Origin of the sequence: Halorubrum zhoui (assembly GCF_051194155.1) — an archaeon.
GTDB lineage: Archaea > Halobacteriota > Halobacteria > Halobacteriales > Haloferacaceae > Halorubrum.
On sequence record NZ_JBLZNJ010000003.1, the window covers coordinates 388694 to 610881 of the forward strand.

The 222188-nt window shown below is 67.5% G+C and carries 219 protein-coding genes, 4 tRNA genes and 2 pseudogenes (2 of these 225 running past the window's edge); 132 read left to right on the top strand and 93 right to left on the bottom strand.

Going from position 1 to position 222188, the window contains the following annotated elements:
* Positions 1-500, top strand: the 3' portion of a protein-coding gene (locus ACNTAO_RS06110; protein WP_435161082.1) for a DUF6663 family protein. The gene continues 262 nt to the left of window position 1, outside the view; only the last 500 of its 762 coding nucleotides appear in the window; its start codon lies beyond the left edge, outside the window; it ends in the stop codon at positions 498-500.
* Positions 501-544: 44 nt separating this feature from the next.
* Here the strand turns inward: ACNTAO_RS06110 and ACNTAO_RS06115 are convergent, their stop codons facing one another.
* Entirely contained in the window at positions 545-1525 is a 981-nt protein-coding gene (locus tag ACNTAO_RS06115) for a C-terminal binding protein (protein ID WP_435161083.1), read from the bottom strand.
* A gap of 173 nt (positions 1526-1698) precedes the next feature.
* On the opposite strand from ACNTAO_RS06115, the gene ACNTAO_RS06120 reads away from it, so the two are divergent.
* Positions 1699-2007 (top strand): DUF7536 family protein, encoded by a 309-nt coding sequence (locus ACNTAO_RS06120; protein ID WP_435161084.1) that lies wholly within the window; start codon positions 1699-1701, stop codon positions 2005-2007.
* On the opposite strand, the gene ACNTAO_RS06125 is transcribed toward ACNTAO_RS06120, so the two are convergent.
* Entirely contained in the window at positions 2004-2285 is a 282-nt protein-coding gene (locus tag ACNTAO_RS06125; protein WP_435161085.1) for an ArsR family transcriptional regulator, read from the bottom strand. The genes ACNTAO_RS06120 and ACNTAO_RS06125 overlap by 4 nt on opposite strands.
* Positions 2286-2622: 337 nt before the next feature.
* Here ACNTAO_RS06125 and ACNTAO_RS06130 point away from each other — a divergent pair, with 337 nt between their 5' ends.
* Together ACNTAO_RS06130 and ACNTAO_RS06135 are read left to right on the top strand one after the other, a co-directional pair.
* Positions 2623-2931 carry an EMC6-like membrane protein gene (locus ACNTAO_RS06130; RefSeq protein WP_435161086.1) on the top strand — a complete coding sequence of 103 codons (309 nt, stop codon included), beginning with the start codon at positions 2623-2625 and terminating at the stop codon, positions 2929-2931.
* Position 2932: 1 nt separating this feature from the next.
* Entirely contained in the window at positions 2933-4750 is a 1818-nt protein-coding gene (locus tag ACNTAO_RS06135) for a ribosome biogenesis/translation initiation ATPase RLI (RefSeq protein WP_435161087.1), read from the top strand.
* Positions 4751-4762: 12 nt separating this feature from the next.
* On the opposite strand, the gene ACNTAO_RS06140 is transcribed toward ACNTAO_RS06135, so the two are convergent.
* Complete coding sequence (locus ACNTAO_RS06140) at positions 4763-5284, bottom strand: universal stress protein (protein WP_435161088.1); 522 nt, start codon at positions 5282-5284, stop codon at positions 4763-4765.
* Positions 5285-5543: 259 nt separating this feature from the next.
* Between ACNTAO_RS06140 and ACNTAO_RS06145 the strand changes: the two genes are divergently transcribed.
* Positions 5544-5810 carry an HAH_0734 family protein gene (locus ACNTAO_RS06145; protein WP_435161089.1) on the top strand — a complete coding sequence of 89 codons (267 nt, stop codon included), beginning with the start codon at positions 5544-5546 and terminating at the stop codon, positions 5808-5810.
* A gap of 116 nt (positions 5811-5926) precedes the next feature.
* Here the strand turns inward: ACNTAO_RS06145 and ACNTAO_RS06150 are convergent, their stop codons facing one another.
* The 3 genes and pseudogenes from ACNTAO_RS06150 to ACNTAO_RS06160 form a co-directional block, all read right to left on the bottom strand.
* The gene (locus tag ACNTAO_RS06150; protein ID WP_435161090.1) at positions 5927-7252 is read right to left on the bottom strand and encodes an ABC transporter substrate-binding protein; all 1326 of its coding nucleotides are present in this window, start codon (positions 7250-7252) and stop codon (positions 5927-5929) included.
* A gap of 143 nt (positions 7253-7395) precedes the next feature.
* Entirely contained in the window at positions 7396-8019 is a 624-nt protein-coding gene (locus ACNTAO_RS06155; protein WP_435161091.1) for a transcriptional regulator FilR1 domain-containing protein, read from the bottom strand.
* A pseudogene (locus ACNTAO_RS06160) lies at positions 8012-8131 on the bottom strand (class I SAM-dependent methyltransferase); the annotation flags it as partial. The gene ACNTAO_RS06155 and the pseudogene ACNTAO_RS06160, both read right to left, overlap by 8 nt.
* A 99-nt stretch (positions 8132-8230) precedes the next feature.
* Here ACNTAO_RS06160 and ACNTAO_RS06165 point away from each other — a divergent pair.
* The gene (locus tag ACNTAO_RS06165) at positions 8231-8752 is read left to right on the top strand and encodes a CinA family protein (RefSeq protein ID WP_435161092.1); all 522 of its coding nucleotides are present in this window, start codon (positions 8231-8233) and stop codon (positions 8750-8752) included.
* 39 nt (positions 8753-8791) lie between these two features.
* On the opposite strand, the gene ACNTAO_RS06170 is transcribed toward ACNTAO_RS06165, so the two are convergent.
* Both ACNTAO_RS06170 and ACNTAO_RS06175 read right to left on the bottom strand, forming a co-directional pair.
* Positions 8792-9655, bottom strand: a complete 864-nt coding sequence (locus ACNTAO_RS06170) for an MOSC domain-containing protein (protein ID WP_435161093.1) — start codon at positions 9653-9655, stop codon at positions 8792-8794.
* A 66-nt stretch (positions 9656-9721) separates the two neighbouring features.
* A complete protein-coding gene (locus tag ACNTAO_RS06175) occupies positions 9722-10462 on the bottom strand; it encodes an archaeal proteasome endopeptidase complex subunit alpha (protein ID WP_435161094.1) in 741 nt (246 codons plus the stop codon).
* Between the two features lie 141 nt (positions 10463-10603).
* Here ACNTAO_RS06175 and ACNTAO_RS06180 point away from each other — a divergent pair, with 141 nt between their 5' ends.
* Genes ACNTAO_RS06180 through ACNTAO_RS06190 form a run of 3 tightly spaced genes read left to right on the top strand, consistent with a single transcriptional unit; the run spans position 10604 to position 13888 of the window.
* The gene (locus ACNTAO_RS06180; RefSeq protein WP_435161095.1) at positions 10604-12055 is read left to right on the top strand and encodes a CARDB domain-containing protein; all 1452 of its coding nucleotides are present in this window, start codon (positions 10604-10606) and stop codon (positions 12053-12055) included.
* Positions 12048-12755 (top strand): ABC transporter ATP-binding protein, encoded by a 708-nt coding sequence (locus ACNTAO_RS06185; protein ID WP_435161096.1) that lies wholly within the window; start codon positions 12048-12050, stop codon positions 12753-12755. Before ACNTAO_RS06180 ends, ACNTAO_RS06185 begins: the two co-directional genes overlap by 8 nt.
* Positions 12756-12784: 29 nt before the next feature.
* Positions 12785-13888: an ABC transporter permease gene (locus tag ACNTAO_RS06190; protein ID WP_435161366.1), complete on the top strand. Its 1104-nt coding sequence runs from the start codon at positions 12785-12787 to the stop codon at positions 13886-13888.
* On the opposite strand, the gene ACNTAO_RS06195 is transcribed toward ACNTAO_RS06190, so the two are convergent.
* The 4 genes from ACNTAO_RS06195 to ACNTAO_RS06210 all read right to left on the bottom strand — a co-directional run bounded on the left by ACNTAO_RS06195 (position 13885) and on the right by ACNTAO_RS06210 (position 18111).
* Positions 13885-14640, bottom strand: coding sequence for a competence/damage-inducible protein A (locus ACNTAO_RS06195; protein WP_435161097.1), 756 nt, complete (start codon positions 14638-14640; stop codon positions 13885-13887). The genes ACNTAO_RS06190 and ACNTAO_RS06195 overlap by 4 nt on opposite strands.
* A gap of 82 nt (positions 14641-14722) precedes the next feature.
* On the bottom strand, positions 14723-15292 hold the full coding sequence (locus ACNTAO_RS06200; protein WP_435161098.1) for a dihydrofolate reductase: 570 nt from the start codon (positions 15290-15292) through the stop codon (positions 14723-14725).
* A complete protein-coding gene (gene thyA / locus ACNTAO_RS06205; RefSeq protein ID WP_435161099.1) occupies positions 15292-16320 on the bottom strand; it encodes a thymidylate synthase in 1029 nt (342 codons plus the stop codon). Before thyA ends, ACNTAO_RS06200 begins: the two co-directional genes overlap by 1 nt.
* Positions 16321-16482: 162 nt before the next feature.
* Positions 16483-18111, bottom strand: a complete 1629-nt coding sequence (locus ACNTAO_RS06210) for a succinic semialdehyde dehydrogenase (RefSeq protein ID WP_435161100.1) — start codon at positions 18109-18111, stop codon at positions 16483-16485.
* A gap of 86 nt (positions 18112-18197) precedes the next feature.
* Between ACNTAO_RS06210 and ACNTAO_RS06215 the strand changes: the two genes are divergently transcribed.
* The 4 genes from ACNTAO_RS06215 (at position 18198) to ACNTAO_RS06230 (ending at position 20860) form a co-directional block, all read left to right on the top strand.
* On the top strand, positions 18198-19328 hold the full coding sequence (locus ACNTAO_RS06215) for an aminotransferase class I/II-fold pyridoxal phosphate-dependent enzyme (RefSeq protein WP_435161101.1): 1131 nt from the start codon (positions 18198-18200) through the stop codon (positions 19326-19328).
* A 1-nt stretch (position 19329) separates the two neighbouring features.
* Positions 19330-19590 (top strand): hypothetical protein, encoded by a 261-nt coding sequence (locus ACNTAO_RS06220; protein WP_435161367.1) that lies wholly within the window; start codon positions 19330-19332, stop codon positions 19588-19590.
* 67 nt (positions 19591-19657) lie between these two features.
* Positions 19658-20032: a translation initiation factor IF-5A gene (locus ACNTAO_RS06225; protein WP_435161102.1), complete on the top strand. Its 375-nt coding sequence runs from the start codon at positions 19658-19660 to the stop codon at positions 20030-20032.
* Positions 20033-20041: 9 nt separating this feature from the next.
* Positions 20042-20860 (top strand): arginase family protein, encoded by an 819-nt coding sequence (locus ACNTAO_RS06230; protein WP_435161103.1) that lies wholly within the window; start codon positions 20042-20044, stop codon positions 20858-20860.
* Positions 20861-20913: 53 nt separating this feature from the next.
* Here ACNTAO_RS06230 and ACNTAO_RS06235 read toward each other — a convergent pair whose 3' ends face one another.
* Together ACNTAO_RS06235 and ACNTAO_RS06240 are read right to left on the bottom strand one after the other, a co-directional pair.
* Positions 20914-21165 (bottom strand): SelT/SelW/SelH family protein, encoded by a 252-nt coding sequence (locus ACNTAO_RS06235; protein ID WP_435161104.1) that lies wholly within the window; start codon positions 21163-21165, stop codon positions 20914-20916.
* A 98-nt stretch (positions 21166-21263) separates the two neighbouring features.
* On the bottom strand, positions 21264-22847 hold the full coding sequence (locus tag ACNTAO_RS06240; RefSeq protein WP_435161105.1) for an amidohydrolase: 1584 nt from the start codon (positions 22845-22847) through the stop codon (positions 21264-21266).
* A gap of 119 nt (positions 22848-22966) precedes the next feature.
* Between ACNTAO_RS06240 and ACNTAO_RS06245 the strand changes: the two genes are divergently transcribed.
* Positions 22967-23416 (top strand): universal stress protein, encoded by a 450-nt coding sequence (locus tag ACNTAO_RS06245; protein WP_435161106.1) that lies wholly within the window; start codon positions 22967-22969, stop codon positions 23414-23416.
* Positions 23417-23418: 2 nt separating this feature from the next.
* On the opposite strand, the gene ACNTAO_RS06250 is transcribed toward ACNTAO_RS06245, so the two are convergent.
* The gene (locus ACNTAO_RS06250) at positions 23419-23985 is read right to left on the bottom strand and encodes a peptidylprolyl isomerase (RefSeq protein ID WP_435161107.1); all 567 of its coding nucleotides are present in this window, start codon (positions 23983-23985) and stop codon (positions 23419-23421) included.
* A gap of 131 nt (positions 23986-24116) precedes the next feature.
* Between ACNTAO_RS06250 and ACNTAO_RS06255 the strand changes: the two genes are divergently transcribed.
* Entirely contained in the window at positions 24117-24554 is a 438-nt protein-coding gene (locus tag ACNTAO_RS06255; protein WP_435161108.1) for a universal stress protein, read from the top strand.
* A gap of 4 nt (positions 24555-24558) precedes the next feature.
* Positions 24559-25425 (top strand): tRNA pseudouridine(38-40) synthase TruA, encoded by an 867-nt coding sequence (truA, locus tag ACNTAO_RS06260; protein WP_435161109.1) that lies wholly within the window; start codon positions 24559-24561, stop codon positions 25423-25425.
* 43 nt (positions 25426-25468) lie between these two features.
* Here the strand turns inward: truA and ACNTAO_RS06265 are convergent, their stop codons facing one another.
* Complete coding sequence (locus ACNTAO_RS06265) at positions 25469-26059, bottom strand: TrmB family transcriptional regulator (protein ID WP_435161110.1); 591 nt, start codon at positions 26057-26059, stop codon at positions 25469-25471.
* Positions 26060-26353: 294 nt separating this feature from the next.
* Here ACNTAO_RS06265 and ACNTAO_RS06270 point away from each other — a divergent pair, with 294 nt between their 5' ends.
* Positions 26354-27205, top strand: a complete 852-nt coding sequence (locus ACNTAO_RS06270; protein ID WP_435161111.1) for an NAD+ synthase — start codon at positions 26354-26356, stop codon at positions 27203-27205.
* Positions 27206-27254: 49 nt separating this feature from the next.
* Here ACNTAO_RS06270 and ACNTAO_RS06275 read toward each other — a convergent pair.
* Positions 27255-28678, bottom strand: a pseudogene (locus ACNTAO_RS06275) (M28 family peptidase).
* 110 nt (positions 28679-28788) lie between these two features.
* Between ACNTAO_RS06275 and ACNTAO_RS06280 the strand changes: the two are divergent.
* Positions 28789-28859, top strand: a tRNA-Gly gene (locus ACNTAO_RS06280).
* Between the two features lie 210 nt (positions 28860-29069).
* Here the strand turns inward: ACNTAO_RS06280 and ACNTAO_RS06285 are convergent.
* Positions 29070-29447 carry a hypothetical protein gene (locus ACNTAO_RS06285; protein ID WP_435161112.1) on the bottom strand — a complete coding sequence of 126 codons (378 nt, stop codon included), beginning with the start codon at positions 29445-29447 and terminating at the stop codon, positions 29070-29072.
* A 52-nt stretch (positions 29448-29499) separates the two neighbouring features.
* On the opposite strand from ACNTAO_RS06285, the gene ACNTAO_RS06290 reads away from it, so the two are divergent.
* The 3 genes from ACNTAO_RS06290 (at position 29500) to ACNTAO_RS06300 (ending at position 30683) form a co-directional block, all read left to right on the top strand.
* Positions 29500-29799 (top strand): AbrB/MazE/SpoVT family DNA-binding domain-containing protein, encoded by a 300-nt coding sequence (locus ACNTAO_RS06290; RefSeq protein WP_435161113.1) that lies wholly within the window; start codon positions 29500-29502, stop codon positions 29797-29799.
* Positions 29796-30233, top strand: a complete 438-nt coding sequence (locus ACNTAO_RS06295) for a PIN domain-containing protein (RefSeq protein ID WP_435161114.1) — start codon at positions 29796-29798, stop codon at positions 30231-30233. Before ACNTAO_RS06290 ends, ACNTAO_RS06295 begins: the two co-directional genes overlap by 4 nt.
* Before the next feature lie 183 nt (positions 30234-30416).
* Positions 30417-30683, top strand: a complete 267-nt coding sequence (locus ACNTAO_RS06300) for a hypothetical protein (RefSeq protein WP_435161115.1) — start codon at positions 30417-30419, stop codon at positions 30681-30683.
* Positions 30684-30973: 290 nt separating this feature from the next.
* Here the strand turns inward: ACNTAO_RS06300 and ACNTAO_RS06305 are convergent, their stop codons facing one another.
* Both ACNTAO_RS06305 and ACNTAO_RS06310 read right to left on the bottom strand, forming a co-directional pair.
* A complete protein-coding gene (locus ACNTAO_RS06305) occupies positions 30974-31984 on the bottom strand; it encodes an SDH family Clp fold serine proteinase (RefSeq protein WP_435161116.1) in 1011 nt (336 codons plus the stop codon).
* A gap of 1453 nt (positions 31985-33437) precedes the next feature.
* Positions 33438-34532, bottom strand: coding sequence for a hypothetical protein (locus tag ACNTAO_RS06310; protein WP_435161117.1), 1095 nt, complete (start codon positions 34530-34532; stop codon positions 33438-33440).
* 254 nt (positions 34533-34786) lie between these two features.
* On the opposite strand from ACNTAO_RS06310, the gene ACNTAO_RS06315 reads away from it, so the two are divergent.
* Positions 34787-35377 (top strand): tyrosine-type recombinase/integrase, encoded by a 591-nt coding sequence (locus tag ACNTAO_RS06315; RefSeq protein WP_435161118.1) that lies wholly within the window; start codon positions 34787-34789, stop codon positions 35375-35377.
* 317 nt (positions 35378-35694) lie between these two features.
* Here ACNTAO_RS06315 and ACNTAO_RS06320 read toward each other — a convergent pair whose 3' ends face one another.
* The 8 genes from ACNTAO_RS06320 to ACNTAO_RS06355 form a co-directional block, all read right to left on the bottom strand.
* Positions 35695-36693, bottom strand: a complete 999-nt coding sequence (locus ACNTAO_RS06320; RefSeq protein WP_435161119.1) for a hypothetical protein — start codon at positions 36691-36693, stop codon at positions 35695-35697.
* A complete protein-coding gene (locus tag ACNTAO_RS06325) occupies positions 36690-37364 on the bottom strand; it encodes a hypothetical protein (RefSeq protein ID WP_435161120.1) in 675 nt (224 codons plus the stop codon). The genes ACNTAO_RS06320 and ACNTAO_RS06325 overlap by 4 nt, the downstream gene beginning before the upstream one ends.
* Positions 37365-37389: 25 nt before the next feature.
* The gene (locus tag ACNTAO_RS06330) at positions 37390-39510 is read right to left on the bottom strand and encodes an ATP-binding protein (RefSeq protein ID WP_435161121.1); all 2121 of its coding nucleotides are present in this window, start codon (positions 39508-39510) and stop codon (positions 37390-37392) included.
* 146 nt (positions 39511-39656) lie between these two features.
* Positions 39657-39959 (bottom strand): winged helix DNA-binding protein, encoded by a 303-nt coding sequence (locus tag ACNTAO_RS06335; protein ID WP_435161122.1) that lies wholly within the window; start codon positions 39957-39959, stop codon positions 39657-39659.
* Entirely contained in the window at positions 39956-41719 is a 1764-nt protein-coding gene (locus ACNTAO_RS06340) for a DNA methyltransferase (protein ID WP_435161123.1), read from the bottom strand. Before ACNTAO_RS06340 ends, ACNTAO_RS06335 begins: the two co-directional genes overlap by 4 nt.
* Positions 41720-41947: 228 nt before the next feature.
* A complete protein-coding gene (locus tag ACNTAO_RS06345) occupies positions 41948-42253 on the bottom strand; it encodes a hypothetical protein (protein WP_435161124.1) in 306 nt (101 codons plus the stop codon).
* A gap of 711 nt (positions 42254-42964) precedes the next feature.
* Positions 42965-45088 carry a DUF7845 domain-containing protein gene (locus ACNTAO_RS06350; RefSeq protein ID WP_435161125.1) on the bottom strand — a complete coding sequence of 708 codons (2124 nt, stop codon included), beginning with the start codon at positions 45086-45088 and terminating at the stop codon, positions 42965-42967.
* A gap of 238 nt (positions 45089-45326) precedes the next feature.
* Positions 45327-45398 (bottom strand) — tRNA-Ala (locus ACNTAO_RS06355).
* A 185-nt stretch (positions 45399-45583) separates the two neighbouring features.
* Between ACNTAO_RS06355 and ACNTAO_RS06360 the strand changes: the two genes are divergently transcribed.
* The 4 genes from ACNTAO_RS06360 (at position 45584) to ACNTAO_RS06375 (ending at position 48910) form a co-directional block, all read left to right on the top strand.
* Positions 45584-46333, top strand: coding sequence for a DUF120 domain-containing protein (locus tag ACNTAO_RS06360; protein ID WP_435161126.1), 750 nt, complete (start codon positions 45584-45586; stop codon positions 46331-46333).
* On the top strand, positions 46333-47055 hold the full coding sequence (gene ribB / locus ACNTAO_RS06365; protein WP_435161127.1) for a 3,4-dihydroxy-2-butanone-4-phosphate synthase: 723 nt from the start codon (positions 46333-46335) through the stop codon (positions 47053-47055). The genes ACNTAO_RS06360 and ribB overlap by 1 nt, the downstream gene beginning before the upstream one ends.
* Positions 47056-47129: 74 nt before the next feature.
* Positions 47130-48065 (top strand): branched-chain amino acid transaminase, encoded by a 936-nt coding sequence (locus tag ACNTAO_RS06370; protein ID WP_435161128.1) that lies wholly within the window; start codon positions 47130-47132, stop codon positions 48063-48065.
* A gap of 209 nt (positions 48066-48274) precedes the next feature.
* On the top strand, positions 48275-48910 hold the full coding sequence (locus ACNTAO_RS06375) for an SHOCT domain-containing protein (RefSeq protein WP_435161129.1): 636 nt from the start codon (positions 48275-48277) through the stop codon (positions 48908-48910).
* A gap of 95 nt (positions 48911-49005) precedes the next feature.
* Here ACNTAO_RS06375 and ACNTAO_RS06380 read toward each other — a convergent pair whose 3' ends face one another.
* Positions 49006-49767: a thermonuclease family protein gene (locus ACNTAO_RS06380; protein WP_435161130.1), complete on the bottom strand. Its 762-nt coding sequence runs from the start codon at positions 49765-49767 to the stop codon at positions 49006-49008.
* A 172-nt stretch (positions 49768-49939) separates the two neighbouring features.
* Between ACNTAO_RS06380 and ACNTAO_RS06385 the strand changes: the two genes are divergently transcribed.
* On the top strand, positions 49940-50152 hold the full coding sequence (locus tag ACNTAO_RS06385) for a dodecin (protein WP_435161131.1): 213 nt from the start codon (positions 49940-49942) through the stop codon (positions 50150-50152).
* 28 nt (positions 50153-50180) lie between these two features.
* Here ACNTAO_RS06385 and ACNTAO_RS06390 read toward each other — a convergent pair whose 3' ends face one another.
* Entirely contained in the window at positions 50181-50660 is a 480-nt protein-coding gene (locus tag ACNTAO_RS06390) for an RNA-binding protein (RefSeq protein ID WP_435161132.1), read from the bottom strand.
* 194 nt (positions 50661-50854) lie between these two features.
* On the opposite strand from ACNTAO_RS06390, the gene ACNTAO_RS06395 reads away from it, so the two are divergent.
* The 3 genes from ACNTAO_RS06395 to ACNTAO_RS06405 all read left to right on the top strand — a co-directional run bounded on the left by ACNTAO_RS06395 (position 50855) and on the right by ACNTAO_RS06405 (position 52433).
* Complete coding sequence (locus tag ACNTAO_RS06395) at positions 50855-51433, top strand: 2Fe-2S iron-sulfur cluster-binding protein (protein WP_435161133.1); 579 nt, start codon at positions 50855-50857, stop codon at positions 51431-51433.
* A 94-nt stretch (positions 51434-51527) separates the two neighbouring features.
* The gene (locus tag ACNTAO_RS06400; RefSeq protein WP_435161134.1) at positions 51528-51992 is read left to right on the top strand and encodes a hypothetical protein; all 465 of its coding nucleotides are present in this window, start codon (positions 51528-51530) and stop codon (positions 51990-51992) included.
* A gap of 114 nt (positions 51993-52106) precedes the next feature.
* Positions 52107-52433 (top strand): NifU family protein, encoded by a 327-nt coding sequence (locus tag ACNTAO_RS06405; RefSeq protein WP_435161135.1) that lies wholly within the window; start codon positions 52107-52109, stop codon positions 52431-52433.
* Positions 52434-52496: 63 nt separating this feature from the next.
* Here ACNTAO_RS06405 and ACNTAO_RS06410 read toward each other — a convergent pair whose 3' ends face one another.
* The gene (locus ACNTAO_RS06410) at positions 52497-53951 is read right to left on the bottom strand and encodes a ribonuclease FAU-1 family protein (RefSeq protein WP_435161136.1); all 1455 of its coding nucleotides are present in this window, start codon (positions 53949-53951) and stop codon (positions 52497-52499) included.
* A gap of 147 nt (positions 53952-54098) precedes the next feature.
* Here ACNTAO_RS06410 and ACNTAO_RS06415 point away from each other — a divergent pair, with 147 nt between their 5' ends.
* Positions 54099-55223: a PrsW family intramembrane metalloprotease gene (locus tag ACNTAO_RS06415; RefSeq protein ID WP_435161137.1), complete on the top strand. Its 1125-nt coding sequence runs from the start codon at positions 54099-54101 to the stop codon at positions 55221-55223.
* A 4-nt stretch (positions 55224-55227) separates the two neighbouring features.
* Here the strand turns inward: ACNTAO_RS06415 and ACNTAO_RS06420 are convergent, their stop codons facing one another.
* Both ACNTAO_RS06420 and ACNTAO_RS06425 read right to left on the bottom strand, forming a co-directional pair.
* The gene (locus tag ACNTAO_RS06420; protein ID WP_435161138.1) at positions 55228-56208 is read right to left on the bottom strand and encodes an ROK family protein; all 981 of its coding nucleotides are present in this window, start codon (positions 56206-56208) and stop codon (positions 55228-55230) included.
* 64 nt (positions 56209-56272) lie between these two features.
* Complete coding sequence (locus tag ACNTAO_RS06425; protein WP_435161139.1) at positions 56273-56926, bottom strand: PDDEXK family nuclease; 654 nt, start codon at positions 56924-56926, stop codon at positions 56273-56275.
* A 131-nt stretch (positions 56927-57057) separates the two neighbouring features.
* On the opposite strand from ACNTAO_RS06425, the gene ACNTAO_RS06430 reads away from it, so the two are divergent.
* Positions 57058-57648 carry a histidine phosphatase family protein gene (locus ACNTAO_RS06430; protein WP_435161140.1) on the top strand — a complete coding sequence of 197 codons (591 nt, stop codon included), beginning with the start codon at positions 57058-57060 and terminating at the stop codon, positions 57646-57648.
* A gap of 22 nt (positions 57649-57670) precedes the next feature.
* Here the strand turns inward: ACNTAO_RS06430 and ACNTAO_RS06435 are convergent, their stop codons facing one another.
* On the bottom strand, positions 57671-58054 hold the full coding sequence (locus ACNTAO_RS06435; protein ID WP_435161141.1) for a DUF5611 family protein: 384 nt from the start codon (positions 58052-58054) through the stop codon (positions 57671-57673).
* 116 nt (positions 58055-58170) lie between these two features.
* Positions 58171-59190 (bottom strand): DUF7093 family protein, encoded by a 1020-nt coding sequence (locus tag ACNTAO_RS06440; protein ID WP_435161142.1) that lies wholly within the window; start codon positions 59188-59190, stop codon positions 58171-58173.
* A gap of 194 nt (positions 59191-59384) precedes the next feature.
* On the opposite strand from ACNTAO_RS06440, the gene ACNTAO_RS06445 reads away from it, so the two are divergent.
* Positions 59385-59699 (top strand): 2Fe-2S iron-sulfur cluster-binding protein, encoded by a 315-nt coding sequence (locus ACNTAO_RS06445; protein WP_435161143.1) that lies wholly within the window; start codon positions 59385-59387, stop codon positions 59697-59699.
* Between the two features lie 144 nt (positions 59700-59843).
* Here the strand turns inward: ACNTAO_RS06445 and ACNTAO_RS06450 are convergent, their stop codons facing one another.
* Positions 59844-60038 carry a cold-shock protein gene (locus ACNTAO_RS06450; protein ID WP_435161144.1) on the bottom strand — a complete coding sequence of 65 codons (195 nt, stop codon included), beginning with the start codon at positions 60036-60038 and terminating at the stop codon, positions 59844-59846.
* A gap of 213 nt (positions 60039-60251) precedes the next feature.
* Here ACNTAO_RS06450 and ACNTAO_RS06455 point away from each other — a divergent pair, with 213 nt between their 5' ends.
* Positions 60252-60797, top strand: coding sequence for a hypothetical protein (locus tag ACNTAO_RS06455; protein WP_435161145.1), 546 nt, complete (start codon positions 60252-60254; stop codon positions 60795-60797).
* A 4-nt stretch (positions 60798-60801) separates the two neighbouring features.
* On the opposite strand, the gene ACNTAO_RS06460 is transcribed toward ACNTAO_RS06455, so the two are convergent.
* A complete protein-coding gene (locus ACNTAO_RS06460) occupies positions 60802-62310 on the bottom strand; it encodes an amidohydrolase (protein ID WP_435161146.1) in 1509 nt (502 codons plus the stop codon).
* Positions 62311-62461: 151 nt separating this feature from the next.
* Between ACNTAO_RS06460 and ACNTAO_RS06465 the strand changes: the two genes are divergently transcribed.
* From ACNTAO_RS06465 to ACNTAO_RS06475, 3 genes are all read left to right on the top strand, one after another.
* Positions 62462-64138, top strand: coding sequence for an HTTM domain-containing protein (locus ACNTAO_RS06465; RefSeq protein WP_435161147.1), 1677 nt, complete (start codon positions 62462-62464; stop codon positions 64136-64138).
* A gap of 103 nt (positions 64139-64241) precedes the next feature.
* Entirely contained in the window at positions 64242-65099 is an 858-nt protein-coding gene (locus ACNTAO_RS06470) for an SDR family oxidoreductase (protein ID WP_435161148.1), read from the top strand.
* 265 nt (positions 65100-65364) lie between these two features.
* Positions 65365-66726: an NAD-dependent succinate-semialdehyde dehydrogenase gene (locus tag ACNTAO_RS06475; RefSeq protein ID WP_435161368.1), complete on the top strand. Its 1362-nt coding sequence runs from the start codon at positions 65365-65367 to the stop codon at positions 66724-66726.
* Between the two features lie 420 nt (positions 66727-67146).
* On the opposite strand, the gene ACNTAO_RS06480 is transcribed toward ACNTAO_RS06475, so the two are convergent.
* From ACNTAO_RS06480 to ACNTAO_RS06495, 4 genes are all read right to left on the bottom strand, one after another.
* Entirely contained in the window at positions 67147-67635 is a 489-nt protein-coding gene (locus ACNTAO_RS06480; RefSeq protein ID WP_435161149.1) for a hypothetical protein, read from the bottom strand.
* A gap of 154 nt (positions 67636-67789) precedes the next feature.
* Positions 67790-68224, bottom strand: coding sequence for a universal stress protein (locus ACNTAO_RS06485; protein ID WP_435161150.1), 435 nt, complete (start codon positions 68222-68224; stop codon positions 67790-67792).
* Between the two features lie 114 nt (positions 68225-68338).
* Positions 68339-68845: a universal stress protein gene (locus ACNTAO_RS06490; protein WP_435161151.1), complete on the bottom strand. Its 507-nt coding sequence runs from the start codon at positions 68843-68845 to the stop codon at positions 68339-68341.
* Between the two features lie 115 nt (positions 68846-68960).
* The gene (locus ACNTAO_RS06495) at positions 68961-69422 is read right to left on the bottom strand and encodes a hypothetical protein (RefSeq protein WP_435161152.1); all 462 of its coding nucleotides are present in this window, start codon (positions 69420-69422) and stop codon (positions 68961-68963) included.
* A gap of 105 nt (positions 69423-69527) precedes the next feature.
* Here ACNTAO_RS06495 and ACNTAO_RS06500 point away from each other — a divergent pair, with 105 nt between their 5' ends.
* The 6 genes from ACNTAO_RS06500 (at position 69528) to ACNTAO_RS06525 (ending at position 74547) form a co-directional block, all read left to right on the top strand.
* Positions 69528-70130 carry a metal-dependent hydrolase gene (locus ACNTAO_RS06500; protein WP_435161153.1) on the top strand — a complete coding sequence of 201 codons (603 nt, stop codon included), beginning with the start codon at positions 69528-69530 and terminating at the stop codon, positions 70128-70130.
* Between the two features lie 62 nt (positions 70131-70192).
* Complete coding sequence (locus tag ACNTAO_RS06505) at positions 70193-70837, top strand: hypothetical protein (RefSeq protein WP_435161154.1); 645 nt, start codon at positions 70193-70195, stop codon at positions 70835-70837.
* On the top strand, positions 70834-71493 hold the full coding sequence (locus ACNTAO_RS06510; RefSeq protein WP_435161155.1) for a DUF2238 domain-containing protein: 660 nt from the start codon (positions 70834-70836) through the stop codon (positions 71491-71493). Before ACNTAO_RS06505 ends, ACNTAO_RS06510 begins: the two co-directional genes overlap by 4 nt.
* Positions 71494-71573: 80 nt before the next feature.
* Positions 71574-73622: a GAF domain-containing protein gene (locus ACNTAO_RS06515; protein WP_435161156.1), complete on the top strand. Its 2049-nt coding sequence runs from the start codon at positions 71574-71576 to the stop codon at positions 73620-73622.
* Between the two features lie 84 nt (positions 73623-73706).
* On the top strand, positions 73707-74228 hold the full coding sequence (hjc, locus tag ACNTAO_RS06520) for a Holliday junction resolvase Hjc (protein WP_435161157.1): 522 nt from the start codon (positions 73707-73709) through the stop codon (positions 74226-74228).
* A 106-nt stretch (positions 74229-74334) separates the two neighbouring features.
* On the top strand, positions 74335-74547 hold the full coding sequence (locus ACNTAO_RS06525; RefSeq protein WP_435161158.1) for a DUF7472 family protein: 213 nt from the start codon (positions 74335-74337) through the stop codon (positions 74545-74547).
* 15 nt (positions 74548-74562) lie between these two features.
* Here the strand turns inward: ACNTAO_RS06525 and ACNTAO_RS06530 are convergent, their stop codons facing one another.
* From ACNTAO_RS06530 to ACNTAO_RS06560, 7 genes are all read right to left on the bottom strand, one after another.
* The gene (locus ACNTAO_RS06530; RefSeq protein ID WP_435161159.1) at positions 74563-75714 is read right to left on the bottom strand and encodes a DNA primase; all 1152 of its coding nucleotides are present in this window, start codon (positions 75712-75714) and stop codon (positions 74563-74565) included.
* A 70-nt stretch (positions 75715-75784) separates the two neighbouring features.
* A complete protein-coding gene (locus ACNTAO_RS06535) occupies positions 75785-76582 on the bottom strand; it encodes an ABC transporter permease (protein ID WP_435161160.1) in 798 nt (265 codons plus the stop codon).
* On the bottom strand, positions 76579-77625 hold the full coding sequence (locus tag ACNTAO_RS06540) for an ABC transporter ATP-binding protein (protein ID WP_435161161.1): 1047 nt from the start codon (positions 77623-77625) through the stop codon (positions 76579-76581). The genes ACNTAO_RS06535 and ACNTAO_RS06540 overlap by 4 nt, the downstream gene beginning before the upstream one ends.
* Positions 77626-77698: 73 nt before the next feature.
* Positions 77699-77896, bottom strand: a complete 198-nt coding sequence (locus ACNTAO_RS06545; RefSeq protein ID WP_435161162.1) for an HVO_2922 family protein — start codon at positions 77894-77896, stop codon at positions 77699-77701.
* Positions 77897-77986: 90 nt separating this feature from the next.
* A complete protein-coding gene (locus ACNTAO_RS06550; protein WP_435161163.1) occupies positions 77987-78649 on the bottom strand; it encodes a protein sorting system archaetidylserine decarboxylase in 663 nt (220 codons plus the stop codon).
* 2 nt (positions 78650-78651) lie between these two features.
* A complete protein-coding gene (locus ACNTAO_RS06555; RefSeq protein ID WP_435161164.1) occupies positions 78652-79701 on the bottom strand; it encodes an AAA family ATPase in 1050 nt (349 codons plus the stop codon).
* Positions 79701-80699 (bottom strand): lactonase family protein, encoded by a 999-nt coding sequence (locus ACNTAO_RS06560; protein ID WP_435161369.1) that lies wholly within the window; start codon positions 80697-80699, stop codon positions 79701-79703. The genes ACNTAO_RS06555 and ACNTAO_RS06560 overlap by 1 nt, the downstream gene beginning before the upstream one ends.
* A gap of 3 nt (positions 80700-80702) precedes the next feature.
* Here ACNTAO_RS06560 and ACNTAO_RS06565 point away from each other — a divergent pair.
* Positions 80703-80776: transfer RNA gene (locus tag ACNTAO_RS06565), tRNA-Val, on the top strand.
* 365 nt (positions 80777-81141) lie between these two features.
* Positions 81142-82386, top strand: a complete 1245-nt coding sequence (locus ACNTAO_RS06570) for an ethylbenzene dehydrogenase-related protein (RefSeq protein WP_435161165.1) — start codon at positions 81142-81144, stop codon at positions 82384-82386.
* A gap of 307 nt (positions 82387-82693) precedes the next feature.
* Here ACNTAO_RS06570 and tatC read toward each other — a convergent pair whose 3' ends face one another.
* Positions 82694-83785, bottom strand: a complete 1092-nt coding sequence (gene tatC, locus ACNTAO_RS06575) for a twin-arginine translocase subunit TatC (RefSeq protein ID WP_435161166.1) — start codon at positions 83783-83785, stop codon at positions 82694-82696.
* Between the two features lie 96 nt (positions 83786-83881).
* Here tatC and ACNTAO_RS06580 point away from each other — a divergent pair, with 96 nt between their 5' ends.
* Positions 83882-86095 (top strand): twin-arginine translocase subunit TatC, encoded by a 2214-nt coding sequence (locus ACNTAO_RS06580; RefSeq protein ID WP_435161167.1) that lies wholly within the window; start codon positions 83882-83884, stop codon positions 86093-86095.
* 49 nt (positions 86096-86144) lie between these two features.
* A complete protein-coding gene (uvrA, locus tag ACNTAO_RS06585; RefSeq protein WP_435161168.1) occupies positions 86145-89099 on the top strand; it encodes an excinuclease ABC subunit UvrA in 2955 nt (984 codons plus the stop codon).
* Between the two features lie 27 nt (positions 89100-89126).
* Here the strand turns inward: uvrA and ACNTAO_RS06590 are convergent, their stop codons facing one another.
* Together ACNTAO_RS06590 and ACNTAO_RS06595 are read right to left on the bottom strand one after the other, a co-directional pair.
* On the bottom strand, positions 89127-90152 hold the full coding sequence (locus ACNTAO_RS06590) for a response regulator (protein WP_435161169.1): 1026 nt from the start codon (positions 90150-90152) through the stop codon (positions 89127-89129).
* 76 nt (positions 90153-90228) lie between these two features.
* Entirely contained in the window at positions 90229-92211 is a 1983-nt protein-coding gene (locus ACNTAO_RS06595; protein ID WP_435161170.1) for a MutS-related protein, read from the bottom strand.
* Positions 92212-92337: 126 nt separating this feature from the next.
* On the opposite strand from ACNTAO_RS06595, the gene larE reads away from it, so the two are divergent.
* The 4 genes from larE (at position 92338) to ACNTAO_RS06615 (ending at position 95599) form a co-directional block, all read left to right on the top strand.
* Entirely contained in the window at positions 92338-93309 is a 972-nt protein-coding gene (gene larE, locus ACNTAO_RS06600) for an ATP-dependent sacrificial sulfur transferase LarE (protein ID WP_435161171.1), read from the top strand.
* Positions 93306-93584 (top strand): glutaredoxin family protein, encoded by a 279-nt coding sequence (locus ACNTAO_RS06605; RefSeq protein ID WP_435161172.1) that lies wholly within the window; start codon positions 93306-93308, stop codon positions 93582-93584. The genes larE and ACNTAO_RS06605 overlap by 4 nt, the downstream gene beginning before the upstream one ends.
* A 109-nt stretch (positions 93585-93693) precedes the next feature.
* Positions 93694-94908: an alanyl-tRNA editing protein gene (locus ACNTAO_RS06610; protein WP_435161173.1), complete on the top strand. Its 1215-nt coding sequence runs from the start codon at positions 93694-93696 to the stop codon at positions 94906-94908.
* Positions 94909-94972: 64 nt separating this feature from the next.
* Positions 94973-95599, top strand: coding sequence for an HAD family hydrolase (locus tag ACNTAO_RS06615; protein ID WP_435161174.1), 627 nt, complete (start codon positions 94973-94975; stop codon positions 95597-95599).
* A gap of 49 nt (positions 95600-95648) precedes the next feature.
* On the opposite strand, the gene ACNTAO_RS06620 is transcribed toward ACNTAO_RS06615, so the two are convergent.
* On the bottom strand, positions 95649-95990 hold the full coding sequence (locus tag ACNTAO_RS06620) for a DUF5822 domain-containing protein (protein ID WP_435161175.1): 342 nt from the start codon (positions 95988-95990) through the stop codon (positions 95649-95651).
* Positions 95991-96124: 134 nt separating this feature from the next.
* Between ACNTAO_RS06620 and panB the strand changes: the two genes are divergently transcribed.
* A complete protein-coding gene (gene panB / locus ACNTAO_RS06625) occupies positions 96125-96916 on the top strand; it encodes a 3-methyl-2-oxobutanoate hydroxymethyltransferase (protein WP_435161176.1) in 792 nt (263 codons plus the stop codon).
* Positions 96917-97529: 613 nt separating this feature from the next.
* Here panB and rpl12p read toward each other — a convergent pair.
* Genes rpl12p through ACNTAO_RS06640 form a run of 3 tightly spaced genes read right to left on the bottom strand, consistent with a single transcriptional unit; the run spans position 97530 to position 99550 of the window.
* On the bottom strand, positions 97530-97865 hold the full coding sequence (gene rpl12p, locus ACNTAO_RS06630; RefSeq protein ID WP_435161177.1) for a 50S ribosomal protein P1: 336 nt from the start codon (positions 97863-97865) through the stop codon (positions 97530-97532).
* A 15-nt stretch (positions 97866-97880) separates the two neighbouring features.
* A complete protein-coding gene (locus tag ACNTAO_RS06635; protein WP_435161178.1) occupies positions 97881-98915 on the bottom strand; it encodes a 50S ribosomal protein L10 in 1035 nt (344 codons plus the stop codon).
* A complete protein-coding gene (locus ACNTAO_RS06640) occupies positions 98912-99550 on the bottom strand; it encodes a 50S ribosomal protein L1 (RefSeq protein ID WP_435161179.1) in 639 nt (212 codons plus the stop codon). Before ACNTAO_RS06640 ends, ACNTAO_RS06635 begins: the two co-directional genes overlap by 4 nt.
* Positions 99551-99971: 421 nt before the next feature.
* On the opposite strand from ACNTAO_RS06640, the gene ACNTAO_RS06645 reads away from it, so the two are divergent.
* Together ACNTAO_RS06645 and ACNTAO_RS06650 are read left to right on the top strand one after the other, a co-directional pair.
* Positions 99972-101516 (top strand): acyl-CoA carboxylase subunit beta, encoded by a 1545-nt coding sequence (locus ACNTAO_RS06645; protein WP_435161180.1) that lies wholly within the window; start codon positions 99972-99974, stop codon positions 101514-101516.
* Position 101517: 1 nt separating this feature from the next.
* On the top strand, positions 101518-101898 hold the full coding sequence (locus ACNTAO_RS06650; protein WP_435161181.1) for a DUF8022 family protein: 381 nt from the start codon (positions 101518-101520) through the stop codon (positions 101896-101898).
* Between the two features lie 7 nt (positions 101899-101905).
* On the opposite strand, the gene ACNTAO_RS06655 is transcribed toward ACNTAO_RS06650, so the two are convergent.
* Positions 101906-102193, bottom strand: coding sequence for a DUF7987 family protein (locus ACNTAO_RS06655; protein ID WP_435161182.1), 288 nt, complete (start codon positions 102191-102193; stop codon positions 101906-101908).
* 84 nt (positions 102194-102277) lie between these two features.
* Here ACNTAO_RS06655 and ACNTAO_RS06660 point away from each other — a divergent pair, with 84 nt between their 5' ends.
* The 4 genes from ACNTAO_RS06660 (at position 102278) to ACNTAO_RS06675 (ending at position 105719) form a co-directional block, all read left to right on the top strand.
* Entirely contained in the window at positions 102278-104143 is a 1866-nt protein-coding gene (locus ACNTAO_RS06660) for an acetyl-CoA carboxylase biotin carboxylase subunit (protein ID WP_435161183.1), read from the top strand.
* Positions 104144-104181: 38 nt separating this feature from the next.
* A complete protein-coding gene (locus tag ACNTAO_RS06665; protein ID WP_435161184.1) occupies positions 104182-104529 on the top strand; it encodes a hypothetical protein in 348 nt (115 codons plus the stop codon).
* Positions 104530-104582: 53 nt separating this feature from the next.
* Positions 104583-105047, top strand: coding sequence for a TRAM domain-containing protein (locus tag ACNTAO_RS06670; protein WP_435161185.1), 465 nt, complete (start codon positions 104583-104585; stop codon positions 105045-105047).
* 153 nt (positions 105048-105200) lie between these two features.
* Positions 105201-105719 (top strand): Tfx family DNA-binding protein, encoded by a 519-nt coding sequence (locus ACNTAO_RS06675; protein WP_435161186.1) that lies wholly within the window; start codon positions 105201-105203, stop codon positions 105717-105719.
* Between the two features lie 4 nt (positions 105720-105723).
* On the opposite strand, the gene ACNTAO_RS06680 is transcribed toward ACNTAO_RS06675, so the two are convergent.
* Positions 105724-106782, bottom strand: a complete 1059-nt coding sequence (locus ACNTAO_RS06680) for a succinylglutamate desuccinylase/aspartoacylase family protein (RefSeq protein ID WP_435161187.1) — start codon at positions 106780-106782, stop codon at positions 105724-105726.
* A gap of 97 nt (positions 106783-106879) precedes the next feature.
* Between ACNTAO_RS06680 and ACNTAO_RS06685 the strand changes: the two genes are divergently transcribed.
* Entirely contained in the window at positions 106880-107707 is an 828-nt protein-coding gene (locus ACNTAO_RS06685) for an MBL fold metallo-hydrolase (protein WP_435161370.1), read from the top strand.
* Here ACNTAO_RS06685 and ACNTAO_RS06690 read toward each other — a convergent pair whose 3' ends face one another.
* Positions 107708-110239: a DEAD/DEAH box helicase gene (locus ACNTAO_RS06690; protein ID WP_435161188.1), complete on the bottom strand. Its 2532-nt coding sequence runs from the start codon at positions 110237-110239 to the stop codon at positions 107708-107710.
* Between the two features lie 296 nt (positions 110240-110535).
* On the opposite strand from ACNTAO_RS06690, the gene ACNTAO_RS06695 reads away from it, so the two are divergent.
* Entirely contained in the window at positions 110536-111027 is a 492-nt protein-coding gene (locus ACNTAO_RS06695) for a DUF5807 family protein (RefSeq protein WP_435161189.1), read from the top strand.
* Positions 111028-111094: 67 nt separating this feature from the next.
* On the opposite strand, the gene metX is transcribed toward ACNTAO_RS06695, so the two are convergent.
* Both metX and ACNTAO_RS06705 read right to left on the bottom strand, forming a co-directional pair.
* A complete protein-coding gene (gene metX / locus ACNTAO_RS06700; RefSeq protein ID WP_435161190.1) occupies positions 111095-112384 on the bottom strand; it encodes a homoserine O-acetyltransferase MetX in 1290 nt (429 codons plus the stop codon).
* A 2-nt stretch (positions 112385-112386) separates the two neighbouring features.
* Positions 112387-113700 carry an O-acetylhomoserine aminocarboxypropyltransferase/cysteine synthase family protein gene (locus ACNTAO_RS06705; protein ID WP_435161191.1) on the bottom strand — a complete coding sequence of 438 codons (1314 nt, stop codon included), beginning with the start codon at positions 113698-113700 and terminating at the stop codon, positions 112387-112389.
* 147 nt (positions 113701-113847) lie between these two features.
* On the opposite strand from ACNTAO_RS06705, the gene recJ reads away from it, so the two are divergent.
* Complete coding sequence (recJ, locus tag ACNTAO_RS06710; RefSeq protein ID WP_435161192.1) at positions 113848-115272, top strand: RecJ family nuclease; 1425 nt, start codon at positions 113848-113850, stop codon at positions 115270-115272.
* A gap of 90 nt (positions 115273-115362) precedes the next feature.
* On the opposite strand, the gene ACNTAO_RS06715 is transcribed toward recJ, so the two are convergent.
* Entirely contained in the window at positions 115363-115926 is a 564-nt protein-coding gene (locus ACNTAO_RS06715) for a HalX domain-containing protein (protein WP_435161193.1), read from the bottom strand.
* 239 nt (positions 115927-116165) lie between these two features.
* Between ACNTAO_RS06715 and ACNTAO_RS06720 the strand changes: the two genes are divergently transcribed.
* Complete coding sequence (locus ACNTAO_RS06720) at positions 116166-116894, top strand: RAD55 family ATPase (protein ID WP_435161194.1); 729 nt, start codon at positions 116166-116168, stop codon at positions 116892-116894.
* Between the two features lie 36 nt (positions 116895-116930).
* Here ACNTAO_RS06720 and ACNTAO_RS06725 read toward each other — a convergent pair whose 3' ends face one another.
* A complete protein-coding gene (locus ACNTAO_RS06725; RefSeq protein WP_435161195.1) occupies positions 116931-117269 on the bottom strand; it encodes an ArsR/SmtB family transcription factor in 339 nt (112 codons plus the stop codon).
* A gap of 392 nt (positions 117270-117661) precedes the next feature.
* On the opposite strand from ACNTAO_RS06725, the gene ACNTAO_RS06730 reads away from it, so the two are divergent.
* The 12 genes from ACNTAO_RS06730 to arlJ all read left to right on the top strand — a co-directional run bounded on the left by ACNTAO_RS06730 (position 117662) and on the right by arlJ (position 128936).
* Positions 117662-118258 (top strand): flagellin, encoded by a 597-nt coding sequence (locus ACNTAO_RS06730; protein WP_435161196.1) that lies wholly within the window; start codon positions 117662-117664, stop codon positions 118256-118258.
* A 2-nt stretch (positions 118259-118260) separates the two neighbouring features.
* Positions 118261-119238, top strand: a complete 978-nt coding sequence (locus ACNTAO_RS06735; protein WP_435161197.1) for a flagellin — start codon at positions 118261-118263, stop codon at positions 119236-119238.
* 78 nt (positions 119239-119316) lie between these two features.
* A complete protein-coding gene (locus tag ACNTAO_RS06740; protein ID WP_435161198.1) occupies positions 119317-119877 on the top strand; it encodes a DUF7500 family protein in 561 nt (186 codons plus the stop codon).
* Positions 119878-119976: 99 nt separating this feature from the next.
* Entirely contained in the window at positions 119977-120330 is a 354-nt protein-coding gene (cheY, locus tag ACNTAO_RS06745; protein WP_435161199.1) for a chemotaxis protein CheY, read from the top strand.
* Positions 120330-121565: a chemotaxis protein CheC gene (locus ACNTAO_RS06750; protein ID WP_435161200.1), complete on the top strand. Its 1236-nt coding sequence runs from the start codon at positions 120330-120332 to the stop codon at positions 121563-121565. Before cheY ends, ACNTAO_RS06750 begins: the two co-directional genes overlap by 1 nt.
* Positions 121562-122074 (top strand): chemotaxis protein CheD, encoded by a 513-nt coding sequence (locus ACNTAO_RS06755; RefSeq protein ID WP_435161201.1) that lies wholly within the window; start codon positions 121562-121564, stop codon positions 122072-122074. Before ACNTAO_RS06750 ends, ACNTAO_RS06755 begins: the two co-directional genes overlap by 4 nt.
* Positions 122075-122154: 80 nt before the next feature.
* The gene (locus ACNTAO_RS06760; RefSeq protein WP_435161202.1) at positions 122155-123789 is read left to right on the top strand and encodes a FlaD/FlaE family flagellar protein; all 1635 of its coding nucleotides are present in this window, start codon (positions 122155-122157) and stop codon (positions 123787-123789) included.
* A complete protein-coding gene (gene arlF, locus ACNTAO_RS06765) occupies positions 123779-124246 on the top strand; it encodes an archaellum stator protein ArlF (protein ID WP_435161203.1) in 468 nt (155 codons plus the stop codon). The genes ACNTAO_RS06760 and arlF overlap by 11 nt, the downstream gene beginning before the upstream one ends.
* A complete protein-coding gene (arlG, locus tag ACNTAO_RS06770; RefSeq protein ID WP_435161204.1) occupies positions 124247-124747 on the top strand; it encodes an archaellum stator protein ArlG in 501 nt (166 codons plus the stop codon). It abuts the gene before it with no gap.
* Position 124748: 1 nt separating this feature from the next.
* Entirely contained in the window at positions 124749-125501 is a 753-nt protein-coding gene (arlH, locus tag ACNTAO_RS06775; RefSeq protein ID WP_435161205.1) for an archaellum protein ArlH, read from the top strand.
* A gap of 20 nt (positions 125502-125521) precedes the next feature.
* Entirely contained in the window at positions 125522-127195 is a 1674-nt protein-coding gene (flaI, locus tag ACNTAO_RS06780; protein ID WP_435161206.1) for an archaellum flagellar ATPase motor FlaI, read from the top strand.
* A gap of 4 nt (positions 127196-127199) precedes the next feature.
* The gene (gene arlJ / locus ACNTAO_RS06785; RefSeq protein WP_435161207.1) at positions 127200-128936 is read left to right on the top strand and encodes an archaellar assembly protein ArlJ/FlaJ; all 1737 of its coding nucleotides are present in this window, start codon (positions 127200-127202) and stop codon (positions 128934-128936) included.
* Between the two features lie 67 nt (positions 128937-129003).
* Here arlJ and ACNTAO_RS06790 read toward each other — a convergent pair whose 3' ends face one another.
* Positions 129004-129924: an NAD-dependent epimerase/dehydratase family protein gene (locus ACNTAO_RS06790; RefSeq protein WP_435161208.1), complete on the bottom strand. Its 921-nt coding sequence runs from the start codon at positions 129922-129924 to the stop codon at positions 129004-129006.
* Between the two features lie 104 nt (positions 129925-130028).
* Between ACNTAO_RS06790 and htpX the strand changes: the two genes are divergently transcribed.
* On the top strand, positions 130029-130898 hold the full coding sequence (htpX, locus tag ACNTAO_RS06795; protein WP_435161209.1) for a zinc metalloprotease HtpX: 870 nt from the start codon (positions 130029-130031) through the stop codon (positions 130896-130898).
* Positions 130899-130957: 59 nt separating this feature from the next.
* Complete coding sequence (locus ACNTAO_RS06800) at positions 130958-131266, top strand: DUF8081 domain-containing protein (protein ID WP_435161210.1); 309 nt, start codon at positions 130958-130960, stop codon at positions 131264-131266.
* 7 nt (positions 131267-131273) lie between these two features.
* Here ACNTAO_RS06800 and ACNTAO_RS06805 read toward each other — a convergent pair.
* The 6 genes from ACNTAO_RS06805 to ACNTAO_RS06830 all read right to left on the bottom strand — a co-directional run bounded on the left by ACNTAO_RS06805 (position 131274) and on the right by ACNTAO_RS06830 (position 136107).
* Positions 131274-131358: transfer RNA gene (locus tag ACNTAO_RS06805), tRNA-Ser, on the bottom strand.
* 85 nt (positions 131359-131443) lie between these two features.
* The gene (locus ACNTAO_RS06810; protein WP_435161211.1) at positions 131444-132088 is read right to left on the bottom strand and encodes a phosphoribosyltransferase; all 645 of its coding nucleotides are present in this window, start codon (positions 132086-132088) and stop codon (positions 131444-131446) included.
* A 41-nt stretch (positions 132089-132129) separates the two neighbouring features.
* Entirely contained in the window at positions 132130-132669 is a 540-nt protein-coding gene (gene pyrE / locus ACNTAO_RS06815) for an orotate phosphoribosyltransferase (protein WP_435161212.1), read from the bottom strand.
* A 79-nt stretch (positions 132670-132748) separates the two neighbouring features.
* Complete coding sequence (kdgK1, locus tag ACNTAO_RS06820) at positions 132749-133705, bottom strand: bifunctional 2-dehydro-3-deoxygluconokinase/2-dehydro-3-deoxygalactonokinase (protein ID WP_435161213.1); 957 nt, start codon at positions 133703-133705, stop codon at positions 132749-132751.
* Between the two features lie 168 nt (positions 133706-133873).
* Positions 133874-134947: an MBL fold metallo-hydrolase gene (locus ACNTAO_RS06825; protein WP_435161214.1), complete on the bottom strand. Its 1074-nt coding sequence runs from the start codon at positions 134945-134947 to the stop codon at positions 133874-133876.
* Positions 134948-135018: 71 nt separating this feature from the next.
* Positions 135019-136107, bottom strand: a complete 1089-nt coding sequence (locus ACNTAO_RS06830) for a two-component system sensor histidine kinase NtrB (RefSeq protein ID WP_435161215.1) — start codon at positions 136105-136107, stop codon at positions 135019-135021.
* Positions 136108-136257: 150 nt separating this feature from the next.
* On the opposite strand from ACNTAO_RS06830, the gene ACNTAO_RS06835 reads away from it, so the two are divergent.
* From ACNTAO_RS06835 to ACNTAO_RS06845, 3 genes are all read left to right on the top strand, one after another.
* Positions 136258-136635, top strand: a complete 378-nt coding sequence (locus ACNTAO_RS06835) for a hypothetical protein (RefSeq protein WP_435161216.1) — start codon at positions 136258-136260, stop codon at positions 136633-136635.
* A gap of 104 nt (positions 136636-136739) precedes the next feature.
* Complete coding sequence (gene purL / locus ACNTAO_RS06840; RefSeq protein ID WP_435161217.1) at positions 136740-138968, top strand: phosphoribosylformylglycinamidine synthase subunit PurL; 2229 nt, start codon at positions 136740-136742, stop codon at positions 138966-138968.
* A 140-nt stretch (positions 138969-139108) separates the two neighbouring features.
* The gene (locus ACNTAO_RS06845) at positions 139109-140341 is read left to right on the top strand and encodes an ABC transporter ATP-binding protein (protein WP_435161218.1); all 1233 of its coding nucleotides are present in this window, start codon (positions 139109-139111) and stop codon (positions 140339-140341) included.
* A gap of 18 nt (positions 140342-140359) precedes the next feature.
* Here ACNTAO_RS06845 and ACNTAO_RS06850 read toward each other — a convergent pair whose 3' ends face one another.
* Positions 140360-140509 (bottom strand): DUF7550 family protein, encoded by a 150-nt coding sequence (locus ACNTAO_RS06850; protein ID WP_435161219.1) that lies wholly within the window; start codon positions 140507-140509, stop codon positions 140360-140362.
* Positions 140510-141218: 709 nt separating this feature from the next.
* On the opposite strand from ACNTAO_RS06850, the gene ACNTAO_RS06855 reads away from it, so the two are divergent.
* Positions 141219-142238, top strand: a complete 1020-nt coding sequence (locus ACNTAO_RS06855; protein WP_435161220.1) for a threonine ammonia-lyase — start codon at positions 141219-141221, stop codon at positions 142236-142238.
* A 150-nt stretch (positions 142239-142388) separates the two neighbouring features.
* The gene (locus tag ACNTAO_RS06860) at positions 142389-142712 is read left to right on the top strand and encodes a cupin domain-containing protein (protein WP_435161221.1); all 324 of its coding nucleotides are present in this window, start codon (positions 142389-142391) and stop codon (positions 142710-142712) included.
* A gap of 22 nt (positions 142713-142734) precedes the next feature.
* Here ACNTAO_RS06860 and ACNTAO_RS06865 read toward each other — a convergent pair whose 3' ends face one another.
* Together ACNTAO_RS06865 and ACNTAO_RS06870 are read right to left on the bottom strand one after the other, a co-directional pair.
* Positions 142735-144540: an Nramp family divalent metal transporter gene (locus ACNTAO_RS06865; protein WP_435161222.1), complete on the bottom strand. Its 1806-nt coding sequence runs from the start codon at positions 144538-144540 to the stop codon at positions 142735-142737.
* A gap of 131 nt (positions 144541-144671) precedes the next feature.
* On the bottom strand, positions 144672-145280 hold the full coding sequence (locus ACNTAO_RS06870) for a helix-turn-helix domain-containing protein (RefSeq protein ID WP_435161223.1): 609 nt from the start codon (positions 145278-145280) through the stop codon (positions 144672-144674).
* A 409-nt stretch (positions 145281-145689) separates the two neighbouring features.
* On the opposite strand from ACNTAO_RS06870, the gene ACNTAO_RS06875 reads away from it, so the two are divergent.
* The 4 genes from ACNTAO_RS06875 to ACNTAO_RS06890 all read left to right on the top strand — a co-directional run bounded on the left by ACNTAO_RS06875 (position 145690) and on the right by ACNTAO_RS06890 (position 151630).
* On the top strand, positions 145690-147435 hold the full coding sequence (locus ACNTAO_RS06875; protein WP_435161224.1) for an L-lactate permease: 1746 nt from the start codon (positions 145690-145692) through the stop codon (positions 147433-147435).
* A gap of 9 nt (positions 147436-147444) precedes the next feature.
* Entirely contained in the window at positions 147445-148065 is a 621-nt protein-coding gene (locus tag ACNTAO_RS06880; protein WP_435161225.1) for an LUD domain-containing protein, read from the top strand.
* Positions 148066-150252: an LUD domain-containing protein gene (locus tag ACNTAO_RS06885; protein ID WP_435161227.1), complete on the top strand. Its 2187-nt coding sequence runs from the start codon at positions 148066-148068 to the stop codon at positions 150250-150252. It abuts the gene before it with no gap.
* A gap of 91 nt (positions 150253-150343) precedes the next feature.
* On the top strand, positions 150344-151630 hold the full coding sequence (locus tag ACNTAO_RS06890; RefSeq protein WP_435161228.1) for an MFS transporter: 1287 nt from the start codon (positions 150344-150346) through the stop codon (positions 151628-151630).
* A 6-nt stretch (positions 151631-151636) separates the two neighbouring features.
* Here the strand turns inward: ACNTAO_RS06890 and ACNTAO_RS06895 are convergent, their stop codons facing one another.
* The 3 genes from ACNTAO_RS06895 to ACNTAO_RS06905 all read right to left on the bottom strand — a co-directional run bounded on the left by ACNTAO_RS06895 (position 151637) and on the right by ACNTAO_RS06905 (position 153818).
* On the bottom strand, positions 151637-152080 hold the full coding sequence (locus ACNTAO_RS06895) for a hypothetical protein (RefSeq protein ID WP_435161229.1): 444 nt from the start codon (positions 152078-152080) through the stop codon (positions 151637-151639).
* Positions 152081-152157: 77 nt separating this feature from the next.
* The gene (locus ACNTAO_RS06900) at positions 152158-153456 is read right to left on the bottom strand and encodes a ribonuclease catalytic domain-containing protein (protein WP_435161230.1); all 1299 of its coding nucleotides are present in this window, start codon (positions 153454-153456) and stop codon (positions 152158-152160) included.
* A gap of 68 nt (positions 153457-153524) precedes the next feature.
* Entirely contained in the window at positions 153525-153818 is a 294-nt protein-coding gene (locus tag ACNTAO_RS06905) for a DUF7562 family protein (protein WP_435161231.1), read from the bottom strand.
* Positions 153819-154015: 197 nt separating this feature from the next.
* Between ACNTAO_RS06905 and ACNTAO_RS06910 the strand changes: the two genes are divergently transcribed.
* A complete protein-coding gene (locus ACNTAO_RS06910; protein WP_435161232.1) occupies positions 154016-154495 on the top strand; it encodes a cation:proton antiporter regulatory subunit in 480 nt (159 codons plus the stop codon).
* 80 nt (positions 154496-154575) lie between these two features.
* Positions 154576-155826: a cation:proton antiporter gene (locus ACNTAO_RS06915; protein ID WP_435161233.1), complete on the top strand. Its 1251-nt coding sequence runs from the start codon at positions 154576-154578 to the stop codon at positions 155824-155826.
* A gap of 85 nt (positions 155827-155911) precedes the next feature.
* Here the strand turns inward: ACNTAO_RS06915 and ACNTAO_RS06920 are convergent, their stop codons facing one another.
* From ACNTAO_RS06920 to ACNTAO_RS06930, 3 genes are read right to left on the bottom strand one after another with little or no spacing between them, the layout of a single operon-like run.
* Positions 155912-156541, bottom strand: a complete 630-nt coding sequence (locus ACNTAO_RS06920) for a dolichol kinase (protein WP_435161234.1) — start codon at positions 156539-156541, stop codon at positions 155912-155914.
* A 1-nt stretch (position 156542) separates the two neighbouring features.
* A complete protein-coding gene (gene glyS, locus ACNTAO_RS06925; RefSeq protein WP_435161235.1) occupies positions 156543-158339 on the bottom strand; it encodes a glycine--tRNA ligase in 1797 nt (598 codons plus the stop codon).
* A complete protein-coding gene (locus tag ACNTAO_RS06930; RefSeq protein ID WP_435161236.1) occupies positions 158339-159187 on the bottom strand; it encodes a CBS domain-containing protein in 849 nt (282 codons plus the stop codon). Before ACNTAO_RS06930 ends, glyS begins: the two co-directional genes overlap by 1 nt.
* Positions 159188-159303: 116 nt before the next feature.
* Here ACNTAO_RS06930 and ACNTAO_RS06935 point away from each other — a divergent pair, with 116 nt between their 5' ends.
* The gene (locus ACNTAO_RS06935) at positions 159304-159531 is read left to right on the top strand and encodes a DUF7556 family protein (RefSeq protein WP_435161237.1); all 228 of its coding nucleotides are present in this window, start codon (positions 159304-159306) and stop codon (positions 159529-159531) included.
* A gap of 42 nt (positions 159532-159573) precedes the next feature.
* On the opposite strand, the gene ACNTAO_RS06940 is transcribed toward ACNTAO_RS06935, so the two are convergent.
* From ACNTAO_RS06940 to ACNTAO_RS06950, 3 genes are all read right to left on the bottom strand, one after another.
* The gene (locus tag ACNTAO_RS06940) at positions 159574-160476 is read right to left on the bottom strand and encodes a ketopantoate reductase family protein (protein ID WP_435161238.1); all 903 of its coding nucleotides are present in this window, start codon (positions 160474-160476) and stop codon (positions 159574-159576) included.
* A 69-nt stretch (positions 160477-160545) separates the two neighbouring features.
* Positions 160546-161763, bottom strand: coding sequence for a pyridoxal-phosphate dependent enzyme (locus ACNTAO_RS06945; protein WP_435161239.1), 1218 nt, complete (start codon positions 161761-161763; stop codon positions 160546-160548).
* 3 nt (positions 161764-161766) lie between these two features.
* Positions 161767-162723, bottom strand: coding sequence for a succinylglutamate desuccinylase/aspartoacylase family protein (locus ACNTAO_RS06950; protein WP_435161240.1), 957 nt, complete (start codon positions 162721-162723; stop codon positions 161767-161769).
* Positions 162724-162760: 37 nt separating this feature from the next.
* Here ACNTAO_RS06950 and ACNTAO_RS06955 point away from each other — a divergent pair, with 37 nt between their 5' ends.
* Both ACNTAO_RS06955 and ACNTAO_RS06960 read left to right on the top strand, forming a co-directional pair.
* Positions 162761-164152 carry an MFS transporter gene (locus ACNTAO_RS06955; RefSeq protein ID WP_435161371.1) on the top strand — a complete coding sequence of 464 codons (1392 nt, stop codon included), beginning with the start codon at positions 162761-162763 and terminating at the stop codon, positions 164150-164152.
* Positions 164153-164290: 138 nt separating this feature from the next.
* Positions 164291-165088 (top strand): helix-turn-helix transcriptional regulator, encoded by a 798-nt coding sequence (locus ACNTAO_RS06960; RefSeq protein ID WP_435161241.1) that lies wholly within the window; start codon positions 164291-164293, stop codon positions 165086-165088.
* 263 nt (positions 165089-165351) lie between these two features.
* Here ACNTAO_RS06960 and ACNTAO_RS06965 read toward each other — a convergent pair whose 3' ends face one another.
* Positions 165352-165885, bottom strand: coding sequence for an inorganic diphosphatase (locus ACNTAO_RS06965; protein WP_435161242.1), 534 nt, complete (start codon positions 165883-165885; stop codon positions 165352-165354).
* A 1184-nt stretch (positions 165886-167069) separates the two neighbouring features.
* Between ACNTAO_RS06965 and ACNTAO_RS06970 the strand changes: the two genes are divergently transcribed.
* From ACNTAO_RS06970 to ACNTAO_RS06995, 6 genes are all read left to right on the top strand, one after another.
* Positions 167070-167597 carry a rubrerythrin-like domain-containing protein gene (locus ACNTAO_RS06970; protein ID WP_435161243.1) on the top strand — a complete coding sequence of 176 codons (528 nt, stop codon included), beginning with the start codon at positions 167070-167072 and terminating at the stop codon, positions 167595-167597.
* Positions 167598-167657: 60 nt separating this feature from the next.
* Positions 167658-168533 (top strand): NAD-dependent epimerase/dehydratase family protein, encoded by an 876-nt coding sequence (locus tag ACNTAO_RS06975; RefSeq protein WP_435161244.1) that lies wholly within the window; start codon positions 167658-167660, stop codon positions 168531-168533.
* Positions 168534-168584: 51 nt separating this feature from the next.
* A complete protein-coding gene (locus ACNTAO_RS06980; RefSeq protein ID WP_435161245.1) occupies positions 168585-170327 on the top strand; it encodes a hydantoinase B/oxoprolinase family protein in 1743 nt (580 codons plus the stop codon).
* Positions 170324-172369, top strand: a complete 2046-nt coding sequence (locus ACNTAO_RS06985; protein WP_435161246.1) for a hydantoinase/oxoprolinase family protein — start codon at positions 170324-170326, stop codon at positions 172367-172369. The genes ACNTAO_RS06980 and ACNTAO_RS06985 overlap by 4 nt, the downstream gene beginning before the upstream one ends.
* A 62-nt stretch (positions 172370-172431) precedes the next feature.
* Positions 172432-173532: a guanosine monophosphate reductase gene (locus ACNTAO_RS06990; protein WP_435161247.1), complete on the top strand. Its 1101-nt coding sequence runs from the start codon at positions 172432-172434 to the stop codon at positions 173530-173532.
* A gap of 322 nt (positions 173533-173854) precedes the next feature.
* Positions 173855-175150, top strand: a complete 1296-nt coding sequence (locus ACNTAO_RS06995; protein ID WP_435161372.1) for an NRAMP family divalent metal transporter — start codon at positions 173855-173857, stop codon at positions 175148-175150.
* 52 nt (positions 175151-175202) lie between these two features.
* Here ACNTAO_RS06995 and ACNTAO_RS07000 read toward each other — a convergent pair whose 3' ends face one another.
* Positions 175203-175496, bottom strand: a complete 294-nt coding sequence (locus tag ACNTAO_RS07000; RefSeq protein ID WP_435161248.1) for a DUF7533 family protein — start codon at positions 175494-175496, stop codon at positions 175203-175205.
* Between the two features lie 92 nt (positions 175497-175588).
* Here ACNTAO_RS07000 and ACNTAO_RS07005 point away from each other — a divergent pair, with 92 nt between their 5' ends.
* Positions 175589-176263, top strand: a complete 675-nt coding sequence (locus ACNTAO_RS07005; RefSeq protein WP_435161249.1) for a riboflavin synthase — start codon at positions 175589-175591, stop codon at positions 176261-176263.
* An 18-nt stretch (positions 176264-176281) separates the two neighbouring features.
* Here ACNTAO_RS07005 and ACNTAO_RS07010 read toward each other — a convergent pair whose 3' ends face one another.
* On the bottom strand, positions 176282-176998 hold the full coding sequence (locus ACNTAO_RS07010) for a phosphoglycerol geranylgeranyltransferase (protein ID WP_435161250.1): 717 nt from the start codon (positions 176996-176998) through the stop codon (positions 176282-176284).
* 88 nt (positions 176999-177086) lie between these two features.
* On the opposite strand from ACNTAO_RS07010, the gene ACNTAO_RS07015 reads away from it, so the two are divergent.
* The 10 genes from ACNTAO_RS07015 (at position 177087) to ACNTAO_RS07060 (ending at position 188182) form a co-directional block, all read left to right on the top strand.
* Positions 177087-177671, top strand: a complete 585-nt coding sequence (locus tag ACNTAO_RS07015) for a DUF7310 family coiled-coil domain-containing protein (RefSeq protein WP_435161251.1) — start codon at positions 177087-177089, stop codon at positions 177669-177671.
* Positions 177672-177725: 54 nt separating this feature from the next.
* Entirely contained in the window at positions 177726-178205 is a 480-nt protein-coding gene (locus ACNTAO_RS07020) for a DUF7311 family protein (protein ID WP_435161252.1), read from the top strand.
* Positions 178206-178341: 136 nt separating this feature from the next.
* Positions 178342-180210 (top strand): ATPase, T2SS/T4P/T4SS family, encoded by a 1869-nt coding sequence (locus ACNTAO_RS07025; protein WP_435161253.1) that lies wholly within the window; start codon positions 178342-178344, stop codon positions 180208-180210.
* 62 nt (positions 180211-180272) lie between these two features.
* The gene (locus ACNTAO_RS07030) at positions 180273-182069 is read left to right on the top strand and encodes a type II secretion system protein (protein WP_435161373.1); all 1797 of its coding nucleotides are present in this window, start codon (positions 180273-180275) and stop codon (positions 182067-182069) included.
* A 64-nt stretch (positions 182070-182133) separates the two neighbouring features.
* Positions 182134-182616, top strand: coding sequence for a DUF7283 family protein (locus ACNTAO_RS07035; RefSeq protein WP_435161254.1), 483 nt, complete (start codon positions 182134-182136; stop codon positions 182614-182616).
* Positions 182597-183022, top strand: a complete 426-nt coding sequence (locus tag ACNTAO_RS07040; RefSeq protein ID WP_435161255.1) for a DUF7285 family protein — start codon at positions 182597-182599, stop codon at positions 183020-183022. The genes ACNTAO_RS07035 and ACNTAO_RS07040 overlap by 20 nt, the downstream gene beginning before the upstream one ends.
* On the top strand, positions 183019-183570 hold the full coding sequence (locus ACNTAO_RS07045; RefSeq protein ID WP_435161256.1) for a DUF7284 family protein: 552 nt from the start codon (positions 183019-183021) through the stop codon (positions 183568-183570). The genes ACNTAO_RS07040 and ACNTAO_RS07045 overlap by 4 nt, the downstream gene beginning before the upstream one ends.
* Positions 183564-186728: a DUF7286 family protein gene (locus ACNTAO_RS07050; RefSeq protein ID WP_435161257.1), complete on the top strand. Its 3165-nt coding sequence runs from the start codon at positions 183564-183566 to the stop codon at positions 186726-186728. The genes ACNTAO_RS07045 and ACNTAO_RS07050 overlap by 7 nt, the downstream gene beginning before the upstream one ends.
* Positions 186729-186815: 87 nt before the next feature.
* Entirely contained in the window at positions 186816-187286 is a 471-nt protein-coding gene (locus ACNTAO_RS07055; protein WP_435161259.1) for a DUF5791 family protein, read from the top strand.
* Positions 187283-188182: an NAD-dependent epimerase/dehydratase family protein gene (locus ACNTAO_RS07060; RefSeq protein ID WP_435161260.1), complete on the top strand. Its 900-nt coding sequence runs from the start codon at positions 187283-187285 to the stop codon at positions 188180-188182. Before ACNTAO_RS07055 ends, ACNTAO_RS07060 begins: the two co-directional genes overlap by 4 nt.
* A 63-nt stretch (positions 188183-188245) precedes the next feature.
* On the opposite strand, the gene pan1 is transcribed toward ACNTAO_RS07060, so the two are convergent.
* The gene (gene pan1 / locus ACNTAO_RS07065) at positions 188246-189463 is read right to left on the bottom strand and encodes a proteasome-activating nucleotidase Pan1 (RefSeq protein WP_435161261.1); all 1218 of its coding nucleotides are present in this window, start codon (positions 189461-189463) and stop codon (positions 188246-188248) included.
* A gap of 139 nt (positions 189464-189602) precedes the next feature.
* On the opposite strand from pan1, the gene ACNTAO_RS07070 reads away from it, so the two are divergent.
* From ACNTAO_RS07070 to rad50, 4 genes are read left to right on the top strand one after another with little or no spacing between them, the layout of a single operon-like run.
* Positions 189603-189866: a MarR family transcriptional regulator gene (locus tag ACNTAO_RS07070; RefSeq protein ID WP_435161262.1), complete on the top strand. Its 264-nt coding sequence runs from the start codon at positions 189603-189605 to the stop codon at positions 189864-189866.
* 46 nt (positions 189867-189912) lie between these two features.
* The gene (locus tag ACNTAO_RS07075) at positions 189913-190329 is read left to right on the top strand and encodes a DUF7966 family protein (protein ID WP_435161263.1); all 417 of its coding nucleotides are present in this window, start codon (positions 189913-189915) and stop codon (positions 190327-190329) included.
* Positions 190326-191612 (top strand): DNA double-strand break repair protein Mre11, encoded by a 1287-nt coding sequence (gene mre11 / locus ACNTAO_RS07080; protein ID WP_435161264.1) that lies wholly within the window; start codon positions 190326-190328, stop codon positions 191610-191612. Before ACNTAO_RS07075 ends, mre11 begins: the two co-directional genes overlap by 4 nt.
* Positions 191609-194296: a DNA double-strand break repair ATPase Rad50 gene (rad50, locus tag ACNTAO_RS07085; protein ID WP_435161265.1), complete on the top strand. Its 2688-nt coding sequence runs from the start codon at positions 191609-191611 to the stop codon at positions 194294-194296. The genes mre11 and rad50 overlap by 4 nt, the downstream gene beginning before the upstream one ends.
* A 7-nt stretch (positions 194297-194303) precedes the next feature.
* On the opposite strand, the gene ACNTAO_RS07090 is transcribed toward rad50, so the two are convergent.
* The 3 genes from ACNTAO_RS07090 to ACNTAO_RS07100 form a co-directional block, all read right to left on the bottom strand.
* Entirely contained in the window at positions 194304-194756 is a 453-nt protein-coding gene (locus ACNTAO_RS07090) for a DUF7346 family protein (RefSeq protein ID WP_435161266.1), read from the bottom strand.
* Positions 194757-194782: 26 nt separating this feature from the next.
* A complete protein-coding gene (locus tag ACNTAO_RS07095) occupies positions 194783-195220 on the bottom strand; it encodes a DUF7322 domain-containing protein (RefSeq protein ID WP_435161267.1) in 438 nt (145 codons plus the stop codon).
* Positions 195221-195319: 99 nt separating this feature from the next.
* A complete protein-coding gene (locus tag ACNTAO_RS07100; RefSeq protein WP_435161268.1) occupies positions 195320-195493 on the bottom strand; it encodes a DUF7331 family protein in 174 nt (57 codons plus the stop codon).
* A gap of 144 nt (positions 195494-195637) precedes the next feature.
* Here ACNTAO_RS07100 and ACNTAO_RS07105 point away from each other — a divergent pair, with 144 nt between their 5' ends.
* The 6 genes from ACNTAO_RS07105 (at position 195638) to ACNTAO_RS07130 (ending at position 204498) form a co-directional block, all read left to right on the top strand.
* Positions 195638-199642, top strand: coding sequence for a DNA polymerase domain-containing protein (locus ACNTAO_RS07105; RefSeq protein WP_435161269.1), 4005 nt, complete (start codon positions 195638-195640; stop codon positions 199640-199642).
* 123 nt (positions 199643-199765) lie between these two features.
* Positions 199766-200683, top strand: a complete 918-nt coding sequence (locus tag ACNTAO_RS07110) for an ABC transporter ATP-binding protein (RefSeq protein ID WP_435161270.1) — start codon at positions 199766-199768, stop codon at positions 200681-200683.
* Between the two features lie 27 nt (positions 200684-200710).
* A complete protein-coding gene (gene sufB, locus ACNTAO_RS07115; protein ID WP_435161271.1) occupies positions 200711-202138 on the top strand; it encodes a Fe-S cluster assembly protein SufB in 1428 nt (475 codons plus the stop codon).
* Positions 202139-202144: 6 nt separating this feature from the next.
* Positions 202145-203359: a Fe-S cluster assembly protein SufD gene (gene sufD, locus ACNTAO_RS07120; protein WP_435161272.1), complete on the top strand. Its 1215-nt coding sequence runs from the start codon at positions 202145-202147 to the stop codon at positions 203357-203359.
* A gap of 142 nt (positions 203360-203501) precedes the next feature.
* Positions 203502-203987: a ferritin-like domain-containing protein gene (locus ACNTAO_RS07125; protein ID WP_435161273.1), complete on the top strand. Its 486-nt coding sequence runs from the start codon at positions 203502-203504 to the stop codon at positions 203985-203987.
* A gap of 73 nt (positions 203988-204060) precedes the next feature.
* Complete coding sequence (locus tag ACNTAO_RS07130) at positions 204061-204498, top strand: metal-dependent transcriptional regulator (protein WP_435161274.1); 438 nt, start codon at positions 204061-204063, stop codon at positions 204496-204498.
* A 35-nt stretch (positions 204499-204533) separates the two neighbouring features.
* On the opposite strand, the gene prf1 is transcribed toward ACNTAO_RS07130, so the two are convergent.
* Positions 204534-205787 carry a peptide chain release factor aRF-1 gene (prf1, locus tag ACNTAO_RS07135; RefSeq protein ID WP_435161275.1) on the bottom strand — a complete coding sequence of 418 codons (1254 nt, stop codon included), beginning with the start codon at positions 205785-205787 and terminating at the stop codon, positions 204534-204536.
* Between the two features lie 146 nt (positions 205788-205933).
* On the opposite strand from prf1, the gene ACNTAO_RS07140 reads away from it, so the two are divergent.
* The gene (locus ACNTAO_RS07140) at positions 205934-206236 is read left to right on the top strand and encodes a DUF7853 family protein (protein ID WP_435161276.1); all 303 of its coding nucleotides are present in this window, start codon (positions 205934-205936) and stop codon (positions 206234-206236) included.
* A 107-nt stretch (positions 206237-206343) separates the two neighbouring features.
* On the opposite strand, the gene ACNTAO_RS07145 is transcribed toward ACNTAO_RS07140, so the two are convergent.
* The gene (locus tag ACNTAO_RS07145) at positions 206344-206988 is read right to left on the bottom strand and encodes a DUF502 domain-containing protein (RefSeq protein WP_435161374.1); all 645 of its coding nucleotides are present in this window, start codon (positions 206986-206988) and stop codon (positions 206344-206346) included.
* Positions 206989-207123: 135 nt separating this feature from the next.
* On the opposite strand from ACNTAO_RS07145, the gene ACNTAO_RS07150 reads away from it, so the two are divergent.
* From ACNTAO_RS07150 to ACNTAO_RS07170, 5 genes are all read left to right on the top strand, one after another.
* Positions 207124-207666: a CDP-2,3-bis-(O-geranylgeranyl)-sn-glycerol synthase gene (locus ACNTAO_RS07150; protein ID WP_435161277.1), complete on the top strand. Its 543-nt coding sequence runs from the start codon at positions 207124-207126 to the stop codon at positions 207664-207666.
* 107 nt (positions 207667-207773) lie between these two features.
* Positions 207774-207953, top strand: coding sequence for an HVO_0416 family zinc finger protein (locus tag ACNTAO_RS07155; protein ID WP_435161278.1), 180 nt, complete (start codon positions 207774-207776; stop codon positions 207951-207953).
* A gap of 83 nt (positions 207954-208036) precedes the next feature.
* Complete coding sequence (locus ACNTAO_RS07160) at positions 208037-208195, top strand: DUF7563 family protein (RefSeq protein WP_435161279.1); 159 nt, start codon at positions 208037-208039, stop codon at positions 208193-208195.
* A gap of 161 nt (positions 208196-208356) precedes the next feature.
* Positions 208357-210201 (top strand): UvrD-helicase domain-containing protein, encoded by a 1845-nt coding sequence (locus tag ACNTAO_RS07165; RefSeq protein ID WP_435161280.1) that lies wholly within the window; start codon positions 208357-208359, stop codon positions 210199-210201.
* Positions 210198-211676, top strand: coding sequence for a M24 family metallopeptidase (locus tag ACNTAO_RS07170; protein WP_435161281.1), 1479 nt, complete (start codon positions 210198-210200; stop codon positions 211674-211676). Before ACNTAO_RS07165 ends, ACNTAO_RS07170 begins: the two co-directional genes overlap by 4 nt.
* A gap of 52 nt (positions 211677-211728) precedes the next feature.
* Here ACNTAO_RS07170 and ACNTAO_RS07175 read toward each other — a convergent pair whose 3' ends face one another.
* Positions 211729-212778, bottom strand: a complete 1050-nt coding sequence (locus ACNTAO_RS07175; RefSeq protein WP_435161283.1) for a pyridoxal-phosphate-dependent aminotransferase family protein — start codon at positions 212776-212778, stop codon at positions 211729-211731.
* A 91-nt stretch (positions 212779-212869) separates the two neighbouring features.
* Between ACNTAO_RS07175 and ACNTAO_RS07180 the strand changes: the two genes are divergently transcribed.
* A complete protein-coding gene (locus ACNTAO_RS07180) occupies positions 212870-213841 on the top strand; it encodes an AIR synthase-related protein (protein ID WP_435161284.1) in 972 nt (323 codons plus the stop codon).
* A gap of 27 nt (positions 213842-213868) precedes the next feature.
* On the opposite strand, the gene tbsP is transcribed toward ACNTAO_RS07180, so the two are convergent.
* Positions 213869-214681 carry a transcriptional regulator TbsP gene (gene tbsP / locus ACNTAO_RS07185; RefSeq protein WP_435161286.1) on the bottom strand — a complete coding sequence of 271 codons (813 nt, stop codon included), beginning with the start codon at positions 214679-214681 and terminating at the stop codon, positions 213869-213871.
* A 162-nt stretch (positions 214682-214843) separates the two neighbouring features.
* Between tbsP and glyA the strand changes: the two genes are divergently transcribed.
* The 4 genes from glyA (at position 214844) to ACNTAO_RS07205 (ending at position 218293) form a co-directional block, all read left to right on the top strand.
* Complete coding sequence (gene glyA, locus ACNTAO_RS07190) at positions 214844-216091, top strand: serine hydroxymethyltransferase (RefSeq protein ID WP_435161287.1); 1248 nt, start codon at positions 214844-214846, stop codon at positions 216089-216091.
* Between the two features lie 85 nt (positions 216092-216176).
* Complete coding sequence (locus ACNTAO_RS07195) at positions 216177-216590, top strand: DUF3054 domain-containing protein (protein ID WP_435161288.1); 414 nt, start codon at positions 216177-216179, stop codon at positions 216588-216590.
* A gap of 206 nt (positions 216591-216796) precedes the next feature.
* Positions 216797-217168 (top strand): DUF8015 family protein, encoded by a 372-nt coding sequence (locus ACNTAO_RS07200; protein ID WP_435161289.1) that lies wholly within the window; start codon positions 216797-216799, stop codon positions 217166-217168.
* Between the two features lie 126 nt (positions 217169-217294).
* Complete coding sequence (locus ACNTAO_RS07205; RefSeq protein ID WP_435161290.1) at positions 217295-218293, top strand: ornithine cyclodeaminase family protein; 999 nt, start codon at positions 217295-217297, stop codon at positions 218291-218293.
* Between the two features lie 383 nt (positions 218294-218676).
* Here the strand turns inward: ACNTAO_RS07205 and ACNTAO_RS07210 are convergent, their stop codons facing one another.
* Complete coding sequence (locus tag ACNTAO_RS07210; protein WP_435161291.1) at positions 218677-219744, bottom strand: mRNA surveillance protein pelota; 1068 nt, start codon at positions 219742-219744, stop codon at positions 218677-218679.
* A gap of 299 nt (positions 219745-220043) precedes the next feature.
* Between ACNTAO_RS07210 and ACNTAO_RS07215 the strand changes: the two genes are divergently transcribed.
* From ACNTAO_RS07215 to ACNTAO_RS07230, 4 genes are all read left to right on the top strand, one after another.
* Positions 220044-220409, top strand: a complete 366-nt coding sequence (locus ACNTAO_RS07215; protein WP_435161292.1) for a DUF8159 domain-containing protein — start codon at positions 220044-220046, stop codon at positions 220407-220409.
* Positions 220406-221341 (top strand): alpha/beta hydrolase, encoded by a 936-nt coding sequence (locus ACNTAO_RS07220; protein WP_435161293.1) that lies wholly within the window; start codon positions 220406-220408, stop codon positions 221339-221341. The genes ACNTAO_RS07215 and ACNTAO_RS07220 overlap by 4 nt, the downstream gene beginning before the upstream one ends.
* A 60-nt stretch (positions 221342-221401) precedes the next feature.
* Positions 221402-221713, top strand: coding sequence for a thiamine-binding protein (locus ACNTAO_RS07225; protein ID WP_435161294.1), 312 nt, complete (start codon positions 221402-221404; stop codon positions 221711-221713).
* Between the two features lie 72 nt (positions 221714-221785).
* Positions 221786-222188, top strand: the 5' portion of a protein-coding gene (locus ACNTAO_RS07230; protein ID WP_435161295.1) for an SDR family NAD(P)-dependent oxidoreductase. Its footprint extends 326 nt past the window's final position; 403 of the gene's 729 nt are visible here — the first part of the coding sequence; it begins with the start codon at positions 221786-221788; its stop codon lies off the right edge, out of view.

Genomic DNA, 222188 nt, shown 5'->3' on the forward strand with positions numbered 1-222188 from the left:
GATTCGCCGACCTCTCGGTGCGGCGTGAGACGCGGTTTTGGTTCGCCGACGGCGTCGAAGGGATGTTCGAGGCGGCCGTCGAGACGTGGCAACGGATTCGTGCGGACGGCGAGGCCGTCGGATCGATCACCACTCGATCCACGGACGACGAGCCGAACGGAGCGCTGTACGTCTTCGCCGACGGCCCGAACACCGACACGTTCGAGGAGGTCCGGACCGGCCGACTCCCGATCGAACCGCTCGTCGATCGGGTCAATCGCACGCGCGACGACGACGCGCCGCGTTCGGTGTTCGTGTTTCGTCCGGCCGCATACGACTTCGTCGCGGTGTACGTCGTCTTCGAGCGCGACGGCGTCCTCGCACGGACGGTCCGTGACACCTACGACCTCGGCGACGGACTCGCCGATCGGTTATCGAACGCGGCCGGTGTGAGCGACGAGGCGACCAACGACGAGGCGGCCGACGAGCACGACGCCTTCGATCTCACCGACCGACTCTGAGACCGGGCGTGCTCACGGCAGTCGGCTGCGTCCACGGCGGCAGCTCACAGCCAGTCGGCGTCTGGGTCGACGCGACCATCGGGCACCTCCTCGCCGAAGACAGCGGCGACGTCGTCGGCAGCGCTCTCGTTGAGATCCGTTCGGGCGTCTTCGCTGTACCACGCTGCGTGCGGCGTGATCACCGTGTCGGGCCGGCCGACGAGCGGATCGTCCTCCGGCGGCTCTGCCGCCAAGACGTCGAGGCCTGCGGCTTTGATCCCGTCCGTCTCGAGCGCCTCAAGCAGCGCGTCGGCGTCGACGACGGGCCCTCGTCCGACGTTGACCACGACGGACGTCTCGTCTAACCGGCCGAGAGCGTCGGCGTCGACCATCCCACGCGTCGACTCGGTGAGCGGGGCGTACACCGCGACGTGGTCTGCGCGGTCGAAGAGCGCGTCAAGGTCGACCTTCTCGACGCCGTGTTCGGCCATCGCGTCCGCGTCGACGAACGGGTCGTACGCTACGAGCTCCGAACCGAACCCGGCGAGCTGTTCGGTGGCTCGCTGTGCAATTGGACCGAACGAGAGCAATCCGATCGTCGAGGCGCTCACCCGCCGAACGGGGCGGCCGTCCTCCCACGTCCACCCGCCGTCGGCGACGCTGTGGTCGTACGTCTCGATCGAACGGAGGCAGCTCAAGAGGAGGGAGACGGAGTGGGTAGCCACCTCATCGGTACAGTAGTCGGGTACGCGCGTCACCGTCACGCCCGCGTCGGCCGCCGCGGCGACGTCGATGTTGTCGACGCCGACCGCGGCGCGGACGACCACGTCTAGGTCGTCGCCCAGTGCCTCGATCGCCGCGGCGGTGACCGGCGTGTCGATGTCGGTCACGATCGCGTCGTAGCCGGCCCCAGCTTCGATCAGTCGGTCGGTCGAGCCGAGCTCGGCGACGTCGACCGTGACCTCGTCGTCAACGGCGTCGGGCAGCCGTGCGCGGTAGACGGCCGGGTCGATCATCGCGAACGCAGAGAGGAGTACTCGCTTCATACGAAATATTTTGAGCTGACTGCACTTCATACCCGTTGTTTTCGCTCGCTACACCGAGAATATTACCGTCGATCGTGATTAATTCGGTCTCGTTGGGTCGTTCCGTCCCGTCGGGGCCGTCCCCTCGGGGCCGTTCCGACGACTCTTTGCAGACGGCGGCCGTACGACGGCGCGTGAGCGACGACACGACCACCAAGCCCCCGATGCTCGTGCTCCTCGAGTCGTTGGCGTTCTACCGAAACGTCCGGATCGGCGTCGCCACGGGGCTCCTGTTGGCGGGATCGCTGTACCTCGTGCGAACGCTCGAGCTGCTCGGTCCGCTCGTCGAGGTACGCGAGTACCCGGTGTTCGGCCCCGAGGTGTGGTTCCTCTCGCTCGCGTTCGTGCTCGCGGCGGCAGCAGCGCTCTCGGTGGCGGTGGGGCTCACGCTCGTCGAGGCGGTGCGTGGCGCACGAGACGTCGGGCGCGAGGATCGGCGTTAGTCGGCCGTACAGGAGGCGTCGCGTTCCTCGTTGGTGAACTCCTGTGCCGGTTCGGTGAGCTTGTAGAGGTTCTGTCTGGCGTCGGCGAAGTACACGTCCTCGTCGACGATGTCGATCCCCTCCAGCCGTTCGAGCGCGTATCGAACCGTACGCGCCGACAGCATCGACTCCTGCACGATACCCTTCTGTGTCAACGGACCGTTGTACTCGAGGACTTTGAAAACCAGTTTGGCGCTTGGCGGAAGGTCGTCGAGCCCCTCCGTGTGAGTTCCAGCCATTGCTACCACTCGAAACCACACATGGGCATAAATGTTGATGCGGATCCGCCGATCGGGGTCCGCTTCGACCGCCACTTCACGGGCATCCCGACCACGTACCAGCATACGTTGCCGGTATATCGCTGACAGACTGACCGGTCAGTCAGCGCTCGCGCTCGCGCGCGCTCGTCGCCGGACTCACGCGCGCCAACCGGCCTGACACTCCCGTCGGGTCGCCCTCGTGGTTCTTGCAGAGTCGCGTTCACGGACGTCGGGGTCCGAACCGCGGGTACGAGTCGAACGCGTTCCCCACAGACGGAACGAACGGCTTTTCACGGGTGCTCGCAGATCCGTTCGTATGAGCGAGGATTCGGGGATATCTGGGCACGCCCGGAGCGTGGTCGTCACCACGATCTGTGCGCTCGCGGGCATCGCGGCCGGCGTCGTCTCGGCGGTCTACGTCGGAACCGACCCCGTCGACGCCGCCAGCACCACCGGCGTATTGGTGTTGGGCGCGTTCGTGCTCGCACAGTACCCGGTCTACCGCGTCGTCGGCGTCGATATCGCCGACTTCGGCGTCAAAGACAACCTCTACGTGGCGTTCATGACGTTCACGCTGTGGTTCATCAGCTACACCGTTCTCCTCACCTCGGCGGTGACGCTCTGAGATGGCCGACGACAGCATCGCCGTCGTGGACCTCGACCGGTGTCAGCCGGACCGGTGTAACTACGAGTGTGCGAACTACTGCCCGCCGAATCGAACGGGCAAAGAGTGCATCACCGAGCGCGGGCCCGACGCCGACGAGGGCGACCCGGACCAGATCCGCATCTCCGAAGAGCTGTGTCTCGGCGAGACGTGTGGCATCTGCGTCGAGAAGTGCCCGTTCGACGCGATCGAGATCATCAACCTCCCCGCCGAACTCGAAGACGACCCCGTCCACCGGTACGGTGAGAACGCGTTCGCACTGTACGGGCTCCCGACGCCAGAGCCGGGAAGCGTCACCGGTATTCTCGGTCCGAACGGAATCGGGAAGTCGACCGCGGTGCACGCGCTCGCGGGCGAGCGCGTCCCGAACCTCGGCGACCACGAGACGCCCTCGGACTGGGAGCGCGTGCTCGACCGCTTCCGGGGGACCGGACTCCAGGAGTACCTGAGCGCGCTCGAGTCGGGTGCGGTGACCGTCTCGCGGAAGCCACAGTACGTCGACCAGATACCCGCCCAGTTCGACGGCAACACCCGCGATCTCCTCGAGCGGACCGACGAGCGGGGCGCCCTCGACGCGCTCGTCGACCGGCTCAACATCCGCCCGGTGATGGACCAGAACATCGGCTCTATCTCCGGCGGCGAGCTCCAGCGCGTCGCGATCGCCGCCTGTCTGGCACGCGACGCCGACTTCTACTTCCTCGACGAGATCACGCCGTACCTCGACATCGGACAGCGCATGGTCGCCGCCCGCCTCATCCAAGAACTCGCCGCGGACGACGCGGACCGGTCGATGCTCGTCGTCGAACACGACCTCGCGATCTTGGACCTGCTCGCCGACACCCTCCACGTCGCGTACGGTGAGCCCGGCGCGTACGGCGTCATCACCGATCCCAAGTCCGTGCGAAACGGGATCAACGAGTACCTCGGCGGGTACCTCGACAACGAGAACATGCGCATCCGCCCGAGTGCGATCACCTTCGAGGAACACGCCCCGCGCGTCTCATCGAAGGGGACGCCGCTCGTCACGTACCCGGATCTGCAGCAGTCGTACGGCACCGATGCGTTCGAGCTACAGGTCGAAGGCGGGACGATCTACGAGTCGGAGGTTCTCGGTATCGTCGGGCCGAACGGGATCGGGAAGTCGACGCTCGCGAAGCTGTTTGCAGGCTCGTTGACCCCGGACGACGGCTCGCTCGGATTCGACCTCGACATCGCGTACAAGCCACAGTACGTCGAGGTCGACCAGCCGATGCGGGTCGACGCGTTCCTCTCGTCTATCACCGACGCGTTCGGCACCTCCTACTGGAACACCGAGGTCGCCGACCCGCTCCAGCTCGACCGGATCATGGAGCAGAATCTCGTCGACCTCTCGGGCGGCGAGCGCCAGCGCGTCGCGATCGCCGCGTGTCTCTCCGAAGACGCCGACCTGTACCTCCTGGACGAGCCCTCTGCACACCTCGACGTCGAACAGCGGGTGCGTGCGACGACTGCGATCCGCCGGTACGCCGAGAACCACGACGCCACCGTGTTGGTCATCGACCACGACATCTACATGATAGACCTGCTCGCGGACCGGCTCATGGTGTTCGACGGCGAGCCGGCCGAGGCGGGGTACGCCTCGAAGCCACAGGCGATGCGGGCGGGAATGAACGACTTCCTTTCGGACCTCGAGATCACGTTTCGACGCGACGAGCGCACGGGCCGTCCACGCATAAACAAACCGGACTCACAGAAGGACCGCCAACAGAAGCGCGACGGCGAGTACTACTACGCTCCGTGAACGACCGCCGGCTCAGTCGTCGGCGCCGACGACCAACACGGGTACTGAGCCGTCGCGCTGGAGCCGTGCCGGAAGCGGATTCGGGTGGATGAGTCGGTCGAGACCGGTCCGCCGCGCCGACCCGACGACGATACAGTCGACGTCGTGTGCGTTTGCGAATCCGAGCACCTCCTCGTGAGCGGTGCCGTATCGGAACCACTTTTCGACGTCGACGCCGCGTGCCGTCCCCCGTGCCGCGGCCGCCTCGACGACCCGTTCGCCCTCGCGTTCGTTTCGTTCTACGACCACGTCCCACGCCTCGGTCGTGTCGACGACGTACAGCGCGTCGACGCTCGCCCCGTGGGTGGCTGCGAGGTCGACGCCGGCCGCGACGGCGGCGTCGCCGGTCGTGTCGCCGTCGGTGACGACCAGCACCCGCTCGAAGAGTCCGGCTGGCTCGCCGTCTGTAGCGGCCGTGCTTGCGCTTTCACTCGGGGTGTGGATCGCTGCGTCGGTTCTGCCTCGGTTCGCGTCGGAGTCGGTGTCTACGGACATGGGCTGGTGGTCGGCAGGTCGCCTTCGGACGGCACGCCGTCTCTACGCACAGTTCGGCTGCACGCGTCTTAAGCGTTTTCGACAGGATAGACGATTATCATTATCTATCCGGCTACGATGGTCGATACGATAAGTCAACTCGGATTTACCGACCGTTCGTTTCGTTCGAGGGCGACACAGTCTGTGTTTCTCACACAGATACTCGCCGGCGATCTGCCGTACCGAAGCGATTAAGCACGGAACGCGCGAACCGCGCGGTATGAAACAGCTCATCGTCCGCGGCGACCCTGGCATCCGCAAGGACGCGGTCATCGAGCACGACGGCGAGCAGCTGATCTGTTTCGGGATCAACACCCAGGGTGGGTGGCACGGGCCCGACGAGCCCCAGCTGTGGTGTACCGTCGGGAGGCCCGACGAGCGTGAGGCCTACGAGAAACGCGAGTACGTGCCACACTGGCTCGACGTCGAGACGGTCGACGCCGCGGCGCTGGACGTGATCCAAGCCAGCGGCGACCTGTCCGTGTGACGGCGGTGTGATGCGAGCGGCTCTCGAGACCGAGACTACGTCTCTGCTCCGTCGACGCGGGTCTCCGTCGCCGTCGCTGGGGTCACAGTGATAAGTGCGAAGTTGGGTGTGGCCGCTCAGTTGCCGCTCGAGAGCGCCTGTTCGACGACGTTGGAGTACGACGACTCGCCGATGTTGAAGCTGATCTGGTCGTACACCTCGCCGTCGAACTCGTCGGCGAACACGTTACTGAACCGCTCTGAGAGCTGCTGTCCGTAGTCGTTGTTCACGTACAGCGTCGCGGCGGACGCGGCCTCGAGTCGCTCGGAGGCGACCTGCGCCATGACGCGGCCCTGGAGTCGGTCGCTTGGCGCGGTCCGGAAGATGTAGTCGTCGTCCTCGAGGTTCGTCACCGAGAGCGCGGTGCTCGAGGGCGAGCAGCCGACGACCTCGTTCGGGATGAGCGTCTCCTGACAGACCGGGACGTTCACGCCGGAGGACGCCGTGCCGCACACCGCCGGCACGCCAGCACTGACGAGCGACTCTGCGCCGCTCACTCCTTGGTCCGGAGAGGTGTTGGTGTCCTCGAACTGCGCGTTCACGGTGAGGTCGAGGTCGGAGTCGTTGACCTGCTGGGCCGGAATCTCCGCCGCACGGATCATCGGCTGACCGGTCGAGGCCAGGTCACCGGTCTCGGGCAGCAGGATGCCGACGCTCACCTCACGACCGAAGCCGCCGGGCGACTCGTCGGCGGACGGGCCGGCTCCGTCGGGGTTCGCGCCCTCGAACGTCTGTGTGTCCTGAACCGCGACCGACTCGGCGCCTTGCCCGTCGAACTCCCAGACCGAGTACGCCGCAGAGGCCGGGTCACCGTTCTCGTCGAAGTTGACCGAGCTCGACGCGCCCTGGTAGTTGATGTTCTCGCCGTTGGCCGCCGCCTCGACGGCGTCGAGGAACTCGCCCGGTCCGTACGCCGTCCCGTCCGGGTTCGATATCCGCCGGAGCTGGTCGCGGATCGCAGTGCCGTCGTTCTCGCCGGCGGCGACGTTGGCGAGGATGAGCGCCGCAGCCGAGTCGTACGACTGTGAGGTGAACACGCCGGGCGACTCGTCGTAGGTGTCCTCGTACAGGCTCGTGAACGCCTCCTGGTTCGGACCGCCCGCCGCGGGAGCGGTACCCGTGACGTTCGCCATGTCGTTGCCGACCTGTCCCGGCAGTCCGGCGTCCTGAAGCCCGTCGGGAATGAGGATGTCCTCTGCGCCGTCGGAGGCCGCGTAGTAGTCCCGGAAGAGCTGAATCCCGCTCTCCGGGTAGCCGATGACGACGAGGAGGTCGGGACCTCCACCGCCTCCGCCGCCACCGCTTTCGCCGCCACCGCCGGTTCCGGCACAGCCGGCGAGGCCGACCGCCCCGGCCGCACCCACTCCCTTCAGTACGTCACGCCGTCTCTTGTGGTATGACATATCCAGTCATATAGAGGCCTCGTTCTTAAGTATATCCCTGTCAGATCCGGGACAGCTTGTGACAGTTAGTCACATATATTGAATATAACCGTACTCCGGCGCGGCGGTTCACACGCGATCTTGAGGCGCGCGTCCGCGCGGGGTCACTCGCGGGTCGTTGTAGCGGTCGAGTCGGCGGCTCCGAGGTACCGTCGACAGGTCGCTGCGACCCACGAACCGACGGCGTCGTCGGTGCTCGAGAGCACCGTTTCGAGTCGTCCGTCGTCGAATCCACCGACGACCGCGCGGTCGTCGGCGAGGAGGAACCCGACGGGCGCGCGCGCTTCGGACGCGTGCCAGTCGATCGACCGCGCCGCGAGTGCCGCACGAATCGCGGCGCCTCCCGGCCCCGTGACGCGTGTCCTAGCCGGTCCCGCGAAGACGACCCGGACGTTCGTAGACGACGCCTCGGGCCGGGCGGCGCGCCGCATCGCCTGGACCACGGTGGGGTCGACGTGTGGCAGGACGGTGACGATGGCACCCGCGTCCACCAGACGCGCCGAGAGCCCGTCGACGAGGTCGCCCGACTCGCGGGTGAGAAGAGTGACACGCTCCGTGTCGACCGGCGCTGGGCCGCCGTCGGACCGAGTCCGGTCCCGAAGCTCAACCCCCGCCCCGCGTTCGACGAGCGAGACGAGCGCGTCGACCGATCCACCGACCGGTAGTCCCGCGTCGCCCGTGGGTGACGTCGGCCCCTCGTCCGTCGGTGGCGGCGGCTCCTCACCCATCGGTAGCAGTCGGCTCGGTCTCGTCTGTGCGCGTCGGGTACGACTGTCTGGGGCCGCTCGAGCGCCGGGCGAGGAGCCGAGCGGTGGCTCGCCGGTCGTCGTCCGACCGCTCGCCGCCGAAACCCTCGTTGCTCATACCGCGAAGATGCCCGTCACCGCAGAAAACCCTCACGACGAACGGTTGAAGCCACGCGAGTGCGAACCGGCACCCGTGACCGACGACGCACCCGACGACGAGCCGGCAGTCCTGCTCGGCGAGCTGCTCACCGACCACGACGAGACGCTCGCGGTGGCCGAGTCGCTGACGGGCGGACTCGTCGGCTCGCGCGTGACGGACGTCCCCGGCTCCTCGGCCTACTTCGACCGCGGGTACGTGACGTACTCGAACGACGCCAAACTCGAGACGCTCGGCGTCGACCGAGAGGCGCTCGACGCGCACGGCGCGGTCAGTGCCCCGGTCGCCCGTGCGATGGCCGCCGGCGCGCGGGACCGTGCCGAGACGACGTGGGCCGTCTCGACCACCGGGATCGCGGGGCCGACCGGCGGGACCGACGAGAAACCCGTCGGATTGGTGTACGTCGGCATCGCGTACGCGGCACCCTGGGGGACGGAGGCGTCGTTCACCCGGAGCGTTCGTGCCGAGTTCTCGGGGGACCGCGACGCGGTGAAGCGGGCGAGCGCCGACCGAGCGCTCGCCGAACTGCTCGCGGCCGTTCGTGACCGTACGGCGTGAAGCGGGTCCGCCTCGCGTGTCGGCCGCCGGTTCGGTCGGTCACCCGTCGAACGGGACGGTCCCCTCGACGCGTACGCGGTCGCCAACCGCTACCGTGGTCCCCCACGACGCCGTCGGCACGACCGTGTTCACCATGAGCCGAAAGTCGTGGTCGAAGCGGTCGCTCTCCGTCCACGACGGGCGCGTCTCGCGCCGTCGCTCGACGAACCGTGTCCGGAACGCCTCGAGCGGCTCGCCGGTGTCGGGGTGTCGCGACGGGACGACACACCGCTGGCAGGGGTTGACCCCGAGCACCGTCGCCTCCCCGGCGGTGACGCGGACGGCTTCGCCGTGGTCGGCGAAGAGCCGATCCTCGAAGAACGCCGGGCAGTCGCCCAGCACGACGTTGGGACGGAACCGTCGACGGACCTCACGGGCGTCGGCGATCGCGTCGAACCACGACGCGACGGCCACGAGCGTTCCGTCGCTGGTCACCGTCGGGCCAGGAGCGGCGCGGTCGTCGGGAAACCCGGCGGGATCACGGACGAGGTCGACCGCGTAGCCGAGGTACGCGCCGACCCACGCCGCCAGCGCGTCGCGCTCTTCGGGCAGGGTGAACGTGGCCGCGTCGGCGTCGACGTCGTCCGTCGCCGGACGCTCTAGCGTGACGGCCGTGGGCGTCGCGTCGGCCGGTCCGGCGAGTTCGTAGCTCGCGTGGAGTCGATGGATCGCCGGCTCGCTCTTGCCGTTGACGTAGCCGCCGCCACCGCCGACGGAGGCGGTCTCGGGGTCGACGCCGGCCTCCACGAGTGCGTACGAGCGATCGCCCCGGAGGACCCCATTGGAACCGAGCACAGCCCGGTCGACGGTGACCCCGTCGAGCGACTTGATGGGATACGCGACGAGGCCGTCGAGACGAGTCATGTCGGGCGTTCGACCCGCCCGGACAAAAACGTCGCTCCGGCCGGAGCCGCACCTCGGGCCGCGGCGTCACTCGGCTTCGTCGTCGTCGGTCTCCAGCCCGGCAGCCGCGTACGCGTCCGCGACCTCGTCTTCGGGCACCGGTCGATAGCCGTCCGCTTCGGTGATCGTCGCGACGGCGAGGTCCGCGGGACCGAACTCGTCGTCGTGTTCGGCGAGTGCGCCGACACAGAGTTCGATGCCCGCCGCGAGCGAGAGGTCCGGCTCCCACTCGTCCTCGAAGACGCCCTGGATCGTCGACCGCCCGCCGCCGATGACGGTTGCCTTCCACTCGTTCGGCGTGCCGGAGGGGTCCGCGGCGAACAGGCGGGGGTCGCCGTCGTCGATCCCGCCGATGAGCAGCGCCGCGCCGTAAGGACGGGTCCCGCCGCGCTGGGTGTTCTCCTGGATGTGGTCGGTGACGAACTTCGTCAGCGTCTCGACGCCGACCGGCTCGCCGTACCGCAGGCGGTTCCCCTGCGCCTGGCGGCGAGCGAGGTCGATGAGCTGACGCGCGTCGGCGACGTGGCCCGCGCTCGCGGTGCCGAGGTGGTCGTCGAGCTTGTGGAGCTTCTCGATGCTCTCGGCCTCCATGAGCGAGGAGGTCGCCTGCGACATCGCCACGAAGACGACGCCGTCTGCGGTTCGGACGCCGAGACTCGGGGCCCCACGAGAGACGGCCTCGCGGGCGTACTCGACCTGGTAGATCCGTCCGTCCGGGGAGAACAGGGAGGTACCGCGGTCGTACGCCTGCTGGTCGTTACCGCCCATCATCGACGTCCACCCGCTCGCGCGGTGGCGAGGTAATCCATTACGAGTAATTACGCCGCACGGTTGAAAAACCCTGCTCAACCGGTACGTTCCCGCGTCCACGACGAGTATATGCGTCACGAGCGCGTATCGACGGACAACGTGGATTCGAACCCCTTCCCGCCGCTGCTGGTCGCGGCCCTCGTGGCGGTCGCCGCCGTAGGCGCCGCCGGTGCCGTCCCGGACGCGAGGGTCACCGTCGACGCGGTCACCGTCACCCCGGGTGAGCCCGTCGTCGGCGAGCGCACCGCACTCAACGTGACGGTCGCCAACTCCGGCGGCAGTCCGGCCGCCGGCGAGGTGACCGCAGTTCGGCTCCTCGACGCAGACGACACCACCCTCGACGAGGCGTCGACACCGGGGGCACTGTCGCCCGGCGACACCCTCGAGACGAAGCTCTGGACGTCGTTCGAGACGCCCGGCGAGCACCGACTCACCGTCGAGGTCGTCGCCGACGAGGCTGTTGGCGACGGCGAAGACGCCAATCCGAACGACCCGCCGACCGTGACGGTCACCCGCGACGTCGTCGTCGACGTCGCCCCAGCGGAGCCATCGATCGCGCTTCGAGCGCGACCGCTTGCACCGGAGGACTTACGCACCGACGAGGACGACGGCGGCGTCGACGTCGGGGGCGTGAACGGTATCGACGGCATTCTCGGTGGCGGCGGTGGCGGCCTCGAAACTGGCGACGACGACGAGGCGATGGCGACAGCGATGGACGGCCCCGTCGCCGTGACCGTGGTGAACACGGGCACCGTCCCCGCGGAGCGAGTGAGCGTGACCGCGTCGGGGGCTCCGGTCGCCGGGACCGGTCCACTCGATGCCGGCGGGAACGCGACGACAGATGACGCGGCAGCGGCCGCAGACGACGCCGGCGAGGACGCGTTCACCGCCGGGCCGTTCGTCGTCGAAGACGTCGCGCCGGGCGACGAGCGACGGGTCGTCGTCGACCTCGGCTCGCTCTCCCGCCAGACCGACGTGACGTTCACCGCCGCCTTCCGTGCGAGCGCCGGCCCGCCGACGACCGACGGCGCGGCCACGAGCGCGACCGCCGACCTCGTGTACCCGCAAAGTGCGGGGCAGCCGGTCGTCACCGACGCGACCGTGACCCGCACGAGCGAGGACACGATGGCGATCGACGCCAACCTCGCGAACGCCGGTGGTCCCGAGATAACCGGCGTCGTCGTCTCCGTCCGCGACGCCCCCGGCGTCGCGGCGACGCCTGCGGGCGGCGGGTACTTCGTCGGGGGCGTCGCGAGCGACGACTTCGTGCCGTTCGAGCTCACCGTGGACGCGAACGCGTCGGTCGCAGAGACGGTCCCGGTCGAGATCGCGTACACCGACCGCGGCGTGCGCTACGTCGAGACGGTGTCGCTCGAGACGCCGGCGCCGCAGTCGACGAACGAGTCCGCAGCCGGGACGGCGACCGTCTTCGGCAGCGCCGGGTCCATCGGAGTCCTCGGGGGAGCGCCGGCCGGCGTCGTCCCGCTGTTGGTTGCCGTCGGCGGACTCGCGGCCGTCGTCGGCGCCGTCGTTCGACGACGAGATGTATAGCGTCTCGCTCCGCGGCGTCGAGAAGCGCTACCCGGGTGGGGGTACGGAGCCCGTGATCGCGCTCGACGACGTCGACTTCGCGGTCGAACCCGGCTCGTTCGTCGCCGTGGTCGGCCCGAGTGGGTCCGGGAAGTCGACGCTGCTCAACGTCCTCGGGCTGTTGGACGACCCGACCGCCGGCGAACGACGCCTCGACGGGACCGACGTGACGAGCCTCTCGGTTCGCGAGCGGACGGCCGCCCGAAAGGAGTCGATCGGCTTCGTCTTTCAGGACTTCCACCTGCTGCCGACGCTCACCGCGGTCGAGAACGTCACCCTCCCGACGACGTTCGACTCAGGTACCGCCGACGACCGGGCCGCGACGCTCCTCGACCGGTTCGGGCTCGGCGACCGACTCGACCACGAGCCGACCGAACTCTCGGGCGGGCAAAAACAGCGGGTGGCTATCGCCCGGTCGCTCATCAACGACCCCGCCGTGCTACTCGCCGACGAGCCGACCGGCAACCTCGACACCGAAACCGGCGAGTCGATCCTCGCCGAGTTCGAGCGGGTCAAACGGGAGGGCGTCGCCGTCGTCGCCGTCACCCACGACCCGATCGTCGAGTCGTTCGCCGATCGGGTCGTCGAACTCAGAGACGGCGTGCTCTCGCCCGGAACCGACGAGGAAGCATCGGACCGGAGCGTGCGAGGTGAGCCGTGAGCCTCGGGGCGTGGCGGTCCTCGGTGGCGATGGCGGCGCGGAACCTCCGACGAAACCGGGTGCGGACGGTGCTCGCGGTGTTGGGCGTCGCTATCGGCGTGTTCGCCGTCGCGACGCTCGGCGTATTCGGCAACGTTCTGGCGCTCGGCGCTGACGACGCGATCGGTGACATCGGCACGCAGGTGGTCCTCTCGCCGAACGCCGACGCCGGCGTGGAGTCGCTCACCGACGCCGACGTCACCGCGATCCGTCGCGCCGTGGGGGAGCCAGCCGTGGTTCCGCTCCGCTCCGACGGGGCGATCGTCTCCGGTGCCACCGACCAGCAGTTTGCGACGGTGTACGGCGTCGAACAGCCCGGCCTCGCGTTCACCGCGGCCACCGGATCGCTGCCGGAGCGACACCGAAACGGCGCGATCGTCGGCGCGAGCGTCGCCGAGAGCCTGGGCCTGGCGGTCGGTGACCGCGTCGAGGTCGCCGGGGCCCAGACCCGGGTCGTCGCCGTCCTCGCCGAGAGCCAGACGTTCAGTCCGGTCGCCCCCGACGACGCCGTCTTCCTCCCCGAGTCGGCGTTCGCGGGGACCGGCTACGACCAGGTCCTCGTCGTGGCCGACTCCGGGACGGCAGCGCGCGCCGCCGCCGAGTCGATCCGCGAGTCGGTGAACGCCCGTGAGTCACGCGTCGACGTCTTCGAGCTGGCGGCCATCGTCGACGAGATCAACGAGTTCTTCGACCTGCTCGGGACGTTCTTGCTCGGGCTCGGCGGCATCTCGCTCGTCGTCGCCGGCGTCTCGATCCTCAACGTGATGTTGATGAGCACCGTGGAGCGCCGGCAGGAGATCGGCGTGATGCGCGCCGTCGGGGTGACCCGGCGCGACGTGCTTCGGGTCCTGCTCGCCGAGGCCGGACTCATCGGCGCGATCGGGGCGGTCGTCGGGACCGCCCTGACCGTCGTCGTCGTCGCCGGGCTCGTCGTCTCGACGCCGGCGGTCGACACCGAGGTGGTCCTCGACCCGTCGAACGGGACGTACCTCCTGTTGGCGCTCACGTTCGGCGTCGGCGTCGGGCTGGTGAGCGGCGCGTATCCGGCGTGGAAGGCCGCGAACGAGCGGCCCGTCGAGGCGCTCCGGAGCTAGCCGTCGGTAGCCTCCCAGTCGCGTGAGACCGGCTCCTCGCTCGCGTCGATCGCGGTCAACAGCCACGCCGCCGCGTCGTCGATCGTGGCCGCGTCGGTTCCGACGATCTTGAGCCGGTTGTGCTTCGCCGCGCGGTCCGGATAACAGCCGACCGTGACGTCGTACCGACGCATCACCTCCTCGAGCGACGGAACGATGTTCGCCTCCGGCTCGACGGTGTAGAGGAACCGCGACCGACGCTCACCGGCGAACTCGTCGGCGACGGACTCGAACATCGACGTGAGCTCGTCTGGAATCCCCGGAAAGACGTAGACGCCCTCGAGTACGCACCCCGGCGCGAGTCCGGCCTCGTTCAACAGCGGCCGACTCTCCGCGGGAAGCGCCGCCTCCGCGTCGACGTCGACGTCGACGTCGCGGTCTGGGACGCGCGCCTCGATCTCGGCGAGTCCCGCTTCCACGTCCGCGCGGACGACCGGCGACACCGTGAGGTCCCGGTCGAAGGCGTCCGCGACCGCCTCGACGGTCACGTCGTCCGGGGTTCCGCCGATCCCGCCGGTGACGATCACGCGGTCGAAGGCGTCGGCGTACGCCGCCACCCGCTCGGCTATCGTCGCCCGTTCGTCCGGCAGCGCGAGCACGCGCGGGACGGTCACGCCGCGGGCTGCCAGCCGCTCGGCGAGCCAGCTCGCGTTCGTGTTCACCGTGTCGCCGGACAGCAGCTCGTCGCCGACCGTGATCAGTGCAACGTCCATCGATCGTCACTCGTCGTGACGACGGGAGAGCGCTTCGGTGTGCGGGTGTCGGAGGCCGACGGTCGGTAGCCGGCGCGGCGTCTCACTCGCGTCGGTCGTAGGTGACGAACGCGAGGTCGTCGTCGGTCTCACGCGCCGTCTCCTCCCACGCGTCCTCGTCCCACGCCGGAAACTGGGTGTCCCCGTCCGGTCGCTCTGGAACCTCGGTCAACACCATCCGGTCGGCGATCGGGAGGAACGCCTCGTACACGCTCGCGCCGCCGACCACGTACACGGTCTCGACGTCGCGGTCGGCCGCAGCCCGGCGCCCGAGCGCGGTCGCCTCCTCTACGCCGCCGGCGACGACCACGTCGTCCGGGGCGTCGAGGTCCCGCGTGGTGAGGACGACGCTCGTCCGATCGGGCAGCGGCTCGCCGATCTGCTCGAGGATGCTCTCGTAGGTGACGCGGCCGAGCACGACCGGGTGGCCCGTCGTCAGCGTCTTGAAGTGTGCCAGGTCCCGTGGGTAGTGCCAGGGCATCCCGCCGTCGGCACCGATGACGCGGTTCTCGGCGACGGCCGCCACGACGACGAACGAGACGTCCCGCTCGTTCGGGTCGGCGCTCGGGTTCGTCTCGGTGTTGTCGGTCTGTGGAGCAGTGTCGTTGGGCATCACTCGGCCACCGCGAAGGAGAGTCCCTCCGCACAGTCGTACTCCACGAGCGAGACGTCCTCGTAGCGCAGCTCGTCGAGCGGGACGTCGGCGATCTCGAGACGGGGTCGTGCGCGCGGCTCACGCGAGAGCTGTTCGAGCAGCCCGGGGACGTGGTCGTACCCCGACTCGTCTGCCGGCTCCGTGGGAGCCGCCTCCTCCAGCCAGTTTCGCACGTCGCGATACGCCGCCCGCGTCTCGACGGCCGCCAGCCGCTCTTGGAGCGCTGGTAGGTTGTCGGCGTACCACTCGCCGCGTGCGCCCTGCCCGCAGTAGACGTGGGCGTCGACGATGGTGTGGCCGAACTCGCCCACGTCGAAGTCGGTCCGCTGTGCGATCGCTTGTGTGAGCAGGGCGTAGGCCGCGAGATTGAACGGGACGCCGAGCGCGATATCGCCGGAGCGCTGGGTGAGGTGGACGTTCAACCGTCCGTCTTGGACGGTCACCACGAACGTGTAGTGACACGGCGGGAGCGTCGAGACGGCCGCGTTGGCGGGGTGCCAGGCGTTCACGACCATCCGTCGCGAGTGCGGATCCTCGCGGAGGGTGTCGAGGACGTACCCGATCTGGTCGAACACGCGGCGCTCGGTGCCGTCAGGGGCGGTCTCGACGTACACCCAGCGGTTCGCGTCGTCGGGCCACGACTCGCCGTCGAGCGTCGCATCGTCGTCCGGCACGGGGAATCGTCGCCAGAAGCGGCCGTACGCGGTGTCGAGCCGTCCCGCCTCGTCGGCCCACGCGTCCCAAATCTTCGTCTCCTCGCGCAGCGAGCGGATGTGCGCTTCGCCGGAGAGGTACCAGAGCACCTCGTGGATGAGCGAGTTCCACCGGTAGCCGTCCATCCGCTTCGTGGTGAGAAGCGGGAAGCCTGCGGCGAGGTCGACGGTGTAGTGTGCGCTGAACGTCGCGATCGTGTCCACGCCGGTTCGGTTCGGCTTGTACGCGCCCGCAGCGAGCGCGTCGTCGACGAGGTCGTGATACTGTCTCATGGTGTGGGGTGACGTCGGCGCGCGAGGCGCCGCGGCGGTCGGATACGCGTACTGTGCTCGCCATCGGGCATAAGGCTGCGGGACGACGCCGCGGGCGAGCCGGCGCGCCGGCAGCGCGTGTGACCTACCGGTCGGCGACCGTACTCACTCTCGGGGGTGACGTCAGTCGCTGACGGTCCGTTTCACGCGGCGTGTCGCCCTCCGGACCGCCCCCGAAACGCGGCGGGCGCCCGACGCCGCCGCGAGCGATCCGGCGACGATCCAGCCGGTCGGGACCCGATCGGGGAAGACGAACGGCCCGACGCGGGAGACGCTCACCGTCCGTGGCTCGAGGAACCGCCGAATCCCCTCGGGACCGTGACGCCGCCCGATTCCGGAGTCGCCGACGCCGCCCATCGGCGCGTCGCGCGCGCCCCACCCGGAGAGGATCCCATCGTTCACACAGACCGTCCCGCAGTCGATTCGGCGTGCGACCGCCTCGCCACGAGCGGTGTCGCCACACCAGACACTCGCGTTGAGGCCGTACGGCGAGTCGTTCGCCGCCGTGACCGCCGCGTCGGCGTCGGCGACCGGGGTGACGGAGACGACCGGGCCGAACGTCTCCGCACAGGCGACCGTCGCGTCCGATTCGACGTCCGTCAGCACGGTCGGCTCGAAGCAGTGTGGCGCGACGTCCGGTCGGTGTCGACCACCCGTCTCGACGGTCGCCCCGCGATCCCGCGCGTCGTCGACGTGTGAGCGAACGCGGTCGAGCTGGGCGGCGTCGATCAGCGATCCGACGTCGGCGTCGTAATCGTACGCGGTGCCGAGCGTCAGTCGGTCGGTCTCACGGACGAACGCCTCGAGGAAGGCGTCGTAAACGGATTCGACGACGTAGAGCCGCTCGGCGGAGAGACAGAGCTGTCCCGCGTTCGAAAAGCACGCCTGGACCGCGCCGCGGGCGGCCGTCTCGAGGTCGGCGTCGGCGAGCACGACGAGCGGGTTGTTACCGCCGAGTTCGAGCGAGCAGTCGATCAGGTTCTGGCCCGCCCGGGCGGCGACCGCCCGGCCGGTCTCGGTGCTCCCGGTAAACGCCACGTGGTCGACGTGGTCGACGAGCGCCGGGCCGGCCGTCTCGCCCCTCCCGGTGACGACGGTGAGCACCCCCTCGGGGAGCCCGGCCGCTTCGAGCAGCTCGGCGAGCGCCAGGGCGGTGTACGGCGTCTTCTCGTCCGGCTTGAGCACGACCCCGTTGCCGGCGAGCAGCGCGGGGAGGACGTCGGCGGCTGCGAGCGTCATCGGGTAGTTCCACGGAGAGATGACGCCGACGACGCCGACGGGGTCGTACGTCACCGTCGCGGTCGTGAGCCCGGGGATCGCGGCTCCCCGCCGCTCGTCGCCCACCACCGCCGGGCCGCTCCCGACGAGGTACTGACACGCCATCGGCACCTCGAGGATCTCCTCGGCCGCGGTGCGCCGGGACTTGCCGGTCTCGAGCTGGAGGAGGTCGAGCAACTCCGCTCGGTGCTCCGTCACTCGGTCGGCGAAGCGGTCGAGGACGGCCGCCCGCTCGCGCGCCGGACGGTCGGCCCACGCCGATCCCGCACTCGACTCGCGGACCGTCTCGACCGCCCGTGCGACGTCGTCGGCCGCAGCAGCCGGAACGCGCCCGACCCGCTCCGTCGTCGCCGGCGCGGTGACGTCGATCGGGTCGTCGTCGCCGCCGACGGCGCCGTCGGCGAGTGCGGCGAGCCGCTCTGGCGACAGCGTCGAGGCGGCCGCAACCGCGGTCGGCGGGGTGTCCGTAGCCATCGAGTAGCCATGGTCGCGCCGGCGGCAAAGCCGTGTCGGCCGCGAACGACCGCAGCACCTAACTCGACGCCGAGCGCACAGGAGTCATGGACATCGACCCGTTCGGGCTCGAGCGGTGGTTCGCAGCGTACGAGCACGAGGCCGACGTCATGCTGGCCGAAAGCGGGATTCGGTCGCTCGAAGCCAGTCGATTCGACCTCGATCCGGGCACGATGGAGTACGTGATCCCAACCAACGGCGACCCGGTGTTTCGCGCACGGGTCGGCGAGCGGTACGGCCGCAGCGCGGACGAGGTGCTGTTCACCTGCGGCACCCAGGAGGCGAACTTCCTCGCGTTCCTCTCGCTCGTGGGATCGACGGATCCCGTCGGCGAGGACGGGATCGGTTCGGGGTCACACGCGGTCGTCGTGACCCCGACGTACCAGGCGCTCCACGCGGTCCCAGAGGCGTTCGGCGAGGTGACCCGCGTAGCGCTCTCGCCGCCGACGTGGGAGCTCGACCCCGAGGCGGTCGCCGACGCCGTGCGCGAGGACACGGCGGTCGTCGTCGTGAACAACCCGAACAACCCGACTGGGCGCTATCACGACGAGGCGGTGATGCGGGCCGTCTACGACGTCGCCGTCGACCACGACGCCTTCCTGCTGTGTGACGAGGTGTATCGCCTGCTCGCAGACGACCCGCTCCCGCCGGTCGCGAGCTTCGGGGCACACGGCGTCTCGACGACGAGTCTGACGAAGGCGTACGGGCTGGCCGGGTTGCGGTTCGGGTGGATCGCCGGGCCGGAGCCGCTCGTCGAGCGCGCCTGGCGGTGGAAAGACTACACGACCATCTCGCCGGCGCTCGTTGGCCAACACGTCGCGAAGCAGGCGCTCGGCCGGCGCGAGGAGACGATCCTCGCGGAGAACCGCGAGCTGGCCGCGGCCCACCGCGAACGCGTCGCCGCGTGGGTCGACCGACACGACTTGTCGTGGCACGAGCCGGTCGGCGTGAACGCCTTCCCGACGGTTCCGGACGGGTTCGCGGACGCCCGCGACTTCTGTCGGACGGTCGTCGAAGACGCCGGCGTCGTGCTCGCGCCCGGCGACCTCTTCGGGTTCCCCGACCGCTTCCGGATCGGCTTCGGGTTGCCCACCGAGGAGCTCGAGACGGGGCTCGATCGGGTGAGTGGCGTCATCGAGACGAGACGGGCGGCGACGGCCGACGCGGGGGGTGAGTGACGTGGGCGTCGTCGGCGACCTCAGAGACGACGTCGTCGGGTTCGTCCGCGACCCGACGGACGAGCAGAAGGCGATGCTGGTCGCAATCGTCGCCATCGCGGTCGCTGACCGATACCTCCTCTGGCAGGAGTTCCCGTTCGTGGTGCGGACGACCGCGGCCGTCGGCGTCGGCTTTCTCGCGCTGTTCGCGGCGAGCTACCTGCTCACGGGACGATTCGTCCCGCCAGACGACGAGGCGGACGAAGAGTCGAGCGAGAACTGACCGGGGGCCGGTCACGGACGCCGCCGGGTTCCGTACCGTTTATACCTGCGCCCGAAGAATCCGGAGTATGCCGCGAGAGCAGAAGCAGGTCCGAGAACTTCAAGAGGGGAGCTACGTCATGATGGACGACTCGCCCTGCAAGATCAACCACTACAGCACCGCGAAACCCGGAAAACACGGGAGCGCGAAGGCCCGTGTCGAGGGGAAGGGGGTCTTCGACGAAAAGAAGCGCTCGCTCTCGCAGCCGGTCGACGCGAAGGTGTGGGTTCCGATCATCGAGCGGAAGCAGGGCCAGGTCGTCTCCGTCTCCGGTGACGACGCACAGGTAATGGACCTCGACACCTACGAGACGTTCACGATGCGCATCCCCGAGGGCGAGTCGTTCGCCTCGGACGATACGATCGAGTACCTCGAGTACGAGGGTCAGCGGAAGGTCGTCTAGCCGGCACAGATGTTCCCGGGCGCGAACGCCGACCGCGACGAGGCGGCGTACACGGTCGTCGGCGCGCCCCTCGACGTCACGACGACCTTCCGGCCGGGGGCCCGCTTTGGCCCCGACCGCATCCGACGGTTCGCCGCGGCTCACGACGATTACGACCACCACACCGAGACGCACTTTTCGGCGCTCGGCGTCCACGACGCCGGCGACGTGGCACCGTGGGACGACGTCCCCGCGTACCTCGACCACCTCGCCGCCGAACTCCGGAGCGTCCGGCTCGACGGCGCCGTGCCGCTTTTGCTCGGCGGCGAACACACGGTCACCTACGCCGGCGTCGAGGCCGTCGACCCGGACGTCCTCGTCGTCGTCGACGCCCACCTCGACCTGCGGGAGGCGTACGACGGCAACCGCTGGAGCCACGCCTGCGTGACCCGACGCGCGCTCGCGGTGGTCGACCGCGTCGTGGTCGTCGGCGCTCGGACGGGCTCGGCCGCCGAGTGGGACCGGGCGGCGGACACGGACGTCGACGTGGTCGGGCCCGAGGAGGCGCGCGCGTGGGTCGACGACCGCGCCGGCGACGACCGCTTCGCCGGCGAGACGGCGTACCTCTCGGTCGACGTCGACGGAGTCGACCCCGGATTCGCGCCCGGTACCGGGACGATGGAGCCGTTCGGGCTTCACCCGCGAGTGGTCCGCGACCTCGTTCGCGCAGTCGCGCCGCACGCCGCGGGATTCGACGTCGTCGAGGTGAACGACCGCGACGACGGCCAGGCGGCGGCCCTCGCCGGACGACTCCTCCGCGCGTTCGTCTTCGCTCACGCGGCTGCGTGACCCGCGGCGGTCGTCTTCCGTCAGTGCGGGGCCCGAGCCGGTCGCCGGCTCGCTCAGGCCCCCTCAGAGAGGCGGGTTCTGGCGGCCGATACCGCCTCCATCGAGTCGATCCACTCGCGGGGATTCGTACACCAGATGCGGTCGCCCTCGACGCTGACACAGAACACCGACTCCGCGGACGGCGAGAGAGTGACGGCGTCGACGTCTGGACGGTCACCGAGGTAGGCGTCGATCAGGCGTCGTGCCGTCTCTGCCTCAGAGCGGAGGCGGTTGCCGGAGGCGTACTCGATGGCTATCTCTGCCATACGCGACGTACGAACTACACGATTAATAACTAACGTTTTCGGGCAGCGATTGCGGGAACCCGCGTGAGTCGTCCGCCGGGCGTCCACACGGTGAGTCCCTACCGCGCGTCGTAGACGACCGTACCGTCGACGACCGTCATCGCCACGTCGACGTCACAGATCGCCGACGCCGGGTCCCACGGCGACTCCTCGAGCACCACGAAGTCGGCACACGTGCCTCGCTCGAGCGCGCCCAGTCGATCCTCGTCGAAGCCGGCGTACGCCGCACCGGCGGTGTACGCCCGGAGCGCCTCGGTAACGGTGAGTCGTTGAGACTCGGCCGGCGCAGTGACCGCACAGTGGACGCCGTACAACGGGTCCATCGGCATCCCGTCGGAGCCGAACGCCAGCCGCACTCCCGCGTCGAGCATGTCGCGGTACCGGTTCGTCCGGGCGGTGCGTGCGGACCCCAGCCGGGCCTCGTAGAGGCCGCCGTCGCCGGCCCACTTCAGGAAGTTGGGCTGCACGCTGGCGACGACCCCCGTCTCGGCGAGCCGCTCTATCGCGGCGTCGCCGGCGAGTTCGGCGTGTTCGATCCGGTGACGGGCAGTCCCTGGGTCGTCGACCGCGTCGGTCTCGTACGTGTCGAGCACCGCGTCGACGGCCGCGTCGCCGATGGCGTGGGTGGTGAACTGGTAACCAGCGTCGGTCGCGGCGGCGACCCACTCGCCGAGGGCGTCCGGGTCGACGACCCACTGGCCGGTCTCCCCTGGCGCGTCGGCGTACGGCTCGGTGAGCTTCGCCGTCCGGCCGCCGAAGCTCCCGTCGGAGAACGACTTGATCGCGCCCGTCCGAACGAACGCCGACCCCGCGTTCGTCGGCAGTCCCGCTGCCTGCACCGCGTCGAGGTGGTCGGTCCAGTAGTTGATCCGGACCCGAGCGGTCAGCTCGCCCGCCGCCTCGAGTTCGCGGTACACCCGCGGTGCGTGTGAGTCGCGGACCATGTCGTGAAACGCCGTGATCCCCCGCTCGCGACACAGCCTGAGTCCTGCCTCGACTTCCGCACGGGTTCCCTCGACGCCTGGCTCGACCGCCTCGTAGATCGGGTCGATGGCCGCCTCGAACAGGACCCCCGTCGGGTCGCCGTCGGCGTCCGTCTGGACGGTCCCCGACGGGGCAGCCGCGAGGGCGTCCGCGAACCGCTCGAGTGCGACCTCGTTGATCGCCGCGACGTGCATGTCCTCACGGAACGCCGCGACGGGTCGGTCCGTCGAGACGCGGTCGAGGTCCGCACGGGTCAGGTACCGGTCGTCGGTCCACGTCGACTCGTCGTACCCGTACCCGAGCACCCAAGGAGCGCTCGGCACCGATTCGGCGGGATCGGCCGCGTCGACGGCGGCGGCACGCTCGGCCAGACGGTCGACCGCGTCCGCGGGCGAGTCGGCAACACCGAGGTCGGCGTGGACGAGCGAGCGCCCGACGGTCGTGAGGTGCGTGTGTGCGTCGACGAACCCCGGGAGCAGCGTTCGACCCGCCAGGTCGACCACGTCGGTGTCGACGCCGACCAGGAACTCGACGTCGTAGGTGGTCCCGAGCCGGCAGACGCGGCCGTCTCGCACGGCGACTGCGTCGACGGTCTCGTCGGGGTCGGCGAGCGTGTGGACCGCACCGTTACAGAAGACGCGGTCGGCGGCTTCGGTCATAGCCACCGTCGCCGCCCGGAGCGATTAATGGTTTGGGAGCCCGGTCGGCGGCGGTGCAGACTCCGTGCCAGCGAGAACCAGGCGGACGATTTATGCGGGATTCGGCCGAAACGTGTGGTATGTACGATACGATACTGTTCCCGACCGACGGCACCGAGGGCGTCGACCGTGCGACCGACCACGCGATCGACGCCGCGGACCGCTACGACGCGACGCTTCACGTCCTGTACGTCGTCGATATGGACGTCGTCAACGCCTACCCGGGCGACGAGTTCGTCCGCGGCGCCGAGGGCGCCGAAGAGACGCTCGAAGACACCGGGCGGACGGCGCTCGACGCGGTCGCGGCCCGCGCCGAGAGCGCCGGTGTCGACGTCGTCACGCACCTCGGCTACGGCACGCCTCACGAGGAGATCCTGCGATACGTCACCGAGGAAGCCGTCGACCTCACGGTGATGGGGTCGAAAGCGCACTCGGGAGAGTACCGGCAGCTACTCGGGTCGGTGACAGAGCGCGTGTCACGGCAGTCGACCGCGCCAGTCAGCATCGTAAAGACGACCGTCGAGGGCTGAGTTTATGCGTCGACGGTGACGCGCTCGATGGAGACCGCCTCGCGCGGGGCGTCTTGGCGGTCGGTCGGCACCGAGCCGATCGTCTCGACGACGTCCATCCCGTCGACCACCTGGCCGAAGACGGCGTGTTTGCCGTCGAGGTGTGGCGTCGCCGCGAGCGTGATGAAAAACTGCGAGCCGTTCGTGTTCGGTCCCGAGTTGGCCATCGAGAGGATCCCGGGTCCGTCGTGGGTGAGATCGTCGTGGAACTCGTCGTCGAACTGGTAGCCGGGGCCGCCGCGACCGGACGCCAGCGGATCGCCGCCCTGGATCATGAAGTCGTCGATGACGCGGTGGAAGACGCCGCCGGCGTACAGCGAGTCGCCGCGCACCTCGCCGGTCTCCGGGTCCTCCCAGGTGGTGGTGTCGGGGGCGGGCTCGGCGTCTGCCGCCGGGTCGTGACGGGCCAGTCCGAGGAAGTTCTCGACGGTGCGCGGTGCGCGCTCCGCGAACAGCTCGAGTACGACGTCGCCGTGGTTCGTGTGGAGTGTTACCTGCGGATTCTCGGGGGTGGACACGTCTCGTCCCATACGTCACAGCAGGGTCGCCCCGCGGAAAACGCTGCCCATCCCAGCCGGATGGGTACCAGCCCACGCTGTGGTCGTGTCCCGTCCAGGAACCCGCCGGTAGCGTTTTGCGCCCACCGAGCACAGGCTGAGTCGTGTACGAGCACGTCCTCCTCCCGGTCGCACCGGAGAGCGTCGCCACCGACGCGATCCCGCACGCGAAGCGACTCGCGCGGCCGTCAGCTGCGACGGTCCACGTCGTCAGCGCGGTCGACGTCCCGCCGGGCGCGCGCTCGGCCTCGTGGTCGGACGCGGCCGCCCACCGAATCGAGTCGAGCGCCGAACGTCGCGTCGAATCGGTCACGACGACCCTCGAAGCCGCCGGCGTCGACACCGACGGAACCGTCGTCCGTGGCGACCCCCGTCGGGTCATCGCGAACGCGATCGACGACGTCGACGCCGACGTGGTCGTGATGCCGACCCACGCGCGAACCGGCCTCGAACGGTTCCTCCTCGGGAGCGTCACCGCACACGTCGTGCGCACCGTACCGGTGCCGGTGTGCACCGTGCCGATACGCGATACAGAGGCGTAAGCTGATGCGGGCGTACCGCGTCGCGTACGACGGCCGACCGTACGCGGGCTTCCAGCGACAGCCGCACGCAAAGACGGTCGAGGGGACGTTGCTCGCCGCCCTCGCAGATCACGACGTGCTCGACCCAGGAGATGGACCCACACACGCCACGCCACCGGGGTACGCCGCGGCCGGACGAACCGACGCCGGCGTTTCGGCGGTCGCACAGACCGTGGCGTTCGACGCGCCGACGTGGCTCAGTCCCCGCGCGTTCAACGCGACGCTTCCGGACGCGATCCGCGTCTGGGCGGCCGCCGACGTCCCGGCGACGTTTCACGCTACCCACGACGCGACCGCGAGAACGTATCGCTACCACCTGTACGCGCCCGTCGGGGGACTCCCCGACGACGAACCCGCGATCGACGAGGACCTGCTCGTAGCCGCGTTCGACCGGCTCTCCGGTGAACACGACTTCCACAATCTCACGACCGACGAGACGGGAACCGTCCGCGACGTGCGGACGACGGTGACGCGTTCGGGCGACGTACTGCACGTCGAGGTCGGTGCCGACGGCTTCCCGCGAGCGCTGGTTCGGCGGCTCGTCGCGGCCGCGACGCGGGTCGCACGGGGGGTCGCGGACTCGTCGCTCCTCGACCGGCTCCTCGAGCCGGAGCCCGTCCCCGGCGAGTACGGCGTCGGTCCTGCGCCCGCGACGCCGCTCGTGCTGTGGGACGTCTCGTACCCGGGCATCACCTTCGACGTCGACGAGACGGCGGCCCTGAGCGCCCGCGACGCCTTCGGGGCGCGACACCGCGACGCCGGTCGAGCCGCCGCCGTCACCGACGCGCTCTGTGCGCGGGTCGCGAACGCGGCCGACGCGTCGAGGCGGTGACTGCCCTCGCTGGCCCCGGGCGCTGTATCGCTGACCGCGGGGGTCAGTCGCTCGCCGACCGGCCGCTCACGGACTCCGAGGAGTCCGCCGTGGCGTCGACGACGGCCGTCGAGTCCTCGGGGACGGTCTCCATCGAGTCGACACGAAGCATCAGCGCGTTCCCATCGACGTCTGCCGCGTCGACGACGCCGACGAGCCGGAGACCAGCACTCGGGGTCGGCCCGACCCGCACCCGATCGCCGCGTTCGAACGTCCGGACCGAGCCACAGAGGACGACCTCGGCGCGACACAGCTCTGGGTTGGTCACACTCGAGAGGTCGATCGCCCTGACGGTGACCGACTCGACCCGGCTCCCGTTGCGCTCGACGGGAACCGACGCCGGATCGGACGTTCGCTCTCGACCGAGCGTCTCGTACGCCTCGTCGGTGGGGCGGTAGCCGCCGTCCGGCCCGGGGACGCCCTCGACGAGCCGGAGCGACCGCAGGCTCTGCATGCGGTTCCGGACGGTTCCGGGGTTTCTGTCGATCGCATCGGCGATTCGACGGCCACAGACGACGGCGTCGCCCCCCTCGGCCAGGTCCACGAGCGACGTCAGGATTCGCTCCTGACTCGAACTCAACGCTATCTGAGACATACACAGCACGTGCGTTGTTTGATGAATAAACGTTTGGTTATTAACTCCTAATATTGTTACACAGAGAATACAGTCCGATACTCGTGCAAATATCTATAATTCTGTTCTCCGTGGACGAACGTTCGGTTCGGCCCTCCGGAGCCGGCCTCCCACGGTGATGTGTGGGTCGTCGCCGGGCGAACAGTGATCGATTCATTACCCACCCGACGTGGCCGCGCCCGAACCCGCCCAACGAACGCCTTAAACAATACCCACGGAGCACCTAAGCCGCCGCAGGCGCGACGCCGACTCGACATGGACACGGCGACGCGAGACGGCACGGAGACGGATCGCGACACGGACCGACAGACGGACAGATCGCGACGGGTCGACCCGTCGAGGGCGCGCGAACGAGCCGAGTCGTTCCTCCGCGAGTCGGTCGGGTCCGCCGACGCGGCCGGGGTCGTGGTCAACCTGAGCGGCGGGCTCGACTCGACGGTCACCGCAGCGCTCGCCGTCGAGGCACTCGGCCCCGAGCGGGTGTACGGACTCGTCCAACCCTCCACGAAGCTGGGCGCGCATCACACCTGGGACGCCGAGGCGCTCGCCGACGCGCTCGGGATCGAATCCGATACGATCCACCTCCAGCCGTTGTTCGCTCAGTTCGGGGGTGTCGCACCGGACCGGTTCGAACTCCACGACCGACCGACGCTCGTCGGAAACGCGACCGCGCGGCTCCGGATGACGATGGCGTACCTCGCGGCGAACGCCGAGAACCGACTGGTGTGTGGGACGACGAACCGAAGCGAGCGGCTGCTCGGGTACCTGACGAAACACGGCGATGGAGCGGCCGACCTGCTCCCGATCGGTCACCTCTACAAGACGGAGGTCGAGGCGCTCGCCGTCGAGCTCGACGTGCCGCGCTTCGTGCGCGAGAAGCCCCCGACGGCCGGCGTCGTCGCGGGCCAGCGCGACGCCGAGGACCTCGGTGCCGACTACGACGTGATCGACCCCGTGTTGCGACTCGGCGTCGACGAGGGACACAGCGCCGAGACGATCGCCGCACAGCTCGACGTCGACCGCGACGTCATCGACGGACTGCTCGAGCGGTACCGGACGACCGCCCACAAGCGCCGACGACCCCCGATGCCGAGTCGGTCGTCATAACGGTGCAGTGCGGTCGGCGCTGAGCGGCCGAGGAACCGCCTCGGAGGGGTCAAGCCCACTCGGTCGGCCAGAGGTCGGCAGCGCGCATCCCCGTCTCGAAGTCGGCCTCGCGGAACGCCTCGGCGAGCGTCTCCGTGTCGACTCGCCCCGGCGACCGGGCCGGCGCCACGAACTCGGCGACGACGAGTGCGGCCAGCATCCCGTGTTCGCGGAGGTTCCGGTCATCGACCTTGTCGCGGGTGTCGGCGTGGGTGTGTCCCCAGCCGCGGCCGCGCTCGTCGGTGTCGCTGTGGAGCTGCAGCGAGGGGACCCCCCGCCTGAGGAACGGCCACTGATCCGAGAAGGGGTGGGGCGTCTCCTCGACCCGATCGGTCGACCGGTTGCCGTCGACACCGCCCGTGCGATGGCCGCAGCCGTCTCGGAGGTGTGTGTGAGCGCTCGGAGGTCGCGGCACCGCCCCGCCCCGTCGATGTTGACGACGCCGCGAATCCGCTCGAGGTCGGTAGTCGACGCGAGGTGTTCGGCACCGAGGAGGCCGACCTCCTCACAGCCGACGCCGACGACGTCCACGCCTATCGGGAGGTCGGCGCCCGCGAGGATCCGCGCCGCGGTCACGAGCGTGGCGATCCCACACCCGTTGTCGAGTGCCGCCTCTGCGATGTCGTGGCCGTCGTAGTGTGCGAGCAGCAACAGCCGCTCCTCGGTGGCAGGACCGAGCCGACCGACCACGTTCTGTGAGGTCCCCGGTCGCACCGACGCGTCGACGGACAGCGATGCGGTCCCAGCCGGTCCGTCGGTGTTCTGAGCGTACTCACGGAGCCAGCCGCCGGCCTCCGAGGAGACGCCGACTGCGACCGCTGGGGCCTCCTCACCGAAGGTGAGCGACCCCGTCGGCGGGAGCTGTCCGTCAACGTGGTTGACGAAGACGAAGCCGCCCGCGCCGGCCTCGACGGCGCACCCGAACGTCTCCATCCGGTGGACGAACCGCGAGCCCGGTGGCGTCGTCGTCGAGGCGACCGCGATGGCGTCGGTCACGTCGACGGCGTCGATCTCCGCGGGCGTCCCGTGGCCGACGTCGACGAGCTCGCCGGACACCGATCCGCTCGGGGTGTACGGCAGTGCCAACGCGGGAAACTCGCGCGTTCGGTCGGTCCCATCCGTGCCGGTCGTCGTCACGGACAGCGTCGCGTCCTCTCGCTCCCAGACCGACAGCTCGAACGACTCCGTGTGGACGGCCTGGACGCCGGCGTCTTCGAACGCGTCGGCGACGAGCGACGCCGCCGCACGCTCGCCGTCGCTCCCGGCCATCCGGCTCCCGATCGCGGTGAGATCGGTGAGGAATCGCCACGGCGCGTCGGTCGCCCACGTCCGGCCCAGGGTCGGGGCGAGCGCGCGATACTGTGCGGTCACCCGCTCGACCGCTCCGTCGTCGATGCTGCTTTGATCGTCGACCGTATCGGCGTCGTCGGTCACACCGCGTCTCTGTGCGCTGGAGACAAGACGGTTCGCGCCGTGGTCGTCGCTGGGTGCAGACAGCGCGCGACCGATTACTTGAAGTGTGGTGCTTCGGTATCAGCATTCGAGCACCGTTGGTCCAGTGGTAGGACATTAGCTTCCCAAGCTAATAGCCCGGGTTCAATTCCCGGACGGTGCATGTTTCAACGGGCTGCGAGACCGGTGAAGCGACTGTGGCCGTGTGACCAACACGACTGCGCGACACCCGGACACTAATTCGCCACACCCTCCCCAGCCGATTCCGTACGTATGCGACTGTGGCCGTGTGACCAACACGACTGCGCGACACCCGGACACTAATTCGCCACACCCTCCCCAGCCGATTCGCTCGTCGCCTGCGGCGACTCGCTCATCCCTCGCACGCGCTCGCGAGCCCGCCTGCGGCGCGCTCACGAGGCGCGCGCCACAGCATGGTGGGGTGGTCGCTGATCTGCTGACACGGTGCTGGCTCGGCCGGTTCCGGGTCGGTCGGTTCCGGGTCGGTCGGTTCCGGGTCGGTCGGTTCCGGGTCAGCCGGCCCCAGCGTGGGTAGCGTAAGTGCGCAAAACCACTCGCGAGCCGTCAGACGAGCCGTGAGTTGGATGGATGTGCGGAGGCCACGCCGGACGACTCCACTCGAGTTCGGGATGCCCGCTCCGTCGTCGTACGCCAGTCCACAGACGACCGTAACCGGGATCTGTTCGTCGGTCTGTCCGAACACGCGTGCCGATCCGGCGGTGGGCGGCATTCCAGAGATGTATTACAAAAGTAGAAGTATTACTAGATGCTACCCAGTACGCATGAGCGACGCAGAAGACGGAACCACGGTTACGGTTACGAAGAAGGGGCAAGCGACGATTCCCAAAGAATTCCGGGACCAGCTCCACATCGACACACCGGGGCGAGTGCGATTCGTCGAGAACGAATGGGGAGACGTCGTGATACGACCGGTAAAACGCCCGTCTGAGATCCGAGGGGCCCTCGCTACGTCCGAGGCCGGGCACGGTGAACGAACGGCCACTGAGATGCTCAGAGAAGAGCGCCAGCGGGACAGCGAGAAGCTGGACGCACCACGCGACCGGTCGGAAACTGACGAATGAAGGTCGTATTCGATGCCGAACCGCTCATCGCGTTTGCGTTCGATGAGCCCGGTGCAGGAGCTGTTGAAGACGTTCTCGACGGCGTCTACGACGGTGAAATTGACGGGTACGTCACGACGGTCAATCTCGCAGAATTCCGGTATGTCGCAGCGCGATTGCGTTCACCAGAGCGAGCGGACGCCCATATTGAGGACCTCAAGCAGATGGGTGTAACCGAATACGCGATTGACGACGTGTGGAAACTCGCCTCGGAGTTGAAAGCAGTGTACAGTCCGTCGCTCGGGGACGCGTACGCCGTCGCCGCCACGAAGCGGGAGGACAACGACGGGAACGATGTGACGCTCCTTGTCGGCGCTGACGACGACTATGATGACTTCGAAGAAACGGACGGATTCACGCACCTGATCGAACGGTTCCGAGACACACCCCCCTGAGGCGTGCGTGAGCGAGACGCCCGCACTGCGAGCCTACCGCTGAACAAAGGATCCGTAGTAAACTACCCTACCCTACTTCGCTCACCCCATACGGGGTTCGCTCGTTGAGGGTCTCGTCAGAAGCTTCGCTTCTGACTGCTAACCAGAAATCGGAGAAGTGTTACTGATATAAAATCAATATCAGTGGATATTGACATAGAAATGGAGCCAAATATTGATGAGGTACATGACCGGTTCAGGCAGGGGAAAGTACTCTTACCGGAAGAAATTGGGCTGTTAGTTAGACACGGTAGGTTGTCCACGGAAGAGTTACAATCACTTGACAAAACCGATCCCATGGAGCTGTCAGCAAAGCTTGAGAGAGCTAAAGAAACATCGTTAGAGATGGAAGAAGAGTCCGATGATATCGAACCTAGTGAGGGGTCCTCGCGGAGCACAGATCAAAGTTAGCAGACGGTCTAGAGGCTTGGATGTTTAATTAGTCGCCTGCGAGTGCGTCGGTGCTACGTATTCCGGTCACAAAACTTGGTCAACCCGCAGCGGGTCCGCGTCCGGCTCACGCCACGCGGCAGCGGGCGTAAGACGATGATCTGGCCGCACAGGGATTAGTGGCGTGGCTCTGACCGGTGGCCCACTACAACGGCCAAATGTGGTCGGCACAGTGTCCGACACGCGGCGAGGATATTCGGGAGTGACGAGCGGTACGGGTCAACTGAGATGGAACGAAGATCTACTTGATTCTAATCGCGGTCATCCGGTTGTGGTGGACCCGGAGGTGGCTGTTGGAGTCCGCCGTGTGATACCGACCCAGAACCGCCATTGCCACCTCTTTCATCCTTACTTAAACTAGACATATATGCTCGGCCAGCATGATTCTCGATTATTTTAGCTGTCTCTGTATGAACGTGAGTATGGGACGTGATGTGGTAAATCGAAAGGACAAGCTCCTGTAGTTGCTGATCATCTTCGAGAGATTGTACTTTGAAGCCAATGTCTTCTACGGTATCCTTGCTCAGTGGGCGTGAGTGAGTCTTAAATTCTTCCCAGTCAGAGAGCCTACTCGCCAACTCGGCAGCCTTCCTACTCGCATCACTTTCGTTGGCAAGCATATACGATTCTGCCCAGTTCAGTACCAACTCTTCAGATAGGCTAAGAGCCTGTTCGCATTCGGTGAGCAGACTCGGACCATACTGCCGGATTATTGGTGTCCAGTGGGACAGGTTTTGTTGATTCTCTTTGATTTCTTCTTTTGCTTGTTCGAACTGCGTGAGAACGGCCTGTGCCGGCACCGATCGCCGTCCGGTCGCAGTTGGAACAGTAATTTGTGGGTCGATCGGGCCTAGTGACGAGTGCTTCCCCATGACAATCTCGTCTGCGGCACAGCACATCATCGTCCCGGCCGACATCGCCGCATGAGGGACAATAATCCGAATATCTTCATACTTTTTTCTGAGGTAGTCGACCATTGCCTCAGCAGCACTGGGAGTACCCCCCGGAGTGTGGAGTATAAGATCGAGGTCGTCCCGCTCTAGCTGATAGATGACCTCCATCAGACCCTGAATATCTCCATCAGTCATAGAAAAGTCAGCAGATGGCTTGCTCAGATGGGTCCATCCACTGGAGTAAAGAATGACATCCCGCTCGGTGTAATCTGCGAGTTCGCTCAGGTACTCTCTTCGCAGCGTATCGTGTGGACCCGCATCACTAGCTTTTTCTTTTATTTCTTCAAGAACCTCGCCCCAGCTAGGCATTATGAATCAGACCGATTCGTTAGCTGCTTTTTCGAGGATTCATTCTGCGATTTGTATATATACTCGTCTACTTCGGCTGAGACTTGCTCGGATTTTTCAACGATCTCTTGAGACTCTTCTGTAATGGCTAATTCGTCTTCGTCCGGGAGGAGTCCCTCTAGCTCCGACTCGTACTTATCCCGAGTGGTCTCGTTTGACATAGTTTACCCAGGTAGGATGTTAGAGACGTAATACAAATTAGTTTCCCAACCGTGTTCGATCACCGGTTCCCTCTAAGATCCCGGACTGAGCACATATTCGGCAAGTCGCTTCCGTCAGCCAACTTACCGACAGTGGTCTTGTTTACCAATTCATATCGAGCACAGCTGAAGTTCGAATCGTGCGGCCGAGGCCGCCACGAGGAGAAAGGTGATCCGGATTACAGCCACGTTAGCTCCCAGACCTTCGCCGGCGGTTAGCCCGGCGGTTGCTCGTGGAGGAGAAGATGAATCCCCGGTGGTAATATAGGTCGGGGGGATTCCTTCCAAGCTATCGAACCGTACCTCAACTCCCCCACCCCCTCCGTCGTCGACGACGCCTCCGAGTCCGCCGGGCTTCACGGGTAACGCCCTGAGAGGATTGATTGGGGACCCCAGAAGACGCTTCAACAGAATTGGTCGGGAGTTCGAATATGACCCTGAACAGCCCCGGAAGATACCGAGAGGAATTCGCTTCCCACATCAAGGGCACGAGCAGGAGTTCTTTTGATTATCCGAATTCGGCAGGTCTGGTCCGAGTGAAGCAGTGAATTCGAGCGATATTATACTCAGCAACTGCCGACCAATGAGGAGGAGAGGGAGAAGTGGGGTGTCACCGGGATACCGCCGGTATGCGCCCCTGCCCGAAACGGCCCGGAGAATTGGCCAGGAGTCCCGGAGGACATCCGAGGGCTCTCGTGTTAAGGATCGGACGTGGCACGCGCCTCTAGAGTCAGAGGATAGGGAGTACCCGTAATATCCGAATTCAGCATTTTTGATGGGACTCAAACGCCGAAATCGCCCGATACTTCGGTTAGCTACCACCGGCCATGTTAGGGACAGTAGAACATCTCTGGTGGGCGGGGTCGGAGGCATCCGGTTCTCGGAGGGCCCAGAAATCCCCGGGGAGTTGGTCGGGATCCCACGGGGCTACTACCGGGAAACATCTCGGGAAAGACTGGGGAACAGTTGAATCCCCAGATCCGGGGAGAGGGGAGACATCCGTAATACTCGAATTCGACAGTTTTGATGGAACTGAAATGCCGAAATCGGTCACTCTGCTTGTTAGCTGTCCCCGTCTTCGGTAGGAGATTGTACAACGTCTCCGAGGGACCGCGCTAGCTGGACCCGTTCTCGTAGTCACTGGTGACCTGGTACTCGTCTTCGCCCTGTGTAACGGCCTCTATGCTCAGGTGCGAAGATTTGGTGAACAATAATTATATATCACTTGTGAGGAGAGAAATTGGATGACCACTGAGTATGTTATTGCCACCCTGTGATTTTGTCAACTGATCATCTAACCGAACAAAATGCCAGCCAATCTCATTAATACCCGGAAGCCGGATATCCTGTATCTCGTTAATAATAACAAATTGGCCTGGACCCCCTTTGGCTGAACTCTTGTTTGTTGAATGTGGGTATACCCAAATATCCTTTCCCGGTAGTTCGCTGGACGAGCAAAGACCCCTATGTCCACCTCTTTCGTCAGGAAGGATATCATATCTATCTACATATAAGAAGCATTTGCGTATAACCTCAGTCCAGTTCTTTTCATTAAATCCCAAGCCACTTTTTTTCCCATAGTCTACTCTATATGCGCGGGTATGTCTGTCCTCAACTGGCTGATTATGATTAGATGATTCAGCAGAAGACTTCCACTGAATAAAATACCCATCTTGAATAGTGAATGAGTAATCAGCGGCTTCTGATTCACTGTAGCTAACGGTACCATCAAAGTCTCCAAATTTTGACGACCAACGTAGGTCGCGACAATTGAGTTCAATCGAATCTGAAACGGAAAATTCGAATAATATCGTTGAGTCCTCAACAGTTACATTCAGAATTTCATAGGGCTGTGAATCGAATGATTCCAGCGAAGTTAGCAGGTTTGGATTGCTCTCCTCAATGAACCTCTCAGCAATCGAGTTAGCAAGTTCTGACCGTCTGACTGTGTTATGAAAGTCGTCCCTGTCTGTGAAAAATCCGTTTACCACATTGTTGATTTGGTTGGTCTGATCAAAGAGGGATTCACCGCTCAAGTAACGTTCATAGATGCGTTTGTTTTCCGCTGACAAGTCTAATGACATGTCCCCGTTGTTGGAGAAATCAGCACCAGAACCACCTGTATAGATGTCTCCACGTTCATCGAGATCGCGGAGCATTCCCCACGAGATAGAACTCCCGTCAGTTAGTCCAAGCTCATTAAACAGTCTATCAGATTTTGGGGTCGTATGATATGTAATAACACCATCTTCGACTCGAGCACGGATGTAATAACCAGACCCGTCTTGATATTTATTAAGTACTGGCATGATGGTGGTTGATTTTGAACTACAACATGAGACATGATTAATTTACGGGCCACGATGCCAGTGGTGTTACAACAACTAAACAGATCTCTGAATTGGAACGCATCCTCACTACAATCAGCAGAATCAAGCTAGGAGTTACGTCCGACTCTTGGGGAGAAGCCGGACGCATCTAGCTTCTATCAGCCCAGAATAGCCTCGAATTGGGGGACAGACCTCGTCTTTATGTCCGGTTATCAAGATAACCGGACGCTACGATGAATCTGCGGGACCACCAAGAAGACGAGGCAGGCAAGAAAGTGTGGCTTAGCCAGGCGGAGGTACAGCAGCTGATCAATATCGCGAGCGACACCGAACACCGAGTCGCCTTCGAGCTCGGGGCGCGTTGCGGCCTGCGGTCCGCAGAGATCATCGATGTCGCTCCGCAGGACGTCGCTAGCACAGATGCGGGTCCGATGCTCCGGGTACCAGACGGGAAAGGCGGAAAATACCGTGAAACGCCCATGCCGGCGAATCTCGCAACCACTATCCAGACTATTGGCGACGTTCGCGACGCACCCTCCGATGATTCAGTCTTATCGATACAGTCGACGCGGTCACTGCGCCGCTGGGTAAAAAACGTCGGTGAACAGATGGTCGAAGAGACTGGCGACCAAGGCTGGGTGTACCTCTCGACGCACGACCTACGTCGAACATGGGCGACATCACTCGCCGAGAAAGAGGTAGACCCGCTTTTGGTGCTTGATTGGGGTGGGTGGGAGGATTTAGAGACATTCCTCGACCATTACAAGGGTACGTATAGCCCAGCAGCGCAGCGTCGCGCTCGTGAGAAAGTGAGTTGGCTCTAAATGGCAGAATGTAGTATCAAGCCTCAGTCGTCGTGGGAGGAGGGTTAACGACTTCCCAAGCGGATCGGACTAGTTGTACCCGTTTTAGTAGTCAGTAGTAACCTGATACCCATCTTCGTCTTGTGTAACGACCCACATACTCGGGTGTGCGAAGAGTTGGAGGGCGGACCGGACCTCTTTGGTAGTCGGGATGTCGTCGGAGCCTTCCATGCCCGCGACAGTCCACCGGACGTCCTCGACCGTTTCCGTGGGTTCATCAGCGCGCTCAGGGGTCGAATAACCGCGAGGAGGAGATTACATAACGATATAAATATTTATTAGATTATATTCACAGAGTTGTATTTTTCAGGATGACGTTTGGTATTATACCATCCTCGACGTCTCCCCCGTTCTAAGATTCCGAGCTCGACCATCCGGCTAATAGCACCACCAGCGTTGGATCGCACGCTGTTGTCAGAGGGGTCGTCTCCCACGGCAGACGAGTCTTCTAGGAAATCACGGAACTTGTCTAGATGGTTGGTGTAGGATTCCTCTCCCTCCTCTAGGATCTTGTAGACGTGCTTCATGAACTGATATTCCTCATCCAGATCGTTTCGGATGGTAGCAACTATGAATGCCTGCTCCTCCTCACTCAGAGTTGGAGCGTCCGGGCCGTTCCTCAGCAGCGGGTTGTCCATCTGAACGAATTTGGACCCCGTCGAAGTCAATTGGATCTTCCAATCCGCTCCATCCTCCTGGAAAGCGACGTACCCGAGATCATGGCCAAAGCCAGCGGGTTGCCCCTTCTGGGTTTGGACTTTTCCGACATAGTGGTCCAGATACCGTTTCATCGACTGATCTTTATCCTTTGGAAACCCAGTCGATTTTCGGTTCTGCTTCTTGATATCGTTGCGCTCTTCCCAGTCAACGATTGCTTCGCGGATTGGCCAGATCTCCTCACCGATATACTTTCTCGCTTCATTTAGCGAGACTGCACCACCAGCATCGGCACTCAGCCCGGCGAGCTTGTAGAGCGCACATTTCAGCGGGAAGAATCGATAATACTGCGAAAACAGGAGGATTTCGTCTCGCTGATCGTCGAATGGCGCTCCGGTGGGAACTTTATTTGGTGGATTGTATTTCCAGTGTCTGGCTCCAGATTTCTCGGTTTTCGTAGATTGATTGGACTGTTTTGTGTCTCCCTGGGAACGTTCGATGGCCAGTTGATTCTGTGCGGCGACCCGTAGAAACTGCTCTACTGAATCGTATTTTCCCTCTTGTACGAGCTGTTGTACCTCCTCGTACGCGGCTGGTTCAAGCTCTGCAAATAGTCTCATTCGTACCCATCTAATGCAGTCTGTATCTTTTCACTGGACGGTGGTCCACTCACACCTCTGAGCAGGTAGATGTGCTCAATATTCTCGACGGAGGGGTTGCTCATTTCTTCATAGGCCCGTTCCACCGCAGCCTCTATAGTCAGTTCAAACGGGTCCTCGTCGTTCCAGGCCGCACGAACTTCGGCCTTGGTCATCCCTTCGTCAGAGTCTCGCAACGTTTCGTCGTATACCTCTCGGGCCTGTTCTGGGTTCGCACGCTGCGCCAACTCAGTCATCATCGATAGGTTGTGATTCTCCTCGTAGTTCTTGTCTGGAAACATCTCGTAAAACCGACGATAGAGGTACTCGTTACGGTTGTGTTCACTCGTAAACGGAAGTAGCGGGTTCAAAGTGCTGAACGTCCGCTCCTCCGACTCCTTTACCTCTTCTTTGTAGAGTTTCCCCATCGCCCATGCCCGTTCCAGCTCGTCGTCTTCATGCTCTTCGTATGCTTCGAAGAGGTCTTTGATCAATTCATTATACTCGTCGATAAGCGTACTCAGCTGATCATGTTCGGCTTCCGTGAGAGTCCGCTCACCGCCCTTGCTGAGCGTTACGAGCCGCCCAACACGCGTCTCCTTGATCTCGATAGAGTAGTCTCCTTCTTTGATCTTCGAATGTAGATCGGGCATACAGGCGATTTGTGCCCCGCTGCTATTAAGACTCATATTCAAGATCGAACTGGTCTGCGATAGACGATTCCATGAGGGCGAGCTTTTCTGCCCTGTCCTTCATCATCTCTTCCAGCACTTCCGCAGCACGGTCACCGTCGACCGTTATTTCGCCGAGGAGCTCATGTATTGCGTCGATGTTGCGGTGGAGGATGACTTCCTCAACCCCCCACTCTGTCCCGAGGCGCTTCTGGATCCTGTCTCGACGATCCTCGTCGTCTTTGATTCGGGTGGCGGCGACCCACTCACGCCGGTTGATGTTGATTGTCAGGTCGATCCCCCCTTCGCCGTGTTCGGTAGCCACGGCCTTCCAGCTCTCGTCTTCACCAGGGTAGAATGTGGTGTCGCGAACAATAGACATCCGCGTGGGCTCATCTCCACCACCGTTCTCGCTGTTATCGGTCTTTTGCGACTTCGGTTTGACGTCGCCAACGTAGAACGTGACTCGAGAGCTGTCAAGCTTCTCAGGGTCTTCTCCGTCGAGTTCCAGAACCTCTGGTTGGGCGCGAATACTCGCGCGGAATGAGTAGATACCCTCCTCTGTGGGTCGGAATTTACTGATTGGGATGGTTCGGTGCTTGTTCTCTGGCACCTCGATGACGCGCGACGGGAGCGACTGGTTCAGGCCCAGGTCGTTTGCTCCGACCTGAATGTCATATACCTCAAACCGTTCGTTCTCGGCGTCTTTGGGGTTCTCGATCTGAACAGCCAGAGGAACCTCCTCCCCGACGTCGAACTCGCGCTTCCCGACCTGGCACTTGATGAGGTTCTTGCTCGGCGGAGACGGGGGCGTGTCATCACCAGGCCCCTCATCTTCATCCCCACCGAGTTCGGTGATCTGACCGTCTTCGACTTGGTAGTCGTCGAAGTCCTCATACTCGGCCAGCAGGTCGTTGATGGACGACGTAATGTCTGACGCGAGCTCTTGGCGTTCTTCGGTCGTCCGGCCCTTCTTAAAGTACTCTTGATGGAGCTCGTTCAAGATGGGTTTGATCCCGCTGTCAGTCTCGTTACCGCGGAACGACGTATGAGAGTTGTTTTCGAGATCGGGACACAGGCCGCTCGCGTCGCACCAACCGATCATCTCGGGCGGGCTCTTGATTGAAGGGATGTTCTGAGGTTTGTACGCCTTGACCGTCATGAAAGGGTGGTCAAGGTACTTGTTACCTTTCAGCATCGCCACACCCTCCCATGGGACCTCCTCGTCATCGTCCAGCACATCCGTCCGCATAACGTAGAGGTCGCGAACTTGGTACGTGCCGCCTTCGGCGGAGAACTCCGGCAGCTTTTCTTTGTAGATGAGCTGCCCTTCCTCAAGGTATTCGTCGAGGCGAGGCGGGTCCGGGATGTGGCGCTCCCCATCAATATAGTACTCGACAGTCACATCGTCCCTGAGCAGAAGGAACGTGAAGCTGTGCAGAAGCACCTTCTCGACTTCCTCCCAGTCGCTCAGGAGCTCCATGTCGTGGTCCAAGACGCCTGCAACGTGGATGTACGTTCCCTGGAGCTCGTCAGAGAGCTTCGGGTTGGTGGGCTCTGTCGGCTCACTGTACTCCCCGACGTTTGTGACCGTTGAAGAGTAGTGCTCGCCATCGTGGCGGGTCTCGACGTAGGTTTTCCCCTCGCCGCACATGGAGACCACGTAGAACCCGCGTCCGTAAGCGCCTGCGCCCTCGCCTGCCTCTTTGTCCTCGTCGGGGGTGTCAATACCCAAGAGGTTGTCCTCTAGTGTCTCCTTGCTCATGCCCCCCGCGTTGTCTTCGTATGTGAACGTCTTCCGGGTGGTGTCCACACGAATTTGGATTTCTAGTTCCGCGTCCTCGTCGAGGAAGCCCTCAGTCTTATTTCGACCGAAGGCATCACCACCGTTCTGAAGTGCCTCCCGGATCGACCCTTTCCAAGGCTCGTCGTAGTCCTCACGGATCCGCTTCAGCGTGTTCCCGCGCTTGATAGGGACCTTCTCTGTTATTTTGTCGTCGTCGGCAAAGTCAGGAGTATCGTCGACACTGCTGCCGTTTTCTTCGGGCGGTTCCTGGTCAGAGACGTCGATCGGTACCTCGTCGTCAGTCGAAGCTTCGTCATCAGACCGCTCATCGTTAGTGCTCATTTCTTAATCTACCTCATTATAGTGTGCCCTACGAATACTTATGGTACACACACAAGCAGAGACAATAGAAATTTATAAATGTTCGGGTATTAGTGGATATCCGGACTACAGCCTGTAAGACTGCTAATATAGAGAGAATTGTGCCGTCAGTTTAGGGCTTCTTCGACTTGACGCGTATGGGCAAGCACAAGTTCACGGTGTGTGTCGAGCAACTCTGCGCCCTTCGTGGTCAGCATATAGCAATTCGAGCGTCCGTCTATCGGTTTTTTTTCTACATAGTCCAGGTCGTTGAGTCGTTCTAGAGCCTGGTACACGCTTTGATATGCAATATTTGTGTCGTGCCAACGCTCGTACTCTTCCTGTAGGGCGGATACATCCGGCTCATACTTATCGGCGATGAAACACAGTAACTCTAGCTGCAGTCCGCCGATGTTAGATTCGTTCATCATCGTGGTTTCTGTAGGATGACGACCCATTCACGTTCAATAACTCCGTTGCCATGGTCTCTCCCATAGAACAGGTCACGGTTGGTGATCTTGTCCCAGGCCATCCCAGCGAGTCGGTATCCGGCGTCTGTTGGGATGTCTTTGTTCTGGCTATTGAACTTTCCGAGATTTTGAGCAATATCCGCCACGAATTTGTGGCTTTGTATCCGACGACCACTGATAGTGTTCTCGCCAATAATAAAGAAAAAATACGCACCTGGCTTCAGGTGCTGATAGACACTTGTCAGCGTTTCTAACATGTCCTCAGCAAAGAATTTCCACGTGATATAGGCACGACTTTTCGCTTCGGTCAAATCGCCGTTGTGTATGTTCAGTATGTGGTCGTCCAGCTCGGGGAGAGACGTTTCTTCGTATTCATCCCAGGTCCCGTCCCACTGGTCGTTCATCATGAACGGGAGTTCTTTTTCGATGTCGCTGATGGTAGCCGAGTTTGTCCCGATGAACGATCGACGGAGGGTTTCAGCGTCCACATCTGTAGTATCCTCTAGGAGATCATGGATCCAGAACAAGCGGAGTTTCGTCCCCCTGTAATAGTTTATAGCATTAATGTACGGAGGAGATGTGATGGCCATATCCACACCCTCAACGTAATCAGGAAATTCGAATTCGCGGGCGTCTCCTAACTGAATGTTCGAGGTGGCCTTGTGCGACTGGTTTTCCTCTAGGGGGAGCCAGTTATCCGAGAAGCTATGAAGAGTCGACTGGGTCGTCCCTTTGATATTTACCGTTTGACTTGCGCCACCTGGAACGTTCGTACGGTAGACCTCATTCCATAGGTCGATAAGTTTCGCAACCGAACGATCGAGGTGTTCCTTGTATCGCTCAATAGCATTCGGTGGGTGTTCCCCGTTATCGATGCGCTTCCGCATCTTCTTCGATTTGTGCGCCTTCGAGACTTCCGGATCCGCGTTTGAAACATCAAAGACCGTGTTGGCTATCAGAAGAATAAGCCATTTCGGGACAGCCGTTTCAAGGAGTTTGTCAGTATCCAGATCGGCCACCACTTTCCGTTCACGTGGCTCAATCCCGGCCATCAGGTTCACTTCGTCCTCTAAAAATTCGGTTACAACCTTCCGAATTGTCGTCAGCCCTTCGATTGTTGAATCCTCGAACCAGTGAGACTTCTTCGTTTGGTCCAAGAAATCGACATCGTACTCCTCATAGTATGTTTCCTCAGTCGATTCTAATCGTTGAAAAATCTCATCTTTGGTGTTTCGAAGGACAGTGTATGGAATTGGGGTAGTAGCGACGTCGCTGACCAGTTTTGATACTGGATTTATCTCTACGCCGAGGAAGTCGCGCCCTGCTATCTTTGCCTCCACACCTGTTGTACCACTCCCACAGAATGGGTCGAGAATGACGGGCCAGTTCCCATCCTCGTTCTGTTCTGATGAGAAGGTGTTAATCAGATACCGTGGGATGTGGGGAATAAAAATTGCAGGATGCTTATGAATGCCATGGGTCAGGGGAGCTGTATCCGACCATGAAATCTTGTCCGCCAGTTGGCGGAAGTTCATCTCTGGATACTCGTTCAACTCTTGAGTCGAATTTGTATCTGAGAGCAGATATTGTGGAGGCACGCCGGACTCACCCATCGCGGGATTGTCTTCAAACCGAAAGTCAATATCTGCATTATTTCTATTGGGGTTTTCTTCCGCCCTCGACTGTGGAGAAATATCTTGTGTAGATTCGCCGGAACCCATCTTACCTGTCTCCTTTACCCGAGTTTATTATAAAAGTGGCTACTGGCCAAATCGGGGTGCTGCGAACTATTGCCTCTAGATAATAGGTAAATATTGTGTTCATTTGTTTCTAAACTCACTAATATCGATTCAGTGCTTTACCGAAGTCTGTTTTGTTTTGGTTCTGTATACTTTTCTTTTGACATCCATATTACATAAACCAGATTGTCCATGTGGCAATTTTTCCATCTAAATACTATTTTCAGCGGCGGCTCGAGCATCTTCCCTGTTCCATTCGATATCCGGCTGCCCAGAGTCATCAAAATACATACTTCCAACATATCCTGGTTCGACACTTTCTGTATTAAATCGTGAGATGAGATCTGTAATATGACCATGAGCTTGTATTTCCATTTCAGTCATGCCTCGCAGGCCGCTCGGGGCGGCATTATCCGCATATGTGAGAATCTTACCCTGTCTCGTCTCTTTAATTTCTAATCGGATTTCACCTTGTAAGCACTCATCGCATCCACCACCGGCCTCTAGGTTAGTCATTAACATGTTATTATCCATGTGGCCAATAACTTAGTTCTTACCCAGATGGCCAAAAACCTCTCGCTTCATAGACAATAATAATATGAGTCGGGTTGGGTCACAAGATGTGCCTCGGCCCCCCGAACCGCCACTGCCGGAAGAAGTTCTTGACCAGATGGTCGAAAATCGTTGCTACGTTGTTGCCGATCTCGTGGTTGAATTTGAAGAGGAATATAGTCCGGCACGCGGAACTATACGAAACCGGCTAGAATCCCTTGTTGAAGAGGGCTACGTAGAACGACGAAAACATGCCAATAGCCGAGTGACCTATCGACGTGTGTGAGCGAGCAAAGTCCCTTGTAATAGGTAGGGTAGGTAGTCTCAAACTCGAGAATGTTTTACCAGCTCAGGGGACGCTATTTAACGGTAAACCATACTCCGATATTTGATTCCGCTTCGCTAACAAGGCGCGCCGAGTCAGGCGCGCCGACCCCCTGTGTTTCTGCTGGAATCTGCCGAGCGAAGCGAGGCAGTAGTTTCTCCCAGTGGCTCCTTAGCCACACACGTAACTGAGAGTTGGGTACCCCACCTCGAAGTTACAGGTGTGGGAGAAACGGTGCGGGCGATCAAGGATCAGATCATCAACGAAACACTCGTGAACTCCTTGCGAAAGCAGCAAAATGGGCCGCTAATCACTCGGATCGATAGTGATGCCTCTCACGAGTCCCCCCGCTAGCCGGGGGTTCCTAACGCGTCCGCAAAGTGGCGGGGCTCGTATACACGGCCGTCGACGAGAGTGATCTTCGGCGCGAACTCGAACGCGAACTGCCGAAGCTTCTCGTCCGTTACCTTCGACCACTGGCTCGCTCCACTCCGGAGAAGCCGACGCGCCTCAGCGAGGGAATCGGGCTGGAAACCGACATTGAGTTTGTCGGGATCCGCCCCTTCTGTCCGACTGATTTCTCCGCCGTACCTGTCGAGCCACCGGCTCCACGGGTCGTCGTCGCCGCCGTGAGCCTCTGCTCTAGTGAGCCCATCAAGCGCGTTTTCAAGACCGGACTTGATGCTGTTCGACACCGAATCTATGTAGCCCGTCAGTTCTTGTGCGATGTATTTCGACCCGATTTGAACCTCTCCGTAGGTATGATCCACAAGCGGCGAGAGACGCTTGAGAGCGCGATAGACGGTGTCGAGATGAACACCGATGGATTGGGCCAACTCCTTCGGCGACGTCTCTCCACCATCCGTGAGCAGCGTCTCGACCAGCTCCGTGTCCGTCTCATTCATCTGTGTCGCCGTCCCGAAGATCTGGTCGTCTTGTTTGGTCTCGATTCGCGGTAGGCTGTCGGGAAGGATCTTCCGCCACCGACGAGAGCCGGTCACCTCGAAGTAATCGTCCGCAACGAACATCTGGCCGTCCGGGCGAGTGGGAATGCTCGACCAGTTGAGAACGTTCAACAGCGCCTCGTCGAGCTCGGTGATGAGCGTGTCGAGGTCACTCCAGTACACAGTGCCGTCGTGGATCGAGTGCTGAAAGGAGATCCCAATCTTTGGGTTTTCGAGCGCTGTCCCCTCGACGGCGTCGGGGTTGCGCATGTGGTAGTGTTTGAACTCCTTAGCCAGTTCATGCCTCCCGACTAATTCGCCGGCACGGCGAGAATCGATAGTCGCAGTGTGATAGTGACCGGGACACTCCCGGTCGTCACGAACCGACTTCGTGTACCCTTCGCGGTCGCCGGCGAGCAACGGAGAGATCTCGTGAAGCGTCCCATCGTACGCGATGACCTCACCGGTCTCTCCTAAGAGCACTCTGACGTACAGCTCTGCGTCGACGATATTCGAAGAGCTATGGAGCCGATCCTCATCGAAATCGGCCGGGTGGATGGGTGTCGGACTGTTGAATCGGAATCCCTGACGCGTCGCGAGCGCATCGAGCGACTGCCGGAGCACCGTTGGGTACTGTTCGAAATCCCAGTATGAGCCCTCGACCTGTACGTTATACCCCTCTAAACCGGTGCTAGACATCTCCTTGTTACCCTCCTTCGTCTCCATGTCCGGCCACCGAGGGGATATACAGAAGTAGGCGCGCTTCCGTGCCTCTGATTTGGCGTCGGCATACGAATCGTATCCTTTCGGGAATACATAGATTCTATACTCCTTCACCTCTTCAAGCTCAAAATTATCAGTTTTTCTAGGAGCGAAACCAGAGTCTTTGAACGCAAAAGCTACGTTCCAGTCGCTGCCGTCGATTTCGGTCGTCGTTCTGAGCCACCCGTGCTGCTCGAAGTCGTGCTCTCCCTGGAGGGAGCGCAGGCCGAAGTACGATCGGAGCGGATTATCGAGGTGCTCACAGTCCCATTTAAGATAGGCGTGGGACTCGTGGGGCTGCGGGTTGATGAACGTACGGGCGAAGTGTTCGTCGTCAGAACCGGCCGCCTCGGTGGCCTCGTCAGTGTCGGTCGCATCCGAGTTGCCCTGTTCTTCGAGACGCTTCTCGGCACGCTGGTGCGCCTCACACGTCTTGAGATGGTGGGCCGAGTCATCGTCTCGGGTGTGCGTCTCGCGACAGTAACGACACTGTGAGACTGCTTCAGTGTCGCACCTGCCCTCGTGCCTCACCGCGAGACGGTGTTGTTTGAATTTACACCGACAGAACCGACATCTGGCGATATATCGGGGGTTAACGGTTCTTCGCCGTGACTCCGTGGATGTGGTTGAGTTGGGTGCCGTATCCGCATCTGCCCGGAGTGCGTCCGCTTCCGTCTGCTCGACCGATGTTTCGATAGAGTCCGTCTGGTCGTCAGTAACCGCCTCGGCCTCGTCGAGCTGCTTGAAGAAGTGGTCCGAGTCGGTCACTGCGACCACCCGTCTCTGTCGCAGCTGGCGCGCGGGACCAAGGATCGGCTCGCGCGACACCCAATTTTATCTGGTACGTTCCTTCTGTAAACCACCGTACTGTACGCCGCCGGAGAATGATCCTTCGTGAACTCACTCTCAGACGGTGATTCTTTCGCAGATGAGAAATCCGAGTATTGGCTACTGAACGTCGAAGGCTCTTCTACACGGCAGAACTCTACATGAAGAGGAACCGCTATGGACTCGCGGGGATTTGAACCCCGGGCCTCTTCCTTGCGAAGGAAGCGATCTGCCGCTGATCTACGAGCCCGCATCTTACGTCAATCCCCGTCCGTATTTGTACCTTACTTTTCGAAGACCGTCCCTCACCGCGACCGACGGAGGTATGTGTCTCACACCGCGTATACTGCGTGTACACTCCTCACAGAGTATCACGATCGTGAGATACATTCCACATTCGGTATCCTTTTCGGTGCCGAGCGCATGTGGATACGTATGACCGAATCGACGGCGGCGGGTACCGATCCGGCGGCGATGACGGCGCTCAAACACGTCGCACTGGCGGGTGGGCTCTCCGAGACGAAGGTGTCGTGTGCGGCCCTCGGTGACCGGCTGGGCGCGTCGACACAGACCGCCTCCCGACGCCTCCAGACGCTCGAGTCGGCCGGCTTCCTCGAACGTGAGGTCGTCGGCGATGGCCAGTGGGTCCGCCTGACCGATGCGGGCGAGGCCGCACTCCGCGGCGAGTACGCCGACTACCGGCGTCTCTTCGAGACCGACGTGGAGCTGGTGCTCTCCGGAACCGTCACCGGGGGGATGGGCGAGGGCCGCCACTACATCACGCTCCCGGGGTACGCCGAGCAGTTCGCCACGCGGCTGGGCTATGAGCCGTTCCCAGGCACGCTCAACGTCGAACTCGACGAAGAGAGCGTCCGCCGCCGAGGGGAGATGACGGGCATCGACGCCGTGCCGATCGACGCCTGGGAGGACGAGGACCGAACCTACGGCGCGGCCGCCTGCTACGCGGTCACGCTCGTCGCCGACGACGAGGCGTACGACGCGGCTCACGCGATCGTTCCCGACCGAACCCACCACGACGAGGACAAACTGGAACTGATCGCGCCCGACGAGCTCCGGGCGTCACTCGATCTCGCCGACGACGATCCGGTCGAAGTGCGCGTCGAGGCCGCCGCGCGCGCCGACGGTCCGGTCGATGCGAGCGAGCCCGCCGGCGAGGTGGCGTGATGCGGGCCGGAGCCGACGCCGACGAGGCCGATGACGACGAGGTCGATGGCGACGACCCGGCGGCCCAGGTCGAGCGAGCGCTGAGCGCGTTCGACGCCGGACGCCCGGTCTGCGTCCACGACTTCGCGGACCGAGAGGGGGAGACGGACCTGATCTATCCGGCGGACGCGGTCGACCCGACGGCGGTGGCACACCTCCGGAACGACGCGGGAGGGCTCGTCTGTGTCGCGGTCGACGACGTCGTCGCAGACGCCTTCGGGCTCCCGTTCCTCGCCGACGCACTGGACCACCCGGCCGTCGACGACGACCCGGCGTACGACGACCGCTCGTCGTTCTCGCTGCCGGTCAACCACCGCGAGACGTTCACCGGGATCACCGACGCCGACCGCGCGCTGACGATCACGGAACTCGCGAGTGCGGCAGCGACCGTCGCGTCGGCGCCCACGGCGTACGGCCCCGACGACTTCGCGGCGACGTTCCGCGCACCCGGTCACGTCCACGTCCTCCGCGGTGCGTCGGGCGGGATCGCCGACCGCGTCGGCCACACCGAACTCGGGCTCGCGCTGGCGGCCGAGACGGAGTCGGCCCCTGCTGCCGTGGTGTGTGAGATGCTCGACGACGAGACGGGTGAGGCGCTCGCACCCGACGACGCCGCGGCGTACGCCACGCGCCACGACATCCCCTACGTCGAGGGGGCCGCGCTTGTCGACGCGCTTCGATGATCTGACTGCTGTGTGGGGCGATCGGCCGCCGACAGACTCACGGTTTTAAGCCCGGACGTCTCTTCGATCGAGGTATGAGCTTCGACGAGATGGACGTCGACACGATCTGGAAGAACGGGGAGTTTCTCGACTGGGAGGACGCGACCACGCACGTCCTCACACACGCACTCCACTACGGGACGGGTGTCTTCGAGGGGCTACGAAGCTACGAGACCGAGCAGGGACCGGCGATATTCCGGCTCGACGAGCACCTCGACCGGCTCTTCGACTCGGCGAAGATGTACGACATGGACGTGGGATTCTCGCGGGCGGAGATCACCGACGCGACGCTCGAACTGCTCGAGCGTCAAGACCTCACCTCCTGTTACATCCGACCGATCGCGTACTACGGGTACGATTCACTCGGCGTCTCCCCGGGAGACTGCCCGACGGACCTCGTGCTCGCCGCCTGGCCGTGGGGAACGTACCTCGGCGAGGAGGCACTCGAGGAGGGCGTCGACGTGATGGTCTCTTCGTGGCGAAAACACGCCTCTTCGCAGGTCCCGACGAACGTCAAGACCACCGGCCTCTACGTCAACTCCATGCTCGCCGGCGAGGAGGCACGGCGGAACGGCTACGTCGAGGCGATCGTGTTGAACAAGGAGGGGAACGTCGCCGAGGGTCCCGGCGAGAACATCTTCATGGTGAACGACGGAGAGCTGTACACGACCGGGCCGGCCCAGTCGATCCTCGAAGGGATCACCCGCGACACGGTGATCACGCTGGCCGAAGAGCACGGCTACACCGTCCACGACGAGGCCGCCATCTCTCGGGGACAGCTGTACACCGCAGACGAGCTCTTTTTCACCGGGTCTGCCGCCGAGGTGACGCCCATCCGCTCTGTCGACGACACCCCGATCGGCGACGGGAGTCGCGGACCCGTGACCGCAGCCCTCCAAGAGGCGTTCTTCGACGTCATCGAGCGACGGGTCGACGACCACGACGAGTGGTTCACCTACCTAAAGCGGTAGCCGAGTCGTCACCGCGCGTCCGGTGACGCCGTCTGCACGCCGGACCCGACCGCCAACCGAGCGCGTCCCGCACCCACACATATATGCGTGTGCGTAACGTACAATACTGTTATGACACGCGGTCGCGCTCGTCGTCAGCGGGGTCGACTCGAACAGCTCGTTCGTCGGCGCACGATCGAGCCTCCGTCCATCAAAGAGCGTATCGACCGATGACCGGCGAGACGGCCCACGACGACTCCGCTCGACGGTGGGTCTCGGACGTGCTCTGGCCGGCCGGCGTCGGAGTCGGCGTGACAGTACTCGCGAGCCTCGTGCCGTTCGTCGGACTGCTCGCCCCCGCGATAGGCGGCGGCGTGGCCGGTCGCCTTGGGACGGCCGCCGAGCGAACCGGACCACGGGTCGGTGCGATCACCGGCGGACTGGTCGTGCTGTTGTCGCTGCCGGTGACGATCGTGGCAGCGACCGTCGCGGCAACCGTCTCCCCGGTTGCGACGGCCGGCGTGCTCGGTGCGACGGTTGTCGGGGCGGCCTACGTCGTCGGGAGCGGTGCGCTCGGCGGGTACCTCGCCGACGAGTTCGTCTCGCAGTCGACCGAAGCGACGTCGACCGAGACGACGTCGGCCGATGCCGGCGTCAACGCGGCCGACGCGCCACGCGTGGAGCCACCCGTCGAGCGGCTCAAGCGGCGGTACGTCGACGGCGAGATCGGCGACGCCGAGTTCGAGCGTCGGCTGGAGCACCTGGTCGCGGCCGACGCGTCGGTCGGACAGACGAAGGATACGGCCGACCGTCGTGGGGCGCGACTCGACCGCCACGAGGAGACGGCGACCGTGCGGGAGCGCTGAGCGGACGCGATCCGTTCGGGGTTGCGTGGCCGGCGTCGGCTGTCGCCATGGCCGTAGACGGCGCGCTGTCGACGAGACGCGCTGGCGATGACGACTCACCCGACGGTGCGCCGACACGACCAGAGTCCGGCGCTCGCGGCGCGTGCCTCCGTCTCCGCGGCGTAAAACGCCTCGGTACGCTCGAACGTCGAGTCGTAGACCCGCGCGTGTCCCGCCGCAACGAGTCGGCGGTTGAGGCTCGCTCCGTCGACGACGACGTACGCCAACAGTCGGTCGTAGTCGCCTCGAGTCGGGGCGAGCGCGTCGAACCGGAGCGTGACCGTCTCGTCTTCGACCGCGCGCTCGACGAACGCGGTCGCGGCCGCGCCGGATTCGGCCAGACACTGGCGGCCGGCCGCGTCGTCTGCGACGCCCTCGAACTCGGCCGGATACGTCTCTCCACGCGTCTCTGGCGCGTCGACGCCAAGCAGTCGAACGGTGTCGAACGACCCGTCGGTGAACCGTACGTCGACCGTATCACCGTCGACGACGTCGACGACGGTCGCCTGCCGGTCCGCGGGCGCCGTCGTGTCCGAGGCGGTCGGGATGGAGCCGTCGACGTCGCCGAGGCCGACGCCGAGTGCCCCAGCGCCGCCGGCGAAGAGCAGCGCCCAGCAGACGACGCCGTACCCGAAGCCGACGACGGCGGTCGACACGGGCGCGTCGTGACTGATGCCCGGGAGTCCGCCGAGCCCGTCCGCGGCCCCTCGCCAGTTCGTGCCGACGACGAGCGCGACGACCACCGGAAAGAACGCGACGACCATTCCGACGACGAGCGCCACCGCGGCCCCCTTCGCCAGCAGACGCCCGAGTCCCATACCGTACAGTGTAGGCGTGAACGTACAAATACTCCGGTCCGACGGCTCGGCGGTATCCCGCGCGCCGTCGGACCGACGCGTCGGCACCCGCGACTCCCGAATCTATATGATCGGTGGGCTCCATTCGAGACGTGTCCAGCAGTCGACACCCGAACGCTGGACGTGACACCCAATGACGTTCAAGAAGATCACGCTGATCGGAACGAGCAACGAGAGCTTCGACGCCGCCGCAGACGCGGCGATCGATCGCGCCGAAGCCACCTTAGAGAACGTGTACTGGGCGGAAGTCGACGAGCTCGGCGTCGAACTCACCGACGGGGCCCGCGAGTATCAGGCCGAGGTGACGGTCGCGTTCGAACTCGAGGGGTCGACAGAAACGGAGTGAGAGCGCCGAGCGAGCGCTACGGGACCGCTCACGCCGTGAACTGGTACAGCTCGTCGCCGACGTGGTGGATAGACGAGACCACTTTGCCACTGTTGCCGACCATCGCGTCGCCGTCGGTGAGCGCACGGCCGACGGCGAGCGCCTTTCCGTGGGTTTCCTCTGCGACGACGACGAGGTCGCCCTCGGCGATGCCGGCGTCGGCCTCGACGATGCCCGGGCGCATCACGTCCGCCCCGTCGGAGACGAACGAGATCGCCCCCGCGTCGACGGTGACGACGCCGGCGCTCGGCGCCAGTGCGTTCGCGCCACGAACCGTGAGAAACGGCTCCGCTTCGACGTAGAACACGAGTGGCCGACCGTCGACGAGGACGAGGTCGACGGCCGTGTCTTCGAGTTCGACGAGTTCGAACGCGTCGCCGTCGACGTCGACGTCGAGCCCGTCGGCGACCGCCTCCTGGATCGCCGCGACCTCGTCGCTCCGGAGGTGGTGACGAGATTTCACCTGCATGTCGACTCGATCGAGCGGGCGAGCGATAAAGGGACCGCTCTGGGCGAGACGGGCACGGTCGCGGTCTCGGGCGGGATCCTCGCGGTACGGTCTCGGGTGTGATCGCCGACGGCCGACTCGGGGCCGCCTCGTCGGGTTCTCGGATGGTTGGCCCGATCAAAACGGTATTAAACCACCTCTTCATACCGGTGTGTATGTTTAGCCCACTGCCGATCGCGCTCGCAGCGATCGCGACGCTGACGGTCGTGCTCGTCAGCACGCTCAAAGGGACGGGGTGGGAGCCCACCGGTGACATCTCCGACGAGATCCTCGAACGCCGCGCGAAGTCGCTGCCAGAGACCGACTTCCCCGAGCCCGGTAACCGGGCGCTCGGCGGTGGCGGCGGTGGCGGAGCGATCCCCGCCGGCGGCGAGGGCGGCGAGGGCGAACTCGAGGAGGGTGGTGCCGTGAGCGCCGGACCGGCCGACATCCCCGAAGACGAGATCGAGTACTTCGACGTCGAGTTCGCCAAACAAGGCGAGACGATCGAACTCGCGAACAACCAGACGATCCTCGACCAGGGCGAAGACCACGGCTGGGACCTGCCGTACGCCTGTAGACAGGGACAGTGCGTCTCGTGTGCCGGCCGCGTCGCCGACGGCCCGTCCGAAGACTACCTCGAACACGACAACCAACAGATGCTCGAAGACGCCGAGTTGGACGACGGCTACACCCTCACCTGTGTCGCTTACCCGCGGGACTCGTTCACCATCGAGACCGGCGAGGCGCCCTGACGCGCCACGACACCCTTTTTCATCGTTCGCCCGAACATCGCTTGTGTCACTCCCCACCGTTTTACCCGTGTTTCCGGTATCAGTAATCGACCCTGTGCTCTTGACGATGGGCTCGGCGGGGACGCTCGCGGTCGGGGCGGTCGCACTCGTCGTCGTCGCCGGACTCGTCTACCGGGACGCCGACCGAATCGGCGTCGACGCCGGCTCGCCGGTGCTGTGGGCCGGGCTGGTCGCGGGGACCACCGGAGCGGGCGTGGCGACCGCGCTCGTCGTTCCCGACGCACCGTTCCCGGGAGTGTTAGTGATCGTCGCGTTGGGTCCGCTGTTGTACGTCTTAGAGCGCGAGGATTCGGTTCACGGCGGAACGCCGGCGGACCCGACCCAGCTCCCGAGTGCGGCGAGTTCGGACGCTGTGAGAGACGACGACCGAGGGAGCGAGCGCCACGACCGAGACGCGGACCGCGAACGCGACGCTGAGGACCCTGGACACGGCGGAACGGGTGACGGAGACACCGGCGTATGCGACGACGTGACGACACGCGGTGGCACAGAGCGCTGACGCTCGGTGTGCCCACCGTGATCGTCACCCAACATCGGTGATATACTTCGTTTCGGCGCTGTGAACGGGTGCCAAACCGCAACCTTCCAAAGGGCCGGGCGCGAACGGGCGTGCATGACAGACGAGAGCCTCGTGGAACGGATCGAGATGTGGATGACCGGGCAGATGCCGATCATCCAGATGCACGGCGGAACGAGCGTCGTGCGCGAGGCCAACCCCGACACGGGTGAGGTCGTCGTCGAGCTCGGGGGCGGCTGCTCCGGCTGTGGCGTCTCGAACATCACCGCGGAGAACATCCGTCGTGACCTGATCATGGACTTCGAGGAGGTCACCGACGTGACGGTCCGGGTCCCCTCGTCGGGCGACCAGGGCGCCTCCACCGTCGAGGGCGGTCGCGGCGGAGACCTCAAGTACGAGACCGACGCCGCGAGCCACTTCTAGCCGTCGCGACCGGCGGGTCTCGTCGCCCGCGGCGACTCGCCGAACACGCACACGTACGGGGACTCACAGGGCGTTTTCGAGCGCCGCGGCGACCGACCGCGCACGGTCTGCGAGTGCCGGGGGGGTGTCGCCCGCGTCGACCGACGCGTCGAGTTCTGCGTCGTCGACCCGCTCGACGCGTCCGTCCGGGTGTTTGATCACGTCGACGTGGAGGTCGACGTACCGCGCCGCCTTCGGGAACACCTCGACCGGCGTACAGACGTTGACGTACGTTCCTCGGACCGTCCCGTCTGCGCCTCGGTAGGTGGTCGGGTACCACCACCGGCCCTCTGCGAGCTTCGTGACGGCGACGTCGCCCGTCCTGCGCGGGGTGTCGAGCCCGTCGTAGCGGCCGCCCGGGCTCATCTCGCGCTCGACGGTCACGGTCCGGTCGTCTATCGCCGTTACGGTCCCCTCGCCGAGGGTGATGCGTCGTCCGTCGGGCTTGCCGTGTTCGATCCGGAGGGCGTCCCCGACCGTCGGCCCAAAGCCCGCACGAACCGCCGCGAACGGGAACGCCGCGTCGCCGTCCGGGTCACACACCGCCTCGGCGAAGTCGACGCCAGTGGACGCGGACGCGGTCCCGGCTTTGATCCGGTGGTGGCCGGGCATCGTCGTCGTTACCCGACGACGAACCTCGTCGAGGGCGAATCGAGACTCCCTACCGAACCAGATCCACGCACCGGTGTGTGGTCTGGCGAGCGCTCCCTCCCGGGCTGTCGCCCCGTCGTCGCGCACGCCGGTGACCGCGCCCGGATCGGCCGCCGACGACGCGTCGTCGATCGCCGCCGTGAGCCGCGCTGCCTCGTCGGTCGCCCGGTCGACCGCGTGCTCGAGCGCCTCCGCGTCCGCCTCGAGGGCCGCCGGCGCCCACACCGCACGCCAGCCGCTCGGCGGTTCGATCCCGAGCAGGTCGAGCATACCGGCCAGCTCGCGTGCCGCCTCGTCGTCGCGGGCGTCCACCCGCGTTCCCGCGCCGGGCTCGAGGGTCACGAGTCCGGCGTCGACGCGAACCCCGGTCCCGAGGGTCGGTCGGTTCTCGGCCCACGGCGGAACGGACGTGCGGACCTGCGCGCAGACGACGTCGCCCGTCTCGACGCGCGGGCCGACGTTTCGATACGGGAGAAATCCCTCGTGATCGGTCGTGCCGCCGAGCGCGACGACGGCACCGCGTTCGCCGGTCGCCGTGACCTCGGCGTCGAACACCGCGCCGGCCGGGGTTGGGTCCGTCCACGCCATCGCGTCGGCAGCGACCTCGGTGAAGCGGTCACGCGTCGCGGTCACCGCCGCCTCGGGTCCCCGCACGCCGACGCCCTGTCGGTCGTCCGTCGTCTCGACGGTGAGGTCCGGTGGCCCGGCCGGAAAGTCGGCGTCGAACCGGCGTCGTATCGGCGGTGACGCGTCGACGACGGTGTGGTCGGCGTCGAGCAACAGACGGGTGAGTGCGGTGGCGTAGATGCCGCGAACCCTGGCGTTCACCTCGGCTCACCTCGCACGCGATCGGGCGTCGACTGGTCTCGGTCGGGCTGTCGCATACCGGTCGTTCGACGCCCGGCTGCTTGGACCCTCCGGCATCGACGCGGCCGCTGGGGACTGCTTAAGTCCGATGCCGGCCAACGTGACGGTATGGGTTCGCGATCCGATCCCGTCGAACGCGCGGCCGACGACGGCCACGACCTCTACGACGTCGCCACCTGGGAGCAGCGAACTCGGCTCGACGGGGTCGCCGTCGCGCTCCACTGGATCCTGACGCGGTCGGTGAAGGCGATCGTCGTCCTCCTTGCGGCCGCGATCCTCCTCGGCATCCTCGCGTCGGTCGGCGTCGGCCTGCTCTTCGACCCGGCCGTGGCCGCGCTCGTCTCGCTGTCTGCGATCCCGGCGTTCGGTCTCGCCGCGTACGTGTACGTCTCCGACGTGACCGACGGAGAGCCACTCTCGCTGCTCGTCGTGACGTTCTTGTTGTCTGTGTTGACTGCCACGTTCGCGGCGGTGTTCAACAGCGCGACGCGCCCGTTCTTCGCTCCGCTCGGATTCGTCGGATCGGTGTTGTTCTTTTTTATTGTCGTCGGGCCGGTCGAGGAGTCGGTGAAGCTGCTCGCGGTTCGGCTGTACGCCTACGTCGACGACCGCTTCGACGCGGTGATCGACGGCGCGGTGTACGGAGCGATAGCCGGGCTCGGCTTCGCCGTCATCGAGAACCTGTTGTACATCGCACAGACCGTCGAACTCGCCGAGCTCAGCTTCGGGCTCGCCGCGCTGGGTGCCGGCGACGGGATCACCGCCCTTCGGGCGCTCGCCGGTCCCGGCCACGTCGTCTACTCGGCGTTCGCCGGCTACTACCTCGGACTGGCGAAGTTCAACCCCGGCCAGCGGGGTCCGATCGTGATCAAAGGCGTCGTGATCGCCGCGGCGATCCACGGACTGTACAACACGCTGGTCGGCCCGGCGACGGCGGTGCTCGGGGCGGCCCTCGGACTCGCACGGCTCCCTGCGCTGTTCGTCTTCGTCGTCGCGTTCCAGGGGGCGTTCGGGCTCCTCCTGGTCCGAAAACTGCGTCGGTACCGCGACGCGTACCGGACGACGCGCGAGACCACCGACCGACGCGTGGAGACGACGCCGTCGGGCGTCAGCCAGGACATCGAAGCGTGGACGTTCGACGCCGTCCAGCCGCCGGCCGAGCGAGCAGGCGACGACGCAGACGACGCCCGCACCGCGGCCCCAGACGATGCGGACGCGGACGACGCACGGTGAGCACTCACGGTGGGCTGTCGACGCGCGTCCGGTCACCGGTTCCGCGCGTGAGCGCGCTCGCGAGCGCTCCCTCGACGACGACCTCGTCGCCGAGTTCGGTGAGTCGAATCTCGGGGACGTTGATGAACACCATGTCGGCGAGCTTCTCGCGAACCGGGTCGAGGACGCGCGCCGGGTTGTTGAGTGCGACCGCGCCGCCGACACTCACGACGAGTGGCGCGTACGCGTGGATCACACTAGCGATCCCCATCGCGTTCCAGTGGGCGAGTTGGGTGACGACGTGGTCGGCGAACGCGTCGGTGTCGGCCGCCGCGAAGACGTCTGCGGCAGTGAACGCGGGGTCGTCGATCGGGAGGCTCGTCTCGACCGGGTCCTCGGCGTGGAGCGCCCGGGCGTACGTCGGAATGTTGTTGCCAGAGCAGTACGCCTCCCAGTGGCCGTCGAGGCCACAGCCGCACGTCATGAAGCCGCTCGGGTCGATCGTCATGTGGCCGACCTCGCCGGCGTTCCCGTCCCACCCAGAGAGCACCTCCCCGTCGACGGCGACCCCGGCACCGATGCCCGAGGAGATGGTGAGGTACACCATGTCGTCGGGGTTCCGTTCGGCGTGGAACCGCTCGCCGATGACCCCGGCGTTGGTGTCGTTGTGGAGGTACACGTCTTCGGTCTCGAGCAGCTGTGAGACCGGACCGACGAGCGGAATGCGCTCGACCGAGTCCGGGAGGTTCGCCGGGCCGTCGACGACGCCGGCGGCGAGGTCGAGCGGCCCGATCGACCCGATTCCGGCGGCGACGACGGCGTGCGGTTCGATTCCTGCCGCACGACAGGCCGTCCGGACGACCTCGAGCACCGCCTCGGTCACGGCGATGCCGGTCGGCCCGCGAGGCGTCTCGCGCGTGTCCGCCCCGAGCACGCTCGCCGTCTCGTCGCCGACGACCGCCCGGACGTTCGTGGCGCCGAGGTCGACGCCCACGTAGTACGCCATCAGTGGTACCAGGCGGTCGCCGACACTTAACCGGGACGGTTCGGTCGAGCCGCCGGGCCTGCGCTCACGGCGGCTCGACGAACCGTGGCTCCCCGGGTGGCCGGCCGTAGTCGACGATCCAGTAGCGGCCGTCGTAGCGCCCGACGTTCTCGGGTTTGAGCTCGTCGAAGTGGAACGCGTCGTCGTGGGCGGCGAGCGCCCGTCGGATCCGGGACATCGCCACCTCCCGATCTGCCGGCGGGGGTGGAACCGTCGCGCGGGGCATCACGAGCCAGTCGCCGTCGTCGTCGGCCGCGCACACGGGGAGAAACGGGTGACTCCCGATTGCTTCCCACAGCGCCCGTTCGCGGCGGTTCTGTGGCTTCCCGGCACCCATTTCGGCGTCGGGGCCGTACCGCGCAAGCTTGGCGACGTGCGGCTCGTCACTCCCGACCGTATCGGCCGGGAGCTCGACGGCGACGCGCCCGGTTCCTACGCCGACCCGTCGCGCACCGTATTGCTCGGTCGCCCGCTCGAGCACCTGCGCTTCGCCGGGTGCGAGCTCGTGGAAGTACGTCCGGGCCTCGCCGGCGGGCCACGACCACGTTCGCCCGGCGTACTCCCACGTCGTCTCGTCGACGTCGAGCGCCGCGAGCGCGACACGGCGGGCCGTCTGGAGCCGTCTCGCGGTCTCCGACAGTCGCTCGGCCAACGACGACGGGATCGGCGGTGCGGCCATCTCCGGCGAGTACCCGACGGAGCGGTATGAGCGTGTCGTCCGTCGGGTGTCCGTCTTCGGGGTGCCGACTGCACGGTTGGCGGCTGATCACCCGGCGAAACCGACTTCTCGCCGGCGGACGAGGTTCGACCGTGTCTACACTGCTGATCCGTCACGGCGAGACCCGGTGGAACGCGGCGGGGAGAATACAGGGCTGGGCGCCGGTGCCGCTCTCGGACCGGGGCCGCGAGCAGGCGGCGCAGGTCGGCTCCGCGCTCGTAGCCGACGAGGACGTCGACCGGATCGTGAGCTCGGACCTCCGTCGGACACACGAGACCGCGACCGTGATCGCCGAGGCGGTCGGCGCCGACGTCGAGACGGATTCGCGGCTCCGCGAGCGCGACTTCGGCGTCTTCCAAGGGGTGGCTTCTGCGACGTTCTTCGAGCGACACCCGGCCTTCGACCTGCTCGAGGCGGGGGAGGACGCGCTCGCGACCGCACCAGAGAGTGGCGAGAGCTGGCTGGCTGTTCGCGAGCGCGTCCGTGCCGCGGCCGCGGACGTCGCCGACCGACCGGGGACGACCGCCGTCGTCACGCACGTGAATCCGATACGACTGCTCGTCGGCGAGCGCCGCGGGCTGGATCCGATTCGCTCGCTCACCGAGCTCTCGTTCGAAAACTGCAGCGTGAGTGAGATTACCGGCGACGAGGTCGTTCGCGAAGACGACGTCCCGTGGGCGTGATCGTGTCTGTCGTCGCGGTCGCTCAGTAGTCCGGGGCGTCGTCTTCGACGGCCCGCTTGAGCGAGTCACGGCGCGACTTCGCGTCTCGACCGGTCGCTTCGAGGAGAAACTCGTTTTTCGCGTCGACGGCGTCCGCGGCGGCGTCGGCGTTCCCCTCGGCGATGACGTCTTCGGCCGGTCGCTCCTCGAAGTGTACCGCGAGTCGGTCCTTCTTGCCGCTGTACGTCGCCGCACCGGCGACGATTCGGTCGAACACGGGGTTCTCCGGCGTCTCGACCACGTACAGCTCGTTTCCGCCGTATTCTTCGGTTCCCGTGACGGGTCCGAAGTACGCCTCGATAGATCCCTTCAGGTCCGGCATGCGCTCGTCGAGATGCTCCCCGCGACGCATCTTGTACTCCTTCATGCGCCGACCGTTCGACAGGGGTGGGTAAACCAGTTACGTCTCGAAAACCCGCGTCCGAGCGGGTGTCACGCCCGGGACACGCCGGTGGCGGAGGGCGGTCGAGCGCACGATCCCCGTCACTGCGAGCGCTCGGCGACGTACCCGCCTCGGCACTCCGGACACACGTCACCGGCCCGGAGTGAGCTCCCGTCCGTATCCGTGGTCATCTCACACGCCGGACAGTAGTACTCGGTCGGTCCGCGCGGCCGAGTCTCCTCGGCGGACGCAGCACGTCGCTCGCGGGACCGCTCCAATCCGGTGGTCGTGTCGGTTCGCGCCGTCGCGGAAGCCTCGGCTGCCGGGCCACCGACGTACGCCACCGCCTCGTCGCCGGTCTCACCCGCGCTGTGCGACGTCGACGCGTCGTAGCCCTCGTCTTCGGCGTCGTGGGTCGGCCACGAGCGGTGCTCGCCGTCGGTCTCCGCGGACGCCTCCGCGGGCGTGTCGACGGACGGCCACGCGCCGCGCTCGCGGCCGTCGGTTCGATCGACGCCTCCCGTCGTGGTCGCCGAGCCGTCCTCGCCGCTCGCGGGCGATTCGGATTCGAGTATCTCGGCACCGTCGTCGGCCGGGTCCGCGGTCGACCCCTCGCCGGTCGTCGAGCCCGTCGTCGACCCCTCGCCGGTCGTCGGGTCCGCGGTCACCGATCGGCTAGCCGACGCGCCCGCAGCCGTCTCCTCGATGAACTCGACGCCCTCGTCGGTCTCCGGGGTGGCAGTCGACGCCTGCGGGCCGCCCGCGGTCGTCGGTGCTTCCTCCGTGGCCGTCGACGGCTCGGCCGGGGCCGGCTGGTCGGCCGACGATTCGACCGTCGACGAGTCGGCCGCCGGTGGGTCGTCTGTCGACGGCTCCTCGGGCGACGGGTCGTTCGACAGCGTCTCCGTCCTCGTCGGGCTCTCTTCGACGGTCTCTGCTTCGGCGGTGAGCCGCGCCATCGTCGTGACCTCGGTGTTCTCGCTGACGACTCGCGTCTCGCCACAGCGGGCGCACGTCTGGACCTCCCGGAGCGTCGTGACGACCTCGTCGCCGTCCTCGACGCGCTCGCGTTCGATTTCGGGCGCGGAGTAGTCGTGTCCGAGCAGACACTTGAGTCCCATTACACCGTCCTGCGGTGCCGAGGGTAAAAAACGCCCCGTCGACGTCGGACGCCCGGCACACGCGTGAACCCGTCGGTGCGCACACGACGCCACCGGTGTGTGCGTCGGCTCGCCGTGCGGTGTCGCCGACTCGCCCGTCTCTCGGCGTGGATGCCAGACTCTTTGAGGGACGACCGCGTACGCGACGACGTCACATGCCTACCGTATCCTACCAAGGCGAGGAGATCGAGTGCGAGAACGGCGACATACTGCGTGACGTGTTGAAACGGGCCGGGCTCTCCGTGTACAACGGCAACGCAGAGACGTTCAACTGCCGCGGGATGGGGTCGTGCGGGACGTGTGCCGTGAGCGTCGACGGGGAGGTGAGCGAGCCGACGACGAAGGAGTCGGTCAGGCTCTGGCTCCCGCCGCATCACCCGAGCCACGACGTCCGACTCGCGTGTCAGACGCGCGTCGAGGGCGACGTCGAGGTGTCGAAGGGGCGCGGACTCTGGGGACAACACATTTGAGCCCGTACCGGTAGCTCAAGCGTGCAGCGGTGCTCACGGTGTGAAACTACCCCGCGACGGAACGATGTCCCGGTGCGGGAAAAGCCGTATTCGATAGTGATGGGCCGATGCCGGCGCGTGCCGGACGACCCGCGGTGGTCGGGTTTACTGCCGAACGACGTTGCTCGCGCGGGGGCCCTTCGGGGACGACTCGATGTCGAACTCGATCGCCTGCCCCTCTTCGAGGTCCGGTCCGCCGACGTCTTCCATGTGGAAGAATACGTCGTCGTCCGCGTCCTCAGTCGAGATGAAACCGTAGCCGCCAGTGTCGTTGAAGAAGTCAACTTCGCCTTCTGCCATTGCATTCACACAGACGGCCGGTCCGGGTATAACACTTGCGAGTGTACAGGTACCACGGCCATCGCTGGACGTTCGTATTCTGTATCGAACGAAGGACGCACAAATAGTGTCTGTATCGACAACTCCACTGACGAACGACGACCACCCAGTCGGTTCTGTGCTGACACGGGGCGGACACGGACGTTTACAGTTCATGCCGCCGCAGGTACAGTCGTGTCTCGAACTCTCCGCGCGAACGGCCCTGCGCTGCTCGTGCCAGCCGCGTGGCTCGTCGCTGCAGCCACCGTCGTCGGCGTCGTCTCCGAACACGCCCTGTTCGTCGCGCACGTGGTGATGAGCGTCCTCCTCGCCGCCTTCCTTCTCGGATCGCGCGGTGAGATGGTGGCCGGCGCCCTCCGGGTCTGGAAGGTGATCATCCTCTTCGGCACACCGGTGACGCTCGCCGGTGTCGCCGGGTTTCTGGCGCGTGACGGCGTGATCGCGGCGCCCGCAACGCCGCTTTTGGCGACCGCCTTGTACGGCTGGATCCTCTTGCCCGCAGTCGGGCTCGCGCTCACTGGTCGACGCGTGCGGCAGGCGGCGAGCGCGTACGCCATCGGCGCGGGCGGGTGTGTCGTCGGGGCGGTCGCCGTCGCGCTCGCCGGGTCGCCGACGGCGGTCGCCGCCGGGATCGGCGTCGTCGGCCTCGGTCAGACGGTCGGCATCCTCGCGGCGACGGTCACCGGTCCCCCGAGTGCCTCACCCACGCCCGTCGACTGACGGTTCAGTCGTCGTCGGTCGCGCTCGCGCCCTCGTCGGCCGCACTCGCGTCGCCGTCGGCCGTACTCGCGTCACCCCGACGTGTCGCGTCGATCCCCGGCTCGAACGTGGGCCGCTCGACGCCGAGAAGCGCGTACGGGTCGGCGTCCGCCGGCATCGGTGACTCGTAGTCGTCGGCACCACCACGGCTCTCGAACTCGTCGGTGACCGCCGCGCGGAGGTCGTCGTCGGTGAGGAGTCGGAGGAGGGTTCCACCGATCGTCTTCGCGGCGTACAGCATCCCTTCGGTGCCGGTCGAACCGCTCGCGGCGACCGCCTGCCAGGAGTGTGCGGGCGTCCCGACCGGCCACGTCGCGGTCGTCATCCGCCCGAGCGGGACCAGCTGGCTCACGTCTCCGGAGTCGGTCGAGTACGACCCGACCGTTCCGGCGTCGACCGCGTCGATTGGCTCGGTGAAGTAGGCGACCTCACTGGCCCGGTCGCGGTCGGCTGGCTCGAGGTCGGCGAGCTGTCCGGAGACGTCGCCGAGCGACGCGCGCAGGTCGTCGGCCAGCGGGTCGTCGACGGTGAATCCGCCGAGTTCGGCCATCGTCTCGCGGATCGCGTCCCCGAGCGCCTCGTTCGGACGGACGCCGTACACGCCGCTGGTCTTCGTCACCTCGACGTCGACGTCTGCCATGAGCGCCGCGCCGCGTGCTGCGTCCTCGAACCACGCGCCGACGGTCTCGACGAGCTCGCGACTCGGCGCTCGCACGAGGTACTCGGCTTCTGCCTCCGGTGGCACGACGTTCGCGGCGTCACCGCCGTTCGTGATCACGTAGTGGAGTCGAACCGGGTCGGGCACGTGCTCGCGCATGTACTCGACGGCGGTGTTGAGCAGCTGGATCCCGTCGAGTGCGCCCCGGCCGGCCTCGGGCGCCGCGGCCGCGTGCGAGGAGGTCCCCTCGGCGGTCACGGTGAAGCTATCGACGGCCAGACACGACCCCTTCGTCGGGGCGTTGTACCAGCCCGGGTGCCAGGAGACGACCGCGTCGACGTCGTCGAACGCCCCGGCGCGAGCGAGGTACACTTTCCCGGAACCCGCCTCCTCGGCCGGCGTGCCGACGTACACGACGGTCCCCGCGACGCCCTCGTCGATCGCGTCTGCGACGGCGAAGGCGGCTCCGAGCGACCCGACCCCGAAGAGGTTGTGGCCACAGCCGTGGCCGGCGCCGCCCGGCTCGACCGGGTCCCGCGCTGCGCTCACGCGCTGTGAGAGTCCGGGCAGTGCGTCGTACTCGCCCATCGTCGCGACGACCGGATCGCCGTCGCCGTACCGAGCGAGAAACCCCGTCTCGACGTCGCCGACGCCCACGGTGACGTCGAAGCCTCGGTCGTCGAGGGCCGTGACGAGTCGCTCGGCGGCGTACGTCTCTTCGAACGCCGTCTGCGGGTGTTCCCAGATGTCGCGCGCGAGCGCGGTGAGCTCGTCGCGGCGGGCCTCGACCGAATCGGTGACGTCGTGGAGGTCCATGTGGGCACCTCACACAGGTCCCGCAAAAAGCGTTCGGCCCCGGCCAGATGAGCCCGGTATCGTGGGAGTCGACGCGCCGGCGTGCGCCAACAGGTATACCTTCGCCCGAGGTGATCGGTCACGCACTCGCACCGATATCGGTCGAGACCCCATGTGCGCGGCGGACCCGACGGCCGACGACACGCTGCAGTCGACGAGCGACGACGTCTCCACAGACGCTTCTGAGTCACGCTGGAGGCGCGTCCGCCGGGCCGCTCGTCGCGTGATATGGACCCGCGTGGCCGTCGACACGCGCTCGCTCGCGGCTGTGCGAATCGGCCTCGCGGGGACCTTTCTCGTCGATCTCGGCTGGCGAGCCGGGAGTCTGAAGCGGTTCTACACCGACGCCGGTGTCTATCCGCTCGCCGTCCACGAGGCCGCCTACGGAGAACTCGCCCGCCTCTCGCTGCACGCGCTCTCTGGGGCCGTCTGGGTCCAGTGGGTGCTCGTTCTCCTCGCGGCGATGCTCGCGCTCGCGTTCGGGCTCGGCTATCGCACCCGACTCACCGGGGCGCTCTCGCTGTTGTTGCTACTCTCGGTTCACGTCCGCAATCCGGCGGTACTCAACGGTGGCGACCGACTGCTCCGCGTGTTGTTCGTCGTCGCGCTCGCGACACCGCTCGGCGAACGGTGGTCGGTCGACGCGCTTCGTCGGGGGTCAGCTCGCGAGCGCGTCGCGACCGCCGGGACGACCGCGCTCCTCGCACAGCCGCTCGTCGTCTTCGCGATCAACGCCGTCGAAAAACACGCCGGGTCGACGTGGTACGGCGGCGACGCCCTCGCGATCGCGCTCGCCAACGCGGCGATCGCCACGCCGCTCGGGGCCGCAGTCGCCGACCACGGTGGGATCGCAACCGCGCTCACCTACGGGTGGGTCGTGTTGCTCGTCGGTGCGCCCGTCCTGCTGCTCGCCCCCGTAGGGCGGTATCGCCTCGTGAGCGTGGCAGCGTATCTGAGCGCGTTCGTCGGGATGGCGCTCTCCGTCTCGGTCGGGGTGTTCCCGCTCGCGCTCACGACGGCGGTGCTCGCGTTCGTCCCGACGGCCGGGTGGGAGACGCTCGCTCGACACTGGCCGTCAACGTCGAGTCGCTGGCGGCCGTCTCCGTCGGCGCTGGGTCCTCTCGTTCGGCAGCCGGTCGGACGGCGGGTCCTCGGGACGCTCCGGCAGCAGCAGGGCGGGCCGTCCAACGATGCCTCCGCAGAGCCGACGCCCGCAGAGCCGACGTCCGTAGAGCCGACGCCCGCGGAGCCGACGTCCGCAGAGCCGACGTCCGCAGAGCCGACGCTCGCCGGTGGACGAGTCCTCGCGACCGTGTTCGGATGGGTCGTGTTGGCGTGGCTGCTCGTCTTCGCTGCGGGTACCGTCGGCGCAGTCGACCTGCCGGACCGGCTCGACGACGACCGCGTCAACCAACAGCGATGGGGGCTGTACGCGCCGGACCCGACGACCACCTACAGCTGGTACACGACGGCGGTACGGCTCGCGAACGGCTCGACGGTCCGGGTCGGGGACGAGAGGGCAGACCGGCCACCGGACCACGGAGCCGTCTACCCGAGCGTCCGTCACCGCAAGTTCATGTCCGCCGTCGGCCGAGCGGCTCCCGACGGTCCGGTCGCGATCGGGTACGCCGACTGGGCCTGTGAGCGAGTGGCCGTGAGACACGACGCGCCGGTCGAACGGATAACGGTGGTTCGGGTGACACAGGAGGTCGCCGCCGGTGGTCCGGCCGGGTCGCCGACGAGTCAGCCGGTCGTCGAGCGCCCGTGTGCAGTCGAGGCGAACGGGTGATGGGTCTGGGGTCGGGAGCCCGGCCCCGATAGGCTTTGACCGTCGATGACGTACCGACGGGTGTGACTCACACGATCGATCGATGCGTCCGCCGGAGGAGCCGATGAGTGCGCCAGCGCCCACCGACGAGACGGCCGACGACGAGGCGGCCGACGACGAGGCAGTCGACGACGAGACGGCCGACGACGAGGCGGTCGACGACGAGACGGCCGACGACGAGGCGGTCGACGACGCACCAGTCGTCGTCGTGACGGGCGCGAGTGCGGGTATCGGTGCGGCGACGGCACGCCGACTCGCGACCGACGGGACGCGCGTCGTGCTCGCGGCTCGGCGGGCCGAGCGACTCGAGACGGTGGCCGACGACTGCCGATCGGCTGGCGTCGAGACGGCCGTCGTCCCGACCGACGTCACGGACCGCGCGGCGGTCGAGGCGCTGTTCACCGCGGTCGAAGAACGGTTCGGGCGATTAGACGGCGTCGTCGTCAACGCCGGCATCGGCGAGGAGCACACCGACGCGGTCGACGCGCTTCCGGTCGAACAGTTCGAGGCGGTGACCGAGACGAACGTCCACGGGGCCTTCTACACGACCCGGGCGGCGCTCCCCGCGCTGCGCGAGCACGGCGGGACGGTCGTGTTCGTCGGTAGCTACAAGGGTATCTACCCGAGCACGTCGAGTCCGGTGTACGCCGCCTCGAAGTGGTGGCTCCGAGGGTTCGCGAAGAGTGTCGCCGGGCAGGTCGGTCCCGACGGCGTCGCCGTCACGATCGTGAACCCCACCGGCGTCCGCACCGAGTTCGGCTCGGAGTTCCGCGACCGACCGAACGCCGAGGCGCTCGACCCGGCGACGACCGTGGGTGTCGACGACGTCGCCGACGCGATCGCCTTCGCGCTCGCACAGGACCCGCCGACGGCCGTCGCCGAACTCGACCTCTTCCGACGGGACATCCACGAGCGGTTCTGAGCGGGTAGCGGAGCCGGTAGCGTGGTGTGAAGCCGGTGACGGGTGCGCGAGATGGAAACCCGCACGTAACTGTATGCACTTACGTCACCCGCGTCCGGACGGACGTCCTCATTGACGCACACGTCGCACGTGCTAGCCGTGTCACTCGTGGGTGTCGACTGGATTCGAGCGGGTTGGCGCGCTCTGGTGGGGCCACTATCGGTTGCCCCTTGACACACGTTTATCTCACCGACGCCCCTCACACTCCGGTGTCTCTATGGAACCAATCACGGCGGTGAACCCGGCCACCGACGAGACGGTCGAGACGTACGAGCCGGCCACGGCGGCCGACGTCGAAGACGCGCTCGCCCGTGCCGACGAGGCGTACGACTCGTGGCGCGATCGCCCGATCCGCGAGCGTGAGGCGCACCTCGAACGCGTCGCGGAGCTCCTGCGGGAACGAACCGACGAGTACGCCGAGTTGATGACGCGCGAGATGGGGAAGCCGATCGCACAGGCGCGAGCAGAGGTGGAAAAGTGTGCGTGGGGGTGTGACCACTACGCGCAGCACGCGAGCGCGTATCTTTCGGCTGAGCACTACGCGAGTCCGCCCGGAACCACGGCCAAGACCGTGTACGACCCGCTCGGTGTCGTCCTCGCCGTGATGCCGTGGAACTTCCCGTTCTGGCAGGTGATCCGCTTTGCGGCGCCGTACCTCACCGCCGGAAACGTCGGCGTGCTCAAACACGCCTCGAACGTCCCCGGCTGTGCGCTCGCCCTGGAGCAGCTGTTCCGCGACGCCGGGTATCCGGAGGGCGTCTTCCAGTCGGTGCTCGCACCCTCGGACCTCGTCGACGACATCGTCGCCGACGACCGCGTCCAGGCGGCGACGCTGACCGGCAGTGGGCCGGCCGGCCGCGCCGTGGCGTCGACAGCCGGCGATCGGCTCAAAAAGACCGTCCTCGAACTCGGCGGAAGCGACCCGTTCGTCGTGCTCGCGGACGCCGACCTCGAGGCGGCCGCCGAGCGCGGCGCGTGGGCACGCAATCAAAACGGCGGCCAGTCGTGTATCGCCGCCAAGCGGTTCGTCGTCGTCGACGACGTCTACGACGCGTTCGTCGACCGACTCGTCGACGAGACCGAGGCGCTGACCGTCGGCGACCCCCTCGACCCGTCGACGGACGTCGGCCCGCAGGCGAGCCCCCGGTTCCTCGAGACGCTCCACGACCAGGTCACTGCGAGCGTCGAGGCGGGCGCGACGGTCCTCACGGGCGGCGAGCCGCTCGACCGAGACGGCGCCTACTACCCGCCGACGGTCCTCGCGGACGTGCCGGCGAACTGCCCGGCCGACACCGAAGAGCTGTTCGGTCCCGTCGCGTCGGTCTACCGCGTCGCCGACGAGGACGAGGCGGTCGCGGTCGCGAACGACACGCGGTTCGGCCTCGGTGCGAGCGTCTGGACGACAGACCGTGCGCGCGGCGAGTCGCTCGCCCGCGAGATAGACGCCGGCTGCGTCTACGTGAACCAACTGGTCAAATCCGACCCGCGCGTGCCGTTCGGTGGCGTCGGCGAGTCGGGCTACGGCCGCGAGCTGTCGGCGATTGGCATCCAGGAGTTCGTCAACCGAAAGACCGTCTGGGTGGAGTGAGCGGGCGTCTCGAGGGGGTCTTCGGTGAATGGTTTCGTGGCTGGAATGCGTGGTGCGTATTCGTGTCTGTGAGGGCAATACTCGACCGGTGAGAGTGGCTGTGTGAATACGACGGCTCCGCGGCATCCGGACACCAAGTAACCGCACCCTCCTCAATACGTGTCCATCGGTGGACGCGTGAAGACGCCGACTCCGCGGCATCCGGACACTAATTAGCCACACCCTCCCCAATACGTGTACGACGGTGGCTCTGTGACGGACGTGACGCTACAACACACGGACACAAATTAGCCACACCCTCCCCAGCCGATTCGCTCGTCGCCCACGGGCGACTCGCTCATCCCTCGCACGCGCTCGTGAGCACGCCTCCGGCGCGCTCACGAGGCGCGCGCCACCGCGGAATTCTGGTGTGTGATCGCGTCAGGCGTCGGATCTTCGGTCGCTTCTGACGGTACTGCCGAGCACGAGGGCTCCGGCGATGATCACGAGGTTCTTTACGATGTACTGGCCCTCGACGGTCAGTGCGTGGGGGAAGGTGGCGTAGACGACGTCCGGGAGCAGCACCATCGGCAGGAACGTCCCCGGCAGCTGGAACGCCAACAGCAACAGACCCACACGGGTCAGCGGCGGGTACAGCAGACACACGCCGATGAGCACCTCCCACACCCCGAGGATCGGCACGAAAATCGAGGGCGGGACGACGTACACCGTGGAGGCCACGAGGTCGGCCGCCGGCGACACGCCGAGCACCTTCAGCGCGCCGAACCAAACGAACACCACGCCGACGGCGACCCGCAACGCCGGAATACTCCACCGGTCCATCACGGACGCGATGGTTGCATCGAGCGCGTCGAACCGCTCGCGATACGACGAGATGCGATCGTTGTCCCCGCGATTGGAGGTCGCCATGAGATACTACATCTGCGGGCTAGACGGGCTAAAACCCTTCTACGTGCCGATCGACCGTGTACGTTCGCCGTGGTGAGAGACCGTGTCCAACGAGCCGTGTCCGATGAGCGTGAGGGTGCGGTCGCTCGTCCGCTCCTACCGACTCGTCACGGGCTCACGTCTCGTCTGGACCGGTCACGGCGATGACGGGCACGTCGACGGTTCGGATGACCCGCTCCGTCACCGATCCGAGGAAGTGTCGGCTCACGCCCTCGCGACTGTGGGTCGCCATCACCACGGCGTCGATGTCGTTGTCGTCGACGTAGTCGGCTATCGCTCGGTGGACCGTTCCCGACATCACCGCGGTCGTCGTCTCGACACCGCGGTCGGCGCCGGCCGCGGCGACGCGCTCGACCGCCTCCTCGCCAAGCCGTCGGATGTCGGAGACCGCTTGCGGATACTTGCCGTCGATGTGTTCGAGCGGCCCGCTGTCGGTCACGAACAGGCCGTGTACGCGCGCATCGCACACGGCTGCGAGGTCGGCCGCCTCTTCGATGGCCGCCTCGGCCCGATCGCTCCCGTCGGTCGGTGCTAGTATGTTTGAGTACATGCACAACTCTACACGACTAATCGATATAAAACCTCCCGTCACGCGCGGTCGGGGCGTCGTCGCGTCGACGCGGCGAGTGGGTCGTGACGGCGTCGGCGTCCGCTCGGTCCTATCTCAGTCGCCGCCCGCGCGTACGGTCAACACCGGGACGTCGGCGAGCCTGACGACCTTCTCGGTGACGCTCCCGAGCAGGTACTTGTCGAGTCCCGTCCGGCCGTGTGTCCCCATCACGATGGCGTCGACGTCGTGCTCGTCTGCGTACGCCAAGATCACCTCGTGGGGCGTGCCGCTCTTGACGACGGTCTCGGTCTCGACGTCGCCGAACTCCTCGCTGGCCGTCTCGACGAGCTCGGCCGCGCGCGCTTTGACCTCCGCGTGCAGCTCCGCGGTGCCCTCACGCTCGTCGGCCATCCCACCCGGCCCGCCCGAGACCGTTCCCACCATGCCGGAGGGATTGTCGGTCTGTGGGTCGCTGCCCAGTCCGATCCCCGGCGGCCGGGTGTCGATGCTGTAGAGCACGTGCACCGTCGCGTCACAGAGGTCGGCCAACGCGTTCGCCTCGTCGAGTGCCGCGCTCGCGCCATCACTGCCGTCGGTCGGGAAGAGGATGTGATCGTACATTGGTCTCACCCGGGCGATCCCCGGACGATACTGTACGCTCTCTTGCATGTTAGCTGTTGTGATCGTTCATGTACGTCGACAGGTCCTCACTGCCGGTGAGCGCGGCCGTCGGACCTCACCCGAGCCGGTGTGTCCCGACGAAGGTCGTAGTCGTCTCGTCGGACCCGACGGTGATCTCGACCGTCACCCAGCCGCCGGCTGTCCGCACCCGGGTCACGGTGCCGTCGTCCCAGCCGGCCCGGTGCGTCAGCGTTCGCGTTTCACCGGGTTCGAGGTCACCGACAAGATCCGTCCGCGTCCAGAGTGGGACTCCCTCGGCCGTCTGTCCGGCGTAGACGGCCGCCCGAACCGAGACGTTCTGTGCGAGCGTCGATCGCGTGTTCGTGAGCGTGAGGTCGGCGGCCCCACAGCGCGGCCCGCACAGCCGCGGCTCGCCCACGTCGAGTGCGACGTGGTCCGCGTCGTCGGCAGCCGTCGGCTCGACGGTCACCTCCGCGCCCATCGTCGCCAGCGATCCCGGCCCGAGCGCGTACACGCCCGCAGCACCGAGAAGGACCACGAGCAGGAGCCAGCGCATCGTCGCCTCTACACGCCGCCTGCACAAAGTCTCTCGGGACGGTCTCTCACCTCACCGTCGGCCGCCCGACGTACATATGTCGTCCGAGCACGTAGTAGAGGCGATATGATGCTCCCGACACACGCGATGGTCGGGCTGGCGCTCGCGACACCGGTGTCAGTCCTCGCTCCCGAGGTCGCTCCCGCCGCGCTGACGGGCTCGCTCGCGGGGAGCGTCGCGCCGGACCTCGACCTGTACGCGGGACACCGGCGCACGCTCCACTACCCGACGCTGTACGCGCTGGTCGCGTTCCCGGCGCTCGTCGTCGCGCTCCTCGTCCCGGCCGCCGTGAGCGTCGCCGTCGCCGCCGTCTTCGTCGCCGCGACGGTCCACTGTCGGATGGACCGGTACGGCGGGGGACTCGAGCTACGTCCGTGGGAGGCGACGTCCGAGCGAGCCGTCTACGACCACGTTCGCGCGCGGTGGCGCCGACCGAAACGGTGGATCCGGTACGACGGCTCGCCCGGCGACCTCGCGGCGCTCTCTGCGCTGGGGATCCCACTCTGGGTCGTCCTCGACGGTCCGTTCCAGCTCGTTGCTGGACTCGCGCTCGCCGTTGGCGGCGTGTACGCCCTGCTTCGTCGTCGGCTCGCCTCGCTCGCACCGGCGGTCGTCGGGTACGCCCCGAGCCGACTGCGTCGGTACGTCCCCGACCGGTATCGGCCGTGAACGCGTGGCGGTGACGAGTCCCCCCGCGTCGTTTTGTGTCGGCACGCCGAACGCCTCAGTGTATGGGTGACGACGGCGAACCGACCGATCGTCCGGACGTGCTCGCACGGCTCCTGCGAGAGGGACGACGCAACGCCGTCCTCGCGTGGGTACTGGTCGGCGCCCTCGGGGTCGTCTTCGTCGGGAGCGTCCTCGACCGCGACGTCGGGTGGAGCGTCTTCGTCGCGGCCACCGGCGCGATCGTCCTCGTCCCACCGGTCGCCGCGCGGTCGTGGTGGGCGATGCTTCCCTGGGAGCTCCTCGCGCTCGCGCTCGCGCCTATCCTCACTCGCGGACTCGCCGGCAGCGACGTCGGCACCGTCGGTGCGTCGCTCTCCGTGGCCGGGTTCGCGCTCGTCGTCGCCGTTGAGCTCCGGGCGTTCAGTTCGCTCCGACTCACCCGGTGGTTCGCCGTCGTCTTCGTCGTCTGTACGACGCTCGCGTCGGCGGGCGTGTGGGCGATCGTTCGGTGGACGCTCGATCGGTGGGCCGGGACGACGCTGCTCGTCACCCCGGAGGGGTCTGCCGACGCGGCGAACGATGCGTTGATGATCGAGTTCCTCTGGGTGACACTCGCCGGGCTCGCGGCCGGTCTGCTCTTCGACGCGTACCTGTCGCGACGGGACGCACAGCTTCGCCGGCGGATCGAGGCGGTGATCCGACGGTGAGCCCGCCGCTCGCCGCAGTTCGTCGTCGGTCGCTGCCGCGTCCCTCGGTACGCACCCAACGGCGGCTCACCCGTCTCCTTCAGGCCGTGCTGGTCGCCATCGTCGCCTACGGGATCGTCTACTCGCGGCCGAAAGCCATCACGAACGGGTGTCTCGCGCTCGCGGTCACCGCCTCCCCGGCGCTGCTCGAGCGCAACTACGCGGTTCCACTCGACCCCTGGTTAGGCCTCTGGGTCACGCTCGCCGTGCTCGCGCATACCCTCGGGTCGGCGGGGTTGTACGCGACCGTTGGGTGGTGGGATCACCTCACGCACGCGCTGTCAGCGACGATCGTCGCGGGCGTCGGCTACACCGTGACACGCGCGCTGGACGTCCACCACGACGACATTCAGCTGCCACGCCGGTTCGCATTCGCGTTCATCCTCGTGCTCGTGATGGCGTTCGGCGTCGTCTGGGAGCTCTTCGAGTTCGGCCTCGACGTCCTCGCCGCGCGGACCGGAGTCGACATGCCACTGGCACAGCACGGACTCGACGACACGGTCGGCGACCTCCTGTTCAACGCTGCGGGTGCCGTCGTCGTCGCGGCGTTCGGCCAGGCGTACCTCTCTGGGACGGTCGACGCGCTCCTCGAGGTGCTCGAACGGGGCTCGGGGTGAGTCCGGAGCGGACTCCTCGTCGCGTCCGTGCCCGGGCGGACGCAACTATTATTACCGCCTGCTCGCATGCTACGGTGCGTATGGGCGACCCCGACGAGCCGATCGACGTCCTCCACGTCGAGGGCGACCCGGGGGTCACAGCGCAGACCGCGGCGCGACTCGAGCGAGCGGCCCCTCGAATCGGCGTCCGGACCGCTCCCGACGCCGCGACGGCGATGAAAACGCTGCGTGCACACGCGGTCGACTGCGTCGTCACCGAGTGCGACCTCCCCGACCGCAGCGGGGTCGCCTTCCTCGAGGCCATTCGAGAGCGGTGGCCCGAGCTGCCGGTCATCGTCCTCGGCGAGACCGACGACGAGACCGTCGTGTCCGACGCCATCGACGCGGGCGCCACCGACTGGTTCCGAAAGGAGGCCGAACGAGACACCCTCCTCGCCGCCCGGATCTGCCGCGCGGTCGACGCCGCCCGGACGCGCCGACAGCTGGCCGAGCGGACGCGCCGGCTCGAGGCCCTCGGCGAGCGAACCCACGCGCTCACCTACACGCAGACCCCGGCCGAGACGGCCCAGCTGGCGGTCGACACCGCCGACGACCTCATCGACGCGCCGCTGACGGGCGTCCACCTGTTGAACGCGGACGAGACCCGGCTCGAGCTCGTCGCACACGCGGACGCCGTCCTCGAACTGTTCGACGAGCCACCGGCGTACGACCGGTCGAACGAGCCGGGCTCACGCGCGCACCTCGTCTGGGAGGCGTTTCGCTCGGGTGAGCCGATACGGCTCACGGAGACGACCGGTGACGACCGCCTCACGGAGTCGACGCCGGCAGAGAGCGTCGTGTTACACCCGATCGGCGAACACGGCGTCTTCGTCATCTCCTCGCCGGCGGCCGCAGAGTTCTCCGAGACGGACGTCCTCCTCGTCGAGATTCTCGCGAACCAACTCGAAGCCGCACTCGACCGCGTCGACCGCGAACAGACGCTCAAGACCCGCGAGCACCGGCTCGAGCGCCTCCACGACGCGACCCGCGGGCTGATTTGCGCCGACTCGCGGCAGGCTATCGCCGAGGAGGTGGTCCGAGCGGCCGAAGACATCCTCGGGTTCTCAGTCGTCATGGTCAGGTTCTACGACGACGACCGCGGCGGGCTCGTCCCGATGGCGGCCTCCGAGGCGGTCGGCGAGCTGTTCGCAGAGCGGCCGGTGTTCACGCCCGACTCCGGCAGTCTCAACTGGGCGTGTTTCGACGCCGGCGAGACGCGGGTGTACGACGACATCGAAGCCGACACGACCGCGGTCGACCGCGGCAGCGGACTCCGAAGCCTGATGATCCTCCCACTCGGCGAGTACGGCACCATCTCCGTCGGTGAGACCGTCGAAGAGGCGTTCGACGCGACCGACGAGTTCCTCGCCCGCATCCTCGCAACTGCGACGGAGACCTCACTCGACGAGCACGCGCGCGAGGACGAACTGCGGCGTCGTCGTGACGAGCTGGAGCGCCAGAACGAGCGGCTCCAGGAGTTCGCAGACGTCGTGAGCCACGACCTCCGGAACCCACTCACCGTCGCGACCGGGAGGCTATCGCTCGCCAGAGCGGAGTGCGACTCCGAGCACCTCGAGACCGTCGAGCGCGCACACGACCGCATGGACGAGCTGATAGACGACCTGCTCACGCTCGCGCGCGCCGGCGACGTGATCGGCGAGCCCGAGTCGGTCGACCTCGACGCGCTCGCCGAGGCGTGTTGGGGACAGGTGAGCACGCGCGAGGCCGCGACGCTCGAGGCTGCGGCCGACGCCACGATCGTCGCCGACCGAACGCGGCTCCGACAGCTCCTCGAGAATCTGTTCCGGAACAGCCTCCAACACGGGCGGACGGACGAGACGGTGCCACTCACCCTGCGGATTCGGACCCACGAGGACGGCTTCTCGGTCGCCGACGACGGCGACGGTATTCCCGCGGCCGACCGCGAGAGCGTGTTCGAGGCGGGGTACTCGAGTCACCCCGACGGGACGGGGTTCGGCCTCCGGATCGTCGACCAGGTCGCGACGGCCCACGGCTGGGACGTGCGCGTCGAAGAGAGCCCCGCCGGGGGCGCCCGGTTCACCGTGTCGGGCGTCGAGTTCGTAGAGTAGGGGGCGCAGCCGCCGTCCGATTCGCGTGGACAAGCCGTCGCGCTTTTAGGTGTCTCACGGCTACACGGCGCGTGATCAGCCGAGGTGAGCACCGACGTGTCGGCGAGTCGTAAAGGGGACCGCCGGGAGCGCGAGCTGGTCAACGCGCTCGACGAGGCGGGATTCGCCGTGATGCGGGCGCCCGCGAGCGGCGCAGCCACGGAGCGCGAGCTACCCGACGTGCTCGCCGGCGACGGCGAGACGTTCTACGCCATCGAGGCGAAGTCGAGCGCTGGCGACCCGATCTACCTCTCGGGTGAGGAGGTGGAGTCGTTGTTGTACTTCGCACAGAACTTCGGTGCGAAAGCGCGCATCGCCGTGCGGTTCGACCGCGAGGACTGGTACTTTTTTCACCCCGGTGACCTGTACACCACCGACGCCGGGTCCTACCGCGTGAAGAAGGAGACCGCTCTCGCCGACGGCACCGATTTCCCCGAGTTCGTCGGCGAGACGCGAAAGGTCACCCTGGACGCGGTCGGAGCCGATCCCGACGCGGAGCGCCGCACGGTGTTAGAGGCCGTCCGCGACGGCCACATGCCGGTCGACGAGGCTCTCGACGTGTTGTGAGCGGCACACAGCGTTCACCGATTGGACCGACGGCACGGCGACGCCGTCGCCCAGCTGCGACGGGCGCCATCGAAGTTCTTTTTTAGTGCGGATAGAAATCGAGAGCATGGAAATCGATGCGGAGCTGCGTCGACAGATCACCGTCTCGCTTCTCGCCGCGGCGGTGTTCGTCGCCGGGCTCGTCGCCATCGGCGTGACGTTCGACGGCTCGTCGCTTCCCGAGGCCGGCGCGCTCGCGCTGGTCGGGCTCCTCGCCGGGTTCGTCCTGTTGATGGCGCTCGTCGGCGCGTACCTCATGCGCGCGAACGACGACACCTGAGTCCGTGCTGCCGTATCACTCGATGTGGCCGCCGTCTGGCACCGCGTCCTCGGCCGACTCCGTCACGCCGGCGGCGTCGCGCCAGTCGGTGAGGTCGTCGTCGGCCGCCTCGACCGCGGCCTCGTAGTAGCCGAGCGGGTCCGGCGCGACCCGCATGTGGTCGTCCTCGTTGTGACAGATGCCGAGCTTCGCGAGCGTCTCACACGTCGGCGGCGGATACTGCGTCCCGCGGTCGTCGGCGAGATACGCCGTCTGATAGCGAATCCCCTCGGCATCGAGGCTCGTCGCCGCACAGAACGCGACGACTTCGTCCGGCGACATCCCGATGCCGACGAGAAACGCCATCAGGGCGAAGCTCTCGGTCGCCGAGAGGTGGACGTCGCGCTCGGCCTTCTCGATCAGGTTCTGCATACACGGCGGGAACAGCGCGGGGACCACCACGTCGACCGGGGCCGCGTACGAACGCTCCCGGAGCAGCCGGCGCAGCTCGTCGACGCGTGCGGCCAGCTCCGAGCGGATCACGCCGTCGTCCGACAGTTCGAACGGGAGCCCGTCGCGGACGCGTCGTTCGATGGCCGTCTCGAGCGCGCGCAACAGCTCCTCGCGGTCCACCCGGACGGCCCCGTCGGCGAGCGGTCGGTTGACGAGCCGCCACGCGTCTCCCCACGCGGGGTCGGCGAGACGGAGGTACGCGCCGACGTCGACCCAGTAGTCGGTCGGCTCCCGCCCGCGTCGTGCCGGCTCCGCGACGACTGCCGTCTCCAGGTCGAACTCGGCTAAGACCGTCTGTAGGTCGACGGTCGGCGTCGCCGTCGAGGCGAGCGCGTCGTCGCTCGCGAGGTCCGCTTCGATCCGCTCGCGGGCGGTCGCCGCCTCGGCGGCGGCGTACTTGTCGATCGCGGGCGCAGCGTCGAGTAGCGAGACGAGGATCCGTGCGATCGGGTACGAGAGGAGCTCGGCACGGGCGTCGTGGTCGACGGCGTCGCGGCCGAACGCACCGGCCGCGGGCTCGACGGTGCCCTCTCGGAGCGCCCGCTCGACGCGCTCGCGGGCCCGCTCGACGGCCGGTGCATCGTCGGCGACGAGCGCCGGCAGTGACGCCGAGGCACCGGCGACGGCGTCGCGGGCCCCCTCGAAGAACGGATACTTCGCGTGGAGCGCGTCCATGTCCGCACGCTGGTTGTGAGCGCCCGCGAATAAGCGGTACGGTCCGGGGCGAGCCTACGTCGTCCGTCGCTCACTCTGTGAGCCCGTAGCCGCGAGTGAAGAGCGCCACGTCGACGGCTGCGGCGATCGCGGTCATCGCGACGAGGACGAGAAACGACCGGACTGGGTCGACCTCGGCGACGCCGAGGAAGCCGTAGCGAACGCCGTTTACCATGTACACCATCGGGTTGAAAAGCGAGACGTCGCGCAACAGCGGCGTGAGGTCCTCAAGCGAGTAGAACACGGCTCCGAAGAAGACGAGCGGCCGGAGGATGAACTGGTTCATAACCGTGAGGTCGTCGAAGTCGTTCGCGAGGAGCCCCCCGATCACGCCGAGACTTGCAAACAACAGCGTGATGACGAGGAGGAACCCGAGCAGGTACAGCGGTCGCTCGAGCGGAACCGGCTGAAACAACGCCGACACGATCCCCCACCCGATGGCGGCGACGAGCCCCCCGACGAGCAGTCCGCGGGTCGCAGCCGAGAGGACGTACGCCCACACCATCCCCGTGTACGACAGCGGCGAGGTGAGCACCTCGTCGATGTACTCGTTCCATCTGCCGTGAAAGATGGAGAAGGAGGCGTTCTCGAAGCTGTTCGACACCGCCCCGAGCACGACGAGTCCGGGGAGAATGAACAGAATGTACGGGACCCCAGCGATCGTGCCGACGCGCTCGCCGAGGATCACCCCGAACACGGAGAAGTAGAGCACGTTCGTGATGAACGGTGGCGCGAACGTGTTGCTCGGTCGCCGGAGAAACCGCAGGATCTCTCGTTTCGTGAGCGTGTAGAAGCCGGTGAGGTCGACAGACCGCGCGCTGCTGCTCATCGAGTCCCTCCGTCGCGCGCCAGCGTCGCAGACCGGTCGTCGTCGGCAGCGTCGCCGCCGACCTCAGTGGCGTCGTCGCCGGTGGCGAGAGCCCCGTCACCGGCGTCTTGACCCGTCGGACGCGTCATCTCGACGAACACCTCCTCCAGTGAGGTCCGCTCGATCTCCATGTCGAGGATGCCGTAGGCCGCCTCGTCGAGCGCGCGAACGAGATCCGGCGCGACGAGTCCACCCTGGCGGGCGGTGACGGTGATCCGGTCGCCGTCGACGTCGACGGCTTCGATCCGGTCGTCGGTGGGGACGGCCGCTTCGAGCGCGGCCCGTGAGGTCGGCGGGTCACGCAGCGTCACGACGACCCGGTCGGCACCGCGGTCCATCAACTCGTCCGGTGACGCGACGGTTCGCACCTGTCCGCCGTCGAGAATCGCCACCTCGTCACAGAGTCGCTCCGCCTCCTCGATGTAGTGGGTAGTCAAGAGGACGGTCGTCCCCGCTTCGTTCAGTTCCGTCACCAAGTTCCAGAGGTCACGCCGGAGCTGAACGTCCACACCGGCAGACGGCTCGTCGAGGATGAGCAGGTCCGGGTCGGTCACCAGCGCCCGTGCGATCATGAAGCGTCGTTTCATGCCGCCAGAGAGCCAGTCGAACCGGGTGTCTCGTTTGTCGTAGATGCCCACCTGTTCGAGGGCGCGCTCGGCCCGCGCCGCGGCCTCCTCGCGGGGGACGCCGTGGTAGCCGGCCTTGTGTTCGAGCACCTCGTGGATCGGGAAGAAGCGATCGACATTAAACTCCTGGGGAGCGAGTCCGATGCGGTCGCGCGCCTCCCGGTAGTCGGCTTCGACGTCGTGACCGAACACCCGCGCCTCGCCGCCCGTCGCGCGGACGAGCCCGACGAGCACGTTGATGAACGTCGTCTTTCCCGCGCCGTTCGGTCCGAGCAGGCCGAAAAACGATCCGTCGGGGACGGTGAGCGACACGCCTCGGAGCGCGTCGACGTCCCCGTAGCTCTTCTGAAGGCTCTCGACCTCCAGTGCGTTCGTCATACCGGATCGGTGACCCGCGAGCGGGTTAAGCAACTCCGTTCGCGTCCGCCATCGTCGGTAGCGGGAGGCGACCTCAGTGGTCGACCGTCTCGACGGGTGCGTCGGCCGCGTTCGTCTTCACGCTCTCGATGCCGCCTCGAGCGCGCTGTTTCGAGGCGTACCCCTCACCGGAGTCCGCGATGACGTTGCCGTTGTCGTGAACGAGCCGCCAGCGCCACTCGTCTGCGGTGTCTTCGTACATCTCGAAGGTTGCCTTGCTCGTGTCACTCATCACGATAGACCTGCGGTCAGCCGACACTAAGTGGTTTCCCCGCGCGGCCCGACGCTGCCTCTGCGATTGCCCCTCGTCGCCGTGACCGACTCACTCGTCGTCGGGACTCTCCTCGGCCTCGGTCGGCAGTTCGGCGACGATCGTCTCACCGGCGCGAACGTCGTCGCCCGGGGCGACGAGCAGGTCCTCACGGTCGACCGCGGCAGGGAGGACGACGTCGGCACGCGATCCGAACGAGACGTGGCCGACGCGGTCACCGCGCTCGAGCTCGTCACCCACCTCGACGTGCGGGTGGATGCGCCGCGCGAACCAGCCGGCGATGACGATCACCTCGTAGGCACCGAGGTCTATCACCACCTGCTCGTTGCGGTCGGACTCCTTTGTGAAGGCGGGTCGGTTCGCGCCCGGCCGGTGACGGACCTCGCGGACCGTTCCGGCGATCGGCGCGCGGTTGACGTGGACGTCGGTGACGTTCATGAACACGCCGACGCGGAGCCGCGTCCCTTCCTCGCTGACCACCTGCACGGTCCCGTCGGCGGGTGAGACGACGGCTCGATCCGGGCCCGGTGGTGTGCGGGTCGGGTCCCGGTGGAACCAGAGGACCCCGATCGTGAGCGCGGCGAACCCGATCCCGACCGGGGGGGCGAACGGCAGGGTCACCGCAGCGAGCAGCCCGGGAACCAGCGCGAGCCGCCAGGCCGCCTCGACCACCGGGAACGGCACGACCGTCGCCAGTGGTGGGGCACGGCGCACGGTCACGCCTCCGCCGGCTCGTGGAAGCCGGCCCGGAGATCGGTTCGTCCGGCCGCCCACGCTGCGAGCAGGTGCGTGAGGTGGAGCCGGTCGTCCGTCCCGTCGACGAGGTCGAGGTCCGCCTCGCCGGCGAGCGCGTGGAGTCGGGCGAGGTCCGCGCCGGTGTACGCCGACCCGGCGCGCGCCGCTCGGAGCATCGCACGGAGTAGCCCCTGCCCGTCGTAGCCGCCCTCGTCGAGCAGGTCGTCGAGCGTCTTCCGGGCGTCCTTCAGCTCTCCTGCGCGGGCGGCGGCGAGCGCCTCGCGGATCGTGTCCTCGTCGCCGACGTCGCCGAGGGTCTCGTAGGCCGCCGTCATCGTCACGGCGTCGCCCTCGACGGCCGTCGTCTGTGCGGTGAGGATCGCCCGGCGAAGGTCGCCGCCGGCGGCGCTGGCGACGAACTCGAGACCGTCTTCGTCGTACGTGACCTCTTCGCGCTCGCAGATGGTCGCGACGACGTCGATGATCTCGTCGGTCGTTGGTGCACGCAGCCGGATCGGGAAACACCGTGAACGAATCGGCGCGATGAGTTTCGACGGCTGGCGGGTCGCGATCACGAACTGGGTCGTCCGGTGGTGTTTCTCCATCACCCGCCGGAGCGCCTGCTGGAAGTCCTCGCGGATCGCCTCGGCGTTGTCGAGCACGATCGTCTTGTACGACCCGGACATGGGCGCGTAGGCGGCCGACTCCGTCAGTACGTGGTGTATCATGTCGCGTTTCGCCATGCGGCGTTTCCCGGCGAGAAAGCCCTCGAACCGGGGGTCCGTCCGGATCTCTTTTTTCGTCCGACCGAAGAAGTCCGCCACGTTGAGCTCGACGAGGTCGCTCTCGGGCTCGGCGTGTGCCTCCCTGGCGAGCGCGCGAACCGCCGCCGTCTTTCCGACGCCCGGGGGTCCCTGAACCACCAGATTCATCGGCTCGTCGACGGCTCGTCTGAGGTGATCGCGGGCCTCAGCCTGACGGATCTCGGATAGGTCCGGCGCGTGCGTGTCGATCCACAGCGGTCCGTCCATTACCGGGTACTCGGTGGTCGGTGCTGAAGAATCGGTCGGTACGGACCCCCGGCCGCGGACACGAACCGGAGACACGACGGAGACGGTGCGGTGAGCGTCGTCGTCGGTCGCGAGCGGCTCCCGCGGTGGCGGTCGAGCTGGTGTGAGACCACGTCGTCGCTCCGCGTGTGACAGGCGAAGAGGCGGTCTCCGTGCGGGTGGACTCCGATGGCTCGTGGGTAGCGCCCGCCGGACGGGGTGACCCCGACGCGCTCGATCCGACTCAAGACGTGCGTACGCGCGAACGTGGCGATCGAATCGTGTCCCCGGTTCGAGGCGTAGACGTACGACCCGGACGGGTGGACGCGCACGTCTGCTGCGATGGTGTCGGCGGCGTCGACGTCGTCGGGGACCGTGGCGTGCGTCTCGACGATCGTCGGACGACGGGGATCTGCGAGGTCAAGCACGGAGAGCGTCGCGTCGAGCTCACAGAGTAGGTAGCCGACGTCGTCGCTCGGGTGGACGGCGAGATGCCGAGGACCGGATCCCGGCCGACACGCGAGCGTCCCGGCTGGGACGGGGCGGAGCGTCCCGTCGGCTCGCGACAGCTCGTACACGGCCACCCTGTCGGCACCGAGGTCTGGGACGTAGACGAGGTCGTCCGTGACGAACGTGGCGCTGTGTGGGTGAGCCGACGCCTGACGGTCCGCCCGTGGCCCGGAGCCGGTGTGGACGCGTTTGTCGCTCGGCGCTGCGAGCGAGCCGTCCGGCTCAATGGGCAGCACGGCCACCGACCCTCCGGTGTAGTGGGAGACGAGGACGTAGGCTCCCCGTGGGTCGACGGTCACGTGGCACGGTCCCGCGTCGCCGGTGGCGGTCTCTCCGAGCCGTTCGAACGCGCCGGTCGACGGGTCGACACGGTAACTGACGACCCGCCCGGCGTGTGCGAAAGCGTTTCGACGGACGACCCCTGCCGAGTCAGACAGAAACCGTTTTTGCCGCGCGCGCGATTCTCCCAGTGAGGGCTCGTGGTCTAGTTGGTTATGACGCGGCCTTTACAAGGCTGAGGTCGGTGGTTCGAATCCGCCCGAGCCCATCCCGGCGGCGAACATGGTGAGCCGGCGGGTTATGTGTCCGAGGGCGGTTCGAACCCTGTCAGTCGCGCGCAGTGAACGAAGTGAACGAGCACGTTTGAGTTTGGTTCGAATCCGCCCGAGCCCATCCCGGCGGCGAACATGGTGAGCCGGCGGGTTATGTGTCCGAGGGCAGTTCGAATCAGGGAACGAGAGGTGAGCGAGCACGTCTGAGTTCGGATGCGTGTAGAAGCCTGACCCGACTGAGCACCGACACCGGAACGCGGCTGTCACCTGTCGTTGATGACTCGTTGTCGTATACCCATGTAAACTTATGACAATGTAGTACGAGCAAAGTGAGTTGGCTATCATACGATGCGGTAGGTCAATGAATAACGACTGGATGCCGGCCGAAAACAAAAAGCAGCTTCGGACGCGGGTGGGACACGACCGGGAGCGATTGCACTTCCAGTTTCGGTGGGACCAACCTGACCCCGGCGGCTGGATCCATGACATGCTGGTCTACAACGAGGGCGAGTGGCGACAGTTTGCCGACCCGTCACCGTGGGTGAGCGACGACGACGGCCACACCGGGTTCTACGAGGACCGTCTGAGCTTCTTCCTCGACGACGGGAGCGTTCGTGGGTTCGAGGAGTTCGCTGGATGGCTGACGACTCACCAGGGGATGCGCTCTCTACCGAGCGCAGCGTCTCCAGCTGAGGTCACGTCGCACCCCCACTACGGCGATCGGCTCGGGAAGTCCGATATTCGGAAGTTCCTCCCGCAGGCATGTGCCGGCGAGTGGTGGGAGGGCAACTGGCGAGAGGTTCGCTCTCCCGAGGAGCTGCAGGCGATGAAGGCTCGCGGTGAGTTCCTCGACCTGCCGATGTGGCGCGCACACCGGTCCGACCCGGTCGGATACGGGACTGATGCTCACGTCCTCGACTATCGGCACGCCGACGACGGCCGTCGAACCTACACAAGCCAAGGGTGGACATCGGACGCAGGGCCCGAGCTGATGTTCGACCCGGGCATCGTGGACGGAGGCGCGCTCGATTACCACGCTGTTTCGGCCGGCGAGTTCCCCGCACAGGGCTCGGGAACGTACGCGCTTACACCGGACGTGACCGTCCCGTTCGACCCAGATGTGGCCGAGTGGGAGAGCGCGATGATTCCCCGACGCCCCGTCCGCGAGCCCAGCGGAAGTGCTGCCGACTGGACTGCCTCAGGAACGTGGACCGGAGACGAGTGGGTCGTCACGATGTCACGTCCACTGGCAACTAATGATCCCTCAGACACCACACAGCTGTCTCCGGGCGAGACGTACCTGTGGGCACCCGCGATTCACCACGGCGCCGGCAAGCGCTGGCATTGGGCTGGCTACACCCACCGGCTCGGTCTCGGAGAGACTCCCGAGCGGACAGCGGATCTACCGCCACCCCTGACGGCTCACGAGATCGACTCTGCAACCACTGCGGCCGATATCGACTGGGAGAGACTTCCCGTCCACACGACGCCGCTGGTCTTCCCAGGAGTCAGCTCCTGGACGGACCTCGTGAACGGACAACAGGCTGCAGCCATCCGGAACCTAGAGACCACGATGTGGGAGCTTCACGGACAAGCGGAGGAGTGATCGCCGGTCGAACAACACGACCGCCGGACGCCAATTGACCACGCCCTCCCCAGCCGATTCCGCACGTATGTGTTGACTGGGTGAACAGCACGACTGCACGACCGCCGGACGCCAATTGACCACGCCCTCCCCAGCCGATTCGCTCGGTGGCTTCGCCACCTCGCTCATCCCTCGCACGCGCTCGCGGACACGCCTCCGGCGGCCCGCGAGGCGCGCGCCACCGCACAGGGGGGTGGAAAGGCGTTGAGTCGACCGGTGCCGGCTGACCCGCTAGCGGGTGATCGGCGTGAGAGAGTCCGGCTCCGTCTTATCGTCCGGTCCACCGGAGGGCCGCGAGCGTGCCTTCGAACAGGGCGATCATCGTCAGCGTGACGATGATTGGGGCCATCCCGGTGGGGTCGGGGCTGAACAGGAACGCAATTCCGAGGAACGTCCCCCAGAAGATGAGCCGCTTCTGCTCGAGCCACCGGCGAGTGACGAGGTCCATCATGATGGCGAGCATGATGAAGAGGGGTATCTGGAACACGATCGCCATGAACGCCAGGAGGATCACGATCAGGTTGAACGTCTCCGCGAGCCCGAAGGCGATTGTGGCGGCGTCACTCGTGTAGGTGGTGAAATACGAGAATATCGCGGGCAACACGAGGAAGTGTGCAAACGCGATCCCGATGCCGCCGAGTACGAGACTCGTCGGCACCGCCGCGAGGTAGTACCGGCGCTCGTTCGCGTACAGCCCCGGTCGCATGAACCGGTACGTCTCGTAGACGAACGCCGGCAGCCCGACGACGACGCCGGCGAGTCCGGCCACCTTCAGCCGCGTGAGCGGCAGTTCGAGCGGACCGTACAGACGCGGTCGGTTCTCCAGTGGCGCCGGAATGTGGTACCCCCAGAAGTAGTTGATGAGCTCGGTCGACTCGGTGACGACGACGAGCGTCGCGAGCCCCCCGACGAGGAACACCACCGCGAGCCGACGCATCATCTCTTCGATGTGCGCGGCGAGCGGCATCTCCTCGTCGGACTCCGGACCGGCGACGCCCCCGACGTCGTCCGGCGCGTCGACGGGCTCTGCGGCCGACGCACCCGCGGTCGCCGCCTCAACCGACTCCGGCGGCCCACCGGTCGTGGTCGCCGCCTCGGCCGCGTCGTCGGCGGCCGACGGCATTCCGCCGTCGCCACGGCGTGCGCTCTCCCGGTCGGCTCCCTCGTCGTCGGGTGACCGTGCGTCGGTGGCAGCTGCCGCCCCGTCGGTGTCGCTCGATTCGTCGTCACTCGATTCGTCGCCGCGAGTCGACGCGTCGCCAGCCGGCGTCTCGGCCGCCGCCGGCCGATCGGCGTCGGACGGCTGTGGGTCCGTCGACAGCGCTGACGGCTCCTCGGGCGGCCGGTCGTCGTCTGGCATTCACCGTAGAGTCGCCACCGGGTGATTATAGGCCTTGTTGGATAGCGGCGGGCGTGGTCGAAAAGGTTGATAACGCACACGGCCGTCTCACGCCGTATGGCGAGTGCCCTCGACGAAGACACCCAACGGTCGCTCGCGGCCGGCCAGGCGTCGGCCCGGGCGTTCCTCCGGTCGATCCAGAAGGATCTCCAGAAGGTGTTCGTCGTCTTCTTGCTCGGCTTCCTCGCCACGTTCTGGGCGCTGCGCACCACGATTTGGGAGGCGCTGTACGAGATGACGCGTTCGAACATGGCGTCCGCCGTCGCCGAGGAGGTAGACGTCATCGCGACGACCCCGTTCGAGGTGATCCTCCTCCAGGCGAAGATCGGTCTCGTCGTCGGCGCGATCGTCGCGCTCCCGGCGCTCGGCTACGTCAGCCGCGACGAGCTTCGTGCCCGGGGCGTGCTCCCGCAGTCGCCGATCGCCCGCTGGAAGCTCGCGGCGGTCGCACTGCTTGGGTTCGGTCTCTTCGGACTCGGCGTCGCCTACGGTCTCTACGCGTTCTTCCCGATCATGTTCGCGTTCCTGGCAGGCTTCGGCCTCGAGGCGGGGATCCAGCCGACGTACGGCATCGTGATGTGGACGGAGTTCATCGTCTTCCTCTCGCTGTCGTTCGGGCTCGCGGGGCAGATGCCGCTGCTCATCACCGGGCTCTCGTACGCCGAGATCGTTCCGTACGAGACGTTCCGTGACAAGTGGCGGTACGCGGTCGTCGCCATCTTCGTCTTCGGTGCCGTGTTCTCTCCGCCCGACCCGTTCACCCAGCTGATGTGGGCGTTCCCGCTCGTCGCGCTGTACGGCTTCAGTCTCTACTTGTCAAAGCTCGTGGTCACGGCCAAACGCAGCTCCGACCGGGTCCGCGTGCTCGGCTCGATTCGATCCCACTGGAACGTCGTCGGTGGTGCGGCCGTCCTCGGTGCCGGACTCGTGTACGCCTTCTACGTCGCCGGCGGTCGGACGGCGGTGAACGCCCTCCTCGAGTCGGTCGGCAGCGACTGGCGGTTCCTCGCCCCGGGCACTGGACTCGGCGTCGACGCGACCGCCGCGCTCGCCGTGTACGCCGTCGGCTGGGCGGGCGCGTTCGTGGCCGCCGCGACCCTCTGGGCGGTGTACGCCGACCTCGACACGACGAGCGCGGGCTACCAGTACGGCGATCCGACCGCCATCGACCTCGAAGAACTCGACGCGGCGGGCGTTCGGGCAGCGCCGGACGCACCCTTCGCTGCGATGTCGGAATCCGAGTCGCTCGCACGGGCCCAGGCCGCCCTCGACGACGACGACCCGGCGAAGGCCCAGGCGATCCTCGACCGGTTCGACGCGGTGGCGTCCGAAGGCGGCGACGAGGCTCCCACGGCTGACGACGCGGACGGAGGTACGGACGGGGCGTCCACGGCCGACGACGGCGGTCTCGTCGATAGCGTCGGTGACCGCACCTCACGCGCCTCCTCGACGTTCCTCGAGGAGCTGACGGGCGACGAATCCGCCGAAGACGACATCGGCGGGTACTACACCGACCTGCGGTTCATCTTCGACTCGGTTCGCTCGAAGTCGTTCATCCTCCTCGTGGTGTTCGGTGGCGTGATGGCGGCGACGTTCACGTGGCTCTACCTCGGTGGCCTGGCGGCCGTGCGTGCCGACCTCCAGTCGCGGGTTCCCGCCGAGGTCGGTGGGGGGATCAACATCATCACCCTCCACCCGGTCGAGGCGCTCATCTTCATGGTGAAGGTGTCACTGCTCGTCGGCGGGCTCGCGGTCTTTCCCGTCCTGTTGTACGCCGCGTGGCCGTCACTGCGCGAACGGGGGTTCGTCGCCGGGCGAATCAGACAGGTGTATCTCTGGGCAGGGGCGCTCTTCGGGGGCCTGGTCGGCGGGTTCGCGCTCGGGTACGGCTGGATCGCCCCCGGCATCATCGGGTGGCTCGTCACCGACGCCGCGCTCGCAAACATGATCATCACGTATCAGGTGAGCGACTTCATGTGGCTCGTCATCTTCACCACCATCGGGATCGGGTTGCTCGCGGACATTCCGATTCTGATGGTGTTGTTGAACAACGCCGGCGTGCCCTACGACGGCCTTCGTGGCCGCTGGCGAGAGGTCACCGTCGGGATCATGGTGTTCGCCGCGGTGTTCACCCCTGCCGACGTGATCACGATGTTCCTCGTGACGATTCCGCTCATGCTCGCGTACGGATTCGGGCTGGGCGTACTCTTCGTCGTCACCGCCGGCGGCCGGCGAGACCTCTCACCGCCGGCGGACATCGTCGGTCGGTGAGCGTGGTGACCGACGGGTATTCCTTCACGCGTCCGCAACGGAGCCTAGGATGAGCAAGGACTACATCGAGGTCCGCGGCGCGGAAGAACACAACCTCAAGGACCTCGACGTCCGAATTCCACGCGAGGAGTTCACCGTCGTCACCGGCCTCTCGGGGTCGGGAAAGTCGTCGCTCGCGTTCGACACCGTGTACGCCGAGGGACAACGCCGGTACATCGAATCGCTGTCGGCGTACGCCCGCAACTTCCTCGGCCAGATGGACAAACCACAGGTCGAGGCGGTAGAAGGACTCTCACCGGCCATCTCGATAGACCAGAAGAACGCCGCAAACAACCCGCGGTCGACGGTGGGGACGGTCACCGAACTCCACGACTACCTCCGGCTGTTGTACGCCCGCGTCGGAACCCAACACGACCCGATCACGGGCGAGCCGGTCGGCGAGCAGTCGGCACAGGACATGGTCGAACAGATCCTCGAGCTGCCCGAGGGCACCCGTGCGAAGATCGCCGCGCCGATCGTTCGCGACCAGAAGGGGGCGTTCGAAGAGCGGTTCGGGTCGCTCGCGGCTGACGGCTACACGCGCGTCGAAGTGGACGGCGAGTCGGTCGACCTAACGACCGAGGACCCGGACCTCGACCAGAACTACGACCACACGATCGACGTGATCGTCGACCGCGTCGTCGTCTCGCCGTCGGCCCGCTCGCGGATCGCCGACTCGGTCGAGACTGCTCTCGAGGAGGCCGACGGCGCGTTGAAACTGATCGTTCCCGACCCGCCGGCGGACGTCCCGCTCGCCTCGAACAGCCGGTCGACCGGGTCGCTCGCGGCGGACGCCGACGGCGACGAACGACTCGTCGTCGAGTTCTCCGAGGCCCTCGGGAACCCGAACTCCGACTTTCACTTCTCGGCCATCGAGACCCGCTCGTTCTCGTTCAACAGCCCCTACGGCGCCTGCCCGGAGTGTGAGGGGATCGGGTCGACGAAGGAAGTCGACGAGGCGCTCGTCGTCGAGGACCCCTCGAAGCCGCTCAAGCACGTCTTCGAGCCGTGGAGTTACGACCGAACCTACTACTCCCGGCAGCTCGACAACGTGGCCGAGCACTTCGGCGTCGACGTGGACACGCCCTTCGAGGCGCTCGACGCCGAGATCCGGCGACAGTTCCTCTACGGCACCGACGACCTCGTTCACTTCGAGTGGACCACGAAGAACGGCACCCGCGAGAAGACGGAGCGCTTCGAGGGCGTCATTCCGAATCTGGAACGCCGACACGTCGAGACCGACTCCGAGCGTGCCCGCGACCACATCGAGGAGTACATGGCGGTGACGACGTGTCCCGAGTGTGACGGCACTCGGCTGAAGACCCAGTCGCGACACGTGCTCGTCGCCGACACGCCGATCACCGAGGTAAACCAGCTCTCGATCGCCGACGCGCGCGAACACTTCGAGGGGCTCGAAGCCGAGCTCTCCGAGCGGGAGACGACGATCGCCGCGGAGATCCTCAAAGAGATTCGCGCCCGCCTCGGCTTCATGGAGGAGGTCGGCCTGGAGTACCTCACGCTCGACCGGGAGGCGTCGACGCTCTCTGGCGGCGAAAGCCAGCGCATTCGGCTCGCGACACAGGTCGGCTCCGGGCTCGTCGGCGTGCTCTACGTGCTCGATGAGCCGTCGATCGGCCTCCACCAGCGCGACAACGACCGGCTGCTCGACACGCTCGTCGGCCTCCGCGACCTCGGGAACACCCTCCTCGTGGTCGAACACGACGAAGAGACGATGCGTCGGGCGGACGGCATCATTGACATGGGGCCCGGTCCGGGCAAGCGCGGCGGCGAGGTGGTCGCACAGGGCGACTTCGACGAGATCGTCGCCGCAGACGACTCGATCACGGCCGACTACCTCGCCGGCCGGAAGTCCATCCCGGTCCCCGACGAGCGCCGCGAGTCGGACGGCGAACTGGTCGTGTGCGGCGCCCGCCAGCACAACCTCCGCGACCTCGACGTACCCATCGAACTCGGCACGCTCACCGCGATCACCGGCGTTTCCGGCTCCGGCAAGTCGACGCTGATACACGACATCCTCTACAAGGGGCTCGCGCGCGAGATGAACGACAACACGAGCGTCGAGCCCGGCGACCACGACGCCATCGAGGGGCTCGAGCAGATCGAGACGGTGCGACTCATCGACCAGTCACCGATCGGCCGCACCCCGCGGTCGAACCCGGCGACGTACACCGACGTCTTCGATTACGTCCGCGAGCTGTTCGCCGAGACGTCGCTCGCGAAACAACGCGGCTACGAGAAGGGACGGTTCTCGTTCAACGTCAAAGGGGGCCGCTGTGAGGCGTGTGGCGGCCAGGGGACGGTGAAGATCGAGATGAACTTCCTCTCGGACGTGTACGTCCCCTGTGAGGAGTGTGAGGGAGCTCGCTACAACGACGAGACGCTCGACGTCACCTATAAGGGAGCGACCATCGCGGACGTCCTCGACATGAGCGTGAGAGAGGCCCACGACTTCTTCGAGAGTCATCGGGGGCTCAACCGTCGGCTGCAGCTGTTGCGGGACGTCGGCCTCGGCTACATGGAGCTCGGTCAGCCGTCCACCACGCTCTCCGGCGGCGAGGCACAGCGGATCAAACTCGCCGAGGAGCTCGGGAAGCGGGCCACCGGCGACACGCTGTACCTGCTCGACGAGCCGACGACCGGTCTCCACAAAGAAGACGAGCGGAAACTCATCGACGTGCTCCATCGACTCGTCGACGGCGGGAACACCGTCGTCGTCATCGAACACGAACTCGACCTGGTAAAGAACGCCGACCGAGTGATCGACCTCGGCCCCGAAGGGGGTGAGGGCGGCGGCGAACTCGTCGCGCGTGGCACGCCCGAGGCGGTCGCCCGCGAGGACGCCTCACACACCGGCCGGTATCTGCGTGATCTGCTCCCCGACGTCGACCTCGAGGGCCCTCGTGACGACCGCCGGAAGCCGGCGACCGCGGCCGACGACGACTGACGGCTCGAACCGGAGACGCGACGCCGCTCACCGAACCGCCTTCTCGATTCTCGACGCGAGAACCTCGTACTGACCCGGGCCGACGTCCTTCTCCACGTAGTCTGTCACGTCGTCGAGAATCGCCTGCTTCGCGACCCGCTCGCTACCCTGGCCGGTGTACAGGATGAACGGGAGCGTGGGATGCTCCTCGCGGACCGCGTTGAGAAACTCGATGCCGTCCATGCCCGGCATCTTGTAGTCGCTGACGACGCAGTCGACGGCCTGCCGCCGGTCGGCGGCGGCGAGGACGTCGAGGGCCGCACGGGCGCTCGACGCCTCGAGTATCGACAGCCGGTCGGACCGTTCGTTCAAGAACACGGTGGTCAGCTCTCTGCTCTGTTCGTCGTCGTCGACCAGCAGGACCCCGATCGGACGTGCCCGCTCGGGGGCCGAACCGATCGCGTCGTTCGCGAGCAGATCGGCACGGAGGTATCGGCCGAAGAGGTTCAGCAGGCGAAACGACGGAAAGCGGACGCTAACGCGCTCGACCCGGTCGGGTGAACGAAGATACAAAACGACCTCCGGGGCCTCGGTCCCGGAGAGCGCGAATCGGGCGACCTCGTCGCGTCGGACCACGACGCCCGGCTCGTCGTCGACCGGATCGAGCCGGATGTCGGCCGCCGAGATACGGAGTCGGCAGGGACGTCGCTCGTCGGCATCGTCGTTCGCGCGCCGGTGTGTGACGGTCACGTCCGTGCCGGTGAGCAGTCGGGTGAAGAGGAGCCGCTGGAACGTCACGAGCGTCGCTGCGTCTGCCTGGAGGCTGAGTGCGCCGCGGTCGCCCCCCGCGTCGAACGCGAGCGTGACCGTCTCCGTCGAGTCGGCGGCGGCCGTCCGCGAGACGTCTCGCACGACGTCGAAGACGTCTTCGACGTCGATCCGCCGCGTCTCGTCGTCGGCCTCGACGAGGAGCTGCGCCCTCGTCATCGCGATGCGACCCCGCGTGGTCTCGTCGCTCGTCGACACGCTGAAGCCAACGACGGCGCCGAAGTCGGCGATGATCGAGTTGGTCAACGGACCGTTTTCGGAGGAGTGAGTTATAAGCGTACTGCCGTTTCACCGCGCGTGCGTACCGCCCGGCCTCCCGCGTTCAGAACTTCTCTAACAGCCCCGCGTAAAATCCGCCGCCGCGCTCCTCGGCGAGCTTTTCGACGATGAGCTCCGGCGTCGACCGCGCGAGGTGTCCTTCGCGTGGCGATCGGTTCACCTGCAGCTCGCCGTCGACGAGCCCGACCGCCTCTATCCCGTCGACGGCGAGGGTCGTCGTGGCGGCCGCGCGGATCTCCCGTGCCAGGTGAGAGACGAACACGGCCGTGGTCGACTGTTCGTCGAGCGCCTCCAGGATGCCGGCGATGATCTTCGCGGACGCGCCCGGCTCCGTGATCGACTCGAGCTCGTCGACGAGCACGAGTCGACCGTCCGCGCCGTCGACGAGGTCGCCGAAGTCGCGAAGGGTCGCCTCGAACGCGCCCGCATCCAGCGTACCCTGCGACTTCGCGTAGTAGTGGATCTCGGTGAATCGGTCGAGGCGCACCGCCGACGCGGGGACGGGCATCCCCATCTGTGCCAACACGACCACGAGCGCGACGAGGTCGAGCGTCGACGTCTTCCCACCCGAGTTCACCCCCGAGAGCAGCCGCACGCCGTCGACGTCGTAGTCGACCGGGTCGACGGACGCGAACGCGACGTCCAAAAGCGGCGAGCGCCCGCCGTCGATCTGGATGTCCGGACCGTCCCCGGGGTCACACACCTCGGGGAGCACGCAGTCGAAGTCGTGCGCGAACCGGGCGATCGCGAGCTCCACGTCGAGTTCGAGCGCGTCACGCACCAGCGCCTCAACCGGCTCGCGGAGCGCACCGAGGTCGGCGGCGAGCTCGGCCTTCAGTCGTGCCGCTCGTCGATCGCGCGCCGCAGCTAGTTCGGTTCTGAGCCGCGAAACGGCCGTCTCGGTGTGCTCGAGCGGGAACGAGGGGTCGCCACCGAAGACGCGGCCGGCGAGTTCGGCCTCCTCGGGGTCGAGTCGGAGCGCGTCGACGAGGTGCTCACACGCCTTCTCGACGGCGGTCTCGTACTCGTCGGCGAGCTCGCGGTCGAGCAGCGAGTCGACGCGGGCGCCCTGCTCGACGAGCGAGAGGAAGTCGGTCCCCTCGATGGTGACGTTGCGCTCGCGGATGACCCCGCGGAGGTGGTCGTCGGCGACGGACTCGGCGGTCGCGACGGCTGCGTCGAGGTCGTCGACCGCGGCCGTGAGCCGGTCGAGCTCGGCGTCTCCGGCGATCGTCCCGTCGTCGCCGAGTCGGTCGAGGGCGTCGGCGAGCGCGTCGAGGTCGGCGGCTGGGTCGAGGTCGGCGACGGCGTGGACCGCAGCGGCCGCCTCGAGCCGCTCCCGGTTCGTCGAAAAGAAGGCGAGGAGCCGTTCGGGGACCGTCTCGGCCGGGGTCTCGAGCGCGTCCGGCCGAACCCTGACGTCGCCGTCGACGTCCATCCCGGCGAACGACTCATCGAGGACGATCACGGTGGCGTACGACCGGGCGAGCTCGGCGACGTCACGGCCCGTGTCGACCGTCTCGACCGAGAGCTCCGGGACCGCCGCCTCCGCGCGGGCGAGCGTCTCGGCGTCGGTCGTCGCCAGACAGCGGTCACGGACGCGAACCGGCGGGGGATCGACCAGCGGCTCGACGCCCTCGAGTGCGTCGAGCACCGCCGGTGCCAGATCGCGGGTCGTCGCCATCTCGACGAACGACTGCACCTCGTCGATCCGCGAGGCCGACGCACTCGGGTAGAACGTCTCCAGGCGCTTTTCGGCGTACGTCGTGACCGTTCGGGACTGTAACAACTCCATCGCGTCGCGGTACACCTCTCGCGCCCGGTCGGTCGCGAGGACGCGGTCGGTGTCGTCGTGGCGGTGGCGGATCGCGCCGCGGGCGACGCGGGCGGCGCGCGCCTCGGTCACTCCCGGCGCGCGGGCGATCGCGGCGACGTCGCCCGACTCGACGACCGCCGTCGGGTCGTCAAGGGTCCGGAGCGCCTGCGCGGTCTTTTCACCCACGCCGGGGATCGCCTCGAGATCCATTCGTGCGTCGGTATCTCGCCGATCCGCAAAAGCGTGCGGGTGCCGGTCAGATGCTGTCGCAGGAGCTCGGTTCGCGCCCCAGCCGACGCCGACGGGCTTTTTTTCTCCCACGGCTGAATCGGTGGCATGGATCACCCATCGCCCGACGCGGGTCCCGGCGACCCGCTTGCGGCGGATGCGGACGCACTCGAGGCAGAGATCGCGTCGAAAGCCCGGTCGGCACGCGACGCGCTGGGGGCGCGCGAGGGCGTCCTCGTCGCCTTCTCCGGCGGGGTCGACTCGTCCGTCGTGGCGGCGCTCGCTCACGACGCCCTCGGTGACGACGCGGTCGCGTGTACCGCCCGTAGCGAGACGCTCCCGGCAGCAGAACTCGAAGACGCCCGGCGTGTCGCCGCCGAGATCGGCGTCCGTCACGACACGGTCACGTTCTCGGAGCTCGACGACCCGAACTTTGTCGCGAACGACGGCGACCGGTGTTATCACTGCCGGACGATGCGGCTCGGTCGGATGTACGACCGCGCCCGCGAGCTCGGGATCGACACGGTGTGTGACGGGACGAACGCGGACGACCCCGGTGACGGGCACCGTCCTGGGCTCCGCGCGGTCGACGAGCTCGACGTCTCCTCGCCGCTTCTCGACGCCCAGATCACGAAGACAGAGGTCCGCGCGATTGCGGACGCATACGGGCTCTCGGTCGCAGACAAGCCGTCGATGGCGTGTCTTTCCTCGCGGATCCCGACCGGGCTCGAAGTCACCGAGGCGCGGCTCTCGCGCGTCGAGAAGGCCGAGCGACTCCTCCGCGAGTGGGGATTCGAGGGATTTCGCGTCCGCGACCACGACGGACTCGCGCGCGTCGAGATCGCCCCGGCGGAGCTGCCACGGGCGCTCGACCCGGCGTTCGCCGAGGCAGTCCACGAGCACCTCAGCGACCTCGGCTTCGAGTACGTCACCCTGGACATGGCCGGCTACCGAACCGGGAGCGTGAGCCTGGGCGGAAGCGACGACGCGTCAGACTCCGGTGTGTCGGACGGTGCGTCGTCGGACTCTGGTGTGGTGGACGGTGCGTCGTCTGACCTCGGGCGGCGATATCCGCGATGAGCGGGCAGTCGGCCGACGACCGTGACCAGATCCCCGTCACGGTGTACACCAAGGACCCGTGTCCGCTGTGTGTGGAGGCGGTGGAGGCGGTCGAACAGGTCGCGGCCGACGCCGGCATCTCGATCGACCTCGCGCTCGTCGACGTCGAGACCGACGCCGAACTGGCCGCAGAGTACGGTGATCGAGTTCCGTACGGGTTCGTCGACGGACAGCCGGCGTTCAAGTACACGGTCGACGAGCGGTCCCTGCGGCTCCAGCTCCTCGCGGCGACCTGATCGGGGGGTGTCGCGGATCGAGTCGTCTCCGCTGGGCGGTCCCGTCGTCACCGGTCACCCGACCCACGCGCCGCGTAGCTATTTACCCCCGGCGACCGACGCTCCGACGATGACGGCATCACGCGCGCCGGCCGAGCCGACGGTTCGCGAGTTCGAGTCGACGGTGGAGACGGTCGACGACCACGCGGTCGTCCTCGAGGAGACGTACTTCTACGCTGCGTCCGGCGGACAGCCGGCCGATAGGGGGACGATAGCCGGCCTCGCAGTCGAAGACGTCCAGGCGCGCGACGGGAGCGTGGTACATCACCTCGACGCAGCAGCCGGTGCCGCGGCGCTTCCCGAGCCCGGCGACACGGTGACCGGGATCGTCGACGACGCGTTTCGAACGTACTGCACGCGAGCGCACACCGCCTCACACGTGCTCTACGGCGCGGCCAGGCGGATCTGCACCGGACTCGGCTACGCCGGATTCGACATCTCCCCGGAGAAGGTCCGCGTCGACCTCACGAGCGACGAACCGCTCGACGACGCGGCGCTCGTCGAGCTCGAGCGGCTCGCGAATCGGGCGGTGTGGGAGAGCCGCGACGTCTCGTGGGAGACGCACCCGGTCGAGGAGGCGCGCGCACTGGACGACATCGCGTTCAACGCCAAGACGGAGGAGGGCGCGATGGGCGGCGGCAGCGTTCGCGTCGTCACGATCGACGGCTGGGACGTGGCCGCCTGCGGCGGGACCCACGTCACGAACACGGCGACGATCGGCCCGGTAACCGTCCTCGACCGGTCGAACCCGGGCGAGGGAGTGACTCGGGTCGAGTTCGCGGTTGGGCCGGACGCCATCGACCGCGCCGCGACGATCCACGAGGCGGCCCGCGACGCCGCCGCAGCAGCCGACAGCAGCCTCGAGGCGCTCCCGACGGCAGTCGAGCGTCTCACAGACGAGACCGACCGGCTGTCGTCCGCGCTTCGAGACGCCCGCGGCGACCTCCTCGCCGCGCGACTCGCCGACCTCCCGACCGTCGAGCGGGCGGGCACGAGATGGGCGGTCGGTACCGTCGGCGACACCGACCCGAACGACCTCCGCGAGCCCGCCACAGCGCTGCTCGAGACCGACGGCGGCCCGGACGTGGTCGCGGTCGTCGGCGAGGGCGACGCGCCGTTCCTCGTCGTCGCGGCCGACCCCGAGGTCGACGCGGACGCGGGCGAGGTGGTCTCGACGGCGACCGAGGCGTTCGGCGGCGGGGGCGGTGGGGGGCCGACGTTCGCGCAAGGCGGCGGCCTCGACGTCGATGCCGGGGAGCTGGTCGCGTGGCTCCGTGAGCCGTGAGCCGACGGCACACCGGCGGCGCGGACCCGAAATCACGTCACCGCCGGGCTCGTATGGACAGCTAATGCCCACGCCGCCACCCGGCACAGACGGCTCCAGCGGCTCGACAGGCTCCGAGCTCTCGGACGACGCCGCCGTCTCTGACGCGCTCCACGCACCAGACGCGGTCGTGTACGACCTCGACGGGACGCTGGTCGACCTCGCGGTCGACTGGGACGCCGTCGCAGACGACGTGATCGGCACCTACGCCGCCAACGCGCTCGTCGCTCCGACCGCAGACCTGTGGACCTTACTCGACGCGGCTGCCGACTACGGGGTCCACGATGCGGTCGAGGAGACGATCGCCGGCCACGAGCGCTCCGGGGCGCGCGCGTCCACCCGCCTCCCGCTCGGCGACTGGCTCGCGACCGGTGGTGCCGACCGGCCGGTCGCCATCTGTTCGCTCAACTGCGAGGACGCCTGTCGGGTCGCCGTCGAGACGCACGGCCTCACAGACCGGGTCGACGCCGTGGTCGGGCGCGACACGGCGTCGACGCACAAGCCCGAGCCGGAGTCGTTGCTCGCGGCGATCGACGCGCTCGGTGTCGAACCGGCACAGGCGCTCTTCGTCGGGGACTCCGCGAGCGACCGACTCACCGCCGACCGGGCCGGCGTGTCATTCGCGACCGTCTCCGAGGCGCTCGGTCGGTGAGCGACGCTGGGGGAGTCGGCGTCGGCTGCCGGCACACGCGCGTCGCCGGCTACGCGTTGTCGCGGTCGTCGTAGTCGTCGCGGTCGTCGTGGTCGCCTCGCTCGTCGTGGTCGCCTCGCTCGTCGTGGTCGTCGTCCGACGCGGGCTGTGTGCCGCCGTCGCCCGCGTTCGTCCGCTTTGCGTAGGTCGCGACCGCTACCGCGGTGAGGAACCAGATCGGCGCGCCGACGCGCACGGCGAACGCGGCGCGGGCTCCCCACGTCTCCAGGGTGACGCCCGTCGAGAGCACGGCGACGGCCGGCGCGCCGACGAGGATCGTCACCACGAACGTCGTCTGCATCACCCAGCCGTAGTCGACGCCCTCGGCTTCGGTCCGTTCGACCGGTTGCACGCCTCAGCTACCGCCCCGGGGAGCATATCGGTGGCGGTCGCCGTCGGCTGGCCCGGGAGCTGGCCGTCGTGCCGATCCTCGGCCGCCACCGCTGACCCCGCGGTTTTAATCACCGGCGGACCCACCCTCGATCGATGACCACGACGCGGAGCCTCCGGGACCGCGAGGAGCCGATCACGATGCTCACGGCGTACGACGCCCCGACCGCCGCCATCGTCGACGAGGCGGGCATCGACGTCATCCTCGTCGGCGACAGCATGGGTAACGCCGTGATGGGATACGACTCGACGCTGCCGGTCACGATGGCCAACGTGCGCGCCCGGACCGCGGCTGTCACGCGGACCGTCACGGACGCGCTCGTCGTCGCCGACATGCCGTTCCTCTCGTTCGGCGTCGACGAGGCCGACTCGATCCGCAACGCGGGCGCGCTGTTGGCCGAGGCGGGTGCCGACGCGGTGAAGCTCGAGTGTGGACCACACACGGTCGAACTCACCCGACGACTCACCGAACTCGGCATTCCCGTGATGGCGCACCTCGGACTCACCCCACAGCGGGTCAACGAGCTCGGCGGGTACACGAAGCAGGGCACCGACGAGGAGGCCGCGGCCGAGATCCTCGACCTCGCCGTCGAACACGAGGCCGCCGGCGCGTTCGCGCTCGTGCTCGAACACGTCCCGTCGGCGTTCGCAGCGACGGTGACGGACACACTCGAGATCCCCACGATCGGTATCGGTGCGGGTCCCGACTGCGACGGCCAGGTCCTCGTGATAACGGACGTCATCGGGCTCAGTGAGTGGTCGCCACCGTTCGCCGAGCAGTTCGGTGACGTCGCCGCCGAGATGCGGTCGGCCGTCGAACGCTACCGAGAGGCCGTCGAGACGGGGGCGTTTCCCGTGGGCGAGCGGGGGAGTGCGGCCGACGAGTGAGCGTGTCATCGTCGATTGATCGGATAACTGTGACCCAGTGACACCCGGACACCAATTCGCCACACCCCCCCATACGTATGTGACGATAGTAGTACAACCGACACGAGCGCGCGATATCCGGACACTCCTTACGGCCACACCCTCCCCAGCCGATTCTATACGTGTGTGATGACCGTGTGAACAACACGACCGCGCGACACGCGGGCGCAGTTTCAGCCACACCCTCCCCAGCCGATTCGCTCTCATACGTATGTAGTGACCGGGTGAACAACACGACTGAGCGACACACGGGCACAGTTTCAGCCACACCCTCCCCAACCGATTCGCTCTCGTATGCGTATGGTAGTCATGTAACCGAGACGACTGTGCGGCTTCCGGACACAATTTGTAGCCACACCCTCCCCAGCCGATTCGCTCGGTCGCTTTGCTCCCTCGCTCATCCCTCGCACGCGCTCGCGAGGCCGCCTGCGGCGACCTCACGAGGCGCGCGCCACCGCTGCGGATGGATAGTCGGCTGGTACTGGTTCTCGGATGCGTGTCGGCGACCGGTGCGGTCGCTCTGCGTGTGAAAAAATGCAGAACTGTTCGAGTCGAGTGAGTCGGCGTCGCCGGCTCAGCCGAAGAGTTCGCCGAGACCCTCGCCGCCGGCCTCGTCGTCTTCGTCCTCGTCGTCGTCTTCGTCGGCCGCTTCCGCTTCGGCCTCCTCTTCGGCTTCCTCCTCGTCGGTCTCGGCGGCACCACCTGCGCCTGCGGCCGCGCCCGCTGCGGGTGCCGCGGCGGCCGTCTCGATGGCCTCCTCGATGTCGACGTCCTCCAGCGCGGCGACGAGCGCCTTGACGCGGGATTCTTCGACGTCGACGCCGGCGGCCTCGAGCACGCCGGTGATGTTGTCCTCAGTGAGCGCTTCGCCTGCCTCGTTCAGGATGAGTGCTGCGTAAACGTATTCCATTGGTGTATCCTCGTGTTATCCGAACATCGCGCCGAGTCCCTCGCCGCCGTCGTCGCCGTCGTCTTCGTCGGCGTCGTCGTCGGTCTCCTCGACGTCTTGGGTTGTCTCCTCGTCGGTGTCGTCGGCCGTGTCGGCTTCGGCCTCGGGGGCCGGTGCGGCTTCGACGCCACGGAGCGCCTCGGGGAGCGCCTCGTCGTCGTCGATCGCCGCGGCGAGCGCGCGGAGCTGGGCGTCGGCCTTCCCGATCAGGTCGGGCACGACGTCCGGGCTCTCGACCTCGGCGAACAGCCCGACGGCCTTCGCCTCGCTCGACGCCTTCGCGAGCAGGGTACCCGCGGTAGTCGCGGTCGGGTACGCCGCGTTGACGGAGAGGTTCCGCGCGGCGGCGGCCGCAGACTCGACGTCGGCGCGGTAGTCGTCGACGTCGATCGCGAGCTCGTCCGGCTCGAAGCGAACGCCCTCTGAGTACACGCCCTTCAGGTCGAGTCCCACCTCCTTCGGCTCGATGCCGAGCTCGGTGAGGACGTTCGCGAGGTCTTCGTCGACGACCGCTCCCTCCTCGAGGACGGTGGAGTCCTCGGTGACGACGATGGATCCGTCCATGATGCGCGCGGACGCGCCCACGGTCTGAAGCTCGCCGACGAAGGGTCCGGGGTCGACACCCGTGTCACCCTCCGGAATGAGGATGTCGTTCGGGGCGACCTCGCCGGCGTTGATCGGTGCCGGCGTCTTCGACGCCTCGAGCTGTTTGTAGAGCCCGAACGGATTGTCGTTGGTGCCGATGAGCGCCACCTGTCCGGCGACGGTGTCGGTCAACTCGTCGACGCCGCCTCCGACCGCCTCCAGCGCGCGCGTCATGAGCGTGTTGCGGCTCATGCGCAGGTCGGCGGAGCCGTGGAGGTCACGGCGCATCGCCTGGAGCTGTCGGCTCGGGATACCGGTGACACCGACGACCCCGACGGAGTTGAACGACTCGACGAAGTCGACGAGTTCGTCGACCTCCTCGCGCTTCCACTCCGGGATCGTCTCGGTCTGGCGAACGGAGCTCATACGGGCACCTCCATCGCGGGACCCATCGTGGTCTTCACGAAGATCCCGTCGATGTTGAGCGGCCCCTTCTCGAGGTCGGCCTCGAGCCGTCGGACGATGACGTCGATGTTGTCCGCGATCGCATCGGCGGTCATGTCCTCGGCACCGACGCGCGTGTGGAACGTGCGCCGGTCGCGGGATCGGAGCTGCACCGTGTTCTTCATTCGGTCGACGGTTTCGACGACGTCGTCGTCCGGCTGGAGTGGCGTCGGCATCTTACCGCGCGGACCGAGGACGGTACCGAGGTACCGTCCGATGTCCTGCATCAGGTTGGCCTCGGCGACGAAGAAGTCGGTGTCGCCGGCCAGGTCCTTCGCGCGGTCGTCGTCGTCGCCGAGGTCGGCGAGTTCCTCGCTGTCGAGGACCTCGTCGGCGACGTCGGCGGCGCGGACGGCGGTTTCACCCTCCGCGAAGACGACGATGCGTGTCTCTTGTCCAGTTCCAGCCGGCAGCACGACGGACTCGTCGACGCGATTCGACGGATCGTTGAGGTCGAGGTCTCGCAGGTTGATGGCGAGGTCCACCGTCTCGCGGAAGTTCCGCTCTGGGGCCTCGTCGAGTGCGAGGGTCACGGCCTCTTGTATTGTGTCTGCCATTTTCACCTCCGTAGTACGCAGGTCGCTCCTACGGGTCAGTGAAACAGGCGAAGCCTGTCTCATCGGAGAGTGGCCCATCGGACGCTTAAAACCGTCGAAGCCCAGACGCCAGTGTGAGACACCCACAGCGGCAATTTTCTGGGTGTGACCGAAGCCACGCGTGCTCGCCGCTCGTTCGCCGACGTCGACGCCGTTCTCGGAGCTATGCCGATACCGGTGTCTGCTCAACTCCGGCGCGCGAGATCAGACGGTGAACGACGCGGCTGGGTGATCGGGCACGTGTGTACGGTGTGGGACCTATCGTGTGACCAGACACCACGATATTCGACGATCGTCTATTACGTGTTCGTCGGAGAAGGGAATCCTTTTGCCGTCGCTCGCCGACCCCACGGACAATGACGCAGGGTGGTCCGACGTGACGATGGAGGACCGGATAGAGGAGCTGCGGGACCGCCGTGAGCGAGCCGCGAACGGCGGCGGCCAGGACCGGATCGACGCCCAACACGAGAAGGGGAAACTGACCGCCCGCGAGCGAATCGAGTACTTCGTCGACGACGGGACGTTCCACGAGTTCGACCAGTTCCGCACCCACCGGAACCACACCTTCGGGATGGAAGAACAACAGCTCCCGGGCGACGGCGTCGTCACCGGGTACGGCGACGTGAACGGTCGGAAGACGTTCGTGTTCGCACACGACTTCACCGTCTTCGGGGGCTCACTCGGAGAGGTGTTCGCCGAGAAGGTGTGTAAGCTGATGGATACGGCCGTAGAGGTCGGAGCCCCGATCGTCGGGCTCAACGACTCCGCGGGCGCGCGAATCCAGGAGGGCGTCGCCTCACTCGCCGGCTTCGCGGAGATCTTCCGACGGAACACCGAGGCCTCCGGCGTGGTTCCACAGATATCGGCGATCATGGGGCCGTGTGCCGGTGGGGCCGTCTACTCGCCCGCCATCACCGACTTCACGTTCATGGTGAACGACACCTCTCACATGTTCATCACCGGCCCCGACGTCATCGAGACGGTCACCGGCGAGGAGGTGAGCTTCGAAGAACTCGGCGGCGCGGTCACTCACACCGGTACCTCCGGGGTCGCACACGTCGCCGAGGAGTCCGAGGAGGCCGCACTCGACAGCATCGCGCACCTGCTCTCGTACCTCCCGGCGAACAACGTCGAGGACCCGCCACGGGTCGAGCCGTGGGACGACCCCGACCGAGCCGACGAGTCGCTGACGGCGGTAGTCCCGGACGCGCCGCGAAAGCCGTACGACATGCGCGAGGTGATAGACGGCGTCCTCGACGAGGGGTCGTTCTTCGAGGTCCACGCGAACTTCGCGTCGAACCTCCTCGTTGGGTTCGCCCGGCTCGATGGCCACTCCGTCGGCGTCGTCGCAAACAATCCCCGCGTGAACGCCGGCACCCTCGACATCGAGGCCAGCCAGAAGGGTGCGCGATTCGTTCGGTTTTGTGACGCGTTCAACATCCCGATACTCACCTTCGAGGACGTGCCTGGGTTCATGCCTGGCACCGACCAGGAACACGGCGGGATCATCCGTCACGGCGCGAAGCTGCTGTACGCCTACGCTGAGGCGACTGTCCCTCTCCTAACCGTTATCACTCGCAAGGCGTACGGGGGTGCCTACTGCGTGATGGCGTCGAAACACCTCGGCGGCGACGTCAACTACGCCTGGCCCACCGCGGAGATCGCGGTGATGGGGCCACAGGGCGCGGTGAACGTGCTCTACCGCGAGGAACTCGCGGCGGCCGAAGACACCGAAGCACACCGCAAAGAGCTCATCAAGGAGTATCGCGAAGAGTTCGCGAACCCCTACACCGCCGCCGACCGCGGGTTCGTCGACGACGTGATCGAACCGACCGAAACCCGCGCTCGGCTGATCGACGACCTCGAGATGCTGCGAGGCAAGCGCGCCGAGAACCCCGAGAAGAAACACGGCAACCTGCCGATCTGAGATGGCCATCGACGACATCGAACACAGTGACGACGACACCGCCCCCGGCGACGACGACACCGCCCCCGGCGACGACACTGTTCACGACGACCGAACCACCACGTCGACGTCAGCGGTGGATGCGAGTACACCAGACGGCCTCCGGTTCTCGCCGGCTCCGACTCCAGACGAAGCGGCGGCCATCGCCGCCGTGATAGCCGCTCACCGTCATGACCGCGCCGTGGCCGCGGCGGCGGCAGCTACCGACGGTGACGACGAGTGGACCGACCGTCGCTGGCGCTTTGCGGGGCGGCTGTCGGCCGTCCGCGGTCGCCCGGCGCGGGTGCCGGAGACTGCGCCCTCTGACCCTTGGACGGCTGCCGGCCGGAGTGACCGGTTTTGACCCGGAGTCAGTGCAGGTCCTCGCCCTCGTTGACGGCCGATGCGGACCCCTCGCCCGAGACGGGGCTGTCTGTTGTCTCTCCCACTCGGTCTGATTCTTCATCTGCTGCCGAGAGCGACCCGCCACGAACCGCACGCACGACCGTGTTGAGCCCGATCGGCGCGACGATCGCGAGTCCGACGAGGACGCCTACACGGACCACGATCGAGAGGTCCGTCGCCACGGAGAGCCCGAGGTAGACGGCACCGCCGAGGAGCACCGCCGGCAACATGTACGGATTCTCTGCTGCGAGCATCGACAGCCAGTTGCTCGAGTGGCATCGACTTAACCGCCGCGGACCGACAGAGTGAGGTTACCCTTCCGAGAAGTGGGCGGCACGATGTTCGACACGGTACTGGTCGCGAATCGCGGCGAGATCGCCGTCCGCGTGATGCGGGCCTGCGCCGAACTCGGCGTCGAGACGGTCGCCGTCTACAGCGAGGCAGACGCCGACGCCGGCCACGTGCGCGCCGCCGACCAGGCGTACAACGTCGGCCCGGCGCGCGCGGCCGACTCGTACCTCGACGGCGAGGCGATCGTCGAGGCCGCGCTGGCAGCGGATGCCGACGCGATCCACCCCGGATACGGCTTCCTCGCGGAGAACGCCGCGTTCGCCGCGCGGGTCGAGGCGACGGACGGGCTCACCTGGGTCGGCCCGTCGAGCGACGCGATGACCGAACTCGGCGAAAAGACCGCCGCTCGCCGGGTGATGGCCGACGCCGACGTGCCGATCGTCCCCGGGACGACGGAGCCGGTCGACGACGTCGACGACGTGCACGCGTTCGGCGAAACCAACGGCTACCCGATCGCGATCAAAGCCGAGGGGGGCGGTGGCGGCCGCGGGATGAAGATCGTCGCGGAGCCGGCGGAGGCCGAGACCCAGCTCGAGTCGGCGCGCCGTGAAGGCGAGGCGTACTTCTCGAACGACGCCGTCTATCTCGAGCGCTACCTCGAGACGCCGCGACACGTGGAGGTCCAGGTGATCGCAGACATCGGCGACGACGGCGAGCCGCGCGTCGTCCACCTTGGCGAGCGCGACTGTTCGTTACAACGCCGCCATCAGAAGGTAATAGAGGAGGGACCGTCCCCGGCGCTCTCCGACGCCCTGCGCGAGCGCATCGGGGCAGCGGCCCGCCGAGGCGTCGCCGCCGCCGACTACACCAACGCCGGGACCGTCGAATTCCTCGTCGAAGAGGACCCCGACCGCGACCCCGACGAGCCGCTCGGCCCGGAGACCCCGTTTTACTTCCTCGAAGTCAACACGCGCATCCAGGTCGAACACACCGTCACCGAGGCGCTCACCGGGATCGATATCGTCAAAGAACAGCTCCGGATCGCGGCCGGCGACGGGTTGACCCTCGACCAGTCGGCCGTCTCGATCGACGGCCACGCGATGGAGTTCCGGATCAACGCCGAGGACGCAGCTGCCGACTTTCAGCCGGCGAGCGAGGGTCGTCTCGACGTGTACGACCCACCGGGTGGCATCGGCGTCCGCGTCGACGACGCGCTCCGGCAGGGCGACGAACTCGTCACCGACTACGACTCCATGATCGCGAAGCTGATCGTGTGGGGGGCCGACCGCGAGGAGTGCCTCGCACGCTCCCGGCGAGCGCTCGCGGAGTACGCCATCGAGGGCGTCGTGACGATCGTCCCGTTCCACCGGCTGATGGTCGACGACGACCGGTTCCGTGCGGGCACCCACACGACGAAGTACCTGGACGAGTCCGTCGACGCCGACCGGATAGCCGAGGCCCAGACGCGGTGGGGGACGGCCGCCGCTTCGACCGAGGCGTCGGACGACTCCGCCGCGACCGAACGATCGTACACCGTCGAGGTGAACGGGAAGCGATTCGACGTCGAGCTGGCGGCCCACGACGCGCCACCGATCGACCCCGGCGAGACGGACGACGTCGGATCGGCGCCGTCACCTGAGCGACCCGCGCGGGGGTCGAGTACCGACGACGGTGCGTCGAGCGCCGAGGTCGGCGGCGGCGGCGAGGCGATCGACGCCGAGATGCAGGGGACGATCCTCTCGGTCGAGGTCGCCGAGGGCGACACGGTCGCCGCCGGCGACGTCGTCTGCGTGTTGGAGGCGATGAAGATGGAAAACGACGTCGTGGCCGACCGCGGTGGCACCGTCGCCGACGTCCGCGTCGCGGCGGGTGACGGCGTCGACATGGGCGACGTCCTCGTCGTCCTCGAGTGACCGACGGGATTTAACCGACCGCCCGAGAACGGCGGGGCATGGAGCCGGTCGACGACTGGCGGGCAGTGATCGCGGAGACCGGCGAGCTCACCGGCCCGATCGCGGCCGCGATCGTCGCCGACCACGGGGACCGCGGCCAGCGCGCCCTTGAGGCGGTCGCCGAGGGGCGCGTGAAACGATACCGTGACTTCACCGTCGTCGTCGGCCACGAGGACGAGTACGTCGTCGAGGACGGCGCGTGTGACTGTGCGGATGCGACGTACAACCTCGACGACGACGACCCGATGGCCCGGTGCTGGCACGCCATCGCCGTCGACGTCGCCGAGGCGGTCGGCGCGGTCGACCACCACGACATGTGGTACTCCGAAGTCCGTGAATTCCTCTAGGTTCGGCTCTGAGACCCGAAAACGTTTACAACGGCGGCCGGTCTCCCTCCTGTATGGCGGACTGTCCACTCGCCGACGACTGCCCCAGCTTCGACGAGCGAATCCAGGGGATGGGGTGTCAACACTACGGCAACAAAGGCGGCGCCGAGTGGTGTAACCACTACGACATGCCGATATACGAGCTCAAACAACAGCCGGTCCAACCCGGCGAGGAGGTCGTCGTCGAGGTCGACGATATCCACGAGAGCGGTGCCGGCGTCGGCCGCACCGAAGACGGGTTCATCGTGCTCGTCGACGGCCTGCTTCCGCCGGCTCGCGCGACCGTGGCGATCCACCGGGTAAAATCGAGCCACGCGACGGCGAAGGAGGTCGTCGAGCGGCTCCCCGACGAACCGGTCGACGGCGACGAAGCCGAAGGGGCCGCTGACGCGGAGGCCGACGAGAGGGATGCCACAGACGACGAGCGATCCACCGGCCGAGAGCGACTCGGCAGCCGCGAGAACTTCTGGGGCCGCTAGCCCCGTTCGGGGCGCAGCTCGCCGACGGACAGTCCACACGCCGCCGATTCGCGGCCAACTCGACACGCCCCGAGGCCCCTCGATCGACCTGCCTTCCAGTCGACTAATCGCTCCGATCCACCGTTTTTTCACCGATGCCGCCCTACGTCTGCTATGGTCGCAGACGACGCCTCTCGTGGCTCGGACGACGGTGCCGGTCGGCCGGCGGAGCCTCCAGACCCCGAAGACGTCGACGCGGAGGCGTTGTTGGCTCACGCCGGGTTCGACGCCGACGCGGGCGTGCTCACCGAACGACAGGCCGAGGTGCTCGCGCTTCGCGAACAGGGGCTCAGACAGGCGGTCATCGCCGAGCGCCTGGGCACCTCCCGGGCGAACGTCTCCAGCGTCGAGGCGAGCGCGCGGGACAACGTCGAGCGGGCCCGGGAGACGGTGGCGTTCGCCGAGGCGCTGTCCGCGCCGGTGCACGTCGAGATACCCCCGGGAACCGACCTCTACGACGCCCCAAAGCGCGTGTACGACGCCTGCGATGCGGCGGGCGTGAAGGTGAACAAGACGGCTCCCGACCTGATGAAGACGATCGGCGACCGCGCCGGCGACGCGGTGTACGGCCGGGAGGTCCGTGAACAGCTGTACGTCACGGTCGGTGCCGACGGTCAGATCCGGGTTCGGTGAGCGGTCAGTCGTCGATCCGCTCAGCGACGCCGACGAGCGTCGCACCGGCCGTGACGGTCGCATCGCGGGCCACGGAGTAGACGATCCCGTCGCGGTCGGCGACCGGTCGCTGGAGCGTCTCGAACGTCGTCGGGTCGTACACCTCACCGAGCGCGTCGCCGGCGGCCACCGAGTCACCGATCGTGAGCCCGGCTGCCGGACGGAACAACCCGGAGTCGGCGGCAGTGACCCGGCCGAGGTGGTTGCGCGCGACGATGCCGTCCCACGGTTCCGGCTCGCCGTCGAGGACGCCCGTCGACTCGAGCGCGCCGACGACGCCTTTCACGCCGGTCTCGACGGCCGACTCGACGAGCTGTCGGCTGTGGGCGAGTTCTGGCGTGATCGTCGGAATGCCGCGCCGGCTGGCGGCGACGCGTAGCTTCCCGTCGAAGTTCCGCTCGCTCCACTCCGTGTCGGCGTCGTCGCCGGCAGCCTCAGCCAACAACAGGTCGGTCCCGAACGCCTCGGCGAGCCGACGGCAGTCGGCGTCGCCTCGCAGATAGACCGTGTGGGTAAGCATCTCAGAGGACCCCGTGTGGAGGTCGACGACGGCGTCTGCCTCCCGCACGAACCGCCAGAGCCGGGCGGCCATCCGCTCGTGGAGGGTGCCGTCGGTGTCGCCGGGCCAACACCGGTTCATGTTCGGCGACACCGAGTCGAACACTTCTGGGGTTGTGTACGAGACGTGGTCGAACGTCAGTGGGTCTGCGACAGGAACCGAGACGAGCGTTCCGGTGAGGGCTTCGTCGTCAGCTTCGTCGCCGTCGTCGGCTCCGTGGCTGTCGTCTGTGACGTGGTCACCAACGAGCCGGTCGTGGAGTCGACGCAAGACGGCCGTCCCGTTCACCTCACGTCCGTGTTGGGCCGCTTGCGCGTAGACGACGGGGCCGCTGTCGTCGGGGACGACGAGCGCGGGGCCGTCCTCGCCGTCAACGAGCGTTCCCTCGCCGTAGACGTGAACGGTCGTTCGGATCGGCACACCCGAGGGGAGTCGGGCGAGAACCAGCGTGCGACTGTCGTGCATGGACGGAGGGTCGGCGGGCGATCCGTTAACCGTTGGGTGTCGACGCGTCCTACCAACCACCGACGCTAAGTTCGTGCAGAGTGGAGCGTGTGACGAGATGCGGGTCACGCTGCTCGGCACGGGAGACACGACGGGGACGCCGACCGCGGGGTGTACGTGTGCCACCTGCGCGGCGGCTCGCGAGCGCGACGTCTCCCGGTCGCGCTTCTCGGTTCACGTCGCCAACGAGCGCACCGACGAGTCGCTGCTCGTCGACTTCAGTCCCGACTTCCGCCGGCAGTTTCTCGACCACGACGTGGCGCTCCCGGACGCCGGGCTCGTCACGCACATTCACTTCGACCACCTCGACGGCCTCGGCAACGTCTACCGGCTCGTCGACGGCCTCCCGGTGCACGCCCCGAACGAGACCGATCCAGCGACGAACGAGAGCGTCGCCGAGACCATCCGCCGGAAGTACGACTACCTCGGCGATCGCATCAGCGTCCAAGCGCGCGAGCCGTTCACCCCGTTCGAGACGTGCGGATTACGGGTGCAGTTCGTCCCCGTCGATCACCCACCGCTCCGGTGTTTCGGACTCGTCGTCGTCGACCCCGAGACGGGCGCGAAGCTCTCGCTCACCGGCGACACGAGCTACGACGTTCCCGTCCGGTCGCGGACGGCACTCGCCGACGCCGACCTCCTCTTGGCGGACGCGATCGTCCCGGCGTCGGCGTGTGCGACCCATCCGATCGGGGGGCGTCACGAGACCGACGCCGGCGTCCCCCGCACGTTCGGTACGAAACACATGACGCGGGAGGGCGCACTCGACCTCGCTGCAGAGCTCGACGCCGACCGAACCCGGCTCGTCCACCTCGCGCACTACTACCCGCCCGACGAGGCCTTCGAGGAGCCGCTCGCGGTCGACGGCGAGACGTACGAGCTGTGATCAGCGCTCCGGCTCGTAGGCGCTCGCGACGACCTCGCGGATGCGCGCGGCCGTCACCTCGCCAACGCCGTCGACCGCCTGGAGGCGCTCCTCATCGGCCGTCATCACCGCCTCGACGGAGCCGAGGGCTTCGAGAAGCGACCGGGCGGTCACCGGACCGATGTCGGCGATGGCAGAGACGACGTACTCCTGTTGTTCCGTGCGGGTCTTCGTCGTCTTCTCGCCGTGGACGCTCACCTCGCGGTCACGCGTCTCCTGTTCGCGGCGAGCGATAGTCGCGAGCAGGGCGGTGGTGTCGGCCTCGCTTTCGGTTCGGAGCACGCTCACCCCGAAGTCGACCGCGAGCGACGCGAGGGCGCCACGGATCGCGTTCGGCTCGACGTTACGTTGGCCGTAGAGGTTCGTCCCCTCGACGACGACCGTCGGCCTGGCGTACGCGCGCGCGAGCTCGCCGACCTGCGCGAACAACGACCGGTCCGCATCGAGTACGGAGTCGACGAAGTCGGCCGCCGACTTGCGCTCGACGGCAACCCGGTCGGAGAGCACGTAGTCGCCCACCGCGAGCGTCTCGAGCCGCGTAGTCAGCCCGCCCCACGTAGAGAGGTCCTTCGCGATCGACGAGTCCAGCTCGCGCTGATCGACGACGACCTCGACGCCCGTCTCGCGGCCGGCGGTCGCGACGATCCCCCCGTCGCCGTCTATCGCGTCGCTCTCGTCGCCGTCTGCCGTGTCGCCCGCGTCGTTGTCGCCTGCGTCGTCCTCGTCGGCCGCGTCGTCTCCGACCTCGTCGCGGCTCTCTGCGGCGAAGTCGGTGAGGCCGGCGTCTGTCGCCGCCGTGTCGCGCTCCCCGCCGTCGGCTGGCTGGTCTGCCGCCGGCTCGTCGGCTGTCTCGGGGGCATCGGCCGCTCTCTGTGACGCGGAGCCGGCCGTCGTCTCGGGAGCTGCCTCGGCGAACGCGTCGAGACCGGCCTGGCCGTCGTCGACGGCGGCCTCGACGTCGTCGGTGGCGGCTTTGAGCTCGGCGAGTTGTTGTGTCATCTGTTTTTCGCGCCGCTTCGAGATCCAAAAGAACGCCTCGTCGCGGGTGTCTTCGGCCATGAGCACGACGACCTGTCCTTCGGCCTGCCGGCCAGTCCGTCCCTTGCGCTGGATCGATCGGATCGCCGTCGGCACCGGCTCGTAAAAACAGACGAGGTCGACCTCGGGGACGTCGAGGCCCTCCTCGGCGACGCTCGTCGAGACGAGTACCTCGAACGCCCCGTCGCGGAAGTCCTCGAGCGTCTCCTGTTGTTGCGTCTGGGTCATCCCGTCGGAGCCTTCTTTGTCACCCTGACCGACGAACTTGTGGACGTCGAAGCTGGCGTCGAGAAACTCGACGAGCGCCTCGGCGGTGTCGCGCGACTCGGTGAACAGGATCGCGCGGTCGCCGCCCTGAATGCCCAGCGTCTCCGCGAGGAGGATCCGCGCCTTCGAGAACTTCGGGTGGAGGCCGTCGAACGACTCGGCCTTCCGCATTGCGGTGCGGACCCGCGGGTCAGCGACCATCCGCTGGCTCGCCTTCGAGGCGCCGGACGAGCGCGCGGCCTCCCGCTGGCGCTCGAAGTACCGCCTGACCGACTCCACCGACTGGGTCTCGACGAGCTCAACGGCACGACGGAGCTTCATCACCTCCGCGTGCGTGGACATCCCGGTGTACCCGTCGGACTGGTCGTTGTCCATCATTTGTTTGAGCTGGCCACGCATCCGGTTGAGGTCGCGCTGTGAGAGGTCCGGGCTCGTCTTGTTCGTCACCCCGAGTTCTTTCAACGACTCCAGTCGGTCGGTTATCACCTCGTTCAACGCGTCGCGAATCTCGAGGACCGGATCGGGGAGCGTCACCCGCTCCCAGCGGACGTCCGTGTCGTGGGTGTACTCGTCGACGTCGGCGTCCGTCTCGGTCATCACCTCGACGTTCCGGAGCCCGAGGTTCTCACACACCGTCTCGATCTCGTCCGTGTCGCCGCCCGGCGAGGCCGACATGCCGGTCACGAGCGGGTCGGCGGCGTCGGCGTGGTATCGCTCCGCGATGTAGACGTACGCGTAGTCGCCCGTGCCGCGGTGACACTCGTCGAACGTGAGGTGGGTGACGTTTTGCACGCTAATCCGGTTCCCGACGAGGTCGTTCTCGACGACCTGTGGGGTCGCGATCACGACGCGGGCGTCGTCCCAGACCGCGGCGCGATCGTCGGGTGGCACCTCGCCGGTGAACACGACGATCTCGTCGTCGGGGATCGAGAGCGCCTCCCGATAGAACTCGGCGTGCTGTTGTACCAACGGCTTCGTCGGTGCCAACAACAGGGCAGTTCCGCCGGCCTCGTGGAGTCGTCGAGCCGTGACGAGCAGACTCACGGTCGTCTTACCGAGGCCGGTCGGCAGACACACGAGTGTGTGGGCGTCGCCCGCCGCCTCGGCCAGCTGGAGCTGGTACCGGCGACGCTCAAGGAAGCCGTCGACTACCAAGGGATGTGTCAGTCCGTCGGCCTCGGTCGCCATCATCGACGATTCGGCGTCCTCCGTCTAAAGGGTTCGCGAAGCGAGGCGGAAGTGGAGAGGCGACCGTCTCGGCCGGGTGTCACCGATCGCCGGAGTCGTCGGGTCGGCGGTCCTCGGGCACGGTTTCGTCGACCAGCGCTGCCCACTCAGCGAGCCGGTCTCCCGTCGGTGTGCGCGCGCTCATCGTCTGAGGGATCTCGAGAGCCATTGGTAAATCTTTCGCCGATCCTCGCGCCGCGGGGGACGTCGCTATTCCGAGCCGCGCCGCTTTTACCCGCCAACGGTCTCACTCGTACATGAGCGACCTGGCTGCGTTCCTCGCTGGCGACCGCCTCGACGACGTGGTGTTGTATCTCAGCGACGTCTTCTTGGACGACGACTCACGGCTGCGTGACGTCGGCACCGAGACCGACGACGGCGTCCGACTCGTCCTCGACGGCGAAACTGGCCGGGACGCGTTCGCGGCGGGTACCGGGATGGATGCGATGTCGTTCGCGGGCGACGCGATGGGAACGTCCGGTGTGATCGCTCGCTCGCTCGACGCCGGCGCGTGTCCGGATGCGGACGCAGATGCGGGGGCCGCCTCCGACGCGGACGCCGGGACGAGCGCCGACGCAGCCGCCGAGGACCACGCGGTTCGGTTTCTCCTCGCGTTCGCCGAGGCACAGAACGAGGCGGTCGGGGGACGGTACGCCGACGGCGACGTGATCCACGCATACGCACACTGTGCCTGTGGCGCACGCTACGCCGACCGCTGGGTCGTCGGCGAACGGGACGACCCAGTCTGAGCTGTCGGTCTCGTCCGTCGTCGGCCGGCTCGGCCGGCAGCGATCGTCTCGCCCGTCTGTGGGCTGTTCACCCCTTGAACAGGCTGGCGTGTACCGGCGCGTGGTCGCGGTCGTCGTCGCCGACCGCCTCCCGCACGGCACCGTCGTGGTCCGCGACGGCTCGTCCCTCGACGCCAGCGTCGAGAAAGTCGCGTAGCGGGGGACCGACGTGCTCCGGTTCGACGAGAAACGCGTCGTGGCCGTGGTCGGAGTCGATCACGTGGTGGGCGACCGGTACCTCGCGGTCTCTGAACGCCGACGCCACCGCGGCGGACTGTTCGACCGTGAAGTGCCAGTCGCCGGTGAAGCTCATCACGAGCGCCTCGCCTTCGAAGGCAGCGAGCGCGTCGGCGTCGCTCCCGTATCCGGCCGCCAGGTCGTACTCGTCCATCGCGCGGGTGAGGTAGAGGTAGCTGTTCGCGTCGAAGCGGTCGCTGAACCCGTCGGCTTGGTAATCGAGGTACGACTCGACCTCGCGGTACGGGAAGAACGCGGCCGTCGGACCGGCCTCGAGTCCGAGGTCACCGTCGTCACGACTCAGCGAGTCGCGCCCTGCCGAGCGACGCCCGAATTTCTGGGCCATCGACGCCTTCGAGAGGTACATCACGTGGCCGATCTGTCGGGCCAGCGCGAGGCCGGTGTCGGGGTCGGGACGGGCTGTGCCGTAGTAGTCGCCGCCGCGCCAGTTCGGATCCGACCGGATCGCCCGTCGTGCCACCGCATCGAGGGCGAGACACTGCGCGTCGAGCCGCGCCGCGGCGGCGATCGGAACGACCCGGTCGACGTCGTCGGGGTAGCGCTTCGCCCACTCGAGCGCGTTCATCCCCCCGGCGCTCCCGCCGACGACCGCTCGAAGTCGGCCGACGCCGAGGTGATCGAGCAGCCGGCGCTGGGCCCGTGCCCAGTCTGCGATCTGGACCGGTGGGAACGCGGTCCCCCACCGGTCGTGGTCGGGGTCGTCGCCCGGGAGGTCGACGTCGGCAGGGCGCGTACTCGACGGACCAGACGTGCCGTAACACGATCCAGGGACGTTCGCACACACCACGTAGTACTCGGTGGTGTCGATGGCCTTCCCGGGACCGACGACGTCGTCCCACCACGCGCGGGCCTGGCCCGCCTGTCCGGCGTCAGCCCCGGATTCGGGCGTACGCGCCACGTTCTGGCTGCCGGTGAGCGCGTGACACACCAGGACGACGTTGTCGCCGTCGAACTCGCCGTACGTCTCGTAGGCGACCGTCAGCTCCGGTATCGACTGTCCGCACGCGAAGGTGAACGACCCGAGCGAGGCGACGCCGGCATCGGTGGGTGTCGCGGCCACGATTACGTCCCCTCGTCGTGTCGCGATCTACTCGTTGCCGCGGCCGTCGCCGTCTCGAGTGCGGCGTCGAGGTCGGCGATTACGTCGTCGGCAGCCTCGATACCGACCGAGAGCCGAACCATGTCGGGCGTGACTCCGGCGTCGCGCTGAGTGGGCTCGTCGAGCTGTGCGTGGGTCGTCGAGGCGGGGTGGATGAGGAGGGTCTTCGCGTCCCCGACGTTGGCGAGGAAGCTCGCGAGCTCGACGGACTCACACAGCGTCTTCGCGGCCTCGTACCCGCCTGCGAGGCCGGCGGTGATCACTCCGCCGTAGCCGTCGAGGTACCGCGTCGCGTTCTCGTGTGTCGGGTGCGAGTCGAATCCCGGGTACGTCACCCAGGCGACGCGGTCGTCCGCCCGCAGGAACTCGGCGACGGATCGGGCCGTCTCGCAGTGGCGGTCCATCCGAAGCGGGAGCGTCTCGACGCCCCGAAGCGTCTGCCAGGCGTCGAACGGCGACTGTTGGCCGCCGGTCGGACGAACGCCTCGCTGGCGGGCGACGTTCGCGAAGGCCGCGTCGCCGAATCGGTCGACGAAGTCGACGGGGAACGCCGGCGACTCTCCGGAGAGCTCCGCGTAGTCCGCCTCGGGGTGGTCCCACGGGAACGTCCCTCCGTCGACGAGGACGCCGCCGACGGTCGTACCGTTCCCGGAGATCCACTTCGTCGTCGACTCCCAGACGACGTCCGCGCCGTGTTCGACCGGCCGACAGAGTGCCGGGGTCGCGAACGTGTTGTCGACGAAGAGCGGGACCGCGTGGTCGTGGGCGACGTCGGCGACGCGCTCGAGGTCCGGCGTCACGAGCGAGGGATTCGCGATGGTCTCCACGTGGACGAAGGCGGTGGTCTCGTCGATCGCGTCGGCGTACGCCGCGTAGTCGGTGGTCTCGACGAGACGCGTCTCGACGCCCCGCCGGTTCGCGATCGTCTCGAGGTACGTCGCCGTGCCGCCGTACATCTCCGCACTTGCGACCACAGAGTCGCCGGCCTGTGCGAGCACCGTGACGGCCGCGTCGAACGCGGCCATGCCGGACGCGGTGGCGACGGCCCCCGATCCTCCTTCGAGCGCGGCGAGACGGTCTTCGAGCGCGCGGACCGTCGGATTCGAGACGCGGGAGTAGACGTCGCCGTCGTCTCTGAGGGCGTAGCGGTCCGACGCCGTGTCCGCGTCTTCGAACACGTACGACGTCGTCTGGTGGATCGGCGTCGCGTGTGCACCCGTCGCCGGGTCGGGCGCCGTGCCGGCGTGGAGGCTGCGGGTCCTGAACCCACGTGTCATGTACGTAGTGCATATCTCTTTGTGCGGATATAACCGTCAGTTACGGCAATCGCTGCCGGACGACGGCCGCAGCGAATGGGGGCCTCACGCGTGGTCGTCGCAGTCGAGACGTGCGTTTATACCCGATGACGCACCAACTCGTTCGTAATGGCCGCCACAGACGCTCCGATCCCCGACCTCCGTGGACGCGCCGACGCCTGTGCCGACCGCCTTCGCGCGGCCGACCGAGTCCTTCTCGTCTCGCACATCGACGCCGACGGTCTCACGAGTGCCGCCATCGCGTCGTCGGCGCTCGCACGCGCGTCCATCGACCACCGAGTCGTGTTCGAGAAACAGCTCGACGACGACGCGATCGCGGGGATCGCCGCCCGCGACCACGAGGTCGTCCTGTTCACCGACTTCGGGTCCGGCCAGCTCGACGCGATCGCCACCCACGAGACGCGCGGGGACTTCGTCCCCGTGATCGCGGACCACCACCAGCCGGCCGACGCCGACACGCGGTACCACCTCAACCCGCTCCTCGAAGGGATCGACGGCGCGAGCGAACTCTCGGGAGCGGGCGCGAGCTACGTCCTCGCCCGCGCGCTCGAGGGGCCCGCCGTCGACAACCGCGACCTCGCCGCCCTGGCAGTGGTCGGCGCGGTGGGCGACATGCAGGACGGCGGCGGCGGACTCGTCGGCGCGAACGAGGCCATCGTCGCCGACGGCGTCGACGCGGGCGTCTTAGAGAGCCGGACCGACATCGACCTCTACGGCCGTCAGACGCGTCCGCTCCCGAAGCTCCTCGAGTACGCTTCGGACGTGCGTATTCCGGGTATCTCCGGCGACGAGGCCGGCGCGATCCGGTTCCTCCGTGGCGTCGACGTCGACGCGACCGACGACGACGGCGACTGGCGACGATGGGTAGACCTTACCGACGCAGAACAGCAGACGCTCGCCTCTGCGCTGATCCGTCGGGCGGTCTCTTCGGGCGTACCGGCCGATCGGGTCGACGCGCTCGTCGGGACGTCGTACACGCTCCTCGACGAGGCGGTCGGCACGGCGCTGCGCGACGTGAGCGAGTTCTCGACGCTGCTCAACGCCACGGCCCGCTACGACCGCGCCGACGTCGGCTTGGCAGTGTGTCTCGGTGACCGCGGCGCCGCACTCGAGGAGGCACACCGGCTGCTCCGGTCACACCGGCGGAACCTCTCCGAGGGGCTTCAGTGGGTCAAAACGGAGGGGGTGACCGACGAGCCGAACCTCCAGTGGTTCGACGCCGGCTCGCGTATCCGAGAGACGATCGTCGGCATCGTCGCGGGGATGGCCGCTAGCTCGTCGGCGGTCGACCGCGGCAAACCCGTGGTTGCCTTCGCAGAGGCGAGCGACGTGGAACTCAAGGTCTCCGCGCGTGGCACTGGTCTCCTCGTCCGTCGTGGGCTCGACCTCTCTGTGGTGATGCGCGACGCGAGCCGTGCCGTGGGCGGCGACGGTGGCGGTCACGACGTCGCCGCCGGGGCGACGATCCCGGCCGAGGCACGCGACGCGTTCCTCGAGCGGGCGAACGCGCTCGTCGGCGACCAGCTCTCGTGAGCGAGGTCACCGTCGCTCCTCGTCGGGCGCCGTCGTACGCCCCCGTCTGCGTGCTCGGTCGCCGCCACCGACTGACGCCGCGTCGACGCCTCAGCGCCGACCGAGGTCGCGGAACATTGTTCGGTAGTCCGCGGGCGACAGCGACGCTGCGGCGTCGTCGATGTCGGTGTCGATAGCCTCGAGTCGGTCGACGAGCCGTGTGTACGCCGCGTTCGCTTCGAGTTGTTCTGGCGCCCGCTGTGCCTCGAGCACCGCACGCTTGCTCGCCAGCGCGGCCGCCTCGCGAAGCAGGTCGTCGTACTGCGATCGCGCGAGCAGCGTCTCGAGTGCGGTGTGAAGACTCTCGCGGTCGACGGGCTTCGTCACGTACAGGTCGAACCCCATCTCGATGATGTCGAAGTCGGGCTCGACGGCCGTCACCATCGCCACCCGACAGTCGAGTCCCGTAGACCGCACGTGCGTCAACACATCGCTGCCGTCGCCGTCGGGCAGTCGTCGGTCGAGCAGCACGGCGTCGAAGGACTCGTCCACCGTCTCGACGGCCGCCTCGACCGTCGACACGACGGTCACGTCGTGCCGGTCGTCGAGGAACTGCTCGTACAGCGCGGCGATCTCGGGTTCGTCTTCGACGACGAGGACCGACGCCTCACGCACGTCTTCCCTCCCCGTGGTGCGCCGTGATACCCCCTCGTACCATACGTTACCCGTGGCGCACCGGCGAATAAGTGTATCGCCTGCGGGAGGTCGAGTGACCGTCGCCCGTACGAACGACGTGTCCTCCTGGTTCGGGCCGGAATCTATCGGCTCGGAGCGGTAGCGACCGACTCGAACCGGCACCGACCGGGTCGGGCCGGACCACATAGTATAGGTGGCCTGCGTGAGTCGGTCAACTGATGACCCACCTCGTCTCGACGGGCGTCGAGGGCCTCGACTCCATCCTCTCCGGCGGGCTCACGGAGCGGTCGACCGTCCTCGTCTCCGGCAACCCAGGCACCGGCAAGAGCATCTTCGGCATCCAGTACCTCTACACGGGCGCGACCGACCACGACGAACGCGGGGTGTACGTCTCCTTCGAGGAGGACGAAGCCGACATCCGCGCCGCCGCGACCGCCGTCGGCTTCGAAGGGTTCGAAGACCTCGTCGACGACGGCGAGATCGTCGTGTTGGACAAACGCGAGATGCTGCGTGAGACCGACTTCTCGACCGCCGTCGACCGGCTGTTAGAGACCGTCGAGGGCGGCGAGTTCGACCGGTTAGTGCTCGACTCGCTGTCGATGTTCCAGCTCTTTTTCGAGGACGAACACGAAAAACGGACCTACCTGCTGAAGTTCTCGGACATCCTCAAGGCGAACGGGCTCACCTCGCTTCTGATCGCCGAGCAGGGGGCGGTGTTTCCGGACACCGAGGTCGGTCTGGAGAACTTCCTCACCGACGGTAACGTCTACTTCATCCAGACGCCGACCGAGTCCGGCGTCACCCGGTACGTGTGGGTGGCGAAGATGCGGAAACAGGACATCGACACGGACATCTTCCCGATGGAGATCGGGCAGGGGGGAATCACCGTCCACGAGCGTGCCGGCGGGTTCTCGATGATGAGCCAGTCTGACGGCCCGTCGTTTTGAACCGCTCGCCGTGCGGGTGCTCGTTGACAGAGCGCCTCACTGCGTCGCAGAGAGGTCCCGCCACACCTCGTCAAGCCGGTTCTGTACCGCCGAGCGTTCGTCGAGCTCGACGGTGAGCTCGTCGCGGAAGTCGACCGCGACGCCGTCGACGGTCCGGCGGTACACCTTCACGCGGCGGTGCTCGGCCGAGAGCGGTCGGTCGTGGAGCTCGATGAGCTCCGCGTCCTCGAGCTCGTCGATGCGGCGGTAACACGTCGCGATGGGGACGTCGAGCTCGTCGCTGAGGTCCTGTGCGGACTTCGCCTCCTCGGTGGCCGTCAGAATGTCCGTGTTGTACTTGTTCCCGAGCACTTCGATCAGGTCGTCCCCGGACATACTGGTATCACTCTTGAGTTTTGGGACAAAAAGATGTCGGTGGACCGATGAGCGGGGTCCGACGTCGTCGACACCCTCGTGCCGTCCCCGAATCGCCGCGGTTCCCGCTCCTGGCTGTGCCCTCGATCGTGGCCGGCGTTGTCCGCGGCGTTCTCGCCGGTGAGAGCGACGGCCGGCCGGGCGCGTGTGGTGGCTGCCGTCCGGCACGGTGTCGACGTGGCGCTCACACCGGGATCCACACCTTTATTCCAGTTGCCCTGCCGCTAAATAACGAGAAAACCGCCAGCACGCACCGTTTTATCACGATGAATAATCGGCGGGGAGCGTTTATGTAGATCTTCTGGATTTGCGTTGGTAACGCCCTCGGGATGGCCGCGGGCTCACAGCAAACCATGTTCGAACCGAACCGAGCGGAGGAGCGGGGTCAGGTGGGGATCGGGACGCTCATCGTGTTCATCGCGATGGTGCTGGTGGCGGCGATCGCCGCCGGCGTCCTGATCAACACCGCCGGGTTCCTCCAGACGCAAGCAGAGGCAACGGGCGAAGACAGCACACAGCAGGTGAGCGATCGCCTGCAGGTCGTCAGTCAATCGGGGTACCTCAGTGACCCCGCGAACGGGACGGTCGACCACCTGACGTTCGTTCTGGCGCGGTCACCCGGAGCGGACAACATCGACCTCAACACCGTCTCGGTCGAGATGACGGGAACGAGCGGCCAAGAGACGTTCGACCTGAGCAGTAACGTCACGAACGTCACCATCTTCACCGGCGGTGAGGACAACGTGCTCACCGACGCGAGCGACCGTGCGGAGGTCTCGATTGCGCTTTCTGACGACAACGATGTCGGCGTCGCCCCCGGCGAAGACCTTGATTACACGCTCGAAGAGGGCGACGCGCTGACGGTGACGTTCACCACGCAGAGCGGCGCGACGATGACGACGGAGATCCGGATTCCAAGCACCGTGGTCGACGAATCAGTGAGGCTATAACCATGTTCGAAGCAATCACCACACCCGAGGAACGGGGTCAGGTGGGGATCGGGACGCTCATCGTGTTCATCGCGATGGTGCTGGTGGCGGCGATCGCCGCCGGCGTCCTGATCAACACCGCCGGGTTCCTCCAGACGCAAGCAGAGGCAACGGGCGAAGACAGCACGGCACTCGTCTCAGAGCGGATCAACGTGAACAGTGAGGTGGGCATCGTCGCGAGCGGCGCAGACACGCTCGACGAACTCCGCATCGCGGTCACCGGCGCGCCCGGAGCCGATCAGATCGACCTGGCCGAGACGACCCTACAGGTCGTCGGGCCCGGGGGGCAAGAGAACCTCGTGTTCACCGACGCCAGGATATTGGGGGTCGGTCCGTACGAAAACGGCACGATCAACGAGACCAGAGAGTTCGACGTCGAAATAGGCGACATCAATCAACTTGACGGGATGGAGTCAGACGATCGGAGGCTGCGAGTGATCGTCGAAGATGGCAATACTCCGATCGCTAATGGAACGTTCGACGACGATAACATTACTGACGATGGAATCCAGAATATCAATATAACTGATATTAACCCTAATAGCACTGGTGATACAATTACCGCCAGCAGCAACATAACCATCAAACTGTACAACAGCTCGTCGCCCGAAGATGAGACGACGGAGGTCGCAAACATCACCGTCACCGTCGATGGGGAAGACTCTGCGGCCGCGCTGTTCGAGTCCTCCCAACTTGGGGCGAACGAGTTCGCCGTGCGGCCCACTGACGGCGACACCTTCGTCGACGAACCCGTCCTGAGCGAGGAGACCGACTACACGCTCGTCGTCAACCCAGACGAGGGCGCGTTCGATGACGGTACCGCGTTCGGGCAGGGCGACGATGCGACGATCGACATCGTCTCGCCCGCCGGGGCGACGACGCGCATCGAGCTCAACGCGCCCGACCTCTTCAGCGAGGTCGGTGAGGCGGTCCTCCTGTAACACGCGAGCGCACCGACACGCGCTCGCCGGATCCCGCTCCCCGGAACGCCTATTTTCACACCCACCGACACACCCAGTATGACCGATGACGGCGTACCGCCGGCCGACCCGGACGAACTCGACTTTACCGACGACGAGAGCGTCGTCGAGATCGGCGAGAGCCGGTACGTCGTCGGCACCGAGGGCCGCCCCACGGTCGATCCGGCTCCGGATCCCGAGCCGGCCGACCGGCCGGGCGCGAGCGACGAGGCGACAACTGAGGGTGCCACCAGTGCCGGCGGCGAGGTGACGCAGGCAGCCGTCAACGGCTGGCTTGAGGAATCGTTCGACGACGACGGCTTCACCTATGGAGTCGACCTCACCCTCCACGCGGAGGGCGACACCGCCCGTCACCGACTCGTCTCGAACGACGTGACGGCGACGTTCGACGCGCTCTGTTCGTGGTTTGTCGCCGCGGCGGGCCCGGAGTCGCCACCGCCGGAGGCGCTCGGCCTGCTGCTCGCCGCCGTCGACAGCCCGGTCGACGTGCCGCCGGGAGCGATCAAGGCGTTCGCGGCGACCCACGACCTCGCACCGGACGACTCGATCGCCGACCTCGTTCGGGCCGCCGAGGACGCCGGTGGGTTCCGCATCGACTGACCGCGACGTGGCGAGGACGGTCGCGCTGTCGGCGGTGTATTCTCATCGCTGATAGCCAGGGGCGAGCGATTAAGTGCTCGTTCGGCCCGTGTGTCGTACATGACGCGCGTACTCATCGCAGACGACTCGGAGTTCATGCGGAGTCTCCTCCGGGAGATCCTCGACGACGCGTTCGAGGTCGTCGGCGAGGCCGAAAACGGGGTCGAGGCGGTGGACCTGTACGACGAGCACGGTCCGGACGTGGTGATGATGGACATCGTGATGCCGATCCGCGACGGGATCGAAGCGACGGGTGAGATCACGGGCGCGGACCCCGATGCGACCGTGATCATGTGTACCAGCGTCGGCCAGGAAGAGCAAATGAAAGCCGCGATCAAAGCCGGCGCCGAGGGGTACATCACGAAGCCGTTTCAGAAGCCGAACGTCCTCGACGCGATCGGGTCGGCGGTCTGATGCGCGTCGACGTCCGGGCGCTCGGCGCGTGCAACCGTCTCGCCGAGCGAGGAGCGGAGCGAGCCGCGGCCGCACTCACGGACCTGACGGGGACTGCGCTCGCCGTCGAGGTGACGGGCGTGAGCGTCGCCGCCGCCGACGGCTCGCCGGCCGCGGCCGCCACAGACGGCGAGTGGGTCGGCGTGCGCGTCGGGCTCTCCGGCGGGCTCTCCGGTGCGGCCGTGCTCGCGTTCGACGCCGACCGCGTCGACGGCCTCCTCGAGTTGTTGCCGGGTGACGGCTCGCTGGAACACAGCGCGGTGACCGAGGTGGGAAACATCGCGCTCGGCGGCTTCCTCGACGGCTTCGCGAACCACCTCGGACGGGCGATCGAGTTGACGCCGCCGCAGTACGTCTCGGCCGACGATCCCGCGACCGGGGCGTCCGAGGGATCGACGGACGACCCGGTGTTCCGCTTCGAGAGCCGGCTCGAGGCGGCGACCAACCTCGACTTCTCCATCGCACTGCTTCCGGCGGCGACGCCGTTTCGCGACCTCGCTCGCGGGCGCCCGCCGTCCGGTGACGCCGGCGCGACGGCGGGTGCGTCCGGTGCGGTCCTGAGTGGCAACGCGGAGCCCGCAGCGGGGCGCGCGGAGGCCGCGACGACGGGGGTGACGTACGACGCACTCCTGCGGTTCGCGTCGCTCGCCGCGGAGGGGTCGGAGACGGCCGCGGCGAACATCGAGGCGATGACCGGCCTCGAGACGACCGTCGACGTGAGTCGTCTCCGGTTCGTGCCGCTCACCGACGTGCCCGCAGCGGTCGGCACGGCCCCCCACGCCGGGACGGTGTTCGAACTCCACGGCGAGCCGAGCGGCTACCTGGCGATTCTCTTCGCTGAGCCGTCGGCCGCGCGGATCGCCGACGCGATGCTTCCGATGGAACCGGACGAGCCGCTCGGCGAGATGGCCGAACACGCGCTCTGTGAGCTCGGCAACGTGATGACGAGCGGGCTCATCGACGGGTGGGCGAACGTCCTCGAGACGTCTATCTCGCACTCGCCGCCCGAGTTCGTCCACGACATCGGTGCGGCGACCGTCAGCCCGCTCGTCGCCGCGTTGAGCCGGCGACAGGACTACGGATTCGTCGTCGACGCGACGATCCGGACCCGCAGCGTCGAGGCGCGGTGTGACGTGTACGTGCTCCCCGACGAGCGCGAGCTCGTCGCCGTGCTTCGCCGGCTCGCCGACCCGTGACCCCGCTCACCCCGGGTGAGGCCGGGTCGCCGGGCCGCCCGCGGCGCGTCCGCGTCGGTGTCGGTGACCTCGCGGTCGTCACCGACGACGCGACCCTGACGACGAGCGGGCTCGGCTCCTGCGTCGCGGTCGCGATGGCCGACCGGCGCGCCGGCGTCAGGGGGCTGTTACACGCGATGCTCCCGTCGGCGGCGCGGTCGCGTCCGGCAGGACCCCGGCCGGGCAAGTACGTCGACAGCGGGATCGACGCGCTCTGCACGGCGCTCGTCGACGCTGGTGCGGCGTCTACGCGACTCGACGCACAACTCATCGGGGGCGCAGAGCTCCTCGACCTCACGGCCGCCGTCGGCCCCCAGAACGTCGAACGGGCCCGCGAGCGTCTCACGGCCGCGTCGATCCCGATCGTCGCGAGCGACGTGGGTGCCGACGTCGGCCGCACCGTTCGGTTCGGAGCGGACGGAGACGTCGTCGTCCGAGCCGCAGACGGGTTCGAGCGAGTGATCGGGTGACCGCCGCGTCGCGTCGTCGATTCTCACGTCCGATATTTTGGAGAGAGGCTTCAAGTGTCGACCGGGGGTGTTCGCGATCGATGGGGCTCGACGCAGCGTTGATCGACGGGTCGGTACTCGTCTGGGGAGCCGTCGCGTCGGGGATCGTCGGCGCAAGCGTTCTCGACCGGCTCTTCGACTCCGGAGAGTCCGACGACGATGCGGTGTTCGACGACGCGGGTGGGCTCGACGGCAGCTCGGGAGACGACTCGTTCGAGGCGTTCGACGAGATGGACGAGTGGGACGACGAGTTCGGGGGTGGTGACGACGACGACGACGGCGACACCGGTGCACTGGCGGGTCGAATCGACGACCTCGAAGCGGAGGTCGCGACGCTCTCGTCGACCGTCTCGACGGTCCGCTCGGAGAACGAGGAGATCGCCGCCGCGATAACGGACACCGAAGAGGACGTGCGGAGTCTCCTCGACATCTACGAGATGGTCACCCGCGGGATCAACCCGTTCGTCGACGAGCCCAGCGCGTTCGGAGACGACCCAGGGCAGGGCTCGTTCGACCTGTTCGAAGACGACGCCGACGAGGCGGCGTCGCTCGACGAAGACGTCGCCTCGGCGGACGCAGCCGGCTTCTTCGACGAAGACCTCCTCGAGGGAGACGAAAGCGACGATGGCGACCCGTTCGGCGGCGCGGACCCGATGGACGACACAGCAGACGACGGACGCGTGCCGGACGACGGAACGCCGACCGACGATCCAGACGCCGGCGGCCCCGCCGACGCCGCGTTCGCGACCGACCCGGCGGACGAGGACCACGCTATGACCGACGAAGGCAAGAGCTTCAGCGAACTCAAAGCGGAGTACGACGCCGGCGAGGCCGACTGGGCCGACGAGTCGGCGACCGGTGACGAATCATCGGAAGACGACGGGCCGGCACCGCCCGACGCCGACCCCGACGACCTGTCACTCGACGTAGAGCCGGTCGGAGACGGCGAGTCGAACGAGGACGCCCTCGGATTCGGCGAGGCCGACCTCGAGGAAGCCGACCCGGAGGGAGACGATGGCGAGGTCGGCGACGGCACAGTCGACGAGGTTGAGACGGACGAGCGTACGTTCGACGACCTCGGATTCGACGAGCTCGGGTCCGACGACGGTCACCTCGGCGGCGACCCGGCAGCGGAACGCGACGAGGTCGGTGCTCGACGCGTTCGTGGCGGCGACCCGGCCGCAGCGTCCGGGGACGCCTTCGAATACGTCGACGACGAGGACCTCGCGGAGCACCGCCGGAAGCCGTACCTCACCGAGCTGCCCGGCGACTACGTCGGCGACCTGCTCGTGATGGAGTGGCTCGAGTTTCTCGTCGCGGCCGGCGACGTCACCGACGCGGTTCGCGCGGTGAACTACTACGAGCGGATCGAGTGGGTCGGTCCCGCGGCCGCCGATCGGCTCCGCGAGTTTCTCTCGGGGTTCGGCACGGTGGATCGGAACCTCGTCGACCGTCCCGGCACGGACCGCCTCGGCCGCGACCACCACACGCGCAGTCTGCGGTACATCACCCAGCTCAACGGCGCCGACAGCCACCTCCTCTTGTTGGATCGCTGGGACGACCTCGTCGGGCGCCCGCTCGTCGACGGCTCGTCGGCCGCCGACACAGACCGCACCGGACGACGGCCGCCGACCGACCCCACCGCCGCTTCGAGGAGGGACGGCCGTGGGCGTTAGTGTCTCCGCGTCGGCCGCGGTCGTCGCCGCCGGGCTCTTCATCGCGCTCACGACGGGGTACCCGGCGGCGGCGAACGGATTCGACCGCGTCGCCGAGGGCACGGCCGACAGCCACGAACGGGCACTCGACCGACACCACACGGCGATCACCGTCGAGACGGCGACGTTCAACGCGAGCGGGAACGACGCGCTGACCGTGACGGTGGTCAACGACGGGGCGGACGCGCTGGTCGTCGACGACCTCACGCTCCTCGCCGACAACGCGTTCGTCGACGTCGCCGCCGACCCGGCGTGGACGACCGTCGAGGGTCTCGAGGCGACCGGCCTCGTGCTCCCCGGTGAGACGCTCACGATGTCGGTGCCGGACGACGCCGTCACCGCGGACCTCGCGGGTACGACCCGCGTCACGGTCGCGACGGGCACCGGCGTGCGGGCCGTCGCGGAGGTGAGCGGGTAGATGGCGAGTGTCTCCGTCTCTCACCTGGTGTTGTTCATCGCCAGTCTCGTCATCGCCGCCGGCGTCGTCGGGACGGTCACGACGGGCGTCGACCGCGTGAGCGCCGCCGTCGAGGACGGCAGCCTGGAGGCGACAGAGCAGCTCCGCACCGACGTCACGGTGATCTCCGACCCCGCAGCGGGGGTGTACGACCCGGACGCGGGGACCGACGGAAACGTCACGCTGCTCGTAAAGAACGTCGGGAGCCAACGGCTCGCACCGACCGGGGCCGGTCTCGACGTCGTCTTCGACGGCCAGTACGTCCCGCCGTCGGCGACGACCGGCACGGTCGTCTCCGTCGACGGCGCGACCGTCTGGGGCCCGGGAGACGTCCTTCGGCTCACGATCGACCTCGACCGGATCGAGGGCGTCGACGCGCTCGCGACTCCGAGCGACCACCGGGTTAGGATCGTACTCAACGGCGACGAAGAGGCGTTCGCGTTCCGGGTCGAGGAGGCGTGAGATGGCGCGCGCGACCAACCTCCACTCGATCGGCCTCGACGACCACGACCGGCTGAACGCCGAGCTCGGTGGCGGCATCCCACGCGGCAGCATCGTCCTCGTTGAGGGCGACTACGGGGCCGGCAAGAGCGCGCTGTCACAGCGGTTCGCCTACGGCCTCGTCGACGAAGGAGCGTCGGTGACGCTGTTGTCGACGGAGCTCACGGTTCGCGGGTTCATCGACCAGATGCACTCGCTCGCGTACGACGTGGTGAAGCCGTTGTTGTCCGAACGCCTGCTGTTTTTACACGCCGACTTCGACGCGGGCGGCGCCTTCTCCGACGGCGACGGCGAGCGCCGCGAGCTGCTCACCCGGCTGATGGACGCCGAGGTGATGTGGCAGCCGGAGGTGATCCTCATCGACACGTTCGACGCCATCCTGCGAAACGACCCGACGTTCGAGGCGCTCGTCCGGAAGAACGAGGAGCGACAGGCGGCGCTCGAGATCATCTCGTTTTTCAGAGACGTGATCGCGACGGGGAAAGTCGTCGTGCTCACCGTCGACCCGTCGGCGGTCGACGACGAAGCCATCGGACCGTTTCGGTCGATCGCAGACGTGTTCTTCGAACTCGAGATGGTCGAAGTCGGCAGCGACATCCGCCGACAGATCAACGTGAAACGCTTCGCGGGCATGGGTGAACAGGTCGGCGACACGATCGGCTTCTCGGTGCGTTCGGGGACGGGCATCGTCATCGAGAGCCGGAGCGTCGCCTGAACGTACCTCGATCCACGCACATGACCGACCACGGCACCAGAACACCGTCCGACGACCTGCGACAGGCCGCGATGCGCCGGCCACACCTCCGGCGGCACCTTCGTGAGTTCAAACAGCTCACGGGTGAGTTTCCGTTGTTCATCGACGAGCCGAAAGGCGAGTACGAGTCGGCACATCCGAACGTGTTGTACCCGGTCGGGGGACCGATCTACTGTCACGTGTACGGCGACCTCGGTCAAGAGACGAAGTACTACGCCATCGAGCCGACCGTGTCCGGCCCGCAAGCCGCCGTCCTCGAGCGGGTCAAAGACGAGCTGCTCGCCGCGAGTGGGGGCCGAACCGCACCGGAGTCGGAGACGGAGTACGACGACCTCATCGAGGAGCTGCTCGCCGACGTCACGCACGTCCACCACGACGACGGTGGGCTGAAAGCGGAGGCCGAGCGGTTACTCAACGCGGGCAAGCTCACCGTCACCGAAGAGACCTACGAGAACATCCGGTACCGGCTCAACCGGGACATCGTCGGGCTCGGGCCGCTAGAGCCGGTGATGCGCGATCCGGCGAACGAGGACGTCCACGTCATCGGACCCCACGAGTGTCACGTCGACCACGGCACGTTCGGGATGCTCGAGACGACCGTCGACTTCGGCAGCCCCGCCGAGTTCGACGCCTGGCTGCGCAACATGGGCGAGCGGATCGGTGACCCGCTGTCCGACTCCGACCCGATCGTCGACTCGACGCTGCCCGACGGCTCGCGGATCAACATCATCTACTCCGACGACGTCTCGCTGAAGGGCGCCTCGCTCACGATTCGGCAGGGCGAAGACGTCCCGCTGTCGGTGAATCAGATCACGGATTGGGGGACGCTCTCTCCGGAGCTCGCGGCGTATCTCTGGTTGTGTCTCGAGAACGAGCGCACGGTCTTCGTCGTCGGCGAAACCGCCTCCGGGAAGACGACGACGCTGAACGCGATCCTCTCGTACATCCCGCGCGACTCGAAGATCTACACCGCAGAAGACACCGCCGAGGTCGTCCCCCCACACAACACCTGGCAGCAGCTGTTGACCCGCGAGGGCGGCGGCGAGGGGAGCACGGACGTCGACATGTTCGACCTCGTTGCGGCCGCGCTTCGCTCGCGGCCCGACTACATCATCGTGGGTGAGGTCCGGGGCGCGGAGGGGCGGATGGCGTTTCAGGCGGCACAGACCGGTCACCCGGTCATGCTGACGTTTCACGCCTCCGACATCGTCTCGATGATCCAGCGGTTCACCTCCGAGCCGATCTCCGTGCCCGAGCCGTTCATGGACAACGCCGACGTAGCGTTGTTCCAGAATCGGGTGAAACGCGGCGACGAAGTGCTCAGGCGTGTGACCAGCGTTCAGGAGATCGAGGGGTACTCCAAGGAGATGTCCGGCGTCGTCACCCGCGAGGTGTTCAGCTGGGACCCCGTCGAAGACGAGATCGTGTTTCAGGGGATGAACAACTCCTACGTCTTAGAAGAGCAGATCGCGACGCTGCTCGGGTACGCCGACACCCGCGAGATCTACGACGACCTCTCGTTCCGTGCGGCCCTCGTCGAACGAATGATCCAGGAGGGCGTCCTCGGCTACCACGAGGTGAACCGCGTCATCGACGCGTTCCACCGCGACGGGGTGGAGGGACTGCCCTTCGAGATGCACCGATCGGTGCGGTGAGTCGATGGGGGCATCCACGGACCACGACGGCGTCGCCGCCGCGCTGGGTGCACTCGACGCGGTGCTCGCCTCGTACGACCGGCTCGACGTCTCGCGACGCCAGTACGTCGGTCTCGTGCTCGTACCCGCGGCCGTCGTCTTTGCGGCGTCGATAATCGGTGCGGTCCTCCTCCCGCTCCCGCTCGCCGCTCGGGTCCCCATCCCGCTCGTCGGCGGACTCGTGCTCGTCGCGGCGGCGATTTACCCGGCCATCTACCGCAGCAGCCTGGAGGCGCAGATCGACAGCCAACTTCACCTCGTGATGACACACATGACCGTGTTGTCGACGACGAACATCGACCGCGTCGAGGTGTTTCGGACGCTGGCGCGCGAGCGGGAGTACGGTCCCGCGGCCGAGGAGATCGGACGGATCGTCCACCTCGTCGACACCTGGAACCAGAGTCTCGACGACGCGTGTCGCCGCCGGGCGAAGGAGGCGCCGTCGGACGCGCTCTCGGACATCTTCGACCGCCTCGGCTACACGCTGGGTGCCGGACAGTCGCTATCGGCGTTCCTCGTCGCCGAACAGGACGTGATACTCTCGACGTACGAGACCCGGTACGAGGCGGCGCTGTCGAACCTGGAGGTGATGAAAGACCTCTACATGTCGATGATCCTCTCGATGACCTTCGCGCTGGTGTTCGCGGTCGTGCTCCCGATACTCACCGGCACCGACCCGACGGTGACCGTCTCCGCCATCATCGTCCTCTTCGTGTTCGTCCAGTTGGGATTCTACGTCATGATCCGCGCGACCGCGCCCGCGGACCCGGTCTGGTACCACCCCGAGGAGGGAGCGCCCGGCGACGTCCGCCTGTGGGCGTCGCTCGTGGCCGGGGGCGGACTTTCGGTGGTACTCGTCGGCGTCACCGCCGCGGGGATGGTCGGCTACGGTCCGGGTCTCCCGGGACTGGTGTGGTTCCTCGACGACGTCCAGCTCCCGCTGTACGTCGCGATCCCGGTCACGCCGCTTTTTTTCACCGGGCTGTTTCTCCGGCGTGAAGAACGGGCGATCACGGCGCGCGACGAGGAGTTCCCCTCGTTCGTTCGCGCGCTCGGGGCGACCGAGAGCGCGAAACAGTCGACGACGACCGACGTGTTGTCCACGCTCCGCGAGAAGGATTTCGGGGCGCTCTCGCCGTCTATCACGCGGCTCTACCGCCGGCTGAACCTTCGTATCAGCACGGAGGGGGCGTGGCGGGCGTTCTCACGAGACACGCGGTCGTACCTCGTCCAGAAGTTCTCGGAGATGTACCTCGTCGGCCGGCGGATGGGCGGCGACCCGAAGCTGCTCGGCGAGTTGATCTCGACGAACATGAGCGCGGTCAACCAGCTGCGCGAAAAGCGCCGGCAGTCCGCGGTGACGTTCATCGGGCTGTTGTACGGGATCACCGCGGCCGCGACGTTCGCGTTCTTCATCGGGCTCGAGGTGGTCGGGATCCTCGCGGACATCACCGCCGACTTCGGCGTCGACCGCCTCGACATGGCGAAGATCGTGCACCCGGGCGCGTACAACATGCCACTCATCGAGTTCCTGTTGTTGGCGGTCGTGGCGTTCAACGCCGCCCTCTCCTCGCAGATGATCCGGACGATAGACGGCGGGAACCCGGCGAACGGCTACATCCACTTCGTGGCGCTGACGTGGCTTGGTGCGCTCACCGCGATCGGAACGCGGATCCTCGTCGAGGCGGTCCTCGCGGTGTGAGGGCGACCCGTGGCGTGAGGGCGACCCCGTGGTGTGTGGACGGTCTCACGCCCTCGAGACGAGTGGCTCACTCGAAGAGCGTCGGCTCCTCGACGGTCGCCGCCGCGGCTGTCCGCCACGAGTGCTGTGGCTCCCAGCCGAACCGGTCGGCGGCGCGTTCGATCGCGTAGGCGCTTCGGTCGTCGTCGTCGCTCACGGCGGTCGCCTCCGGCACCTCGTCGTAGACCGCACGGAGGAGCTCGAGTAGCGGCCGGCCGAGAGCGTTGTCGGCAGCGACGCAGTTCACCGCCTCGTGTGTCCCCGGTGGGATCGGTGGGCGGTCCGTGCGGAGCGCGTCGACCGCGCGGGCGACGAGCGCGGCGACGTCTCGGACGTCGACGTATGACCAGAAGTTCCCGGCGCCGGCGTCGAGGTCGTCCGTGTACGCGGGCGCTCTACAGGCGTACGCGCCGGGGTACTGGATCCACGACGGCCGCAGCGAGACCGCGGACACGTCGTGGCGTCTCGCGACCGCCGCGGCCGTCTGTTCTGCGGTCACCTTCGAGAGACCGTACGGGTCTTCGGGCCGCAGGGGGTGCGATTCGGTCACGGGCACCTCGTCAGGCATCGGTGTGGGCTCGGCGAAGAAGAACCCGTACGCGCCGTCGCTCGACGCCTGGACGATCGGGGCGTCGGCGCGGCCGGCGGCCGTGAGGACGTTGTGTGCGGCCAGCACGTTCGTCTCGAAGACGCGACCATCCGGGTGTGTTCCCGCGACAGGGATCGCGGCCCAGTGGACCACGACGTCCGGGTCGACGGCGGCGACGACGTCGAGTGCCTCACCGCGGTCCGCGAGGTCGGCGGCTCGAAACGAGAGTCCCGGGGCCGGCTCACGGTCGAGCCCGGGGTGGTCGTAGTCGACGACGACGACGTCGTGGTCGGTCGCGAGTCGGTCTGCGATCCAGCGTCCCGAGGCGCCGCGTCCGCCGGTGAGTAGGACCGTCGCCATAGGCGCGGATCGCCCGACACGGGCTAAAGCGCGTCGACCGTGGTTGGTTGGGGGCCGCTTGACGCGCCGATAGGCTTTATCCCTCTGAGCGGTTACTGTCGTACATGGACTGGCAGACCGACTGGGGATTACGGGGACGAATGGCGCTCACCATGTTCCTCCTCTTCGGGCTCTACGTCGTCTTCGTCGGCGCGCTGACGGTGTACTTCGGCGACTTCCTCTTCCCGCTGATCATGCTCGGTGGGTTCTCGGTCGCCCAGTACTTCTTCAGCGACACGCTGGCGCTGCGAAGCATGGGCGCCCGTGAGGTGAGCCCCGAGGAGTTCCCCGACCTCCACCGACGGATCGAACGGCTGAGCCAGCAGGCGGACCTCCCGAAGCCCGCGGTCGCGGTCGCCGACACGCAGGTGCCGAACGCGTTCGCGACCGGCCGCAACAAGAAGAACGCCACCGTCGCGGTGACGACCGGGCTGCTCCGGTCGCTTGACGACGAGGAACTCGACGGCGTGTTGGCACACGAGCTCGCACACGTCAAGAACCGCGACGTGATGGTGATGACCATCGCGTCGTTCCTCTCGACTATCGCGTTCTTCATCGTGCGGTGGGGGTGGCTCTTCAGCGGCGACAACCGCCAGGGCGCCCCCGTGATCGTGGCCATCCTGGTGTCGCTCGTCGTGTGGGTCGTCTCGTTCCTGCTCATCCGGGCGCTCTCACGGTACCGCGAGTACTCTGCCGACCGCGGTGCGGCCCTGATCACCGGGAAGCCGGGAGCGCTGGCGTCGGCACTCGTCACGATCGACGGCCGGATGGACCGGGTTCCGAACGAGGACCTCCGCGAAGAAGCCGAGATGAACGCGTTCTTCATCATCCCGATCCGCGCGGGCATCGTCGGCAAGCTCGCCTCAACGCACCCCTCCACGGAAAACCGGATCGAGCGGCTCCGCGACCTCGAACGCGAGATGCAGACCGCCTGAACCGGCGTGGTCGCCCGCGTCCGACGGGGATTTTTGTGTGCTGGCCCGTCACAGCAGTCGTGAGCGTCGTCGTCGCGGTCAAGCCGTCGGCTCGCAAACGCAACGCGAAGGTCGGCCGACTCGTCTTCGAGGACGGCTCCAGGCATATCTTCGAGAGCCGTGCGGCCGCAGCGCAGTGGGCGAGCGACCTCTCGCGCGGTGACGGCCACGTGTGGGTCGCGGCCGCACATCCCCGCGACGAGAGCGGCGCCGACCTCTATCTGCTCTCGCGGGCGACGAACGCGAAGCTCGAGGCGGCTTACGACAAACGGCGGCGTCGCCTCCGCGGCGAGGCTGGGGCCGAACAGCGGTCGCTCGACGGCACGTGAACGGAGACGCCGAGGCGGAGATTTGAACTCCGGTGTCCGAATGGACAGTAGATTTCGAATCTACCGCCTTGGCCAGGCTAGGCTACCTCGGCTCAACTCGACGTTCGACGGGTCTGCTGTTATGGGTTTCGATCGACTATTGATCGCCGCGTGCGGTCGGTTCGATGCGGGTATCGATCACGGCTCCGCGTCGAGGTACGCGATCGCCTCCTCGTCTGTCACCTGACCGAATCGCTCGTAGAACTGGCCGACGCCTTGGAAGTTTGTCGGCGTCGACAGACACACCACCTCGTCTGCGGTCGCCGCCAGCGCGTCGACGGTGTCCGGTGGTGCCACCGGAATCGCGACGGTGAGATGGGCGGCATCGGCGGCGCGCAGCTGGCGGAGACACGCGTGTAGCGTCGCACCCGTCGCGGCGCCGTCGTCGACGATCACCACCCGCTCGCCGGCGACGGGCGGCTCGGTCTCGTCGCCGCGGTACCGAGCCGCCTTCTCGCGCGAGCGCTCGGCGACCCGCTCGCGCTCGCGCTCGAAGTACGCCTCGTCTGCGCCCGTTCGTCGTATCGCCGACTCGGTACGCCAGACGCTTCCGTCGGTCGCGACCGCACCGATCGCGTACTCCGGATTGTCCGGCGCACCGATCTTCTTCGCGACGACGACGTCAAGGGGGGCGGCGAGCGCGTCCGCCACGGCTCGACCGAGCGGGAGCCCGCCGCGCGGGATCGCCACCACCCGATCGACGTCGCCGTGTCGGTCGGCGAGCGCCGCCGCGAGCCGGTCACCGGCGTCGGCTCGGTCGGTGAATCGCTCTCCATCGGACATGCCTCGACCTGGTCGACCGAGCTACAGAAAGCTGGCGGCTGTCACCGGTCGGCGAGGAGTTCTCCGGCCGTGACGAGCGACTCCAGGGCGACGTCGTGGTCGGCGAGCGTCTCTGTCGCCCCTTCCTCGCGGTCGACGACGACGAGGACGCGCTCGACGGTCGCGCCCGCCTCCCGGAGCGCGTCGACCGCGTCCGCGGCCGACTGGCCGGTGGTGGCGATGTCTTCGATGACGACGACCTCCTCGTCGGCCGCGAGCCGCCCCTCGATTCGATTGCCGGTGCCGTACGATTTCGCCTGCTTGCGGGCGATCACGTACGGTCGGTCGAGTTCGGCGGCGGTCACGGCCACGAGCGGAACCGCCCCGAGTGCGACTCCAGCGAGGGTCGCGTCGGTCGCGTCGAGCCGGTCGGCGAACGCCGCGGCGATCTGGCGGAGACACGCCGGGTCGGTCTCGAAGAGGTACTTGTCGACGTAGTACTCGCTGGTGCCGCCGTGTGAGAGCTCGAACTCGCCGAAGCGGACGGCGTCCGACTCGCGGAGCGCCGCGATGAGTTCCTCGCGCGTCTCGTCGTCGCTCATGGCTGAGGTGGGTCTCCCAGCGAGTATAAACCGGTCGGAACCGAGCCCGTCGGGCTCGCTGGATCGTCACCACCGTTTCTCACCGATCGATACCGTCGTCGCCGGCGATCACTCGGTCGACCTCGGTCGGGGTGACGACCGCCACGTCGCCGGCGACGGTGCGTTTGAGCGCGGCGGTCGCCGCCGCCCGCTCGAGTGCGGTCGGAACGTCGTCGCCGCCGATCCGCGACGTGAGGTAGCCCGCGACGAACGCGTCTCCCGTGCCGATGGCGTCGATCGTCTCCGCCTCGAAGACGGCCTGCTCGTGCGTTTCGTCGCCGTGGCGGGCAAGCGCGCCCGCCGCGCCGCGGGTGACGACGACGGTGTCGAAGTCGTGTGCGGCGGTCAGCTCGCGAGCGATGGCGTCGGCGTCACCGTCGAGCCCGAGCACCGCGCGGGCGTCTCGCTCGGGAATAAAGAGCACGTCGACGGACGCGAACAGCGACTCGTACCGCGCCCGCGCGGTCGGCCGATCCCACAGCTTCGCGCGGTAGTTCAGGTCGAACGTTCGCGTTGCGCCTGTCTCGCCCGCTGTCTCCAGCAGTGTCCGCGTCGTCTCCGCCGTGCTCGACGCGAGCGCGGGCGTGATGCCCGTGGTGTGGACGAACTCCGCCGCGTCGACGGGTCCTCGTGGGAGCTCCTCGGCCGTCATCGTCGTGATCGCGGCGTCGGCGCGGTCGTAGATCACCGTCGTCTCGCGGGGGTCGACGCCGTGTTCGAGGTAGTAGGTTCCCACCCGGCTCGTCGACGGGTCCGTCCACGACACCGCGGTGTCGACGCCGTGGCTTCGAAGTTCGCTCACGACCCGCCGACCGAGCGACGAGTCGGGGAGCTTCGACACCCAGGTGGCGTCGGCACCGAGGCGAGCCGCCCCGACAGCGACGTTGCTCTCTGCGCCGCCCGCCTGCACGTCGAGCTCGCGGGCGCACTCGAGTCGCTCGCCGCGCGGCGGCGAGAGACGGAGCATCGTCTCGCCGAAGGTGACGAGGTCGGTCATCGCACCCACCACCACGAGCGGGTCGTCGGTTGGTCCATGCGTGTCGCTCGTCGGCCGACCGTGATAACGTTCCGCCCGGTTCCCGGCCGTGGGTACGTCTCACCCGGTTACACCGGGTTCGGCGTGTCGACTGGCGGACGAGCGGAGCTGTCTAGAGTGGCTGGCGGCTCACCCAGCGTCGTCCAGCCGCGTCGTCGGAAAGAGCGCGTCGACGTCGGGAGTGGACTCGACGAGGTGGTACGTCGTCTCGTCGCGCTCGGCGACGCCGGCGCCTACGAGGTGGTCGAGATGTGCGAACGCCTCGCCCGGCCCGTGGAGCACGTGGATCCCCTCGAGGTCGCCGAACAGCGCGGCCGAGGTCTCCCACGCGGTCGCCGGCCCGCGGTCCAACACGTCGACCACCCGAGCGGTTCGCTCTCGGTGGTGAGCGAGTATCTCGGCGGCGCGCCGCGCCGGCTCGTCGATCCGGTCGCGGTGACCCGGGTGTGCGACCGCGGGGTCGCGGTCGACGAGCCGCGCGAGGCTCGCGGCGTACGTGGCGAGCGGGTCCTCGACACGGACGTCGGCACCCCCTACGTTGGGCGTGTACCGCGGGAGCAACGCGTCGCCGGTGAAGATGGCCGAGCGATCCGTCCCGTCGTCGGTGCGTCCGTCGTCAAGGCGGGCGTCGCTGGGTCGGCCCCCACCGGTGGAGTCGACCGCTCCCACCACGGCCGGATCGAACGCGAATCCGCAGAGGCCCGCGGTGTGTCCCGGGAGATGAACGGTCTCGAGGGTCACCCCACTGAGGTCGACGACGTCGCCGTCTTCGACCGGCGTCACCGTCGGGTCCCGCTCGACGAGCCCCGTCGCCGCCGACTCGAAGAACGACTGGAGTCGCTCGCGTGCGGCCGCTGGCATCCCCCACGCCGTGAACGTCTCGCGTTGTTGTGCTGGGTCCGCAGTGAGCGGCTGTTCGCTCCCGTCGACGATCGGGGCGTCGGCGGCGTGAACCACGACGCGTGCGCCGCTTTCGGCCTGGATCGCGCCGGCCAGGCCGGCGTGGTCCGGGTGCCAGTGGGTGAGGACGACGGTGTCGACGTCGGCGAAGCCGACGCCGTGGCGCTCGAGGTCCGCCTCGAGGTCAGCACGAACCGCCGGGGTCGCGACCGCGGTGTCGACGAGCGTCGTCTGGTCGGCCTCGATCAGGTAGACGGCGTTTTGGCCCTCGAAGACGGTGTTGTCGAGCTGAATCCGGTGCACGGGTGCGTCTCGGTCCGGAGCGTCGAAAGGGTTGCTCTCTGCGGCCGGCCGATCGGTCCGGCGGCGACGGCTCACGCCGGGTCGACGCCCGTGAACGCGAACCGTGCACCGCCGTCTCGGCTCGGGGTCACGTCCACAGACCAGCCGTGTGCGGCGGCGATCGCCTCGACGATGCTGAGCCCGAAGCCGGTGCCGTCGTCGGCGGTCGTGTAGCCGCTTTCGAACACCGAATCGCGCTCGTCGGGCGGGATTCCGTCGCCGTCGTCTGCGAAGAAGAATCCCGCTCTGTCGGCGAGTGCGCCGACCCGGACGGTGAGACGCGCCGCGTCAGAGGGTGCGTCGGTCGTCGCTGCGCCGTCGCGATCGGCGTTGACCGGGTCGCTCGCGTCCGTCCCGTGTTCGACCGCGTTTCGGATCAGGTTCTCGAAGAGCCCCTCGAGCCGCGTCTCGTCGGCGAGAAACGCGTAGTCGCCGTCCACCTCGAGCGTCGCGCCGGGCGTCACGACGTTCTGCCACGCCGACTCGGCGACGTCCGCGAGATGAACTGCTGTCGTCTCGTCGAGCTCGTCGCCCGCCCGCGCCAGCATCAGCAGGTCGTCGACGAGTGCCTCCATCCGGTCGTGTGCGCGCTCGACGTGCTCGAGATGGGACTCCTCGCCCGACGCACGGAACAGCTCGAGCCGTCCGCTCGCAACGTTCAGCGGGTTCCGGAGGTCGTGTGAGACGATGCTCGCGAACTCGTCGAGTCGCTCGTTCCTCTCACGGAGGGCCTCCTCGCGGCGTTTCCGCTCGGTAATGTCGCGGACGACTCCCACGCGGTCGAGGTCGTCGTGCTCGGGGACGACGTCGAATCGCATCTCGACGGGGAACGTCTCGCCGCTCGCGGTCTCGAACTCGTACTCGATCACGCCCCGGTCTTCGTCCCCGGTAGCGATCGCCTCGCGGGCGCTCGTCGCCTTCGTCACGGCCGCGTCGGTCGCCCACTCGTGGACGTGTGTGCCGAGGAGGGTCTCGCGGCTCACGCCTTTCATCTCCGCGTACCGGTCGTTGACGTAGACGAGGATGCCGTCCGGATCGACGGCGTAGACCCCGTCTTCGAGCGACTCGAGGATCGTCTCGTACCGGTTCCGATCGCGTTCACAGGACGGGGGATCGGTCATGTGACTATTCGTTCACCATTGGGCGCTCGGGGGTTTAAGTTGGTCGTTCGTCGCCCGAGCGATGCGGGTCGGTCTCGGTGATCCACCGTCTCGGTCGAACCCGTCGGTGAAATCCGTCGGGGCTTTGAGCCACCCGCGCGAATGCAGACCATGGAGTATCAACCCGGGGTCTGTAACATCGGACCGGCACAGCAACGGCGGCGACTGCTGCTCGGTGTCGTCTCGCTCCTCGCGGCGGGGCTCCTCGTCGCCGCCATCGTCGTCCTCGAGTGGCCGCAGTGGGCGCTCGCGTTCGTGGTGTTTCCCCTGTACGGAGCGGCGATGGGCGTCCTCCAGTACCGCGAACGATTCTGCGTCGGCTTCGCCGGTATCGGCGTCTTCGACGTCGGCGCGGGAACGACGGACGTCACCGACCCACAGGCGCTCGCCGCCGACCGGAAGCGCGCGGTGCGGCTCAACGCGATCGCGCTCGGTATCGGCGTCGCCGGCACGCTGCTCGTCGCGCTCGTCGTGACACAGCTCGGGTGACGTGGTCGGTCGGTCACACGACGCGTGCGGCCGTATCGAACCGGCTACCCCACGAACGTGCGCATGGAAAGAACTTAGACCGGCAGGGATGTCCACACAGGTGAATGAGCCTGTCCGATGCGGACCACGACCTCGTGACCGCGACGCTCGGTCGGGAGCCGACGCCGGCGGAGGTCGCGCTCTTCGAGAACCTCTGGAGTGAACACTGTGCGTACCGGTCGTCGCGGCCCTTGTTGTCGGCGTTCGACAGCGAGAGCGACGCGGTCGTCGTGGGCCCGGGCGACGACGCCGCCGTGCTCGCACTGCCGACACCCGCTGCCGCCGACACGCCGGCGGCCGACCGCGGCGCGAGCGAGTACGGCGACACGTACGTCACCTTCGGCATCGAGAGCCACAATCATCCCTCCTACGTCGACCCGTTCGACGGCGCGGCGACCGGTGTCGGCGGCATCGTCCGCGATACGATGAGCATGGGCGCGTACCCGATCGCGTTGCTCGACTCGCTGTACTTCGGCGAGTTCACCCGGGAGGAGTCACGGTACCTCTTCGACGGCGTCGTCGACGGGATCGCTCACTACGGCAACTGCATCGGCGTCCCGACCGTCGGCGGCAGCGTCGCCTTCCACGACGGCTACGAGGGGAACCCGCTCGTCAACGTGGCGTGCGTCGGCCTCACGACCGAGGACCGACTCGTCACTGCGACCGCCCAGACGCCCGGCAACGCGCTCGTGCTCGTCGGCAACGCGACGGGTCGGGACGGCCTCGGTGGCGCCTCGTTCGCGAGCGAAGACCTCGCCGAGGACGCCGAGACCGAGGATCGCCCCGCGGTACAGGTCGGTGACCCGTACGCCGAAAAGCGCCTGATAGAGTGCAACGAGGCGCTGATCGACGAGGCCCTCGTCGTCTCCGCGCGGGATCTCGGCGCGGCCGGCCTCGGCGGGGCCTCCTCCGAGCTCGTCGCGAAGGGCGACCTCGGCGCGTCGATCGACCTCGACGCCGTCCACCAGCGTGAGCCGAACATGAACGCCCGCGAGATCCTCCTCGCCGAGAGTCAAGAGCGGATGTGTTACGAGGTCGATCCGGCGGACGTCGGCCGGGTGCGTGCACTCGCCGAGCGCTTTGAGCTCGGTTGTTCGGTCATCGGCGAGGTGACAGACGGCAGCTACGTCTGTACGTTCGACGGTGAGACGGTCGTCGACGTCCCCGCCGACTTCCTCGCGGACGGCGCGCCGATGCACGACCTCCCCTCGGCCGAGCCGCCGACGCCCGAGCGCAACGTGCCCGACGTGGACCTCGGGTCGGCGTTCGAGGCAGTCGTCTCGGATCCGACGACGGCCAGCAAGCGCTGGGTGTATCGACAGTACGACCACGAGGTGGGCGTCCGCACGGCGGTCGCCCCCGGCGACGATGCGGCCATCCTCGCCGTCCGTGAGGCGGGTAGTGGGGCCACGGCGGGCGCTGCTGCTCCCGACGACACCGTCGGACTCGCGCTCGCATCGGGAGCCGTCCCGCGGTGGACGAGCGTCAACCCGTACGACGGTGCTCGGGCGGTCGCACTGGAGAACGCGAGCAACCTCGCGGCGAAGGGGGCGGTCCCGCTCGCCGCGGTCGACTGCCTGAACGGCGGGAACCCGGAGAACCCCGACGTGTACGGCGGCTTCGAGGCGATCGTCGACGGGCTCGCAGACGCGTGCTCGGCGCTCGACGCGCCGGTCGTCGGCGGCAACGTCTCGTTGTACAACGACAGCGTCGCCGGGCCGATTCCGCCGACGCCGACGCTGGCGGTGCTCGGGACGAGACGCGGCGTCGACGCCCCCCCGGCGACGCTCGACGGCACGGCTGCCGACGCGTCGGCGCTGGTCGTCGTCGGCGGGACGGGCGAGACGGACGCCCTGGGCGGCTCGGCGTACCTGGCTACGGTCGGCGGAACCGACCGCTTCCCCTCGCTGCCCGCGGACCCGGCAGACGTCGTCGCGTCGCTGGCGCGGGTGGCGCGGCTGCCCTCGACGCTCGCGAGCCACGACGTGAGCGAGGGCGGGCTCGCGGTGACGCTCGCGGAGCTCGTCGACGACGCCGGCGCGGCGGTGACGCTCCCGACTCGGACGGCGGCGTTCGCGGAGACGCCCGGCCGGCTGGTCGTCCAGACCACGGATCCGGACGCGGTGCGAGACGCCGCGGGCGACCTCACGGTCACCCGGATCGGCGACGTGACGACCGATGGGACGCTGTCGCTGACGGTCGGCGAGGAGACGCTCACCGTCACGGCAGCGGCGATTCGGACACACCGCGACGTGATCGCCAGCGAACTCGCGTCGTCGACTACCGGTGGGTGAGCGCTGCTGCGGACCGGTGGAGTCGGCCGCGGACCGGTACGGATTCCGCTCCGCGCCGACGCGCGAACGACACGCTTTTAGGCACTCCTAAAATATAGCCGGCCACGAATCTCGCGCCGGGACACCGGCGTCAACTACCCATGGCTCACTCTGACCAGACGAATACGGCGGGGACAGCAGAGCGCGTCCGTGGTGTGGCGTCGAGCTCGTCGTCAGGCTCGTCTATCGCAGACGGGGCATCGACGGCGGACGGTGCTGCGAGCCCGTCTGACGGGCTCGACGCCGGGGTCGGGAGTCGTGCGGCGTCGACCGCGGACGACACCGTGTTGCGGCTCACGAACGTCACGAAGTCGTTCGGGGCCGAGCAGGCCGTCGAGGGGGTCTCACTCGAGGTCGCGGCGGGTGAGTTGCTCACGTTTCTCGGGCCGTCCGGCTGCGGGAAGACGACGACGCTGCGGATGATCGCCGGGTTGGAGGAGCCGACGACCGGGTCGATCGCGCTCGCGGGCGAGACGGTCGCCGCCGCCGACGCGTTCGTCCCGCCGGAGGCGCGCGACGTCGGGATCGTCTTTCAGAACTTCGCGTTGTTTCCACACCTCACGGTCCGTGAGAACGTCGCGTTCGGGCTCTCGGAGGCGGCTGCGGCGGAGACGGCGGCCCGCGTAGACGAGCTGCTCGAGCTGGTCGAGATGACGGACCACGGCGCGAAGACGCCCGACCAGCTCTCCGGTGGGCAAAAACAGCGGGTCGCGCTGGCGCGATCGCTCGCACCCGAGCCGGACGTCTTGTTGCTCGACGAGCCGTTCTCGAACCTCGACGTGCGGCTTCGCGTCGAGATGCGCGAGGAGGTGCGCCGGATCCTGAAGGCCGCGGGCGTCACCGCGGTGTCGGTCACCCACGACCAGGAGGAGGCGCTCTCTATTTCCGACCGGGTCGCGGTCATGCACGACGGCGCCATCGAGCAGGTGGGTCGTCCCGAGGGCGTGTTCGAACGCCCCGAGTCGAAGTTCGTCGCCTCGTTTCTCGGCCGGGCGTCGTTCCTCGAGGGGCGGCTTCGCGAGGGGCACGTCGAGACCGGCGTCGGCCGGTTCAACGCCGCCACGCTCGAGGGGTACGACACGACCTACGACGGGGCACCCGTGGACGTGCTCGTGCGGCCGGACGACCTCCGGGCGACACCGGCGGACCCGTCCGTCGCCGACGGCGTCGTCGTCTCACGCCAGTACGTCGGTCCGTCGTTCATCTATCGGGTCGAGTTGGACTCGGGTGAGGCCGTCCACTGTCTGCACAACCACGTCGAGGAGTTCGACCTCGACGAACCCGTGAGTATCGACCTCATCGCCGACCACCCGCTTGCGTGGTATCCGCGGTGACGGCGTACGTACTGCGGTCTAGAGCGTGAACACGGCGGGCACCACGTACGCGAGGAGGAGTCCCAAGAGTGTCACGGCCGCGCCGATGCCGACCTCGCGGCTGCCGAACTCCTGCATCGGGGCGGTCACGCGTGCGTCCGGGTCGGGCTCGTGTGAGTGATCGTCCATACTCGCCCGAGCGGGCGGAAGTCACATAAGCGCACCTGATTCTCGACCGCACGAGGTCAACCGATCGCAGCCCGAGCGCCCGTACCAGCCACGAGCGAGACACCCGCGGTGGCGCGCGCCTCGTGAGGTCGCCGCAGGCGGACTCACGAGCGCGTGCGAGGGATGAGCGAGGTGGCGCGAGAAGGAGCCGGAGGCGACGACTCGCGCCTACCGAGTGAATCGGCTGGGGAGGGCGTGGCGGTAACTGGTGCCCGGATGTCGCGCGGTCGTCTCAGTCATACAGCCATCACCAACGTACAGGATCGGCTGGGGAGGATGTGGCCAAGTGGTGTCCGGCAGTCGCGCGGTTGTGTCACTCGTCGCGTTCGCAACTCTATGTGAGACCGAGTCGAATTGAAGAGGGTTAACGAACCGACCCGGCGATGTTCGGACATGATGTACTGTCACACCCTCCCGGGCCGATTCTGTACGCTGGTGTGGATGGTGTACTCGAGACGACTCGGGGCTACCGGACACTACCTCGCCACACCCTCCCCAGCCGATTCGCTCGGTCGCTGCGCTCCCTCGCTCATCCCTCGCACGCGCTCGCGAGCCCGCCTGCGGCGACCTCGCGAGGCGCGCGCCACGTATGATCGACGCGAGTGGCCCACAGCCCGGCCGGTGTGACGTGTCCAGTACCGTTAGGTAGTCGCTCGCAGTACGCCAACACATGTCACGACGGGTCGACTCCCCAGACGCCTCGACGATCTTCACGTACCACGACCTCACCCCGCCCACGACCGCAGACGTCTATCGAGCCCGGCGAACGCTCGAGCCACACCTTCCAGAGACGCCACTCGTCAAGAGCGAGTGGCTCTCACAGACGTACGACGCGGACGTATACCTGAAACGAGAGGACACGCTGCCGACGGGGTCGTTCAAGATCCGCGGGATCACGACGCTGCTCGCCGAACTCGACGCGTCGGTGCTCGAGCGAGGCGTCGTCACGGCGAGCACGGGCAACTACGGCCGGGCGCTCGCGCAGGCGGCTCGGTGGTTCGACACGGAGGCGGTCGTCGCCGTCCCCGAGGGCACGGGCCAGAACCGAATCGACGGGATCGAGCGGCTGGGTGGCCGGGTCGAGGTCGTCGGCGACGACTACGACGACGCCGCGGCGTGGGCGGCAGCGACGGCCGAGACGGACGGGTATCGATACGTCCACCCGGGCAACGAGCGGGCGGTGATCACCGGCACCGGGACGGCCGGCCTCGAGATCGCCGATGCACGCCCGGACGTCGACGTGGTCCTCGGTCCGATCGGTGCGGGGAGCATCGGCGCGGGGTACGGACTCTCGGTCGGCGCGGTCACGGACGCGACTGTGATCGGCGTCCAGGCCGCGAACGTGGACGCGGCCTACCAGGCGTGGAAGACGGGCGAGTTGACCCCACAGGCGGAAGCCGACACGTTCGCCGACGGGATCGCAGCCCGAGTTCCGTACGCGCTGCCGATTGCGGTGATGCGCGACCACCTCGACGAGATGTACACGGTGAGTGAGTCGGCGATCGTCGAGACGGTCGCGACGGTGTTCAGCGAGGACCGAATCCTGCTCGAAGGGGCGTGTGCACCGCCGTTCGCGATTCTCGACCGACTTGCCGACCGGCTCGCGGGGCAGACGGTCGTCGTCCCCGTGACGGGACGGAACCTCCCGAGAGAGAAGCTCGACCGCGTCCTCGCGCGGGCCACCGCGTAGAAGGCAGTCCACCGCTCGAGAGACGGTCCACCGCTCGAGAGACGGTCCGCACCGACCGCCCGCGTGGGGCTCGCGAACCGGCCCGGCTCCGTCACGTCTGTCCGCTGTCAACCCCACGATTAAGTGACACGAGACGCAATTGCGCACGCTATGGATTCGTTCCACGTGAGCGACGTCGCCGAAGAGATTCCAGCCAACGAGGAGTCGATCGAGGCGCTTCGGACCGACGCGGTCAGTCTCGAGGTGATGTCGTTCGAGCCGGGCGACGAGGACCCGATGCACGCCCACGGCGAAGACGAGATCTACCACGTCGACGCCGGGTCGGCGACGATCAACGTCGAAGGCGAGCACGTGGCGGTCTCCGCCGGAGACGTCGTCCACCTGGAGCCGGGAACCGAACACCAGTTCCTCGACTTCGAAGACGAGCTGGTGATGACGGTCGTGTACGCCCCGGCGAAAGGGTCGAGCGAGTAGCGCCCGCGTCGGCGTCCGCGGGTCAGGAGAAGCGTCCGCGCGCCGTATCGGCATTTGCGACGGTACCCGACGCCTGCCGTTTTCCGGCTATCGACCGGGCGACCGCGTACGACTGGACGAGTGCGTACCCGGTCCACAAGGCGAAGCCGCCAGCCGAGCTGCCGACGACGGTCGGTGCCGTATAGAAGGCAGTGACCCCGACGTCTTCGAGCGCCGTACCGACGAGGAGGACGCTAAAGTACCCGTACAGGCCAGAGGCCCACCAGAGGGCGGTGACGCGGCCCCATCCGGGCTGGAGGTGTTCGGGAAGCCTCGTCGTGTTCATCACCAACACGATCGCGGTGTACGGCCACATCATCACGCCGGACAGCGCCGCGCCGACGACGAGGAAGAAGAACGGTTCGCGCCCCTGAAACGGGGCGTCGAACACGAGGATGATGGCGATCCCCCACAAACAGAAGCCGGTGAGGAGCCGCCAGAAGAGCTTTTGAATGTCCCATCCGGCGCGACGCCCGTACGCCTCGTACAGCACGTCGGCGCTGTTTCGCACGAACGACTCGACGATCGCGTACTCGGTGGTAAAGAGCGCGAGAGTGAGGATCGCGAAGACGAGGAAACTGCCGACGGGACCGACCGCAGGGATGACGCTCTCGAGCCACATTTGAAGCGCGTCGGCGGACGTACCCGGAGCGTACCGCAGGGCGACGGTCGCGAGGACGGGAGTGACGACCAACAACCCAACGACGAACGTCAACGCGTGTTCGAGCTGCACGATCTTCCACCACCCACGCCAGCGTCGCAGGTTCGTCGTCGTCGGTCGAAAGCTGAAGCCGTCGCGTTCGATCGGTTCGGGATCGTCACCACGAAGCGGGTTCTTTACCCGTCCTTGGTAGTTTCCCATCCCGTATCCCTTCTCGCGTACCCAGAGACTCTGTGAGAGATTTAAGTAGCCGCCGGCACCGGCGAACGCGAGCCCGCCGAGAAACACCGCGACATCGATTCCCTCCGGAAGGTACCCGACAGATCCAGCGGCGTTCGGAAGGTCGGCGAACTCGACCCACGACCCGGTGACGGCGACGAGCAGCATCGCCGCGCCGATGGCGACGAACAGGAGTCCGATCTGGAACAGCTCGACGGCGGTGTACATCACCGACGAGACCTGGTACGAGAGCCAGATGACACTCATGAACCCGACAGCGAGGAGTTTCCACGCTGGGATCGAGACACCGAACGCGCTGACAGCGTCGACGCCGAGAGCGGTCGCACCGACCTGTGCGGCGCCGGCCGCCCACCCCGGCCAGCCCAGGCTGAGCAACCCGGCGACCAGAAACGCCCACGGCCAGCGGCGGTCGACCCGGGCGAACGCACGAAAGATGCTCTCTCCGGTCGCGAGCGTCCATCGCTGCAACTCCGTGTTGATGACGAACTGGGTGAGCACCCCGACGACGAACGCCCAAAACACGGCCCACCCGAACTGCGCGGTGAGGACCGGCCAGAAGAGCGTCTCACCGCTCCCGAGTGAGGCACCCAACATGATGGCAGACGGGCCGACGATGTGACTCAAGCGTGGAACCCGTGGGAGGTCGGCCAGCCGGAACGCGCCGCCGTTCCCACGCGATGGGTGTGCCGCTGCAGAGGGTGCCGCCTCGAGTTCGTCGTACCGAAGCGGGAGGTACCACGTGCTCCGGTACTGTCTACCTTCGACCGCAGAAGCGTACACGTCGTCGCCGCCCGCCGAGAGATCCTCGTGAGAGTCCCGCTCCTCGGAAGGGGGATCTCGAGAAGGGGGTGCAGGCGGTGGGTCCGGGTCGCTCACGAGTCGATGCATGAAACCGACGGACATAGTGGTTTCTACCGAAGTACGTTCTAGGGTACCTCGTGTACCTGCGCGCATCGGCTCTGTGTCTAGAACAAAGTCAACAGCGGCGGTGAGCCACACGCCCACGACGAAAGTGAGCGTCACCCGCCGAGAAAGTGCCAGATGTGTCCACGCTCTTCTGGTGAATCGACGCCCGGAAGCTGCTTCAGTGCAGGTTGGATCGCGTTCCACCACCCCTCGCCCGACTCGAACCCAGCCGGGTAGTCGTGGTACACGTCTCGAAGGAAGTCCGACTTCTTCGCCTCCGGAAACTCCGAGAGGTACTCGTACGCGGCCGAGAGTGCCTCACGCCGAGCGTCGAGGATGGGTCCGCTTCCAGGGAGCTCGGCCGCTTCGATGGCGTCGGTGACCGCAGGAGCCTGAGCCGCTGTCGACGACCTGTGGGTGTCGTCGGCGTAGTCGCTCGTGTCAGTCGACTGTGTGTGGTGGGAGGTCTCGAGCGGGACCCACCACACGCGACTTCGAGCACCGACCTTCCGGGTGGCGAGGTCGCCGCGTGCTTCGAGCTCGTTCAGCTTGTTGTGCGCCGTTCGTCGCGAACACTCGAGCGCCTCCATCACGTCCGTCGCGGTGAGTGGTCTCGCGGCGTCGGTCCGGTCGTCGAACACCGCCAGCACCGCGTCGAGCGAGACGTGGCCGACGTACTGTCCGTTGTCGTCGCGCGGACGCCGGTCAGCCTCTCGTCCCATAGCCGAGGCTACAGACGCCGGCGTATAAGCCTTTACACACAAATGAAGTGGCCAAGACACACGAGTGCAGTAGCCGGTACACACGAGTACACTGGCCAGTACACACGAATACGGCCGGTCGGCCCACCACAGTGTGCACGCGAAACACACGTGTATTAGAGCCTGCGGCGGTCGGGTCTGGCGGTGGTCACCGGATGGATAGACGCCTTTCGTGGCCGTAGCGCCGACAAAAGTCGTGTGTGTCCGACATGCTCGCTGACGGGAACCGAGACGAAGATGAATTCGATACTGAGTAACGAACGTGATCGATACTTATATATAACAATTCTTCTGTACATGATTCCACGATGGACCAACTCAGGCATCAATCTGGAGTGAAGTTGGCAGACGGCACTGGAGATGAGTCGACATGATCAGTGCGACGAACGTGACGGTGGCGCTGCTCCCACTCGCGACCATCGCGTACCTCATGGTCGGGCGCTACTGGCCGGCGACGCGCGCCATGCCGGTCGCGTGGATCGTAGCGATCGGGGCCGGGGTCGTCGGGTGGGGAATGACGCCCACGTGGATCGCCGCAGCCACGATTAACGGCTTCATCACCGCAGCAAACATTCTGTACATCGTCTTCGGAGCGATACTGCTGTTGTACACGCTCAAGCAGACGGGTGCGTTCGACGCGATCAACAGTGGATTCGCGTCGGTGAGCGAAGACCGACGCGTACAGGTCGTACTCTTGGTGTTCCTGATGGGCTCGTTCATCGAGGCTGCGGCAGGGTTCGGGACGCCGGCCGCTATCGTCGGCCCGCTGCTGGTCGGGCTCGGCTTCCCACCGCTCGGAGCCGTGGTGATCGCGTTGACGGGCAATCTCATGGCGATCACGTTCGGTGCCGTCGGTACGCCGCTCATCATCGGGATGATAGACATCTTCGAGGGCGTCGAATCGGTCAGCACCGAAGTGGTCGGTGCGGGCGGGTACAACTCCGTCGCCGCGTGGGTGAGTGAGATCGCCGTGTTCGCGGCGATGCATCACATCGTCGTCGGCGTCGCGCTGCCGTTCATCGGCGTGGCGATGATGACGCGCTTTTTCGGTGAGGAGCGCTCGATCAAACCGGCGTTGGAAGTGCTTCCACTCACTCTCTTCGCGTGGGCCGCGTTCTCGGTCCCGTACTTTTTGACCGCGTACTTCCTCGGTCCGGAGTTCCCCGGCCTGATCGGGTCGATGGTCGGGCTCGCGGTCACCGTGGGCGCGCTCAAAGCCGGCTTCTTCCACCCCGACGACGAGTGGGACTTCGCTCCCGAGTCGGCGTGGCCAGACCACTGGATCGGTGACATCCAGCCCGGCGAGTCGACTGATAAGTCTACCGCCGTCGCTGCCGACGGCGGATCCGTCGCATCGAGCATGCCGGCGTCCAACCAGCAGATGTCGCTCGTCCGGGCGTGGGCCCCGTACGCACTCGTGGCGCTCCTGCTCGTCGTCACTCGCGTCGTCGACCCGGTCAACAGTTTCGTCACCATGGACGTCTTCTCGATCGGCTGGACCGGCATTCTCGGGACGTCACTCGGAAACGACTTCGCGATCCTCTACCTGCCCGGTGCCGTGTTCCTCGCGGTGCACCTCGTCACCATCGGTCTCCACGGGATGAGCACACAGCAGGTCAAAGCCACGTGGAGTGAGACGATAGAGAAGGTCGCGCCGGCAGTGATCGCGCTGTTGTTCGCGCTCGGAACGGTCCAGATCATGTTGCAGTCCGGCGCGGCGACGGGTACCGACAGTATGCTCATCGTCCTCTCGAAGGGGATGGCGAACGTCGCCGGTGGGGCGTATCCGTTCTTCGCCGCGTACGTCGGCGCGTTCGGGGCCTTCCTCGCCGGGTCGAACACCGTCTCGGACATCCTGTTCGGCACGTTCCAGTACGGCGTCGCGGACCAGATTCAGACACCGAAGACGATCATGTTGGCCGCACAGGCGGTCGGGGGCGCCATCGGGAACCTCATCGCTATCCACAACGTGGTCGCTGCCCTAGCGGTCGTGGGGCTCGTCGGTGAAGAAGGACGCGTCATCCGGCTGGAACTCATCCCGCTCGTCTACTACGGCACGGTGACGGGGATATTGACGCTCCTGTTCAGTTACGTCTTCTTCGCCGGGGTGTTCTGACCGGGAGGCGTGACGCCTCGGCCACCCCGGGGACGACGAACCGCAGAGACCGGGCGAACGAACCGCACCCGAACGACGCACGAAGCGAAACACCGAATACCAGAGATCATCACGATCGATACAATGTCATCCACCACGCTCGCGACGTTCGAGTCGTCGCTCGAGGGCGTCGGCGTCGAGCTCGTGTCGACGACTGCCGAGAGGTTCGAGACGGCACTCAAGCCGCACCTCGACGCGCCGGCGGTCGGCTCACCGCTCCCGTTCGAAGGCGTATCGCTTCCGGACACCGTCGACACCGATCCGACGGTCGAGGCGCTCGAGGCGGCGAAGACCGGCGTCACCGCCGCCGGCTACGGCATCGCCGACTACGGCTCGGTCGTGATACAGGGCGGCCCCGACGGCGAAGAGCCCGTGAGCCTCTACGCCGACGAGCACGTCGCCGTGGTCGCCGCGAGCGACGTCCTCCCGGGCATGGGTGCTGCGTTCGACCGACTCGCGGCCGACATCCGTGACGGGACCGGACAGGCGATCATCGCGACCGGCCCGAGTGCGACGGCCGACATGGGCGCGTTGGTGAAGGGCGCTCACGGACCGATCGACGTCACCGTCGTCGCCCTGGAGGACCGGTAAATGAGTGTCGACGACCGCCAACAGAAGGCCGAACACATCCGCCACCTCCTCAAGACCGAGGGAGACAGCGTCCACGAGAACACGCAGGTGTTCAACGACGGTCGCTACGAGTCGACCGCCGCACTCGACGACTACGAGCGGCTCAAAGACGAGGCACGCGCGATCAAAGAGGACGCCATCGAGCGTCTACCGGAGCTCGTCGAGCAGGTCACAGAGACCGTCGAGGCGAACGGTGGCACCGTCTACCTCGCCGACGACGCCGAGGACGCGAACCGCTACATCGCGGAGGTCGTCGACGGTCGCAGCGTGGTGAAATCGAAGTCGATGACGAGCGAGGAGATCGAAGTGAACGAGGCGCTCGAGGCGAGCGGCGCGGACGTCTGGGAGACCGACCTCGCGGAGTTCGTCCTCCAGCTCGCCGACGAGGCGCCCTCTCACATCGTCGCACCGGCTATCCACAAGTCGCGCGAAGAGATCGCCGCATTGTTCGAGACGGTGTACGACCCCGCGGACCCACCGGAGACCGCAGAAGAGCTCACCCGGTTCGCCCGTCGGGTCCTCGGTGAGAAGATCGCCGACGCCGACGTCGGGATGACGGGTGCGAACTTCATCACGGCCGACACGGGCACGCTTGCGTTGGTGACGAGCGAGGGGAACGCTCGTAAAACGGTTCAGGCGACCGACACGCACGTCGCGGTCGCAGGCGTCGAGAAGGTCGTTCCGACCGTCGAGGACCTCCAGCCGTTCGTCGAGCTCATCGGTCGCTCGGGTACCGGCCAGGACATCACCTCGTACGTCTCGCTTTTTACCCCGCCGGGTGACTCACCGACGCTCGGTGACGCCGGCGAGCTCGGCTCCGGCGACGACCGCGAGTTCCACCTCGTGCTCGTCGACAACGGGCGGATGGCGATGCGTGACGACGACGAGCTTCGGGAGACGCTGTACTGCATCCGGTGTTCGGCCTGTGCGAACGCCTGTGCCAACTTTCAGCACGTCGGCGGCCACGCCTTCGGCGGGGAGACGTACACCGGGGGTATCGCCACCGGCTGGGAGGCCGGGGTGAACGGCACGGAGGGCGCAGCGGAGTTCAACGACCTCTGTACGGGGTGTAGCCGGTGTGTCGATCAGTGTCCGGTGAAGATCGACATTCCGTGGATCAACACCGTCGTACGAGACCGTCTCAACCGTGGAGAGAGCGGTTCGTTCGACTTCCTCGTCGAGGGGCTCACGCCGGACGCAGAGCCCGGCGGTCTCGACCTCCAGAAGCGACTCTTCGGGAACTTCGACGCGCTGGCGCGGCTCGGCTCGGCGTTCGCGCCGCTCTCGAACTGGGTGGCACAGACCGACACGGCCCGGTCGCTGCTCGAACAGACCCTCGGGATCGACCGGAGACGGGACCTCCCGTCGTTCGAGCGCGAGTCGCTCGTGGCGTGGTTCGCCGACCGAGGGTCGGCGGTGGCCCCCGCGGCGGCCGACCGGCACGTCGCACTGTATCCCGACGCGTACACGAACTACGTGCGCACCGACCGCGGGAAGGCGGCCGTGCGCGTGCTCGAGTCGCTCGGCGTCCACGTCGAGGTGCCGGCCGCCGGTGAGAGCGGTCGGGCGCCCCTCTCACAGGGGATGGTCGCGACCGCACGTGACAACGCCGAGGCCGTCTACGAGGCGCTCGCGCCCGCAGTCGCCGCGGACCGCGACGTCGTCGTGATCGAACCCTCCGACCTGGCGATGTTCCACCGGGAGTACGACCGGCTCCTGTCGGCGGACGCGGCCGCGGCGCTCCGTGAGAACAGCTACGAACTCATGGAGTACGTATACGGGCTCGTCGAGAACGGGGCAGACGAAGACGCTCTCACGGACGGAACCGGCGAGCAAGTTGCGTACCACAGCCACTGTCAACAGCGCACGCTCGACCTCGAACCGTACACCGTCGCGGTGCTCGAGGATCGCGGGTTCGACGTCGTCACCTCCGACGTGGAGTGTTGTGGAATGGCGGGGAGCTTCGGCTACAAGACCGAGTACTACGACCTCAGCGTCGACGTCGGCGAGTCGCTCACCGAGCAGTTCTCGACGGCCGAGACCGAAGACCGCACGGTCGTCGCCAGCGGAACCTCGTGTCTCGAACAGCTCGACGCGCTGTTGACCCGGCGACCGACACACCCGATTCGACTGCTCGACGACCGGTGAGCTCGCAGGGAGACGGTCGCAGGCGTCGCTCCCGGCAACCGCCGACGCCAACCCGCGGGATTATGAGCGCACCCGTGGACGTTCGAGCCGTATGGACGCGATAGAGCGACGCATCGTCGCCTTCACCGCGAGCGCCCACGGGCTGGTCCACACCTACGAGCTGTCGATCCCCATTCTGCTCACCGTGTGGATCGCCGAGTTCTCGACCACTGCGGCGACGCTCGGGGCGGTCGTCACGGTCGGCTACGGCCTCTTCGGCGTCGGCGCGCTGCCGGCCGGCGTCGTCGTCGACCGATTCGGTTCGAAGCCGGTGATCCTCGCGTGTTTACTCGGCATGGCAGGGTCGTTTCTGCTCGTCGGGGCTGCCCCGACCCTTCCGGTGCTCGCGCTCGCGCTCGGCGTCTGGGGCGTCACGGCCAGCGTCTATCACCCGGCTGGCCTGGCGCTCCTTTCGACGGCCGTCGATCGACGCGGCACCGCCTTGGGCTACCACGGCATCGGCGGGAACCTCGGTATCGCGCTCGGACCGCTCGCCGCAGTGGTGCTTCTCGTCGCGTTCGACTGGCGAGTCGTCGCTGCGCTGCTCACGCTTCCCGCACTCCTCGTCGCCGGGTACGGGTACACCGTCGACGTCGAGACCGCACTCGCGCGGGCAGCCGATGACTCGCCCGGCGACGGGTCGGACGACGACGGCAGTTCACGCGCGGCCGCCGACGGTGGCGTCGCCGGGTCGCTCGCGCGCGTCGCCGGCGACACGCGAGCCCTGCTCACGCTCGGCTTTGGGCTGGTGTTGCTCTTCGTCACGTTCAGCGGGCTCTACTACCGCACCTTTCTCACGTTTCTTCCGGACCTGCTCGGGGACGCACTCGGCGGGTTCGCGGGCGGCGTCGACGGGCCCGGGCCAGCGGGCCCCGGCGGTGCGTCGTTCGACCTCGGCCGGTACCTCTACGTCGCGGTGCTGTTGGTCGGCGTGCCCGGCCAGTACCTCGGCGGACGCATCGCCGACCGCGTGCCGCCGGAGCGCGGGCTCGCCGCACTCATGACGGTCCTCGTGCTCCTCGCGCTGTCGTTCGTCGCCGCGACGGGCGCGCTCTGGTCGTTCCTGCTCGTCTCGGGACTGCTCGGCGTCGCGCTGTTCACCGTGCAGCCGCTCTCGCAGGCGACCGTGGCGGCGTACACGCCGCCGGGCTCGCGGGGGCTCTCGTTCGGGTACACCTACCTGGCGATCTTCGGCGTCGGGTCGCTCGGTGCCGGCCTCGCCGGATTCGTGCTCACAGTGGCCGGCCGACGCGAGCTGTTCGTCGTTCTCGCGGGACTCGCCGCCTGTGGCGCACTCGTCGCACTCGCAGTTGGGCGGTTCGGTACCGCCCGAGATTGAATCAGTTCACTCGTCGTTCGCGTGCTCGTCGTGGTCGTCCGCGTGCTCGTCGTGGTCGTCCGCGTGCTCGTTGCCGTCGTCCGCGTGGTCGTCGTGGTCGTCCGCGTGCTCATCGCCGTCGCCGTCGTCTGCGTCTGCGTCTGCGTGCGCGTCGCCGTTCGTCCCGCTCTCGACGTCGATCGTGATCGGCTCGTCGGTCGTCGACTCGGTGTCCGTGTCGGCCGCGGCCTCCATCTCGCTCGCAGCGTAGCCCGCGAGGTAGCCGGCCGACCCGCCGAGGAAGCCACCGATGCTCGCGCCGATTGGGCCACCGCTCGCCCCGAGCACCGCACCGGTGAACCCACCGATCGTCGCCGCACGCTCGGCGTCGCGCTCCGGGTCGCCGGTCGCCTCGATCGCGCACCCGCGCCGGGTGCCAGCCGTCACGTCTGTCTCGTCGTCGTCGTGCATACACGTCGGTACGCGCCCCGAACGGGTATACTTCTGGGTCGGAGGCGACGACCGCACGGCTGTGACGACGACCGCGCTCACACCGTGTGTTTCGCTTCGGCCTCGTCGACCACGGTGACCCCGCGGTTGTTCACCGCGTGCGGGTCGAGTCCCTGCTCTCGCAGGAAGCCCTTGTAGATGCGCTCGACCGTCTCGCCGTCCTTTTGTTTGTCACTCGCGTGGTCACACAGCTCGACGAGCGTCTCCGGTACGTCGTTCTCGTGGACGATCCAGTGGTTGATCGTATCGGAGAGCCGCCGGATCGGCGAGGTGAAGTGGCCGTAGATGTCGAAGTTGAGCGCGTGGTGGCCGCCGAACGGGTCGTTCATGTACTTCGCCCGCGGCATCACCTTCAGCACCGCCCGCTGGATCTTGTTGAGCTGTCGCTCCGGTGACTCCTCTAAGGCGGCGTTGACGGCCTTTCGCGGGTCGTCACCCCACGCCGAGCCGGGGATCGAGACGCCGTCGAGCTCTTGGATCTCCTGGAGCGCCTCGCTCCACTGGTCCGGGGTCGGCTGCGGGTGGACCCGGTACATCGCCTCGACGCCCCGGTCCCACATCAGCGTATGTGTCACCGCCTTGTTCGCCTTCAGCATCGACTCCTCGATGATGGTGTGTGCGCGGTCACGCCGCGGGTTCAACACGAGCGAGCCGTCCGCCTTGCGCTGTTCGTGGAGTCGGTCGGCCAGCTCGAACGCGAGCGTGTTCTCTGCGCCCAACGGCAGCGAGGGGTCTTCGAGCCGGTTCTCACACTGTTTGTACGTGAGTCGCTCGTCTGAGTTGATGACGGACTTGTAGATCGAGACGTCCTCGAACGAGAGCGTCTCGTCGTCTATCTCCATCTCGACGGTGTGTGCGAGCCGGTCCTCGTTCGGGACGAGCGAACACACGGTCTCGGCGAGCACCGGCGGGAGCATGTGGATGGTGTAGTCGGGGAGGTACACCGTGTTCGCGCGCTCGACGGCCTCCTCCCACATGGCCGTCTCGGGCGTGACGTAGTGGGTGACGTCCGCGATGTGCACCCACAGCCGGTAGGCGTCGTCCTCGCGTTCGATCGAGATGGCGTCGTCGAAGTCCTGTGCGTCGACCGGGTCGGTCGTCCACGTCGTCAGGTCGCGGAGGTCTCGTCGCTCGTCGACCGCCTCGGCTATCTCGTCGTGGACGCCTTCTGTCCGCGACTCAGCCTCTCGGACGACCGCCGGCGGAAACTCGTCGCGAATCTCGAACTCCTCGAACAGCTCGTCGCGCTTGGCTTCGAGACGGTCCGCCAGGGCCTCCGATATCGTCACCGGCCCCTGGTCCTCGGCGGACCCCGGTTTCGGCTCCTCGGTTGTCATGCCGAACAGAAGGCGGGTCCGTTAGAAAGGCCTGTCGGGGGCGTCGGCCGTGCGGCCGCCGGTCCGGCTCACCGGTCGTGTTCGCGCGCCTCCTCGGTCACCGCCTCGACGTACCGGCCGAGGAACTCGGCCTGCGTGAGTCCCGGAGCCTCGATGTCGAGGATGAGCGATTCGAGTCCGTCTCGCGGCTGGTGACACAGGGCGTCGTCACACGTCGTACAGAGGTACTCGAACTCCTTGTCGCGTCTGTCCCAACGGTCGCCCTCTTTGTCGTACTCGCGGGCGTCCTCGCGCAGCACGGACTCCCCGCACGCGATGCAGACGACCGCGCGTCGATTCCGTCCCCGGCTGGACCGCCACATACGCCCGATTTCTACCCGATCGTACTTAGCGTTTGGTGACGACGCCGGCGACCGAGAGCCGCGCGACGGTCGCGCTCGAGAAGCGACGCTGGGCCGCCCGGCCGTCGGTCGTGGCCGGGCGACGTCGACCCACTCGCCCGTCGGTCGCGGCCGGCCGGGTGTACAGGACTATTACCGATGCGGTGGCAAAGAGTCGTATGACGATCACCGAATCCGACCTCCCGGGAGTCGGCAAGAAGTTCGAGATCGACCTCGACGACGGCGAGATGATCGTCGTCATCCACAACACGGGCAAACGCGAGCTCTTCTACCGCCCGGCAGCAGACGCCGACAGCGAGAAGACGTTCGAGTTCGGCGACGACCTCGCGCGGACGATCGGATCGATCATCGAGGGCGCGCACTTCCAGCCGGTCGAACCGGCGACCCAAGAGACCACGCTTCCCGGCGGCGTCCTCCTCGAGTGGTACGAACTGCACCCGGGTGCCTCGCTGATCGGTGAGACGCTGGCGAGTGCCGACGTCCGCGACCGGACCGGGCTCACGATCGTCGCGATCCAGCGGGACGACGAGACGATAGCGAGCCCGCCGGCAGACACGACACTGCGCGAGGGCGACACCGTCATCGGCGTCGGAAGCCGCGACGACTGCGACGCGTTCGAGGCGTTGTTGGCCGAATGAGGCCGTCTCTCTGCTGCGTCCGAGACCGAACGGGGTGGGTCCCGTGCCGATCCAACACCGGGGCGGCGTGGTGACCGACCGTGGCTGACCTCCTCTTGGAACTCGGCGTCGCGTTCGCCGCGATCGCCGTCGCCGGCGCACTCGCGAACCGGCTCGGGCAGTCGGTGATCCCCTCCTACATCGTCTCGGGGATGCTGCTCGGCGAGTTCGTCCTCGGGCGGATCGCGCTCCCGGTCGTCGGGGAGGCGTTCGTCACCGAGTCGGTGTTCCTCTCGCTCGGCGCCGAGCTCGGGATCGTCCTGTTGTTGTTCTTTCTCGGACTCGAGTTCAACCTCACCCGGCTGCTGGCCCGACGACGAGCGATCACGAGGGCGGGGACGATCGACCTCGGGATCAACTTCGGTGTCGGACTGGTCTTCGGCTGGCTCGTCTTTGGCGCGCCGGTGCCGGCGGTGCTCGTCGCCGGGATCGTCTACATCTCCTCGTCTGCGGTGATCACGAAGTCGCTCATCGACCTCGGGTGGATCGCCAACGACGAGGCCGAGCCGCTCCTCGGGACGCTCGTCTACGAGGACCTCTTCATCGCGGTGTACCTCGCGGTCGTCTCGGCGGTCGTCCTCGGCGGCGGTGGGGTCGCGGCCGCGGCCGCGGACGTAGGGGTCGCGGTCGGGTTCATCCTCGTGTTGTTGGCGGGCGTCGCCGCGGGGCCGCAGTTCGTCGGCCGGCTCGTCGAGACGACGGACCACGAGTTCGTCGTCCTCCGCACGCTCGGCGTCCTCGTCACGGTCGCCGGCGTCGCGCTCGCGCTGGGCGTCAGCGAGGCGGTCGCCGCGTTCTTCGTTGGCATGGCGTTCGCCTCGACCGAACACACGGCCGCACTCGAGGAGCTGCTCGAGCCGCTTCGAGACACCTTCGCCGGGCTCTTCTTCTTCTGGATCGGCCTCGTCACGGACCCGCTGTTGTTCGGAAGCGTGTTCGGACTGATCGCGGTCGCCGTGGCCCTCACCACGCCGACGAAGCTCCTTAGCGGCTACCTCGGGGGGCGGGCGTTCGGCCTCGGCGTCCGACGATCGACCCGGGTCGGACTCGGGATGACCACCCGCGGCGAGTTCTCGCTCATCATCGCGACGATCGCGGTGAGCGGTGCAGAGGCAGGGACGTTCGACCCGGCGCTCGCGACGACGATCAACGCCTTCGCGGTCGGATACGTCCTCGTGATGGCGGTCCTCGGGACCGCACTGATGGGTCGGTCCGAACCCGTCGAGTCGGCCGTCGTCTCCTGGCTCGACGGTCGACGTCCGGCCAGCACGGCCGACCGGTCGAGAGACTGACGTGTGTGACTCACGGACGCCACGGAGTGGTATCCGACGCCGCGGCGACCACGAAGTCCACCGCGCGCCGTGACGAGAGGGCATATCAAAACACTGCGGCGACGACCGCCATCGACGCGAGCGCACCGACCGGGATCGTGAGGTTGTCGTCGACGGTCGTCCCGCGGACGACGGGCGGGAGCCCGTCCGCGACGGTCGCGGTCAGGGCACCGACGATCGCGACGACGGCCCCAGCAGTCGGACCGAACGACGGCACGACGAACGGGAGCGCGATGGCGACACAGACGAGGAACATCACCGCCCACACCAGCGGACGCTTTGGCTCACGTGGGCCGTTCGTGCCGAGCGCGCCGCTCACCGGGTCACCGAGCGAGAGCATCCACATCGCCGGCACGGCGAGCGTCGGGGACGCGACGGCCGTCGTCGCGACCGCCGCCGTGCCCGCCATCCCGACTTGGTAGACGGCGTACCCCGCGACGGCGTCCGCTTCGTACTCGCGGATCAGCGCCCGATACACGGCGTGGTCAAGCCCGACGACGAGTCGGAGGAACTCCAAGGCGGCGGCCGTCGCGACGCTGAGTAGCAACAACGCCGTCGTCTGCGTCCACGAGAGCCACCCGAGCAGGTACGGCACCGGGTACAGCGTCCCGGTCGCGTGGACGAGCCGTCGCTCGAACTCGACGCGCTCGCGCCACCCGGTCGCCGCAGCGCCCACGCTACGTCGTCTCCACGTCCGTCTCGACCGACTCGTGATACGAGGCGACCGCCGCGAACGACTCGCCCGCGTGAAGCGACCGGAGCGTCTCGACGAGGCCGTCGACGGGCACCCGGACCTGTGCGGCCGAGTCGCGCTCGCGGACCGTCACGGTCTCTGCACCCGATCCCTCGACGCCGTCGCGGTCGACGGTCACACAGAACGGGGTTCCGACCTCGTCTTGTCTGCGGTAGCGTCGACCGATCGAACCCGACTCGTCGTACGCGACCGACAGTCCCGCCGCCCGGAGGTCGTCTGCAACCCGTGTCGCGAGCGCCGTGAGCCGGTCGTCGTTCGTCACGAGCGGGAACACCGCGACGTCTCGCGGCGCGACCTCCGGAACCAGCCCGAGGTACGTGCGCGTCTCGCCGTCGACCTCGTCGGTCTCGTAGGCGTGTGCGAGCAGCGTCTGGACGGTGCGGCCGATCCCGAAGGAGGGTTCGACGACGTGTGGCGTGAGGTGCTCGCCGGTCTCCGTCACCGTCTCGACCGAGAAGTTGGCCACCTCGGTGTCGACCTCGTGACTCGCCGCGTCGGGTCCCTCCCCGACCTCGACGGTCACCGTCTCGGCGGCGAAGGCGTCGGGATCACGTTCGGCAAGCGACTCGAGTGCGTCGGCGACGGCGGCCGCGTCGCTGCCGAACTCGGGGCCGAGCACGGACATGTCGGGGTCGACGGTCGCCCGCTCGACGGTCTGGGGCTCGTCGTAGCGTTTGAACACGGTGAACGAGTCGTCGCCGTACGCGTCGTGTTTCGAGAGGTCGTAGTCACCGCGGTACGCGAAGCCGGCGATCTCGACCCAGTCGCCGTCGACCTCGCTCTCGGCGTCCCAGCAGTCGGCCGCGTAGTGTGCTCGCTCGCCGGCGAGGTGTTGGCGGAACCGGAAGCGGTCCACGTCGACGCCGACGCGCTCGTACCACTCCTGGGCGACGCCGAGGTAGTAGCCGACCCACGGTGACCCGATCACGCCGTCTGTAACCGCCTCGCCGATCGTGGTCTCGTGGTACGTACCGTCGTCGGCCGCTTGTTCGGCTGCCGGATACAGCCGCACGGCGACGTCTTCGACCCGGTCGAGCGGGGGCTCGTCCGTCTCGGGGTCGATGAACTGCTCGAGCTCCGCCTGCGTGAACTCGCGAAGTCGAAGCAGCCCGCCGCGCGGGGAGATCTCGTTGCGGTACGCCGGACCGATCTGGGTGATGCCGAACGGGAGCGTGCCGCGGGCGTACTCTTTGAGCCGGGGGAACTCGACGAAGATGCCCTGCGCCGTCTCGGGGCGGAGGTAGCCGGGCTGGCTGTCGCCCGGGCCGATGTCGGTCGCGAACATGAGATTGAAGTCTTCGACTGGCTCCCCGGCGAGCGGGGTGCCACAGGCGGGGCAGGTGATGTCGTGGTCGGCGATCAGCGTCTCGACCGCGTCTGCACCCATCGCCTCGGCGTCCTCGACGTCGGTCGCGTCCTCGACGAGGTGGTCGGCGCGGTGGGAGGCACCGCACTCGGGACACGCGACGAGCATGTCGTCGAAGCCGTCGAGGTGACCGGACGCTTCGAAGACCGCCTCGGGCATGACGGTCGGTGCCTCGATCTCGCGGTTCCCCTCCTGTCTGGTGAAGCGGTCGCGCCACGCCTCCTCGAGGTTCCGTTTGAGCGCGGCTCCCTGCGGGCCGAACGTGTAGAACCCCGCGGTCCCGCCGTACGCGCCGTTTGCCCCGAAGAAGAAGCCGCGGCGAACCGCGAGCTCGGTGAGCGCCTCGCCGGCCATCAGATGCCCTCCAGGAGGTCAACGTCGCGGACGACACCGATGAGCTCGGCGCCGTTTACGAGCGGGACCTGCTCGACGTCGTTCGAGAGCAGCTCTTTCGCCACTGCTCTGGCGGTGCGCGAGCCGGTGACGGTGACGACGTCGTCGGTCATGAAGTGGTGGACCGGCTCCGCCGGGATCTCGACGTTTCGCGTCGGGAGGTACCGCGCGCCGATCGCCTTGATTCCCTCCCAGGACCACTCCGAGTCCTGTTCGGCGATCGAGTCGCCCGTGCTCGCCTCGCCTTCGACGACGCGGGCGACCTCGATGACGTCGACCTCGGTGAGGATGCCCGCCATGGCGGCGTCGTCGTCAAGGACGACCGCGTACGGGACGCCGGCGAGTCCGATTTCGCGCTCGGCGACCGGCAGCGGGGTGTCGACGTGGGTGGCGTTGACCCGGCGCGTCGCCAGCTCGCCGACGGGCCGGTCGCCGTCGACCTCGCCGCGGGCGATCGCTCGAACCGCGTCGGTCACGGTACAGATGCCGACAAGCTCGTCGTCGTCGACGACGGGGAGCCGACGCGAGCGCGCCTCGGCCATGGTCGAGGCGGCCGCCTGGATGGAGGCGTCGGCCGTCGTCGTCGGGACGTCTCGCATCAACAGCGCGAGCTGGTCCTCGTTCGGCTGCTCGATGAGGTCGTCCCGCGAGACGAGCCCGCGGTACACCTCGTCGCCGTCGACGGTCTTGACCACTGGAACCGAGGAGAACCCGTACTCCTGGAGATGGGTCAGTACGTCCGTCCGGGTCCCGGGGAGTTCGGCGACGACGAGGTCTGCCCGCGGGGTCATCACGTCTCGAACGTGCATGCCACCCCGTTCAGCGCCGCTCCTCTTGTATCCCCCGAAGAGCGGCGGACGCCGGACGTCGGGTCCGCAGACGGTGGTTCGCAACGGTTTTATACGAGTGTGAACAACTGTCATACATGTCACGGAGGTCCACTCCCTGGGACGACCCGGATCCCGACCGTCGCCGGACGGGACTGCCGACCGACGGCCCCGGACGGGAGGTGACGCCCACCTCGGCGGACGTGATGGCGTCCATCGACGCCTCGGCGTCGCGACCGGAACTCGTGATCGCCGACGTCTCGCGGGAGAACGCGTGGCTCTCCGTCGACGAGCAGAGCGCGACCGTCCTCGAAGAGTGGTGTTGAGCGAACCATCCCGCCGGTCGCAGTGGCCAGTCCGACCACCGCTCACGACCCGTCGAGATCCCTGCTCGCTTCCCACGCCTCGAGTAGCGACGCGATCGTCCGACAGGTCGGGACCGACACGCCGTGGTCATCGGCGCGCGTCGTGATCGCCCCGTAGAGCGCCTCGACCTCCGTTCGCCGTCCGGCGTCGACGTCCGCACGCATCGAAGCGTGGTTCGCTGCCGTGGCGTCTGCGACCGTCTCGAGCGCCTCGACTGCCTCCGTCTCCGTCAGTGAGACACCACCCGCCCGAGCGACGCGTGCCACCTCCCGGGCCGCCTCGGTCGCCGCCTCCCGTCCGGGACCCGACATCGTCTCGCCGTTCGTGGTTCGCGCCAGCGCAGACGGGCCGTTGAGTCCAGCGTTGACCGCGAGCTTCGTGAACCGTCGGCGAGGCATGTCCGTGGCCGCGGTCGCTTCGATACCGGCGTCGGCGAACGCGGCCGCGACCCGTGCGGCGAGTGGGCTCTCGCCGCCCGCTATCGATCCGAGACTCACCGTCCCGACGCCGGTACACCGCACCTGCCCGGGCTCGAGCAGTCGGGCGCCGTAGCTCGTCGTGCCGGCGAGCACGGGTGGGTCGAGCGACGCGACGAGTCGCTCCTCGGTGAGGCCGTTCTGGAGCGAACACACCACCTCGTACTCGCCGGTCGAGAGCGCGCGGGCAGCGGCGTCGGTGTCGTACGCCTTCGTCGTCACGAGCGCGACGGTCGCAGAGCGGTGGTAGCCGTCGGTCAGCGCTCGTGGGTGGACGGTCGTCTCGATCGCCCCCTCGACGTGTAACCCGTCGTCGCGGATTCGGCGCATGTGCGGGTCGCGCCCGACGAGGGTCACGTCGTGGGCTCGCGCGAGGAGCCCGCCAACGAGACTCCCCAAGGCGCCGGCACCGTAGACGAGCACCTCCATGCTCGATCGGAGACGCCGGGCGCGAAAAGGCGTATCGGTGGCTCCGGTGGGTCGAATTGACGAGCCCGCTCAGGTTTTCAGTCCACTCCCGGTCAGCGGCACCACCACGTCCTCGTCGGGGGCGATCGCCCCGCGGTCACGGAGCATCTCGAGCGCAGCCGGGGCGACCGCACACGTCGGCTCGGTGTAAAAGCCCGCGGCGTGGAGTCGGTCGAGTGCCGCGTCGCCGGCCGCCTCGGTCACCGCGACCGCGTCACCGCCCGTCTCGGTCACGGCCGTGCGGAGCGCCGAGAGTCGGACCGGCTCGGCGATCTGGATCCCGTCTGCGGCCACGTTGCGGTCGTCTGCCGGGGTCGCCTCCTCGGGGCCGTGGAGGGCGCGGACGAGCGGAGCGACTCCGGCCGCCTGGGCCGCGTACAGCCGCGGGCACGCGTCGATCCAGCCGGCCCGCGCGAGCCGTTCGAACCCCCAGTGTGCGCCGAGCAGGAGGGTGCCGTGACCGACTGGGACCACGACCGCGTCGGGAGCCGACCAGTCGCGCTGGTGGGCGATCTCGTAGGCGACCGTCGCGGTCCCCTCGAAGAACGCCGGGTTCCACGCGTGGCTCGCGTACCACGCGCCACCCGTCGCGTCGTCCGTCGCGTCACTCGTACCTGTAGCTACGTCGGGTGCGCCCTCGACCGCATCGATACACGCCTCGGTGACGGCTCGACGGCCGCCTTCGATTCGAACCGGCGTCGCGCCCGCCCGACGGATCGCACGAAGCTTCGCCGGCTTCACGTCCGCGGGAACGTACACCTCGGCGTCGATGCCCGCGCGGGCGGCGTACGTCGCGATCGCGGCACCCGCGTTGCCCGAGGAGTCCTCGACGACGCGGTCGACGCCGAGTTCGCGGGCGCGCGTGAGCGTCGTCGTCGCGCCCCGGTCTTTGAACGATCCCGTGGGGAACACGTACTCGAGTTTGAACGCGGCGTCCCACTCGGGCGCGTCGACGAGCGGCGTCGCCCCTTCGCCGAGCGTCACGCGGTCTCGTGGGTCGTCGCCGACCGCGAGAAACGGTGCGAACGACCACAACCCCGCGCGAGCGTCGAGTGCCGACGGCTCCGGCGGTCCCGTCGACGGGATCGGTGGGGAGTCGAATCGGAGCGGAGCGCCGCATCGACACCGCCATCGATCGTCGACGACCGTGCCGCAATCTGGGCACGCGAGTGACCTCGGGGGAGCGGCGTCGCGCTCGTCGGTCGAGGCGGTGTCCGCGACCGCGTGGTCGTCGATCGGGTCGGTCATCGCTCAGTACCGATCGACGTTCGTTCCGACCGAACAGACGTACTCGCCGGCCGCGACCTGGGGGAGACGGCGGGTTCGCCAGAAGACCCCGTCGGCGTCGGCCGTCACCCGGCCTCGTCGTTCGCCGAAGGCGTCGGTCACGGTAAAGAGGCTGTCGCCGGCGGTCACGCGCTCGCCGAGGTCGGCCTCGAACCGGACGAGCCCGCCGGCCGGCGCGCCGTACTGGTCGAATCCTCGGGCGCGGGTCTGTGACTCGGGAGTCACCTCACCCGGGAGGAAGCCGTAGTAGCGCAGGACGTTGAACAGCCCGTCGACGCCGTACTGGATCGACTCCTCGTCCCAGCCGACGCAGCCGCCGAGCTCCGGGTCTATCGTCGGGATCCCCTGGTCGGGCCCTGCCCGTGCCAACTGCCCGTCCGGTCCCTTGATGTCGAGGACGTGCCCACAGCCGAACACCTTCGCGAGTTCGAGACAGTCGCCGTGGAGGTGGTGGCGCACGCCACACCGCACCCGCGTCTCGTTTATCATCCGGCTCGTCGACCCCTGGTGGAGGTCGACGATGAAGTCGGCGCGCTTGGCGACCTGAAACGTCTCGTGGGCGATTCGCTCGCTCGTCGTTCCCTCCGGGTCACCCGGATATCCGCGGTTCATCTTGCGGTCGTCGACGGGGTTCCGGTGTTCGGCGACTTGGAACGCGAAGTAGTTCACGATGCCGACGACGAGGATCTCACCGGAGAGGTCGGCCGGGTCGACCTGCGGGACGACGCGGCGAATCACACCGAGCCCGTTGAGCTCGTCGCCGTCACTGACCGCCTGCGCGTAGAGCGTCTGGCCCTCCTCGGCGCCGTTGATCACGGCTACGGGGAGCCGAACCGGGCTCCCGTCCCGCGTCTCGCCGACCTCGAGACGACCCGTGGCCGTCTCTCCGGGCGGCGCCCGCGCCGTTCCCAGCGTAATCATTACCGAATCCTGGGTCGGCGGGGCCTTTATCGGTTCGATTCGCCCGCCGAACCGGTACCCCGGTGGATTCAAGCAGTCGCCGGGCGAGCGATCGTCTATGACCGGTGCCGGCGACGTCGACCTCCTCGACCCGTTCCGGCAGCTTCGTGCGTTCCCGCGGGACGTGCTCGTGTTGTCGCTCGCGATGTTCGCGTTCAGCCTCGGGTTTCAGATGACGGGCCGGTACCTCCCCGAGTACCTCACCACGCTCGGCGCGAGCGCGTTCGTCGTCGGCCTCTACGGCACGCTCGGCAACGTCGTCGGAGCGGTGTACCCGTATCCCGGTGGACGCCTCTCGGACCGGATCGGGTCGCGGGTCGCGCTCACGCTGTTCGGGGTGGCCTCGAGTCTCGGCTTTCTCGTCTGGCTCGTCGCGCCGGCGGCCGGGACGATCCGGATCGCCGGGGTCGCGATCGAGCCGTGGGGCTGGATCTTCGTGGGGCTCCTGCTCGCACAGGCGTGGAAGTCGTTCGGGCTCGGGGCGACGTTCGCCGTCGTCAAACAGTCGGTGCCGCCGGACCGACTCGCCCGTGGCTTCGCGAGCACGGAGGTCTTCCGCCGCACCGCGTTCCTTCTCGGTCCGCTGCTCGCTGCGGGGATCCTGTACGGCACCGCGACGTTCACCGCCGGATTCCGGGCGATCCTCGCGGTCGCCGTCGGAGCCGGTGTGCTCGCCACGGTCGCACAACACCGGCTGTACGACGCGAGCGAAGACACGATCGGCGACGAGTTCGCGGGCGTCACAGACGTCGTCGCAGACCTTCGCGGGCTCCCGTCGGCGCTTCGGCCGCTCCTCGTCGCCGACACGCTCGTGCGGTTTGCCAACGGGATGGTGTACGTCTTCTTCGTGCTCGTCGTGACCCAGCTGCGTGAGGTGGGCGTCTCGGCTCTCGGGATCACGCTCTCGCCGCCGGTGTTCTTCGGCGTGCTCTTGGCCATCGAGATGGTCGTCGCGCTCGTGTCGATGCCGCCGGCGGCTCGACTCGCCGAGGTCGTCGGGCTCACACCGGTCGTCGCGCTCGGATTCGCGGTGTACGCGACGTTCCCCGTCCTGTTGATCCTCGCGCCGGCGGACCCGCTCGTCTTCGGGCTCCTGTTCGCGTTCTCGGGGCTGCGGTTCGCGGGCTTGCCCGCACACAAGGCGCTCATCGTCGGCCCGGCGGAGGCCGGTGGCGGCGGGCGGGTGTCCGGGTCGTACTACCTCGTCCGCAACGCGGTCGTGATCCCGAGTGCCGCACTCGGCGGGCTGTTGTATGGGGGGGTCACGCTCCCGGTGGGGGTCGAAGTCGGCGGCGATCCGGTGCTCGCGTTCGGTACGGCGAGCGCGATCGGGCTCGTCGGCGTGGCGTACTTTCTGTTGTTCGGCGAAGAGTACGACGCGTACTCGTGAGTGATTCGAGCCTGTGGTGTCGACCGCGATCGGGTAGTGACCGTGAGCGGGCATCGACTGTGAGCGAGTTCGATCGGTAGACCAGTACCGGTCTGACGACACGATTATTGACCCGCCGGTCGTACGTGGTGACGACAGATGGCGTCCGACACCGGCACCGACGACGCACAGTACCTCGCCGGCTCGCCGGTGCGGGTTGCGATCCTCCGGACACTCGACCGTGAGCCGCGCCGGCCGGCGGCGATCACCGAGGCGGTCGACGCAACCCGAACGACCGTCGGGCGAATCCTCTCGGGGTTCAGAGAGCGGAACTGGGTGGTCAAACGAGACGGGGCGTACCGACTGACGCCGACCGGCGAGCGGGTCCACGATGCGTACGAAACGCTCCTCGGGGAGATCGAGCGAGCCGACCACTACGGTCAGTTCGCTGCCGAGTTAGAGCGGGTCGGGGCCGGATTCCCGGCGGCAGGGCTCGAGAGCGGCACGCTTACCGCCGCGACCGACCGTGACCCGTTTGCGGCACTCGACCAAGTGATCGAGTTGGTTCGGGCGGCCGGCGGATCGCAGGTCCGCGCGGTCTCACCGATCGTCACCGCACAGTACAACGAGGCGGCCGCGACCGCCCTCGAGCGTGGCGCAAGCGTCGAACTTGTCGTCGACCGCGACGTGGTCGAGACGTCCGTCGCGGAGTTCGGCCCCGCGACCGATCGGGCGCTCACCGACGACGACACGGACGTCTACGTCACCGCGGAGCCGATCGGCTACGGGCTGTTCCGCCGGGACGACCTCGCGTGTGTGATCGCTTACGACGCGTCGAACAACCCGCGGTGTGCACTCGAGTCGCGCGACCCGGTGGTGCTCGAGTGGGCCGACGACCGGTTCGAGCGGCTCGTCGAATCCGCGACGCCGTTGTCGACGGTCGTCGCAGAGTCGTGAGACGGGCGGCTACAAGCAGACAGCGCCCGACGCTGATGCGTCGTGACGGCGCCTGGTGACGCTCTCACCGATCGGAGCGGTCGTCGTCGGTGTCTCGACAGCCCTGCTCGTCCGGGTCGAAGTTCGTCGGGACGACCGTCGGGTGGTCGATACCGATCGAGGGGGTCGTGGCTGCCATGGTCTGTCGTTGAGTACGGGTTCCGCACCGAAAAAATTACCCATGCGCATAACACATCGGCGCGGGCGGCAGCGATGTGTGTGAGTTATTGAATGTGCTCGTCGTAGAGCGCCTGGGCGTGTTCGATCGCGTCGGTGGCCGCGGCTTTGTCCTCCCAGCCGAGCGTCTCGACTTGCTTGTCGGCCTCGAGGTTCTTGTACGTCGAGAAGAACTCGTCTATCTCGTCGCAGATCTGTTGGGGGATGTCCTCGAGGTCGTCGATGTGGTCGAACCGGGGGTCTTCCGTCGGGACCGCGATCACCTTGTCGTCTTGTTCGCCGTCGTCGTCCATCCGCATCAGCGCGACCGGGCGCGCCTCGATGACACAGCCGGGGAAGGTGGCGTCTTCGACGAGCACCATGACGTCGAAGGGATCCTCGTCGTCGTAGTACGACTGCGGGATGAAGCCGTAGTCGTACGGGTAGTGGACGTTCGAGTGGAGCACGCGGTCGAGGACGACGCCAGGGATGTCTTTGTCGTACTCGTACTTGTTGCGCTCGCCTTTCAGGCACTCGACGACGGCGTAGATCTCTTCGGGGGCGTTCGGGCCCGTCTCGAGGTCTTCCCAGAGGTTCACCATGTGTCCGTCACTCTGCGTAAGGCGTGCAAAATCCTTTCGGGATTGGGTGCCGGGCGAGGGGGACGTCGTCGAGGTCGATCGGCCCCCGAGCGCGTCGGTCGAGCCCCGAACGCGTCGACCGGGCCCCGAACGCGTCGATCGGTCGGCTCGCTCGTACTGTGTAAATGGCAGTGTGACCGAGACGACTCCATACGCCAGAGATGGTTGGGTGGCCAAGACGACTCCATACGCCAGAAATAGTCGAGTGACCGAGACGACTCCATACGCCAGAAATAGTCGAGTGGCCGAGACGACTCCATACGTCAAAAAGAGCCGAGTGACCGAGATGACTCCATACGTCAAAAAGAGCCGGGTGACCGAGATGACTCCATACGTCAAAAAGAGCCGGGTGACCGAGATGACTCCGCGACACCCGGACACCAGTTGTGCCACACCCTCCCCAGCCGACTCACTCGTCGCCCACGGGCGACTCGTTCGTCCCTCGCACGCGCTCATGAGCACGCCTTCGGCGGCTCATGAGGCGCGCGCCACCGCAGTGGGGGTGTGTGACCGAGCTACTCCCGAACGGCCGTGGCGTACCCGACCACGCGACGTCGAAAAATCCGCCGATGGCGCGCGCCTCGCGAGGTCGCCGCAGGCGGCCTTGCGAGCGCGTGCGAGGGATGAGCGAGGTGGCGAAGCCACCGAGCGAATCGGCTGGGGAGGGTGTGGCTGTAACTGGTGCCCGGATGTCGCGCGGTCGTAGTGTTCACGCTGGTACCGTCACAGTCGTATAGAATCGGCTGGGGAGGGGGTGGCCCAACTGGTGCCCGGCTGTCGTGCGGTCGTCGCGTCGATCACGAACCCACCAACTACGTATGTGAGCGAATCGGCTGAGGAGGGTGTGGCGGTAACTGGTGTCCGGATGTCGCGCGGTCGTAGTGCTCACGCTGGTACCGTCACAGTCGTATAGAATCGGCTGGAGAGGGTGTGGCTGTAACTGGTGCCCGGATGTCGCGCGGTCGTAGTGTTCACGCTGGTACTGTCACAGTCGTATCGAATCGGCCCGAGAGGGGGTGGCCCAACTGGTGCCCGGGTGTCGCGCGGGCGACGCGGCCGCGGACGACACCGCTCCACGGATCGACCCCGTACCGCGCTGAGACGGCCGGCGACAGTGTTATTGTGTACCATACCCAATATCGAGTATGGATGGTCGCGAACAGCCGATCAACCAGATCATGACGCAGCCGGTCCGGTCGGTCACGCCGGAGACGCCCGTGCGCGACGTGGCCACGATCGTGCTCGACGAGTCGATCGGGTCCGTCGTCGTCGGGGAGGCAGACGGAATCGTGACGAAGACCGACCTCGTCGAAGGGATCGACCGCGGTCGGCTCGACGCCCCCGCCAAGGCCCTCATGACCTCGCCGGTGGTGACCGTCTCCCCGGAAGCCGACGTACAGACCGCGATCGACCACATGGACGCGTACGAGATCAAGCGACTCGTCGTCGAGGCGGACACGACCGTCGGCGTCGTGAGCACGACGGACATCCGGCGGGCGCTCGGTCCGGACGACGGGCAGCCGCCTGACGTGTTCGCGGGGACGGCCGTGACCGAGGGGACGAACACCTACGAGTGCGTGTCGTGTGGCGAGCGCGCGAGCGCAGCGAGCAAGCCCGGCACGTGTCCCGCCTGTGGGGCACCGATGCGAAACATCACCATGCCCCGGAACTGACGGCCACACCGGAGGTGACCCCTGTGTTTACGTGAGGGGGCGGTCTCTACCCCGACGACCATGCGCGTACTCATCACCGGCGCGAACGGAACGGTCGGCAGCGCCATCCTCGAGGAACTCGGCGACGACGACCGATACGAGTTCACCCCGCTCGACGTGGAGCCACACCCGGACCGAGAGACGGCCGTCGGCGACGTCACCGACCTCGACTCGCTCCGTGCACACGTCGAGGGCCACGACGCGGTGATCCACCTCGCGGCCGCCGTCGACCTCAGCGGCTCGTGGGAGACGATCCTCGAGACGAACGTGATCGGGACCTACAACGTGCTCCAGGCCGCCGCCGAGGCGAACGTCGAACGAGTCCTGTTCGCCTCGTCGATCCACACGGTCGGGATGTACGAGATAGAACGAGCACCAGAACTGTACGACCCCGACGACGACCTCGTCGTCTCACACACCGATCCGGTCCGACCGGACAGCTTCTACGGGCTCTCGAAGGTGTTCGGCGAGGCGGCCGGACGGCTCTTCGTCGAGAGTCGAGAGAACCCGCTCGGCGAGCTCCACCCGACGTACGTGACGAACACCCGAGATGCCCCGCAGCGGTTCTATGCGCTGCGGATCAAGACCGTGCTCGGCGACGCGTACGACCACCCGTACGGCCTCGCGGAGATGGGCGTCGACGAGGGGTGGTGGGAGCGCGGAAGCGACGAGTACGCGTACATGGCCGACCGGCTCAAGTGTACGTGGCTCTCACACCGCGACCTCGGCCGGCTCGTCGACCGGTGTCTCACGGACGACACCGTCACGTACGACGTGTTCTGGGGCGTCAGCGACAACGACGGCACCTGGGTCGACGCCACCCACGCCCGCGAGGTGCTCGGGTACGACCCCCGAGACAACGGCGCCGAGTGGGACGCCCCGCCGGTGACCGAGTGACGGAGGATCCGCGGGGAATACGCTTTTGACGGCCGGGTGGACAGACGGTGTATGGTAGACACTGGGACGCTCGAAGTGTTCCGACACTCGCTCAAGAGCGTCGTCGAAGAGATGGGCGTCACGCTCCAACGGACCGCCTACTCGACGAACATCAAGATCCGGCGCGACCACACGTGTGCGCTGTTCGACGCGGACCTCCGCCACGTCGCTCAACACGACGTGGCGCCCCAACACATCGGCTCGCTCGTCTCGGTCGTTCCCCGTCTCGTCCCCGAGTGGGAAGACCGACTCGAACCCGGCGACGGCATCCTCGTCAACGACCCCTACGAGGGGGCGGTCCACCTCCCGGACGTGATGCTCATCTCGCCGCTGTACCACGACGACCGGATCGTCGGCTACGCCGCCAACTCCGCACACCACGTCGACATCGGCGGCGGCACGCCGGGTGGGATCCCGAACGACAGCACCGAGCTGTACGCCGAGGGGATGGTCATCCCGGGCGTGCGAGCGGTCTCCGACTGGACGTACGACGAGAACGTGCTCGGACTGATCCTCCGAAACGTCCGCGAGCCGTCGATGCGACGGGGCGACTACCAGGCGCAACTGGGTGCGAACCGGATCGCCGACGAGCGCGTGTCGGCGCTGTACGACACGCGCGGCACGGAGGCGGTCGAGACCGCCCTCGACGACCTCCTCGCGTACACCGAACGGCGGGTCCGCGCCGCCATCGAGTCGCTCCCAGACGGCACGTACACCGCCAGCGACGAGATGGACGGCGACGGAGTCACCGACGAGCCCGTCACGCTCGCGCTCACGCTGACCGTCGACGGCGACGAGCTGACGATCGACTTCACCGGCACCGCGGCGGAGAACGAGGGGCCGTTGAACTGCACGCCGGCGATGGCGTTCGCCGGGACGATGGCGGTCGTCATGGCGTTCCTCGGCGAGGACCTCCCGAAGAACGACGGCTTCTACCGACCGATCGAGACGATCACGCCGGCCGGCACGATGGTGAACCCCTCGCGCGACCGACCGGTGGCCGGCGGGTGGGAGATCGCGATGCGCGCCGGCGACCTCGTCACCAAAGCGTTCACCGAGGCCGTCCCCGAGGCGACCATCGCCGCGACGAAGGGAATCGTCTGTAACGTCGCCTACGGCGGCGACGACCCCCGCGACGACGGGGCGTACGTCTACTACGAGACCGTCGCTGGCGGGTACGGTGCCCGCGCCGACATCGACGGCATGGACGCGGTCCAGACGCACTTTCAGAACACGGCCAACAGCCCCATAGAGGAGCTCGAAGCCGAGCTGCCGGTTCGCGTCCGTCGGTACGAACTCGTCGCCGACTCCGAGGGCGCGGGCCGAACGCGCGGGGGGCTCGGCGTCCGCCGCGACCTGGAGTTCTACGACCACGAGGCGTCGTTCTCGTTGCTCACCGACCGGACCGAGTCGCGGCCGTGGGGCGTCTTCGGCGGTCACGCGGCCCGCCCGGCGCGATTCTACCGGAACCCTGAGACGGCCGAGGAGACGACGCTCGCCTCGAAGTCGACGACGACGCTCGACCCCGGCGACGTGGTGAGCGTCCAGACGCCGGGCGGTGGCGGGTACGGCGACCCGCTCGAGCGCGACCCGGAGGCCGTCCTCGAGGACGTCCGCGACGGGAAGGTCTCTGTCGCGAGAGCTGAGGGGGCGTACGGCGTCGTCGTCGCCGACGGCGAGCTCGACGCGGCCGCGACGGAGCGCTGTCGGGCCGCGCGTCGCAACGCGACGACCGATGGAGGTGACCGACCGTGAGCGTCCGGATCGGCGTCGACACCGGCGGCACGTTCACCGACGTCGTCCTCTACGACGCGGCGGCAAACGCCGTGTACACGACGAAGACGCCGTCGACGCCGGGGGCGTTCGACGAGGGCGTGTTGAACGGCATCGACAAGATCCTCGCGGAGACCGGCGTCGATCCCGCGCGCGTCTCGTACCTCAGTCACGGCACCACCGTGGGAACGAACGCGGTGCTCGAAGGCGAGTTCCCGGACCTCGGGTTGATAACGAACGAGGGACTCCGTGACGTCCTCGAGATCGGCGACCAGACGCGGCCGTCGCTGTACGACCTCCAGGCAGAGACGCCGCCGAGCCTGGTCGACAGACGCCACCGGTACGGGGTTCCAGGGCGTATCGGTGCCGACGGCGCCGTCGTCGACGAGCTCGACGAGGCGGCGGTTCGTGCGGCTGCCCGCGACCTCGCGGCAGCCGACGTCGACTCGGTCGTCGTCTCGCTTCTGTTCTCGTACGTGACCGACGACCACGAGCGACGGATCGGCGAGCTGATCGAGTCCGAGACGGACCTCGACTACGCGCTCTCGTCGGCCGTCTACCCGGAGACGCGCGAGTACGACCGAACCGTCACCACCGTGTTGAACGAGGCGGTGAAGGTGACGATCGAAGACTACCTGCGTCGGCTCGACGACGGCGTGCGAGCGCGTGGCATCGACGCCCCGTTGAACGTGATGCACTCCGGCGGCGGCATATTCGGCACGGCGCAGGCGCGCGAGTTCGCGCTTCGAACCGTGCTCTCGGGCCCGGCGGCCGGCGCGGTCGCCTGTCGAGACGTCGCTCGGGCGGAGGATATCCCACACGCGATCGGCCTCGACATGGGCGGGACGAGCGCCGACGTGAGCATCGTCGAAGAGGGCGACATCGTCCGCTCGACGGAGGGAGAGATAAACGACCTCCCGATCAACACCCCGCTCGTCGACATCAACACCGTCGGTGCCGGCGGCGGGAGCATCGCGTGGATCGACGACGCTGGCGGGCTCAGGGTGGGACCGAGGTCGGCGGGTGCCGACCCCGGACCGATTTGTTACGGCCGTGGCGGGACACAGCCGACGGTGACCGATGCCAACCTCGTGCTCGGTCGTATCGACCCAGGTGGGTTCCTCGAGAGCGACGTCGACGACGCGGTCGAGACCGCACGCGAGCGGTGTACCGAGGTGATAGCCGAGCCGCTCGGCGTGTCGCTCGAGGAGGCGGCGACGAGCGTCGTCCAGATCGCGAACGCGAAGATGACCCGAGAGATCCGCCGCGTTACCGTCGAGCGGGGACGTGACCCGAGCGACTTCTCGCTCGTCGCCTTCGGCGGCGCGGGGCCGCTCCAGGCGGCGGCGATCGCGAAGCAGATGCAGATGGAGTCGCTCGTCGTCCCGCGGAGCCCGGGGGTGTTCTCGGCGCGGGGGCTGCTCCTCGCGGACGTTCGCATGGACGAATCGCGCGCGTACGCCGGACGCGACCGCGACCCCGACCGAATCGTCGGCGAACTCGAGACGCTCACCGAAACGCTCGAATCGCGGTTCAACGCGCAGGGATTCGACGCGGACGCGGTGTCGTACACCCACCAGCTCGACCTCCGGTACGAGGGGCAGGCATACGAGCTCACCGTGCCGCTCCCGGAGGACGCGCTCGACACAGGGGCCGTCGAGACCGCAATGGATCGGTTCCACACCCACCACGAGCGACGATACGGGTACGCGATGCCCACGGAGCCGCTGGAACTCGTGACGCTTCGCGTCGCCGGCACGGTAGAGACGCCGCCGCTGTCCGACCCGGTCGCTGGGTCCGACGGACCGACCGTCGTTGGCGAGCGGTCGGTGTACTTCGACGACCGTGGCTACCTCGAGACGCCGATCGTCGACCGGGAGGCGCTCGCCGTCGACGACGAGTTCGAGGGCCCGGCGATCGTCGAGGAGCCCGGCTGTACCAGTCTGCTCCCGCCGGATGCGACGGCCGTCGTCTCGGCGGACGGAAACCTTCGAGTGACGCTGCCCGCCGAGACGGACGAGTGAGGTCGGTCATCCCCACAGATCGAGGGGGTTAAGCCGACGAGCGCCCATGGCTTTGAGGGGAAATGAACGACTTACGAACCGGACTGAGCTACGGTGACGTCCTCTTGATCCCGCATCGATCACCCGTCGACAGCCGGAGCGACGTCGACCTCTCGACGAATTTCACGCCGTCTGTCGACCTTGAGACGCCGCTCGTGTCGGCCGCGATGGACACCGTCACCGAGGCCGACCTGGCGATCGCGCTCTCGCAGGCCGGCGGGCTCGGGGTGCTCCACCGATTCTTGACGCCCGACGAACAGGCCGCACAGGTCGAAACGGTGACCGCGGCGGACGAGCAGGTCGCCGCCGCCGTCGGGATCAACGAGGACCACGTCGCCCGCGCCGAGGCAGTCGTCGCAGCCGGCGTCGACGCGCTGGTCGTCGACGTGGCTCACGGGCACCTCGAGCGGACGCTGTCGGTCGTCACAGAGCTCGACCAGGCGTTTCCGGAGACCGACCTCGTCGCCGGCAACGTCGCGACGCCCGCGGGCGTCGAAGACCTCGCAGCCGCGGGTGCCGACTGCGTCAAGGTGGGGATCGGCCCGGGGTCACACTGCACGACGCGGAAGGTCGCCGGGGCCGGCGTCCCACAGCTCACCGCCGTCGACGACTGCGCGACGGCCGCCGACGCGGCTGGCGTGACCATCTGTGCAGACGGCGGCGTCCGGACCTCCGGCGACGCGGTGAAGGCGCTGATGGCGGGCGCCGACACGGTGATGCTGGGGAGTCTCTTCGCCGGAACCGCAGAGGCACCGGGAGCGGTCATCGAGGTCGACGGAACGCGGTACAAGCGCTCCCGCGGGATGGCGACGACGGCCGCCGCCGAAAAGCGCGACGACAAGGAGGCCGACGTGCGCGCAGACGAGGGCGTCGAGGCGCTGACTCCGTTCAAGGGACCGGTCGAAGACGTCGTCGGAGAGTTTACCGCGGGCATCCAGTCGGGGCTCTCGTACTGTGGCGGGCACACGATCGCCGCCGCCCGAGAGAAGGCCGAGTTCATCCGCGTCGCACCCAGCGCGAAGGCCCGCGAGGGATACCACACCGACCACGACTGGGAGGGCGTGAGCGTCGAGAGTGAAGCGGCGGAGGACACGCCCGTTCGCGTCGCCGAGAGCGACGACTGACTCCAGGACACGGCCGAAGACGCTCTGACCGGTCCTCGCTCGCACGTCGGAGCGACGCCGAGACGACCCGCTCGCGAGCGACGCCGTCGGCGAGCGATCCCGTTTCAGAGCGTTTATTACTCTAAGATAGTACTGGGTGGTATGTCGAGCACACCGCGGTCGTCGTCCGCCACGCCGACCAGATCGGAGCGCGTCGACGCCGCACTCGAGAGCGAGACGAGCGAGAGAGGCGTGTCGCTCACGCCACGTAGCACCGACCGCCGACGCCCTGAGGGGGGTGGCTGAGGTGGCGACGAGCGGTCTCCGCGGTCGGCTCACCGACATGGGGCCGGCGTGGCTCGCGGGAGCGATCGCCGCCGGGCCGGCGACGATCAGCGCGCTCGTCGCCGCCGGCGTCGGCTACGGCTACGACCTCCTCTGGGTCGTCGTTCTCTCGGCACCGGCGGGATTCGTCTCCCTGCTGCTCGCGGCACAGCTCGCGACGCGGACCGAACACGGGATCGTCCGCGTCGTCGAGCGTCGGCTCGGGAGCCGGTGGGCCTGGCTGCTCGTCGTCGACACGGTCGTCGTCTGCGGTGTCGCCCAGCTTCTTATCATGAAAGGACTCGCCGACGTGTCGGCGTCGCTGTTCGGGCTCGACGCGCGTGTGTGGGGCGTGTTCTGGGCGGCAGTGCTAGCCGTCGGGCTCGCTGGGGGTGGCTACCGAGTCGCCGAACTCGGCGCGAAGGCGATCGTGTCGGCGGTCGTCCTCGTGTTCGTCGCGACGCTCGTCGTCGCACCACCGGACCTCGGTGCCGCCGCGAGCGGGCTCGTTCCGACGACGCCCCCGGGGGCGGCCGTCACCGCCGCCGGCGTCCTCGGCGGCGCCGTACACGTCACGCTGATCACGATGCACACCTACACCGTCCGCGCCCGCGGGTGGACCGCCGACGACGAGGGACTCGCACGATTCGACGCCGGGGCGTCGATGCTCGTCGCGTTCGGGACCTACAGCCTCGCGATATTCCTGGTCGTCGCGGGCACACTCGGCGGCGGAGACGTCGCCCCGCAGGCGGCCGCCGCAGCCCAGGCGCTGGCACCGACCGTCGGACCGGCCGCAGAGACCCTGTTTCTCGTCGGCATCCTCGGGGCGGCCGTCTCGACGCTCGGGGGCAACACCGTCGTCGCGCCGTTCCTCGTCGCGGACGCGTTGAAGTGGGAACCGGCGGTCTCGGACGGCCGGTACCGGACGCTGCTCGCGGCGACCGCGCTGGTGTCGGCCGCGGGAGCGTTCGTCGGCGGAAACTTCCTCCCGCTGCTCGTCCAAGCGCTGGCGCTCGGGCTCGCCGGGACGCCGTTCGCGCTCGCGTTGGTGATGGTGCTCTCGTACGACGTCCCGGGTGACCGTCCCGGGCCGCTCCTCTCGGCGGCGGGCACCGCCGTGCTCGCGGTCACGACGGTAACCGCCGGAAACGCGGTGCGTCAGACGGCGCTCGGGTTCCGCGACGGCGTCGATCCGGTGCCGGCGCTCGTCGTCGCCTTCGCCGTCGTACTCGGGCTCGCCACGCTCGCGCTCCTCGGACGGTTCGTGCGCGAACTCGTCGCCGATGCGGACACCACCCGCCAACCGGTCGATTGACCGTCGGTGACGTGGTCGACTCGGTCGCGCTCACCGCCCGACTCGGTCGCGCTCACCGCCCGTCTCGGCCGCGCTCACCGCCCGTCTCGTCGTCGGTCGGCTCTGCGCGTCCTGGCGTCTCCGATCGAAGCCGTGACGGCAGGAGGCCACGCAGCAACGAGCCGATCAGCCGGCCGGGATCGAGGAGGTACTGCGGGAGGACCACCATCGCGACGGCGACGACGAGGAGTCCACCGCCGAGCGCGACGTGCCCGTCGAGCAGACGCACGACCGCGTAGTTCGCGAGCGGCAGCGCGAACACGAGCGACGCTGCCAGCCCGATCGTATCGAGTACGCCGAGTCCCATCGACACCGTCCGTACCGCCCCCGCTGAGATAAGCCCACGGGAGGGGGCGGCGATCCCAGAACGGCTATCCGTCCCGAGGACCCACGACCGCTATGTTCACCGGCATCGTCGAGCGGACCGGGACGGTCCGTGCCCGAACCGAGACGGACGACGGCCTCCGGCTCCGCGTCGGGGTCGACGGGTTCGACGACCTCCACCACGGCCAGTCGATAAGCGTCAGCGGCGTGTGTCTGACCGTCGAAGCACACGGGGACGTCGCGGGCGACCCAGCGAGCGAGCCGGCGGGAGGTGGCGGCGCGGCGTCGACGGCGGACGGCGAGTCGTCGACCGAGCAGTGGTTCGAGGTGTTTCTCGCGAGCGAGACGGTCGCGAAGACGTACCTCGGTCGGGTCGCCGTCGGCGACCCGGTCAACCTCGAGCGCGCGATGCCCGCAGACGGGCGGTTCGACGGCCACGTCGTCCAAGGGCACGTCGACACGGTCGCGACGGTCCGCGCCGTCGAACAGGTCGGCGAGGACTGGCGATTTACGTTTTCGATTCCCGACGCACACGTCGACCACGTAGTCGACAAGGGCTCGGTGGCGATCGATGGCATCTCGCTCACGGTCGCAGCGACGGGCGCAACCGAGTTCGACGTCGCGATCATTCCAACGACGTACGAGCTGACGACGCTCTCGGAGAAAGCCGTCGGCGACCCGGTTCACCTCGAGGTCGACGTGATCGCGAAGTACGTCGAGACGATGCTCGAGGGGTACGTGGACCGCTGAGCGGGAACGGACGGTCGGCTACGCCGACGACGTCGGGGACGCGTCCTTCGCCGCCGCGACCGTCTCGCGGACGGCGTCGACCCCCTGGTCGTGGAGGAGGTCGCCGACGACGATCACGTCGCTGTGAGCCGCCATCCCGGCCGCGGAGTCGTAGTCGTGGATGCCGCCGCCGTAAAACAGGGTCGCGTCGTCGAGTGCCTCGTGGGCCGCGCCGACGACCGCCGGGTCGCCGTAGGTACCGGAGTACTCGAGGTAGACGATCTCTTGGCCGAACATCCGCTCGGCGACGGTCGCGTACGCCGCGACGTCGTCGGCGTCGAGCGCGCAGTCCGCGTCGGTGACCTCGGCGACGGAGGCCGCCGGATTCAACACGATGTACGCCTCGGTGTGCGTTCGATCCCAGTCGAGGTCGTCGATGCGGACCCACTCTTTGTGTGCACCCGTGATCCACATCGGGTCGCCGGCGTTGAACACCGTGGGGATGAGGTATCCCTCGAGCGCGGGCGAGTCGACGACGACCGCCGGGTTCGACGGCTCCTGGTAGAGCGGGACGTCGTAGGCGGCCGCGGCGTCGACGACGCGCGTCATCTTCTCGGCGGTGATGTCGAGCGTTCCCCCAATCTCGATCGCGTCGGTACCGGTCTGACAGACGTCCTCGAAGGTCTCTCCCTCACAGAGCGGCTTGTCTGGGTCGACCTTCAGCACGTGGTCCCAGTCGTCCCACGGTGTGCTCATCGAGTGAGGCTCCTCTGGGGGGAGCCAAAAAGGTACGGAACCGGACCGCGGGCGACGCGTTAAGTACCGAGACGACGCCACGCGGCGTATGCCGGCCGACCCAGTTGACCGTGGACCGACGACCGACAGCGGTGGAGCGCAAGCCGACAGCGGTGGAGCGCAAGCCGACAGCGGTGGAGCGACGACCGTGGATCGACTCGTCGAGCGGCTCGACGCAGTCGAGCGCGCACTCACCGGGAGCGATCGGCCCGTCGATTCGATCGCCGACGCGGCGGCCGCCGCCGACGAGCGCGCGTCGCTCGCGGACCGTCTCTCGACGGTGGAGACTCGCGTCGACGAACTCGAGGCGGCGACGCAGGCCGTTCGAGGCTACACGGGAGCCGTTCGCGCCGTCAATCGAGACGTCGAGCGACGGGCGGACCTCGCGCTCGCACGAGCGACGGCCGCACACGATGGGTACGCGGACGACGAGGAGGCGCTCGTCGGCGGAGACCGAGACCGGGCGGACACCACACGCCTCGACGAGAGCGCACTCGCGGCCGCGGTTCCGCCGGACGAGTCACGCACCGGTGCGGCGGCCGTCGGTGACGAGTCCACCCGTGACGACCCAACGCTCGACGACACGGCGTCGGTGACGAGCCGCGCGCTGGAGCGACTCCGTGAGCGCGTCTGAGCCGCACGGGTCGGGCCACGACACCGTCGAGTGCGACCGCCGGCGCGACCGACGGTGATCCGCGTCGTCACGACCGTCCTGCTCGCGGTCGCGTTGCTGGCCGTTTCGACGCCCGCTATCGACGACGCGAGGATGACGACATCGGTGGACCGGATCGAGTCGACGGCCGACCGGATCGAGCGCGCCGCGGGCGAGGTGGCCGCTAGCTCGGTCGCCGTCGCCGACCCAGCGCTGGCGGGGCGGTCCGTGCTCGTCGTCACCGCCCCAGGTGGGTTCACCGCCGCGTCGATCGACCACCTGCGGATCGTCGACGCGCCGGCGAATGCGACTCACCCCGACGTGGACGGCGTGCAGCTCGTCTACCGGTTCCGACACGGCCCGCGTCGGACGCTCCACGTCCCGCCGCCGACCGATGCGGTCGACGTCGACGTCGCCGGCGAGTCGGTCCCGCTGCGAACGAGCGGAGAGAGTCGGCTCGTACTCCGGCTCGTCGAGGCGGACGGTCCGACCGTCCGCATCGCCAGGGTGCGGTGAGCCGATACCATCAGCCGTCACCTACCAGCCACGCAGCCACGTCGACGGGCTACCCGACCCGACCTCGACCGGACTCACGCCCGTACCGGCTCGGTGAAGGCGACGGCTTATGTACGATACCGCGGCCAGCCACCGCATGCTGCCCGACCTCCCGTTTCGCGCCTCGGCGTCGGACGACGAGTCGTGTGACTGTGTGACGTCGTTCGACCGGCCGGTCGGGACCGGCGTCGACGACCGGGTCGTTCTCACGGTGGACGCGACGGCCTGTTCGGGCCGCGGCGACCTCGCCGCCAGTCCGTCGTGTCTCGCGACCGTCGTCGGGGCGCTCGCCGAACGCGACGCCGACGTCGTGCAGACCAGATGTGCGGGCGTCGAGCGAACGTACGCGGGACGCGCCGCGGCGTGTCTAGTCGCTGCCGGGCGGTTTCACGAGCAGATCGCGTTTCACGAGACGCGCCTCGCCGAGCGGGTACGACGCGATCCGGTCGGCGCCGCACGTGAGGCGACCGGACGAGCCGGACCGGCGAGCCGCATCGTAGCCGAGACGGGCCTCGAAGTCGCTGCCGGCGACGCGACGGAGACAGCAGCGGTGGTCCGTGCACACGTCGGGCCGACGGTGGCGTCCACGCGAATCGCCGCGGACCCGCCGCCGGGAGCCACACTCGTCGGTCGGTGGGATCTCGAGACGGGGGCGACCGTGCGGCGATACGAAGGCCGGGCGGACGCCCTCCCGACGTACCACCTCACTCCAACGTGGGCGGCCTTCGACGACGATACCCTCGCGACGCTCGCGGCCGCGGCCGAGCGACTGCTCGCCGACCCCGTCGGTGGGGACAGGGCACCGGGACGAGCAGTTCGATCGGTCGCGGGCGAGTCGGACCCAGTTCCCGAGCTCGTCGACGTACTCCGTCGACACACCCGAGGGTACGGGGCACTCGAACACGTGTTCGCCGACGAGCGAGTGAGCGACGCGACGGTGTCGGCGCCGGTCACGGCGAACCCTCTCCGCGTCGTGCTCGACGGCGAGCGCTGCCGGACGAACGTCCGGCTGCCGCCGGCGGGTGCGGCGACGCTCGCCTCGCGGCTCCGTCGGACGAGCGGTCGAGCGTTCTCACGGGCGGCGCCGACGCTCGACGCGTCGATCGACGCCGAGGCGGGGACGGTTCGGGTGGCGGCGACCACGACGCCGGTGAGCGACGGGCTCTCGTTCACGTTCCGACGTGGCGACCCCGAGGCGTGGACGCTCGAGCGGCTCGTCGAGGCCGGCACGCTCTCGCTCGAGGCGGCCGGACTCCTCTCGGTTGCCGTCGAACGCGGTGTCGCCGGCCTCGTCGCGGGGGGCCGCGGCGCCGGAAAGACCACCACGCTCGGGGCGCTTCTGTGGGAACTCCCGGCGAGCACGCGGGCGATCCTGATCGAGGACACGCCGGAACTCCCCGCGAGTGCGCTCGCCGAAGCCGGAAGGGACGCCCAGCGGCTCAGCGTCGGCGACGGTGCGGGCCCGGAGGCGAGCGAGGCCGTGCGGACCGCGCTCCGACTCGGGAGTGGAGCGCTGGTCGTCGGAGAAGTTCGAGGCGAAGAGGCCGCTGCGCTCTACGAGGCGATGCGGGTCGGTGCAGCGGGTGAGACGGTTCTCGGAACGATCCACGGAGAGAACCCGACGGCGGTCGAAGAACGAGTCGTCACCGACCTCGGTGTTCCGCCCTCGTCGTTCGCCGCGACGGACCTCCTCGTGGTGCTCGACGCCCACCGCGTGGTGACGATAACGGAGGTGACCGGTCACGACGACGAGGTTGCATTTCACCCGTTGTTCGAGCGACGGGCCGAGGGACTCGTATCGACGGGGCGAATCGACCGTGGTGAGAGCCGGCTCGTCGCGTCGCTCGCCCGAGCCGACGAGTCGTACGCGTGCGTCCGGCAGCAGCTCGAGCGGCGAACCGAGCGGCTCGCACCCACCGTCGAACGTCGCCCGGTCGGGGTCGGACGGCAGGGAGACGAGCAATGACCCGAGACACCACACGACGCACCGGTCGCCACTGGGAGGAGCTGACGCGCGTCGTCAACGCAATGCGGGCCGCCGTCGGAGCCGCAGAGGAGTCTGGCCGCGACCACACCGCGATGGCGGGGTCTGCAGAACTCCGCAGGGCGATGGGATTTCTCGGGTGGCACCGCGACGCGTCGTGGATCGTCGCGGCGGGCTACCGGGCGGGAGTGGTCGTCGGACTGCTCGCGGTCGTCGTCACGGCGGTGCTCTCCAGGCCGCTCGTCGGACTCGTCGTGGGTACTGCCCTCGGACTCGCGACGACGCACGCCGTCCACCGGGCACCGGTGTGGCTCGCCACGCTCCGCCGGACGCGGGCGCTCGGAGCGGCACCCGGGCTCGTCGGCCGGCTGGTGTTGTGTATGCGTCTCGATCCGTCGACCGAGCGAGCGGTTCGATTCGCTGCGAGGACTGGGCAAGGTCCGCTCGCGCGAGCGCTCGCACGTCACGAACGCCGGAGTGTGAACGCGCCGACGAGCGGGCTCCGATCGTTCGCACACGAGTGGCGAGGGTGGTTTCCAGCGATAGAGCGAGCGTCGACGCTCCTCCGCACCGCGGCGGCCGCGCCACCGGAGCGACGCGGGCGGTCGCTCGACCGTGCGCTCGAGGCGACGCTCACTGGAACGACGGAGCGGCTGGCGGCGTTCGTGGGCGCAGTCGAGGGACCCGTGTCGGCGTTGTACGCCTTCGGGGTGTTGTTACCGCTCGCGTTCGTCGCGCTGTTGCCGGCCGCAGCCGCCTCCGGAGTGCCGCTTCCGGCGTCGGTCGTCGCCGGACTCTACCTCGTCGTCCTCCCCGTAGCGCTGGTGGCGGCCGGCGCGTGGCTGCTCGCGAGGCGGCCGGTCGCGTTCCCACCACCACGAGTCGGGGGCGACCACCCGGCGGTGCCAGACCGGCGGGTGCGCGCGGTCGTCGTTGGGGGACTCGCTGCGACCGGTGTGGGGATCGTGACGGGCACGATCGTGGCACGATGGGCCGCACCGGTCGGTGCGGCCGGCGTCGGAGTCGGAGTCGCGCTCCTCGTCGCCGTCCGACCGCGCCGGATCGTCCTCGCGAGGGTCAAAGCGACCGAGTCCGGACTGCCGGACGCGATGACGGTCGTCGGCGGGGCGGTCGCCGAAGGGGTCGCCGTGGAACGGGCGATTGCGAGCGCTGGTGACCGGCTGACCGGAGCGACCGGCGACCTCTTCGCCCGCGCCGGCCGGCGCAGTGACACGCTCAGGGTCGACGTACGTGAGGCGTTCATCGGAGAGGGCGGACCGGCGGCGACGGTGCCGTCACCACGGGTACACGGCGCCGTCGCGCTGTTGGCCATCGCAGCACGCGAGGGACGACCGGCCGGGGACGTGGTGTTAGAACTCGCAGACCAGCTCGAACGACTTCGTGAGCTGGAGCGTGACGCGCGCCGACAGCTGGCGACGGTGACGGGGACGCTCTCGAACACCGCCGCCGTGTTCGCACCGCTCGTCGGCGGTGCGACGGTCGCTCTCGCGACGGGGATCGACGCCGCGGGCGTCGATGGACTTCGTTCACTCTCTACCGGCGTGGGTGCCGCTGCCCCAGCGGACGGGAATGAGCTCGTCGGCGTCACGCCGAGGGGATCACCCGGCGACGAGGCTGGCTCTGGTCCGCTCCCGATCCCGGTGCTCGGCCAGATCGTCGGAGCGTACACGCTCCAGCTCGCGGTGATACTCACCGCCCTATCGACCGGTCTCGAGCGGGGGTTCGACGCGACACTCGTGACGTACCGCGTCGGAATCGCGCTGCCGACGGCGACGGTCACCTACCTCGTCGCGTTCGTCGCGGCCGGGCTGTTGTGGTGAACACGAGTGCCGAGACGACGAACAGACCCGACAGCTTATGTATCGAACCGCGGCCACCGTCGCCGTGTTCGAGATACACGCAGACGCCACGTACACCTGGGTCGGGCTCGCAGCCGTGAGCGTCGTCGTCTTCGGCGTCGCTGCGACGTTACCGACGGCGCCGCCGCCGGACGCGACGCGGCTCGCCCACACCGTCGACTCGGTCGCGACCGCCGAGTACGCCGCAACCGCGGAACACGGCATCGCGGCGGAGCGGATCCGAGTCACCCCACGGCGGATTGCCCTCGCGAGCGACGGCGGCACCGCGAGCGCGACGCTGCGCGGTGCGCCGATCACGCCCGTTCTACCGTCGGCGACGGCCGAGCACGCGCGACTTAGGCGGGTGCTCGATGGGGTTCCACCGGACCGCGTGTTCGACGACCCAGCAACCTTCCACGAGGCGGCGACGCGGGCACGCGACGCCGACCACCGGTGGGACCGCGCACCGGACCGCCTAACCGTTAGAGCAGTGACGTACGGAGGCCACCGTGTCACGCTGGTCGGGTGACTCGACCGACGGCGCGGCGCGGGCCGCCGTAGAGCCGATCGCCGCACTCGTCGGCGTCCTCGCCGTCGGCGCGGGGCTCGCGTTCTACGTCGTCGCGCTCGACGCTGCGACGCCGACACCCGTGGATCGATCGGCCGACGCCGCGCTCGACGTCGTCGAACGTGAGCTGACGGTCGGTGGGATCGTTCGTCCGAGCCGACGGCACGACCTCGAGTGGCAGACCCCGGTGACCGTCGAAATCGAGACCGACCGCCGCACGTGGCGGACCGGTCTCGGTGGGGCGGTGCCACGTCCTGCTGGCGAGCTGGACCCGCGCGAAGCGGTGGTCGCAACACGACCGGTATCCGTCGCCATCAGGCCCGGCGAGACGGTAAGCGGGCGGCTCCGCGTGGCGGTGCACCGATGACGAGCACCGTGCTCGACGTAACCGTGCTGCTGCTCTGTGTGTCGGCGAGCGTCGTCGTCCTCGGCGGCGTTGACGTCGACCCAGGACCCTCTGGGGGAACGGCCGCGGACGCCGCCGACCGGCTCACCACCGAGACGGCGACCGTCAGGTACGCCGTGGACGGCGGGGATGGCGGGCACCGATCCGTCCACGCCACACTCGTCGAGCTGCTCGTCGCGGCGGTAGACGTCGAGACGGAAGCCGACACGACGGCGGCCCGATTTCGATCGCTGGCGTTCGAGACGGTGGCAGACGCGCTCGGGGCTCGCACACGGGTCGACGTTCGACGACCGATCCGGTCGGTCGACCGAACGGCAGCGACGGCCGCAGGAAACGACGAGGTCGGCGGCGAGCGTGTCACGGGCGTCGTCGACGAGGCGGCGACGATGGCCAGCGTCGGCTCGCTTCCTCCACGGGACGCAGACGTCAGTGTGGCCGTCGTACGACACCCGGCGTCGGTTGCGCGTGCCGAAACCGAGCCGTTACGCATCGTGGTTCGGGTGTGGTAGTGATGGGTAAGCGGAGGGATCGAAGCCAGGCGTGGAAGGGCCGCCGTCGTACGGTGTCGATTGCAGACGACGACCGGGGACGGGTGCCCTTCGCGCTGGTCGGCGTGTTGTTGCTGGTGAGCGCCTCGACGTACGCGGCAGGCCTCACGGACCAGGGACTCGTGAGCGAGAATCGGAGCGTCGAGCGGGCGGTCGACCGCGTAGACGCGGACGCGACGGCTGCGCTCAGACACGCTGCACGCGAGGCAGCGTACACCGCCGCCGCCAGACCAGTAGTGCGACCGGTACGAACGTCGGTGCGACAGAGTGGTGCCGGTACGGCTGCCGTCCGGCCGGGTACCGCGTTCGAAGACGCCTTTCGGATACGGGCGGCGCTCGCCGGCCACCGGGCACTCACCGCGGTGAACGCGTCGGTCGGTGGTGTCACGGCGACCGCTCGGTTCGACCGACTCGAGTCACCGCTCACACCCGACGACGTAGTGACGCTCCGCGAGCAGGTCGACGTGGGGTCCACCGCAGACGGGACCGCGACCCGGGTCGTCTTCGAGAACGTGACGATCCGCGCGACCCGCGACGGTCGGACGGTCGCCGAGCAGACGCGCGATCGAGCCGTCGTCGTCGCCGTACCGACGCTCGCCGCACACGAGCGGACCGAGCGATTCGAACGACGGCTGAACGCCGGCCCGGTCGAAGGACCGGGACTGGGCCGTCAGCTGACCGCGAGCCTCTACCCGATCACGTGGGCCCGTGGCTACGGCCAGTACGGGAAGGTGCCGATCCAGAACGTGTTGTCGAATCGACACGTAGAACTCTCGACGAACGCGGGGATCGTTCGCGTCCAACGAGACGTGTTCGGTACGAGCGACCCGGACGCGCGCGGAGGGGTGGCCGCGGCGACGGCGCGGACGGGAATCACGGACCTGCTCGCACCGACCCCGCTCGACGAGGCCGCCTGGAGCGACGCCGTGATCGGGGCACCGACGCCGTCTCCGGCGTCCGGCCGCGATGGGTTCGCGGCTGCGCGGTCCCACACCGACGAGACACGGCGCGTCGCTGTCGGACACGCGGCCGACGCCGCCGCAGTCGAGATCTACGACGCGATCGAGACGATCGCTCGTAGGAGCCATCGCGTCGAGGCCACACTCGTGGTCGACGCCGACCGGGTCAGCGACGGCGGTCGTCCGCGGCCACCACACCCTGCCCCCACACAAGACGGGTGGTCGCGCGTCGACGTGGACGTCGAAGAGACGGTTAGCGTCCGTCCGGCCCGCACCGTGCCGGATGCGGTGCCGGCCGGGCTCGTCCGACCCGGCGAGCGGGTCAATTTCGGTGAGGTGACGCGCACGGTCGTCGTCGAGCGGACCGTCGTGAGTCGCTGGAGACGGGTCGTCGAGCAGACGTACTCGGTTCCGGTCCCGGGTGGCCCGCCGGTGACGGCGACCCGTGAGGTCACCGTAGGATTACGCACGACGCGAGCGAGTGCGACCGACCGGTACCGAGTCGAGGTCGCAGTCCGAGGGGCACACGCCCCACGCGACGACGCCCCCCGACGGCCGGCGGTGACGTTCGGTGCGGGTACCGGCTACGGCGGGGCAGACCTCGGCGACACGCCGGCAGCGGCCAGAGCGTCGCTCGGGGTCGCGACGGCGGCGTCTGTCGACCGGCTCGCCGAGCGCGCGGTCGAATCGGGCGACATCCGGCGGTCGACGGTCGTCTACGGACGATCGACACGACGCGCCCACGACCACATCGCGGCCGACCTCGAGGAGGTGCGAGCCGACGTCGAAGCGATCGACACCGACCTTTCGATGGAGTCGATGGCCCGGGGAGCGGCGACGCCGTACGCGAAGCTCGCAGCGCGGGTGCGGGACGACCGCCGACGGCTGGTCGACGCGCCGTCGACGTACGACGGCGCAGCGGACCGGGCCAGGGTCGCCGTGCGGGCCGCCTACGTCGACGCCGTCCTCGCGGAGCTGTCGGCCGCGAGCGAGAGACGTGAGACGACGACGAGTGCGCTGTTCGAGCGGGTCGAGAAGGCGTTCGGTGGGCCGTCTGTCGGCGAGGTGCTCGCGAGTCGAGAGGCGGCACGGGACGTCGACCCGTACACAGTCGGCGCAAACGGGCCCGGCGGTGCCGTCACCTTCGTTCCAGACGCCGCACCGGGCTACCTCCCGCGGACGACCGTCGACGGCTCGTCAGTCGACGCGATCGACGGATCGGTACGGCCCCTCGCAACGCGAAACGTCAACTACGTCACCGTGCCGTACAGCGACGTGTCGGCCGGGATCGTGGACCGACTGCTCGGTGACGGCGGCCGGGTCGACGTCGGGGCCGCCGGGCGGGCGCTACTCGCCGCAGACCACGCGCTCGCCGCCCGACCAGATCCGGACCTCCGTGCCGACAGGAGTGTACTCGCACGGAGCGTCGAGGCGTCGCTGCGAACCGTTGACCGGGCGCTCGTCGACGCGATCGCCGAGCGAACGACCCTGTCGCGCGCACAGCGGCGGGCAGCCGTCTCGACCGTGAAAGCGATGTACGGCGACGTCGGAGCCAGGGCGATCGCCGTGAGCGACGGTGCCTACGCAGACGCGGTCGCGGACGAGGTAGCCCGGATCGGCGGGTTGACCGCCGGCGAACGCCGCGCACTCGCGGCTCGACTTCGGGTGGCGAGTGCGACCGCGACCGGTCGGGACGACGTCCGAATCCCGGCGAGTCTCGTCGACGAGCCGGCACAGCTAGCTCGCGAGCAGATGCGGGCGGAGCTGGCTGGCGCCATCGAGACGGGTGCAGAAGCAGCCGTCACGAACGCCACAGAGCGGTGGGCGCCGAATTCGACGCCTCGCGTCGGCGCCGGGCTGCCGGTGGCACCGATGCCCGCGTACTGGGTCGCCACGGTGAACGCCTGGCGCGTTCAGGTCCGTGGTTCGTACCCACGATTCACGCTCACCGCCGACGTCGGGCCGCCGAACCGCCGGTTCGAGTACGTGCGCGAGGCCGCGGCAGTGACCGTGACCGTCGGCGGTGACACGATCCAGCTGGGTACGAACGAGCCGGTGGCGTTCGAAACCGGGACGGTGATCGTCGTTGCGGTCCCGCCGGGCCCGCCCGGCGTCGGCGACGTCGACGGCACCCGTGACGAGCGCTCGCCGGGGTGGTAAGCGTGAGCGGCGCCGTCGGCGAGCGGGGTGGCGGGGCGCCGGCAGCGTGACCGGTGGCGTTTTGAGCCGTCGAGTCGGAAACCCGGTATGTTCCACGAATGCGTCGAGTCGGCCGCCACCCAGGACGCGGGTGCGGGCGATGGCGATGCCGATGCGGGCGACGCGCTCGAAGCCGACTCGCTGTTGGCGGCGTTCGAGGCGCGCCTGCACGAGGCGCTGGAGGGCACCGACCACGACCGGATCGTCGCGGAGACGAGGCTCGCTTCGAGCGAGGTCGCGGCGGTCGCCGACGGCGACGTGGCGACGCTCAGCGTCGAAGCGGGGGCCGCGGTGTTCGCCACTACCGCCGAGCGCGACGTCGACGCGATCGTCGCCGAACTCAGGGACTACCTGCTGATGGGGATGACGACGGCGGTGCTCGACGTCGACACCATCGCCGCGGAGATAGACGCCGACCTCACCGGCCAGGAGGTACAACAGGCGCTCGAGGGGCGCACGGCGATGACGCTCGAACAGCTCGCAGACGTGCTGGCGGTCATCGAGCGGCGAAAGCGATGAGGGCCGTCGTCGTCGGCTGTGGGTACGTCGGGTGTGCACTCGCCGGGCAGCTCGCCGACGCCGGACACGAGGTCGTCGGTGTGCGACGATCGACGGCTGGACTGGAGCGTGTCACGGCGATCGACGAGTCGGTCGACGCGGTGCGAGCAGACGCGACGGTGCCAGCCACACTGGATTCGCTGCCCGATGCCGACGCAGTCGTGTTCGCCGCCAGTGCCGGCGGGCGCGGCGCGGACGTCGCACGCGAGGTCTACGTCGAGGGACTACGGAACGTGCTCGAGGAGTACGGCACGCGGGCAACGCCCCCGGACCGGCTCGTGTACACCTCTTCGACCGGCGTCTACGGGGACCACGACGGCGGGTGGGTCGACGAGACGACGCCGATCGAGCCGACGACGGCGAAGACACGCGTGCTCGCGACGGCCGAGACGGTCGCGCTGACCGAGACCGAAGCGTACGGCATCGACGGGACGGTGGCGCGGTTCGCGGGGCTCTACGGACCAGACCGATATCGGCTCGACCGGTACCTCGACGGACCGGTCACTGCCGGCTACCTCAACATGGTCCACCGCGACGACGCGGCGGGCGCGGTGCGGTACCTCCTCGAGGCCGACGTCGCCCGCGGCGAGCCGGTGGTCGTCGTCGACGACGAACCGGTGGACAAACACGCGTTTGCCGACTGGCTCGCCGCGGAGTGTGGCGTCGACGCGCCGCCGAAGCGGTCGAAGGCGGAGCGGATCGCGGACGGCGACCTCTCGACTGCAGCGGCACGGCGGATACGGACGAGCAAGCGGTGTTCGAACGAGAAACTACGGGCGCTCGGCTACGAGTTCGTGTATCCGACGTTTCGAACGGGATACCGTGCCGCGGTCGAGGCGTACACCGAATCAGTCTAGTCGGCCGCGGCGTGTCGGCCAGGCGCGTTGAGACCGTGCGCTTCGGTCCGACGCGTCGGCATATCAGGCGAACGCGAGCGAGTCGTCCGCGCCCGTGTCGGTGTCCTGTTGCAGCTTCTCGTACGCCTCGAGGAAGTCGGCGTCGGTGACCGTGGTGCGGTCGTCGCGGATGGCGAACATCCCCGCTTCCGTGCAGATCGCCTTGATGTCGGCACCGGAGGCGTCCTCGACCATCGCAGCGAGCTGCGTGAAGTCGATGTCCTCGGCGAGGTTCATCTTGCGGGTGTGGATCTGGAAGATGATCTCACGGCCGGCGGTGTCCGGCTTGGGCACCTCGATGAGCCGGTCGAACCGACCGGGACGCAAGATGGCGGGGTCGAGCATGTCGAAGCGGTTGGTGGCCGCGATGATCCGCACCTCGCCGCGCTCGTCGAAGCCGTCCATCTCCGAGAGTAGCTGCATCATGGTGCGCTGGACCTCGGCGTCACCGGAGGTCTTCGAGTCGGTCCGCTTCGAGGCGATAGCGTCGATCTCGTCGATGAAGATGACCGCGGGCTGGTTCTCACGGGCGACTTCGAACAGGTCACGGACCAGCTTCGCCCCCTCGCCGATGAACTTGTGGACGAGTTCGGAGCCGGCCATCTTGATGAACGTGGCGTCGGTCTCGTTTGCGACCGCCTTCGCTAGCATCGTCTTGCCCGTACCCGGGGGCCCGTACAGCAGGACGCCACTCGGCGGGTGGATACCGACGTCTTCGAACATCTCTGGGTGTTCGAGCGGCATCTCGACGGTCTCACGCACCTCCTGCATCTGGTCTTGGAGGCCGCCGATGTCCTCGTAGCTGACGTCGGGCGAGTGTTCGACCTGCATCACGCGCGCTCTGACGTCGGTCTCCTTTTCGAGTTTCTTGACGATCGAGAGCGAGTTGTTGACCGCGACGCGGTCGTCGGGCTCGACCTCCCGGCGCATCTCGGCGGTGATCTCCGTGAGCGCCTCTTGATTGTTGCCGTGCTGTTTGATCACCGCGCCGTCCTCGGTGAGCTCTTGTACCGTGGCGACGAAGAGCGGCGACTGTTTCAGCTTCTTGTTCTCGTGGGTGAGCCGTTCGAGCTTCTGCTGGTACTTGTTGTTCTCGGCGTTGGCGTCGAGCAGCTTGTCGCGCATCTCCTCGTTTTGCGACTCGAGCACCTCGAGACGATCCTGGAGCGTCTCGATCTTCTCCTGTCTCGACGCCGACCCTTCGTCGTACGGCATGTCGACGTCGTCGACGGTATCACTCATTACACGATATAAGACGACTCGCAGATAAGAGGCTTCGGGTGGGGGCACGTTCGCGGGTGACTGCCGATCGCGCTATTTCCTATGGTAATATATTTGGATAGCAAATATTATTATCCGGCATGAGTGAGGGACGGTACGCATGAGTGCCACGGATACCGTCGCGGTCGACGAAGCGTCCGCAGACCGATGGGAGCCGATTCGCGATCTCCCGCCGAGCGCGAAGCTCGTTGCAAAGGTCCTCGATTACAACGACACGCTGACACAGAGCGAGCTCGCGGCGGAGACACTGTTGCCGCCACGAACCGTCCGATACGCGCTGTCCCGACTGGAGGACGCAGACGCGGTCGACGCGCGGTTCTCGTTCACCGACGCTCGCAAGCGGGTATACACGCTCTCGATTTGAGCTACTGCGGGCGACAGTTCACGTACGAGGACGCACCACTGCCGGTATGGTCTCGACGGCCGACGTCAAACGCGCCCTCCGGGCGCTCGCGTTGCGAACAGAGACGGCGACCCGTCCATACGCGGCGGTGATAGACGAGGGGGACGCAGCCAGAGACGACCTCCGCCGGGCTGCTGGGTTCGTGAGTGCCGTGGGTCTCGACCGGCTCGAGAGCGCTGTGGACGCGGCGGCCCGCGCGGGAGACGACGAGCGGACCGTCCGCGGGCGCGATGCACTTGCCGCGTACCGTCGGTTCTGCGACGCTGCCCGTGCGTCGGCACCCGCACCTGCGTCCACGGACTCGGCGGCGTCGGGGTGTCGATCGGCCGCCGAGCCGGTCGGTCTCGAAGACGAAGGCGCCGAGACGGCCCGTCACGGCCCCGGAACCACTAAGCCTCCGACGAGTGAATCATCGGAGCGATGACACGGGTGATACACACCGGCGACACCCACATCGGGTACGCGCAGTACCACTCGCCGGTTAGACGTCAGGACTTCCTCGAGGCGTTCGACGCCGTCGTCGACGACGCGATCGACGACGACGTCGACGCCGTGGTGCACGCGGGCGACCTCTTTCACGACCGGCGGCCGGCGCTGTCGGACCTCATGGGGACGATTCGCGTCCTCAGGCGGCTCGCAGACGCCGCTATCCCGTTCCTCGCCGTCGTCGGCAACCACGAGGCGGCTCGCGGCGGCCAGTGGCTCGACCTCTTCGAGCGACTCGAACTGGCGACGCGACTCGGCGACGAGCCGGTCACGGTCGACGACACCGCGTTCTACGGGCTCGATCACGTCCCGGTCTCCCGACGAGACGAGCTCGGGTACGACTTCGTGTCGCACGACGCATCGTACGCCGCGCTCGTCGCCCACGGCCTCTTCGAGCCCTTCGCACACGCAGATTGGGACACGGAGACGGTGCTCGAAGAGAGCGACGTCGACTTCGACGCGGTGTTGCTCGGCGACAACCACACGCCCGGGCGGGCCGAGGTCGCCGACACGTGGGTCACCTATCCGGGGTCGACGGAGCGTGCGAGCGCGAGCGAGCGCGACGGGCGCGGCTACAACCTCGTTCGGTTCGACGAGGCGGCCGCCGCCGGCGACGACCGGGTCGAGATACGCCGACGGGCACTCGAGACGCGGCCGTTCGTCTTCGTCGAGGTCGACCTCGACGCCAGCGAGGGGGAGCCGGCGGTCCGCGAGCGCGTGCGCCAACACGACGTGACGGACGCGGTCGTGCTCGTCGAGGTGACCGGCGACGGCGACCCGATCACCCCGGCGGCGGTCGAGGCGTTCGCGACCGACCGGGGGGCGCTCATCGCCCGGGTCTCAGACCGGCGAACGGTCGAGACCGACGAGTCGGTCGACGTCCACTTCGCCGACCCCGAGTCGGCTGTCCGCGAGCGCGTCGAGTCGATGGGGCTCTCTGCGGCCGCCCTCGACGTCGACGACGCGGTTCGATCGCCGGCGGTCGCCGACAGCAACGTCCGCGAGACGGTGAAAGCTCGGGTGACGGACCGGCTCGAGGACCCGTCGGCGTTCGTCACGGCGGAGGAGACCGAACCGACAGAAGACGACCGCGACACTGCCGGCGTCGACGACGAGAGCGACACTGCCGGCGTCGACGACCGTCGTGACGCGAACGACGCAGACGGACCGACAGAGACGACGCCCGCCGACGGCCAGGTCTCCATGGAGGACTACCTGTGAGGTTCGAGCGAATCCGACTCAGAAACTTCAAACCGTACGGCGACGCAGACCTGCGGCTCACGGAGGGCGTCACGGTCATCCACGGCCTCAACGGGAGCGGCAAGTCGTCGCTGCTCGAGGCCTGTTTCTTCGCACTGTACGGCTCGAAGGCGCTGGAGGGGACTCTCGATGAGGTCGTCACGAACGGCGAAGACGAGACCGAACTCACGCTCTGGTTCACCCACGACGGCGTCTCCTACCGCGTCGACCGGCGACTACGCGAGTACGACGACCGGGTCGACCACGACTGTACGCTTGAGGCGACCGACGGCACAGAGACGACTCGCGACGGAGCGACTGCGGTGCGACGGTTCGTGACGGAGCTGCTCCGGATGGACGCCGACGCCTTCGTCAACTGCGCGTACGTGCGACAGGGCGAGGTGAACGCGCTGATCAACGCGACGCCGAGCCGGCGACAGGACATCATCGACGACCTGCTCCAACTCGGGGTGTTAGAGGAGTATCGCGAACGGGCGGGCGACGCACGACTGGGCGTCGAAGACGTGTTGAACGCCAAGCGGGCCGTCCTCGAGGAGAAAGAGAGCCGAATCGAAACGAAAGCCGAGGAAGATCCACACGAGCGACTCAACGGGCTCGAGTCGAAGCTGACGGACGTCGAGGCGACGATCGATCGGTACGAGACGCAACGCGAGCGGGCGAAGGCGTCGCGCGACGAGGCCGCAGCGACGCTCGAGACACACGAAGAACAGCGCGCCGAGCTCGAGGAGATCGACGAGGAGGTCGACGCGATCGAGTCGGCGATACGAGAGACGGAGCGCGAACGCGAGGCACACCGTGAGGCGATCACCGAGGCACGCGAGGCGATCGAGAGCGCCACCGACGAGCTTCGAGCACACCTGGAGACGGCCGGACTCGACGAGGCGACCGACGAGGCGATCGCCGAGCGACGAGCCGAACTCGACGAGCGCGCGGCGACGGTGCGCGAGTCGCTCGACGAGCGCCGGGTGAACGCGGAGGCGTTTCGCAACCAGGCAGCGAACCTCGCGGAGAAGGCAGACGACAGCGCTGAGCGCGCAGCGGAGGCGACGCGAGCGGCCGCCGAGCTCGAGGAAGCGGCCGAGGAGGCCGAAGCGGAAGCGACCGCGCACGACGAACGGATCGCAGAGCTACGAGACGAAGCGGAGACGCTTCGAGAGCGGTTCGTGACGGCTGACGTCGAGCGCGACGCGGTCGCCGAGCGACTGGAGACCCTCCGTGAGCGACGCGGAACGGTCCGCGAGCGGATCGCGACGCACGCCGCCGACCTGGAGAACGCCCGCGAACGCGTCGCCGAGGCCGAGGCGCTGCTCGACGCCGGAAAGTGCCCGACCTGTGGGCAGTCGGTCGACGACGCCCCGCACGCGACGGGTATCGACACCGATCGCCAGCGGGTCGACGAGCTGTCGAGCGCACTCGAGGACGCCCGCGAACGCGAACAGACGCTCGACGAGCAGATCGAACGGGTCGAGACGCTCGTCGAGACGGCCTCGCGGCTCGACACGATCGACGAGCAGACGACGCGGTTGGCCGACGAGGCCGAGTCGGCGCGGGCGACCGCCGAGGAACACCGTGCGTCCGCCGAGGCGAAGCGGGAGCGGGCCGCCGAGCTGGAGGCAGAAGCGGCCGATCTCCGCACGGTCGCCGACGACAAGCGCGAGGCGGCCGAGACGGCCGCCGACCGGGTCGACGAGCTCGAGGACGATCGTGAGGCCATCGAGGCGTCTCGCGCGGCGGTCGGGGACGTCGAGGACCGGCTCGACCGCATCGACGAGCTCGAGGCGACGGTCGAGCGGCGGCGCGAGAAGCGCGCGGACCTCGACGCGGTGAACGACGAGCGACGCGACCGACTCGCCGACAAGCGCGCGCGCCGCGACGAGCTCCGCGAGGCAGTCGACGAGGAGGCGATCGAGGCGGCTCGTGAGCGGCGGGCGGAGGCCGAGGCGTACCTCGAGCGGGTGGACGAAGAGCTCGACCGGCTCGACGGCGAGCGAAGTGACCTCCAGAGCGCCATCGGGAGCGTTCGTGGCGAGATCGAGGCGCTCGAGACGCTCCGCGAGGAGCGGGACGCGCTCGCCTCGACGGTCGCCGACCTGGAGTCGCTCTACGAGGAGGTCGCCGACCTCGAGTCGACGTACGGCGACCTCAGGGCGGAGCTGCGCCAGCGAAACGTCCGCGAACTCGAGCGGACACTGAACGAGACGTTCGAGCTAGTGTACGGCAACGACGCCTACTCACACATCGAGCTGGACGGGCAGTACGCACTCACGGTCTACCAGAAGGACGGGGAGGCACTCGACCCCGACCAGCTCTCCGGCGGCGAGCGGGCACTGTTCAACCTCTCGTTGCGCTGTGCGATCTATCGGCTCCTCGCAGAGGGGATCGAGGGCGCGGCACCGACGCCGCCGTTGATCCTCGACGAGCCGACGGTGTTTCTGGACGCCGGGCACGTCTCACGGCTCGTCGACCTCATCGAGGAGATGCGCGGGTTCGGCGTCCGCCAGATCGTGATCGTGAGCCACGACGACGAGCTCGTCGGCGCCGCAGACGAACTCGTCACCGTCGAGAAGGATCCGCGGACGAACCGGTCGACCGTCACGCGCGCCGACGTCGTCGGCGTAGCGGCGGCGTCACCCGGCGGCGACTGACCTGTGCTCAGCCATCCGCAGAATGCACGTCGGCGTCGCGAGCGCGAAGCGACACGATCGCGCCCCTCGCGAGGTCGGTCGCGGCGTACCCACGCCGGCCGTCAACCTCGGTAGCGTCGACCAGTCCGGCGACCTGGAGCTCCGTGAGCCGTCCGTGGAGGTCGGACTCACACAGGTCGTACGCGTCAAGCACGGTGACCGCCGCGAGTGGGCCTCGGTCGACGAGTTCGACGAGGAGGCCGAGCGTCTCGTCGTCGTGCACCGCTCGGATCAGCCGCCGAACCGGTTCGTCGACGGCGCCAGCGGCGGTCGACAGCGGGGACGCCTCGTCGACCAGCTCCAACTCGGCGTTCGGCACGTAGCGTTCTTCGCCCGTCTTTGGATCGCGGATTCGGCTCGACTCACTCGACCGTTTCAAAAGGAGGTATGCGGTTCCGTCCGCGTCTCGGACCGTTCGCATAGAGTATCTGAGACGAGTGAGACGTATTATGCTTCCGGGGAGTCGTCGTCGGTCGGATCGTCGGCCGAGGCGTCGGTCGGATCGTTGGCGACCTCGACGGCACCCAGTTCGCGCTCGTCTGCGGACTCGCGCGACTGGTCCCACGCTCGCCACGTCTGGTAGGTTCGTACGCCGGCAAGGACCCCAACGAAGAGGAGGAGCGCACCGACTTGGGTCATTCCCTCGAAGAACCACACCATCGGACCGAGCGCGACGAGGAGGACCGCGACGTTCGCGTAGATGACGGCGGCGACGAACGCGCTCAGAGTGTTGTTGTCGAGGTCGCTCGCGCCCGCGAAGTCGCCGCCGTCGTCGAACGTCTTCACCTTCGGCGCCTCGGGGACGTCGGGCCGAAGCTCTCGCTCGGCGTCGGACGGTTCACCGAACGGGATCTCGCCTTCGTCCTCCTCGTCGACGGGTAACACACCGTACGGAACGAGACGACGGGGGAAAGTCGTTGTGCCCGGCAGCCGGTGGCGCATCGAAGCGGTCGTCCATCCGACGGTCGGCGACACGGCGATCGGTCAGGTGGCGTCAGCGAGCGGGATCGTCTGTGTCGACTCGACCCACGCGAGCGGGTTGCCGGCGTCGAAGAACACCACGTTGCCGTCGTCTTCGTACGCCTCTACCTCGACGGCTGCCGCCTGGAGGGTTCCGGAGCAGTGCGTCGGGTCGTCCCGGCGAGGGGTCGATGACATGGACTGTGTTAGGTTCTCACACGGTATAGATGTTTCCGTGGCGTCGCACAGACCACCGGCCGGGGCGGTGACGTACGGGCCGTGGAGTGGGGCTCGTCGGCCCGAACGCCGAGCTTTTTAGCGCGGTACGCACAAAAGAGTAGTATGACTCAGTCGGGGCTCTCGGACTTCTCTGCGCCCGAAGGGGCGACCGGCGACGGATCCGACGCGAGCCGGGACGACCTCGCCGCGGCGGAGGCGAAGGTCGTCGCGGGTGGCGGACACGGGCGCGTCAGCGACGTCGTCGACGTCGACGAGGCCGCGTTTCCGGCGTCGACCGGCACCGTCGAACTGCTCGTCACCCAGATCGATTACACCGTCGAGGGGTACGGCGACGACGAGTACCCCGTCGTCCACGTGTTCGGCCGTCGACCGGTCTCCGACGGCAACGACGTCACAGAACACGTCCGCGTGCTCGGCGTCGAGCCGTACTTTTACGTTCCCACGGCGGAGCTCGATGCCGACCCGGTAGACGTGTACGACGCCGTCATCGGCACTCGTGAGACCGATCCGGACGGAGACAGATACGAGAGCATCCGCGGGGAGTCGCTCACGCGGATCGTGACGCGGACGCCCCGTGACGTGGGGACCATCCGTGACGAGTTCGAGACGACCTTCGAGGCCGACATTCGGTTTCCCAACCGGTTCCTGATCGACAACGGTCTCAACGGTGGGCTCCGCGTCGAAGAGCGCCGGCTCGACGACGACGCGGGAACCATACAGGTTCACGAGGGACACCTCGAGCCGGCCGACGTCGACGCCGAACTCCGGGTGAACACCTTCGACATCGAAGTCGACGACCGGCGAGGGTTTCCCGAGGACGGCGAAGAGCCGATCATCTGTCTCACCAGTCACGACTCTTACGACGACGAGTACGTCGTCTGGCTGTACGAGGCGCCCGACGCGGAGGTGCCGCCGCCCGAGGACCTGTCCGAGTACGAGGGCATCGGCGACGACGACGTCGCACTCGACGTTCGGACCTACGAGACGGAGGCGGCTATGCTCGACGCGTTCGTGACGTACCTCGGTGAGACGGACCCCGACGTCGCGACCGGGTGGAACTTCGAGGACTTCGACGCGCCGTACCTGCTCGACCGCTTGGAGGTCCTCGACGAGCGCACCGACGAGTACGACCTCTCTATCGAACGGCTCTCGCGCGTCGACGAGGTGTGGCGGTCCGGGTGGGGCGGCCCGAACATCAAGGGACTCGTGGTGTTCGACCTGCTGTACGCGTACAAGCGGACCATGTTCACCGAACTCGAGTCGTATCGGCTGGACGCGGTCGGCGAACGCGAACTCGGCGTCGGCAAGGAGCGGTACGCCGGCGACATCGGCGACCTCTGGGAGCAGGACCCAGAACGGCTGTTAGCGTACAGCGTCCGGGACGTCGAACTCTGCGTCGAGATCGACCGGAAACAGGACGTGATCGCCTTCTGGGACGAGGTGCGCACCTTCGTTGGCTGTACGATCGAGGACGCGCCGACCCCCGGCGACGCCGTCGACATGTACGTCCTCCACAAGGCGTTCGGGAAGTTCGCGCTCCCGACGAAGGGCCAACAGGAGTCGGAGGACTTCGAGGGCGGTGCCGTCTTCGACCCGATTACGGGCGTCAAAGAGATGGTGACGGTCCAGGATCTGAAGTCGCTGTACCCGATGTGTATGGTGACGATCAACGCCGGTCCGGAGACGAAAGTCGACCCCGAGGCGTACGACGGCGAGACGTACGTCGCACCCAACGGGACCCACTTCAGGAAGGAGCCGGACGGCATCATGCGTGAGATGGTCGACGAACTGCTCTCCGAGCGCGAACAGAAGAAGGCGCTCCGGAACGACCACGACCCCGGTACCGAGCCGTACGAGCAGTACGACAGACAGCAAGGAGCTGTCAAGGTCATTATGAACTGCTTCACGCCGGACACCGAAGTCGTGACTCCCGACGGCGTTCGGTCGATCACGGATCTGGAGGTCGGCGACCCTGTGTACTCGCTCGACCCCGACACGGAGGAGATGGCGGTCAAGACCGTCGAGGAGACCCACGCGTACCCCAACTACCGAGGAGAACTCGTCGATATCGAGACCTCGAAGACCGACTTTCGCGTGACGCCAAACCACCGGATGCTCGTCCGGAAGAACCAGACGAACGGGATCACCGAGGACGGGTACGGGTTCGTGGAGGCGGGCGACCTCGACCGGGCGACGAACTACGAGCTACCCCACGACTGGGACGGACCGGACGGCGAGCGGGTCGACGAAGTCGATCTGACGGAGCTGATCGACGGCGAGTACGAGGTCTGGGTCCGACCGAGCGTCCACGGGCACGCGTTCACCGCCGGGCTCGGCTGGACGCCGCGACGGGTCCCGAAGGCGGACAGTGGACAGGCCGGCTACGTCTTCGCCGCTGAGGAGTTCGAAGACCACCGCGGGTACGTCGAGTCGGTTTGTGAGACGAGCTTCGTCCGCCACGAGTCCAGTCAAGAGTGGATCCCGCGAGTATTCGACGGCGACGACTTCCTCGAACTACTCGCGTGGTACGTCACAGAAGGGAACGTGTACACGCCAGCGGAGAAGCGATTCGGCGACGACCGTCGCGGCTCCGCGACCACGATACGGATCGCACAGCGCGCCGTGGCCGACGGCGGCGACTCCGGTCACGAGACGATCGGTCAGCTCCTCGACCGGATGGAACTGGGCTACTACGTCGACGACCGCAGCTATCAGTTCACCTCGGAGCTGCTCGGAGATCTCCTTCAAGATCGCTGTGGAGGCGGGAGCGTCGAGAAACGGATCCCGGATCGGGTCTTCGAGGCGAGCGCGACACAAAAGCGCGCGTTCTTGGAAACGCTGATCGACGGCGACGGCGACCACCAGACCGGATCGTGGCGGTACACGACGTCGAGCGAGCGGCTTCGAGACGACGTGCTCCGCCTGTGTGCGCACCTCGGACTCACCGCGAACTACACCCGCGACAGCGGAAGCTGGCGGATTTACGTCACAGAGGGCGGGAAGAACACGCTCCGGATGAATCGGAGCGGGTCCCGGAGCGAGGCCGACGACGGGGTCTACTGTGTGACTGTCGAGGACAACCACACGCTGCTCGCGGGGCGGAACGGAAAGTTCCAGTTCGTCGGGCAGTCGCTCTACGGCGTGACGGGATGGGATCGGTTCCGACTCTACGACAAGGAGGGGGCGGCGGCCGTTACGGCGACCGGCCGGGAGGTGATCGACTTCACCGAGGAGGCAGCCAGCGAACTCGACCACGAAGTCGCATACGGAGATACTGACAGTATTATGATATCTTTATCCGACATGTCAAAAGGAGATGCTATCGAGACCTCCTTCGACATACAAGCCCACATCAACGAGCGGTACGACGACTTCGCGCGCGACGAACTCAACGCCGAGTTCCATCGCTTCCAGATCGAGTTCGAGAAGCTCTATCGGCGGTTCTTTCAGGCGGGCAAGAAGAAGCGGTACGCGGGCCACATCGTCTGGAAGGAGGGCAAGGACGTCGACGACATCGACATCACCGGCTTCGAGTACAAGCGCTCCGACATCGCGGGTATCACGAAGGAGGTCCAACAACACGTCATCGAGACAATCGTCACGGGCGACGACATCGATGAGGACCTCGAGACAGTGAAGGCGTACCTCGCAGACATCATCGACGACTTCCTCGCGGGAAACGTCGACGTCGAGGAGGTCGGAATCCCGGGCGGAATCGGCAAGAAGCTCGACGCCTACGAGACGCCGACGGCGCAGGTTCGCGGCGCACAATACGCCAACGAGCTGTTGGGGACGAACTTCGGGAGCGGGTCGAAGCCAAAGCGACTCTACCTCTCGAAGGTGCACCCGGACTTCTGGCAGCGGATGGAGTCGGAGGAGGGACTCGACCCGCAGCGGAACGGGCTCTACGGGGAGTTCAAGCGCGACCCAGACGTAATCTGTTTCGAGTACGCCGATCAGATTCCCGACGAGTTCGAGATCGACTGGGAGAAGATGCTCGAGAAGACGCTCAAAGGACCGATCGAACGGATCATCGAGGCACTCGGGACCTCTTGGGAGGAGGTCAAGACGGGTCAAGAGCAGACCGGACTTGGCTCGTTTATGTGACGTTAGAAACTCGGGTTTTCGTCCGTGAAAGAAATCTTCTCGAAAGTGTGATTTTCGACGGAGAATCCGTAACTATTAACGTCGAGAGCCCCCATCATAGAAACACGAGGCACCTCACCACAGATGGCAACTCTCGAGATTACGAACCTACACGCACGAGTCGCAGAAGAGGGCGGTGAACGGATCCTTCGCGGTGTCGACCTCGAGGTCGAGTCCGGCGAGATCCACGCGCTCATGGGACCGAACGGCTCCGGGAAGTCGACGACCGCGAAGGTCATCGCCGGTCACCCGGCGTACGAAGTCACAGACGGCAGCGTCGCGCTTCACCTCGAAGAGGCTGACGTCGAAGACATCGACGTCGAACTCGACGACGAAGACTACCACTGGGAGCTGCTCGATCTCGAGCCGAACGAGCGCGCCGCACTCGGCATCTTCCTCGGGTTCCAGTACCCGGCCGAGATCGAAGGCGTCACGATGACGAACTTCCTCCGACAGGCGCTCAACGCGAAGGCCGACGAGCGCGAGGAGCTCTTCGAGGACGAAGACGACGAAGAAGCCGAAGCCGACGACGACGCCGGCTACGACACCTCCCCGATGGAGGGTCCCGCTGACGACGGCGAGATCGGCGTCGCCGAGTTCCAGGAGATCCTCTCAGAGAAGATGGAGCTCTTGGATATGGACGAGAAGTTCATGCAGCGCTACCTCAACGCCGGCTTCTCCGGCGGTGAGAAGAAACAGAACGAGGTTCTCCAGGCGGCGATGCTCGAGCCCTCGGTCGCGGTGCTCGACGAGATCGACTCCGGACTCGACATCGACCGGCTCCAGGACGTCTCGAAGGGCATCAACGCGCTTCGCGACGAGCAGGGAACCGGCATCCTCCAGATCACCCACTACCAGCGCATTCTCGACTACGTCGAGCCGGACCGCGTCCACGTGATGCTCGACGGCGAGGTCGCAAAGAGCGGCGGTCCCGAGCTCGCAGAGAAGCTCGAGGACGAGGGGTACGACTGGGTCCGCGAGGACGTCTACGAGGCAGCGTAAGCAACCAGCCGACCACGAGATACACACATGAGTTCACAAGATCACCTGAAAGAGACGGACACCGAGGCGCGCTTCGAGTTCAAAAAAGAAGAAAACTCCGCGTTCAAAAGCGAGCGCGGCCTCGACGAGGAGACCATCCGCGTCATCTCCGAGGACAAAGACGAGCCCGAGTGGATGCTCCAGCGTCGCCTCCGCGCCTTAGAACAGTTCCAGGCCATGCCAATGCCTACCGACTGGCCCGAAGCGCCCGACCTCTCTGAAATCGACATCGACGAGATCGTTCCCTACATCCGCCCCGACATCGACGTCCGCGGCGGCGTCGACGACTGGACCGACCTCCCCGACGACATCAAGGACACCTTCGACAAACTCGGCATCCCAGAGGCCGAAAAGAACGCCCTCTCCGGTGTCGGTGCCCAGTACGAGTCCGAAATCGTCTACCAGAACATGCAGGAACGCTGGGAGGAGAAAGGCGTCGTCTTCTGTGACATGGACAAGGCCGTCCAGGAGCACGAAGACCTCGTCAAAGAGTACTTCATGACCAAGGCCGTCCCCCCGAGCGACAACAAGTTCGCCGCGCTTCACGGCGCCATCTGGTCCGGCGGCTCGTTCGTCTACGTCCCCGAGGACACCACCGTCGAAATGCCCATCCAGGCGTACTTCCGGATGAACTCCGAGGGGATGGGCCAGTTCGAACACACCCTCATCATCGCCGAGGAGGGCTCGGAAGTCCACTACATCGAGGGGTGTTCGGCCCCCAAGTACTCCGCGTTCAACCTCCACTCGGGCGGCGTCGAAGTCTTCGTCAAAGAAGACGCCCACGTCCAGTACTCGACGGTGCAAAACTGGTCGAAGAACACGTACAACCTGAACACGAAGCGCGCGATCGCGGAGAAGAACGGCCGCATGGAGTGGATTTCGGGCTCGATGGGCTCGAAAGCCACGATGCTGTACCCGTCGACGATCCTGAAGGGTCGCGGCGCGTCGGACAACCACATCACGATCGCGTTCGCGGGCGACGGCCAGGACATCGACACGGGCGCGAAAGTGTACCACAACGCGCCGGAGACGAAGTCGACGATCGAGTCGAAGTCGATTTCGAAAGACGGCGGCCGGACGAACTACCGCGGGTTGGTCCACATCGCAGACGGCGCAGAGAACTCCTCGACGGCCGTGGAGTGTGACGCGCTGATGTTCGACAACGAGTCGACATCGGACACGATGCCGTACATGGAGATCAACGAGTCGAAAGTGGACGTGGCCCACGAGGCGACGGTGGGGAAGATCGGCGACGAGGACATCTTCTACCTGCAGTCGCGAGGACTCGACGACGACGACGCAAAACAAATGATCGTCTCCGGATTCATCGAACCGATCACGGAAGAACTCCCGATCGAGTACGCGGTCGAACTCAACCGACTCGTCGAACTCGAAATGGAGGGCTCGCTCGGGTAATCCATCATGAGCACACAAGCAATCGAGAGCCTCTCTGAGGACACCGTACGACGCATCGCCGACGACCGCGACGAGCCCGAGTGGCTCCTCGAAGCCCGCCTCGAGGCGCTCGAGGCGCTCGAGACGGCCGAGTTGCCCGACGTCATCCAGACGCCCGGACGCCGCTGGACCGACCTCGAGGCACTCGACTTCGAGGCGCTCGTCGACCCGTTGAATCAGGCCGACGAGACCGAGCGAGGCGGCGGCAGCGACGAGGTCGTCGTCGCGCCGTTCACCGAGGCGTTCGAAGAGTACGGCGACGTCCTCGAGGCGCACTTCGGGACGGTGCTCGACCCCGCCGAGAACTACCTCACCGCGCTGTCGGTCGCGCTGTTCACGACCGGGACGTTCGTCTACGTGCCCGAGGGCGTCGATGTCGAAGACGTCACGGTCCGCGCGGAGATGAACTCGCGGTCGTTGTTCAGCCAGACGCTCGTCGTGGCCGAGGAGTCGTCGTCAGTGACGATCCTCGAGTCGATCGCCTCGGGTGACGGCGACGTGGACGGCGACCGGTACTTCTCGAACCTCGTCGAGATCGTCGGCGGTGAGAACGCCGACGTCCAGTTCGGGTCCCTCCAGAACCTCGACGACGAGACGTACACCTACTCGCTGAAGCGCGGCGTGACAGACACGTACGCGACGATAGACTGGATCGAGAGCAACTTCGGCTCGAAGCTCACCCGGTCCGACGTCGAGACGGAGCTGAACGGCGACGGCTCCGAGAGCCAGATCGTCGGAACGTTCTTCGGCAGCGAAGACCAACACTTCGACGTCAACGCTCGCGTCTGGCATCAGGCCGAGCACACGACGGCCGACCTCGTCACGCGCGGCGTGCTCGACGACGTTGCCCGCTCGGTGTACGAGGGCGTCCAAGACGTCGGCGACGACGCGTGGAACACCTCGAGTTACCAGCGTGAGAACACCCTGATGCTCTCGGACGAGGCCGAAGCGGACGCGTCGCCGAAGCTGATCATCCACAATCACGACACCGAGGCCTCGCACTCGGCGACGGTCGGGCAGGTCGACGCGGAGGACCTGTTCTACCTCGAGAGCCGGTCGGTCGACTCGCGGTCGGCACGAAACATGCTCGTTGAGGGCTTCTTCGTGCCCGTTCTCGAGGAGATCGCGGTCGACGAGTTCCGACAGGACGTCGAGGACCTCGTCCAGGCGCGGCTCGGGTAGGCACGACGGCTGCAGGCCGAGTGTTTGCGCGGACGCCAGCGCACCGAGTCGGCTGCCACGCGACGTGAGGGAACGGCTTAAGTCAGAACGGGACCGACGCATCGAGTATGCGAACGGGTGAACAGCGCGACGGGTGGTCGTCGTGAGCGTCAGTCAGCGGGTCTCTTCGGACGACCAGCTCGCCCGGCTGCTCCAGATCGGGATCGTCTTAGAACAGGTCGTCGAGGCGCGCGCCCACCATCACACGGAGAGCCTCGAGGAAGAGCTCGACGAGGAGGTAGAGACGCTGCTCGCCGAGGCCGCCGCCGAGTCGGCGGACCACCGCGGTCGGCTCGAGGCGCTGGTCGACGCGCTCGGTGTCGACAGCGTCCCCTTCGAGGAGATCGAGTCGTTAGTCGACGCGCGGTACGGGCAGACGAGACCGGAGGACTTCGACGGCGTGTTGTACGACCAGCTGTGTAACGAAGAGACCGCCTACAAGTTCTACGACGACCTCATCGGGGCGATAGTGGAGTCGGACGCGGCGTTTTCACTCGACCGGTCGGTGCTGCTTGAGACGCTACGGGCGATACGCGAGGAGGAGGCCGAGGGCGTGAGTGAGGTCACAGCCGTCATGGAGCGACGATGAGCGGGAAACGTGCCACGAGGAGCCGAACGACGAGTACGACCGCCACGGAGACGAGCGCCGACGGAGGAGAGTCGTGAACACCGCAGACCAGTATCTCAAGACGATATACGTCGTACAGCAGCAGGAGGACGGACCCGCCTCAACCGGGTCGATAGCCGACGCGCTCGACGTGAGCCCGGCGAGCGCGAACGAAATGATCGGAAAACTCGAATCCCGCGGACTCGCCGAACACGAGAAGTACAAAGGCGTCAGGCTCACCGACGACGGCATCTTCGAGGCGCGCGAGGCACTGCAGACGTACTGTATCATCGAGCGGTTCCTCGCGAACGTGCTCGCCGTCGAAGCGTTTCGTGAGGAGGCGCGCGAGCTTGAGGCGGTCATCGACGACACCGTCGCAGAGCGGCTCGATACGATCATCGACCGACAGCCCGAGTGCCCGGACTGTTTCGACCCCGACAGCGACGCCTGTGCGTGTTTAGAGGCGGTGAGCGCGCCGGTCGAATCGGAGTGACGGACGCGCGCCGTGCGGGCGCGTAGGTGGCCAGGTTAAACACCAGTCGAGTAGCGAAGGATGCCCGCGATACCGCCGAAGGCGTCGAGCAGCTGTTCGCCCTTTTCGAAGTCCGTCGAGATGAACTTCGTCTCCGTGCCGCGTTGTTCGGCGATGGACATCAGATGCTCGATGACGTCTTCGCGTGCCTCAACAGCCGCCGACTCACCACACTCAGAACACTCGTGGTCGGGCGTCGAGTGGCGGGCGTCGACGACCTCGAACTCCTCGTGACCGTTCGGACACTCGTAGACGATCACGTCAGAGCGGAGGTCTTCCGAGATGAGGAGGCGGTCGACGGATCCCATGATCAGGTTCCGGCGGGTCTGTTCGAAGCCGTAGGTGGCCTCCTCACCGGTGTTGAGGTTCTCGAAGAACTCCTCCATCTGGCGTTTGTCCTCGACGATCTCTTGATCGGCGAGGGCATCGCTCGCGGCGTCGACGAGGTCTTTCAGCCCGGACTCGTCGGTGTACGCGACGTCGAACTTTCCGAGCACCTTGTCTTGGAGCTCGTGGTGGAGGTAGTCGCCGTCGAGGAACTCGTCTTTGGTCGGGGACGGACCGCCGACGAGTACCCCGTCGAGTTCGTGACGCTTGTCCACGAAGAGGTCGTTGGCCATGCCCGCGACCTCCTGGTAGAAGTTGTCGATAGCCTCGAGCCGGAGGCGCGCGAACCGCTGGGCGGACTGCCCACCCTTGCGCTGTTTGCCGGGGACGAGCGAGGAGGCAGATTTGACCGGTTCGACCCGCTTGCCTTTCAGCCACCCCACGTTCGCCTCGCGGCGGTCTAAGACGACGAGCCCGAAGAGGCCGGAGTCGGTGAGCATGTGCTCTAACGGCTCCGTGAGGAAGTCCGAGTCACAGTGGTATCGGAACGACTCGACCGGCTGTGGGGGTGACTCGAGGGTTCGAGTCACCATGTCGGTCTGTCCGCCGCCGGCGTCGATGGCCCCAGAGAAGATCACCATTCCGTTCTCGGGCGGGTACGTGTCGTAGTAGCGAAGCCGGTCTTTGATGCTCGTGAGCGCGTCTTGGACGTTTGTCCGGGTCTGTTTGGACTTGATGTTGGACGCCTCGCTGTGTTCTTGGGTGACGTGGGCGACGACGTCGGAGATCTGTCTGTCTTCGGGGATGTAGATCGTGACGAGCTGTGTGCCGGAGCCCTCGTACGCTTTGAGCTCCTCGATGACCTTGCGGAACTCGTACTTCCGTCGGTCCGTGGAGTCTCCCGTGGTGCTCGTGTTGCTCATGCTGGTCTCTTCGTGGTACGAAGTGGCCAACACAGTAAAGATACCCGACTTCTCGTCTCGGGCCGGCTGGCGGTCGAGGAGGCGGTCAGAACGCGTGGTCGGGCGGAAGGTAGTTTTATCACCCTCCATCGGGAGGACCCAGGTGCATGACCCCGCCCCACGACGACTCGGTCCGCCTGCCGTCCTCCACCGCGGAGGCGTGGGTCGCACACGCGGCGCTGCTCGACGCCTACGAGCGCGCCGTCGACGCCGGCGAAGACGGGAGCCGACACGGCGAAGCACTCGAGCAGATAGAGGCGGGGTGCGCGCTCGACCGAGCCGGTCGCGTGCTCCTCTGTGAGGCGCTCGTCGAGTACCTCGCCGACGCCCCGCTTCGCGACCGTGCCGTCGGGCGGACCCTCCTCCGTCGGACCCGAGAGCACGGCACATCAACGAGCCAGCACGTGTGAACCGTCTCGAGGCCGAGCAACGTAGCAGTCGCCTCGGCGACGTGTGAACGCAGAGTGTGTTCGGAAGGGGGAGGCGGGGGACCGTCGGTCGTCGCGGGACGCGGACGTCACCCGGTGTGGTCGACGTCTGGCTGTGTCGGCTGGTGCTCGTCTGCTGCCTCTTCGACGGGAATCTGGTGGGCCGACTCGCCGAAGCCTGCCGAGAGGATCCGTGTCATTCCTTCTTCGACCGTCTCGCCGGTCTCGTCTACCCGGTCGGGGTCGACCTCTATCACGAAGCCGGTGGTGATGTTCGGTGCGGTCGGCATGAAGAGCACGATACGGCCGTCACGGGTCCGTTTACCCGTCCGGAACGCGGTCATGCGGTGGCCGGGCCACGTCTCGACGTAGACGGGGCTCTGAAGCTCGTCGGTGCCGGAGATGGCGGTCTCGGCGGCGAGTTTCGAGGCGTTGTACACCACGCGCAGCGCGGGGATGTGGTTGATCAGGTCGTCGACTTTCGACTCCGCGACACGACCGAGCGTCGTGCGCATGAAGTAGCCAACGCCGAGCACGAGGGTCGCGAACACCGCGAGCGCGATGACGACCCGTGAGAGCGGCGCGAGCGGTTCGGGGATCCCCGTCGGTTGGAGGGCGTCGACGAGCGGGATCGCCGCGATCTGGAGGTATATCCACCGGATGACGAGCAGCAACACCAAAAGCGGCGCCAGAACGATGAGTCCGCTGGCGAAGTCGCGTTTCCACGTAGGCATCTGTTGGCTGTGCATGCGGTGCCGCGGCTTAAGAGGGCTTTCAAACGTCGGTCAAGCGACCATTTCGTCGGCGAACTGACGACTCACGCCGGCAGATCCGGGGCATATATGACGTCGACCGTTCACCGAACGGGCATGATCGCGTCGACGATCGCGACCGCACTCTGGGCGATGGGGCCGGCGTACGTGCCCAACAACGCGGCGGTGCTCGCCGGTGGCGGCGACCCCATCGACGGCGGCCGCGAGTGGCGCGGACGTCGGCTCCTCGGGGACGGGAAGACGTGGCGCGGGTCCGCGGCCGGGACGCTCGCCGGGGTCGCGCTCGCGCTCGTGCTCAACGCGGTCGTCGGGCCGGCGAGTGGCGCTCTCGGTGTGTCGCTGCCGACGTTTCCGATATCGGTCGCACTCGCGCTCGCGGCGGGCGCGATGGCCGGCGACGTGGGGGCGTCGTTTCTCAAGCGGCGGGTCGGCCGCGAACGCGGCGCCTCGTTCCCGGGGCTCGACCAACTCGACTTCGTCGTCGGCGCGTTGGCCGCCGTCTTCGTCGTCGCCCCCGGCTGGGCGGGTGACGTGTTCACCCCGCTCGTCGTCGTCGCCGTCGTGGTCGTGACGCCGGTGCTTCACCTCGGGACGAACATCGTCGCGTACGCGGCCGGGCTCAAATCCGAACCCTGGTGACCACCCGGAGTGGGCTGGTGGCAGCCGGACCCGCGAACAGCGCGTGTTTCCAAGCGACGAGGAACGCAGAAAGATACTTATTTGTGTATGGTATACAGTGTCATGCAATGGCGACTGCACCCAGCTCCGAGGACGACCTGTTCGACGAGTTCCTTTCCGACCGCGGCCACGAGATGACGACTGGACGCTGGGAGCGATCGTATAACAAGCTCCAATGTCCGGAGTGCGGGGCCCTCCACGACGAGGGATCGATGTCGTGTACGGTGTGTGGGTGGGATCCGAGCTGAGACCCGCGAAAGCCGGCTGTCAGCGTTTCTTCCTCCGTGATCGGGGCGGCAGTATTATGTATGCCGATTTAGTAGGGGTGCGTATGCCGACGTGTCAGAACTGCGGCTCCTTCGTCACGGCCGACTACGTACGGGTGTTCACGCCGAACGACGTCGACCGCCCTCGCGTCTGTCCCGCGTGCGAAGACCTCGTGCGCGACGGTGCCGACGTCCGTGAAGCGCGCGCGACCCGGAGCAGCTGATCGCGTTCGAGCCGTCTCTCGGCGGCCTCCAGCCGACGACGAGCAGGTGCCGTCCGCCGGCGTCTAGCCGCCGTGTGGCCCGTGTAGGCGAGTGTCTACCGCGGCGCTGAGCGACCCCATGAGCCATGGCGTTTAAGCCCAACCGGCTTCAGTAGACGGTAATGACCGACCCTACGGTGACTCGGCTGTTCGGTGGTCCCGGCAGCGGAAAGACCACCGCCCTCCTCGACCGCGTCGAGGCCATCCTCGAAGACGACGGCGCCGACGTGCGAGACGTGCTCGTCGTCTCGTACACGCGCGCCGCGGCCGCCGAGATTCGCGAGCGCCTCGCGGAGCGACTCGGCGTCTCTCCCCGCAGTCTCAAAGGGAACGTGTGTACGATGCACGCGAAGGCGTACGAACTGCTCGACCTCTCGCGCGGCGACGTCGTCGGCGAGGACGACAAAGAGGCGTTCTGTACGGAGTACGGCCTCGAGTTCGAGGATCAACACGGCGGCGCCGGTCGTCGGACCGCCCGGTCGACGACGATCGGCAACAAGATCATCGCCACCTCACAGTGGCTCCAGCGGACCGAACGTGAGGTCGCAGACTGGTACGACGTCCCGTTCCAGTGGGACGTCGAGGAGGTCAGACTCCCCCCAGAAATCGACCCCAACGCCCAGCAGGGCAACAAGTACACGCCCACGTGGTCGACCGACGACGACCGGATCGACATCCCCGAGGCGATCCGTGCCTGGCGGACGTACAAAGGCGAAAACGGGCTCGTCGGGTTCGCAGACATGCTCGAACGGGTCGCCGGCCGCTCGCTCGTGCCGAGCGTCGAGTACCTCGTCATCGACGAGTTTCAGGACATCACGACGCTCCAGTACGACGTCTTCGAGGAGTGGCGTCCCCACATGGAGCGGGTGCTCATCGCCGGCGACGACGACCAAGTCGTCTACGCGTGGCAGGGCGCAGACCCCGACCTCCTCTTGGATACGCCGGTGGACGACGACGAGGTCCTCCCGAACTCCTATCGGCTGCCCTCGGAGATACTGAACGTCGTCAACGCGGAGATCCGCCACATCGACAAGCGCCAGGAAAAAGACCTCAAGCCGCGCAAGGAGGGCGGGAGCGTCGAGGCGATCGAGTCGCCCTCGATGCTCGAACTCGTCCGAAACGTCCGGTACACGGTCGACGACGAGGACGGGAGCGTGATGTGTCTGTTCCGCGCGCGCTATCAGATGTTCGACTTCATCGACGAGTTCATCGGCCACGGCATCCCCTTCACGATGTTGACCGACGGCCGAATGTGGACCGATCGGCTTCGAGACTACGTCGCGGCCGTCGAGAAGCTCGAGGCGGACGAGCCGGTGACGCTGCTCGAGGCGCGCCGGCTCGCCGACATGCTTCAAGCCTCCGCGTTCGGCACGAACGACCGGGAGACGCTGTACGACCTGCTCGACGACCGCGAGGAGGCAGCCGACACCGACGACCTCGCCGCGATCGCCGTCGAGCCGGACGCGGTGACCGACCGCGTCCCGTTCATGCCCGACCCCGAGAGCGCGGCGGACATGGTGCGGAAGGTGACGAGCTTCCAGCGCAAGTCGATGGACGCGTACTTCGCCGGCGACTACCGCGGCGCGGACCCGGACGCGGTCCGTGTCGGGACGATCCACTCCGCGAAGGGCCGGGAAGCCGACCACGTGTTCCTCGCGACGGACCTCACGGAGAAGGTAGTCGAGCAGATGGCCGCCTCCGTCGACGACCCGACGGCCGTCCCCGGCGTCGACGAGTTCACGAAGACGACGAATCCGGTTCCGGTGTTGACCGACAACGAGCGCCGAGTGTTCTACGTCGGGATGTCCCGTGCCCGCGAGCGGCTCGTGGTCTTAGAGAACCTCGTCAGCGGCGCGCCAACGCTTCCAATCAGCGTCATCCTGTTCAACGAGCGTCGCGAGGAGCCGGCACAGGAACTCGTCGAGACGGTCCAAGCGTCGGTCTCGGTGCCCGAACCCGAGCCGTGACGGCGGACGCTGGACGTCCCGCTCGCGATATCGCGCCGCTTCAGCCCGATCTCAGGCCGATTCTCGATGCGGTGACGACGGCTGCGGCGGCGGGGTTCGTCGCCGTCGGTGCCGACGCCGACCGCCGGTACCTCACGGGGCTCGACGCCTCGACGCCCGGCGGCGTCGTCGTCGTTCCCGGTGACGGTCCGACCCCGCCACGAGCGACGTGCTGTGTCCCACCCGACTGCGCCATTCGTGCCGAGGAGGCGTTCGTCGACGCGGCGCTCGATGTCCCCTCGCCCGCAACCGACCCGCCGAGCGCCGACGCGTTTCACGACGGCGTCGTTCGACAGGTCGTCGCCGTGTCGGCGGCCGACCCGACCGGTCTCGCCGTCGCGTCGGTGCTGTCGCGTGACTACGAGCGCGGCGGCGGGGACGCCGCAGACGGTGACGAGTCTATGGGGTCGCAGACTGGCGTGGACGCGAGTGGCGCGAGGGACGGAGACACCGACGGTCCGACCGTGCTCGTCCCGCGGTCGATCCCGCACGACGCGGCGCTTTACCTCGAGCGTGCGGGCTTCGCCGTCGCGTCGACGACGGCCGTTCGGGACGCGCGCGCACAGAAGCGCCCCAGAGCCGTCGACCGTATCCGTCGAGCACAGCGCGCGGCCGCTGCGGCGATGGCGCGTGCAGAGACGATGCTCGCTCGCGCGACGGTGGCGCGTCGCGACGACCCAAAGGTGGACACGGACGCGATGGGCGACACCGTCGGCGCCGACGGCGTCGCCACCGACGACACGGCCGACCCACGCCCGGTGTGCCGTCTCGACGGCGAATCGCTCACCGTCGGTCGGCTCCGTCGGGCGGTGCACGCGACGCTCGCCACACGCGGCATGTACGGGGACGGTGCCGTCGTCGCCGCAGGACCCGCATCGGTCGCGCGTCGGCCCCCGATTCACGACGCGGCACCGGTTCGACCGGGAGCGCCCGTCGTGGTGTCGATCACGCCGCGCGGGCCGTCGGGGTACCACGGGCGGCTCACGCGAACGTTCGTCGTCGACGGCGACGGCGGGTGGGACCGGCGGGCGTACGTTGCGGTCGAGGCGGCACAGGCGGCCGCGCTCGCCGAGGTGACGCCCGGCACGGTCGCCGCCGCGGTCGGCGAGGAGGCAGCCGCCGAGATTGCGGCGTACGGGTTCGATCCGGCGGCAGACCGCACCGAGCCCGACTACGTTCACGACGCCGGCGGCGGCATCGGCCTCTCGGCGCGCGAGCCGCCTTCGCTCGCGAGCGACTCGGTGCTCCGAGCCGGACACACGCTCGCCGTCGAACCGGGCATCTCACACCCAGCACACGGCGGTGTTCGGCTCGGAGACGTCGTCGTGGTCACCGACGATGGCGCCGAGCGGCTCGTCGAGTACCCGTTCGGAACGACGCCGGCGGTGCGGTCGACCGACGGGGCCGACGAGCCGGTGACACGGTCGAACGAGTGAGGTGCCAGATTGGGCGTTCGACTCCACTCTTCGACCCGTCGGCGTGTGGCGGTCACCCGACGACCGCCGCCAGTGCGTCCATGGCGCGGTCGACCCGGTCGAAGTCGGCGTTGTACCCCATGTGTCCGACTCGGAGGACGTCGTCGGCGAGGTCGCCGAGGCCGGTCGCGAGCACGACGTTGTGTTCGTCGGCGAGGTCGCGCTGGACGCGCGCCGCCTCGCCGGGTAGCGACAGCGCCGTCACCGTCGGTGCGCTCCGGGCGGGATCGGCGTAGCAGTCGATGCCGATCTCGGCGGCCCGCTCGCGACAGTGTGCGGCGACGGACTCGTGTCTGGCGTACACCGTGTCGAGCCCCTCCTCGAGGAGCATCGCGAGCGACTCGTCGAGCGCGGCGACGAGCGCCGACAGGTGGGTGTACGGGAACCCGTCGGAGACGTCCCGCCAGGGCGCCAGGTTCGTGTACAGCGACGCCGGGTCGGTCGCCTCGACCGCGTCCCACGCGCGCTCGCTCACCGAGACGGTCGTGAGCCCGGGCGGCGCACTCAACGCTTTCTGTGAGGCACCGAGACAGATGTCGACGCCGTCAGACGGGACCGGCATCCCGCCGAGCGAGGAGACGGCGTCGACGACCGTGAGCACGTCGTGGTCGGCCAGCTTTGTGAGGATCGGCTCGAGGTCGGTGACGACGCCCGTCGGCGTCTCACAGTGGACCATCGTCGCGGCCGCGAACTCGTGCTCAGCGAGCGCAGCCTCGACCGCCGCGACGTCGAGTGGCTCGTCGTAGTCCGCCGAGACGACCGTCGGCTCCCCGTCGTACTGCCGGACGAAGTCGGCGAAGCCGTCGCCGTAGACCCCGTTCGAGACGCACAGCACCCGGTCGCCAGGAGTAATAGTCGACGCGATCGCCGCCTCAAGACCCAAGATCCCCTCGCCGCCGAGGACGACCACGTCGTCGTCGGTGCCGTATACGGTCTGGAGGGCCGCACAGACGTCGGCGTAGCGGTCGTCGAACGCCGGTTCGACGTCCGGGTTGAGGGCGGGCTCGGCGAGCCGGTCGCGGACGCGCGGTGGGACGGCCGTCGGGCCGGGTGTGAGACGCATGCGTATCGGGTAGACGGGCCCCGCAGTTAACGCTCTGGGGTGGCACTCTGCTGAGAGAAACGGTTAACCGAAGCCGCACGGAGACGAGTTCATGGCCAAGTTCGCGCCGTCGGCGCTTGAGTCGTACATCTTCTCGCGGACGGGAGCCGAAACCGACGACCTCCTCGTCGGGGGCGGGTACGCCGAGGACGCGGCCGCGATCGACCCCGGCGACCGGCCGCTCGTCGTCAGCACGGACCCGATCTCGTTTGCGGCCGACAGGATCGGCACCCTCGGCGTCGCCGTCGCGAGCAACGACGTCGCGGCCTGTGGCGGGACGCCCGAGTGGCTCGTCTCGACGATCTTCGTGCCGTCTACGGACCTCGACGTCCTCGACGACGTCACCGCCCAACTCGACGCCGAGGCCGCTCGACTGGGGATCACCATCGTCGGTGGTCACACGGAGACGGTTCCAGCGCTCCCGCGGCCGACGCTCTCGTTGACCTGTCTCGGGTCGACCGACCGCTACGTCCCAACCGGGGGCGCAGCGCCGGGCGACGTCGTGGTACTCACCGAGGGTGCGGGCATCGAGGCGACTGCGATCCTCGCGGCCGACTTCCGCGAGTCACTGCTCGAGACCGGCGTCGAGGAGGCGACGCTCGACCGCGGCGAGACGTTCTTCGAGGCGATCAGCGTCGTTCCGGAGGCGGCCGTGCTCGCTCCCGTCGCCACGTCGATGCACGATCCGACCGAGGGAGGGGTGCTCAACGGACTCGTCGAGTGTGCCTGCGCGTCCGACGTACGGATCTCGCTCGACGCGACCGACGTACCGGTCCGGGAGCCGACACGCCGGCTCTGTGCGGCCGCCGGCGTCGACCCACTGCGCGTCTTCGGGTCGGGTGCGCTGCTCGCGACGGTTCCCGCCGACCGGGCGGCGTCGGCGCTCGAGGCGCTCGAAGCCGAAGACATCGACGCGACCGCGCTTGCGACGGTCGAACCGGCGGCGGGCGAGCCGGGCGTCGTTCTCGACGGGGAGCGGTTCACCGGCGGCGTCGAAGACGACCTGTACGCGCTCTGGGAGTGACCGAAGGTGTGTGCCGGTCGATGGGGTTCACTGTGAGAGTACGTCGACCGCGGTAGCCGCGAACGCCGCCGGCTCGAGGCCATCGAGTCGGTCGTCGCCGAGCGTGAGCCGCAGTCGAGGGCGGCCGACGTCGATCGGCACCTTCTCCGTGTCGATGAGCCCGGCGTCTTCGAGCCGCGTCTTCGTTCGCGAGAACGTCGCCTTGGAGGCGATCCCGACGTCTTCGCCCCACTTCGAGACGTCGTACAACAGGACGTCGTTGCGGGCGGCTACGAGCAGTGCGACGGTCACCTCGTCGAGGACGTCGGTCTGGTCGGGTACAGCTGCCTCGAGGACTGCGTCGAAGTCGTCGCGGACGTCGGGGCCGATCTCGTCGGCGAGCGTCTCACGAACGCGGCGCAGTGAGGGGGTTCGGAGGTCGTACGTCGAGGCGGCCTCGAAGGCGTCTCTGTGTGGTTCGGCCACGGCGTCGACGAACGCCTCGTCGGTCGTCGAGAGCGCACCGACCGCCTCGCCGGCGGTGACGAACGCCACGACCCGTTCGTCCGAGATGAGGAGGGTGTTGTCGACCGACGCGTCGAGCACTCGCAGGTCGAGTGCGCCGTCCTCGACGAGGTCGGCCGCGCGCGACGCGACGGAGAAGGTTCCCGCGAGCGTCTTCGAGACGGCCTCGTCGGCGAGCACGGACAGCGGCGGAAGATCCGTGCGATCCGCGGCGGCCTCGACGAGCGACACGAGCGTTTCGGCCGATGGGTCGACCACGAGTACTTCTGCCGTCGATCCCGCGACCGTCGCGTCGAGCACTGCCTCGACGTCTGCCGCCACCAGATTCGACACCATCGTTCTCCTTGTATAACACCTGGTACCGTATTTAATATTATCGAAATTTGGAGCGAAGAATCCTGTGAACCCGGTCGCGACGACGCGCTCGCCCGATCCGAGCGGACCGGCTTCGCGGCCGAGGACGGACAGCCTTATTGCCCGTTCGGCCGGACGATACACATGGTTAACGACAGCCTCCGAGCGGTCGACTCGGCGGTGGCAGACGCCCTGGACGGCGAGCGCACGCGGCAAGAGGAGACGCTCGCGATGATCGCGAGCGAGAACTACGTGAGTCAGGCGGTGCTCGAAGCGCAGGGGAGCGTCCTCACCAACAAGTACGCGGAGGGGTATCCGGGCTCGCGGTACTACGCCGGCTGTGAGTACGCAGACGAGGTTGAAGAGCTGGCGATCGAACGCGCGAAAGAGCTGTGGGGTGCCGACCACGTCAACGTCCAGCCACACTCGGGGACGCAGGCGAACCAGGCGGTGTACTACGCGACGTTGGAGCCGGGCGATAAGATCCTCTCGCTCGAGTTGAACCACGGCGGGCACCTCTCACACGGGCACCCGGCGAACTTCACCGGACAGATCTACGACGTCGAGCAGTACGAGGTCGACGCAGAGACCGGCTACATCGACTACGAGGGACTCCACGAGACGGCCGAGTCGTTCGACCCCGACATCATCGTCTCGGGGTACTCTGCGTATCCCCGCGCGGTCGACTGGGAGGCGATCCAGGCGGCCGCCGACGCGGTCGACGCCTACCACCTCGCCGACATCGCGCACATCACGGGCCTCGTCGCCGCCGGCGTCCACCCCTCACCCGTCGGCGTCGCCGACTTCGTCACCGGCTCGACGCACAAGACGATCCGCGCGGGTCGCGGCGGCATCGTCATGTGTGACGACCAGTTCGCCGACGACATCGACAAGGCGGTGTTCCCGGGTGGGCAGGGCGGTCCCCTGATGCACAACGTCGCGGGGAAGGCGGTCGGGTTCAAAGAGGCACTCGAGCCGGCCTTCGAGGAGTACGCCGCACGAGTCGTCGACAACGCGCGGGTGCTCGCCGAGACGCTCTCCGATCACGGCCTTTCGCTCGTCTCTGGTGGCACCGACAACCACCTCGTCTTGGTCGACCTCCGTGAGTCTCATCCCGACCTCTCCGGTGGCGACGCCGAGGACGCCCTCGCGGCCGCGAACGTCGTGCTCAACGGGAACACCGTACCGGGCGAGACGCGCTCGCCGTTCGACCCCTCGGGAATTCGGGCGGGAACGGCTGGGCTAACCACCCGCGGGTTCGACGCCGACGCCATCGCCGAGGTCGGCGACCTCATCTACCGCGTCGTCGACGACGCCGACAGCGACGACGTTATCTACGAGGTCGGCGAGCGCGTCGTCGAGCTTTGCGCCGAGTACCCGCTGTACGAGTGAGTCGGTCGGGCCTCACCGGCCCGTCATCGACGACTCGTCCGACCGAATCCGTGCGTACAAAGTAGGGTGACTGCGCAGAAGGCGTATGGACGACCAGTCGTTTCTCGGCCGGCGGCTCGACCGCGCGGCCGCACCGCTCGCCGTCGGCGACCTACTCGTGTTGCTCACCTTCTTGACGCTTGGAACGCTCAGGCACTCGTCTGTCGCTTTCTTGACCGACCGGCCGGCGTACCTGCTTGGCGTGTGGGCGCCGTTCGTGATCGGGTGGGCGATCGTCGCACCCCTCGTCGGCGCGTACTCGGCCGGTGCGGCCGAGACGGCGAAGTCGTCGGTCCCACTCGTCGTTCGGTCGTGGGTGCCGGCGGCTGCGGTCGGGCTCGCCTTACGGGCGGTCGCCTTTCGTGGCGGGGCCGCTCCGGCGTTCGCGGTCGTCGTGGTCGTGACCGGCACGGTCGCGCTCGGCGGCTGGCGTGCGCTCTACTTCAGGCTGCGACGGTAGCGGGCTTCGGAGAAGCGACCGGCCCGGCCGCGCGCGTGCCGCGAGCGATCCGCTCGTTTGCGATCGTTCCTACGGGGTAGTTCGACGGTCCTGTCCGTTGAGATCGGTCATAACTTATGAGATCCTTTAGGGTGTACACGATCAACTGCATCACGAGGTCACGCGAAAAAATTATGTGGATCTCACGCGTAGTGTGTGATGAGATCATGAGTCGCTATTACGACTACGTCCTCGGACTGATTCCGACCGCACTGATCGGCGTGACCGTGTGCCTCTCGGCCGTCGGCGCGTCGTGGCACACCGCAGTGCCAGCGGGCGCAGCCGTCGCGATCGGCGTGATGGCACACGCGATGTTCGTCAGGGCGCCACAGCCGACGTCGACAGCGGCCGTCGCCGACGCCGCGGCGAGCGCGTCAGACGTCGCTGGGGCGACCGCGATCGGATCGGACGCGGTAGGGTCGGGGTCCGACGCCGAGTCGGGGTCGGACGCGGGGCGTGCGACATCTGGGTCCGGACGCGCCGGGTCCGGGTCCAGCCGATACGGCTCGGGGACGACCTCCGTCGCCGGCGGGGACTGACCGACTCGACGGCGCGGTCAGCACCGCGGAAGTTCGACGGCGCGGCCGGCACCGCGGAGGTTCGGCGGCGCGGCCCGTGCGTCCACACCCTGTACGGTTTAGTCGGCGGCGACCGAGCGGTCGGGTATGACCGACGCGTTGTTCCTCACGAGTGAGGCGGTCGACGACCTCGCGACGCCCGCAGACTACGTCGCCGCCGTCCGCGACGGGTACCGAGAGGTGGGTGAAGGCGCACCGGCCGAACCGCGGACTCTGCTCCCGAGCGGAGACCCACCGGGGATGCTCACGACATACGTCGCGATGCTCCCCGAGGTCGGGGCCATGGGCGGGTACACGTACGCGGCCGGGTTCGCCGAGCGCGACGCGTGGTTTCTGACGCCGTTGTTCGACGCCGAGACCGGCGAGCCGCTCGCGGTCATCGACGGTGCCTCGATGAACCCGTTCAAGACCGGTGCCGCCGGCGCGGTCGCGGTCGACGCGCTCGCGCGACCGGACGCGTCGACCGTGGCGGTGATCGGTAGCGGGCCACAAGCACGCGGGCAACTCCGGACGACGGCGACCGTGCGAGACCTCACGGGAGTACGGGTGTTCTCGCCCACGCCGGCCAACCGCGAGTCGTTCGCCGACGAGTTCGCCGAGCGGTTGGATGCGGACGTCACCGCGGTGTCGTCTGCGAATGCGGCGCTCGCTGGTGCCGACGTCGTGATCACCGCGACGACCGCGAGCGAGCCGGTGATCGCCGACGCCGACGTCGAGCCCGGCACGCACGTGACGGCGATGGGGCAGTACGCGGCCGACAAACACGAACTCCCTCCAGAACTCGTCGCACGGGCGACGTACGTCCCCGATCTGACCGCCAGAGCGACCCGCGACGCGGGGTCGTTCATCGCCGCCCGTGAGGCCGGGCTGGTGAGCGACGACGACCTCGAGGTCGAGCTCGGTGACGTCGTCGCCGGGAGCCACCCGGGTCGGACGAGCGACGATGAGGTGACCGTCTTCGACTCCGGCGGGACCGGTATCGAGACCGTCGCGGCCGCGCACATGCTCTACGAGCGAGCTCGGGAGGCCGGGCGGGGGACCCCGCTGTCTATCGCTCCGGCGAGTGAGGCGCTCACCGGTTTGTGACCGTGCTCAAGGGCGACGGCATACGCTCTCCAACCCGTTGGCTCTGTTGAAATCCTATGTCGCAGACAGATATCGGTTGACACAACAAAAAAGTCGTGACTGACCGCGATCCGTCCACGGTGGCGTCACGGGCGTCATATTGCTGCCTGTATCGTCTACACCCTCCCGGGCCGATTCGCTCACATACGTAGTTGGTGGATATGTGACCGAGACGGCCCACGGCACCCGGACGCCAGTTAGGCCACGCCCTCCCCAGCCGATTCGCTCGGTCGCTTCGCTCCCTCGCTCATCCCTCGCACGTGCTCGCGGGCACGCCTCCGGCGGCCCGCGAGGCGCGCGCCATCATGTAGGGTGTGTCCGTCGGTGGTCGCTGTCGGTGATTGCTACTCGAGCCGGTAGCGAAGGATCGCAGCGATCCCGCCGAGTGCGGCGAGCTGCTCGCCCGGATCGAACTCGGCCGAGAAGACGACCACGTCACCGCCCTGTTGTTCGACCGACTCGATGACCGCGTTCACGTCTACCGACCAGTCGCCCTCGCCCTGCCGCTCGGTTCGGAGGCGCTCGTCGACGACGAGGAGCGTCTCGACCGCACCGAACTCGGCGGCCTCGGCGACGTCCTCGGGGCCGTACGTCGCCTTGCCGTCCGTCGCGATGTGCTCTGTGAGGTCGTCGATGAGTGAGGCCTCAGTCGAGATGCGAGTCGCCTCCTGTACCTCGTCGACCGCACCACGCGTCAGGACCTCGTGGACGCCCCGGTCCCCGGCGGCCGCGGTGTCGACGACCGTTACGCGGTCGGCCACGTCCGTGCTGGACTCCTCGAGGTAGTCGCGCGCGTCGTTCTTCGTGAATCCCGGCCCGGCGAGGATCACCGCGTCGGCGTCGAGGTGCCCGAGCGCCTCGGCGAGCTCGGCGAACAGCTCCTCGCGTGGCCGTGCGTACTCGCCTTTTCCGGTCGGCCTCGTGAACGAGGCGTACTCTTCGGTGCCGTACTGTTGGACGGTGTGAATCGACGCCGCCCCCTCCTCGACGGTGGCGATAGCGACGTCTGGATTCTCGGCCGCCGCTGTCGCCTCCTGGATGCGCTCCGTCTGGTCCGGTTTGAAGTGCTTCTCGACCGTGACCTCGTCGTGTCGCTCGACGTTGAGCGTGTGATGGCTGCCGAGCTGGTCCTCCCGAGAGCAGCCGACGATGGTCCCACCGACCCGGAGCCGGTTGGCGAACCGAGCGAACTCGACGTCTGCTACCTCAAGCGTGACGAAGAGGTGCTCGCGCTGGCCACCGGTGTCCCGCATGCGGTCGTCGTCACGCTGTATCCGTCGAGTGGTGTCACCTTCGACCCGGTCGCCCGGCTCGAGCACGTGAGCGAGGTGCCAGAGGTCGTCGACGTTCTCGGGGACGAGCGTGAGCCGCTCGCGGCCCTCCTCGCCGTAGCCCCGCTGGGCGATTCGCATGTCGTGTCGTTCGGACGGGGTCGTATCAACCCTTGCCATCCCGCGCCCACTCGGAGCGAAGACGTCGACGACGACCACCGGCCGACAGCTGTCGACGAGATTGGTGAAACATCCTTCACCGGTCCTTTATGCCGGCTGCAAGCGTACGCCGAGTTGGCCGCACGGGACAATCGTGTGCCTCTGACAGACCCGATACCGGTCGCCCGTCGTGGCGACCCCCGTTTGCGGCTTTCCTCGCGCACCCCACGCCACCGAACAGCCGCCGGTACCGATTTACCTCGGCGCGTCGACGCGCCACTATGGGAGACGAGGCGCCCCCAGCGATCGAGCCGACGCTCCGCAGCTACGGCATCAGCGTCGAGTCGGTCGACGTCGGCGACCCGCTCGATCTGACGTACATGACGGCGTTTCCCGGCCGCGAGGTTCATCGCCGCGAGATCGGTCGGGCGCTCAACGCACTCATCGACCGCGCCGAAGCCGGCGCGTGGGAGCCGGTCCGCGTCGAGGCGACGGTCGTGCGCAGCCCCGGTGACCCGCTCGGGTCGTGGGCCGCGGCGCCCGAGTGGTTCGACGCGCTCCTCGCGTACGAGATCTCCGAGACGGAGTTCTCCACGCGCGTCCTCGAGACCGTCCGCCACGTCGACGAGGAGGACGACACGCTGTGACCCGCCGGACACCGCTGAATCGGGCCCAGCGCGGGCTCACGCGACCGTCGCGTGAACGGTTCGCGACGCGAACGCTCGCGTTCGAGGTCGACGGTGACCGCTGTCGCGGCACCCTCGTGTGTCCGAGCGGGGTCGACGACCCGCCGGTCGTCGTGATGGGGCCAGGACTCGGCGCGACGCGGCGGTTTGGGTACCGCGCGGTCGCAGAGCGGTTCGCCGTCGACGGTCGGGCGTCGTTCGTCTTCGATTATCGTGGGTTCGGGGACTCGGTGGGCACCGACCACTTGATCCATCCCGAGCGTCAGCGGGCCGACTACGTCGGAGCCCTCGACCGGCTGTCGCGGGTCGACGCACTCGGCACGGAGCGCGTTCTGTGGGGGACGTCGCTGGCGGCCGGTCACGCGCTCGTCCTCGGGGCAGAGCGACGAGCCGTCGACGCCGTGATCGCCGTGTCGCCGGTCCTCGACTGGCAGGGAGTGGTTCGAGCGCGTGGGGGACGGTACCTGGCTCGTGCCGCCGCTGCCGTCGTACGCGATCGGCTCGGGAGCCGGGTCGGTGGCGGCGTCACCGTCCCGATCGTCGGAGCGCCCGGGTCACTCGCGGCGCTCACCGAGCCGGGAGTGCGCCGTGGGTACCTCGACCTCGTCGACCGTGAGCACACGTGGCGAAACGAGACGCCGGCACGGTCGCTGTCGCTGCTGGGGGGGTATCGTCCGATCGAGCACGTCGGGCAGGTCCGGGCCCCGACGCTCTTGCTCGGTGGTGCAGACGACCCGCTCGTCTCGCCGTCGACGATGCACGGAGCGGGCGAGCGACTCGATCGCGGCACCGTCGTCACGATGCCCGGGACGCACGTCTCGCCGCTCGGGACGCGACTCGAGACGGCGATCGAGTACCAACAGACGTTTCTTCGCGACGTCCTCGGCGGCTGACCGGCGGCTGCTGGCCCCCGATGGGATCGCCTTTTAGCCCGAGCCGCCACTACGCTCGGTATGACCGTCGTCGCGATGGTGAGCGTCGCACCGGTGATCGAAGACAGCATGGCCGGCGAAGTGGCGAAGGCCGTGGCCGCGCTCGACGACTTCGACGTCAGCTACGAGACGAACCCGATGGGGACGGTGATCGAAGCCGCCGACGTCGAGACGCTCCTCGACGCGGTCGGTGCCGCCCACCGGGCGGTCGACGGCGACCGTGTCTCGACGGTCGTGAAGATCGACGACAAACGGACCGTCGAGACGTCGGCCGACGCGAAGGTCGAGTCCGTCGAAGACCACCTCGGTCACCCGGCGCGCAGCGACCGGTGACCGACCGGGCCGCGCGGCGTGGATCGTTGCGTATCCGCAACTGATATCGCCCAGTGGTAAGTGCGTAGACGCATGGCGATACTCGTCACAGGTGCGAGCCGTGGTGTCGGTCGGGCAGTCGCCGTCGAACTCGCGGCACACGACGTCGTCGTGAACTACCACGAGCGCGAGGACGCGGCCGAAGCGACCGTCGAGGCCGTCGAGGCGGCTGGCGGCTCGGCCGTCGCCGTCCAGGCTGACGTGTCCGAGTCGACCGAGGCCGACCGGCTGGTCGAGACGGCGGTGTCGGCGTTCGACGAGCTCGACGCCGTCGTGAACAACGCGGGGATCACCCGGCCGCATCGGCTGACGGACACGACGGACGAGACGTGGAACGCGGTGATCGAGACGAACCTCTCCGGGGCGTTCTACGTCACCCGGGCGGCGGCACCACACCTCAGAGAGGCCGCCGGCGACGTCGTCTTCGTCTCGAGCG

Bases quoted from the DNA above. Each gene is read 5' to 3' on its own strand.
- ACNTAO_RS06115 (WP_435161083.1), bottom strand. From the start codon at position 1,525: ATGAAGCGAGTACTCCTCTCTGCGTTCGCGATGATCGACCCGGCCGTC.
- ACNTAO_RS06125 (WP_435161085.1), bottom strand. From the start codon at position 2,285: ATGGCTGGAACTCACACGGAGGGGCTCGACGACCTTCCGCCAAGCGCC.
- ACNTAO_RS06130 (WP_435161086.1), top strand. From the start codon at position 2,623: ATGAGCGAGGATTCGGGGATATCTGGGCACGCCCGGAGCGTGGTCGTC.
- ACNTAO_RS06135 (WP_435161087.1), top strand. From the start codon at position 2,933: ATGGCCGACGACAGCATCGCCGTCGTGGACCTCGACCGGTGTCAGCCG.
- ACNTAO_RS06140 (WP_435161088.1), bottom strand. From the start codon at position 5,284: ATGTCCGTAGACACCGACTCCGACGCGAACCGAGGCAGAACCGACGCA.
- ACNTAO_RS06145 (WP_435161089.1), top strand. From the start codon at position 5,544: ATGAAACAGCTCATCGTCCGCGGCGACCCTGGCATCCGCAAGGACGCG.
- ACNTAO_RS06150 (WP_435161090.1), bottom strand. From the start codon at position 7,252: ATGTCATACCACAAGAGACGGCGTGACGTACTGAAGGGAGTGGGTGCG.
- ACNTAO_RS06155 (WP_435161091.1), bottom strand. From the start codon at position 8,019: ATGGGTGAGGAGCCGCCGCCACCGACGGACGAGGGGCCGACGTCACCC.
- ACNTAO_RS06170 (WP_435161093.1), bottom strand. From the start codon at position 9,655: ATGACTCGTCTCGACGGCCTCGTCGCGTATCCCATCAAGTCGCTCGAC.
- ACNTAO_RS06175 (WP_435161094.1), bottom strand. From the start codon at position 10,462: ATGGGCGGTAACGACCAGCAGGCGTACGACCGCGGTACCTCCCTGTTC.
- ACNTAO_RS06185 (WP_435161096.1), top strand. From the start codon at position 12,048: ATGTATAGCGTCTCGCTCCGCGGCGTCGAGAAGCGCTACCCGGGTGGG.
- ACNTAO_RS06190 (WP_435161366.1), top strand. From the start codon at position 12,785: ATGGCGGCGCGGAACCTCCGACGAAACCGGGTGCGGACGGTGCTCGCG.
- ACNTAO_RS06195 (WP_435161097.1), bottom strand. From the start codon at position 14,640: ATGGACGTTGCACTGATCACGGTCGGCGACGAGCTGCTGTCCGGCGAC.
- ACNTAO_RS06200 (WP_435161098.1), bottom strand. From the start codon at position 15,292: ATGCCCAACGACACTGCTCCACAGACCGACAACACCGAGACGAACCCG.
- thyA (WP_435161099.1), bottom strand. From the start codon at position 16,320: ATGAGACAGTATCACGACCTCGTCGACGACGCGCTCGCTGCGGGCGCG.
- ACNTAO_RS06210 (WP_435161100.1), bottom strand. From the start codon at position 18,111: ATGGCTACGGACACCCCGCCGACCGCGGTTGCGGCCGCCTCGACGCTG.
- ACNTAO_RS06215 (WP_435161101.1), top strand. From the start codon at position 18,198: ATGGACATCGACCCGTTCGGGCTCGAGCGGTGGTTCGCAGCGTACGAG.
- ACNTAO_RS06225 (WP_435161102.1), top strand. From the start codon at position 19,658: ATGCCGCGAGAGCAGAAGCAGGTCCGAGAACTTCAAGAGGGGAGCTAC.
- ACNTAO_RS06230 (WP_435161103.1), top strand. From the start codon at position 20,042: ATGTTCCCGGGCGCGAACGCCGACCGCGACGAGGCGGCGTACACGGTC.
- ACNTAO_RS06235 (WP_435161104.1), bottom strand. From the start codon at position 21,165: ATGGCAGAGATAGCCATCGAGTACGCCTCCGGCAACCGCCTCCGCTCT.
- ACNTAO_RS06240 (WP_435161105.1), bottom strand. From the start codon at position 22,847: ATGACCGAAGCCGCCGACCGCGTCTTCTGTAACGGTGCGGTCCACACG.
- ACNTAO_RS06245 (WP_435161106.1), top strand. From the start codon at position 22,967: ATGTACGATACGATACTGTTCCCGACCGACGGCACCGAGGGCGTCGAC.
- ACNTAO_RS06250 (WP_435161107.1), bottom strand. From the start codon at position 23,985: ATGGGACGAGACGTGTCCACCCCCGAGAATCCGCAGGTAACACTCCAC.
- truA (WP_435161109.1), top strand. From the start codon at position 24,559: ATGCGGGCGTACCGCGTCGCGTACGACGGCCGACCGTACGCGGGCTTC.
- ACNTAO_RS06265 (WP_435161110.1), bottom strand. From the start codon at position 26,059: ATGTCTCAGATAGCGTTGAGTTCGAGTCAGGAGCGAATCCTGACGTCG.
- ACNTAO_RS06270 (WP_435161111.1), top strand. From the start codon at position 26,354: ATGGACACGGCGACGCGAGACGGCACGGAGACGGATCGCGACACGGAC.
- ACNTAO_RS06285 (WP_435161112.1), bottom strand. From the start codon at position 29,447: ATGCCGCCCACCGCCGGATCGGCACGCGTGTTCGGACAGACCGACGAA.
- ACNTAO_RS06290 (WP_435161113.1), top strand. From the start codon at position 29,500: ATGAGCGACGCAGAAGACGGAACCACGGTTACGGTTACGAAGAAGGGG.
- ACNTAO_RS06295 (WP_435161114.1), top strand. From the start codon at position 29,796: ATGAAGGTCGTATTCGATGCCGAACCGCTCATCGCGTTTGCGTTCGAT.
- ACNTAO_RS06305 (WP_435161116.1), bottom strand. From the start codon at position 31,984: ATGCCTAGCTGGGGCGAGGTTCTTGAAGAAATAAAAGAAAAAGCTAGT.
- ACNTAO_RS06310 (WP_435161117.1), bottom strand. From the start codon at position 34,532: ATGCCAGTACTTAATAAATATCAAGACGGGTCTGGTTATTACATCCGT.
- ACNTAO_RS06315 (WP_435161118.1), top strand. From the start codon at position 34,787: ATGAATCTGCGGGACCACCAAGAAGACGAGGCAGGCAAGAAAGTGTGG.
- ACNTAO_RS06320 (WP_435161119.1), bottom strand. From the start codon at position 36,693: ATGAGACTATTTGCAGAGCTTGAACCAGCCGCGTACGAGGAGGTACAA.
- ACNTAO_RS06325 (WP_435161120.1), bottom strand. From the start codon at position 37,364: ATGCCCGATCTACATTCGAAGATCAAAGAAGGAGACTACTCTATCGAG.
- ACNTAO_RS06330 (WP_435161121.1), bottom strand. From the start codon at position 39,510: ATGAGCACTAACGATGAGCGGTCTGATGACGAAGCTTCGACTGACGAC.
- ACNTAO_RS06335 (WP_435161122.1), bottom strand. From the start codon at position 39,959: ATGATGAACGAATCTAACATCGGCGGACTGCAGCTAGAGTTACTGTGT.
- ACNTAO_RS06340 (WP_435161123.1), bottom strand. From the start codon at position 41,719: ATGGGTTCCGGCGAATCTACACAAGATATTTCTCCACAGTCGAGGGCG.
- ACNTAO_RS06345 (WP_435161124.1), bottom strand. From the start codon at position 42,253: ATGACTAACCTAGAGGCCGGTGGTGGATGCGATGAGTGCTTACAAGGT.
- ACNTAO_RS06360 (WP_435161126.1), top strand. From the start codon at position 45,584: ATGACCGAATCGACGGCGGCGGGTACCGATCCGGCGGCGATGACGGCG.
- ribB (WP_435161127.1), top strand. From the start codon at position 46,333: ATGCGGGCCGGAGCCGACGCCGACGAGGCCGATGACGACGAGGTCGAT.
- ACNTAO_RS06370 (WP_435161128.1), top strand. From the start codon at position 47,130: ATGAGCTTCGACGAGATGGACGTCGACACGATCTGGAAGAACGGGGAG.
- ACNTAO_RS06375 (WP_435161129.1), top strand. From the start codon at position 48,275: ATGACCGGCGAGACGGCCCACGACGACTCCGCTCGACGGTGGGTCTCG.
- ACNTAO_RS06380 (WP_435161130.1), bottom strand. From the start codon at position 49,767: ATGGGACTCGGGCGTCTGCTGGCGAAGGGGGCCGCGGTGGCGCTCGTC.
- ACNTAO_RS06385 (WP_435161131.1), top strand. From the start codon at position 49,940: ATGACGTTCAAGAAGATCACGCTGATCGGAACGAGCAACGAGAGCTTC.
- ACNTAO_RS06390 (WP_435161132.1), bottom strand. From the start codon at position 50,660: ATGCAGGTGAAATCTCGTCACCACCTCCGGAGCGACGAGGTCGCGGCG.
- ACNTAO_RS06395 (WP_435161133.1), top strand. From the start codon at position 50,855: ATGTTTAGCCCACTGCCGATCGCGCTCGCAGCGATCGCGACGCTGACG.
- ACNTAO_RS06405 (WP_435161135.1), top strand. From the start codon at position 52,107: ATGACAGACGAGAGCCTCGTGGAACGGATCGAGATGTGGATGACCGGG.
- ACNTAO_RS06415 (WP_435161137.1), top strand. From the start codon at position 54,099: ATGGGTTCGCGATCCGATCCCGTCGAACGCGCGGCCGACGACGGCCAC.
- ACNTAO_RS06420 (WP_435161138.1), bottom strand. From the start codon at position 56,208: ATGGCGTACTACGTGGGCGTCGACCTCGGCGCCACGAACGTCCGGGCG.
- ACNTAO_RS06425 (WP_435161139.1), bottom strand. From the start codon at position 56,926: ATGGCCGCACCGCCGATCCCGTCGTCGTTGGCCGAGCGACTGTCGGAG.
- ACNTAO_RS06435 (WP_435161141.1), bottom strand. From the start codon at position 58,054: ATGAAGGAGTACAAGATGCGTCGCGGGGAGCATCTCGACGAGCGCATG.
- ACNTAO_RS06440 (WP_435161142.1), bottom strand. From the start codon at position 59,190: ATGGGACTCAAGTGTCTGCTCGGACACGACTACTCCGCGCCCGAAATC.
- ACNTAO_RS06445 (WP_435161143.1), top strand. From the start codon at position 59,385: ATGCCTACCGTATCCTACCAAGGCGAGGAGATCGAGTGCGAGAACGGC.
- ACNTAO_RS06450 (WP_435161144.1), bottom strand. From the start codon at position 60,038: ATGGCAGAAGGCGAAGTTGACTTCTTCAACGACACTGGCGGCTACGGT.
- ACNTAO_RS06460 (WP_435161146.1), bottom strand. From the start codon at position 62,310: ATGGACCTCCACGACGTCACCGATTCGGTCGAGGCCCGCCGCGACGAG.
- ACNTAO_RS06465 (WP_435161147.1), top strand. From the start codon at position 62,462: ATGTGCGCGGCGGACCCGACGGCCGACGACACGCTGCAGTCGACGAGC.
- ACNTAO_RS06470 (WP_435161148.1), top strand. From the start codon at position 64,242: ATGAGTGCGCCAGCGCCCACCGACGAGACGGCCGACGACGAGGCGGCC.
- ACNTAO_RS06480 (WP_435161149.1), bottom strand. From the start codon at position 67,635: ATGGCGACCTCCAATCGCGGGGACAACGATCGCATCTCGTCGTATCGC.
- ACNTAO_RS06485 (WP_435161150.1), bottom strand. From the start codon at position 68,224: ATGTACTCAAACATACTAGCACCGACCGACGGGAGCGATCGGGCCGAG.
- ACNTAO_RS06490 (WP_435161151.1), bottom strand. From the start codon at position 68,845: ATGTACGATCACATCCTCTTCCCGACCGACGGCAGTGATGGCGCGAGC.
- ACNTAO_RS06495 (WP_435161152.1), bottom strand. From the start codon at position 69,422: ATGCGCTGGCTCCTGCTCGTGGTCCTTCTCGGTGCTGCGGGCGTGTAC.
- ACNTAO_RS06500 (WP_435161153.1), top strand. From the start codon at position 69,528: ATGATGCTCCCGACACACGCGATGGTCGGGCTGGCGCTCGCGACACCG.
- ACNTAO_RS06505 (WP_435161154.1), top strand. From the start codon at position 70,193: ATGGGTGACGACGGCGAACCGACCGATCGTCCGGACGTGCTCGCACGG.
- ACNTAO_RS06515 (WP_435161156.1), top strand. From the start codon at position 71,574: ATGGGCGACCCCGACGAGCCGATCGACGTCCTCCACGTCGAGGGCGAC.
- ACNTAO_RS06525 (WP_435161158.1), top strand. From the start codon at position 74,335: ATGGAAATCGATGCGGAGCTGCGTCGACAGATCACCGTCTCGCTTCTC.
- ACNTAO_RS06530 (WP_435161159.1), bottom strand. From the start codon at position 75,714: ATGGACGCGCTCCACGCGAAGTATCCGTTCTTCGAGGGGGCCCGCGAC.
- ACNTAO_RS06535 (WP_435161160.1), bottom strand. From the start codon at position 76,582: ATGAGCAGCAGCGCGCGGTCTGTCGACCTCACCGGCTTCTACACGCTC.
- ACNTAO_RS06540 (WP_435161161.1), bottom strand. From the start codon at position 77,625: ATGACGAACGCACTGGAGGTCGAGAGCCTTCAGAAGAGCTACGGGGAC.
- ACNTAO_RS06545 (WP_435161162.1), bottom strand. From the start codon at position 77,896: ATGAGTGACACGAGCAAGGCAACCTTCGAGATGTACGAAGACACCGCA.
- ACNTAO_RS06555 (WP_435161164.1), bottom strand. From the start codon at position 79,701: ATGGACGGACCGCTGTGGATCGACACGCACGCGCCGGACCTATCCGAG.
- ACNTAO_RS06570 (WP_435161165.1), top strand. From the start codon at position 81,142: ATGAATAACGACTGGATGCCGGCCGAAAACAAAAAGCAGCTTCGGACG.
- tatC (WP_435161166.1), bottom strand. From the start codon at position 83,785: ATGCCAGACGACGACCGGCCGCCCGAGGAGCCGTCAGCGCTGTCGACG.
- ACNTAO_RS06580 (WP_435161167.1), top strand. From the start codon at position 83,882: ATGGCGAGTGCCCTCGACGAAGACACCCAACGGTCGCTCGCGGCCGGC.
- uvrA (WP_435161168.1), top strand. From the start codon at position 86,145: ATGAGCAAGGACTACATCGAGGTCCGCGGCGCGGAAGAACACAACCTC.
- ACNTAO_RS06595 (WP_435161170.1), bottom strand. From the start codon at position 92,211: ATGGATCTCGAGGCGATCCCCGGCGTGGGTGAAAAGACCGCGCAGGCG.
- larE (WP_435161171.1), top strand. From the start codon at position 92,338: ATGGATCACCCATCGCCCGACGCGGGTCCCGGCGACCCGCTTGCGGCG.
- ACNTAO_RS06605 (WP_435161172.1), top strand. From the start codon at position 93,306: ATGAGCGGGCAGTCGGCCGACGACCGTGACCAGATCCCCGTCACGGTG.
- ACNTAO_RS06610 (WP_435161173.1), top strand. From the start codon at position 93,694: ATGACGGCATCACGCGCGCCGGCCGAGCCGACGGTTCGCGAGTTCGAG.
- ACNTAO_RS06615 (WP_435161174.1), top strand. From the start codon at position 94,973: ATGCCCACGCCGCCACCCGGCACAGACGGCTCCAGCGGCTCGACAGGC.
- panB (WP_435161176.1), top strand. From the start codon at position 96,125: ATGACCACGACGCGGAGCCTCCGGGACCGCGAGGAGCCGATCACGATG.
- rpl12p (WP_435161177.1), bottom strand. From the start codon at position 97,865: ATGGAATACGTTTACGCAGCACTCATCCTGAACGAGGCAGGCGAAGCG.
- ACNTAO_RS06635 (WP_435161178.1), bottom strand. From the start codon at position 98,915: ATGAGCTCCGTTCGCCAGACCGAGACGATCCCGGAGTGGAAGCGCGAG.
- ACNTAO_RS06640 (WP_435161179.1), bottom strand. From the start codon at position 99,550: ATGGCAGACACAATACAAGAGGCCGTGACCCTCGCACTCGACGAGGCC.
- ACNTAO_RS06645 (WP_435161180.1), top strand. From the start codon at position 99,972: ATGGAGGACCGGATAGAGGAGCTGCGGGACCGCCGTGAGCGAGCCGCG.
- ACNTAO_RS06650 (WP_435161181.1), top strand. From the start codon at position 101,518: ATGGCCATCGACGACATCGAACACAGTGACGACGACACCGCCCCCGGC.
- ACNTAO_RS06655 (WP_435161182.1), bottom strand. From the start codon at position 102,193: ATGCTCGCAGCAGAGAATCCGTACATGTTGCCGGCGGTGCTCCTCGGC.
- ACNTAO_RS06660 (WP_435161183.1), top strand. From the start codon at position 102,278: ATGTTCGACACGGTACTGGTCGCGAATCGCGGCGAGATCGCCGTCCGC.
- ACNTAO_RS06665 (WP_435161184.1), top strand. From the start codon at position 104,182: ATGGAGCCGGTCGACGACTGGCGGGCAGTGATCGCGGAGACCGGCGAG.
- ACNTAO_RS06670 (WP_435161185.1), top strand. From the start codon at position 104,583: ATGGCGGACTGTCCACTCGCCGACGACTGCCCCAGCTTCGACGAGCGA.
- ACNTAO_RS06675 (WP_435161186.1), top strand. From the start codon at position 105,201: ATGGTCGCAGACGACGCCTCTCGTGGCTCGGACGACGGTGCCGGTCGG.
- ACNTAO_RS06680 (WP_435161187.1), bottom strand. From the start codon at position 106,782: ATGCACGACAGTCGCACGCTGGTTCTCGCCCGACTCCCCTCGGGTGTG.
- ACNTAO_RS06685 (WP_435161370.1), top strand. From the start codon at position 106,880: ATGCGGGTCACGCTGCTCGGCACGGGAGACACGACGGGGACGCCGACC.
- ACNTAO_RS06690 (WP_435161188.1), bottom strand. From the start codon at position 110,239: ATGGCGACCGAGGCCGACGGACTGACACATCCCTTGGTAGTCGACGGC.
- ACNTAO_RS06695 (WP_435161189.1), top strand. From the start codon at position 110,536: ATGAGCGACCTGGCTGCGTTCCTCGCTGGCGACCGCCTCGACGACGTG.
- ACNTAO_RS06705 (WP_435161191.1), bottom strand. From the start codon at position 113,700: ATGACACGTGGGTTCAGGACCCGCAGCCTCCACGCCGGCACGGCGCCC.
- recJ (WP_435161192.1), top strand. From the start codon at position 113,848: ATGGCCGCCACAGACGCTCCGATCCCCGACCTCCGTGGACGCGCCGAC.
- ACNTAO_RS06720 (WP_435161194.1), top strand. From the start codon at position 116,166: ATGACCCACCTCGTCTCGACGGGCGTCGAGGGCCTCGACTCCATCCTC.
- ACNTAO_RS06725 (WP_435161195.1), bottom strand. From the start codon at position 117,269: ATGTCCGGGGACGACCTGATCGAAGTGCTCGGGAACAAGTACAACACG.
- ACNTAO_RS06730 (WP_435161196.1), top strand. From the start codon at position 117,662: ATGTTCGAACCGAACCGAGCGGAGGAGCGGGGTCAGGTGGGGATCGGG.
- ACNTAO_RS06735 (WP_435161197.1), top strand. From the start codon at position 118,261: ATGTTCGAAGCAATCACCACACCCGAGGAACGGGGTCAGGTGGGGATC.
- ACNTAO_RS06740 (WP_435161198.1), top strand. From the start codon at position 119,317: ATGACCGATGACGGCGTACCGCCGGCCGACCCGGACGAACTCGACTTT.
- cheY (WP_435161199.1), top strand. From the start codon at position 119,977: ATGACGCGCGTACTCATCGCAGACGACTCGGAGTTCATGCGGAGTCTC.
- ACNTAO_RS06750 (WP_435161200.1), top strand. From the start codon at position 120,330: ATGCGCGTCGACGTCCGGGCGCTCGGCGCGTGCAACCGTCTCGCCGAG.
- ACNTAO_RS06760 (WP_435161202.1), top strand. From the start codon at position 122,155: ATGGGGCTCGACGCAGCGTTGATCGACGGGTCGGTACTCGTCTGGGGA.
- arlG (WP_435161204.1), top strand. From the start codon at position 124,247: ATGGCGAGTGTCTCCGTCTCTCACCTGGTGTTGTTCATCGCCAGTCTC.
- arlH (WP_435161205.1), top strand. From the start codon at position 124,749: ATGGCGCGCGCGACCAACCTCCACTCGATCGGCCTCGACGACCACGAC.
- flaI (WP_435161206.1), top strand. From the start codon at position 125,522: ATGACCGACCACGGCACCAGAACACCGTCCGACGACCTGCGACAGGCC.
- arlJ (WP_435161207.1), top strand. From the start codon at position 127,200: ATGGGGGCATCCACGGACCACGACGGCGTCGCCGCCGCGCTGGGTGCA.
- ACNTAO_RS06790 (WP_435161208.1), bottom strand. From the start codon at position 129,924: ATGGCGACGGTCCTACTCACCGGCGGACGCGGCGCCTCGGGACGCTGG.
- htpX (WP_435161209.1), top strand. From the start codon at position 130,029: ATGGACTGGCAGACCGACTGGGGATTACGGGGACGAATGGCGCTCACC.
- ACNTAO_RS06810 (WP_435161211.1), bottom strand. From the start codon at position 132,088: ATGTCCGATGGAGAGCGATTCACCGACCGAGCCGACGCCGGTGACCGG.
- pyrE (WP_435161212.1), bottom strand. From the start codon at position 132,669: ATGAGCGACGACGAGACGCGCGAGGAACTCATCGCGGCGCTCCGCGAG.
- kdgK1 (WP_435161213.1), bottom strand. From the start codon at position 133,705: ATGACCGACCTCGTCACCTTCGGCGAGACGATGCTCCGTCTCTCGCCG.
- ACNTAO_RS06830 (WP_435161215.1), bottom strand. From the start codon at position 136,107: ATGACCGATCCCCCGTCCTGTGAACGCGATCGGAACCGGTACGAGACG.
- ACNTAO_RS06835 (WP_435161216.1), top strand. From the start codon at position 136,258: ATGGAGTATCAACCCGGGGTCTGTAACATCGGACCGGCACAGCAACGG.
- purL (WP_435161217.1), top strand. From the start codon at position 136,740: ATGAGCCTGTCCGATGCGGACCACGACCTCGTGACCGCGACGCTCGGT.
- ACNTAO_RS06845 (WP_435161218.1), top strand. From the start codon at position 139,109: ATGGCTCACTCTGACCAGACGAATACGGCGGGGACAGCAGAGCGCGTC.
- ACNTAO_RS06850 (WP_435161219.1), bottom strand. From the start codon at position 140,509: ATGGACGATCACTCACACGAGCCCGACCCGGACGCACGCGTGACCGCC.
- ACNTAO_RS06855 (WP_435161220.1), top strand. From the start codon at position 141,219: ATGTCACGACGGGTCGACTCCCCAGACGCCTCGACGATCTTCACGTAC.
- ACNTAO_RS06860 (WP_435161221.1), top strand. From the start codon at position 142,389: ATGGATTCGTTCCACGTGAGCGACGTCGCCGAAGAGATTCCAGCCAAC.
- ACNTAO_RS06865 (WP_435161222.1), bottom strand. From the start codon at position 144,540: ATGCATCGACTCGTGAGCGACCCGGACCCACCGCCTGCACCCCCTTCT.
- ACNTAO_RS06870 (WP_435161223.1), bottom strand. From the start codon at position 145,280: ATGGGACGAGAGGCTGACCGGCGTCCGCGCGACGACAACGGACAGTAC.
- ACNTAO_RS06875 (WP_435161224.1), top strand. From the start codon at position 145,690: ATGATCAGTGCGACGAACGTGACGGTGGCGCTGCTCCCACTCGCGACC.
- ACNTAO_RS06885 (WP_435161227.1), top strand. From the start codon at position 148,066: ATGAGTGTCGACGACCGCCAACAGAAGGCCGAACACATCCGCCACCTC.
- ACNTAO_RS06890 (WP_435161228.1), top strand. From the start codon at position 150,344: ATGGACGCGATAGAGCGACGCATCGTCGCCTTCACCGCGAGCGCCCAC.
- ACNTAO_RS06895 (WP_435161229.1), bottom strand. From the start codon at position 152,080: ATGCACGACGACGACGAGACAGACGTGACGGCTGGCACCCGGCGCGGG.
- ACNTAO_RS06900 (WP_435161230.1), bottom strand. From the start codon at position 153,456: ATGACAACCGAGGAGCCGAAACCGGGGTCCGCCGAGGACCAGGGGCCG.
- ACNTAO_RS06905 (WP_435161231.1), bottom strand. From the start codon at position 153,818: ATGTGGCGGTCCAGCCGGGGACGGAATCGACGCGCGGTCGTCTGCATC.
- ACNTAO_RS06910 (WP_435161232.1), top strand. From the start codon at position 154,016: ATGACGATCACCGAATCCGACCTCCCGGGAGTCGGCAAGAAGTTCGAG.
- glyS (WP_435161235.1), bottom strand. From the start codon at position 158,339: ATGGCCGGCGAGGCGCTCACCGAGCTCGCGGTTCGCCGCGGCTTCTTC.
- ACNTAO_RS06930 (WP_435161236.1), bottom strand. From the start codon at position 159,187: ATGCACGTTCGAGACGTGATGACCCCGCGGGCAGACCTCGTCGTCGCC.
- ACNTAO_RS06935 (WP_435161237.1), top strand. From the start codon at position 159,304: ATGTCACGGAGGTCCACTCCCTGGGACGACCCGGATCCCGACCGTCGC.
- ACNTAO_RS06940 (WP_435161238.1), bottom strand. From the start codon at position 160,476: ATGGAGGTGCTCGTCTACGGTGCCGGCGCCTTGGGGAGTCTCGTTGGC.
- ACNTAO_RS06945 (WP_435161239.1), bottom strand. From the start codon at position 161,763: ATGACCGACCCGATCGACGACCACGCGGTCGCGGACACCGCCTCGACC.
- ACNTAO_RS06950 (WP_435161240.1), bottom strand. From the start codon at position 162,723: ATGATTACGCTGGGAACGGCGCGGGCGCCGCCCGGAGAGACGGCCACG.
- ACNTAO_RS06960 (WP_435161241.1), top strand. From the start codon at position 164,291: ATGGCGTCCGACACCGGCACCGACGACGCACAGTACCTCGCCGGCTCG.
- ACNTAO_RS06965 (WP_435161242.1), bottom strand. From the start codon at position 165,885: ATGGTGAACCTCTGGGAAGACCTCGAGACGGGCCCGAACGCCCCCGAA.
- ACNTAO_RS06970 (WP_435161243.1), top strand. From the start codon at position 167,070: ATGGATGGTCGCGAACAGCCGATCAACCAGATCATGACGCAGCCGGTC.
- ACNTAO_RS06975 (WP_435161244.1), top strand. From the start codon at position 167,658: ATGCGCGTACTCATCACCGGCGCGAACGGAACGGTCGGCAGCGCCATC.
- ACNTAO_RS06980 (WP_435161245.1), top strand. From the start codon at position 168,585: ATGGTAGACACTGGGACGCTCGAAGTGTTCCGACACTCGCTCAAGAGC.
- ACNTAO_RS06990 (WP_435161247.1), top strand. From the start codon at position 172,432: ATGAACGACTTACGAACCGGACTGAGCTACGGTGACGTCCTCTTGATC.
- ACNTAO_RS06995 (WP_435161372.1), top strand. From the start codon at position 173,855: ATGGGGCCGGCGTGGCTCGCGGGAGCGATCGCCGCCGGGCCGGCGACG.
- ACNTAO_RS07000 (WP_435161248.1), bottom strand. From the start codon at position 175,496: ATGGGACTCGGCGTACTCGATACGATCGGGCTGGCAGCGTCGCTCGTG.
- ACNTAO_RS07005 (WP_435161249.1), top strand. From the start codon at position 175,589: ATGTTCACCGGCATCGTCGAGCGGACCGGGACGGTCCGTGCCCGAACC.
- ACNTAO_RS07010 (WP_435161250.1), bottom strand. From the start codon at position 176,998: ATGAGCACACCGTGGGACGACTGGGACCACGTGCTGAAGGTCGACCCA.
- ACNTAO_RS07015 (WP_435161251.1), top strand. From the start codon at position 177,087: ATGCCGGCCGACCCAGTTGACCGTGGACCGACGACCGACAGCGGTGGA.
- ACNTAO_RS07025 (WP_435161253.1), top strand. From the start codon at position 178,342: ATGCTGCCCGACCTCCCGTTTCGCGCCTCGGCGTCGGACGACGAGTCG.
- ACNTAO_RS07030 (WP_435161373.1), top strand. From the start codon at position 180,273: ATGCGGGCCGCCGTCGGAGCCGCAGAGGAGTCTGGCCGCGACCACACC.
- ACNTAO_RS07045 (WP_435161256.1), top strand. From the start codon at position 183,019: ATGACGAGCACCGTGCTCGACGTAACCGTGCTGCTGCTCTGTGTGTCG.
- ACNTAO_RS07055 (WP_435161259.1), top strand. From the start codon at position 186,816: ATGTTCCACGAATGCGTCGAGTCGGCCGCCACCCAGGACGCGGGTGCG.
- ACNTAO_RS07060 (WP_435161260.1), top strand. From the start codon at position 187,283: ATGAGGGCCGTCGTCGTCGGCTGTGGGTACGTCGGGTGTGCACTCGCC.
- pan1 (WP_435161261.1), bottom strand. From the start codon at position 189,463: ATGAGTGATACCGTCGACGACGTCGACATGCCGTACGACGAAGGGTCG.
- ACNTAO_RS07070 (WP_435161262.1), top strand. From the start codon at position 189,603: ATGAGTGCCACGGATACCGTCGCGGTCGACGAAGCGTCCGCAGACCGA.
- ACNTAO_RS07075 (WP_435161263.1), top strand. From the start codon at position 189,913: ATGGTCTCGACGGCCGACGTCAAACGCGCCCTCCGGGCGCTCGCGTTG.
- mre11 (WP_435161264.1), top strand. From the start codon at position 190,326: ATGACACGGGTGATACACACCGGCGACACCCACATCGGGTACGCGCAG.
- ACNTAO_RS07090 (WP_435161266.1), bottom strand. From the start codon at position 194,756: ATGCGAACGGTCCGAGACGCGGACGGAACCGCATACCTCCTTTTGAAA.
- ACNTAO_RS07100 (WP_435161268.1), bottom strand. From the start codon at position 195,493: ATGTCATCGACCCCTCGCCGGGACGACCCGACGCACTGCTCCGGAACC.
- ACNTAO_RS07105 (WP_435161269.1), top strand. From the start codon at position 195,638: ATGACTCAGTCGGGGCTCTCGGACTTCTCTGCGCCCGAAGGGGCGACC.
- ACNTAO_RS07110 (WP_435161270.1), top strand. From the start codon at position 199,766: ATGGCAACTCTCGAGATTACGAACCTACACGCACGAGTCGCAGAAGAG.
- sufB (WP_435161271.1), top strand. From the start codon at position 200,711: ATGAGTTCACAAGATCACCTGAAAGAGACGGACACCGAGGCGCGCTTC.
- sufD (WP_435161272.1), top strand. From the start codon at position 202,145: ATGAGCACACAAGCAATCGAGAGCCTCTCTGAGGACACCGTACGACGC.
- prf1 (WP_435161275.1), bottom strand. From the start codon at position 205,787: ATGAGCAACACGAGCACCACGGGAGACTCCACGGACCGACGGAAGTAC.
- ACNTAO_RS07140 (WP_435161276.1), top strand. From the start codon at position 205,934: ATGACCCCGCCCCACGACGACTCGGTCCGCCTGCCGTCCTCCACCGCG.
- ACNTAO_RS07145 (WP_435161374.1), bottom strand. From the start codon at position 206,988: ATGCCTACGTGGAAACGCGACTTCGCCAGCGGACTCATCGTTCTGGCG.
- ACNTAO_RS07150 (WP_435161277.1), top strand. From the start codon at position 207,124: ATGATCGCGTCGACGATCGCGACCGCACTCTGGGCGATGGGGCCGGCG.
- ACNTAO_RS07155 (WP_435161278.1), top strand. From the start codon at position 207,774: ATGGCGACTGCACCCAGCTCCGAGGACGACCTGTTCGACGAGTTCCTT.
- ACNTAO_RS07160 (WP_435161279.1), top strand. From the start codon at position 208,037: ATGCCGACGTGTCAGAACTGCGGCTCCTTCGTCACGGCCGACTACGTA.
- ACNTAO_RS07165 (WP_435161280.1), top strand. From the start codon at position 208,357: ATGACCGACCCTACGGTGACTCGGCTGTTCGGTGGTCCCGGCAGCGGA.
- ACNTAO_RS07175 (WP_435161283.1), bottom strand. From the start codon at position 212,778: ATGCGTCTCACACCCGGCCCGACGGCCGTCCCACCGCGCGTCCGCGAC.
- ACNTAO_RS07180 (WP_435161284.1), top strand. From the start codon at position 212,870: ATGGCCAAGTTCGCGCCGTCGGCGCTTGAGTCGTACATCTTCTCGCGG.
- tbsP (WP_435161286.1), bottom strand. From the start codon at position 214,681: ATGGTGTCGAATCTGGTGGCGGCAGACGTCGAGGCAGTGCTCGACGCG.
- glyA (WP_435161287.1), top strand. From the start codon at position 214,844: ATGGTTAACGACAGCCTCCGAGCGGTCGACTCGGCGGTGGCAGACGCC.
- ACNTAO_RS07195 (WP_435161288.1), top strand. From the start codon at position 216,177: ATGGACGACCAGTCGTTTCTCGGCCGGCGGCTCGACCGCGCGGCCGCA.
- ACNTAO_RS07200 (WP_435161289.1), top strand. From the start codon at position 216,797: ATGAGTCGCTATTACGACTACGTCCTCGGACTGATTCCGACCGCACTG.
- ACNTAO_RS07205 (WP_435161290.1), top strand. From the start codon at position 217,295: ATGACCGACGCGTTGTTCCTCACGAGTGAGGCGGTCGACGACCTCGCG.
- ACNTAO_RS07210 (WP_435161291.1), bottom strand. From the start codon at position 219,744: ATGCGAATCGCCCAGCGGGGCTACGGCGAGGAGGGCCGCGAGCGGCTC.
- ACNTAO_RS07215 (WP_435161292.1), top strand. From the start codon at position 220,044: ATGGGAGACGAGGCGCCCCCAGCGATCGAGCCGACGCTCCGCAGCTAC.
- ACNTAO_RS07225 (WP_435161294.1), top strand. From the start codon at position 221,402: ATGACCGTCGTCGCGATGGTGAGCGTCGCACCGGTGATCGAAGACAGC.